Annotated in this window: 168 protein-coding genes, 2 pseudogenes and 1 riboswitch (1 of these 171 only partly in view); of the genes and pseudogenes, 76 read left to right on the top strand and 94 right to left on the bottom strand. The window is 47.3% G+C overall.

What is annotated here, in order from left to right:
• Positions 1–274: 274 nt before the first annotated feature.
• The 7 genes from D0S45_06360 to nhaB all read left to right on the top strand — a co-directional run bounded on the left by D0S45_06360 (position 275) and on the right by nhaB (position 7802).
• Positions 275–1639, top strand: a complete 1365-nt coding sequence (locus D0S45_06360) for a PAS domain-containing protein (protein TIH18176.1) — start codon at positions 275–277, stop codon at positions 1637–1639.
• Positions 1640–1642: 3 nt separating this feature from the next.
• On the top strand, positions 1643–1978 hold the full coding sequence (locus tag D0S45_06355; protein ID TIH18175.1) for a dinitrogenase iron-molybdenum cofactor biosynthesis protein: 336 nt from the start codon (positions 1643–1645) through the stop codon (positions 1976–1978).
• Positions 1979–2236: 258 nt separating this feature from the next.
• The gene (locus tag D0S45_06350; protein ID TIH18174.1) at positions 2237–2599 is read left to right on the top strand and encodes a response regulator; all 363 of its coding nucleotides are present in this window, start codon (positions 2237–2239) and stop codon (positions 2597–2599) included.
• Positions 2600–2639: 40 nt separating this feature from the next.
• Positions 2640–3194: a CBS domain-containing protein gene (locus tag D0S45_06345; GenBank protein TIH18173.1), complete on the top strand. Its 555-nt coding sequence runs from the start codon at positions 2640–2642 to the stop codon at positions 3192–3194.
• 17 nt (positions 3195–3211) lie between these two features.
• Positions 3212–4681, top strand: coding sequence for an SLC13/DASS family transporter (locus D0S45_06340; protein ID TIH18172.1), 1470 nt, complete (start codon positions 3212–3214; stop codon positions 4679–4681).
• 141 nt (positions 4682–4822) lie between these two features.
• Positions 4823–6262, top strand: coding sequence for a transferase (locus tag D0S45_06335; protein ID TIH18171.1), 1440 nt, complete (start codon positions 4823–4825; stop codon positions 6260–6262).
• 49 nt (positions 6263–6311) lie between these two features.
• Positions 6312–7802, top strand: coding sequence for a sodium/proton antiporter NhaB (gene nhaB, locus D0S45_06330; GenBank protein ID TIH18170.1), 1491 nt, complete (start codon positions 6312–6314; stop codon positions 7800–7802).
• Positions 7803–7888: 86 nt separating this feature from the next.
• Here nhaB and D0S45_06325 read toward each other — a convergent pair whose 3' ends face one another.
• From D0S45_06325 to D0S45_06305, 5 genes are all read right to left on the bottom strand, one after another.
• Positions 7889–8788, bottom strand: a complete 900-nt coding sequence (locus D0S45_06325) for a DMT family transporter (GenBank protein TIH18169.1) — start codon at positions 8786–8788, stop codon at positions 7889–7891.
• Positions 8789–8927: 139 nt separating this feature from the next.
• Positions 8928–11240 (bottom strand): PAS domain-containing protein, encoded by a 2313-nt coding sequence (locus tag D0S45_06320; GenBank protein ID TIH18168.1) that lies wholly within the window; start codon positions 11238–11240, stop codon positions 8928–8930.
• A 504-nt stretch (positions 11241–11744) separates the two neighbouring features.
• On the bottom strand, positions 11745–14057 hold the full coding sequence (locus D0S45_06315; protein TIH18167.1) for a PAS domain-containing protein: 2313 nt from the start codon (positions 14055–14057) through the stop codon (positions 11745–11747).
• A 170-nt stretch (positions 14058–14227) separates the two neighbouring features.
• Positions 14228–14458 (bottom strand): hypothetical protein, encoded by a 231-nt coding sequence (locus tag D0S45_06310; GenBank protein ID TIH18166.1) that lies wholly within the window; start codon positions 14456–14458, stop codon positions 14228–14230.
• 156 nt (positions 14459–14614) lie between these two features.
• A complete protein-coding gene (locus tag D0S45_06305; protein ID TIH18165.1) occupies positions 14615–16675 on the bottom strand; it encodes a ribonucleoside triphosphate reductase in 2061 nt (686 codons plus the stop codon).
• A gap of 203 nt (positions 16676–16878) precedes the next feature.
• A riboswitch (cobalamin riboswitch) is annotated at positions 16879–17037 on the bottom strand.
• A gap of 467 nt (positions 17038–17504) precedes the next feature.
• On the opposite strand from D0S45_06305, the gene D0S45_06300 reads away from it, so the two are divergent.
• Positions 17505–19232: a hypothetical protein gene (locus D0S45_06300; GenBank protein TIH18164.1), complete on the top strand. Its 1728-nt coding sequence runs from the start codon at positions 17505–17507 to the stop codon at positions 19230–19232.
• On the opposite strand, the gene D0S45_06295 is transcribed toward D0S45_06300, so the two are convergent.
• The 10 genes from D0S45_06295 to D0S45_06250 all read right to left on the bottom strand — a co-directional run bounded on the left by D0S45_06295 (position 19229) and on the right by D0S45_06250 (position 28745).
• On the bottom strand, positions 19229–21550 hold the full coding sequence (locus D0S45_06295) for a methyl-accepting chemotaxis protein (protein ID TIH18163.1): 2322 nt from the start codon (positions 21548–21550) through the stop codon (positions 19229–19231). The two genes, D0S45_06300 and D0S45_06295, sit on opposite strands and share 4 nt — an antisense overlap.
• A 147-nt stretch (positions 21551–21697) precedes the next feature.
• Entirely contained in the window at positions 21698–22108 is a 411-nt protein-coding gene (locus D0S45_06290; protein TIH18162.1) for a MarR family transcriptional regulator, read from the bottom strand.
• Positions 22109–22121: 13 nt separating this feature from the next.
• Positions 22122–22853, bottom strand: coding sequence for a sulfite exporter TauE/SafE family protein (locus D0S45_06285; protein ID TIH18161.1), 732 nt, complete (start codon positions 22851–22853; stop codon positions 22122–22124).
• Positions 22854–23037: 184 nt separating this feature from the next.
• Complete coding sequence (ybaK, locus tag D0S45_06280; protein ID TIH18160.1) at positions 23038–23502, bottom strand: Cys-tRNA(Pro) deacylase; 465 nt, start codon at positions 23500–23502, stop codon at positions 23038–23040.
• Positions 23503–23544: 42 nt separating this feature from the next.
• Entirely contained in the window at positions 23545–24342 is a 798-nt protein-coding gene (locus D0S45_06275; protein TIH18159.1) for an ABC transporter ATP-binding protein, read from the bottom strand.
• Positions 24332–25198, bottom strand: coding sequence for an ABC transporter ATP-binding protein (locus D0S45_06270; protein TIH18158.1), 867 nt, complete (start codon positions 25196–25198; stop codon positions 24332–24334). The genes D0S45_06275 and D0S45_06270 overlap by 11 nt, the downstream gene beginning before the upstream one ends.
• A complete protein-coding gene (locus D0S45_06265; protein ID TIH18157.1) occupies positions 25185–25988 on the bottom strand; it encodes an energy-coupling factor transporter transmembrane protein EcfT in 804 nt (267 codons plus the stop codon). Before D0S45_06265 ends, D0S45_06270 begins: the two co-directional genes overlap by 14 nt.
• Positions 25989–26009: 21 nt before the next feature.
• A complete protein-coding gene (locus D0S45_06260) occupies positions 26010–26600 on the bottom strand; it encodes an ECF transporter S component (protein TIH18156.1) in 591 nt (196 codons plus the stop codon).
• 5 nt (positions 26601–26605) lie between these two features.
• Entirely contained in the window at positions 26606–27016 is a 411-nt protein-coding gene (locus tag D0S45_06255) for a DNA-binding protein (protein TIH18155.1), read from the bottom strand.
• A 223-nt stretch (positions 27017–27239) separates the two neighbouring features.
• Complete coding sequence (locus tag D0S45_06250) at positions 27240–28745, bottom strand: APC family permease (GenBank protein ID TIH18154.1); 1506 nt, start codon at positions 28743–28745, stop codon at positions 27240–27242.
• A 644-nt stretch (positions 28746–29389) separates the two neighbouring features.
• On the opposite strand from D0S45_06250, the gene D0S45_06245 reads away from it, so the two are divergent.
• Together D0S45_06245 and D0S45_06240 are read left to right on the top strand one after the other, a co-directional pair.
• Positions 29390–29950, top strand: a complete 561-nt coding sequence (locus tag D0S45_06245) for a DUF4125 family protein (protein TIH18153.1) — start codon at positions 29390–29392, stop codon at positions 29948–29950.
• A gap of 6 nt (positions 29951–29956) precedes the next feature.
• Positions 29957–30691: a sulfite exporter TauE/SafE family protein gene (locus D0S45_06240; GenBank protein TIH18152.1), complete on the top strand. Its 735-nt coding sequence runs from the start codon at positions 29957–29959 to the stop codon at positions 30689–30691.
• Here D0S45_06240 and D0S45_06235 read toward each other — a convergent pair.
• A complete protein-coding gene (locus D0S45_06235; GenBank protein ID TIH18151.1) occupies positions 30671–30850 on the bottom strand; it encodes a hypothetical protein in 180 nt (59 codons plus the stop codon). The genes D0S45_06240 and D0S45_06235 overlap by 21 nt on opposite strands.
• Positions 30851–30969: 119 nt before the next feature.
• Positions 30970–32466, bottom strand: coding sequence for a sigma-54-dependent Fis family transcriptional regulator (locus tag D0S45_06230; protein TIH18150.1), 1497 nt, complete (start codon positions 32464–32466; stop codon positions 30970–30972).
• A 327-nt stretch (positions 32467–32793) separates the two neighbouring features.
• Here D0S45_06230 and D0S45_06225 point away from each other — a divergent pair, with 327 nt between their 5' ends.
• From D0S45_06225 to D0S45_06210, 4 genes are all read left to right on the top strand, one after another.
• Complete coding sequence (locus tag D0S45_06225) at positions 32794–35253, top strand: glycyl radical protein (GenBank protein ID TIH18149.1); 2460 nt, start codon at positions 32794–32796, stop codon at positions 35251–35253.
• A gap of 274 nt (positions 35254–35527) precedes the next feature.
• A complete protein-coding gene (locus tag D0S45_06220) occupies positions 35528–36421 on the top strand; it encodes a glycyl-radical enzyme activating protein (GenBank protein ID TIH18148.1) in 894 nt (297 codons plus the stop codon).
• 25 nt (positions 36422–36446) lie between these two features.
• Complete coding sequence (locus D0S45_06215; GenBank protein TIH18147.1) at positions 36447–36974, top strand: C_GCAxxG_C_C family protein; 528 nt, start codon at positions 36447–36449, stop codon at positions 36972–36974.
• Between the two features lie 27 nt (positions 36975–37001).
• Positions 37002–37115, top strand: a complete 114-nt coding sequence (locus D0S45_06210) for a hypothetical protein (protein ID TIH18146.1) — start codon at positions 37002–37004, stop codon at positions 37113–37115.
• A gap of 267 nt (positions 37116–37382) precedes the next feature.
• On the opposite strand, the gene D0S45_06205 is transcribed toward D0S45_06210, so the two are convergent.
• A complete protein-coding gene (locus tag D0S45_06205; protein ID TIH18145.1) occupies positions 37383–39977 on the bottom strand; it encodes a hypothetical protein in 2595 nt (864 codons plus the stop codon).
• A 316-nt stretch (positions 39978–40293) separates the two neighbouring features.
• Complete coding sequence (locus D0S45_06200; protein TIH18144.1) at positions 40294–41850, bottom strand: AAA family ATPase; 1557 nt, start codon at positions 41848–41850, stop codon at positions 40294–40296.
• A gap of 247 nt (positions 41851–42097) precedes the next feature.
• On the opposite strand from D0S45_06200, the gene D0S45_06195 reads away from it, so the two are divergent.
• Genes D0S45_06195 through D0S45_06180 form a run of 4 tightly spaced genes read left to right on the top strand, consistent with a single transcriptional unit; the run spans position 42098 to position 47323 of the window.
• A complete protein-coding gene (locus tag D0S45_06195) occupies positions 42098–43723 on the top strand; it encodes a TolC family protein (protein ID TIH18143.1) in 1626 nt (541 codons plus the stop codon).
• Entirely contained in the window at positions 43714–45483 is a 1770-nt protein-coding gene (locus D0S45_06190; GenBank protein ID TIH18142.1) for a PAS domain S-box protein, read from the top strand. Before D0S45_06195 ends, D0S45_06190 begins: the two co-directional genes overlap by 10 nt.
• Positions 45483–46151 (top strand): ABC transporter ATP-binding protein, encoded by a 669-nt coding sequence (locus D0S45_06185; GenBank protein TIH18141.1) that lies wholly within the window; start codon positions 45483–45485, stop codon positions 46149–46151. Before D0S45_06190 ends, D0S45_06185 begins: the two co-directional genes overlap by 1 nt.
• On the top strand, positions 46148–47323 hold the full coding sequence (locus tag D0S45_06180) for an FtsX-like permease family protein (GenBank protein TIH18140.1): 1176 nt from the start codon (positions 46148–46150) through the stop codon (positions 47321–47323). Before D0S45_06185 ends, D0S45_06180 begins: the two co-directional genes overlap by 4 nt.
• A gap of 87 nt (positions 47324–47410) precedes the next feature.
• Here D0S45_06180 and D0S45_06175 read toward each other — a convergent pair whose 3' ends face one another.
• The 12 genes from D0S45_06175 to D0S45_06120 all read right to left on the bottom strand — a co-directional run bounded on the left by D0S45_06175 (position 47411) and on the right by D0S45_06120 (position 58841).
• A complete protein-coding gene (locus D0S45_06175; protein TIH18139.1) occupies positions 47411–48274 on the bottom strand; it encodes a YitT family protein in 864 nt (287 codons plus the stop codon).
• Positions 48267–49211, bottom strand: a complete 945-nt coding sequence (locus D0S45_06170) for a DMT family transporter (protein ID TIH18138.1) — start codon at positions 49209–49211, stop codon at positions 48267–48269. The genes D0S45_06175 and D0S45_06170 overlap by 8 nt, the downstream gene beginning before the upstream one ends.
• 572 nt (positions 49212–49783) lie before the next feature.
• Positions 49784–51253, bottom strand: coding sequence for an AAA family ATPase (locus D0S45_06165; GenBank protein TIH18137.1), 1470 nt, complete (start codon positions 51251–51253; stop codon positions 49784–49786).
• 161 nt (positions 51254–51414) lie between these two features.
• Entirely contained in the window at positions 51415–51690 is a 276-nt protein-coding gene (locus D0S45_06160; protein TIH18136.1) for a hypothetical protein, read from the bottom strand.
• A 12-nt stretch (positions 51691–51702) separates the two neighbouring features.
• Positions 51703–52707, bottom strand: coding sequence for a DMT family transporter (locus D0S45_06155; GenBank protein TIH18135.1), 1005 nt, complete (start codon positions 52705–52707; stop codon positions 51703–51705).
• A gap of 230 nt (positions 52708–52937) precedes the next feature.
• Positions 52938–53519, bottom strand: a complete 582-nt coding sequence (locus D0S45_06150) for a hypothetical protein (protein ID TIH18134.1) — start codon at positions 53517–53519, stop codon at positions 52938–52940.
• 91 nt (positions 53520–53610) lie between these two features.
• Positions 53611–54042, bottom strand: coding sequence for an osmotically inducible protein OsmC (locus tag D0S45_06145; protein ID TIH18133.1), 432 nt, complete (start codon positions 54040–54042; stop codon positions 53611–53613).
• Between the two features lie 20 nt (positions 54043–54062).
• Positions 54063–54395: a hypothetical protein gene (locus D0S45_06140; protein ID TIH18132.1), complete on the bottom strand. Its 333-nt coding sequence runs from the start codon at positions 54393–54395 to the stop codon at positions 54063–54065.
• A 10-nt stretch (positions 54396–54405) separates the two neighbouring features.
• Entirely contained in the window at positions 54406–54804 is a 399-nt protein-coding gene (locus D0S45_06135; protein TIH18131.1) for a hypothetical protein, read from the bottom strand.
• Between the two features lie 12 nt (positions 54805–54816).
• Positions 54817–55098 (bottom strand): hypothetical protein, encoded by a 282-nt coding sequence (locus D0S45_06130; protein ID TIH18130.1) that lies wholly within the window; start codon positions 55096–55098, stop codon positions 54817–54819.
• Between the two features lie 196 nt (positions 55099–55294).
• Positions 55295–57172 carry a phosphodiesterase gene (locus D0S45_06125; GenBank protein TIH18129.1) on the bottom strand — a complete coding sequence of 626 codons (1878 nt, stop codon included), beginning with the start codon at positions 57170–57172 and terminating at the stop codon, positions 55295–55297.
• A 115-nt stretch (positions 57173–57287) separates the two neighbouring features.
• A complete protein-coding gene (locus tag D0S45_06120) occupies positions 57288–58841 on the bottom strand; it encodes a BCCT family transporter (GenBank protein ID TIH18128.1) in 1554 nt (517 codons plus the stop codon).
• Between the two features lie 641 nt (positions 58842–59482).
• On the opposite strand from D0S45_06120, the gene D0S45_06115 reads away from it, so the two are divergent.
• Both D0S45_06115 and D0S45_06110 read left to right on the top strand, forming a co-directional pair.
• Entirely contained in the window at positions 59483–60943 is a 1461-nt protein-coding gene (locus tag D0S45_06115) for an amino acid permease (GenBank protein TIH18127.1), read from the top strand.
• Between the two features lie 39 nt (positions 60944–60982).
• Positions 60983–62377, top strand: coding sequence for a glutamate decarboxylase (locus D0S45_06110; GenBank protein ID TIH18126.1), 1395 nt, complete (start codon positions 60983–60985; stop codon positions 62375–62377).
• Positions 62378–62457: 80 nt separating this feature from the next.
• Here D0S45_06110 and D0S45_06105 read toward each other — a convergent pair whose 3' ends face one another.
• Positions 62458–63057 carry a TetR/AcrR family transcriptional regulator gene (locus D0S45_06105; protein TIH18125.1) on the bottom strand — a complete coding sequence of 200 codons (600 nt, stop codon included), beginning with the start codon at positions 63055–63057 and terminating at the stop codon, positions 62458–62460.
• Positions 63058–63214: 157 nt separating this feature from the next.
• Here D0S45_06105 and D0S45_06100 point away from each other — a divergent pair, with 157 nt between their 5' ends.
• Together D0S45_06100 and D0S45_06095 are read left to right on the top strand one after the other, a co-directional pair.
• Positions 63215–64543 carry an efflux RND transporter periplasmic adaptor subunit gene (locus D0S45_06100; protein TIH18124.1) on the top strand — a complete coding sequence of 443 codons (1329 nt, stop codon included), beginning with the start codon at positions 63215–63217 and terminating at the stop codon, positions 64541–64543.
• On the top strand, positions 64524–67697 hold the full coding sequence (locus tag D0S45_06095; GenBank protein TIH18123.1) for an efflux RND transporter permease subunit: 3174 nt from the start codon (positions 64524–64526) through the stop codon (positions 67695–67697). Before D0S45_06100 ends, D0S45_06095 begins: the two co-directional genes overlap by 20 nt.
• Positions 67698–67769: 72 nt before the next feature.
• Here D0S45_06095 and D0S45_06090 read toward each other — a convergent pair whose 3' ends face one another.
• The 14 genes from D0S45_06090 to D0S45_06025 form a co-directional block, all read right to left on the bottom strand.
• Positions 67770–68594, bottom strand: a complete 825-nt coding sequence (locus D0S45_06090) for a disulfide bond formation protein DsbA (GenBank protein ID TIH18122.1) — start codon at positions 68592–68594, stop codon at positions 67770–67772.
• A gap of 74 nt (positions 68595–68668) precedes the next feature.
• Positions 68669–69895: a type II secretion system F family protein gene (locus tag D0S45_06085; protein TIH18121.1), complete on the bottom strand. Its 1227-nt coding sequence runs from the start codon at positions 69893–69895 to the stop codon at positions 68669–68671.
• A 24-nt stretch (positions 69896–69919) separates the two neighbouring features.
• Positions 69920–71512, bottom strand: a complete 1593-nt coding sequence (locus tag D0S45_06080) for a type II/IV secretion system protein (protein ID TIH18120.1) — start codon at positions 71510–71512, stop codon at positions 69920–69922.
• A gap of 14 nt (positions 71513–71526) precedes the next feature.
• Positions 71527–73149: a hypothetical protein gene (locus tag D0S45_06075; GenBank protein ID TIH18119.1), complete on the bottom strand. Its 1623-nt coding sequence runs from the start codon at positions 73147–73149 to the stop codon at positions 71527–71529.
• Between the two features lie 44 nt (positions 73150–73193).
• Entirely contained in the window at positions 73194–74072 is an 879-nt protein-coding gene (locus D0S45_06070; protein TIH18118.1) for a PDZ domain-containing protein, read from the bottom strand.
• Positions 74073–74074: 2 nt separating this feature from the next.
• On the bottom strand, positions 74075–75622 hold the full coding sequence (locus D0S45_06065; protein TIH18117.1) for a hypothetical protein: 1548 nt from the start codon (positions 75620–75622) through the stop codon (positions 74075–74077).
• A complete protein-coding gene (locus D0S45_06060) occupies positions 75619–77025 on the bottom strand; it encodes a hypothetical protein (protein TIH18116.1) in 1407 nt (468 codons plus the stop codon). The genes D0S45_06065 and D0S45_06060 overlap by 4 nt, the downstream gene beginning before the upstream one ends.
• Positions 76976–77983, bottom strand: a complete 1008-nt coding sequence (locus D0S45_06055) for a hypothetical protein (protein ID TIH18115.1) — start codon at positions 77981–77983, stop codon at positions 76976–76978. Before D0S45_06055 ends, D0S45_06060 begins: the two co-directional genes overlap by 50 nt.
• A 4-nt stretch (positions 77984–77987) precedes the next feature.
• Positions 77988–78674, bottom strand: a complete 687-nt coding sequence (locus D0S45_06050; protein TIH18114.1) for a prepilin-type N-terminal cleavage/methylation domain-containing protein — start codon at positions 78672–78674, stop codon at positions 77988–77990.
• The gene (gene gspG, locus D0S45_06045) at positions 78559–78984 is read right to left on the bottom strand and encodes a type II secretion system protein GspG (GenBank protein ID TIH18184.1); all 426 of its coding nucleotides are present in this window, start codon (positions 78982–78984) and stop codon (positions 78559–78561) included. The genes D0S45_06050 and gspG (D0S45_06045) overlap by 116 nt, the downstream gene beginning before the upstream one ends.
• Complete coding sequence (locus tag D0S45_06040; protein ID TIH18113.1) at positions 78984–79466, bottom strand: PDZ domain-containing protein; 483 nt, start codon at positions 79464–79466, stop codon at positions 78984–78986. Before D0S45_06040 ends, gspG (D0S45_06045) begins: the two co-directional genes overlap by 1 nt.
• Positions 79463–79891 carry a prepilin-type N-terminal cleavage/methylation domain-containing protein gene (locus tag D0S45_06035; protein ID TIH18112.1) on the bottom strand — a complete coding sequence of 143 codons (429 nt, stop codon included), beginning with the start codon at positions 79889–79891 and terminating at the stop codon, positions 79463–79465. The genes D0S45_06040 and D0S45_06035 overlap by 4 nt, the downstream gene beginning before the upstream one ends.
• Positions 79869–80357 (bottom strand): type II secretion system protein, encoded by a 489-nt coding sequence (locus D0S45_06030; protein TIH18111.1) that lies wholly within the window; start codon positions 80355–80357, stop codon positions 79869–79871. Before D0S45_06030 ends, D0S45_06035 begins: the two co-directional genes overlap by 23 nt.
• 14 nt (positions 80358–80371) lie before the next feature.
• Positions 80372–80767 carry a hypothetical protein gene (locus D0S45_06025; protein TIH18110.1) on the bottom strand — a complete coding sequence of 132 codons (396 nt, stop codon included), beginning with the start codon at positions 80765–80767 and terminating at the stop codon, positions 80372–80374.
• A 233-nt stretch (positions 80768–81000) separates the two neighbouring features.
• Between D0S45_06025 and D0S45_06020 the strand changes: the two genes are divergently transcribed.
• The 3 genes from D0S45_06020 to D0S45_06010 all read left to right on the top strand — a co-directional run bounded on the left by D0S45_06020 (position 81001) and on the right by D0S45_06010 (position 87200).
• Positions 81001–82944: a hypothetical protein gene (locus D0S45_06020; GenBank protein TIH18109.1), complete on the top strand. Its 1944-nt coding sequence runs from the start codon at positions 81001–81003 to the stop codon at positions 82942–82944.
• An 88-nt stretch (positions 82945–83032) separates the two neighbouring features.
• Positions 83033–84394, top strand: a complete 1362-nt coding sequence (locus D0S45_06015; protein ID TIH18108.1) for a hypothetical protein — start codon at positions 83033–83035, stop codon at positions 84392–84394.
• Positions 84395–84620: 226 nt separating this feature from the next.
• Positions 84621–87200 carry a pyruvate, water dikinase gene (locus D0S45_06010; GenBank protein TIH18107.1) on the top strand — a complete coding sequence of 860 codons (2580 nt, stop codon included), beginning with the start codon at positions 84621–84623 and terminating at the stop codon, positions 87198–87200.
• A gap of 402 nt (positions 87201–87602) precedes the next feature.
• Here the strand turns inward: D0S45_06010 and D0S45_06005 are convergent, their stop codons facing one another.
• The 5 genes from D0S45_06005 to D0S45_05985 form a co-directional block, all read right to left on the bottom strand.
• A complete protein-coding gene (locus tag D0S45_06005) occupies positions 87603–87998 on the bottom strand; it encodes a CBS domain-containing protein (GenBank protein TIH18106.1) in 396 nt (131 codons plus the stop codon).
• 12 nt (positions 87999–88010) lie between these two features.
• Positions 88011–88358 (bottom strand): P-II family nitrogen regulator, encoded by a 348-nt coding sequence (locus D0S45_06000; GenBank protein TIH18105.1) that lies wholly within the window; start codon positions 88356–88358, stop codon positions 88011–88013.
• Between the two features lie 67 nt (positions 88359–88425).
• Complete coding sequence (locus D0S45_05995) at positions 88426–89241, bottom strand: DUF1538 domain-containing protein (GenBank protein TIH18104.1); 816 nt, start codon at positions 89239–89241, stop codon at positions 88426–88428.
• A gap of 65 nt (positions 89242–89306) precedes the next feature.
• On the bottom strand, positions 89307–90071 hold the full coding sequence (locus tag D0S45_05990; protein TIH18103.1) for a DUF1538 domain-containing protein: 765 nt from the start codon (positions 90069–90071) through the stop codon (positions 89307–89309).
• Positions 90072–90093: 22 nt separating this feature from the next.
• A complete protein-coding gene (locus D0S45_05985) occupies positions 90094–90486 on the bottom strand; it encodes a response regulator (GenBank protein ID TIH18102.1) in 393 nt (130 codons plus the stop codon).
• Positions 90487–91091: 605 nt separating this feature from the next.
• Between D0S45_05985 and D0S45_05980 the strand changes: the two genes are divergently transcribed.
• The 8 genes from D0S45_05980 (at position 91092) to D0S45_05945 (ending at position 99034) form a co-directional block, all read left to right on the top strand.
• Complete coding sequence (locus D0S45_05980) at positions 91092–92789, top strand: sensor histidine kinase (GenBank protein ID TIH18183.1); 1698 nt, start codon at positions 91092–91094, stop codon at positions 92787–92789.
• Positions 92790–92800: 11 nt separating this feature from the next.
• Positions 92801–93232: a response regulator gene (locus tag D0S45_05975; protein ID TIH18101.1), complete on the top strand. Its 432-nt coding sequence runs from the start codon at positions 92801–92803 to the stop codon at positions 93230–93232.
• A 30-nt stretch (positions 93233–93262) separates the two neighbouring features.
• Positions 93263–93679 (top strand): response regulator, encoded by a 417-nt coding sequence (locus D0S45_05970; protein TIH18100.1) that lies wholly within the window; start codon positions 93263–93265, stop codon positions 93677–93679.
• Positions 93651–94043 (top strand): response regulator, encoded by a 393-nt coding sequence (locus D0S45_05965; protein ID TIH18099.1) that lies wholly within the window; start codon positions 93651–93653, stop codon positions 94041–94043. Before D0S45_05970 ends, D0S45_05965 begins: the two co-directional genes overlap by 29 nt.
• 53 nt (positions 94044–94096) lie before the next feature.
• Positions 94097–95377, top strand: a complete 1281-nt coding sequence (locus D0S45_05960; GenBank protein ID TIH18098.1) for a sulfite exporter TauE/SafE family protein — start codon at positions 94097–94099, stop codon at positions 95375–95377.
• Position 95378: 1 nt separating this feature from the next.
• Positions 95379–96065 (top strand): hypothetical protein, encoded by a 687-nt coding sequence (locus D0S45_05955; GenBank protein TIH18097.1) that lies wholly within the window; start codon positions 95379–95381, stop codon positions 96063–96065.
• Between the two features lie 119 nt (positions 96066–96184).
• Positions 96185–97681 carry a PAS domain S-box protein gene (locus D0S45_05950; protein ID TIH18096.1) on the top strand — a complete coding sequence of 499 codons (1497 nt, stop codon included), beginning with the start codon at positions 96185–96187 and terminating at the stop codon, positions 97679–97681.
• A 15-nt stretch (positions 97682–97696) separates the two neighbouring features.
• Entirely contained in the window at positions 97697–99034 is a 1338-nt protein-coding gene (locus tag D0S45_05945) for a sigma-54-dependent Fis family transcriptional regulator (GenBank protein ID TIH18095.1), read from the top strand.
• 135 nt (positions 99035–99169) lie between these two features.
• Here D0S45_05945 and glmS read toward each other — a convergent pair whose 3' ends face one another.
• From glmS to D0S45_05930, 3 genes are all read right to left on the bottom strand, one after another.
• The gene (glmS, locus tag D0S45_05940; GenBank protein TIH18094.1) at positions 99170–100993 is read right to left on the bottom strand and encodes a glutamine--fructose-6-phosphate transaminase (isomerizing); all 1824 of its coding nucleotides are present in this window, start codon (positions 100991–100993) and stop codon (positions 99170–99172) included.
• A 187-nt stretch (positions 100994–101180) separates the two neighbouring features.
• Positions 101181–101789, bottom strand: coding sequence for an XTP/dITP diphosphatase (locus D0S45_05935; protein TIH18093.1), 609 nt, complete (start codon positions 101787–101789; stop codon positions 101181–101183).
• Between the two features lie 169 nt (positions 101790–101958).
• A complete protein-coding gene (locus tag D0S45_05930; GenBank protein ID TIH18092.1) occupies positions 101959–103404 on the bottom strand; it encodes a PAS domain S-box protein in 1446 nt (481 codons plus the stop codon).
• Between the two features lie 186 nt (positions 103405–103590).
• On the opposite strand from D0S45_05930, the gene rimO reads away from it, so the two are divergent.
• Positions 103591–104904, top strand: coding sequence for a 30S ribosomal protein S12 methylthiotransferase RimO (gene rimO, locus D0S45_05925; protein TIH18091.1), 1314 nt, complete (start codon positions 103591–103593; stop codon positions 104902–104904).
• A gap of 61 nt (positions 104905–104965) precedes the next feature.
• On the opposite strand, the gene D0S45_05920 is transcribed toward rimO, so the two are convergent.
• The 4 genes from D0S45_05920 to D0S45_05905 all read right to left on the bottom strand — a co-directional run bounded on the left by D0S45_05920 (position 104966) and on the right by D0S45_05905 (position 108853).
• Positions 104966–105448: a hypothetical protein gene (locus D0S45_05920; GenBank protein ID TIH18090.1), complete on the bottom strand. Its 483-nt coding sequence runs from the start codon at positions 105446–105448 to the stop codon at positions 104966–104968.
• A 101-nt stretch (positions 105449–105549) separates the two neighbouring features.
• Complete coding sequence (locus D0S45_05915) at positions 105550–107394, bottom strand: sporulation protein (protein TIH18089.1); 1845 nt, start codon at positions 107392–107394, stop codon at positions 105550–105552.
• Positions 107387–108451 carry a lipopolysaccharide heptosyltransferase II gene (waaF, locus tag D0S45_05910; protein TIH18088.1) on the bottom strand — a complete coding sequence of 355 codons (1065 nt, stop codon included), beginning with the start codon at positions 108449–108451 and terminating at the stop codon, positions 107387–107389. The genes D0S45_05915 and waaF overlap by 8 nt, the downstream gene beginning before the upstream one ends.
• 12 nt (positions 108452–108463) lie before the next feature.
• Positions 108464–108853 (bottom strand): DUF202 domain-containing protein, encoded by a 390-nt coding sequence (locus D0S45_05905; protein ID TIH18087.1) that lies wholly within the window; start codon positions 108851–108853, stop codon positions 108464–108466.
• Between the two features lie 151 nt (positions 108854–109004).
• On the opposite strand from D0S45_05905, the gene D0S45_05900 reads away from it, so the two are divergent.
• On the top strand, positions 109005–109244 hold the full coding sequence (locus D0S45_05900; GenBank protein ID TIH18086.1) for a hypothetical protein: 240 nt from the start codon (positions 109005–109007) through the stop codon (positions 109242–109244).
• Between the two features lie 83 nt (positions 109245–109327).
• On the opposite strand, the gene glpX is transcribed toward D0S45_05900, so the two are convergent.
• A complete protein-coding gene (glpX, locus tag D0S45_05895) occupies positions 109328–110311 on the bottom strand; it encodes a class II fructose-bisphosphatase (protein ID TIH18085.1) in 984 nt (327 codons plus the stop codon).
• 282 nt (positions 110312–110593) lie between these two features.
• Here glpX and D0S45_05890 point away from each other — a divergent pair, with 282 nt between their 5' ends.
• Together D0S45_05890 and D0S45_05885 are read left to right on the top strand one after the other, a co-directional pair.
• Entirely contained in the window at positions 110594–112357 is a 1764-nt protein-coding gene (locus D0S45_05890; protein TIH18084.1) for an N-acetylmuramoyl-L-alanine amidase, read from the top strand.
• 32 nt (positions 112358–112389) lie between these two features.
• Complete coding sequence (locus D0S45_05885) at positions 112390–112860, top strand: ATPase P (protein ID TIH18083.1); 471 nt, start codon at positions 112390–112392, stop codon at positions 112858–112860.
• Between the two features lie 152 nt (positions 112861–113012).
• On the opposite strand, the gene D0S45_05880 is transcribed toward D0S45_05885, so the two are convergent.
• From D0S45_05880 to D0S45_05870, 3 genes are all read right to left on the bottom strand, one after another.
• Positions 113013–113246 (bottom strand): hypothetical protein, encoded by a 234-nt coding sequence (locus tag D0S45_05880; GenBank protein TIH18082.1) that lies wholly within the window; start codon positions 113244–113246, stop codon positions 113013–113015.
• Between the two features lie 193 nt (positions 113247–113439).
• On the bottom strand, positions 113440–114696 hold the full coding sequence (locus tag D0S45_05875) for a response regulator (protein ID TIH18081.1): 1257 nt from the start codon (positions 114694–114696) through the stop codon (positions 113440–113442).
• A gap of 133 nt (positions 114697–114829) precedes the next feature.
• The gene (locus D0S45_05870) at positions 114830–115129 is read right to left on the bottom strand and encodes a hypothetical protein (protein ID TIH18080.1); all 300 of its coding nucleotides are present in this window, start codon (positions 115127–115129) and stop codon (positions 114830–114832) included.
• A gap of 421 nt (positions 115130–115550) precedes the next feature.
• On the opposite strand from D0S45_05870, the gene D0S45_05865 reads away from it, so the two are divergent.
• The 6 genes from D0S45_05865 to D0S45_05840 all read left to right on the top strand — a co-directional run bounded on the left by D0S45_05865 (position 115551) and on the right by D0S45_05840 (position 120603).
• Positions 115551–115937 carry a transcriptional regulator gene (locus D0S45_05865; GenBank protein TIH18079.1) on the top strand — a complete coding sequence of 129 codons (387 nt, stop codon included), beginning with the start codon at positions 115551–115553 and terminating at the stop codon, positions 115935–115937.
• A 173-nt stretch (positions 115938–116110) separates the two neighbouring features.
• Positions 116111–116941 carry a peptidase M15 gene (locus D0S45_05860; protein TIH18078.1) on the top strand — a complete coding sequence of 277 codons (831 nt, stop codon included), beginning with the start codon at positions 116111–116113 and terminating at the stop codon, positions 116939–116941.
• Positions 116942–117066: 125 nt separating this feature from the next.
• Positions 117067–118047 (top strand): flagellar motor switch protein FliM, encoded by a 981-nt coding sequence (fliM, locus tag D0S45_05855; protein ID TIH18077.1) that lies wholly within the window; start codon positions 117067–117069, stop codon positions 118045–118047.
• Between the two features lie 300 nt (positions 118048–118347).
• Positions 118348–119103, top strand: coding sequence for a glycosyltransferase family 2 protein (locus D0S45_05850; protein TIH18076.1), 756 nt, complete (start codon positions 118348–118350; stop codon positions 119101–119103).
• Positions 119100–119522, top strand: coding sequence for a WxcM-like domain-containing protein (locus D0S45_05845; protein ID TIH18075.1), 423 nt, complete (start codon positions 119100–119102; stop codon positions 119520–119522). The genes D0S45_05850 and D0S45_05845 overlap by 4 nt, the downstream gene beginning before the upstream one ends.
• Positions 119509–120603 carry a DegT/DnrJ/EryC1/StrS family aminotransferase gene (locus D0S45_05840; GenBank protein ID TIH18074.1) on the top strand — a complete coding sequence of 365 codons (1095 nt, stop codon included), beginning with the start codon at positions 119509–119511 and terminating at the stop codon, positions 120601–120603. Before D0S45_05845 ends, D0S45_05840 begins: the two co-directional genes overlap by 14 nt.
• 112 nt (positions 120604–120715) lie before the next feature.
• Here the strand turns inward: D0S45_05840 and D0S45_05835 are convergent, their stop codons facing one another.
• From D0S45_05835 to D0S45_05785, 11 genes are all read right to left on the bottom strand, one after another.
• Positions 120716–122344 carry an FMN-binding glutamate synthase family protein gene (locus D0S45_05835; protein ID TIH18073.1) on the bottom strand — a complete coding sequence of 543 codons (1629 nt, stop codon included), beginning with the start codon at positions 122342–122344 and terminating at the stop codon, positions 120716–120718.
• 465 nt (positions 122345–122809) lie between these two features.
• Positions 122810–123382 (bottom strand): methyltransferase domain-containing protein, encoded by a 573-nt coding sequence (locus D0S45_05830; protein TIH18072.1) that lies wholly within the window; start codon positions 123380–123382, stop codon positions 122810–122812.
• Between the two features lie 82 nt (positions 123383–123464).
• Positions 123465–124211 carry a hypothetical protein gene (locus D0S45_05825; GenBank protein ID TIH18071.1) on the bottom strand — a complete coding sequence of 249 codons (747 nt, stop codon included), beginning with the start codon at positions 124209–124211 and terminating at the stop codon, positions 123465–123467.
• Positions 124212–124220: 9 nt separating this feature from the next.
• Entirely contained in the window at positions 124221–124718 is a 498-nt protein-coding gene (locus tag D0S45_05820; protein TIH18070.1) for a hypothetical protein, read from the bottom strand.
• Between the two features lie 14 nt (positions 124719–124732).
• Complete coding sequence (locus D0S45_05815) at positions 124733–125845, bottom strand: hypothetical protein (protein ID TIH18069.1); 1113 nt, start codon at positions 125843–125845, stop codon at positions 124733–124735.
• A gap of 42 nt (positions 125846–125887) precedes the next feature.
• On the bottom strand, positions 125888–126835 hold the full coding sequence (locus tag D0S45_05810) for a transposase (GenBank protein ID TIH18068.1): 948 nt from the start codon (positions 126833–126835) through the stop codon (positions 125888–125890).
• The gene (locus D0S45_05805) at positions 126822–127403 is read right to left on the bottom strand and encodes a prepilin-type N-terminal cleavage/methylation domain-containing protein (protein TIH18067.1); all 582 of its coding nucleotides are present in this window, start codon (positions 127401–127403) and stop codon (positions 126822–126824) included. The genes D0S45_05810 and D0S45_05805 overlap by 14 nt, the downstream gene beginning before the upstream one ends.
• On the bottom strand, positions 127403–127765 hold the full coding sequence (locus tag D0S45_05800; GenBank protein TIH18066.1) for a type II secretion system protein: 363 nt from the start codon (positions 127763–127765) through the stop codon (positions 127403–127405). Before D0S45_05800 ends, D0S45_05805 begins: the two co-directional genes overlap by 1 nt.
• A gap of 2 nt (positions 127766–127767) precedes the next feature.
• Positions 127768–128196 (bottom strand): prepilin-type cleavage/methylation domain-containing protein, encoded by a 429-nt coding sequence (locus tag D0S45_05795; GenBank protein ID TIH18065.1) that lies wholly within the window; start codon positions 128194–128196, stop codon positions 127768–127770.
• A 19-nt stretch (positions 128197–128215) separates the two neighbouring features.
• Positions 128216–128677 carry a type II secretion system protein GspG gene (gene gspG / locus D0S45_05790; protein TIH18064.1) on the bottom strand — a complete coding sequence of 154 codons (462 nt, stop codon included), beginning with the start codon at positions 128675–128677 and terminating at the stop codon, positions 128216–128218.
• Positions 128678–128710: 33 nt separating this feature from the next.
• A complete protein-coding gene (locus D0S45_05785) occupies positions 128711–130075 on the bottom strand; it encodes a WD40 repeat domain-containing protein (protein TIH18063.1) in 1365 nt (454 codons plus the stop codon).
• Between the two features lie 200 nt (positions 130076–130275).
• Here D0S45_05785 and D0S45_05780 point away from each other — a divergent pair, with 200 nt between their 5' ends.
• The 6 genes from D0S45_05780 (at position 130276) to asnB (ending at position 137606) form a co-directional block, all read left to right on the top strand.
• A complete protein-coding gene (locus tag D0S45_05780; protein ID TIH18062.1) occupies positions 130276–131526 on the top strand; it encodes a sensor histidine kinase in 1251 nt (416 codons plus the stop codon).
• Positions 131523–132434, top strand: a complete 912-nt coding sequence (locus tag D0S45_05775) for a response regulator (protein ID TIH18061.1) — start codon at positions 131523–131525, stop codon at positions 132432–132434. Before D0S45_05780 ends, D0S45_05775 begins: the two co-directional genes overlap by 4 nt.
• A 90-nt stretch (positions 132435–132524) precedes the next feature.
• A complete protein-coding gene (locus D0S45_05770) occupies positions 132525–133301 on the top strand; it encodes a type II secretory pathway component PulC-like protein (protein TIH18060.1) in 777 nt (258 codons plus the stop codon).
• A 14-nt stretch (positions 133302–133315) separates the two neighbouring features.
• Positions 133316–134527: a type II secretion system F family protein gene (locus D0S45_05765; GenBank protein TIH18059.1), complete on the top strand. Its 1212-nt coding sequence runs from the start codon at positions 133316–133318 to the stop codon at positions 134525–134527.
• A 7-nt stretch (positions 134528–134534) separates the two neighbouring features.
• Positions 134535–135533, top strand: a complete 999-nt coding sequence (locus D0S45_05760) for a KpsF/GutQ family sugar-phosphate isomerase (GenBank protein ID TIH18058.1) — start codon at positions 134535–134537, stop codon at positions 135531–135533.
• 111 nt (positions 135534–135644) lie between these two features.
• On the top strand, positions 135645–137606 hold the full coding sequence (gene asnB, locus D0S45_05755) for an asparagine synthase (glutamine-hydrolyzing) (GenBank protein TIH18057.1): 1962 nt from the start codon (positions 135645–135647) through the stop codon (positions 137604–137606).
• Between the two features lie 167 nt (positions 137607–137773).
• Here asnB and D0S45_05750 read toward each other — a convergent pair whose 3' ends face one another.
• The 11 genes from D0S45_05750 to D0S45_05700 form a co-directional block, all read right to left on the bottom strand.
• Entirely contained in the window at positions 137774–138418 is a 645-nt protein-coding gene (locus tag D0S45_05750) for a class I SAM-dependent methyltransferase (protein ID TIH18056.1), read from the bottom strand.
• Between the two features lie 63 nt (positions 138419–138481).
• Positions 138482–139144, bottom strand: coding sequence for an acetyltransferase (locus D0S45_05745; GenBank protein TIH18055.1), 663 nt, complete (start codon positions 139142–139144; stop codon positions 138482–138484).
• A 3-nt stretch (positions 139145–139147) separates the two neighbouring features.
• Positions 139148–139384, bottom strand: coding sequence for an acyl carrier protein (locus tag D0S45_05740; GenBank protein TIH18054.1), 237 nt, complete (start codon positions 139382–139384; stop codon positions 139148–139150).
• Positions 139384–140370, bottom strand: a complete 987-nt coding sequence (locus D0S45_05735; protein TIH18182.1) for a ketoacyl-ACP synthase III — start codon at positions 140368–140370, stop codon at positions 139384–139386. The genes D0S45_05740 and D0S45_05735 overlap by 1 nt, the downstream gene beginning before the upstream one ends.
• 50 nt (positions 140371–140420) lie before the next feature.
• A complete protein-coding gene (locus D0S45_05730) occupies positions 140421–141356 on the bottom strand; it encodes a hypothetical protein (protein TIH18053.1) in 936 nt (311 codons plus the stop codon).
• An 85-nt stretch (positions 141357–141441) separates the two neighbouring features.
• Entirely contained in the window at positions 141442–142119 is a 678-nt protein-coding gene (locus D0S45_05725; protein TIH18052.1) for a hypothetical protein, read from the bottom strand.
• Positions 142120–142320: 201 nt separating this feature from the next.
• Positions 142321–143292 (bottom strand): glycosyltransferase, encoded by a 972-nt coding sequence (locus D0S45_05720; protein TIH18051.1) that lies wholly within the window; start codon positions 143290–143292, stop codon positions 142321–142323.
• Positions 143293–143415: 123 nt separating this feature from the next.
• Positions 143416–144504 carry a DegT/DnrJ/EryC1/StrS family aminotransferase gene (locus tag D0S45_05715; protein TIH18050.1) on the bottom strand — a complete coding sequence of 363 codons (1089 nt, stop codon included), beginning with the start codon at positions 144502–144504 and terminating at the stop codon, positions 143416–143418.
• On the bottom strand, positions 144497–145483 hold the full coding sequence (locus tag D0S45_05710; protein ID TIH18049.1) for a gfo/Idh/MocA family oxidoreductase: 987 nt from the start codon (positions 145481–145483) through the stop codon (positions 144497–144499). The genes D0S45_05715 and D0S45_05710 overlap by 8 nt, the downstream gene beginning before the upstream one ends.
• 2 nt (positions 145484–145485) lie before the next feature.
• The gene (locus D0S45_05705; GenBank protein TIH18048.1) at positions 145486–146913 is read right to left on the bottom strand and encodes an NDP-hexose 2,3-dehydratase; all 1428 of its coding nucleotides are present in this window, start codon (positions 146911–146913) and stop codon (positions 145486–145488) included.
• A gap of 137 nt (positions 146914–147050) precedes the next feature.
• Positions 147051–148877: a hypothetical protein gene (locus tag D0S45_05700; GenBank protein ID TIH18047.1), complete on the bottom strand. Its 1827-nt coding sequence runs from the start codon at positions 148875–148877 to the stop codon at positions 147051–147053.
• Positions 148878–149152: 275 nt separating this feature from the next.
• On the opposite strand from D0S45_05700, the gene D0S45_05695 reads away from it, so the two are divergent.
• From D0S45_05695 to pseI, 24 genes and pseudogenes are all read left to right on the top strand, one after another.
• Positions 149153–150262 (top strand): glycosyltransferase family 1 protein, encoded by a 1110-nt coding sequence (locus D0S45_05695; protein TIH18046.1) that lies wholly within the window; start codon positions 149153–149155, stop codon positions 150260–150262.
• A 2-nt stretch (positions 150263–150264) separates the two neighbouring features.
• Positions 150265–150867, top strand: coding sequence for a sugar transferase (locus D0S45_05690; protein TIH18181.1), 603 nt, complete (start codon positions 150265–150267; stop codon positions 150865–150867).
• A gap of 114 nt (positions 150868–150981) precedes the next feature.
• Complete coding sequence (locus D0S45_05685; protein TIH18045.1) at positions 150982–151623, top strand: acetyltransferase; 642 nt, start codon at positions 150982–150984, stop codon at positions 151621–151623.
• Positions 151624–151973: 350 nt separating this feature from the next.
• Positions 151974–153369, top strand: a pseudogene (locus D0S45_05680) (MBOAT family protein).
• Positions 153344–154372 carry a hypothetical protein gene (locus tag D0S45_05675; GenBank protein ID TIH18044.1) on the top strand — a complete coding sequence of 343 codons (1029 nt, stop codon included), beginning with the start codon at positions 153344–153346 and terminating at the stop codon, positions 154370–154372. Before D0S45_05680 ends, D0S45_05675 begins: the two are co-directional and overlap by 26 nt.
• Before the next feature lie 105 nt (positions 154373–154477).
• Positions 154478–155572: an aminotransferase DegT gene (locus D0S45_05670; protein TIH18180.1), complete on the top strand. Its 1095-nt coding sequence runs from the start codon at positions 154478–154480 to the stop codon at positions 155570–155572.
• A 3-nt stretch (positions 155573–155575) separates the two neighbouring features.
• A complete protein-coding gene (locus D0S45_05665) occupies positions 155576–157447 on the top strand; it encodes a polysaccharide biosynthesis protein (protein TIH18043.1) in 1872 nt (623 codons plus the stop codon).
• A 14-nt stretch (positions 157448–157461) separates the two neighbouring features.
• Positions 157462–158847, top strand: a complete 1386-nt coding sequence (locus tag D0S45_05660) for an MBOAT family protein (GenBank protein TIH18042.1) — start codon at positions 157462–157464, stop codon at positions 158845–158847.
• A 2-nt stretch (positions 158848–158849) separates the two neighbouring features.
• Positions 158850–160424: an ankyrin repeat domain-containing protein gene (locus D0S45_05655; protein ID TIH18041.1), complete on the top strand. Its 1575-nt coding sequence runs from the start codon at positions 158850–158852 to the stop codon at positions 160422–160424.
• An 11-nt stretch (positions 160425–160435) separates the two neighbouring features.
• Positions 160436–161302: a polysaccharide deacetylase family protein gene (locus tag D0S45_05650; GenBank protein TIH18040.1), complete on the top strand. Its 867-nt coding sequence runs from the start codon at positions 160436–160438 to the stop codon at positions 161300–161302.
• Between the two features lie 61 nt (positions 161303–161363).
• A complete protein-coding gene (locus D0S45_05645) occupies positions 161364–161891 on the top strand; it encodes an ArsR family transcriptional regulator (GenBank protein TIH18039.1) in 528 nt (175 codons plus the stop codon).
• 37 nt (positions 161892–161928) lie between these two features.
• Positions 161929–163086, top strand: coding sequence for a DegT/DnrJ/EryC1/StrS family aminotransferase (locus tag D0S45_05640; GenBank protein ID TIH18038.1), 1158 nt, complete (start codon positions 161929–161931; stop codon positions 163084–163086).
• A gap of 3 nt (positions 163087–163089) precedes the next feature.
• Positions 163090–164235 carry a glycosyltransferase gene (locus D0S45_05635; GenBank protein ID TIH18037.1) on the top strand — a complete coding sequence of 382 codons (1146 nt, stop codon included), beginning with the start codon at positions 163090–163092 and terminating at the stop codon, positions 164233–164235.
• Positions 164232–165410 carry a glycosyltransferase gene (locus D0S45_05630; protein ID TIH18036.1) on the top strand — a complete coding sequence of 393 codons (1179 nt, stop codon included), beginning with the start codon at positions 164232–164234 and terminating at the stop codon, positions 165408–165410. Before D0S45_05635 ends, D0S45_05630 begins: the two co-directional genes overlap by 4 nt.
• Positions 165403–166362, top strand: a complete 960-nt coding sequence (locus D0S45_05625) for an NAD-dependent epimerase/dehydratase family protein (GenBank protein TIH18035.1) — start codon at positions 165403–165405, stop codon at positions 166360–166362. Before D0S45_05630 ends, D0S45_05625 begins: the two co-directional genes overlap by 8 nt.
• A gap of 18 nt (positions 166363–166380) precedes the next feature.
• Positions 166381–168090: an ABC transporter ATP-binding protein gene (locus D0S45_05620; protein TIH18034.1), complete on the top strand. Its 1710-nt coding sequence runs from the start codon at positions 166381–166383 to the stop codon at positions 168088–168090.
• A 12-nt stretch (positions 168091–168102) separates the two neighbouring features.
• Positions 168103–169095 (top strand): UDP-N-acetylglucosamine 4,6-dehydratase (inverting), encoded by a 993-nt coding sequence (gene pseB / locus D0S45_05615; protein TIH18033.1) that lies wholly within the window; start codon positions 168103–168105, stop codon positions 169093–169095.
• 9 nt (positions 169096–169104) lie between these two features.
• Entirely contained in the window at positions 169105–170250 is a 1146-nt protein-coding gene (gene pseC / locus D0S45_05610) for a UDP-4-amino-4,6-dideoxy-N-acetyl-beta-L-altrosamine transaminase (protein ID TIH18032.1), read from the top strand.
• 3 nt (positions 170251–170253) lie between these two features.
• The gene (gene pseF, locus D0S45_05605) at positions 170254–170964 is read left to right on the top strand and encodes a pseudaminic acid cytidylyltransferase (GenBank protein TIH18031.1); all 711 of its coding nucleotides are present in this window, start codon (positions 170254–170256) and stop codon (positions 170962–170964) included.
• Positions 170965–171023: 59 nt separating this feature from the next.
• Complete coding sequence (locus tag D0S45_05600; GenBank protein TIH18179.1) at positions 171024–172175, top strand: N-acetyl sugar amidotransferase; 1152 nt, start codon at positions 171024–171026, stop codon at positions 172173–172175.
• Between the two features lie 33 nt (positions 172176–172208).
• The gene (gene hisH, locus D0S45_05595; GenBank protein TIH18178.1) at positions 172209–172820 is read left to right on the top strand and encodes an imidazole glycerol phosphate synthase subunit HisH; all 612 of its coding nucleotides are present in this window, start codon (positions 172209–172211) and stop codon (positions 172818–172820) included.
• Entirely contained in the window at positions 172820–173575 is a 756-nt protein-coding gene (gene hisF / locus D0S45_05590; GenBank protein ID TIH18030.1) for an imidazole glycerol phosphate synthase subunit HisF, read from the top strand. Before hisH ends, hisF begins: the two co-directional genes overlap by 1 nt.
• A 6-nt stretch (positions 173576–173581) precedes the next feature.
• Positions 173582–175114 (top strand): UDP-2,4-diacetamido-2,4,6-trideoxy-beta-L-altropyranose hydrolase, encoded by a 1533-nt coding sequence (gene pseG, locus D0S45_05585; protein ID TIH18029.1) that lies wholly within the window; start codon positions 173582–173584, stop codon positions 175112–175114.
• An 11-nt stretch (positions 175115–175125) separates the two neighbouring features.
• A complete protein-coding gene (gene pseI, locus D0S45_05580) occupies positions 175126–176175 on the top strand; it encodes a pseudaminic acid synthase (GenBank protein TIH18028.1) in 1050 nt (349 codons plus the stop codon).
• Between the two features lie 64 nt (positions 176176–176239).
• Here pseI and D0S45_05575 read toward each other — a convergent pair whose 3' ends face one another.
• A complete protein-coding gene (locus D0S45_05575; GenBank protein TIH18027.1) occupies positions 176240–176452 on the bottom strand; it encodes a hypothetical protein in 213 nt (70 codons plus the stop codon).
• Positions 176453–176650: 198 nt separating this feature from the next.
• Between D0S45_05575 and D0S45_05570 the strand changes: the two genes are divergently transcribed.
• Together D0S45_05570 and D0S45_05565 are read left to right on the top strand one after the other, a co-directional pair.
• Complete coding sequence (locus D0S45_05570; GenBank protein TIH18026.1) at positions 176651–177625, top strand: hypothetical protein; 975 nt, start codon at positions 176651–176653, stop codon at positions 177623–177625.
• Positions 177626–177730: 105 nt separating this feature from the next.
• Entirely contained in the window at positions 177731–178726 is a 996-nt protein-coding gene (locus D0S45_05565; protein ID TIH18025.1) for an aminoglycoside N(3)-acetyltransferase, read from the top strand.
• Positions 178727–178925: 199 nt separating this feature from the next.
• Here the strand turns inward: D0S45_05565 and D0S45_05560 are convergent, their stop codons facing one another.
• The 6 genes and pseudogenes from D0S45_05560 to D0S45_05535 all read right to left on the bottom strand — a co-directional run bounded on the left by D0S45_05560 (position 178926) and on the right by D0S45_05535 (position 181868).
• Positions 178926–179165 carry a hypothetical protein gene (locus D0S45_05560; GenBank protein ID TIH18024.1) on the bottom strand — a complete coding sequence of 80 codons (240 nt, stop codon included), beginning with the start codon at positions 179163–179165 and terminating at the stop codon, positions 178926–178928.
• A gap of 11 nt (positions 179166–179176) precedes the next feature.
• A complete protein-coding gene (locus tag D0S45_05555; protein TIH18023.1) occupies positions 179177–179890 on the bottom strand; it encodes a methyltransferase domain-containing protein in 714 nt (237 codons plus the stop codon).
• Positions 179887–180588: an SDR family NAD(P)-dependent oxidoreductase gene (locus tag D0S45_05550; GenBank protein TIH18022.1), complete on the bottom strand. Its 702-nt coding sequence runs from the start codon at positions 180586–180588 to the stop codon at positions 179887–179889. The genes D0S45_05555 and D0S45_05550 overlap by 4 nt, the downstream gene beginning before the upstream one ends.
• Positions 180589–181158: 570 nt before the next feature.
• Positions 181159–181572 carry a transposase gene (locus D0S45_05545; protein ID TIH18021.1) on the bottom strand — a complete coding sequence of 138 codons (414 nt, stop codon included), beginning with the start codon at positions 181570–181572 and terminating at the stop codon, positions 181159–181161.
• A pseudogene (locus D0S45_05540) lies at positions 181517–181747 on the bottom strand (transposase). The gene D0S45_05545 and the pseudogene D0S45_05540 overlap by 56 nt, the downstream one beginning before the upstream one ends.
• Positions 181722–181868 carry a hypothetical protein gene (locus D0S45_05535; protein TIH18020.1) on the bottom strand — a complete coding sequence of 49 codons (147 nt, stop codon included), beginning with the start codon at positions 181866–181868 and terminating at the stop codon, positions 181722–181724. The pseudogene D0S45_05540 and the gene D0S45_05535 overlap by 26 nt, the downstream one beginning before the upstream one ends.
• Before the next feature lie 292 nt (positions 181869–182160).
• Between D0S45_05535 and D0S45_05530 the strand changes: the two genes are divergently transcribed.
• On the top strand, positions 182161–183129 hold the full coding sequence (locus D0S45_05530) for a ketoacyl-ACP synthase III (GenBank protein TIH18019.1): 969 nt from the start codon (positions 182161–182163) through the stop codon (positions 183127–183129).
• 94 nt (positions 183130–183223) lie between these two features.
• Here the strand turns inward: D0S45_05530 and D0S45_05525 are convergent, their stop codons facing one another.
• The 3 genes from D0S45_05525 to D0S45_05515 form a co-directional block, all read right to left on the bottom strand.
• On the bottom strand, positions 183224–184231 hold the full coding sequence (locus tag D0S45_05525) for a gfo/Idh/MocA family oxidoreductase (GenBank protein TIH18018.1): 1008 nt from the start codon (positions 184229–184231) through the stop codon (positions 183224–183226).
• A 175-nt stretch (positions 184232–184406) separates the two neighbouring features.
• Positions 184407–186452: an acyltransferase gene (locus D0S45_05520; protein ID TIH18017.1), complete on the bottom strand. Its 2046-nt coding sequence runs from the start codon at positions 186450–186452 to the stop codon at positions 184407–184409.
• Positions 186453–186564: 112 nt separating this feature from the next.
• A protein-coding gene (locus tag D0S45_05515) for a hypothetical protein (protein TIH18016.1) crosses the window boundary here: on the bottom strand, positions 186565–187088 show its end. It continues 1573 nt past the right edge of the window; only the last 524 of its 2097 coding nucleotides appear in the window; its start codon lies off the right edge, out of view — the gene reads right to left on this strand; its stop codon occupies positions 186565–186567.

Here is a 187088-nt window from a genome sequence, read left to right as displayed (position 1 = left end):
CTATCTTGAAATTTTTTATAACAGGAAACGCAGACATGCTGGGATCGGCTATGTCTCACCGGAGCGATTTGAGCAGGACTATTACCATAAACAACAACTAGCTGCTTAACCTAAAAATGGGGTGTCCGTTTTTTGTGTAGCATTTCAGCGTTAGCAAAGTTTTCTCTCCCCTTCCCCAGCCGCCGGAGGCACCAAAAAGCGCATAGCGCATCAAAACCATTCATGATATCAAAATCATGTGACTAACGAATCCCAGTATATAGTAAGCGGCCTGATGGGCCAGCAGTTTTTGCTCCCGGACCTTTTAAACGAGGTCCCTATCGGCATTGCTGTGCTGGACATCGAGGGGAGGGTGAAACTGGTCAACCGTGCATGGCAGACCATCACCGGAGCCGACCCGGAGTCCATGCAGGACTTAAAATGCTATCTGGGATTGCGCTGCGATTACTGCTTCAAAGGCTGCCCGGTCATGGCAGACAAGGCAGACTTCCAGACAGTATCGATTGATGCTGACATTATTGACCGCACAAGAGCCAAAGTTCCTATCCGGCTGAACATTTCACCGATAGTGAGCAGCGACAATGTAATTTCAGGATACATTGAAACCATTCAGGACATCCGGCAGGTTGCGGAACTAAGCAGCTCGGCCAGCAAGGCTTACTCGTTGGGCGGACTGATCGGCACCAGCCCGGAAATGGTTAAAATTTTCAGCATGGTCCCTTCCATTGCAGGAACGGATTCATCAGTACTCATCACCGGGGAAACCGGAACAGGTAAAGATGTACTGGCCGAAGCCATCCACAATGCCTCAGACCGTGCGGGCGCGCCATTTATTAAGGTAAACTGCGGCGCGCTGCCGGAAACTTTATTGGAATCGGAACTCTTCGGACATGTGAAGGGAGCTTTCACCGGAGCCAATGAGGACCGCCCCGGACGTATCAAACTGGCCCATAACGGCTCATTCTTTCTTACTGAAATAGGAGATTTGCCTCTCCCCTTGCAGGTCAAACTGCTTTCATTTCTGGATGACAAAGTAATTCATCCGCTGGGCAGTTCACGAGGCTTCAATGCCGATGTGCGGGTTATAGTTGCCACCCACCGGGACCTGAAAAAAATGGTTCAGGAAAAAACCTTCCGCGCCGACCTGCTTTTCAGATTAAACGTAGTCCATCTGCATTTGCCGCCCCTACGTGAACGTGGTGATGATATTCTGCTACTCAAAAACCACTTCCTTATGGCCTACTGCGATAAATTTAATAAAAAGATCAAAGGTTTTTCCAAAAAATCAGCTAAAATTTTATCCGCCTACCGCTACCCCGGAAACGTGCGCGAACTTAGCAACATTGTGGAATACGCGGTCAACTTCTGCGATCGTGATCTCATCGGCTCCAGCCATCTTCCCGCCTACCTGACCGAGCAGGACATCCTGCGCCCGGTAACGGAATCCGCTCACGCCACTCAGGAAAGGATGGTCCCGCTGGAATACTCCTCGGCCCAGAACTGGGATGATGCCGAAAAGCAGATGATCATGGACACTTTGCTTAAATGCGGCGGACGCAAAGGGGAAGCTGCCGCAAGGCTCGGCTGGTCTCGCTCCACCCTTTGGCGTAAGTTGAAAAAACACTCCATAAACGGATAAATTATGTCGCACAAAATCATGGTAGCCCTGCTCAACAATGAAGTTGCTCCCCGTTTTGACCTCGCCACGGATGTACTACTAGCCAAAATTAAATCCAATGGAGAAATAAACGAACGCATCATTGTTTTACCGCAGGCATCCGCCGATGACCTTTGCGCCTTGGCAACCTCCGATCATACTGATGCTGTGGTCTGCGGCGGCATTGATGATGAACATTACCAGTACCTCAAGTGGAAAGGCATTGAGGTCCTCGACGACGTCATCGGACCTGTAAAAAAAGTAATACAAGCCTACAAGGACGAAAAGCTCTCCTGCGGAGACAATTTTTACAAACCTTAATCACCCTCTCTAACTCCCTATAAATTCACCACCCTTTTATCGTACAACTATACTTTGTTTCTAAATGTTTCATATTGTTTCTTGAGAAAGTTTTCACAATAGTTCATTTTGTTTCAACAAAAAGAAACAAAACACCTTCCGCCAAGGTTAAAAGTCTGGTATAAATGGAATTATTCTATCTGGCACACTCAGTGCTTTGTTGAGGCGGGTGCTGCAAAGGCCGAATTCCCGGCCAGTAGCAAAGACAACGTTTAAAACATGAAAATAATGATTGTTGAACTGGACTCGGAATTCCGTGAGCACCTGGTTCTGCGCCTCAAGAGTGAAGGCTTGCAGGTCGCGGACTCAGGAAATCTGGACGAGGCTGAAAAATTCATACGCGAGAACGAACTGGACGGTATTGTCCTCGGTCTGTCTGGATTCGGTCGGAGTTCCTTGAAATTCATGGAAGACATTTCGCCAATCGTTCCTGATTTGAAAGTTGTTCTAATCAATCGGCACAATAAGATTCCGCTTTCCATTGAAGCTATGAATCTGGGGGCATGTGCTGAAATTTCAGTTCCAGTGGATATTGCCGCGCTGTTAAAGACTCTACGCAGAGTCTGTACACAGGACAGCTAGACGGCAATAGTCATTTGGACAACCTACCTAGGGGGAAAATGTGAATAAATTTAAAGTAAAAGATCTGATGATCCCTGTTGAAGAATACAACAGGGTAAAAACAGACACCACACTGTTTGAAGCATTGCAATGCCTTGCTCAGCAGGGAGAAGAACTGAACCTTCCTCATCCGCACCGCGACCTGCTTGTCGAAGACGATAACGGCAAGGTCGTAGGTAAAATCACTATGCTCGACATCTTCAAGCATATGGAACCTTCCTACTTCAAGATGGATGACAAGCATCATCCAAATGCCTTGAGCATGGACTTCGTTCAAAAAGTCTATCGCGATTTTAATCTCTGGTCTGAACCTCTTTCCAGCCTCTGCCGCAAAAATGCCGGAGCAAAGGCAGGAGAAGTCATGCACTCACCTAAAAAAGCAGAAATCCTTGACGAGGACGAAACCCTCGACAAAGCTCTGCACGCTTTTGTGCTCGGAGTGCACCAGCCGCTGCTGGTCCAGAAGGATGGCATTATCACCGGTGTAGTCCGCCTCGGCGACGCCTTTGATAAAGTCAGAACCGCTATTCTCGCTTGCGAGATCGAAACAGCCTAATTGCAAGGAGCTGAATAATGAGTGCTGAAGTTGCAAACAAGCCCGGATTTGATTTCAAAAGGCTGTTTTTTATGCTGCTTGGAGTCTCCCTTTTTGCCTTTGTCTACTACTGCCCGGCATGGCCGGATGCAATTGACCCCGGTGGACAGCATTTCGCGTTAAGTAAAGAAGCTAAGGGTGCCATCGGCGTATTTCTGCTGGCAGGTACATGGTGGGTCTTTGAAGTAGTCCCCATCGGTGTAACCTCTCTGGCCATCGGCGTATTGCAGGCTATGTTTTTTATCCGCCCGGCCAAGGTGGCTTTCAAGGATTTCATGGACCCCTCCGTCCTGTTTATCTTTGCCTCCATCATGATCGGCCTCGTATTCACCAAAACCGGACTGACCAAGCGTCTGGCCTATAAGATGCTCATGGTCGTCGGCGAAAGGACCAGCCGCATCTATCTGGGCGTATTCGTTGTAACTGCGTTGCTGACCCATATCATGGCTCACACTGCTGTTGCGGCGACTATCTACCCGCTGCTGCTGGCTATTTACTCCCTCTACGGAGAAGGAGACAAGCCCACCAAGTTCGGTAAGGGATTATTCATCGGTATGGCTTATGTAGCTGGTGCCGGTTCTATCGTCACCCTGCTCGGTGCAGCGCGCGGCGCGGTCGCCATCGGTTTTTACAACGAGATTCTGGGCAAAGACGTAACCTTCTTCGAATTGACCTACTACATGGCACCCATCGGCTGGGCTATGGTCTTCCTGCTTTGGGGATTCTTTATGATCTTCCTGAAGCCTGAAAAAGACGTAATCCCCGGTCTGCGTGAAAAAGCCAGAGAGCTCAACTCCCAGATGGGTCCGCTTTCCCGTGATGAAAAAATGGCGGCGATTCTGGTTGGTGGCGTTATTCTGGTCATGAGTCTGCGGTCCTTCATCCCTGAACTTAAGGCCATCGACAAGACTTCCATTATTCTGCTCTCGTCCATCTCATTCTTTGTGTTCAAGATTCTGGACATCAACGACCTTGAAGATATTCCCTGGAACATCATCCTTCTCTTTGCAGGTGCTATGTCCATCGGTTTCTGTCTCTGGGATACCGGCGCGGCTAAGTGGATGGCGGTGAACTGGCTGGTTCTCTTCCAGGAGTCAAGCGGATTTATCTTCATCTTGTCCATCGCCTTCTTCGTAATGATGATGACAAACTTCATCATGAACGTGGCGGCTATTGCGATCTCGCTACCGGTGGCACTTGTTATCGCGCCTTACCTCGGCGTGGCCCCGGAAGTTATCCTCTTCGCGGCACTGGTTGTTGCAGGTATGCCCTTCCTTCTGCTGGTTGGCGCAGCTCCCAACGCAATCGCTTACGACTCCAAGCAGTTCACCACTGGTGAATTCTTCATGTACGGCGTCCCCGCAAGTGTCTTGCTGATGGTCGTAACCGCTATCTTTGTCAAGTTTATCTGGCCTATCATGGGTATGCCCGTGGCCTTGCCGGGTTAGCCGTATAGGGTTATAGGGAAATATTATACAAAGGGCAGGACGGTCCCGGCAAGGCGTGCCGGGACCGTCCGATTTGTACAAACCCTGCTGCCGGTTTCCGCCTACGACTTCCGGCACCCAACCAAAAAGCGAGAAGGATTTATGAAACAGCTTAATAAGCTTATTGACCATATCGTCAACCGTGTGAACATCAACCTGCGCGAGCCCCTTGTGGATGTCGGACCTTATATCAAGGGCCTCATCCCCGAAGACAGCTTCGCGCTCTACTACGCGTTTTACTCCCTGACCAACAACCACCCTCTCATGTTCAACTTTCGTCATTCAAGCATCGGGGGAACCTACTTCCTCGGTAAATGTAAGGTGAACCACTCCATCCTCTACAAGAGTGATATCCGTGGAGATGAGCTTAAGAGAAGCGGCAGCGAGGTAGAACTCAACGGGCAGAAAATCAAGCTCCGCGACGACGAGGTCATTAAGATCCGCGATAGTTTTCTGATGAAAACCCTCGTGCACAACAACTCCCACGACCCTGAAAACCTTGAGTGCTTCAAAATTTCAAACACCGTGTCTCTGCATTACGCAAACATTCACGGCACTTCCGTGGAAGGCTGTTTCCTTGAGCCTTTCTCCTCCGTCGACCTCTCCATAATGCACGACTGCGCAGTCGGAGCTTACTCCTACGTGCAGGCCGGAGAACTTTCCCACAAACGCATCAAAGCGGGCCGGGTCTGGGTTAAAGCGGACGGCGCTTTTGAGTTCAACTACCAATACCCTGAAGAAATCCTTGAAAAATACATCCGCATGGAAGACAGCAGACCCAAAGGAATCCTCATGGACTTCTTTGATGAGCGCAAAGAAGACTTTGTGCCCATCTATTCCTCAGTTAAGCCTGAGCTTTCCATCGACGTTCCCGAAGGTGCATCAGTAAGCCCCTACGCAGTACTCAAAGGCGACTGCAAAGTGGATAAAAATGTTCTCGTAGCTCAAAGGTCCTACATTGAGAACTCTACCCTCGGCCCCGGCGCGAATGCTCAGGAAAACTGCTACATCATCAATTCCGTCTACGAAGGAGAGGTTGTTACCCCTCACGGCGGTAAAGTGATTTACACCCACATGGGTAAACGTTCCTTCGTTGGCTTCAACTCTTTCCTCAACGGTAAAGAAGATTCTAAAATCGAAGTCGGAGCGGGAACCATATTAATGCCGCATACAATTATAGATGCGCAAGAACCCATTAAAATACCTGACAACTATCTCGTTTGGGGCTATATCAGCAAACAAGAAGATCTCGAAATGCACTCGATTCCTCTTTCTGACTTCGCTGCACTCAAAGGCCAGTTCCGTCTCGGCAACATGACCTTTGAAGGTATCGGAGCTAAATTTGTTGATGGATTCAGGCACCGTATCGAACATATTCTCGAAGCTAATGGTGCTTTCTGGGATGGAACCGAAGAAACAGCGGGCCATTCCCAGCAAACTCAGGACATCTCCTTCAATATCCTTCAGCCTTATCCTGAAGGAGAGTTGCAGGGACTCTATCCAGAACTGACAATCGACCCGCTGGTCCCCAGTGATCTTTAAAGAAACCACTGATCGCTTGGTCCCACACAAAAGGCAAAAGGAGTAACCCGTGCCCAAAACAATGTCACAGGCACTGCAGAAGAACCTACTAGGTAATTCTCCGGACTGGTACAAACTGACCATTATCGGCTTTCTCGTGCTCAACCCGATTCTCATGGCCGTAGCTGGCCCATTCATTACCGGTTGGGTATTGATCGGACAGTTTATTTTCACTCTGGCCATGGCACTCAAGTGCTATCCTCTTCCGGCAGGCGGCTTGCTCGCGGTTGAAGCAATTGCAATTGGACTGGCCTCACCCGAAACTGTCTATAACGAGACGGTACTGAACTTCCCGGTAATTCTGCTGCTGATGTTCATGGTTGCAGGTATCCATTTTATGAAAGACATGCTCCAGTATGCTTTCACTAAGATCATTACCCGCGTCAAATCAAAAATCATCATCTCATTGCTCTTTTCATTTTCAGGAGCAATCCTCTCTGCTTTCCTCGACGCACTGACCGTTACAGCTGTAATCATTGCAGTTGCATACGGTTTCTACGGGATATACCACCGCTTTGCTTCCACAGGTAAATGCTCTCTGTCTGATGATACCAAGCTTAAAGGTGAATGTGTCAGCCATCTTGCTGAATTTCGCGGCTTCCTGAGAAACCTCATGATGCACGGTGCCGTAGGTACAGCACTCGGTGGTGTATGTACCATCGTTGGTGAACCTCAGAACCTGCTCATCGGTAAGACCATGGGCTGGGAGTTCATAGAGTTCTTTATCAGAGTTGCCCCGGTATCCATGCCTGTACTGGTTGTAGGCCTTTTGACCTGCATCATGCTGGAAGTGACCGGTATCTTCGGATACGGCTACCAGCTGCCCCAGAACGTGCGTGAAATCCTCGAAGAGGAAGACCGCAAAAATGATGAAGAAATGAGCCTCAAGAAAAAAGCAGCTCTGTTCACTCAGGCCTGTGCAGCTCTCTTCCTCGTTCTCGCTCTGGCATTCCACATTGCAGAAGTAGGCCTTATCGGTCTGACTGTAATCGTTCTCCTGACCGCTCTTAACGGTATTACCGAAGAACACAGAATCGGACACGCATTTGAAGAGGCCCTGCCCTTTACTGCTTTGCTGGTTGTTTTCTTTGCAATTGTAGGTGTTATTCATGAACAGCACCTTTTTTCTCCGGTAATCAACTACGTTCTCAGCCTCGAAGGTAAAGTTCAGTTGGCCGCATACTACATCGCTAACGGCGTGCTCTCCATGCTTTCAGACAACGTATTTGTTGCGACAGTATACGTATCTGAAACCCTGAAAGCATTCCAGAACGGCCTTATCAGCCGCGAACAGTTCGACCTGCTCGCAGTTGCAATCAACACCGGTACTAACATCCCCAGTGTTGCAACTCCTAACGGTCAGGCTGCATTCCTGTTCCTGCTGACCTCCGCCATTGCTCCGCTTATCAGGCTCTCATACGGCCAGATGGTTAAGATGGCCTTCCCCTACACTATTACCATGTCCATCACCGGCCTCGCCGCGACTTGGTACTTCCTGTAGGAACTGATTACAGATAACTAAAGCAAAAGCCCCTGCCGAGTACTCGGCAGGGGCTTTCTTTATTTGTATCTCTAAAAAAGAAAAAACTACTCGCGGACAACTGCTTTTCTTTTAAGCAATTGCAAATTAGGCAAGATAATTCCCAACAGAATCAAAGCCATTCCGAAAATCTGAATCAAGGAAATATGCTCTCCTAAAATAAAGGCTGCCAGCAGAACCGTGGTTACAGGTTCGATAGTGGAAAAAATTGCGGCGTTGGCACTTCCGATAGCATCCACAGCTCTATAAAGAAGACTTATCGCCAAAGCTGTCGGGATTACACCCAGCCCCACGGCAATCATCCAGCCCTGAGCATTTAATGTAAATATCTTAAGAGGTGAAGAAATCAGGCTGAAAACAATCGCCATACATAAAATAACATAAGGGACGATCACCTTAGCTTCATCATCGCGGGTAAAAATCTGTATGACCGTCAAGTAAATAGAGAAACAGGCCATGCACCCTAAAGCATAAATAATTCCCTGCTCATCAAGCTGCCGGGCAAAAGCATTATAAAAAACGAGTCCACTTCCGGCAATAATCAACCCCAAAGCGGCAAAAACGGCCCGCCCCGGCCTTAGTTTTAAAAAAACAATCGCAATCAGCGTCGTCATCAAAGGATAAAAATAGTAAATCAAAGAAGTGGTTGAAGCAGGGATATGTTTTAGTGCCATTATGAAAAGCCATGACTGGAGCGGATAAATTAAGACTCCTAGAACCGCTGCTTTTATAAGAACCTTCGGGCGGACTCTAAGAAGCCTTGGACTGGTTATTCCCAGCCACGCAAAAAGAACAACAGCACCAAGCGTAAAACGGTATTGAATTAATTCCAAAGGCTCCATCCCCATTGCGAGGCCGAGCTTAAAAAAGATTGCAAGTGTTCCCAGACCGATTGCCGACAATATCGAGTAGACCAATCCCTTAACCATCCATATCTCCTTAAACATTTTTCACAATGTAAACCTATACATTCGTTACTTAAAGGACAATGATTTGGACAAGAATGAGATGAATACCTAAAAAAGGCTGAAACTCTACGCATATATACGCGAGCCTCAGCCTTTTATTACTTATTAAGCTTAATTACTATCCCTGCATACGGACAATAATCCCATCCAGTTCTTTTGCCAGTTCGGACATGCGGCTGACCGCTTCGGCAGATTCATTCATAGCCTGCGCGGTTTCACTTGCAATGGTATTGATCTGTCCGGTGGAGCGGCTGATCTGTTCACTGGCTGCGGACTGTTCTTCCGATGCAGTCGCAATGGAGCGGACCTGATCGGCTGTCTCGGAAACCTTATCCACAATTTCCTTCAAGATATCACCGGACTGATTGACCAACTCGGTTACCTCTCCGATGGCCTTGGTGGATTTCTCGGTATTGGCGATGTTAGTTTTGGCACTTTCCTGAATACGACCGATATATTCCCCAACCTCACTGGTCGCATTCATAGTGGATTCAGCAAGCTTGCGAACCTCATCAGCAACCACAGCAAAACCGCGTCCGGCATCACCGGCACGAGCGGCCTCGATTGCGGCATTAAGTGCCAGCAGGTTGGTCTGGTCAGCAATATCACTGATTACACCCATGATGTTGCCGATGCCGTCAGCCTGCTTACCGAGATCGGCCATATCCTTCTGCATCTGGTCAGACTGAACACGAATCTGCGTGATTGTTTCAACGGCCTGTTCAACCTTCTGCTCACCTTCCCCGGCCTTCTGCTGAGAAGAATCTGCCAGTTCAGCAGCGGTGGAAGCATTACGGGCGACTTCGAATACAGTGGAATTCATCTCATCCATGGCAGTAGCAGCTTCGCTGGCCATTACCGACTGTTCTTCGGCACCACGGCTGGATTGCTCCACCTGTGCGGACAAAGCCTCGGAAAAACCTGACACCTGATTGGAAACCTCGGTGGCACTGGCTGCGGCCTCGGAAATCATGATGTTATTTTCTTCGATCTTGCGCTGCTGTTCGCGGATTTCAGTCATATCAATCCACAAAGCCACAGAGCCGAGCATAACTCCGTCCATATCATAAAATGGAGTGGCAGATACCATCAAATTCTTGAAGAGTCCGGAAGGAGTGCTAAAATCAACTTCCTGCTGAATCTGACGCTTTTCTTTTGTCGCTTTCGCTAAAACAGTCTCTCGACTAGCGTCACCGTAAATGAACTCCCCGGAACTAATGCCATCAAGTCTATCAGGACCGATTTTGCTTTCAACCAATTCACACACTTCGGAGTTAGCCCAAAGCATATTGTCATCAGGACCGACAATCGCACAAGGCAGCACCAGACCGTTAAGCACTCCCTCTGAGAAGCCAAGTTTATTCTTAAGCTCCGCTACCATGTGATCAATATTCTCGGAAAGATCCTTAAGTTCGCAGACGTATTTGCCAGTAAGTTCAGCTTTGAAATTACCATGGGCAATCTCACTTGTGAAATCCCGAATGGTAGCCATGGGTCCGGTAACCTGCCTGCGGATGGTAAAGACAATCACGCTTACAAGAATCAAGACCATGACGGTTCCCATTCCAATAAGTATATTACGCTCTTCAATTGCAGCTCTGGTCAAATCCGAAACATAAGCGGACATGCAGACAACCCAGCCAGTGGAGGGCACAACCTGAAACAACTGAATCTTGGCTCGACCTTCCCATTCATATTCAGTCTTACCCTTGGAAGCAGCAAGACTGTCTTTGACAAACTGCTGACTGGAAACGTCTTTTAAAATAAGCTCCTGATTGACCTTATGGGCGATGATGCGACCTTTACTATCTAAAATATAGGCATACCCCTCTTCACCTATGGAAATATCTCCGATCATATCCTGTGAATAATCTTGCCAATCAACAGCAGAGAAGAACCCACCAATAAGCTTACCCTGGTCATTACGGACCGGTACAGCCATGGCCACAACAAATCGGCCATCCAACGCAGATTTCAAAACTTCAGACACAGCAAAATTACTGCCATTCAAAATCTTTTGCACATATTTACGGGAACGGAGGTCCGCAGCAGCTGTAGGCTGACCGCCTGACTTAAGACCAAAAGCAATCTGTCCATCCAAATCAAAAGCAGCCAAAGTTGCAAGTCTGCTATTGTTACTCATTTTCTGCTTGAACTGCTTCAGTATCCTTTTCCTGGATTCGTCATCTACAAATGCATTCTGAAGGTCAGCACTATTGGCGTAATCAACAAGATCACTTTTTGAAAGCTCCAAAAATTGATCAACCTGATTGACTACTTTATTGTTCAGCACTTCCATGTTCTGTTCCTGAATACTCAGGACAGCTGAATTGGTCATGGAGCTGACCACAACCACAAAAGCGACAACTGAAATAGAAACTATCGCAGTTATCAAAATGGAAAGACCTGTATTAATACTCTTGAAATTCATTCCAACCCCCTTATTGTTTGCAACAAAAACACGCCATCACTATGGAGTTTTTTAACCGCATTCTATTTTAGTTATATTATTTTCTATTGCTGAAGCTAAATTTATAATTGCCCACTAACTAAAATAGCTTCATTTCGTCTCAAAAAACCATGTCAGCACTCCTTAATTTATTTGAGTAGTAATATCTGTAAGATGACTACAACATCTGTTTGACAATTTTTTGAAGGTGAATTGTGGAAAACGTTTAATTACAATTCTACGATATTCTACATATCTGGAGAGCACTTCAGTCGTGATACTGAATATCAAAATCAATGAACCTTAACAAGCCAATCATCCAGCTTTTTTGATCATAAAAATGAAATTCCATGCCAGCACTCCCCTGTTTAATCAGGTAGAATACCAGTAAACTTAACAAGAGGCTGACATAATTAAAGCCCTCGCACTGAATTAACAGTACGAGGGCCTATTTTAAGCCACACTCGCTACAATATATTTATAATATTAATTCTGCATACGCCCGATAATACCATCCAATTCCCTAGCCAAACCGGACATCCGGCTGACCGCTTCAGCGGACTCATTCATAGCCTGTGCGGTTTCCCCGGCAATAGAATTAATCTGTCCGGTAGAACGACTGATCTGCTCGCTGGCTGCGGACTGCTCTTCCGATGCAGTTGCAATGGAACGAACCTGATCATTGGTTTCGGAAACCTTATCCACGATATCCTTCAAAACTTCACCGGACTGGTTAATCAAGTCCGTAACGTCCATGATGGCCTCAGTAGATTTTTCCGTATTTTCAATATTCTTTCCGGCACTGGCTTGGATATTGGAAATATATTCACCTACCTCATAAGTCGCGGTCATAGTCTTCTCTGCCAGCTTACGAACTTCATCAGCAACCACCGCAAAACCACGCCCGGCATCACCGGCGCGGGCAGCTTCAATGGCAGCGTTAAGTGCCAGCAGGTTTGTCTGGTCGGCAATATCGCTGATAACACCCATGATGTTGCCAATTCCATCGGCCTGTTTGCCCAGATCGGCCATATCTTCCTGCAATTGTTCTGATTGTGAGCGCACCTCAGCGATAGTCGAAACCGCATTGGCAACCATTCGCTCGCCTTCCCCGGCCTTTTCCTGAGACTCAAGTGCAAGGTCTGCGGCAGAGGAGGCATTACGCGCGACTTCCAAAACAGTGGAGTTCATTTCATCCATGGCCGTGGCAGCCTCACTTGCCATTACCGACTGCTCTTCCGCCCCACGGCTGGACTGCTCCACCTGCGCCGCGAGAGCTTCAGAAAAACTGGATACCTGATTGGAAACCTCGGTGGCACTGGCTGCCGCTTCGGAAATCATTATATTGTTTTCCTCAATCTTTCGCTGTTGAGTGCGAATTTCCGTCATGTCAAACCAGACAGCCACGGAGCCCAGCATCTGCCCGTCCATATCGTAAAACGGGGTGGCCGAAACCATAATATTCTTATGTGCACCGGAAAAAGTTGTGTACTCAGCTTCCTGCTGAATCTGGCGTTCTTCAGCGATTGCCTGCTGGGAAAGAGTTCTCCTACTCCTATCGCCAAAAAAGAACTCACCCGCAATCATGCCAACTGCATCTTCAACTCTAACCCTGCTTTCAATCAGTTCGCAAATCTGAGAGTTGATCCAAGCAATATTTCCGTCCGGTCCGACAATGCAGCATGGAAGAACAAGTCCTTTAAGAACCCCTTCAGAAAAGCCGAGTTTATTTTTCAATTCCCCAACCATATGCTCAATATTGAGGGAAAGATCCTTGAGCTCGCAGACAAACTTTCCGTTCAACTCTGCTTTCAGGTTACCGGCAGCGATCTCACCGGTAAAATCCCTGATTCTTTCCATAGGTTTGGTCACCTGCATGCGGATAACAAACACGATCAGCCCAACAAGTATAATAATTAACAGTAACCCCAATCCGGCGAGAACATTACGCTGCTGTGTGGCAGCCTCCGTCAAGTCGGACTCATAAGCAGACATGCAGACAACCCAGTCGGTCATAGGGATCCTGCTAAAAGAGAGTACTTTTTGTTCCCCTTCCCACGAGTAAGAGAAAAAACCATTTTCCGCAGACAAGCTCCTGCGCACAAAGTCGTATGAGGATACATTTTTCATGATAAGACTGGGATCTTTATGAGCGATAAAGCTACCGTCCCTATCCAGCATGAAAGCATAGCCCTGCTTTCCTATAGTGATGTCACCGATCAGTTTCTCGACATATTCTTCCCATGTGTATACTATAAAAACACCGCCGAAGGCCTTTCCGGTCATGTCTTTAATGGGGGCTGCAAACGCAAGGTTATAACATTTTGCACCATCATATTTGAACAAATCCGAAACGGAATATTCATTGCCGCCAAGTATTTCCTGCAAATAGGGTCGCTTTCTAAGGTCCATGCCTTTAAGGCTCTGCCCTGATTTGGTCCATCCGTAGACCACCTTACCATTACGGTCGATAACACCGATAGCATTGGCTCCTTCAAGTTCAGCCAAAGCTTCTTTAAGAGATTTGCTGGCACTGCCCAGTGCGTAAGAATCTACAAAGGCACGATAGTATTCCTTATTTTTGGCAATACTTTTCAAGTTGACAATTGCTCCGACTGCAAAAGTTTCGACCTGCTGTCCAAGCTCATTGTTAAGCACTTCCATATTCTGCTTCTGTATACTGTAAACAGCAGATCTGGTCATTGTGTTGACTACCATAATCAAAGATACAATAGCCACAAACACAACAACTGCTATCAATATAGCGATTCTGCTATTTATGCTTTTCAATTTAATCATAAATCCCTCTTTGAGACGTTTTAGTTTCCAAATCACCCCCATACACTTAAAGGAAACAAACTCAAACACGTAAGCACTTACTAATAAAAGACAAATTTATAAATATTATTATCAAAAAAAAGACCCCGAACTGCATAACCAGTCCGGGGCCCTTATAACGTAAGGATTCTTTATTTTGATTTATTGTAGTCGTCCAACAGTCCGGTCATTTTATTAAGCAGTTCGCCTCGCTCCTGAGCGACCTTTTTCCATTTCTTCTTTTCGCTCTTCAAAGCCTCTACAGTATGCAGAAGGTCCTGAATGGTATTGGCAGGATAGCCGTGCTTGGCATAGTTCCCCTTGCGAAGCTCCTCATCATTCCTCTGGCGCAAAGCGCGTAACTGGCTGGCTGATAATATCATACTCTTATACTGTTAATGGTTCCGGTCAGTACACAAATTACATTCTGAAAACTTTCAACGCAAGCACTTATAAAACAATATAAATGCCACCTAGCAAAAAAGTCCGGGGAAATTAATCCCCGGACTTCATATTTCAGAATATGCACCTGAACAAAACTAGCCGCAAGTACATGAACTATAGCTGTACTCAGTCCTTTCACGATATTCTTCCTGCTTACCCTTATTCCAGCGGTTCACAGGACGGTAGTAGCCGACGATACGGGTGTAAACCTCGGCATCTTTGCCGCACTCGGGGCACTCAAAATGCTCACCGTAGAGATAGCCGTGATCTTCGCAGACGGAGAAGGTCGGAGTTACCGAGATATAAGGAATCTTAGTATTAGTCATGGCTTTGATGATGAAGTTCTTGAGCGCGGTGGTATCAGGAATAGCTTCACCGAGAAAGGAATGGAATACTGTTCCACCATTGTACAATGTCTGCAAGGCGTTCTGGTGCTCAAGAGCGTAGACAACGTCCTCGGTGGAACCTACTGGCAGCAGAGTGGAGTTGGTGTAGTATGGAGTATCCTCACCGGAGGTGTAGATATCGGCATAAAGATTTTTATCAATCTTAGCCAGACGGTAGCAGGTACCTTCACCCGGAGTAGCTTCAAGGTTGAAGAGGTTTCCGGTTTCTTCCTGAAATTCCACGGTCAGATCGCGCAGGTGATGCAGAACCCTCTGCATGAGACGAGACCCGGAGGGAGTATCGATGCCTTTACCAAGCAGGTTGTGGCAGGCTTCGTTACCACCGATCAAGCCGATGGTGGAGAAGTGGCCCTTGAAACCGTTCTTCAGGTAGCGCTGCGAGAAGGGGAACATGCCGCTCTCAAAATTGGCGGAAACCAGCTTGCGTTTGTACTCCAAAGAATCCTTGGCCTGAGTAGCGTACTCGGTAATCAGGTCGAGGAAATCTTCCTCACCCTGTGCGAGGTAAGCCAGTTTAGGCAGATTCAAGGTAACAACACCGATGGAACCGGTCAGGTCTCCGGCACCGAACAGGCCACCGGTTTTCTTGCGGATCTCACGCAGGTCCATCTGCAAACGGCAGCACATGGAACGCACGTCCTCGGGATTGAGGTCGGAATTGATAAAGTTCTGGAAATAAGGCGCGCCGTATTTAGCGGTCATCTGCAAGAGCAGTTCGCCCACTTCACTTTCCCACGGAAAATCCGGGGTAACGTTATATGTAGGAATGGGGAAGGAGAAGATGCGGCCATCGGAGTCACCTTCAAGCATGACTTCAACAAAGGCACGGTTGATCATCTCCATTTCTTCTTGGTACTCACCGTAGGTGGTATCCTGAAATTCTCCGCCGATGATAACGGGTTCGGTAGCAATATGCTTAGGCGGAACCATATCAAAGGTGAAGTTAGTGAACGGGCTCTGTCCGCCCCAACGGGAGGTGGTGTTCAAGTTGAAGATCAGCTTCTGCACAATCTGCTTCACACGGTCATAGTCCAGACCGTCATGACGGATGAAGGGAGCGAGGTAGGTATCAACATTGTTGAAAGCCTGCGCACCTGCCCATTCATTCTGAAGGGTGCCGAGGAAGTTGACCATCTGTCCGGTTACGGAATCAAAATGGCGGGCCGGACCGGAAGAGCAACGGCCCTTGAGGCCGAAACCGTCCAGCAGCAGATCACGCAGGGACCAGCCAGCACAATAACCGGCAAGGCCGAAAGAAAGGTCATGAATATGGAAATAGCCGTGCTCGTGAGCCAGCCTGATTTCTTCAGGATATTTTTCAAGGCAGTAACGGGCCTGAACAGCTCCGGACATGTGCAGCATAAGTCCCTGAAAGGAATGGCCCATGTTGGAGTTTTCATTTACACGCCAGTCGGAACGGTCAAGGTAACTTTCAATGGTTCCGGCGATGTCGAGGTAGGTTTCATCCTGACGGCGCAATTCGCGGCGTTTTTCGCGGTAAATGATGTAACGTTCGGCAACTGAGTAAAGACGGTTCTCCATGAGAACCAGCTGAACCATGTCCTGAACCATTTCCTGTTCGGGCACATCAACTTCAGCGAGCTTATGCTCAACTTTACGTCCGAGACGCTTACTCAGCAGGGGATCTTTGATTCCGCTTGCTTTGAGAGCTTTGAAAATTGCTTCTGAGATCCGCTCAGTGGACCATGATTCGAGACATCCGTCACGTTTGAGAATTTGTTTGGGCATTTAACTACCTGATTAAAAATTTGTCCGCACACATCACCGTCCACGCCGTAAAAAGAGCGCAGAAAAGGGAGCAACCTCCCCAGATTGCAAGCCCACGGCTCAGCCGTGTCTTATGGTGGTGTGGCATTTTTCGCAGGAGGCCCGGAAGGCACATCCCACAGGACTTTTGAAACCGGAAAGAATGTCAGAACAAAAATTCCGGTCAGTTTGATTCAACCTCAGGTCGGGATGCTGGCTCGGGATACGCACAGAATGCATCCCTGACAGCGGCAGGACCGCCCCGGATTCAAACCGGGTTCCCGTCTTGTCCGTTTTCAAATGCTCAGAAAGCAGAAACGAACTCCTGAAGTGCTGACGACTGAAGCAGTCTACCAGACTAAAAAATCCGGTCAAGACTCTCTAGACTTTTTCTTATGCAATGCCCCGTCAGCCCTTGAGGGGCTTGGCATAAAACGTGTTGAACAGCAGTTTTCCACAATTGTTCATTTGATGTTCAAAACTATTTAAAGAGCTGATTTAGAGGCAAAAAAATCTAACAAAAGCGTCCATAACTGCAATCCCAAAAGCTCAAAACATCGACTCAAAGATAAACCTATTTCTCTGCATCGTAAAAAAGAGCAACTCTCCATTTTATTAATAATACAGTCTCGTATTTAGGCATATGTTTTTCCCTTCTACAGACCAACATAATACTATCTCCTCCTCCCCCTCCTATAACCACAATAAATTTTATCAATATGGGTATAGACAAAACAAAATAGCACTGATAGTGAGTCCTCATTACTTGAGTTATAAAAAATCTAACTTCTATATATAAAAGAAGGCACAAATGAAGCCAACTATATACATCCGACCTATCACAGATGAACGATTCCTGATTTTCCTCCTTTCTATTTGTTTCGTATTAATATGCTCTTCTTTTTCAATCGCCGCCCCAGGAGATAAGAAATGGGAATTTTTAGCTAATGACAGCATATCAGCCAACCCGGCTATTGGTGCCGACGGAACAATCTATGTTGGGGATAATGACAAAACACTCTACGCCATAAATTCCGATGGTACAAAAAAATGGGAGTTCCTCGCAACAAGGGATATATACTCCTCACCAGCTTTAGATAATGACGGAACCATTTACGTCGGGTCAAATGACAACATATTATATGCCATAAACCCTGACGGTACGAAAAAATGGGAATTCTCCACAGGGAATGATATTTATTCTTCGCCCGCCATCGACAGCGACGGGATCGTCTATGTAGGATCAATGGACGATAGGCTTTACGCCATAAACCCGGACGGTACGAAAAAATGGGAATTTGTTACAACTGGAGACGTATTTACATCTCCCGCAATCAACAAAGAAGGAATTATTTATGTGGGTTCACATGACAAAAATCTCTATGCAATAAACCCAGACGGTACAAAAAAGTGGGAATTCCTCACTGGTAATTTCGTCCTATCTTCTCCTGCTATCGGAGCTGACGGAACTATTTACGTAGGATCAGATGATAAGAAATTGTATGCAATAAACCCAGACGGCACTAAAAAATGGGAATTTCTCACAGGCGAGAAAATACGCTCATCTCCTGCTGTCAGCACAGCTGGGATAATTTATGTGGGATCATATGACTATAAACTCTATGCCATAAATCCGGATGGAACAAAAAAATGGGAGTTTGTCACTGGTGATATAGTACGCTCTTCTCCCTCTATCGACGCAGATGAAACCATTTATGTCGGATCATTTGATAAAAAACTATATGCAATAAACCCGGACGGAACAAAAAAATGGGAGTTCCTTTGCTCCGATTCAATTAAAAGTGCATCCTCGGCAATTGGAGCTGACGGCACTATTTATATCGGCAGTATGGATCACAAAGTCTATGCAATAGAAGGAAGCTCCGGTGGTTTGGCAGACTCTCCATGGCCAAAATTTCGCGGCAGTTACAAAAACGTAGGAAGAAAAATTGGTTATGAAGCACAAGCCAGCCCGACTCAGGCTTCAGGAGTTACCGTCAGAGTAAAAAACTGCTGTGCAAAAACAATGACTGAAGAAGAGCTTAACTCAAAATATTCATTACAGGACCACAGCATAATATCTTCCGTTAGAGCATTCAACGCCAGCATCAACGTAAATGGCGGATGTGCAACCTTCAAATTCAATTCAACTGCCATTCCCACATCTACAATATTAAACCTGAGACTGATCAAATTTTACGACAGCACAGGAAGCTCAGCCAACTACAGAACCTACGCTGCATCCGGTCCCGAATATGATGTTGATGGATCTTGGTGGCTGACCAATTCCAGCGGAAGTCATATGGCCCCCACTGACACCACTACTCTCGGTGACAACTACTATGTATATTTTGTTATTCGCGATAACGGCAATTATGATGAAGACAGCACACTGGGCAAAATTACCGACCCCGTTGGCCTAAGTAGTGTCGCGAATACAGGATGTGTCCTAAATCCTAATGCCGATTTCTCCGTTGAATGGATATTTATGGGAATCATTGCGGCCGTACTGATGTTCAGACGAAAGTTTATGAACTAAGCCGAACTCCGGCATTCATCGCGCAATCCATCAATAAGCGCGCGGAGCTCTGCAGCCAGACCGGAAAGATCCTCGGCAGATTCACGAGTTTCGTCCATGGACTGGGTGGTCATCTTCGCCATCTGGTTAATATTCTTGGAAGATGAATTAATCTGATCGGAGGACACGGACTGCTCTTCCGCAGCAGCGGAAATATTCTGGACCTGTCCGGTTACACCGCCCACAAGACTGACGATCTCCTCAAGAGCTTCCCCGGCCTGTTCAGCCAGACGGGTACTGTCCAGCACAGACTTTGCCGCTTCTTCCATGGACTGAACGTTAGTACGGGAACTTTCCTGAATAGCCTCGACCACGAGTCCCACATCCTTGGTGGCGTCCATAGTCTTTTCAGCCAATTTGCGCACTTCATCAGCCACCACGGCAAAACCGCGTCCGGCATCTCCGGCACGGGCCGCTTCAATGGCGGCATTCAAAGCCAACAAATTCGTCTGATCGGCAATATCGCTGACCACGGACATAATCCGCCCGATATCTTCAACCTTCACGTTCATATCATTAAGATTATCTTTGAGTTGCTCGCTCTGTTCCTTGACACTAAAAATGGAACTAATGGCTTCCCCGGTCATTGCAGCCCCTTTGTTGGCTGTTTCCATGGCTTCTCCGGCCCCGACAACAGCATCAGAGCAACTGCGGGCCACGTCCTGAATGGAACTGGTCATCTGATCGAGGGCGGAGGTAGATTCGGAAAGATTGCTCTGTTGCTCACGGGCACGTATACTCGACTCGTCCACATGGCTGCTGATGTCATCGGAAGCGTTTGAAAGTCCGCTGACAATCTGCTCAAGATTGAGCACCACATCTAGTACGCCCTGTCTGCGTCCGTCTTCAGCTTCCTTCTGGGCCTCGCTCAACCCTTTCAAGGCTTCGCGCGCAGACTGAGCTTCTCGCTCGGCAACAGCAGTAGCTTCCTCCACCTTTCCTTTGTCTTCTTCAAGCACATGCATCAAACCATTATAAGCTCCGGCAAGATCTCCCAACTCCCCGTTACCACTTTGATTAATGCGATGCGTAAGGTCTCCTTTACCGGCAGCTAAGCTACTACTGGTCAGGGAAATCTCACTTATAATACGGCGTAATGGCTTAATTATCACCACCCGGCTGAGCAGGATAAGCACCAATCCGATCAATGCCACAACAGCACCCAAAACGGTCACCACATAAACTGCCTTCTGCTGGAGCAAATTATAACTTTCAACCTGCGCCGCACGGATGGAATCCTCTAATTTCATGAGTTTTTCACGGGCGGCTTCCATGGACTGCATGGATTTTTTCATCTCAAGGCTGGTGCTGTAATAAGTCTTGAAGGCTTCAAGGTATTCCCCGGTCAGAGCAACTATCCGCCCGAACAACTTGGCTTCGCGACCCTTGGAAAATAAAGGCTCAAACTGAGGATATGAGGCACCCATGGTTGAATCCGGATCAATTCCCATCAACTTTTCAATATCAACAATAAGCCCTGAGCCACTGGCAGCATCTTTATAAAGGATGAAATCCTTAGCCATCTCTTGAAAGCCCAGAGGCTTATTGAGCAGGATTGCAGCAACATGCCGCTTGGCAGTCAACTCATCCAGTCCGTCAATGGAACTGGCAAGAGTGCGGGCAAGCTCACCGCCGCCCTGACCATCTGGCAAAGAAAGAGCCTGCTCCTGAAGAACATCAATCTGTTTAGTTTGCTTTCTGGCAGAACGAGCAATGCTTTTTTGCAGCGAAAGAGCCTGCCCGAGAATTTCCACCGAAATTCCACGTAATCTTTTGACAAGATCTACGCCATCGTTAAACTGCCCCTGAAATACCGTAAAACTGCGGTCAAAAGAATTGAATGACCTCTTCAATGCATCAAGGGATGCAATCATCTGATCATCAGTCCCTGTGCTTATGATTGCGTCCACTTCGTCATTCATGAGGCGGGTCATCTCAGCGTAATTCTTCAAGACTTCCGGTTTTGAACCACCATCTTTCATGGAGAGCTCTTCCCGATGGGTCAGCCAATCAAGAGCCTCCGACTGCGCCCGCACACCGATACTGATGATCTCATCAATGCTGTTGCGGGACTCCATTTTGTCGGTCAATTCCCGCAGGGTGAATATGGAAACTCCGCCAAGACACAAAGCACAAAACAAGAAGACCAGCATGCCTGCTACAATTTTATGCGATAACTTAAATGTATATTTCATTCCCCGTCTCTCTTTAATTAAAACGACTCTCATTCTCATACTCAAAATATAATTGACTTCAACCGAAACACTTTCAGCTGACATAGTGAAAATGAGAATGCTTTTCAATCAAAATCGGGCATTAAAATAAAAATACGGTTATTTTCGACAAAAAAAGTCCCGCGATAATAAAATTGCGGGACTGATATTAGGAACAAAAATTTTCCACAGATGTTTATTATTTGTTCAAAACTAAAACATCCCGTTCATCTTCTGAATAAATACAAGCATCATACCCCGCTCTTCATCAGAAAATTCTGCGGTCAGCTCTTCGGTCAATCGCAGATGCAAGCGGTCATGCTCCCCGTACATTTCCTGTCCAGTTTCTGTTAATTCCACAAGAATGGAACGGCGGTCGGTCTGATGAGGCTTTCGGCAAACAAAACCCTTATCCTCAAGACGATCAACAAGTACAGTCAGAGTCCCCGTGGTAATGCCCATACGCTGGGCCAGCTCTTTCATGCGCATGGCCTTGTGGATGCCCAGCACTTCAAGAGTGTGCATCTGAGGCAAAGTCAGCCCTTTCTCGCGGACCACATCATGCTCCCACGAAGAAAGCTTTTCATAAAACTCAATTATGGCATGGTTGAGCTTCTCCAGCACAAAGACCTCCACTTTATAAATTCGTGTAGCTGTAAACAGCAAAACCGATGGTCATAACCCCGGCAGTACGCATGACCAGCGGCTCCACCCAATCCTGCTCAAGGGTTCGCACAAATGATGCGGCCTTGTAAATAGCATAAATCACCGCCGCAAGAGCTACTCCGGTCCCAAAGGCATAGCTGGCAAAAACCGCAGTACCTTTGAACACGCTGCCGGAATCAAGAGCGTATTTATACATTATCGCTACAGTAGGGCAAGGCACAATCATGTTCACAAACCCGATGGAAAACAGCCCCCAGAAGGTCACGCTACGCAGAGTGGATTTCCCGTGACTGCATGAACACCCACCGCTGTGCCCGTGACTATGGTCATGATGTGCGTGATCGTGAGAATGGTCGTGGTCATGGTCGTGAGAATGGTCATGATTGTGCAATAACTCAGGCTTCATAATCAGGATGCCGCCCAGAAGCACCAGAATGCCCATGGTCACGATATCCACCACATAGGTAAGTGAATCCGGGATGGTCAATGAGATGGACCCCAATGTCAGCCCGATTATAAGACAAGCCAAAGTCGTTCCCAGAATAAACGCGCTGGTCAATGAGAAAACCCGTTTTCCGTTCTTCTCTCCATAAACAAACGGGGCCAGTACCAGCCAAGAATGACCGCAGGGATTGATCCCGTGGATAAGTCCCAAAAAAAGGCTGGACTGCATGGCTACCAGAAATACTGAATCAAAATCCATTTTGAACTCCATATAGTTTGACTATCAAATTAATCGTGTTTCAAGACTCCTAATGTATATTTAATTTGATTGTCAAACTATTTGCTAAACAAAATAAAAAAGCCCGGCGAAATCAATCGACGGGCCTATGTGCTCACTCTATATGGGAAAATGCGGCAACGAAATCCAGCAAACAAAAAGAAAACTAACGTGCTATTTCAACAAAAGATCCTTGCAGCAAGCCCGCAAGATCCTGCGGACTCAATTCGATATCCAGTCCGCGTTTACCACCACTGACATAAATAGTTTCGAAATTTTCTGCGGAAGCATCAATAACCGTGGGCAAAAGCTTCTTCTGACCCAGCGGGCTGACCCCGCCAACAACGTATCCGGTGGTGCGCTCCACCAACTTCACATCAGCCATACTGATTTTCTTAACCTTCACGGCCTTGGCAAGCTGTTTAAGATCCAGCATCTTCATGACCGGAATCACGGCAACGAAGAGATCGCGCCCGCTCCCGGCTACCAAAGTTTTGAAAACACGCTCCGGGTCAACGCCCAGTTTCTCTGCTGCTTCCTTGCCGTAGGCTTCAGCAGCAGGATCATGTTCGTACTCGTGGACCTTGAATTTAATCTTCTTTTTCTTGGCTATGTTGATTGCAGGTGTCATGAAGTCTTTTTACACAAGAGAGGGGAGGCTTGGCAACTCTGCTCAGTTAAGAATTTTGTTAATGAATCCCTGCGGACTTATTTCATCCAATTGCAAGCCGTAATGAGAACCAAGCTGCACAATCTGCGGCGCAAGCAGGCCGCATTGTTCAAGAAGGGCTGAATTATCAAAAAGATCCCCGATCAATCCGTCAAATTGCTTAATTCCATTTTGTAAACAGACCGCCCGTGAACAATTCTCAGCCACAAAATCCATGTCATGACTGATCAGAACTACGGTTCTACCTACTGAACGAAGCTTTTCCAGTTCACTTTCCAGCATATGAATTTCTCTTGGATCAAGCCCTGCGGTAGGTTCATCAAGAACAACAATTTCGGTATCCATTGCCAAAGTTGAAGCAATCGCCAGCCGCTTTCGTTCACTCAGCCCGAGATCGTAAGGATTGCGTTTCTTCAATTCAAAAAGTCCAAAAGCGGACAAATAATATTTCACCAGTTCTCTGATACGACCATGTTCATATCCGAGATTCTCAGGACCGAAAGCAACTTCATCCCAAACTGAGGATTTGCATATCTGATCATCAGGATTTTGAAACAGCATGGAAACCATGCCGGCCAGCTCTGATATTTTTTTATCGGTACTCAGAACGCCGTTAACTTTTACCGAACCGCGCAAAGGACACAAAAGACCGTTAAAATGCTTAACCAATGTGCTTTTTCCCGACCCGTTATGACCGAGCAAAGCTACAACCTCACCCTCAGCAAACTCAAAAGAAATTCCCTTTAGAACTTCTTCCCCGGCCTCATAGCCGAAAAATAAATTATCAACCTCAATTCCCATAAGATTCCTCCGCAAGGAGAATCAGACCTTCCAGCACACCGTCAAAAGTTGACGCCAATTCCTGCTCCTCGCGCCAGCATCCGGCAACCTTTGCAAGCTCGGCTACCTTGCTGAACCGGGTCACATCAAGCCCGATTTCTTTAAGCAGAGGGGAAGCAAGGACTTCGTTTGGCAAACCGTCCAAAACAATTTCACCTTCATGCAAGGCAATTACCCGGTCTGCACAAAGCGCGATATTATCCAGACGCTGCTCTGCAAGCACTACGGTTTTACCGCTCTGCCGCAAACGAAACAAAATTTCAAAGACCTGCTTTGCCGCCAGAGGATCAAGAAATGTGGTCGGCTCATCCAGTACAATGATCCGGGTATTACAAGCCAGAGCGGCGGCTAAAGTCACTTTCTGCAACTGCCCGCCTGAAAGGTGATGCGGGGAGCGATCCGCAAAAGATGACATCCCGGTCAACGCAAGGGCCTTATCCACATGTTGCCGGATATTTTCCCTTGGCAAGCCCATGTTTTCAAGACTGAATGCCACTTCCTCAGCCACAGTAAAGCGGATGCCGGACAACTGCTGCCTTGGATTCTGCATAACAAATGCAACTGATCCGGCAAGCTCTGAAACCGGAGTTTCAGCCGCATCTTTACCGCAAACCCGGACACGTCCTTCGGACAGACCGTGATAGAGTTGAGGGACCGCCCCGGTCAGTACGTTGCAGAGGGTTGATTTGCCGCTATTATTGGGCCCGATCACAGCTACAAATTCCCCTCCGGCAATACGCAGGTTAAGTTTGTTCAGGACCAGCGGTGAAGACGCGCCATAGCGATATGAAAAGTTCTCAATTTCAATAAGAGACATATTGGTAAGGTACTATTTTATAGATAAAAAGCAGAATACATACCAAGAGCATCAGCTTACGGACTGCGCGCTGTGTTGCGCTGTCCGGCACAACCCGCAAGGAGGTTTTGGAACGGGCTGAATTGAATCCGCGTAATTCCAGAGCAATAGCCCGCTGTTCAATTTCAGCAAAAGCTCCAAGTATCAAAGGGGAAATGAGTGGAGCCATGGAACGAATCCTTTTTATGACGCCGCCGTCTGAGCCAAGTCCTCTGGCCCGTTGCGCATCCTGAATAGTTTTAGCTCTCTCACGCATGGCCGGAAGAAGCAGCAGAGGGCTACCCAAAATATAGGCAAAAGAAGCAGAAAGCCCGGCCTGAGTCAAAGACGTAATGAGATCTGCCGGATGGGTTGTAAAAACAAATATCAGCGAGATGCTCAAAACAGCTGCCAATTGCAGAAGCACCCTTCCGGCAAACACCAGCCCTTCCAAATACAAACCCGCCCCGTGAAAACTGATCAGAACAGTATGATTGTCCGGGTTCAAAAAACCATGAATAGGAATCATAAACAGAGCAAGGGGCAACAGGGTTCGCCATGAAAACTTCCAGACCTGCAAAAGAATACCGGAGACTGCTGCCAGAAGAAGATTAATCCCCAACAGGATTGCGGCAGGCAGATATCCGCCGGGCGCACAATAAACCGCCACCCCCGTCAGCAGCACATAAGTCAACTTACTGAGGGGGTGAACGGAATGGAGACACGATTCTCCCTTGATAAACAGGGAAAGGTCAGCTGTTTGCAATGGAATATCCCGCTATTTTAAGCACGCTTAAGCACGGACCAAGCGGGGAAAACGGGCAGAAGCTTTCTCCGGGAGTCCCTTGATAATACCCCAGACCAGCACCGCAGTGGCAACCTTATCAATAACATTGGCAGTAAACACAGTAACCACCACCGAACCGAACAGATCCTTACCGAGCGCAAGCAGATAAGCCATGGCAAAATCCGCACCGCTTCCGGTGATACCACCGAACATGTAAAGCCTGATGGGTACTGCGACCACGGAATTGAAAACTGTGATTATCAAACCGGCAAGAATGGCGGTCCACCAGTTCTTGAACATCCCGAACTTTGCGCACAATCCGGCAACAATACCGATAACCATGGCTACGGGAGCAAAGGCTGCGGCCACAGGTGAAGAGATAACACCCCAGATAAGATTGGTAAGCAGCCCGGCAATGCCACCGGCCCACGGTCCGGCAAGAACACCGACCAGCACAGTACCGATGGAATCAAGAAAAATTGGCAGCTTAAGCAGGGAAACAAGTTGCCCCACCGCAATGTTAAGAACAATGGCGACTGAAATCAGCACCCATGTAAATGTATTGAAATCCTTTTTAAACTGTTCTGTTACACCCATCCCACTCACTCCTCGTCACTGGTTAGAGATTTGATTTCAAGCTCCGGATAACCTGTCTGCGGGTCAAACGTTCTGAGAAAAGAATGCCGGGGCAAAACAGCCAACACAATTTCAGCGGTTGTGTAGACTTCGCTTCCGGGGAGCAGATGCGCACCTGTGGTCTTTCCTTCTTTGTCTGAAATGGCGATATGAAAATGGGAACCATGACAGGAAAGAACTCCGGTCAGAGAAACTATCTCAAAATGACCGTTAAGCTCAGTAGCCTCTTCCTGATTGGCAAAACGGAGCACCGCCCTAGTAAGACTGCCCACGCAGGTCAGCACGCAGGCTGCTTCAATTTTTTGCTCCTGCGCAATTCGCTCCAGCTCAAACAGGATATCCTGTCCCGCCTTAAACCTGACGGCTAATGGCTCCATGCAAATTACTCCATTCCAGTTTAAGATTGACCATTTCTTTAAAGGAGTTACAAATACATCAATGTTTATAATACATCCAATCGGTATTCGAAATAGATCATCTCAGTTTGCATTCAGGAAAACTATGCATCCCTCAACAATCAAGAAGTCCCCGCCAGCAATGCTGACGAGGACATTTAGATCAATACGACAGGAAACAGATCCTGTCTGGAATATATATTAACTATTCAGAAGCAGTCTGGGGCTGGCCCTTAGGTTCACGGCTTTTAAAGAAAACCGGAATATCGTCCCTGCCGAGAATGCTTTTACGCAGGGTTGCTTCAGGAAGCTTAGCCCATTCACCTCTGCTGGAGAAGTAAAAGAACACGCCCATGACCACCCAGGTAACCATGCACCAGCGGGATGCTTCACTGATATAGGCCGGGGAACCGGGGACCAGCAGAAGCACAATGGACATAACAGAAGCAAAAATACCCATGACGCAGCAGAAATGCTTCACAAAACGCTCAGAAACGCCCTCGGAACCGAGCAGAACACGACGTGCAGCAAGGCAGGAGAAAAGGTAACCGATACCGGTACCCACGGAGCTCATGTCCACGATCCAAACCACAACGGAACGCCCGGCAAATGGAGTAAGCAGGACGATAGCCATGGTGAACAGAAGGGCTTTGTGAGGTGTGCGGTACTTGGGATGAATATCACCGAACCATGCAGGCAAAATGCGACCGCGAGCCATACTCAGCAGCAGACGTGAAGTAGCAATGTAGAAACCGTTAATACCGGTGCAGACCGCGCCCATGACTGCGCAGGCCAGAACAACCGCACCAAGTTTACCGAAAGCCATGGCCGCAACTTCACCGGTTGCCCATGCAGTACCGCCGGTAGCGCGCATGGCGTCCATTTTGGCCAGCATTTCAGGATAAGGAATGGCAATACCAACAGCCAGAGTGACCAGAGAGTAGAGAACCACACCGCAAAGGATGGCAATGATCATAATGTTACGTGCCCGGGCGGGATCAAAGGTAAATTCCTCTGCTGCCTGCGGAACAGTATCAAAACCAACAAAGAGAAAGGGCGAAATAGCGAAAATAATCAGTACACAGGAAAGCTCGGAACGGTGCTCAGCGAAAAGCGGAAGCAGGTTACCCAGTTCGGCTGTTTCAAGCGAAGCAGATCCCGTAAACAGGGAAACAATACCGACAGTCAGCAGGAAAGCCAGTGCAACCTGCAACTTACCCGCAAAGCTGTTGCCGCGATAGTTCATCCAACCGAAAAGCAGGGTCGCAGAGGTCATAAGAATAACTTCACCCGTATAAACCTGCCATCCGGCAATGGAATACAAGGGGCCGAATTCAAAGACTCCCGGAAATAGAAAACGGAAAATAAGTGCCAGCGCGGCAACGTCGATGCCGATGATGGCTATGTACCCGAGCACGAGTGCCCACCCGCAGACAAAAGCCGCAGTCGGTCCAAAGCCGACATAAGCATATGCAAACGCGCCGCCTGCAACAGGGGCGTACTTGATCATGTAACTGTAGCAGACTGCTACAAAACAAATAAGGAAAGCGCCTACACCGAAGCCGATCAGGGTGCCCATGACCCCGGCTTGCGGCAGAAACATATCACCGGGGAGAACAAAACATCCCCAACCTACGATTGAACCGAGCGCCAGTGCCCACACCTGTGCGGGCGACATTGATTTTTCTAATTCCAGTTGTTCTTGTGCCATCAGATTATCTCTTTGTTTTTATGAGTTCACGACAGACGTCCCCTGAACCTCAAGGTCTCCAACCTAGGCAGCTGCTCCTCCTCGGGTATTCCCGGCAACTGCCTTCTGCCGCGTGCCGATCTGCGAACTAGTGTTGCGCCCATCAAATAAATATATATTTCATGGACGACGAACTTGACCGGACACATTTCGCCATGATTCCCGCGTAAGCGGCATGGCCTCCTCTTCTTTGCAAAGAGCGAACGATTATCTATACACTTTCAATCTACCTGATTCAGCAGCCCTACCAAAAGCCACTGCGCCATTTTAAGCAAACAGGGTGCCAATTCGTGAAATTCTTCACCATCGACTTAATATTCAGAAATAACTAACTAAAAAAAATGAACCATCACCTGCACCAATAAACGCGATTTAAAATTTTATTCTTTTTCGAAAGTTTTCTTTCTTTTGTTAAAATCTTCTTTCCTCTACACCCCTCCCACTCCGAAGCTACCGACTACTCACTCGCAAAGGCGTTTCAGCCCACTTACACAATCAATTCAGGATCATACCTGAAAACATACTTTTTTATCACCAGAAAACCGCCATCAGGCACCGGGTTTGCAAACCAGAAGCTCGTTACTTTTTTCATTAAGGAGACTCCCATGACCGAAGAAAAACGCATACAATTAATCGAACAGATCATCGGGTTGGAACTTGATATGTTCCTTGCGGTCAACAACCGCGGCGGAACCTCCCTTTGTCAGGAACGCCCGGACTCTTTCCGCATCATGCGCCACATGACCCATTCCGTTCTTCCGGACGAATACCTTGAATCGTATCTGGACGACCTTGAAAAAGCTGCGTCCGCCAAGCGCAACCTCATGACCGAAAAGTACGCGCTCATGGAAGGACTCATCCCGAAACAAAACAATTCCCCGGCCATCAGCGAAATAGTGCGCATGGAGAGCGAATGGCGCAAAGAAGTTGCCGCCCAGTTCCCGCGTTCCGTTCAGCCTGACGGGCACCAGTCCTTCTGTCTTTACCTCGGCAGCGAGTTGCAGACTTATTCCTCCCAAACCTTGAACATTTACCTTGCTTACGCCCGCAAAACGCAGCAGGAATGCGGAAATCTGGTACGTGAAAGATACGAAATCCTCATGCGTAAGCTGGGCTACGAATCCCTCGCCCATTGCGAAGAATCACTAACCAACCCCACAAAGTAGAATTTCATGTTTGATTCCCCTCACACCCTTGTATTCCTGCTCTGGCTGATCGGCGGATTTGTATCCGGGGTCAGCGGTATCGGCGGGGCCATGGTCGCTGTTCCGGCAGCGGCCATGTTTATTCCCATGCAGGAACTGGTTCCCCTTGCCTGCCTGCTGAACGTCATCATGGACGGCAGTATCGCGCTCATGCATTTCCGCCATTGCCGTTTTCCAGCACTCAAGCCGCTCTTGGTCGGCTCAGTACCCGGAGCCTTTGCCGGACTTTACATCCTGACCTTTGTCTCCAGCACCATCCTGCAAGGAGCCGTTGGTGCGCTGCTCATCTATTACGTATACTGGCAGCTGACCTTCAAGGTCGAAAAAACGCACCCGGAATCATGGTCGCGGGGCAGTGCCGCCGGGTTCGGAGCCAGCCTGCTCGGTACAGCCATATCTTTCGATGGACCGCCCATCGGGGCTTACGGCCTATACGTGGGCTGGCAGCCACGGGTTTTTCTGGGCACCCTTGGCGTATTTTTCGTTATCCGGGCCAGCTTCACCTGCATTCTGCAAGCCGGAGCCGGACTTATCACCCCCACAGTGATCGATTACGCCATCTACGGTGCCCCGGCCACGCTCATCGGAACACTGCTCTCTTTCCCAGTAATCAAGCACATCAATCAGGACTTATTTCGTAAACTTCTCATGACCGTAATCGCACTGGCCGGAGTAGTCTGTTTAGTACGATCTTTTATGTAAATTGTGCACCATTAGGCCTCCGGCGGCCTCGCAAGGCGCAAGGCTTGATGCGCTATCGCGCTTTTGATTAAAAGATTTTCCCTCCGGGGGCTTAAACCCTTTTTGTAAAAAGGGTTTAAGAATCCCAAAAACTTTTACTAGGGCTTCGCCAATCTTCATTTCAAAGACCGCCTAAACGCGCTAAATGCGAAGCATACTAAAAGGTTCTGAAGGGGATGGGGTCTGGGGAAGGGGAAACTCTTGCAAGAGTTTCCCCTTCCCCAGCCGCCGGAGGCACCTTAATAATCGTCCTCGATTCCGAGCTGCTGAATCTTGTAGCGCAGCCCAGCCCCGGTGATTTGCATGATTCGGGCGGCCTTGGCGACGTTGCCTCCGGTAAGACGCAATACATTGCGGATACATTCGGTTTCATACTTCTGTACGCAACTTTTAAGCGGCACCACACCGTTACGCCGCACAAGACTGTAATCAAAAAAGTTTTTCCCGAGCAAAGATTCATCTGCTTGCGGTGCGGGAGTAGGGGCAGACGCGGAAACAGGTGAGATAAAAGCGTTCTCACTGGCTTCCCTGAAATGACGAGGCAAATTATCCCTGCTGATTGAAGAGCTATCCCCAAGAAGGGCCATGCTGCCTTCAATCACGTGCAAAAGCTCACGCACGTTGCCGGGCCAATCGTAATCAAAAAACATCTGTACAACATCCGGTTCAACCCCGATCAGACCAAGCCCGCTTTTCTGCTCCGAGCGTTCAATAAAAGTCCGGGCCAGCACCGAGATATCCTTCTTTCGTTCACGTAAAGGAGGAACTGCCAAGCCGACCACGGCAAGGCGATAAAACAAATCGCTACGCAGGATGCCCTGACTCACGGCATTGAGAGGAGCTTCGTTAAGAATGCTGACCACCCGCACATCTACTGGAATTTCTTTTTGCGAACCGAGACGGCGAACCCGTTTTTCCTGCAACACACGCAAAAGCTTGGCCTGCAACCCCAGAGGCATGGAATTAAGCTCATCCAGCAGCAGGGTCCCACCGTCGGCCTCTTCGAATAGGCCGGGCTTGTCCGGGGCATCGGTGTAGGCCCCTTTAGAGGTCCCGAAAAGTATTGCTTCCAACAGGTTTTCCGGGATGGCCGCGCAGTTCTCGGCAATGAAAGGTTTATCCTTGCGCTCGCTTTCCATGTGGATGGCCTGTGCAAAAACCTCCTTACCTGTGCCACTCTCCCCCCAGATCATAACATGCGAGGAGGATTTGGCGGCAGTGCGGGCCTCACCCAGAACCTCGCGCAGGGATTCATCCTCCCCCACAAGAGACTCAAACGTATAGTAGGAAGAATTGTTACGGGAGGCTGATTTACGAGCCTTTCTCTTGGGATCACCCAAAGGCACCGATCCGGTCCAGAGAGTAAAAGCGATGACCCCGTCCTTGCGCCCTTGATTGTAAAGAGGAAAAAAATCGGAAACAGTCCCGGCAAGATAATTATTGGTGGTCTTGTACAGATAACTTTTTTTGAGAATAGGCTTACTCAAACGCAGACATTCTACAGTGGGAATGCATTCCAGCTCGTGGGGCACATACAGCTTGGTGATGTGCTGGCCTTCCAAATGAATACGGGTAAAACCGTCCGCCCTGCGCTGGATGGGATTCATATACTCGCAATACCCTTCAGCATCCACCACAGCCACGCCCACCCCCAGATCATCCCAGATGGCAATCATTTCGGGAGTCAGCACATTACGACGGCTGACATTAAAAAATCTGTCCTTGCTAAAATACATTTTTCACAACCTCTCTCTTTTCCCGGAACACCCAAAACTGATTTGATCATCCGGCTGCTGATTGGGTCGATAAATAAAAAAATATTTTTTAGCAAACTAAAATTTTCTTCGAAAAAGAAAAATTTCTTTCGTTTTGCTTTTTATTCACTTGCCTACGAACATCGAAGATTGTGCACATTTAAACACTTTTATAACAATAGTTTAAAGCCAATTTTGCCGTCAAAAAGCATATCTGGCATAGCCCGTGCTAGTGACGAAATTAACAAGCGAACGCTTAACACTTTCAATCTACCTAAAATACCAAAAACAATAGCACAATCACAGGAGATGGAAATGAATACTACTCTGTCTGCAAAAGAAGAGACTCAGACTGCCCAAGGTTACGGCATTAACTGGGATACAGCTGAAGACCGCGCCAAGGAACTCAAAGATTTTCTCATGAACGCTCCGCAGGTCATGGACCCTGAGCGTCTCAAGTTCCTGAACGAAATATATGAAAAGCATCAGGGCGAGCCTGTAGTATACGTCCGTGCCAAAGTTCTGGAGCGCGTACTGACCCAGAAAAAAATATTTCTCGACGGCAACCCCATCGTAGGTACCCTTACAGGTGTCCGTGCCGGTGTGTACGCCTACCCTGAATGGAACGTCTCCTGGATCAAAGAAGAAATGCAGATGGCCAAAATGGCTTCCCTCGGCGAAATGAAAATCCCCGCCGAGACTCAGGAACTGCTCGAAAAAACTTACAAGCTCTGGAAAGGCCGCACCTGCGTTGACCAAAACAACAAAATGTACAAGGAAAAGTACGGCGAAAGTGCTAAAAAGTACGCCAAAGCCGGCATGTACTACGAAAACGTTTCCGTCGCCTCCGGCTCCGGTATCGCCGACTACGGCATGGTGCTGAACAAAGGTATTCGCTACCTCATTGATGATGTACGCACCCGTCTCACCGAGTGCCCAAACACCCTTGCAAACAGAGACAAAATCGATCTCTACCGCTCCATGCTGATCACCTTTGACGCGGTAATCAAGCACTCCCACCGTTACGCTGACCTTGCAGAGCAGACCGCAGCAGAAGAATCCGATCCCAAAGTAAAGGCAGAGCTGCTGGAAATCGCAGAAATCTGCCGCCGCGTGCCCGAACATCCGGCCCGCAACTTCCGTGAAGCTATCCAGTCCTTCTGGTTCACCCACCTCTGCGTAGCAACCGAGCAGATGGCTTGCGCTGTTTCCCCCGGTCGTTACGGTCAGTACATGTACCCCTTCTTCAAAAAAGACATTGATGAAGGTAACCTGACCCGCGAGCAGGTCCTGACCATGCTCAAGTTCCAGTGGATTCGCCACCTTGAACTGGGCGAATATCAGGGCAACTCTTACGCACTGACCCTTTCCGGGCACACCGGACAGTCCATGACCATCGGCGGTGTGGATGCTAACGGCGAGGATGCTTCCACCGAACTGGAAGAGCTCATGCTCGAAACTCAGGTTCAGATGAAGAGCATCCAGCCCACTCTGACTCTGCTTTATCATCCGAAACTGAAAAGCTCCTACATGCAGAAAGTGGTTGAGTGCATCCGCGGCGGTTCCGGCCAGCCCCAGATCCTGAACAACAACGCTGTTATCCAGCGCACCCTCGCCCGCTTTGCGCAGTACCCCGACGGCATCACCCTTGAAGATGCCCGTAACTGCGGTAACTACGGTTGCGTTTCTACCGGCGTCTGCGGCAAAGGCAGCTTTATCACTCAGGAAGACCAGCCCTGCCTCGCCAAAGTTGTGGAACTGATGCTCAACAACGGCAAATGCCCGGTAACCAAGAAAAAGGTCGGCGCAGAAACCGGAGATCCCACTACTTTTGAAACTTTCGAAGATCTCTACGAAGCAGTAAAGGGCCAGTTGGACAACCTGTTCCGCATCTCCCGTGCCCACTCCGACCTCAGCCAGATGGCCCGCCTTCAGGTTGTACCGAGCGTATTCCGCTCCGCCATGTACGACGGCTGCATTGAAAAAGGTATGTGCGAAGAAGCTGGCGGAACCCGTTACCCGCAGGTCAACCCGATCATGACCGCAGGTATCGATGCTGCCAACTCCATTCTTGCTATCAAGCACCTTGTTTTCGATACCAAAGCAGTCACCATGGAAGAGCTGCTTGAAGCACTCAAGGCCAACTTCGAAGGTTACGAAGAACTTCGCCAGATGTGCTACGACGCTCCCAAGCACGGCAACGATGTGGAAGAAGTACAGTCCATCGTTAAACGTTTCTACCGCGATGTGGATGAAATCCACCATTCTCAGGGACCGGACTGCTTCGGACAGCGCACCCCACTGGATGCATACTCCCTGTCCTACCACAACTACTTCGGCGGACTCATGGGCGCACTGCCCAACGGCCGCAAAGCTGGCGTAGCCCTCACTGACGGTAGTGTTTCCGCAATGCCCGGTACTGATAAGGAAGGCATCACCGCGCTGATCAAGTCCGGTGCAGAAGCAATCGACACCGTCCGTTACGGTGCCAACCACTTCAACGTAAAGTTCTCCCCCTCCGTACTGGAAGGTCCACAGGGCGCAAAAACCTTGATCTCCCTGATCAAGACCTACTGCGATTTCGGTGGCTCACACATCCAGTTCAACTGCGTAAGCTCCGACACTCTCAAAGATGCGCAGCAGAATCCGCAGGATTACTCTGATCTCATCGTCCGTGTTGCAGGTTTCAGTGCCTACTTCACCAGACTGGATTGCGGTGTACAGAACGAAATCATCAAACGTACCGAATACGACGCAGGTCGTTGTTAGTTAAAGGCAGTTTGATGCGCTTCGCGCTTTGATAATTTGATTTCGCCTCCGGCGGCCAAAGGAACAAGTCCCTTTGGAATCCCGATTAGGGGTTTGCCGCCGGGGGCGATGAATCAAACCAGAAATTTAAAACCGTTTTCCCACGTAAGGGCGAACTGGACACCAGTACAATTTCCCATGCAACGCGGCAAAGCCCCGCTAAAAAAGTTTGGGAGAGTCCAGAGAACCCTTTCCAAAGGGTTCTTTGGTCCCCGAAGGGCCGCCGGAGGCAAATATGTCCCAAGGCATGATTTATAATATTCAGCGTATGTCGCTCCATGACGGACCGGGCCTGCGTACTACAGTTTTCCTGAAAGGCTGCCCACTGAGCTGTTTGTGGTGCAGCAACCCGGAATCGCAGCAGGTCAAGCCGCAGATGATGTGCTTCTCCGAACTGTGTACCGGCTGCGGCAAGTGCGCCGAAGTCTGTCCCAACGGGGCTGTCACCGAGATTGACGGCAAATTCGGACGCGATACCGAAAAATGCACTAACTGCGGGGCATGCACAGAGAATTGCGCAGGTAAAGCCCGCGAGATGTCCGGCAATACCATGACAGTTGAAGAAGTCATGGACGTGGTCCGCAAGGATGCTCTTTTCTACGACAACTCCGGCGGCGGGGTTACTTTCGGCGGCGGCGAGCCGACTTCAGGCGGACAATTCTTCCTTGATATGGTCGAAGCTGCGGTAAACGAAGGCTACCACGTAACTGTAGACACCTGCGGTTACTGTCCCGAAGAACGTTTCGACAAAACCATTGAGCTTGCGAACCTGTTTCTGTTCGACTGCAAACACATGGCCCCGGAAAAGCATAAAAAACTGACCGGGGTAGATAACACAATTATCCTGCGCAATCTGGGCGCGGCCCTTTCATCTAATAAGGAAGTGCGGGTACGCATGCCGCTCATGCCCGGTATGAACGATTCCGAAGAAAACATCGCCGCCATGGCAAAATTCCTGAAACAGTATGGCCGCGACAAGGTGGAAGTAATGCCCTGCCATGCCTTTGGGCGCAACAAGTACGCTGCACTGGGCTGGGAATATAAAATGGACCGGGAATACACCCCGGAACAGCTGGATGTGGTTTTCAAAAGGTTCGCCGACCACGGCCTGAAAACCGAGATCATCTAATCATTTTTTAAGGGCGCAATGTAAAATGGAATGCTCACTGACTGAAAAACTGATCTGCGAAAGTTGCGGACGTCAGGCAAAGGAACTCTATGGCAGTGATGCCATGTGCTGCTCCGAGGCCGTGCTCTGGATCATCAATCGCGAATTTTGCGGAGGTCTGAGCAAAGAGACTGTCATTGCGCTGAGCAAAGGTTTCTGCGGCGGCATCGGCGACGCAGGCTGTGTCTGCGGTGCCCTGTCCGGCGCGGTTATGGGGTTATCCCTGATCCTCGGCAAAGGGCCACTCCCCGTTGACGAGGATCAGGTTCGTTCCCTTTCCAAGGAGCTGCATGACCGCTTTCTGGAAAAGCACAACAGCGTCTGCTGCCGCACTTTAAGCCGGGATCGCGATCCCAATTCAGAATCCAAAGGCGTCTGCCTTGATTATGTGGAGTCCGCAGCAGCCATCTGCACCGGGCTGCTCCTTGCCCCGGAGGCGGCAGTCCATTCCACCAAACAGGACTCCGGTCTATTTATAGAACAATCAACAGTGGATCAGTCCGCTTTGATATAAACGAAACCATTAATGGAGAGAGAGAATATGTTTAATGTTACCGTTCCCGAAGAGATGCTTGAAAAGCTTCGGAACATGCTTGAAGACGAAGATGAGGAGAGCTGCGTTCGCCTGAGAGAATACAAAGTAGGCGGCGGCTGACACGCTAAAATCGTGCTCGGTCTGGGCATTGACGAAGCGGATGAAGATGATGATGTACAGGTAGAAGTCAGCGATGTTCCCTTCATCGCCGAAGAAGACTTCCTCACCAAATACGGTAAAGATTTCTCCCTTACTTTCAGCGAGAACAAGGAAGTTGTCCTCACTGCGCTCAGCGCATAACTCCTTGAAAGAATCATATACCCCTTAAGCGAAAACCCCTTTCGCTAAATTAAGCCCTCCGCGCCTCCCTGCGGGGGGCTTTGTTTCTCAATCTCGCTTCAAGCTATAGTACAGCCCTCGAACAAAACAAGCTGCCAGAACAACCCCGAATAACATCCACGTCAATTCTGTGCATCCATCCTGCCCCGGATCAAGTACACAGCCGCCCCCGCCGGAACCGGAATATCCGAAGACTGTAGGGTCGGCGATAGTTCCCAAAACAGGATCAGCATCATAGACACTGCCGTTATCCTCAATAACAAAGAAAACCGTGTAAATATTTCCCGCCTGCAATTGTTCACCGGATACTCTTACCCTGCCATTGGCATCGGTCAGCCAATAAGTTCCGTGTGCATAGTCAGTTTGAGCTGGAATTCCGTTCAATCTTGTGTAGTCAGTACTGGAACTGCTCGATGAAATAAGCTTGTAGAGATGGCAATCGTTGACCGGTACGGTTGTATTCGGAGTTACATTGAACTTAAAGCAATGTACTGATCCGGCCACAAGAGTAGTCTTGCTAATAAAAGCCTCAACATTGCCCAGCGGTTTAAAACTCGGATCGGTTTTGAATTGCTTCTCAAGCTCAGCCGAGGTTCTCTTAACCGGATTGTTGGAAGCAACGAGGTCCGCATCTTCCCCGGTTGCAGGAAGAACTTCGGTCGAAGTTTTGCATCCGGGATCATCACCGTCACAAGAATCAATTTTAGTGCGAAATGCCCGCCCCCCCTCGCCACCGGCTATAAGAAACCCGCCATCACCGGAACCGTCCAAGCCGTATAATTCAACGGAATTCACTAACTCTGAAGTCCAGACCTCTGTTTCAATATTGTAGTTATATACATATCCATCGTTAGCATCACCAAGGGCATATATATATTTTCCGTAGCTCCACATCCTGCGCAACTGAATTCCGTTGGGACCGGCAGCAAGCTTGGTAAAATTTGTTCCGTCATACTTAGCAAGAAACGCCTTATCAGTAGCACTATCCTTACCGCCAACATAAAGATCGTCTCCGACCAACAGCATGCAATCGACTATTGTATCAGTGTAAGTCTTGAGTAGCTGCGTGGTGAAACCGAGCCCTCCATTAACTGAACTATATACTTTTGAGTCAGCTCCGCTGACCTCTGCCATATACATATCCTGAGAACTTTTGGCTTCTAAAGCAGCGTAGTTCATTGCTGGACGTGGACCGTATTTATCTAAATTTAATGCGTTCCCTTTCAAAAGATATGTCCCAGCCTCGGTCCCCATATATAATTGACTGTAAGCCTCTGTGTAAGACGCGCTATTCTTGTAATTTGCTGTAACTTCGCTGGAAACAGATTGATAATTTCCATCTGAATCAAGCTTCATAATTTTTATTTTTCCTGCACCGGAAGCATAGATTACATAAAGGTAATCACCTGTACAATGAATGGCATAAATTTCACCAGTTCCTAAAGAATCAATTCTGCATCTAGTCCAGAGAAAAGAACCGTCTGTCTGCTTGTCGCCCCTATAAAGAATACCGTTCTGTCCTCCGGCAAAAAACCTGCTATCGGAATATGCACAAATGGTGTTTATATTCGAACCAAAAAATGGCGAATCAGAGGAACTAAGCTTCTTTTGAGAAAGAAACTCGTCATGATCAACAATAAGCATGGAAAGTCCGTTATTTCCGGCAGCAAAGTAATGGTAATTACCTACAGCACTTAAAGGAACAAAACGCCTCACAATGTTAAAATTCTCAGAATAAACATTGGCAGCAACTTCAGTTGTACTTTCTATGTACACACCGGGATTCATCATATCAAACTGCCTAGTTACAAGAAATATTCTACCTCCTTCGCAAACCGCATATCCAGTATAATCACTATAGGTCCAGCCGGGATTATGAAAATAAACACTCATGAAATTGTTCGGGATAGGTGAAGACAAAGTAGAAGACGATATAAATTCACGAGAACCGCCATCCGTATAAAACAGATTGTCCCGGACAAGACCGAATTTCCCGTTTTGTCCGACCACATAAACCGCATCCTTAAGAAGAAAACTCAGCTCGTTGATCTCTATCGGCTGCCCTCCTTCCTTTATAGCTATGGTGGACTGCAAGTCAGGGATCGAATTCAAACCTATTCCGTCAAACCTAACTCTTAAAACATTGACTGAATCACTGCCCGGATAACCGTAACAAAAAAACATTTTTTCATCGTGTACATGATGTTGGCGTAGGCTCTTGATTCCTTTAACCATGCCGTTAGCACACATCTCTCCCAACCTGAGATTTCCAACATTGGACTCCGAGGTATTTTCAAGTCTGAATAAATACCCTTTTGAAGTCACCGCCATAAAAATATCACCATCAACATGGCAAATCCCCACAAACGGGCCGCAGACATCCTGTGAGACTGTACGTGATCCCATTTTAGTCCAGCTCAAGATACCTCCTGAAAGGCTGCTGGTGTACCATTCATTTTCTGTAAGGGCCATAAAACAGGTAGATCCGCTATCTACAGTTATAAAATCATTCTGCGTAGGAGCCCTGCATTCAGTCCATGACGGATTATTACTTTTAGATGTGGCGACATCCATGTAAAATGACTTGCCATCTTTTCCAACCATAACAGTACCTATCCCATCATGGGTTGCCAGCCCAAGCATATCTCCACTCAATGAGCCAGGGCTATTCTCAACCCATGATGTAGCAGGAAGATCACGAGAATATAAATTAGATGGGAAAGATAAACCTAAAAATACAACCAAAAACAACAGAGCTTTTACTTCAGATAGATTCAGACGTACCATGAACTATTCCTCATATTAATGCGTTACAACAAAACGCACACATAGTAGCAACAGCTATGCCACGAAAATAAAGAACAATTACACTTAAAATTCAAGCTCTTAGGAGGATAGATATCATCACCAAACAAACCCAACTCCGAAATAACATACTTTCTACTCTTGTATTTCAGAGCTAGTCATATTTCTTATACAATCCTAGAGCCTTGCGCCCACAAGGGATATTTAATTTCTTAAGCTTACTTTGCAGGGTGCGTGGATTAAGCCCCAACAACTCAGCGGCACCACCCTTACCTTCGATACGGCCCTCTGAGCGTTTAAGCGCACTGGTTAAAAGCTCTGCAACAACAGTCTCAAAATTCAAATCAGCCTCTTCGACAATAGGACACTGCTCAGGCTGATTGTCCAACTCAAAATTTAATAATATTCCACGCTTGGTTATAATCGCTCTCTCAATGGCATTTTCAAGCTCCCGGACATTACCGGGCCAATCGTAATTCATTAATGAATCAATGGCCCCCGGCGCCAGTACCGGCAAATGACTTAAACTCATCTCACCGGCAATCTTCCTGATAAAATGGTCCGCAAGCAGGGGAATATCATTCCTGCGTAACCTCAACGGCGGAATTGTAATGGGAAAAACATTAAGCCTAAAATATAAATCCTGCCGGAAAACCCCTTGCTCCACCAACTCTGCAAGGTTGCGATGGGTTGCAGCAACAACCCGGACATCTGCAACTCTGGGCTTGCTTCCGCCAACACGCTCAAAACTGCCATCCTGCAAAACATGCAAAAACCTAGTTTGGGCCTCAAGAGAAAGTTCGCCAATTTCATCCAAAAAGATGGTCCCGCCACGGGCACGCTCAAAATACCCCAAAGCGTCTTTTATGGCTCCGGTAAAAGCTCCTTTGCGGTGACCGAAAAGTGAGCTTTCCAATAAGGTAGACGGAATGCCCCCGCAGTTAACCTTCACAAACGGTCCATCACTCTGCCCGGAAATATGGTGAATAGCTCCAGCAATAACTTCCTTTCCTGTTCCGGTTTCACCCAGCAGCAACACCGGAGCCTTGGTCGGAGCAACTTGCTTACATGAACCAAAAACATCTCTGAGCCCTCCATCCGAACCAACTATTCCCACATCAAAAGTACAGTTGAAGTCGGACTGTAACAAACGAGTTCGGTCAGCAAGGCTGGCCCGCAAACGGCTGCATTCGCGCTGGCTGAGGAATTGTGAGACAGCACACCCCATGACATCATGAAGCAGGGTCAGCAAAGCTCCATGCTCGTGCGAATAGTAAATTCCCGGAGCCGAGGTCAATGCAACAGATCCCAGATAGATTCCGTCCCTGCATAGATCCAAAACTAAACTAGGTGAATCAGGGGTACCAAGATCAACCCCCAGTTGCTGAGCCATAACCGAATCCCCAAGACGGTCAATAATTTCATACGGCTGTTCCGGGTCGATATACTCAATACTTGCCGAGGCAATCTCACGCGCTTCCGGGGCAAGCACCGTGATCTTGTTTATTTCAGGTGATGAGTCAACAGTGGCATCAACAACGGTTTCAATAATTCCCAAACCCTCATCATAAAGATGTAGGCTGATGTAATCAGCAGGAATGTGCTCTTGCAAAACGACCAGGCAATCCTGAAAAGCAAACCTGATTTCAGGATTCTTCAGCAAAGCCCCACTCGCGGAAATCTGAAATTCATGCAGCTGTGACTTGTCCATTTTCCCCTTCTTCTGTCAGGCATTCAACCGGTCTCTTAAATATAGTAGTTTAAACCTACTTGAATTGGATGAGTTTTAAAAGGGGAAGATCTTTCAAGCCCCTCCCGAACTTACCCGGCAAGTCTTTTTCTCTTTTAACAGCTCAACAAGCAATCCACCTTTACGAAAATCAACTTTAATATTAAGTTACGCCAGTACTTTTATCATAAGACAACCTAGTAACAATATTTCTGAGCCTGTTGCTTCCATGAACCTGACTGCCAAGCTGCTTCGAAAAATACAGACCGCATTAATGCTGTCCCTACTTTGCGTCTTCTCCATTTCCGTTTCCGCACATGCGCAGAACGGAACAAAGGCGCAGGTAAATAACGGCATCCTGAGCCTGTCCATGAACGAGGTGGTACGTCTGACTATCCGCAACAACTCCAATGTTGCGACCAATTATCTGCAACGGGTGACACAAAAATTCGACCTTGAAAAAGCGGAAGCCAAATTCGAGCCGGTCGTAAATATCGACGGCAGCTTTAATGCTGAAGCCTTTCAACGCAATATGCGCATTTCCGACAACGGCACCCAGACCCCGGCTTCAAAATGGAACGCCGGAGCCAAAGCTTCCATTACCCAGAAGATCCCCACAGGCGGAACGCTTTCTTTTGTCTGGGACAACACCTACTCCGAAAACAGTGATGGAACCCTGACCTACGATGGTGATTCCTCAGTCTCCCGCGCTAAGACATATACCCGTGAATCCTCTTCCCAGTGGCGTATTGAACTGACCCAGCCCCTGCTCAAAGGAGCCGGGATGGATTACAACATGGCCTCCATCCGGCTGGCCCGCATAACTGACAAGCGCAATATCCTCAGCCTGCGCGACAACCTCAGCAGCCTGATAAATACGGGCCTCAACCTGTACTTCACTTTCAAGCAGAACGCCGAAAACCTTGAAATCCAGCGGCAAGCCCTTGAGCGATCCGAAAGGCTCCTTGAGGTCAACAGATTCAAACAAAGAATGGGCCGCATGGCTGAGAGTGACGTGGTGCAGGCGGAAGCTGACGTGGCTTCAAGCAGGCTTTCACTGGAGGAAGCACGCAACAACCTTGATGAATCACGCCGCGACCTGCTCAACCACCTTGAATTAAGCCCGGATTTGCAAATAGCTCCGGTCAAAGACCAAATCAGGGATGTCCAGCCTGATTACGAAAAATGTATGCAGGTAGCTTTGAAAAATAATCAGGCTTACATGGACCAAAAATTCAAAGTTACTGAAACAGAAATCAGTGCCATGATGGTGGAGAATGAACGAGAATGGCAACTGGACCTCAAAACCGGATATAGTGAAACCCAAAAGATAAAAAATTCATACTCTGCTTCCACCAGTGAAGACGAACTTTCCGCCGGAGTTGAACTGACCGCTCCTATCAACCTCTGGGGCGAAGACCAACTGGAAAGAAAGAAAAAGCTGCTCAGTGCCGCCGTAGAAAAACGCAAAGCCAAGCTGGAACTCAAAAGAGGCGAGACAGACCTACAAACCAAAGTCGCCAATGCCGTGCGTAATGTAAAAATGCGCTGGAAGATGATCGGGCTGGCTAAAATTAATACCGATCTCAAAGCCAAGCAGCTGGAGAATGAAAACACCAAACTGATGGTGGGCCGGACAACCAACTTTGAGGTGGTCTCCTACCAGAACCAGCTTGTACAGGCCCAGCTTGCTGAAACAGCAAAACAGATTTCATATGTTCAGGCCCTGCTCAATCTTGATCAGCTGCTGGGCACAACCATGGAAACATGGCATGTTAAGTTCAAACATGATGACAAACAGCTGGAAGAAGCCCTCAACAACGAAGTCCGCCCCCTGGTCTGGACATGGTGGTAGGAAGAATCATGGATAAAATGCTCATCACCCCTTTCAGGGAAACAATATTTCAAGTCATGAATGATGGGGTCATGATCCTGAACAACAAAGGGATCGTAACCGGGGCCAACCCTGCGGTTGCCAAGATGCTGGGTATTTCCGGGAATGAACTTGAAGGCATGCCGCTCATGGCTGTTGTGCCTCCGGTAGAGGAGAACGATGAATTCATGCAGGCCCTGCTGGATTCCGTTTACAAAGACGGCACCATCAGCAACCGCTCCACCGCCTACCATAAGGAAGACGGAGAAAAGCTCTACCTCTCGGTAAGTGTTTCCCGCATGCGCGACAAAGAGGGTAACATAGGAGGGGCAGTTCTGGTTCTTAGGGATGTAACTGAGATTGAAAAGCTGCGTCAGGAAGAAAAACAATTAAATCAAGAGCTGACTCAGGCCATGCGTGAAGCGGACGAGTCCAACAAAGCCCTGAAAACCTCACTCACCCAAGGTAAGAAAGTACGCTTCATGCTCATCATAGCCGTGTTCTTTTTTTTCTGCGGAGTGGGCGGATTCTTCTGGTTCAATCCGACTTTTGTGGAGATACCAGAGACCTTCAAATCAGCACCTGATCCCGGCGTAGAAACACAATACCAGAGCATTGAAATAAATCCCCGTCCGTTCTCCCGTTCTATCTCTCTTTCCGGGGTTGTAGCACCGCTGGAGGAGTTGACTCTTGTAGCTCCATTCAATGGAATTATTACTAAAACCGACTTTTTCTATGGGGAAAGAATCCCCCGCAATCAAACGATAATAACTTTGGACACCTCGGAAATAGCCAGCAAAATGCGTTCGGCATTTACCGAATACATCAAATCCCGCAAGAAATTTTACGAACTGACCAACTGGAAAAAGACCTCTGAAGTTCTCAAAGCCAGACGGGAACTGGAACAGGCCCGGCGAACCCTGAACAGTTCCAAGGCCAAGGCTGATGAAGACAAGATGCTCTATGAAAAGGGCATCATCCCCAAAAACCAGCACGACACTACGGTGCAGGAACTTAAAAATAACGAATCGCGGCTCATTTCCTGTCAGGAAAACTACCGCGATGTGCTTAATAAAGGGGACAATGAATATGTGGAAATTGCCCGCATGGAACTTGCCAATGCTGAGACAAATTACAAAACCCTGAAAGAAAAAATGTCCCGGGCCATGGTCACCGCCCCGGTTTCAGGCGTGGCCCTGCGCCCCAATTCCAAAAGTGCCGATGCCAAGGAAATTACCAGCGGCATGAGCGTAACCGAAGGCCAGCCGCTGCTCTCCATTGCCAGTCTTGAGGGCTTATCCATTTCCGCAAAAGTAGATGAATTGAACATCAACAGTTTGCAGCTGGGCCAGCCGGTCACAGTCACCGGAGACGCATTCCCGAACCACAAGCTTAAAGGAGAAATCGCCATGATTTCTTCGCAGGCCGGAGGGGAAGGCAAAGTTCCGACCTTCGAAACCACCATCCGTCTGCCCCACCTGCCCAAAGATGTGAGCAAGAACGTGCGTATCGGCATGACCGCCAACATGCAGGTGGAAACATATTCCAACAAGAACGCGCTCATGGTTCCCTTCCCGGCCATCAACAGAGACGGCGACAAAACCTTCCTAAAGGTCAGGGGCAAAGACGGGACTATCCGTGAAGTGAACGTTGAGACCGGATATACCACCATCAATGAGGTGGAAATCATCTCCGGCATTGAGCCGGGCGCAACCATCCTGCTAAGCCCGGAAGGCTTCTAATGCTCTGCATCGAGGACGTACATAAATCCTATTTGCTGGGCACCGTTGAAGTGGAGGTCCTCAAAGGGGTGGATCTCAATGTGGATGAAGGTGAACTTGTGGCTATTCTCGGTTCATCCGGCTGCGGTAAATCCACCCTCATGAATATCCTTGGTTTTCTGGACCAGCCCACGTCGGGCACCTACCGCTTTAACGGCAAACTGGCCGATAAAATGAGCGATGATGAACTTTCCTCTATCCGTAACCATGAGATCGGCTTTGTCTTCCAGCAGTTCCATTTACTGACCAAACTAACCGCTCTTGATAATGTATGCCTGCCCCTGCTCTACCGGGGAGTACCCAAAAAAGAACGGGAAAAACTAGCCCTGGAGATGCTCACCAAAGTCGGCATGGGTGAACGCGGAGACCACCGCCCCAATGAACTTTCCGGCGGACAACAGCAGAGGGTGGCCATTGCCCGCGCCTTATGCGGAGGCCCTTCGCTTATTCTGGCAGACGAACCCACCGGGGCACTGGATACAGCCACAGGCAAAGACATCATGGACCTTTTTCTGAGTCTGAACAAAGAAGAAGGAATCACCGTGATCATCATCACCCATGATCCCGGTCTGGCTAAACGGTGCAAACGTTCCATCCGCATGCGGGACGGCAGACTGGAGGGCGCATGATCTTAGGTGAAAACATCAGGGAATCCTTTCGCTCCCTCATGGGTGCCAAGCAACGCTCTCTGCTGGCTCTGATCGGGATTGTTATCGGTATCGGCTCGGTAATCGCCATGGTCACCGTGGGCCAGATTGTTGAAAATGAAGTCATCCGCCAGTTCAAGGAGATGGGAACCGATGTCTGCTCCGTGCAGCAGGAATACGGTGGGAACGGCAGGGATCAAGGGTTCAACCTTCAAAATGTGCTCAAAATACCGCAGGGTTGCTCCACCATCCGTGTAGTCGCGCCCTATGTATCTTTTTACAATGACCTGAAATTTTCCGGTAAACGGACCTCCTGTCCTGCTTTGGGCGTAACCGAAGAATTTGCACGGCTCTATAAGATTCACATTAATGCGGGTAGATTTATTTCCGATCTTGACGGCCATGCACCGTTCTGCGTCCTTGGAAGCAGTAAGGTTAAGTGGCTCAAGGAAAATGGGGAAAGCGATCCCGTAGGCAAAGAGATAATATTTAACGAACGCATCTATACTGTAATCGGCACAGCGAAAGCCGTACCCATGGGAACTTTCACCCCTTACGAGATCAACGAAGGGATTATGATTCCCATCAAAACCGCCATGCGCAGTCAGGACCGTCCCCAAATTAACACCTTCGGGGCCAGAATGGTGGAAAGCGGAATCAGTAAGCTAGCGACTGAACAACTCAAAAATTATTTCAAGCTTACATCAAAGACCGAAGTCAGGATCACCAGCGCAGAAGAACTGGTCGCCCAAATGAAAAAGCAAATGCGCATGTTCACCGCCCTACTGGGGGCCATCGGCTCCATTTCCCTTATTGTCGGTGGCGTGGGAGTCATGAATGTCATGCTGGTTTCGGTATCGGAACGCAAAAAGGAAATAGGCATTCGCCGGGCAATCGGAGCAAGGCGCAAGGATATCCAGTTTCAATTCCTTGTGGAATCCATCATTCTCTCCTTCATCGGCGGGCTGGTCGGAACCGCACTGGGAGTAGGAGCCACGGCCATCATCTGCAACTTCGCCGACTGGACTTTCTTTGTTTCCGAAGAGGCGGTAATGCTGGGCGTTGGAGTTTCAGCGGCAGTGGGTATCTTTTTCGGCTACTACCCGGCAAGACAGGCTTCAGCTTTAAGCCCCATTGATGCGCTGCGCTCCTGATAGTACGATAAACCATTCCCGAAAAGAAAAAGGGTTTGCAGCATTAGCCGCAAACCCTTTTTTCAATTGGATGTGGAGATGGAAATATTAATAAGCCTTGCGTCTGTTGATATTCTGACCGATCACGCTGAAAGTATTTTCAACCACAAAAATAGCTTCGGGATCGATATCAAAGACCATTTGCTCAAGGGAGCGCAAGCGCAGGTTATCAGTAATGGAATAAACCATATCGATGCGTTCACCGGAATAACCGCCCTTGCCGGGAATAATGGTGGCATGCATCTTTTTACTCCGGGTCAGTTCATGAACAATTATTTCGGCCTTACGGGAAATTATACGCACTGCTTTTCGCTGGTTGAAAAGGGAAAGCACATACTCGGTCAGCACAGAACTGATAAAAAGCATTAGCAGTGAAGCAATGATCTTATCCGGAGTAAAATGACTCAGGGCAAAACTCATGACCACGGCGTTGACCATAAAATAAAATGCTCCAAATCTAATCCCGTAACGCTGGTTGAGAATAACCGCCACAACATCAAGTCCTCCGCCACCGCCATAGGTCCTTAGAATTATCCCGCACCCGGCTCCCATGATCGCGCCGGAAGCAATGGCCGCGTACATCTCGTTATGAATACCGAGATCAAGATGCACATAAGAAGTCAGCGTACTAACAGTGGCCATGGTCAATAAATTAAGAAAAAAGAACCTACGGCTGACACCTTTCCAAGCCAGAATAAACAACGGAATATTCAAAACAAAATACCACCGGGACAACGTGAGTTCCGGTGATATTTTTTGCATTACAACAGCGAGACCGTAAAGGGCTCCGGGTACAAAATTATGGTGTGCGGCAATACCGTTGTACCCAATGATAAACACAAACGCACCTACCATAAGCAGGAAAACATTCCAGATTAAGGAATCGCTGATCTGCCTGATTTTATTATCCATAGTTTGGCGCCTTCCGTCTCATGAAATTGAGAGAACCGCCATATAAAGCAAAGATAATTCCTGCAAGAATTATCATCCCGCTGAAAACCTGATTAATGTTCACCGGCTCATGAATAACAAACCAGGCTACCACCGCACTTGCAGGGGGAAGGGTGTAATAAAACAGAGCCGCTTTAGATGCTCCGATGGCCTCAACTGCCATATTCCAGAACAGATAGCAGAAGATGGAAGCGAAAACCGAAAGGTAAACAAGTGAGGCCACAAGGTTGTAAGTAAATTCCGGCATCACGATCTGCCCACCGGTCTCCCAGAAATACAAGGGAACGATGTACAAGGTACCGAATAGGCAACAGGACATGAGCAGGGTAGTCTGACTTATCTTACCGGCCACTTTATTTACAACAGTGTTGTAAATTGCGGACATCATGGCCGTACACAGGATAAGCAGATCACCCTTGGCAAGATGCATGTTCAAAAGGGCGTCGAGACTACCGTCAGTAACCAACAGGGCAACTCCGAAGGTGCTGACGGCAATCCCGGCATACATGCTCGGCTTGAGCTTTTCCTTCATGAAAAACTGGGCAATCAAAGCGGTAAGCAACGGAGACATGGTTGAGATAAGGGACATGTTCAACGCTTCAGAAGTCTCTCCGGCAATAAAAACAAGGGTATCGTAAAGGGAGATACCGCAGAGGGCGATAACAGAAAGCTCTTTCCAATAACGGACAACCAACTCGCGCTCTCTTATAAAAGCTTTAAGTCCAAAAGGAAGAAATACCAGCGTAGCCAGCACCCAGCGCAACAAATTGAGTGTTGCAGGATCAATAGTCCCGGCCAGACCGCGAGCCGCAACAAAGTTGCCACTCCAGTTAAGAATACCAAGGATAATAAAGATATACCCAGCCTTTTCGGTTTTCTTGAATTCATTCCACTTCATTGTCCAGCTCCTAAAATATTATGATGGCCCGCCCGCTGTTAAACGGGCAGGCCTAAACCTCTTTGTGGGAAATATGCCGATGGGAAATTTCCATACTTCAAGGGTGTCGGTTCAAATATCTCGTTACCGGACAAGCTCTTGGAAAGTGGGACAGGTGACGCTTCTGGCGGAAACCGGATTTCATTGCGTTGAGGAATCCGGCGGAAAAGATGCTGCAACCAAAGAGATAAATTTCTTACAGTATCCCGAAGCATAAAGACCGTGGGTCCAACGGTTGCCACCCTGAATGCGCCCAGTTGCTTTCCAAGAGCTTTAACTCGATCAAGGCTTATGTCTTGTTTCGATAAAAACCGGTAGCACAATCATTCAGCCCTAAAGCATATGATGTGCCACTTTAATAACATATTGTTTTATTTGACTTTTAAAGATGCTGCAGTGAACAAAAACGAAAGAGGGCGACACTAATGTCGCCCTCTTTCTGTAATACCGGGTAAAACGCTTTATTTTAAAAGAACCATCTCTATGCGACACAGATGTCGCGACACGCTACAGTTGTCGTATTTTACAACTAATTAAAGCCCGTATTTTTTAAGTTTCCGCTGCATGGTGCGCATATTTAAGCCCATCTCTGTGGCGGTAGCACCTTTTTTCCAATGATTACGCTCAAGTGCCTTAAGAAGAACATGGCGCTCAAAGGCTTCAACAGATTCAGAAAAAGATGAACCGGATTCGAACATTCTAACCGCTTCCCCTACGTCAGGTCCTGACTCAGGCGCATGGATTCCCAAATCGCTGAAAACCATTTCACCGAAAGTAAGGTAACGCTCCAACACATTCTGCAATTCACGAACATTACCGGGCCAGTGGTGATGATCCATAGCCGCCCTGATCTTACCGGGAATTCGCGGCAGGGAATCTGTCCTTCCAAGATATCTAGACACAAATTCATTGATAAGCAGCGGCAGGTCGTCAATCCTCTCGCGCAGGGGCGGAACATGGATGGGCAAAACATGCAGACGGAAAAAGAAATCCGAACGCATCAGCCCTTGTCGGACCAGTTCACTGAGATCCCGGTTAGTGGCGGCAATAAGCCTGAAATTTGAGGAGCGCGGCTCGGTCCCGCCCACCGGAGTATAAAGCCTGCTCTCAAGAGCGCGCAACAGCTTGACCTGCAATGCGAGATCAATCTCCCCCACTTCATCAAGAAACAGGGTCCCCCCGTCAGCGGCAGCCAGATATCCTTGACGATCAGAAGATGCTCCGGAAAAAGCACCTTTCACATGGCCGAAAAATTCACTCTCCATCAGGTTGGATGGGATAGCCCCGCAGTTAACCGGGACATAAGTCCCTTCGGACCCACTCTGTTCGTGAATGGTCTGGGCCACCAGATCCTTACCGGTCCCGGTTTCACCAAAAATGATCACGTTGGAGTCGCGCTTGGCAGCCTTCATGATCAGCTTGAAGACCTCGCGCATGCCGTTACTTTTGCCGATGATGCTCCCGAATTTAAATCGGTCCTCAAGGGTGCCCCGCAAGTTCTGATTTTCCTGCATGAGTTCGTATTCACGAAGCTTCTGGGCACTGACATCGACCATGATCCCTTCGAGAACAGAAGGATTACCTTCTTCGTCATAAAGGCATTCGCCCTGATCCCAAATCCATTTCTGGCGGTCTGAATCAAGGCAGACCCGGTAAAGAAGTTTGTAGGAACGATGGTTCAGGATAGCAGCATTCTGCTCTTTACGCATGGATGCAAGGTCATCCGCGTGGGCCAGAGTTTCCATTACATTGGTATGCTGATCTGTGAAAAACTCCGGGGCTACCCCGAAAAGCTCGCTACAGCCCTTACTGACAAAATCGAGTGTCGGGTGCTGATTCTCGTCAAGGGAACAACGGTAAACCATCCCCGGAAGATTGTTAAAAAGCCGGGTCAGTTGCAGCTTGCTCTGCTGCAACTCTTTGGCGGTTTCTTTGGAAATTTTTATCTGCTCCTCAAAACTATGGCATTGTTCAAGAAGCTCATCATATGTCGGTTTGCTCATGCTCACCCCTCCACCTGCAATGCTGGACGACAGTTGTGTCGTCATTTCGGCGACACTTATGTCTCAAATTAATTTAGTGCAAGCAAAAAAAGCATACAGTACTGTACGTAATATAGTAACAAAAAGGCGGCTGACCCATTATTTGAGTCAGCCGCCTGTAGCTATTGTGCTTTATGGAGCTTATCCAATCCGTATTCGGAAATACGGTAAACGGAAACAAGCTCACCGCTATCATCTACATAGGAACCTTCCTCGTGCAGAATCCCGACAGCCCTCAACGAAAGCAGGAGTTCTTGGATCATCTGCGGAGAACAGTAACGTTCATCAGGATAATAGGAAGCCACCAGTTCATGGACACCCTTGGCATCAAGCTGCTCACCGTTTCCAAACATCTCGGCGACCAGAAGCTTCAAAGGCTTATTTATAGACATATTCATTTTGTTTTCCTTCTAGGCTACGTTACGCAGGTTGATCATTTCTTTTGGATTCCCGACAACCATAACCATACCGACGGTAATCACTGCCGCTCCGATAAGCAGGGACGTTGTGATTTCAACTTCGGTAAAAATCGCGCTGAACAGAATCCCCCAGAGGGAGTACGTAATGTTCAATGCCATTGCCCGGCTCACCCCGGTCATATTCATGGAAAGATACCAGTACAAATAAGTAACAGCCCCGGAGAGGGATGCGACAAGAAAAACCCAACCCGCTTCGCTGGTCAGTGCCGGACCAATTAAATACCACCCTCCAGCAAGAGGAAGTACGATAAACATAAAAACTGCAGAAGAAGTAATCTGACGGACATTCATAACCACGACAGGGTCAAGAAAATCCATCCCTGATGTAGCAAGTACCCCTTCAACTCCCCATCCCAAAGTGGCGAGCAGAGCGAATATTATCCCGATATAGAATTCGGAACCAATTGCGCCGTCAGGAGGGGCATAGCCGATTATGATCCCGCCACAGACGCACAAAGCAAGTCCAATCCATGCCCTTAAGCAAATTCTCTCTTTAAGGAAAATAGCAGCAAATACAGATGCTACCGCTGGATATAAGGCGGTAATGGGCATCACATATGCAGCACCCGCAAACTTGACCCCAATAAAATAGCTGGACATTGCAATAGGCCCGCCGAAAACAGCTCCGAGAGCAACCATCCGTGCCGGCTTGCTTTTAAAAGTTCTCCACAATTCCTTGGTCCGCCCGGTTAACCAGTTATAGAGCAACAGCCATACTCCACAACAGACATCATGAAGGGCAGCCACAGTAAGTGGGGCCAGCAACCATAATTTTTCATCCGCAAAGGCTGGAATTGCAAATGCCAACCCCAAAATAACGCCATCAAATCCCCATGCTATGCCGGAAAGCAGCCCCCAAAAAAGACCCCGTTTAGCATACGAAATATCGCGTTTAAACCTCAAGGCCTCCATAGTTGCCACAGCACTAATGTTCATACGCTCAATCCTCATTCACCTACCGGCAGACCACCGACAAATTCAGGTTAAAAAATATATACTGTACCGGCAGAATCAAACGGTACCGAATACTCAAAAATCCAGCATTCAAATATACGGATATACATTCGATTCTGGATTAACCTTCATAACGGTTTAAGTTACACGGGGCCGGAAGAATCCGGCCCCTATGATCACTTAGAAACAAATATGCCTATGAGGCGGACAGGCTATGCGCAGTCGTGCTTGTCCCAAGGCTCGCGGTTATCACGCTGAAGAGCAACTTCCATACGTGCGAGAGCTTCTTTAAGCTTGGTTACTTCTTTAATCTTCATGTTAGGATCTTTAAGAACCTGATAGAGGACCGCGCCGGTGCAGTCTGCGGGAACAAGCAGGTCAGCAACAAAGCAGATGGTTGCGATAATATCAGCAGCAGTTGCGGAACGCTCAACTTTGCCTGCTTTTTTGTTGATGCCGAGACCAGCAAAGTAGAGACCTTCATTGGAAGCGAGAACGATCATGGTGCGACGGTCAGCAGCATCGGAGATCTGCGCGACAGCAGCATCAAGAGCAGCGCCGTCAACATCGCCGAGTTCTACAACAGCGTAAGCACCGTCTTCTTCAAAAAACTTAGCAATACCTTCAGGAGCAACAACAGCTGCGCCTTCGATTTTAGAAGCTGCGGCTGCAACATCAGCGTTGTCAAAAGATGCTACGGTTGCGGTCTTTTTCATGAATTTTTTGAGAGCTGCGCCGTCTGCATCAACTGCTGCACTGCCACAAGAAACGAGGATTACTTTTTTATCTGCCATTTTATTTTCTCCTTGAATTAGGTGGGAAGGGAAGAATCCCTTTTTGATTCCCTATTTTATTATTACTATATATTTAGTTCAGATACGTTTGCTAAACAGCTTTCATGGATAGGTTGTAGTCCACTTCCATGCCCTCTTCGAGAGAGTAGGTAAGCAGGGAACCGTTAAGCATATTGTCTTTTACAGTTTCGAAGATTTCACGGTCCTTTTCTTCAAGGCCTACTTCGAAGTTGATTTCAAGTTCGGTGTAGCGGGTACGCATTACTTCGTCCTTGTCCTTGGTTGCTTCTGCGGAACCGGACATGGATTTGACTACTACGCCGTTACGCTCAAGAGCGTTAACAAATGTGTTGGAAAAACAGGCCAGTGCTGCAACACAGAGCATGCGGGAGCCCATGCTTTCCTGATTGCGCTCTTCGGGGGTGATGCTGGAGAAATCCATGATGATTTCAGGAACAGCTTTGGCACCGACTTTAAAAGAATCACGATTTTCATCGAGACGTTCAAATTCTACTTTGGACATTTTCCTTCCCTCAAATTCTTTTAGAAATAGTTGACGGTTTCGAAATCTTCACACATCTCAGCAACTTCTTCGGCATCAATGATTTCAACGCCATCCACTAGCGCATCTTCATCAATACCGCGTTTTTCAAGGTCCTCACGGATACAGACAACTTCACCGTCTTCGCCGATGAAATCGTTGATCATGGAAGTGTGGTAGCCGGGCTTCTCAGTCAGACACCAGACACCTTCTTCAGAAAAGACCAGCTTGCATTCAAAGCCGTTCTGGTGACAGGCCCATGCGGTGCGGATACCGAGAGCGGAAAGCTCCACACCAAGGGGTTTGGATACGATCAGACATGCGGAATTGATCATGATCTTCCTCCTAGTGACCGATGGACAGCATTACGTCCGAGGTCATGAGATATTTGGTGAAAGAGCCGCCGACATCGCCCCATTTAACTCCGTCAACGTATTCCTTGGATTCAATGCCGCGGGCATGCTCGTTGGTATGGCAGGTGGAAACATCCGCACCTTTTTCAGTCAAACGGGCCATACGTTCGAAATTCTTGGTAGGCTCAATGTGATCAACGAGTCTGGGGGCAATATGCAGGTCGCCTTCAATGGCAACTTCCTGCTTTGAAATATTTACGGCATTGCCGAAAAGATACATCTGGACTTTGTGGCCTTTTTCAAGAGCCGCTTCAGCGAGATTGGTTGCGAACTGCGCATCCTCGTTCTCAGCGGAACCGGACATAAGCATGATAGTCAGAGTCTTGGACATCTCAGATTCTCCTTAAAGCGATACGACTTTTTCATCACTGCCCAGCAGCAGGTCCACGATCTCGCCGTAATCCACCACTTCACAGTTGTCGCTGAGTTCGATGTTGCGGGCATCCACGGCATCTTTGGCTACGTAAATGTCTTCCACATCCATATCTTCAAGTTTTTCTTCCCAGTGGGCAGTGCCGAGGGTTACGGCATCACCGACCAGAAGCAGGGCCTTATCCTCATCGCCACCGACAAGTGCGATGCGCTCAAGGACTTTATCTTCCGGCTTATTTACGAAAAAGAGCATTATGCTGTTCTCCATTTATTTTACCCGCTTCTTCCTCAACAAAGTTGCGGGCTAGTTTTCAGATAGTGCCCGGGTCCGGGCCAAACGGGCCGAAGTTCCGTTGACTCCGGGCCCCGCTAGTGGTGTGGTTTATTACTAGGAGACTAAACCACACCACTTAAGCGGAATCGGGTGTGATGACCTTGGGGGTCAAATATTATTTATCTTCGAAAATCTGGTAGCAGATTGCACCTTCAGTATCTGCGGGAACCGGGTTGCCGGTTGCGTGGCAGAAAGTAGGTACAACGTCAGCCAGCCAACGGGGACGATCGTATACGTAGCCCTGTTTAACACCGGGTCCACGCCACATCATAACGTTCTTCAGGGAACCGCATCCGGATTCACCGGTGGGGAAACCGTAGCCGTGCTCAGCCATGTATTCAGGCTTGAGAACGTAAACAACGTCACCGGCCTGCTCGCCGCCCATGCCGAAGACTTTTGCGTCTTCTTTGGGGATGGCGCACATTACCGGGCGTTCACCGGTTTCGGGGTGTTTGTAGTCATAAAGAGCATCGATAATTTCGTTACGTACCTTTTCGTAATCTTCATCCTCAACAATACCGCCGGGGAACTTGGACTTGAGGTTGACATAGACGAACATGTAACGCTGAGGAACAGCTTTGGATTTTTCAGGAATGAGTTCGTAGTTGAAGCCTTCGGACTCATCAAAGAAGTTACCGTCGCCTTCACGAGCTTCATAAGCGGTCAGGCCAGCCTGTTTCAGTGCTTCAGCAGTGTTGAGGATCGGTCCGATAGGTGTTGCACCGTGGTCGGAGATCAGGCAGGTCAGCGTATCTTCGGGCATAGCTTCCATCATGATGCCGAGGTATTTATCTTCGATCTGGTAGATGGCGCGCTCAAGGTTCATGGCGTGTTCGCGAACTGCTTCGTCATCGCTGTCCATCTGGTCGAGGAAACCGTGGTAGAACCAGTCGATGAGGTGGGTGTGCATGTAAACCAGATCCCAATCCGGATTATCCTTCATGAGGGTGGTCAGAACTTCGGTCAGCCATTCGGAGTGGAACTGAGCCAGCTCAATGATGGTTTCGTCATCAATGATGCCGTTGGCATGACCGACAAAACCCATGTCGTTGGCGAGAATATTCTTAGTGAAATCGACATTCTTGAGAGCGTCTGCAGGAGCGCAGTAACCCTGAGTGCCGTTGATTCCGGAGATGTAAAGTTTGAAATCATCACCATCATCGGAAAGTTCCATCAGCTTGCAACGGAAGTAACCGGGCTCGATGCGACCATCGGATTCAATGGGGAACTGGTACTCAACAACATCACTCCACTCTTTCAGCTTAATAGTGAAGAATGCTTTGGAGAAATCTTTTTCAGGACAAAGTGCGAAGATGTCGTAACCATCATCATCGGATTCCCAAGTCAGGCCGTACCAGGTCTGAGGCTTGAGGGGATCCATGGCATGGCCGAATTCCATGGGAATAACCATTTCCAGAGGTTCCTGATCTTCAACTTCTTCAGGGATGTTTTTCCAGCCTTCAGCTTCTTCGAAATGGGCCTGAACACCAATGGGGTAGAAGTCAGTAGCTACGCAGGATTCAGCACAGAGCCATTCCTTGTGTTCGTAACCTTCAATCTGCCAGCGGTGCTCAGCAGCGGAAAGGCCTTCACCCTGAACCATGATGCCGTTTTCCATTTTGGAAGGCCAGGAGGTGGGGTAGTTGACAACAATAGATTTTTTACCGGCCTTGTCCCATGCATCCCAGATGGTCTGGGCTGTCAGCATGTCGGAACCGAAAGCCTGAACGCACTTGGAGAAGTGAAGGGACTCACCTTCGTTGTAATAGTAGTAGTCTTCTACGCCGTGGGTGCGGGGGAACGCGCCGGTGCAGATGGTAGCCCAGGACGGAGGGGTAACTGTGGGCATGTTGTACCCTTCAGTCATGTAAGACCCTTCAGCCTTGAACTTTTTAAAGTTGGGCAGTGCGCCTTCCTCAATGAGAGCTTCAAGTCTCTTGGGGATTGCGCAGTCAAATCCGAGCAGTGCTACTCTTTTAGCTTGGTCTGCCATTTTCTTTCTCCTTTTATTTCAACTACTTATGATTTTTCTCTTGCGCAAAGGGAGACCCCTGAGAGGTTACTCCGTCAGGACTCGAGGGGTGTTTCCCTTTGCTACGCGAGGTTGTTTATTTCTTAGGTTTGCAACACATTAGAAGTGCGTTGTCTTCTTTGACCATCTTGAACCATGATGCCACAGCAAATCCGATGGGGATAAGCATGAGTGCTCCGGCAAAGTTCGCAAAGATCTTAACCGGCCCGAGACCTCCCATGGTGATCGCTGCCAATGCAAGACCAGCCTGAACAGCAGCCCAGTAAAAGCGGTGACCTCTGGTGGGTTCATGTCCGGGAACCAGTTTGGTGGTTGCTGCGCAGGAAATGATATATGCGCAGGAGTCAACACTGGTTGCCAGGAAGATGGTGGAAAACACGCAGTAACCGATGAGTACAACGGAACCTGCGGGCAGTGTGCTGAGAACCGCAACCAGAGCTGCGGGACCGCCGCTGGCTTTGAGTACGCCAACAGCATCAACAACGCCATTGAGCTGAGCCCACATGGTGTAACCGCCAAATACAGCGTGGATCATGTAAGAACCAGCGATACCGCCAGCCAGACCCATGCCGATTACGTTTCTTACAGTACGTCCGCGAGAGATACGGGCGATGAACAGACCCATGAAAGGACCGTAGGAAGCCATCCACAGAGCGTAGAAAATCGTCCAGTCCTGCGGGAAGGAGCCATCGGTGTAAGGATCGGTCCAGAAGATCATGGACCAGAAGTTACCCACCATGTTCCCGAAGGAGTTGGTGAAGTTGTCCATAATGAATACGGTAGGACCTGCAACGAGGCAGAAGAAAACCATGGACAGCGCAATGACAACGTTGGTGTCGGAAAGGATTTTAATACCTTTCTTCAGACCCATGGAAACACTGGCGGTGAAGATAACAGCACTCACAGCAAGAATGAACATTTCCATGGTGAAGCTCGGCTCAATGCCGAGAGTCTTAGCCAGCGCATGGTTAACAATAGGAACGGAAACGCCCATAACCGCGGCATTGGAGAACATGAGACCGATGATGAAGAACACCTCGATTCCCTTGCCGATGCCGCCGTTGACTTTTTCGCCGAGTACAGGCTCTGCAGCGGCGCTGATACGCAGAACAGGCTTTTTACGCTTGTAGAACATGTAGCAAATGGGCAGTGCGGTAACCATATACCAAGGCCAGGTTACGGGTCCCCAGTGCAGCAGGACGTAGGACATGGCCCACTCAAAAGATTCCCTGCTCAGGGGTTCTGCGAATTTTGGAGGATAAGCCAGGTTGAACAGAGGCTCAACAATGGACCAGAACATAACCGCACCGGCAACACCGGAGCAGAACATCATGGCGATCCATGAGAAGTTATTAAATTCAGGCTTCTCATCTTCTTCTCCAAACTTGATGTTGCCGTAGCTGGAGAACATGAAAAAAGCGCAGAGAAACATCATACCTACGGTAACCCACAGATAGATGGTACCAGTGTTGCTGGCGAAAGCGCCGTACGCAGCCTTGAGAACTTTTTCACTTGCTTCGGTAAACAAAATGGAGCACGCGATAATTGCGAACAGCACCAGCGTTGCCGGAACAAGAATTTTTAAATCTGGACGAAGGTCCGCCCCTTCGCCTTTACTACTTGTAGCCATACTTCCTCCCTTAAGTCAGTACGCTTGCAACTCTTTTATATAACTAGCTTTTAACTAAAGAGCATGTGTTGATTGTGCTATTTTGCAACTGCCGGTCATCCGGCAATCACCCCTTGTGCGCATGATAATCATACTAATACGTCTGCAGCCGCATTGCCCCTCTCTAAGCAATAACCGGGCCAAAACAGTAAGGACTCACCAAAACCAGCGCACAGCTTGTGAAAGTTGGCGCAATAGCCCGAATTAACATTCTCAGCTGTACGCGACTATAGTGTCGTAAAAAACAGTAAAATGGACAAAAGCCCTGCCTTACCAAGGGTCGAGCCGTCTCGCGACAAGATTGTCGCTATGACACAAAAAATGTCACTTATTATTGATTCCCCTTAGATATCATACTCCACGAGTCTATTTCTAGTCTACGCTAAGTAACAAAGTAACAAGAACAGCCTTATTTGCATGCAGAGTTCCTCAAACAGCCTTATGATATACGTATGTAGCATACATTTTTATTATCCCCGGTTGATCTTTTCCATTCTGTGCCGTAAAAAATAAAGTTAACTGCAAACTCTTTCCTATAATGGTAAAAGCCAGCAAACAATCCGCACCGGATTTCATTAATAACAGAATAAGGAAAACCGCCTATGCCAGATCCTGCAAAAAAAAGATTGTCAGTGTTTACCCTCTCCCTGATGACCGTAGCCGCAGTGTGCAGTCTGCGCGGGCTGCCCATGATGGCCCGTGAAGGGCTTTCCATGATCTTCTACATTCTTTTCTCAACTCTCATATTTCTTATCCCGGCCTCACTAGTCGCAGCGGAACTGGGCGGGGCATTTTCCAAAGAGTCCGGCGGAGTCTACACTTGGGTCAAGGCAGCCTTCGGCTCCAGATGGGGATTCACGGCAATCTGGCTGCAATGGATTCAGAATGTTGTCTGGTATCCCACGGTTCTGGGTTTTGCCGCCGGAGCACTGGCTTATTTATTCATGGACCCCGGACTGGCCAACAGCGGAGCCTACACCGGCTCCATAATTCTGATCGCTTATTGGGGTGCCACCTTCATCACCCTTGCCGGGACCGATATCGTCAGCAAAGTAACTAAATATGGAGTGCTGCTGGGAACAGTGCTTCCGGGGATAATGATCATCGTCCTAGGACTGCTTTGGGTGAATATGGGTAATCCCATGGAATTCATGCAGGTCTCCCCGGCTGTTGAAGCAGCGGAAAAAGCAGCAGGGGAACTCCCTCACGCAAGGCTTTTTCCCAGCATCAGCGGATTGGGAAGCGTGGCCTTTCTGGCCGGGATCATCCTCCTCTTCGCCGGGGTGGAAGTGCATGCTGTCCATGCCAATGAATTGGAAGATCCCGGCAAGCAATTCCCGGAATCAATGTTTCTGGCTGCGGGAATAATCTTTCTACTTTTCACGCTGGGCTCCCTTTCCGTAGCGGCAGTGATCCCGGCCAAGGAAATCAGCCTGACAGCGGGCCTCATGCAGGCCTTTGAAATGCTGCTTTCCAAATTCCACATGGACTTCATGACCCCGGTAATCGGACTGCTGGTTTCCTTCGGGGCCATCGGCGGAGTAATGTCATGGATCAGCGGTCCCAGCCGTGGACTTTTACATACTGCTGATCAGGGCGAACTGCCTCCCCTGCTGGCAAAAACCAACAAGAATGGAATGCCCATCAACATCCTCTTGGTTCAAGCCGTGATCGTCAGCCTGCTTGCCGGACTCTATTTCATAATGGATAACGTGAGCGTGGCTTTCTTCATGATTTCAGCCATGACCGTGACTCTGTATCTGGTCATGTACATTCTGATGTATGCCGCAGCCATCAAACTCCGCTACACCCGGCCCGACCTGCCGCGGACTTATAAGGTCCCCGGCGGGCTGTTCGGGCTTTGCGCTGTTGCGGGAATCGGACTGCTGGGTGTATGCTTCGCCTTAATTGTCGGATTCTTCCCGCCCACAAACCTCAAAGTGGGTAATCCGGCACTGTATGTGGCTCTGGTGGCCGCAGGTATGATCGTTTTTGTGGGCCTGCCTTTACTGATTAATGCTTTGAAAAAACCAAACTGGAAGCGGGACGAAGAATCGGACTGAACCAATTCATCTGCAAACAATAAAATCAGGAGATACAAAATGCTGCACGAAAAAGACAAGATACGAGGAGAGCTTCTGGATGACATTTACGCCTCATCAGACCTCTCTGTAACGCTTCCAAAATATAAATTTCCTGAAGAGGAACACCTTCCAAGGGATGTGTATCAGGTAGTTCATGATGAATTGATGCTCGATGGTAATTCCCGCCAGAATCTGGCGACCTTCTGCTCCACATGGGTAGATCCTGAAGTCCACCAGCTCATGGACGAGTGCTTGGACAAAAACATGATCGACAAAGATGAATATCCCCAGACAGCAGAACTCGAAAACCGCTGCGTTCACATGCTGGCCGATCTCTGGAATTCCCCGGATGCCGCAAACACCCTCGGCTGCTCCACCACCGGATCATCCGAAGCAGCCATGCTCGGCGGCATGGCCATGAAATGGCGTTGGCGTGAAAAAATGAAAGCGCAGGGCAAACCCACTGATAAACCGAACATGATCTGCGGTCCGGTACAGATCTGCTGGCACAAATTCGCCAAATACTGGGATGTGGAACTACGCGAAATCCCCATGGAAAAAGACCGCTTGATCATGAGTCCCGAAGAAGTGATCAAACGCTGCGACGAAAACACCATCGGCGTGGTACCCACCCTCGGGGTAACCTTCACCTGCGACTACGAACCGGTCAAGGAAGTCTGCGCAGCTCTGGACAAACTTCAGGATGAAACCGGACTGGATATCCCTATTCATGTTGACGGAGCAAGCGGAGGCTTCCTTGCCCCGTTCTGCGACCCGGACCTTGAATGGGATTTCAGACTTGAACGGGTGAAGTCCATCAATACTTCCGGTCACAAATTCGGTCTTTCCCCGCTGGGAGTGGGCTGGGTCATATGGCGTGACCGCGAACACCTCCCGGACGACCTTATTTTCTGGGTCAACTATCTGGGCGGCAACATGCCTTCTTTCGCCCTTAACTTTTCCAGACCGGGGGGCCAAATCGTTGCCCAGTACTATAACTTCCTACGGCTGGGCAGGGAAGGTTACCGCAAAATCCATCAGGCCTGCTACGATACCGCCGCATACCTTGCCGATGAAATCGAAAAGCTGGGCGTGTTCGATATCGTTTACAACGGCAGGGGCGGCATACCCGCAGTATCATGGTCGCTGAAAAAATCCGTAACAGGATTCAACTGCTACGATCTCTCGGATAAACTGCGCTCCAGAGGCTGGCAGGTTCCGGCTTATTCCATGCCTGCCCACCGGGAAGATCTAGTGCTGATGCGCGTTCTGGTCCGCCACGGGGTCAGCCGCGACATTGGATCACTGCTCATTGAAGACATGAAAAGATGTCTGGATTACTTTGAGAAAAACCCGGTGACCAATTCACTGGGCGCTGAATACGGCGGGTATTCGCATAGCTCTTCCAAGTAAACATTTAATCCCGGACGAACTCAGGCTTATTCTGAGTTCGTCCGGGATTAACATCATACTTTTTCATAAAACATCGGGAATTAATTATCTTTTTCTCCGGTCAAGACGCTCAATAATCCCTTTTTAAATAGCATGGACACTTCCCGGCACTCTTTGGCAGAGGGGTCCTCCAGCTTAAAAATTTCCAGCGCAACTATCTGCATTCCCACATAATAAGCAAGAGAACTTTTTGAAGCCCCATTACCATGTGCTTCAAGTCTCTTCAGGTGTTTTTTGAGAGCATAGTACACGACTTCATCAGCCTGAAGCAAAGCCTTACCCACATCGCGATTGCGACCTCCCTCGGTCAACAGTTCAAGATAGAACTGTAATTCCCCGTGCTCCTCAGGATCCAGAATGGCCGAAATGGTAAAATCAACCAACTCCTCAACAGAACCGACATTTTTCAAAACTTCGGCATACTCCTGTGCCTGCTCCAACTCCCGCTGTGCAAAATGAAGAACCATCTCATCCTTTGAACGGAAATAATGGTACACAGTGCCGGGGCTGAGTCCTGCTTCTTTGCAGATATCCGCCATGCTTGATTGGTGAAACCCTTTAGCGGCAAAACATTTTCCGGCAGCCTTGAGAATCTGCTCCCTACGTTTGATTGTTCCTTCCTGATCTACTTTTCTGGGCATTGAATCCTCATTTGTAGAATGGTTGTTCGAATTTTATTGACATGACTTCCTGAGCTATGTCAAACGGAACTCATACGGTTTATCGAGCAATCATTCGAATAATAAAGATTGAAGGAAACAGTTCTGAAAGAACAACTGCAAAACTAACGAGATAGAAATGCCATCCCTAAAAAAAACCAGCCTGTATTCTATAGCAGCAATTACAACTGCCGCCGTAATCTTTGTCTGGCTCTGGCGTATGGATGAGATTCAAGCCATTGCAAACTCAAACACATCTGCACAGCCGGCTTTACGGGTAAGTGTCCACGAAATATCCAACGGCCCGGTATCCAGCTGGGTCATGGCTGAAGGCCGAGCCGAGGCAGTGCGCAAATCCTCCCTCCAGTTTGAAGAACCCGGTAAAGTTGTCTTCATCGGTCAAGACAAAGACGGAAATCCGCTGCGGGAAGGTACAAGGATATTCGGCCCTGCGAATGATTCAAGCGGACAGTTGCTGGCCCGTATAGACTCCCGTGACAAACACTCGGAAGTTTCCCAATGCGAAGCGGACTATCTCGCCGCCCAGCGTGAACTGGACGGACTGCGGGCCACCATGAAGCAGGCAGAGGAGACCCTCACTGAAGCGGAACAGGATCTCAAACGTAAGAAACAACTTTTCGAACAACAATTCCTCGCCCGGAACATGTATGATCAAGCCCGCTTCCGCTTCACAAGAGCCAAAGCCGCCCTTTCCGTGGCAAAAATGAATATCGCCACAGCACAGGCCAAGCTTAATAGTGCCCGCGCGGAACTGCGCAAAGTCAGCCGTGCACCGGAAAAGCTGGAACTGCGCGCGCCCTTCAACGGGATCATCGCCCGCATGAACATCAAAGTCGGTGACTATTTCCAACCTTCCGACGTAAACCGTTCCAGCAAAGCTGAACTTGCCGCCAGTGCGCCCCTGACCATCATTGATCCCAGCGAAATGGAACTGACCCTGCACATCCCTGAAAAACAGGGCCGCAGGGTACGGACCGGACAGCAAGTAGTGGTCACACCCGGCTTTGAAGGCTGGCCCAAAGGAACCACCCTTGAAAACGCGCCCAAAGCAAAAGGGACAGTCTGGTCGGTCAGCCCGCAGATTGACGGCAAACGACGGGCCGTCCGGGTCAAAATCCGCCTGAAGCAACAGGAAACAATCATCCCCGACGGCATGTTCGCCACCTGCTGGATCATGGTCGAACACAAAGAGAGCGCCCCGCGCATCCCGCTGAATTCCATGCTCTACGACGGACCGCAACCCTATGCATTTATATGTGAAAACGGCACTGCCCGAAGGCGCAATCTGCGTACCGGGCTGCGCGACAACCGCTTTGCCGAAATCCTACACGGGCTGAAACCGGGAGAACTGGTGGCTCAGGGCGGACGCAAAAAACTGGTCAACGGAGCACCCGTTTCCATCATCAAGCAAAATAAGACCACGGAGAATGAAAATGTCGAACACTAAAACAGATTCTATTTTCTCATTCTTTTTCCTGCGCAAGGTCCCGGCGATCATCTGGGGGCTGGTTCTGACTGGCTTCGGGCTGGTGGGTTACAATTCCATGAGTAAGGAAGCATTGCCAGATCTTGAGATTCCCACTTTTTACGTGACCACCGTCTGGGAAGGAGCCAACTCAGCCATGGTGGAAAAATCAATTACCCAGAAAATTGAAAAGGAGCTCCGCGGCCTAAAAGGAGTAAAGCGAGTCCGTTCCACTTCCACTTACAGTTCTTCCTTAATCATCGTCACCTTTGAAGCGGACTGCTCCATTCAGGACAGCAGGCAACTCCTGCGTCAGCGGGTGGATACCGCCAGAAACGAAATGCCCAAAGACACCAAACCGCCAAAAATAGACTTTTCCACAGTTAACGACATTCCAGTCACAACAGTAGCTCTTTCCGGTGAAGTAGGCCGGACCGTGCTGGAAGAATTAGGAACATCTCTGCGCCGGGAACTGCGCAGGATTCCGGGTGTGCGTAAAGTAAACAAAGTCGGCATTCGTAAGAAAGTCATCCATATCCAGCTCCACCCGGACAAACTAAAGGAGTACGGCATCCCGGCTTCGGTTGTACGCGATAAAATAACCAGTAACGGGGTGGACGCACCATGGGGTAAATTTGAAAACCGGGACCTCAACTTTTCCCTCAGAATGGACGGGGTATATAACGAACTTGAAGACCTGAAAAAACTATTTATTGGGAAACGGTTCGGGGGGGGGATTGTCCGGCTGGACGACATTGCCACGGTCAGCAGAAGCCACAGAAAAGGGACCGAACAGGCCGCCCTAAGCTGGGAAGGAGAAGATTTTGAAACTGTTGTCGGGCTGGAAATTCTCAAATCACCGGGCTATGACACCATCGATCTAGTTGAAAAAGTCCGCAAGGAACTCAGCAAAACCCAAAGCGGCTCTATCTGGCCCGAAGGAGTCCACTGGCGACTTACAGGCAATCAGGCCGAAATGATTGAAACCGAACTGAACCGTGGGCTGACCAATGGCTGGCAGGCCATGCTGGCGGTCTTCTGCGTGCTGCTGGTCCTGCTTACATGGCGCGAAGCCACTGTTGCCGCCCTCTCTGTTCCGCTGACCCTGCTCGGCACAGTAGCCATCCTCTGGGCCATGGGCTACACCTTCAACCTGCTGGTTATCATCGGCATGATCATCGCACTGGGGCTGCTGGTCGACGACTTCATCCTCATCATGGAGGGCATGCACGATGCCCTGTTTCTTAAAGGAATGAACTTCACCGAATCGGTCAAATACACCATATCCACCTATGCCGTACCTTCTTTTTCCGGTTCTCTGACCACTATTCTGGTTTTTACCCCGCTGGCACTGATCCCCGGTGTCGACGGAAAATTTATGCGCATAATCCCGGTTACAGCCGCAGTCTGCCTTGTTGTTTCTTTTGCTGTCTCCATCATCATCGGCCCGGCCCTGTTGCGCCCTTTTCTCGGCAAAAGAGGCAATCATGAACCGGGATTTGTGGATCGACTCTCCCACAAATTGGAAACAAAGCTGACCGGCTGGCTCAGGACAAATGTCGTAAACAATAAAAAGCGGGCCGGGCTTTGGCTGGGCGGTGCCTTGGGGGTTTTTATGCTGAGCATAATGGCCACCGAAGGAATGCGCGCAACCCTATATAACGATGAAGACGGCCGCACCATCGGCATCAGCATAGAGTTGGCTTGCGATACACCCATTGAAGAAACAGCACTGGTGGCGGAAAGGCTCAGTCCCATCTTGCAGAGCAAACCTTACATTCAAAACGTCATGCGCGTGGTGGGAGGCAAGGACGCCTATTCAAAGTCCTCGAATTTCGATCACATGCGCGGCGAACAGACACCGCATATAATGGGCTTCGGCTGCTACTTGATTCCCGGCAAGGACCGGGACCGCATCGGCTTTGACTATGTGCCGGAACTAAAAAAAGAATTCGAAGACGCGCTTAAGGACCAGCCCGGCGCAAAGGTATACATCAATGCCCAGCGCGGCGGCCCGGAAAGCGGCGACCCCATTCAAATTCAGATCAACGGGACAGATTTCAGCAAACTGCGGTCCATCGCACAGGATATTAAGGAAGAACTCAACTCCATCCCCGGAATTTACGATGTGCGCGACAATCTAGGCCCGGCCCGCTCCGAACTTCGCTACACACCCATGCGCGAAGCACTGGACCATCACGGCCTGAGCACAAATGAGCTGGCAAACCAGATGATGGTTTACATGGAAAACGAAAAGATTGCCGACTACCAGCTCCCGGGCACCAAGGACGACCTCGAAATACGCATCGGCACATGGTGGCCCAGCCAGAATGGCAAAATGGCTGGTCCCAAAAGCTGGCACGAGCTGGCAGGACTATCCATCATCAACGAAAAAGGTGAATCCATCCCGCTGGAAAGCATAGCAAATCCGCACATGACCACCGCCACGCCGCTCATCCTCCATGCCGACGGCAGACGGGCACTCACCGTGCTGGCAAAAAACAAGGGCATCTATCTCCCGGAAGTAGTAGAAAAGATGCACCCGGTCTTAAAAGAAATGCAGCGGGACTGGCCCGAAGGATACACTTATACCATCATAGGCGATGAGGAAGCGGACGAAACCTACGCCAACATGTTCAAAGCCTTCTGCGGGTCAATCATCCTCGTTTTCGCCATTCTGGCCCTGCTCTTTGATTCCCTGCTCTATCCGCTGATCATCCTAAGCACGGTGCTCTTTGCGCTGGGGGGAGTCTTCTTCGGTTTCATGCTCTTCGGACTGCCCTTTTCCTTTTCAGCAGCCATCGGCATCGTGGCATTGGTGGGTATCGTGGTCAACGACGCCATCATCGTGGTGGAAACCATCCGCAACCATCTCAAAACAGGAGTCCCTCTGTTCGAAGCCGCAGCACGCGGCGCCGCAGACAGACTGCGCCCCATCACCAGCACCACCATCACCAACTTTGCCGGACTGACCCCGCTGGCCCTGTCCGACCCCGGCTGGGCACCCATCTGCCAAGCCATCATCTTCGGCGAAATCACTGCCACAGTAGGGGCTATAATCCTTATCCCGGCTCTGTTTGTTGTTCTAACCCGCAAGGAAAAATGTGCCGAATCCATGCGCACAATTACAGCCTGACAAACGTACTCCCAACCAAAGCAAATCCCCCCAGCAGAATTAATTCGGCTGGGGGGGATTATATGACACCATTTACATTTGATTCAGACAATCTTCGCAGGCTTCACCCTCTTGAGCTTCAGCTGCTGCATTTTTGGTCGTTTTTTCCAGAATAAGATCAACCTTCTTTTCGAACTTTTCCGCAGGAAGGTAACCACGCACAGTAACGCCATTAACAAGAAATGTAGGCGTGGCGTTTATCTTGAACTCTCTGGCTTCTTTTTCGTCAGCCAGCAAATATTCCTGCACTTGAACAGAATTGAGACTTTTCTGAAGCAGGTCATGATCAACGCCGACTTCTTCAATAATCCTATTCAGAACAGCACCGGATTTATCTTCATAAATTTCTCTCTGACGTTCAAAAACGAGATCATGGAATTTATACGCCTTTTCCTTATCAAACAGGGCTACTGCCTCAAAAACAAGGGCCAACTCGCGGGACTTTTCATTCATGGGCAGGTGCTTGAAAATAAGCCTGTACTTTTCAGGCTGCTCTATGGCCAGCTTGCTGACCACACTTGCGCCCTTACTGCAATAAGGACATAGAAAATCGGAATATTCTACGATAGTTACCGGGGCATCAGAATTGCCAAGCATTGGTCTTCCGTCCCAGATTCGAGGCTTGAAAGAATTTTGTATTTCCGCTTCAAGCTGGGCTGCACGCTTAAGCTTCTCCCGCTCGCTTATGCCTTCTTCAAGAATTACCAGCATATCCATTTTTCTCTCACGCATGGCATCAAATACAATCTGGGGATTTTCGCGAATGGCCTCGGCAATCTGCTCCTTTAGCATCTGTTTGTTAACGCAACCGGAAAGCATGACAGCAACCGACAAAATCAACATAATTCGCTTCAACATAGATTCCTCTCCAGCAATTTAATAAAAAAACTTCATACGGCCATAGGGATTTTTACTTTTGTATTTTGCAGATCTCACCCCGCCATAAGCTGCATCTGAAACACCGGCAAGAGTATTGCCATAACGATGAACCCCACCACCGCACCCATCACCAGAATCATGACCGGCTCCAGCATGGAGGTGAGGTTCTTGACCAGCTGATCGACCTCGCGTTCATAATGTTCAGCAATTTTTCCGAGCATAGTGTCTAAGGAACCGGACTCTTCGCCCATGGATATCATTTCCGTCACGTATGCCGGGATGACCCCGCTCTCCTTAAGCGGAGTCGCCAGCTTGCTGCCCTCGCGGACCTCGGCGGTCGCCTTTTCCACAACTTTTGAGACAGCCACATTTCCGGTAACTCCAGCACTAGACTGAAGCGCGGACAGGAGCGGAACACCGGAACCGATCAAGGTTCCCAAAGTACGGCACCAGCGGGCCATGCTGACCTGTATGACAATGGGGGCGAGAGCCGGGATCTGAAGTTTGACGGAATCAATGCGCATACGTCCTGCCGGGGTGGAACCGATCTTTTTCCATGCAGGGATAACGACCACCAGAAACAAAGGAAACAACCACCATGTCTGCTGCAAAGTGTCCGAAATACCGATGAGCATACGGGTGGCAACGGGAAGTTTCTGGCCCATGCTGGAAAACATCTGAGCGAATCTGGGGACCACGAGCAGCATCATGGTAATGATCGCCCCCACCATGGCTATAAACATGATGGCCGGGTAAATCATGGCCCCGGAAACCTTGGAACGCAGGTCTTCCTGAGCCTCGCGCATAAAAGCCAGCCTATCCATAGCCTGATCCAGCATGCCGCCTGCCTCTCCTGCCGCCACTAGTGAGACATAAAGCGTATCGAAATGTTTAGGATATTCGGACAAGGCCCGCGATAAGGGCATGCCCTCGCGGACGCGGGAATTGATGGTTCCTATAACCTCTCCCAGCACAGTGCCTGCGTTCTGGTCCTGCAAAAATGAAAGAGCCCGCACAAGCGGAAGGCTTGATCCCAACAAAGTGGCAAACTGGCGGGTAAAAGAGGTTACCTGCTTGTAACTGATACGCTTACCGAAAAGTGATTGGCTCTTTACCCTTCCCTTCTGTTCTTCCCCCGGCCCGCCGTCCTTACGTTCCACCCGCAGCACTCTGGCTCCCTGCCCGGAAAGTTCACGCTGCACAGCTGTGACATCAGCAGCTTCCATCTCGCCAGAAAGTTGCTTGCCGTCTTTGATAGCCGTATAAGTAAACGTTGCCATGGGTGCTCCAATTACAAAATTTAACTAATTATCCTGCGCCATACGATAGACTTCTTCTTCCGTGGTCAGCCCCCTTGCCGCCTTGGCAAGGCCATCCTGAAGCAGGGTGCGCATGCCTTCCTGCTGTGCCTTGGCTCCAATTTCAGCAGCACTGGCCTGATTTTGAATAAGCGTCTGGATGGCTGGAGTATTGATAAGCAACTCGAATATTCCGAGCCTGCCCTTGTAACCGGAACCTTCACAGATATCACAGCCCACAGCCTGCCACTTGCCGTCCGCTCCCTGCTTCTTGCAGTTGGTACACAACCTACGCAGAAGCCGCTGAGCCATTGCCCCAGCCAGAGTGGGAGCGGCAAGGTAAGGAGCAATGCCCATCTCCACAAGGCGGGTGATGGCTGTAGGAGCATCATTAGTATGCAGGGTGGAAAGCACAAGATGGCCTGTCAGGGATGATTGGATCGCAATTTCAGCGGTTTCCAAATCACGGATTTCCCCGACCATAATCACGTCCGGGTCCTGACGCAGAATGCTCCTCAGAGCTGCCGCAAAAGTCAGCCCTACTTTGGGATTGACCTGAATCTGGTCGATGCCGCGCAGCTGGTATTCAACAGGATCTTCCGTGGTGATGATTTTTAATTCCGGGGATTTGATGTAGTTCAACGAGGCATAGAGCGTAGTGGTTTTCCCGGACCCGGTCGGCCCGGTCACGAGTATTGCACCGTGGGGCCGATGGACGAGTTTTATCCACATCTCGAGCATCTCCGGTTCAAAGCCTACGTCCGCGATATCCACCTTAATGGATGACTTGTCCAAAATACGCATGACCACACCTTCGCCGAACACGGTGGGGGTGGATGCCACGCGGATATCATAATCAGACTGCTCCATTTTCAAACGGATACGACCATCTTGGGGAATCCTACGCTCGGCAATATCCAGATTGGACATGATCTTGATCCGGGAAATGATGGCTGCCTGATATTTTCTGGGCACGGTATTGACCACATGCAGGATTCCATCCACACGAAAGCGTATTTCCAGACCGTCCTCATAGGGCGAAATATGGATATCCGAAGCTCCCTGAGCAATGGCGTCGCGAAAAGAATTATTGACCAGCCGGATAACAGGCGCGGCCTGAGCCATATCCCGCAAATCCTCCACATCATCCATGGAATCAAGGCCATCATCCAGACTGGTGAAGACCCCCTCCATGCCTTCGCCGGAATAGGCCCGTTCCAGAGCATCCACAAGATTATCCGCCGGAGCGAGAACCATGTGAATGTCCATTTCCAGAGCCTGCTCCATTTCGGACACTGCTGTTCCCAGAAAAGGCGTTGCAACGGCCATGCGAACCATCCCGTCCTGTTCCTTTGCCAAAGGAAGCAGCAGATGGCTCTTTGCAAAACTCTCAGGCACAAGCTGCACCAGTCCCGGCTCGGCAAGATAGGTTTTGTCGAGTTCCATCCACTCCAGACCGATAAACTCCGCCGTACTCCTGAGCGCGTCCTGCTCAGACTCCCCGGCCTGCCTGATGCGCTGCCACCAAGCCCGGACCCTGTCGGGAGAGGACAGATCGTAAGGTGTTGCCGGAAGGAGTTTCATTTCTTTTTCCTGCATGTCTCTTTCCGGGGCTAGAGGTCGAAAATAAGACCGAATTCATCCACAGCCATAGGACTCTGAGTCTTGCGCAGTCCGCTCATCTCATCTGCCTCATCCGGCGTGGCGATCACGTATGGAGTCAGGAACAACAGGAGTTCCGACTTGGTCATCTTATCATCCTGAGTACCGAACAAAGGACCGAGTACGGGCATGTCACGCAAATAAGGAGCTCCCTTCTTATTCAGACCGCCATTAACGGTCATGAGACCACCGATAACCAGAGTCTGGGCATCCTTGACCAGCACGGTTGTTGAAGCCGCACGATCAGTGGACTGCCATTTATCCGGGTCGGTCTCATCCGTGACCAGACTGGACAGAGTCTGGTCAATCTTGAGAGTAACATCCCGGTTTTCCGCAATGGTGGGTGTGATATTCAGCTGCATACCGAATTTGCGGTGATCATAGGTTTTGATCACATTCTGCTGGGAAGTCATAGAGGTCTGGGTCAGCTTGAGAATGGGTATTTCCGTGCCCACGGCAATGCTTGCTTTCTGGTTATCCAAAGCCACAATATGCGGTGCGGAGACCACGCGGGAGCTATCGTCCGAGGCAAAAAAATTCATCATCATCTTAAAATTATCTGAGTTGATAATGGAGAATTTAAGGGCTTCCTGCGCTGTATTGGCGATTCCGGTGGGATCAAAAATATGGCCGAAATCCATAGCCCCTTTGAGATCGGTACCGTCCGCGTTGGTATTGAACATCCACTCGAAACCGAGCTTGGTTTCATCGGTCAGAGTCACCTCCACAAGGTAAGCCTTGATCGAAACCTGCATGGTGCGGACATCAAGCTTGGCTACAATTCTGGAGATATCTGTATGCACGCTTTCCGGGGCAAGTACGATCAGGGAGTTGGTCTCCTCCATGGCAAGAATCTGGACCTTACTCTGGTTAGCCTTGACCACCTTTTCCGTATAAAGCTTGGTCAGGAGCGGAGCCACGGTCTTGGCCTCAATATATTGCAGGGAATAGGTTTTGGAAGAAGGCAGGGAGCCGGGTTTGTCTATGTGGCTGATCAACTTCTTAATCTTATTCACATTGGCGGCAGTATCTGTAAACACAATATAATTGTTTGATTTTCCCGAAAAAATAGACCCTTCAGGCGACAGAATCTGCCGAAAATCAGCGATCACGTCAGCTGCTTTCAGATACTTGAGGGTAATAACCTCAGTACTCATCTGGTCGCCGCCCACAGTGATGGAATCCACATTCAGCCCTTCATGAACAGCCGTGCTTTTGGAGACTACCTTGTAGTAACCGCTCTGCTGCACAAGGGTATAACCTTTCATATCCAGCACGGAAAACAGCAACCGCAACGCTTCCAATCTGGTTACGGGCTTCGGGGAAATAACTGTTACCGGACCCTTGAGTTGAGGATTCGGAATGAACGTCTTGCCCATGAGATGTGAATAAAATTCCAGCACGGCCATGATATCCGTCTGCCTGAAATTGATCTCGATCAGATTTTTCCCCGCAGGTGCGGCATGGGCAACATATCCCGGACCTTCAGTCACAGGAACGGAAAAAACGCATATCATCGCCAGAATGACAAACCATCGTATGCAGTGGGCAGCTCTCATCATGGATTCTCTCATCTTATATTTTCCTGAATGTTAACCTGTTTCGATTTCCGTGAAAATCAGGGAATCAGAATATCCACATTCATGGGGTTTCCTTTACGAATGATTGTCAGAAACACGTCCTTACCGATTTTATTTTTCAATATAGCATCGACCTGCGGTATCGACCCCACGGGCCTGCCGGAAACAGCCAGAAGCAAATCCCCCCGCAGCAGACCTGTATCCTTGCGCACAACACGGGCCACTTTCAGCCCGCGACCAGACTGAATTCCCATATCTTTCCGTTCCATTTCAGTCAGAGGAATGAGGTACACCCCCCAACCCTTGATATTTACGTTGACGCCTTTGGCTGCTGCATCCGAAGGAACTGAAAGCGTATAGGAACTCCCGCTCCCTTCAGAGATACCAGCCTCACTCATCAGACTTTCAGTCTGCGCTTCCCACGCGGTATTCATGGGTAATGTTACATTCTGATCATTTCGGGCCAAGGTCACATGATTTGAAGCGATTTCCACAAGTATGCTCTCCCTGACCAGCTGCCCCAAAGTAACCAAAGTGCTTGCACCGCCATTGATTCCACTGATTATTGCATAGGACTTGCCTGCCCCCGGCATAGTCGCCATAAGGGATAGCCCGGAAACATTCGGTCCGGGAGGCAAATCAGGAGCCGTTCGTTTGTAGGAACGATGCACCAGATGAAGCTGGCCGTACTGGAAAATATGACGCCGCTTAGTGGTGAAAAATGAATAATGAGGATAAGCTAAAGGATCGGACGGTGGATGTTCACGGGTGGCATCCACATGATTCCTCACTTGAGGATGCGGTGCGGGAAGGGAAAGAATAAGCACTGCACCGACCAATGTCAGGGCCGCGACAATAAGCGCTATCCTGAAAAAAGCGTCCGCAGCGTTTTTGTGCAGATATCTTTCCATGCCCATGATCAGCCCCCTGCCCCGTGCGTACCGTTTGCATGCGACGTACAATTGTACACCTTGCGGACATATTGCCAGTCAATGATATCGGCCTTGGGAACGACCACATCATATCCAAGCTCCTGCTTGAAGAATGTCTCATATTTCCTGAAATACTCATCCAGAGAATTATTCACTTCCGGTTCGACGCAAGAATAAGCCTGTACCTGAGCAGGAGTCAGGAACCGAACACTCTTCAGGATCTTCCTGATAGTCCCTTGTGAAACCCCTTGAGGGTTATTGCCACTCAGGTACTGCACAGCCTCATCCGGGTGTTGCTCCCACCAGTGCACAGCCCGCGCAAAACCGTTTATGAGGGTTTCAACCGCCTTTTCATTGCCGGGCAAAGCATCTTCACGCAGGACCAGAAACTGCAAAGTCCAGTTGTCCACATCCTCCGGTCCTGCCACAAGTCTGGCGATGCGAAGTTTCTGCAATCTACCGACATATGGTTCAAAGGTGACGCCCGCTTCAATGAGTCCGGCTTCAAGACTTTGGGCCACTATGTCACGGGCCATATTGCTCACCGTTACATCAGAGAGTGACATGCCATTCTTCTTGAGAACTTCGTACAGGAAATAGTGGGCAGCTCCGCCTGTTTCCAAAAATACCGTCTTCCCGCGCAAATCCTTCACGGATTTCACAGGTGAATTACCCGCCACCATCAGCGCATCCCCGGCCTTGAACTTCGCCAAAGGAGCCACTATGCGCAGGTCCGCCCCTCTGGTGAGGAGCTGGACAAGTTCCAAAGCATGGGTGGCAGTCCCGTCGATCTCTCCGGCGTACAATTTTTCAAAATTCGTTTTTTCATGCTCAGAAAAATAACACTCAATGCGCGTGCCGTTTGAATGGAGCCATCCATTGTGCCGGGCTATCTCAAAAGGAGCGAATCCGATCCATGGCGGCATGGAGAGTACTAGTTTGACTGCGTGTTCCGCCATTTTGGAATCAACCCCGGCAGGAATGGAATACTTGCTGATCACCAAACCGCCCTGCATAGTGCCGCTCTTACCGGTCAGTGATATTTCCGAAACAACAAAAACCTGCGGCGAAGTTTCCAGATAATAAATAAACTTCTCAATAGCAGTGAACGGACCGCTGAAGGTCACATCCATGGGCTGACTGGACAGAAATCCATCCTTTTTTTTCGCTAAGGGACGGATTTCCTTAATGGTAATCCCGGTAATAGATGCATAATCTCTGATTTCATTATAAATATCCGAAGCTCCCCAATCCCTGCGATCCACGAGCTCCAACTGGCGTTTAAGGGATTCATATTCACCCTTAACCTGACGCAACTTTGCCTCCCGGTCCGGCAAAACCATGGCCTTGGGCGTGTTGAATTGAATTTCCTTCTTCAGATCGGCCTGTTCCTGAACCGTGGTTTCGTACATGTCCACGAGGGGAGCCAGAACCCCCATATACAACACCACGGCAAGCAAAAAAATGATGCATACGCCCAGAGCACGGCGGTCACGCGGATCAAGTTTGTTCCAAGAGGCAAGGAGAACGTTCATTGCGTTTCCCCCTGCTTCTTCTTGGGCTTGAAAAAACTTTGCCAAGCCGGAAAATCAAGCTCCACCACAAAACGGAATCCTTGCCCCTGTTCCAACTTGCTCATGGAAGCGAGTACCGCATTGCTAAAAATCTGTGCACTGCTCAGGTTCTCCAGCAGGGCCATAAGGCTGATTTCACTTCTCGCCTCCCCTTGCAGGGTAATCTTACCGGACTGATCAAGTCGCATGGTATTCAACTTAACCTGAGCCGGAACCGAATCACCGAGATCACGGAACACATGGGAAACAAAAGGCTTCTGCACCGTATATCTTAGTATTTCCCTGTTGCGTCTGACATACTCCCGCACCTCCATGGTCACCACGTCCGTGCGTTTTGCCAGAAACAAAACCTTATGTGCCTCCTGCTTAAGAACATCGGCATCCTGAGTATTCAAATGGATCACGGAAAAGAAAAGCAACAGGCAACCCGCAATGGCCCCCGCAAGTGCCAACCCTGGCCGCAAGTAGTCTTTCGGAGCAAGGGGAATACGCTCCCACTCTTCAAGACTTTCATGGAAAGAACCTTTCACATGGTTCATGTGCAACAGAGACAAAAGATCTTCATGGGAACGGAGATTTTCCACAGGAATCCCGGGCAAACCAGCTTCAATTGCTTCAGTGAAACCATCCGGCTCGCCGCCACCGGGAAGAATCCAAACCACAACATTTTCCGGCTTCGGCTTTTCTTCCGCCTCAAGTTCCGCGAGAATCACACCCAGCGCACTTGCCAGTGACGGACCTCCATCCGGTACCACCTGCCAGATCACGGGAACTTTCTTGTGGATGCAACACAGACGTGTTTCTCCTTTTTCGCGAGACACGAGCAGGGTCGGCCCGGAAACTTTCAGATCGAATTCAGGCAGCACTATGGTCGTAACCTGAAATCCCATACCCTTTGCTGTTTCCAGACATCCATGAAGATACTCATTGGAAATCCAGCCAAGAGTAGCGGTCATACCTTTTTTGCCGCCGTAACATCGGATCTCCCGGCCCCCGGTTTCAGGAGAACGGAACAAACGTTGACCGGCTTCCGTACCCAAAGCTGCCACTGCGTCCTTCTGTTCTTTGTCCGGGGTCGGGGTACGGCACAGCGCAACCATGGCCGAAGGAAGTACCATGCTACAGGGACGGGGAGAATTTGTGTCAGGTAATTGCGGCAGGGAAAGCCACTGCTTGTCCTTGGAAGAATATTCAAACGAAGCTGCGCAATGCCCATGCACGTCAAACACCAGAGCAGTCCGGGACTTCTTCCCGAAAGAATGGGGCAGAGGCATAATCTTTAGCAACTTCTTGAAATTCATACTGCAACCCCGTTCATATTCGTGGCAGGGACTCGGACTCCCAGCGGGTGAAATGCAATTCATCTTTGTCCACGCTGACTCTAGCAGTAATACGCTCCACAAACTTTCCGGGCGCGAATCCGGCCAGACAGGTCATGGTAAAATTCTTGGACTGCACGGTCAGAAAAGGTGTCAAATGTGAACTCTGTGCGGTAGCCCCTAACGTACTAAGTGCGGCGCTCACCGTTGCAAATCCTTTCCACCCCGAAAGACGGTAGGCTAGCAAAGTCTGCACCTGCCCGGTCGTAAAACCCACTGCATGAAGCACTTCCTTCCCGGCAGTATTGATATTCACCTTCCCCGAGGAAAAACAGGTCAGATAGCGCGCAAGACCTGCCTTCCCGCCGCCGTCACTCCCAGAAGGCCCATACAAAATATCCCGAGTCATTCCCTTTACCTGAAGCAGCTCGTCCAGACTTCGAATCGGTCCATCGACCTGCCCCTTGGCCATTACCACAGACGGAGGAGCCCCCTTGGTGCTGTTTCCCCGCTTCTTGGTCAGTAAAAGAGTGATATTAGCGGCCAGCACATTGGAAACAGTGGGGAATCCCTGCAACTGGTCCATGGTGGCAACATTGATATTCAAGCGCGACTCTTCATCAATTAGACCGTATTGCAACAGCTCAGCTTTTTTGCTTTTCTTCGTAACGACTGCATCAGGTCGGACAATGGAGTAATACCCCGGCCCGAACTTGATATCCTTATACAATGAATCCCCGGAAAACCACTTATCCGTAATGCTGTGCACGGGGTCACGGGCATGCTTCCTGATGATGCCCGCCGCTCTGTGAACACCACCACGCGCCAGATTGTAAGCCCGGCTATCCTGACTTTTCCAGCTTTCCACCTTGGTTTCGCATAAAGCCTCATAAGAAAAAGAAGCCGCCATGATGCTCAGAATGGCCATGACCCACAGCGTGACCACCAGAGCGAAACCCTGTTGGCTTGAAGACTGTGTTTGTCCGCTACCATTCTCATGCATCTTTTCAGCCTGCCTTCTGTTGCGGTGTTACTTCCAATAAAATCTGTGAACGATAAATGGCCCGCCGCGACGGTCCTTCCTTAAAATCCAAAACCAATCCGATCATTCCCGGACCTACTTTGGATGCGGTATTCAAATCTCCGGTAGCCCCCCCGCCATGCCCTCTGTTGGTGAGCTTGAAACGTATTTCAACCACCCCGGAACAAAGTTCCATCTTTGACAGAGGTTTACCTTTTTCAGGTTTCCCCTTTTTATCCTTGCGCTGTTCCCGCCAGAGTCTGTTTTCTTTAAGAACATACTGCACCCAAATCCGTTTTCCCTTTTCATCCAGAATAGGAAACTGGCATTTGGTTTTCTTGCAGATAATATCCGAAACCGCGCACAAAGGGTCCAGATTGCGAACGTCCCTGCCGAGCATGCTGAACGCGTAGGAAGCTGAACGCATGGGGGTGAGCATTGCCTGCGCCCCCTTTTCCACCCGCGTGGCCGTGACGAAAATAGAATAAACAGCTGTCAGTACCACCGCCCCCACGGTAATCGCCACCAGCAGTTCAAGCAGGGTAAACCCGCCCTCATCAGTAGTTGGTGATATCCGCGTTATCACCGGTTCCTCCGGGCTTACCGTCCTTGCCGTAGCTGAGAAGGTCAAAATCCGGGCTATGTTTGCCGGGAGATGTATATACGTACGGATTGTTCCACGGGTCCTTGGGAATGGTATTCTTGCTCATGTACGGACCATGCCAATTATCCGAAACAGGCGGCGTGGTGGGCTTTTTCACTAATGCATTAAGCCCCTGCTGGCTTGTGGGAAAATTCCCTGTGTCCAGCTGATAGCTTTGCAGGGCCATGGAAAAATCTTCAATCTGCGCCTTTGCCGCTGCAACCTTGGCTTCATCGGTCTTGCCGAAGAACCTTGGAGCCACGATGGACGCAAGCACGCCGATAATCACAATGACCACCAGCATCTCGATAAGTGTGAAACCGCGTTTTCCGGTATGCATCATGAAGCCCCCCAGCTAGTAGTGTTAACCGCCTTGGTGACCGGGACGTCAGCAGGCAGATGAATTCCTAATTTGATGACTTTGCCGTTTCTGAACAGGGTCAAGGCAACATTATCCCCCGGCCGCTTGCGTTGCATGATGAAAGTTGAATCCCGCATTCCCTGCACCGGAACTCCGTCAATTTCCAGAAGTATATCTCCGGGCTGAACGCCGCCCTTCTGCGCCGGGCTGTCCGGTTTACAATCCATAACAAGAAGAGCACGATCCTGATCCTCACTGGTCTCCTCTTTCCCTTCCTCTTCAATGACATGCATCTCCTTCTGGACAACTTTCAACTTGAGTCCAATCAAAGGCCGGGACATGGGCTGGTAACCGATATCGATGGGGTCCGCCTTGAGCTGACACCCGACCAGAAAAGCACCCAGCAAAAGAAAAAGTAGAATTCGGGAAAAACACAGATGCAAACGTCTATCTTGTTTCATTTTTTCGTATCCTTTGTCTGGGTTTTACTCTGCACAGGCAGGGTTTGCTCAACCTGAGCTGTCTCCAGAACATATTCATGCTCTCTGCCTTCCGTGAAGAACAACACCGTGACCATAACCCGGCTCACACCGGGATAATCATTGTCTTTTTTACTGACGATCTTCCACCTGCCGTGAGGCAGGGTTTCGCAGGAACCGGAGGTGGTCCCCGGTTTGATATTTCCCTGATTCAGAAAAGAAGCCAGCCGCATTTCCGCTTCCAGACCAGCCCGCTCATACCCCTCAACCTGAGACAAAGATGCGGTAGCCTGTGAATAAACACCTGCCACTGCAACAAGTCCGATAGAGAGAATAGCCATGGCAACCATTACTTCCATCAGGGAAAAACCGGAGTTACAAGATTTAGCGTACATACACACCCCCATCAGCCCCGGCTACGATCAGGTGCATGCTCTCCTGCTTCTCGGAAACCAGTTTGAGACGGGCAGGGGTAGCCGTTCCACGTGGGTAAAAAATGATACGCATCTCATAACCGGGAACAGATTTACCAAGAAGTTCCATACCTTCCACAGCCACTTTTGCAGGCAGCGAGGTCAGACTCAGGATCTCGCCCTTATCCCCGCTCAAAAGCTTCAGTTCTCCACTTTCACTGTTGATGACCACCACATGCTGTTTGCCTGTATCAGCCGCCCTGAACCGAGCCGAAGTGGCGATGGTCCCCAAATCGGATGCAGCAGCACGCAGAGTATTGCCCATGAGTTGTTCACTGAGACGCGGCAGAAGAACAGCCATAACAATGGACATGATGACCATGACCACAATGAGTTCCAGCAGGGTAAAACCATTTTGCCCGGACTCATTCTTCGAGTGTTTTTGAGGCTGAAAATCCATATCCGCTTCCCGGTTTATTCGGACTTAGGTGCAACTCTGCGTTTCAGGATATAACCGACATCAGGCGAATAAGTGACAAGTTCCCAACCTTCTTTTCCATATGGAGCAAGGTTGGGTTCGTAAGGATCAAGTTTGGATTTTCCCAGAATATTAGGAATGAGAATCTTGTATTCCCATTTGGCATTGGCAAGGGCATCCAGCTTGGCCTCGATTCTGGCAAGATCATCATGCAGAACCTGCAAGGGGGCGAGCAGTTCCCCGACACTCTCGCCGGAACCGACACTGGTCTCGGTCTTGGGGGATTGAGCCAGACACGGCCCTGTCATCAGACACATCAGGACGATGGCAAACAGTCCGACAGTAAAAACAGAATCCAAAAAGTATGACTTAAGTCCACGTATACAATTCAATGCGACCTCCCTTTATGAGACTCCTAATATAGGTATAAGAGATTAAACATTTTTTGTCCACGGACATCTAAAATTAATGGACTACTTTCTTCAATTACAATAGTGCCCCGCCCCTGACACATGCAGTAGAGCCAAACAAAATCATTTCTACAACTTGACACAAGCAAGTTGGTATAGTTTTATAGTAGTGTTGTATTTTTTCAGTCTTATCACAATCCATATGAGGGGGCCGCATGAAAGAGAACGGTATTAAAACAAGCAGTATAATCTTAACCACCTGTTTTTTTGTGCTTTGCTGCATTACTAATACAGTTTGGGCCGACAGCAGCCAATACCTCTGTCAGGACTCCGGGGACAGCAGTTGCACAGGTATCACCATGGCCATAGGCCCTTGCGGCACGCAAAACTGGACCAACACGATTACCTATTCCGTTGGCAACGGAACTTCCGCCCAGGAAGTGTTTTCAGTGGACAATAAGAATGCCGGTGCAGTTACAAAATACATGAAGCAGGGTGTGCTCTGGAAAGTGGATATGGAAAACGATCATTTCAATCAAAAGCTCACCACATATATCAAAATTACCCCTTCCGGCTGGGAATATGCAAATGGGTGCAACAAAACTTCTCTTGAGCCCGGCTGCGAGGCAGCCATGCTCTTTCCCCCTCCCGGAATGAACCTCAGCCCGGGTTGCCAGATGACCAAGTATACCCCTCCCCCGCCGCCACCGCCGCCGACAGCCAAATGCAGCGACAACACCAATGCAACGACCTGGAAAAAACGCATCACCATCCATAACAACTGCATGGATAGCGCATATGTTGTGCTCACTCCGCCCACAGCCGGAGACAAGCAGCACTACTACAATGCTTACCTTTGGAACAAAACGGCAGAAAAAGCCGGAATGGAAGAAATGTATGCAAATCCCCAAAACAGAACATCTGCCCTCTTATTCCGTAAACAGATCAATTACGGGGACAGCATGGATATTCCGGTGCCTGACGGCGGTATTGCCTCTGCCAACTTCGGGGTATTGCTCGGCTGCGACACACCACCTTCCGGCGTAGGCTGGCCCGGAGATTGTGTCATCGGAGGAGTGCCGGGAATGGCAAGTTCCGGCGTGGGAACCGTTTTTGAATATTCAGCAGGGTGCGCATACACAGGAGCAGACAGAACCAAATGTACTGTCAATCCTTCTGACGGCACCTGCATGGGAGCGACAGACTACTTTGACCTGAGCATGGTTTCAGGGTTCAACGTTCCCATGTCCATGGAAATCACTGACAACGGAAACGATTGCAACTTCACAGAAATGTACGCTGTGGCGGACCTATACGACTGCCCCAAGGAGGACCTGACAACAATCGCAGGTAACTCCACTTTGTACCAGAACTCGCAACTCGCTTCCGGCATCGGCCTTCAAGTCTCAAACAACAATAGAGGCCGGGCAGGCTGCATGGCCCCGGAACAATGGCTTGAACCTCCCGGAGGGCAGGCCCCCTATAAGAACACCAAAACAACAGCGGCCAGCGGTGGGATAACCACATCCACACCCAATATTTCAGACTGGTATGCCTGTAATGTCATGAAAGCAAAGGGTGCAGACAAAGATCCGCAAACCTGCCTCACTCCTGGCTGCGGCGGCCCGCAATGCGCGGTCGGCCCACTTGGCACTCCCGGGCAGTATGACATGGTATCCCTGTCAAAGGGCAAAGGTAAACCTTACACCAACTACGTGAAATACCTGAAGGCCGTCGGTTCGGATGCCTATGCATGGCAATTCAACGATGACGCCTCTACCGCTATCTGCAAAAAGGCCGGGGCAACCATAAAAGTTACCCTCTGCCCCGGTGTTCCAGAGCAACAACCGTACAAAAAACAGAAATGGGCTTTCTCCAACAATAAGTGTCAGGTAGCCCCGGGCAGCGGATCGTACTCCACCCTCCTCGACTGCATGAAGGCGAACTTTGACTACACCTGCCAATCGGAAGAAGTGAAAAAGCTCAACGCCAAAACAGGAGTAGCTGTCACTGCCCAGCTCAACTACTGCAAACCCGTGCCCAAAGGGCAAGGCGTGCCTTACGATGTATGCACGAAGAACAACTCGCAATATTGCCAGCAGACAGGGAAGACACCGCCCAATACGAAAATAATAAAAACACCGAATAAACCTCAATAGCTTCAAACAGCGTGGTTGATGAGTGCAACATGAAGTACTTATCAACCACGCTCTTTTTGATGAACTTTATACAGAATAAGGAGTTTTTATGCACACCGGAAAACAAAGAATGACCTTGCCGTCATTGCTAGGCATCTGTTCTTTTATTGCTCTTCTTCTCATAGGAGCAGGACCTTCGCTTTCCCAAGCAGCAGAAGTGATCTCACCTGCTTTAGAAACGACTAGCCTGGTTAAAGGAAAATGCGTCGGCAATTCAACTGATTGCGTTAGCTTCTTTGTCTCACCTGCACAAAACTGCAAAAAAGTATCAAAGGTCGCAAATAAAACTTTTTACGACAATATGACTACATCGTTCAGCATGTTGAAAGAAGATGGAAAATTCAGCCCTGCGTACTCAGTAACGACCGGCCCTAAATTCGTGCATATGCTAAATGACACAACTTGGAAGGTGAACACACTCAACCAGTCATTTCCCGGATCCCCCTATACATGCATGATCAAAGTTGTTGGTGGTGATAAAGGCTGGGAATATGCTCAAGACTGTTCCCCCGGTTCCACTTCAGAAAACTGCACAGGGTGTGCGCACATGTGCGCCCCGGGCCAAAAAGACAACGCCTCCGGTTTTGTAATGATAAATTCAGGTTGCGTTGAGGGCAATCCGGCAATTGCCAGTTATGGACATGCATATCTTTTAGACTACAAGAACAACAATTTTTTATTCAGAGGACCGCACCCCACAGTGCAGAAAAATGGCAAATGGGTATTTGACCAAAAAGGGGTGTTGGCAGCTTTGAATTCAAGGTCTATGGCGCAACTAGGCAAACCTCTGCCCGATTCCTACGTTTTTGTTGATATCAGCCTGATTAACGACACTGGTGAAGGCCCCATGTTAAAAGCGGAGTACACACATTTCAACGGAACAGCCTCAAATCTTAAAGCAAACTCTTTCCAACCTGCCAAGGGCAGCGTTCCGCTTGCCGGCACCAATTCTACCGGGCAATTCCTCTGGTGGCAGATGCTTACTGAAGGCAATGGCGGCGGCCAAGCCAGTAACCTGCCAGGATTAATTACTTACATCAGCACAACCATGAACCAAAAGAATAAAATTCCTTATGTTCTTTATTTCCATTGCAGCGCAGGCGAAGACAGAACAGGCGAAGTAGCTATATCCTACCTGCTTAATAACAGAATGAAAAAAGATACTAATGCGGCCTATGTATATGGAACAACCATTTTCTCGGACCCAGCAAATAACAAACTGGGACGCACCACACCTAAAAACCCTGTCGCCACCTACTTTAAAGGAGTCCAGTGGTACTGTCAGAACTCAAGCTTAAGCTGCAATTTCACGGATACCACGACCGTCCCCGGAGAGCAGAAGGGAACCTGCTTATACCCTTGGAGCAAAGACAAAGAACAAAATTCCTGTGTCTGGGCCGGACAGAATTAACATTACACTATAAAAAACCCCGCCGTGTAATACACAGCGGGGTTTTTTCATGAATATTTTTTAAAATTCTTACCTCCATAAGTTTGGAAAAATTACTGTTCCTAGCCCCGGTTTTTGTTGCGGTGGTTATAAGTTGGAAGGTATGCTTATTTTGCACAGATACAATCTCTGACCGGCTAAGGAATTGATAATTTTGGCCCCGTAACTATCGAAGGTTTGTTGAATTATGAGTTTGTTCGACTGGCTTCCATTTGGCAGAAAGAAGAAGGAACGTATTGATCCGGAGCAAGCTAGGCAATTGCTTACGGATCGTTACAATCATTTCCGGCGGTTGATTCAAGCCAACACCAGTACGCATGAGCATATTGCTGAACTGGAAGAGGCCCTGCGCGGATTCAGTCCCTACGGCATGCACTATGTGCGTGCTCTCTGTACCCGCATATCTGTTTCAACTTTTCAGATGATCCAACATTTGAACGAGCTGAATCCTGAAGGCTATGCGAAACTCTTCACCACTTTTAACGAGATTCAGGATCGCATTGCAGTTGAAATTGAACCGATTCACTATTCAGGGGAAGGCGAATTGGTGCTGAATCTTGGCAAAGTGGGGCGGGATCAGGCTGATCTGTGCGGTCCCAAAATGGCTATGCTGGGAGAGGCCGGACGTAGTCTTAACCTCAAGATTCCTTCAGGTTTTGTCGTTTCTACAGCCTCTTTCTATAAATTCATGGCTCAAGATGGTTTGCAGGCCGAGATAGACCGTCGTATTCAGGCTACTGATTTTAAGAACCGGGAAGAAGTTTTTCAGGTTTCTTCTTCTGTCATGAGTCTTATACTGAAAGCTCCTTTGCCTGTAGAAGTTGTTCAGGCCATTTATAATGCCTATGACAAGCTCAGCGAAGAACTTGGAAATCCGGTAAATCTTGCTGTTCGTTCCAGTGCTCTTGGCGAGGACCGCGAAGGAGCTACCTTTGCCGGTCAGTACCGCTCCATACTGAATGTGGAACGCAGTTCCCTCATAGAGGCGATAAAAGAAGTTATAGCCTCCAAATACTCCCTGCAAGCCATGGCTTACCGTAATAATCGAGGGCTTCGTGACGAGGATGTCGCCATGAGCGTGGGTTGTATCAAGATGATTAACCCGGTTGCATCCGGTGTGGCCTACTCACGAAATCCGGTTAATATCCGTGACGGCAATATCACCATTTACTCAGTGTGGGGACTGCCCAAAGCGGTAGTAGATGGCTCCACCGAAACAGATGAGTATGTCGTCAGCCCTGCTCCTTTATCACAGGTTCAAGAAAAGAGGATTGCAGATAAAAAAGATAAATTCATTTGCGATGCCGGGGAGGGAGTCTGCCGGACAATTGAGCTGGACGAGTCGCGAAAGTCTCCATCCCTGACAGATGAACGGGCTGTCATGGTCGCTGATGTTGCCTCGAAAATTGAGAATCATTTCGGTACGCCGCAGGATATTGAATGGGCTGTCACCGAAAATGGCGATTTTTATCTTTTACAATGCCGTCCGCTTATGCTCATTGAAGATGGCCTTGATCATTCTGGAGAAAATCCTGATCTGCCGGTCCCTCTGATTTCAGGAGGACGAACTGCCAGTCCCGGCGTAGGAGTCGGTCCTGTTTATCCTATCCGCAAGACTGCAGATGAACTATCTTTTCCCGATGGCGGAGTCATGGTTCTCAAACAGGCCCTGCCAAGCCGAGCTGCATTATTGGACCGGTGCAGTGCGGTGATCACAGAGCAGGGAGGCATGGCAGGACATCTTGCCAATGTGGCTCGTGAATTCGGGGTTCCTGCCCTTTTCGGAATCGAGGGTGCCCTTGAAAAATTACAAGAAGGACAAATTGTAACCGTGGATGCTGACGGGCATGCGGTTTATTCCGGTCCGGTGGAATCTTTGCTTACCGAAAAACCCCGCAAACGGCTTATGAAGGGGAGCCCGGTGCAGATGGCGCTACGCAAGGCAGCAAGACACATAGTTCGTCTTAATCTTACCGATCCGGATTCTCCTGATTTTCGTCCCTCAAAGTGTAAAACCTACCACGATATCATGCGCTTCTGTCACGAAATGGCTGTTCGGGAGATGTTCGGGTTCGGTATAAGTGATGAGTATATTATGGCTGCTTCAAGGCAACTTATCTGCAATGTACCCAAGCAGTTCTGGATTCTTGATCTCGGCAATGGAGTCAGTGAGGAGGGAGACATTAATCCCAGATGTGTATTTATGGAACATGTGCGTTCCATTCCCATGCGGGCTCTCTGGGCCGGGATGCAGGCAATTCCCTGGGAGGGGCCCCCGGCAATCCATGGAAAGGGGTTAATGTCGGTCATGTTTGAAGCGACCATGAATCCCAACTTGAATATGACGTCACCTTCCCGTTATGCTCAGAAGAATTATTTCATGATTTCTGAAAATTATTGCTGTCTGCAATCCCGTTTTGGATTTCATTTCTGCTCCGTGGAGTCACTTGTTGGAGAACGTACTTCAGAAAATTATGCCAGCTTCCAGTTTAAGGGAGGGGCAGCAAACCCTGAACGCAAGATCCTTCGAGCAAGATTTATCGGCAGTATTCTTGAAGAGCTGGATTTCCGAATTCGTATTCGTGAGGACAGTCTTACAGCCCGCCTTGAAGGACTGATCCAAGAGGATATGGAGTTCCATCTCAAGGTGCTCGGCTATCTGATAACCCATACCCGGCAGTTGGATATGATTATGACTAATCCTGCAAGTGTTGAAAAATACAAACAAAAATTTTTTAACGATTTTAAGATGTTTGAGAGTGACTGATCTGGACGAGCCTCTTAAGTATCAATGAGGACCGAGAAAAACTGTTCTACTTTTAGTCTAATAATGGATTTAAAAACGCAAAACGGCGGATAGGGTCATCCGCCGTTTCGAAGTCCGATCTGGGATTGTTGATGTGATCACTGTCGGACTGTGTATGTCGATCCCAATTCTATTTTGATGGGATTCTGTTTTTACAACTGACCTTTTGGTGAGGGAATACTATGTCCGCAATTTGAGCATTTAATTGTTTTCAGCTTGTCTTCATATTTGACAATATTGATTTTACCACAGTTCTGACATTTGCGTTTGCGGTTAAATGCTGCTTGGAGAGCCGAATATATTCCCCACATGATGTTCCTTCCTAAATAAACTTACACCTTTACAGTTTTTGCTGGAGACAGCTTATAGCAAGTCATTATCAAGTATAAGTGACTGAAGAGTGACCATCCCTACTATCTCGCCCATGTGTTCAACTGGCGCGCGTTGCACATCTGTGCGGTGCAGCAGCCGGACAGCATACCGGATATCCATCTGTGCGGGAATTGTAATCACAGGCTTGGTCATGATTTCATAAACATAAATGCTTCCAGCATCACGGTCAGGAACCAGAACTTTGCCAATCAGGTCACTTACAGTGATAATGCCCCATGCATCGTCTTCATTTCTTTTGCTGACCAGAAGTTCTGAGACTTTGCTGGAGCGCATGATTTCAGCAGCTTCTTTTGCCGAAGCCATGCCGTCAACTGTCTGAACATCACCGTTCATTACATCCTGAACCCTTACAATAACAGAATCCATTTCAATTCTCCCTTAAAAATAACTGTCGCGTACTTTTTCTTTGAAGACTTCAATCTGGCTTTCCATGCCGAGTACATTTTCCACAGGCAAAACGAACGCAATACCTGTTCCCGGTTTGTGGAATTCCCCGGCAGTCTTGATGGCTTCCGTGACCGGTTTGACCAAATGTTCTTCCAGCAGGAAGAGAACAATATCTGTCTGGTCTTCAAGGGTCAGGCCGAAAAACGTCTTTGCCTCGCGCATTCCTGTTCCCCTGGCGGGAATAATTGTTGCGCCGGTAGCTCCGACTTCTTTAGCTGCATCAACAATGGCGTCAGTCTTGTCTGGCTTTACTGGAGCAAGGATAATCTTAAATTTCATTTTTCCCCCTGAGTCTACTGGTCCGGATATTATCGCGTCGCGGTTACGAAGCGGTTGTCTGTATTATTTAAGTTTCACAAAGGCTGCTTTTTTCAGCTGTCTTTGTTTTTTTAGTTTTTGCTTTTCGGGCGGCCACGAAATGCGTGTACTGAGCATATCCCATGACCGTGATAATTGGAAATAGGCTGGCGAAAGCTATAAGCCCGAATCCGTCCAGAGCAGGGTTGCGACCCGGAACCGATTCAGAAAGTCCCAGTCCTAAAGCAGCGACCAGTGGCACAGTCACCGTGGATGTTGTCACCCCGCCGGAATCATAGGCAAGGGCGATAATTTTCTTTGGTGCCAAGAAGGTCTGGATTATCACGATCACATAGCCGGCCAGTATGTATATATAGAGAGGTGTACCGGTTACAATACGGAATGCCCCGAGAGAGATTCCCACCGCAACTCCGACAGCCACAGTAATGCGCAGACCCCACTGACTGATAACTCCACCGGAAACTTCCTTGGCTTTGATGGCAACCGCCAGCAGCGATGGTTCGGCAATTGTGGTTGAAAAGCCGATCATAGCTGCAAAAAGATAAACCCAGCCGTAGGAAGTCCAGTCTGTGATAGCGTCGACCGCACCTTCTCCCGCCAGCAGTGAAGGCGCCGAGAGTTGGGTCGCCATGATCTTGCCTACTGGAAAGAGTGCTTTTTCCAGGCCGATCAGAAACATAGCCAGTCCCAGAACAACGTAAATACCACCTATTATAAGGCTGCGCAGGTTTGGAATAGACTGACGCAGAACAAACAGCTGAAAGCACGTAATCAAAATCAGTATGGGCAGAATATCTCTTATCGTGGCAAGGAATACCTGTCCGAATTCAATCAGGAATGTCATTACAGTGCTTTCCTCTCTGTAAAATTTTTATCAGGCCGCAGGGGGTTTCTCCCGCGGCCTGAATATTAAAAAACGGTCAGCCCGTACCCCATAACAAAGATCATAGGAAGGAGGGAGGCAAAAGCGATCAGTCCGAAACCATCCAACAGCGGACTGCGCCCTTTGATGATTGAAGCCAGCCCCACTCCCAGAGCCGCTACAAGGGGAACGGTGACAGTGGAGGTGGTAACCCCACCGGCGTCGTAGGCAATGCCTACAATCTCTTTGGGAGCAATGAGGGTCATCAGCATGACAACCACATAGCCTCCTATGATCAGATAATGTACAGGCCAACCGCGCAGTATCCTCAAAACACCTATGAGAATAGCCACCCCGACGGAAAAAGCCACTGACAGGCGAAGTCCTAATGCGTACCTGCTCAATGATTCTTCTCCGGGAGCGATCAGATTGCCTTGTGCGGCAATACTGGCAGCCTCTGCTGAAACGGCTATCAACGCAGGCTCTGCAACCGTTGTTGAAAATCCGAGCAGAAAGGCGAAAGTCAGCAGCCAGAATAGACTGCCCTTCCTTGCTAGGGCCCGGGCCATTTCTTCCCCGATAGGGAAGAGTCCCATCTCCAGCCCCTGTATGAAGAGCATCAGGCCGAGAACGACAAGCAGCCCGCCGAAAGCCACCTCTCCCAAGTTCGGCAGAGGCTGTCTGAGAACAACAATCTGGAAAAAAGCAATTACCAGAATTATTGGCAACAGATCCCTGAAGGAACTCCAGAATTTCTTCAATACCGCCAGAGTTATTCTGCGTGTACAAAATGCCTGTTTACTGCTGCTCATGGTATATTTGAAATCCCTATGTTTAAACCGCTTTATCTCTGCCAATGCGGCCTTGTCTTGCCGCATCCACAATTCTGTTCATCAGAATTTCGGTGTTTGCAGGCTTGAGCATGAAATCAAATGCTCCTGCGGTCATTGATGCAAGTGCACTCTTCATGTCCGTGTTTCCAGTAAGAAAAATTACTTCCACATGCGGATGTCGGGTTTTAATTATTCTCAGCACTTCAAGACCGTTCATTCCCGGCATTTTCATATCCAGAACGACCACTTGATAGTCATCAGTCTCGAGCCGATGTAACGCATCCTCTCCACAAAGGGAGGTGCTTACATCTACCGCTCGTCTGCTCAGCCTCTTGGCCAGCACTGAGGAGAAACCCTCTTCATCATCTACAAGAAGTACTCGAACACTTTTCATGACCCCTCCGTAACTATAAAATGGCATACAATGAATATGCCAAACCAGAAGGTATTTTACACATAAAGACGTTTACTCACATGGCCTTATCTTATTTATGTCTTTGATATTTAAGTATTATACTCTGAAAAGTAAGTTTATGACTGCCGTTGATTCGTTGGTGGAAAGATAAATTAAATACAGAAAAACAAGGCCAACACACTTTTATTCTGATTATCGCAATCTACACCGGGGCGTTTCACCCCGCCCGATGACAATTAGGCTCCCGGACATTTGTGAAAAACGTAACAGAGCCGGGAAGTGGGTCTAAAATGTACCAAGTGGGGCACTTTGTACCGCCGGAACAAAATGTACCAATATACATAGAGTAGCCCTATATTCATGTTTTTCATTACTGAATTCATTTTATCCCTACATTATATAAAGAAAATCCATCCCTTGCTCATAAAAGCATTACATTTCAGTCAGTTATAAGAGAAATTCTAATCACTAAGTAAAAAATCTCAAATGCCATTTGTGGCACACCGCTTGCTCAAGGGGGTTTAAGGACCACCCGTTTCAGACGGGGCGAAAACCTCAAGGTAAAGAGCAAAGTGGAAAAAGATATGCAAACTGAAAAAAGAACATCCTACGACAAGCTTTCCCGCAAGATCGTGCTGACCGTAATCACGGTTTCCATTGCACCGCTGATACTTGTGGGCGGGTTAATCTTTGATCAGTTCCGCTCCATTTATCGGGCCAAGGTTTATGCCCACCTTGCCGAAGTTGTGGATAAGCACAAAGACAACGTGAACAATTTCCTGCACGAAAAACAGGCCGAAGTACAGTTCCTGACCCGTGCATTCACATACGACCAGCTCAGCGAGCCTCAGTTCCTTGAAAAGGCACTGAAGTCAATGCAACAGCAGTACGGACGTATTTTTGTGGATCTGGGAATAATTGACAAAAACGGCAGACAGGTTGCCTACGCAGGTCCTTTCGACTTGCTTGGAGCTGATTACTCCAATGCCGACTGGTACCTCAACAGCCGTAACAAGATTTCCGGAATAAGTGATGTTTTCATGGGGCTGCGACAGTCTCCGCATTTCATCATCGCCATCAACAACCATGACGGGGAACGCGAATGGACACTGCGCGCAACTATTGATTTTTTGGCTTTCACACATCTGGTGGAGAACATCCGGATAGGAAAGACCGGATACGCATATATTCTTAATAATGAAGGTACCTTCCAGACCAGACCGCCGGCTAACAGAGACAGCAACCTGATGCTGACACCCTATGAAACTATCTCAAGTCCCAACCTAAACGAGAACGTAACTATCCAACTCTCTGAAGGTAGCGACAATGAAAAATATGTAACTGTTTCCTCTGTGCTCAAGGACGGTGATTGGAAGCTGGTTTATCAGCAAAACGCAAACGATGCCTTCTCGGCCATGATCCGCAGTGAATTTTTCACTCTGGTAATATTCCTGACCGGAGGACTCGGCATCATCATAATGGCCGTATATCTTTCAAGAAAATTGATAATAAGAATTCGAACTATAGACGAAGAAAGCGAACTGATGAACCGCCAGATGGTTGAAACCGGCAAGCTTGCTTCAATTGGAGAATTGGCCGCGGGTATTGCCCACGAAATCAACAATCCGGTGGCGATCATGATCGAAGAGGCTGGCTGGGTAAGTGATCTGCTCGAAGATGAAGGCCGTTCCATGGCCTGTTACCCGGAGATCTCCAGGGCACTTGAACAGGTACGGACACAGGGCGGACGTTGCAAAAATATAACCCACAAGTTGCTGAGTTTCGCCCGCCAGACCGACTCCAGAATTGCCGAAGTATCTCTCCCGGCACTGATTGAAGAAGTAGTAGAGATATCAATGCAGCAGGCACGTTACGCCAAGGTCGAACTTTCGCTGGATCTGGACCGCAACATGCCGCAGGTAAAAGCTTCAATTTCAGAACTTCAGCAGGTCTTTCTCAATCTGGTCAACAACGCCATTCAGGCCATGGAAAGCACTGGCGGCAAGCTAAGGATCGACTGTTACGCCGAGGATGAGATGGCTCATATCTCGATAGCAGACACAGGTCCCGGGATACCCGAGGCCTATCTTAGCAGGATTTTCGACCCCTTCTTTACTACCAAACCAGTAGGCAAAGGGAGCGGTCTGGGACTGTCCATCTGTTACGGACTAATCCACCAGATGGGCGGGGACATAGAGGTTGAAAGTGGCGTGGGCATGGGAGCCCGGTTCAATATAAGACTGCCTCTGCCCGAAACCGGCAGCGGTCAGGAACAAACCTAGGAGGATTAACCATGATTGATGCAACCATTCTCTTCGTAGACGATGAGGAAGCTTTCGTTGACGCAATGTCTAAAAGGCTGGAACGCAGAAACATGTCGGTACACAAGTCCTTTGACGGAGATACCGCTTTGCGCCTGCTGAGCGAGAATCCGGGAATTGAAGTCGTCATTCTTGATGTCAAAATGCCTGTAAAGAACGGGCTGGTAGTGTTGCGCGAAATCAAGAGAGATTATCCCAACGTGGAAGTAATCATGCTCACAGGACATGCCACCGTGGAATCAGCAATCGAAGGCATGCAGAACGGAGCTTTCGACTACCTGATGAAACCCTGCTCCATCGATGATCTGATCGAAAAAATTCGTGCAGCTGTAAAACTCTTTCATGATCACGAGGAAGAAGAGGTTAAGGCCAGAATCGACGATATAACTCATCGCATTGCTTAGTTCCGGCAATGAAGGCCCGGCAGGTGCAAGATGGAAAACGGCGACAAACAAATAAGACTGCTCATTGTGGACGATGAAGTTGGTTTTGCGGAAGTACTGCGCAAACGCATGAGCAGGCGGGGCATTCTCGTCGAGACTGCCTACCGCGGTGAAGATGCGGTGAGAATGCTCCGCGAGAAAGAAATAGACGCAGCCGTTCTTGATTTGAAACTTGAGGGAATGGATGGAATAGAAATTTTAAAAGTTTTCAGGATGCTAGACCCGAAACTGCCAGTTTTGATGCTCACTGGCCACGGCTGCGAAAAGGCCGTTGCCGAAAGCATCAGACTGGGAGCGGCGGATTATCTGTCCAAGCCGGTGGATTTCAACCTGCTACTTGAAAAAATAAAGCAGGTATGCGCCCGGAAGGAGGTTCTCAATGAACGAGATAAAGATTCTTCTGGTTGACGATGAAAAAGATTTCTCCCGTATTCTTGCCCGCAGGCTGAGTAAACGGGGGATGAATGTCAGCACGGCTTCGTGTGCAAGTGAAGCCATGGAGACACTCAGGCTTGATGAGATGGATGTTGTTCTGCTGGATGTCAAAATGCCCGGCAAGGACGGAGTCCGGCTCCTCGGAGAAATAAAACGGCTGTATCCGCAGATTGCGGTCCTGATGCTCACAGCTCACATAAACCCGGATCTGGTGATTTCCTGCCTCTCAATGGGGGCAAGTGGTTACCTGACAAAACCGGCAGATATGGACGAGCTGACGGAAAAGATAGCGAATGCGGCCCCAAGCAGGAAGACTGCTCCGGACGGCGGAAAGTAAATTGCCGCCCGGGGCGAAGGCACAACAACCAATTTTAATATGTGAGGCTAACCATGGGTTTTTTCAATCAATGGGGTAGATTTATGATGGCCGGGGCCGGTTATATGGCCCGCTGGGAAATAGACAACGCCAAGGCAATCATGGGCAGCAAAAAGCTGCGCATGCTTCTGGGGTTGATGCTCATTCCCGTTATTCTAGGCGGTATAGCTTTCGCCGATGACATTGCTCCGATTTTACCGGATCTGCTCGGCGGCAAGAAAGCATACAGCCCTGCTTTCTACAGCTTCGGAATTTTTTTAGTTTCCATTGCCATCGGCATGGGTGCCGGGCTGATCACAGGCTGTATCGGCGCGGGCGGAGGATTCATTATCGCCCCCGCTCTGATGAGTGCGGGGATCAAAGGTATTCTGGCAGTTGGAACAGACCTGTTCCATATTTTTGCCAAGGCGATCATGGGTAGTGTTATTCACCGCAAGATGGGTAATGTATCCGTATCGTTGGCAACCGTATTCCTTATCGGAGCGATTGCGGGAGCCACTGCGGGTGGTATAATCAACCGTGTCCTGTACGAAATTAACCCCGTACTTTCCGACGCATTTATTACCACTGTATATTCCCTCATGCTCGGGTTCCTCGGTTCCTACGCTATGTATGACTACCTGAAGGCACGCAAGTCCGGTTTCAGCGGTGATGCTCATGGCGGCGGCGAAGGTGCTGAGCTTGGTTCCATCTCCAAGTCATTGCAGTCCGTAAACTTCCCCCCCATGGTGAAGTTTGACCAGGACCTCACTCCCGGCGGCCGTCAGATCTCATGGATCTTCCTGGTTCTTTCCGGCGCGCTGGTAGGTCTGGCTGCAGGTATCATGGGCGTAGGCGGCGGCTTTCTGACCTTTCCCATCTTTGTATACGTACTTGGTGTTTCTTCCATGACCACTGTTGGTACTGACATCTTCCAGATTGTTTTTACCGCAGGCTTTGCATCAATCAGCCAGTACGCAATCTACGGCTTCATTTTCTACACCCTTGCTATGGGCATGCTACTCGGCTCCCTGCTGGGTATTCAGATCGGCGCACTGGTAACCAAGGTTGTTCCTGGCGTTACCATCCGCGGCTTCTACGCCATGGCTGTACTGGCCGGCTTCGTGAACCGTATTTTCGCACTTCCCGGCAAGCTTGGTGAAATGGGCTACATTCCCATCTCCCCGGCAATGGGTGACATACTAAACACTATTGGTATCTGGGCCTTCTTCGTGGTCATCGGCGGATTTTCGGTATGGGTAATCGGAACATTCCTCAAGAATATCAAGAAGCTCAAGGTAGAAGGAGCACACTAAAATGATAGTTAACAGGAAAGAATTTACCGGTGGTCTGGCCCTGCTCGTCCTCTTCTTCGCAGTGCTGGTCGTAATGTTTCAGCCCATCTTTGACGGCAAGAATTCCATGGCCTATCTGGATGCGATGTACAACTCCATCTCCAAGGATTCGGTAAACTATATCGATCCCCTGCGGGAAGAAGTGAAAGAACTCAATAACAAGGATGTAACCCTGAATCTGAAGTTCAGCTCAGAAATTCAGGCCGAACAGTCCGAAAAGCTATTCCATAAGGCCGGCGTAAAAACCAGTCTCAACGGCAGCAATCTTGAAGTAAGCGGTTCCATTGCCGCCATACTGAACAGCAGTCTGGAAGACGCGGAACTGATGTACCATAACAAGGCGGAAGAAATTCAGGCCAAATACGGTATTGAAGCTCGCAGGACCACATTCAACTGGTGGACCAGCCTCGGACTGATGGAAAAGTCCCTGAACTCTCAGGAAGAGTTTAAAATTGCCAAGGTAACATCAACCGTACTGAAAAAAGCTGTAGAAACTGCATACAATTACTATGAAATCGAGCCACTTAACATAATGGACGAGCTTGGTCTGGTCATCTTCTCACTTGTCTTCTATGTGGTATACACTTTGTGGTACGGATTCGCCATCCTATTCGTATTCGAAGGATGGGGACTCAATATAGGTCATTAGCAAGCGAAACGTACCTCCCTTAGAACTGCGGACGATCCGGCTCCCTCCAGTGCCGGATCGTCCGCACACACTTTACTCCCATCTATATTCGCCTTATTCTTGAAAATGAGGACGTAAATATGAATATTCAGGAATACTACGACACCATAATGCAGCTTAGCCACGGCATAGTGGTTACCCTTGATCTGGACGGCGGAATTATTCACGGTAATTCCCGACTGGAATCACTTACCGGATATTCCATGAAGGAACTGGCCGGAAAAGACTGGTTTGAAACGTTCATATCCGAAGACCAGCGCGCTGAAGCCAGAAAAGATATTTTTGGCAAGACTAAACAACGTGAAATTTCGAAAATTTCCGGTAACATTCGTTCCCGTGGCGGGGACAAGGTATATATTGATTGGAATTTAAAGGCATTGAGTGATTCCGACGGAAGTATCATAAGTATTCTTTGTGTCGGTCAGGATGTTACAGCTCATATGCTCAGGCAAAAAGGTCTGCTCAGGGAACGTTTTGCCCTTATTGAACGTAATAAAGAACTTAACTGTCTGTTTGAGATAAGCAAGCTCGGCGGTGATATTACGCTTGAGCTCAAGGAATCTCTTGAAAAAATAACCAAACTGTTACCTTCAGGATTTCAGAATCCCGAAAAGACCCATGTCCGGTTGCGAGTGGGGAGTCTTAGCTGGGAAACTGACGGTTTCACAAAAACTGAAAACATCCTGGTTGAACCGGTGGAATCCGGCCGGGAGATCAGGGGAAACATAACTGTGGCCGTGGAAAACGACGGTCAGCAGGGTGAAGGTGAGTCTGTATTTATAGATGATGAAAAGGATCTGCTGAGCACTGCTGCACAGCAGGTATCTATTATTGTGGCCAAGAAGGAGATCAAGTCGGCCAAGCAGGAACTTGAGCAACAGTTGCGTCAAGCGGATCGCTTGGCCAAAATCGGCCAGTTTTCTGCTGGCGTGGCTCATGAAATAAATGAGCCGCTGGCAAATATTTTAGGATACTCCCAACTTGCCTTGCAGACATCTGATCTTCCAGAGCAAGTTCGCTCTGATCTGGACAGCATCGTTGAATCTTCATTGCATGCACGTGAAATAATTAAAAAAATAATGTTCTTCAGCCGACAGTTGCCTCCGCAGTTCATCCCCACTAATCTCAATGAAACTATCGGACAGGCTCTGCGCATAACCGAGACTGCCGCCAAACGCAGCAATATTGAAATAGATTGCAAGTTTGATGAAAATCTTCCACTTGTCTCAGCTGACCCGCAGCATATCAAGCAGGTCATTGTCAATTTGGCCGCCAATGCGATTCAGGCCATGGGTGACGGGGGAAAACTGACTATAAAAACACTAAACAATAAAAGTGATGCCTATATTGTGGTGCAAGATAACGGTCCCGGCATTGCTGCAGAGGAACTGAAGCAGATTTTTAATCCTTTTTTCACCACAAAAGATGTGGACAAAGGGACCGGGCTGGGCCTTTCAGTGGTCCTTGGCATTGTAAAGGCACACAACGGGTTTATTCAGGTTCACAGTGAGCCGGGCCAAGGCACCCGTTTTGAAGTGACTTTTCCCTGCCTGCAAAACAACCAGCCAACTAAATAATTTGACGGAATATATATGAGTGAAAAGATAAGAATTCTGGCAGTTGACGATAGTAAGAGCACTCTAGAGGTACTCAAGCGTAATCTTGAGTCAAACGGATATGAAGTGCTTACCTGCCTGCGGGTGGATGAAGCTCTGCCTCTGCTTGATGAATACGATATTGATATCGTCATAACAGATTTCCGAATGCCTCAGGCCACCGGGTTGGACCTCATCAGACACGTACGTGAAAACCATCGCGATGTTGAAATAATGATGATCACCGGCTATCCGTCAATATCCGGTGCAGTTGAGGCTATCAAGGACGGGGCAGGTGAATACCTGCCCAAACCTTTTACAACTGAAGAGTTGCTCACAGCCATGGGCCGCATTGAGAAAAGAGTCAACCGCAGGCGAGCGGTCAAAGTTGTTGAGAACCCTGAAGAGAGTTATGGGATAGTCGGTAGTTCGCCTGGAATGCAGCTGATTTTCCGTCGTATCAGCAAGGCAGCCTCCACCAATGCCAATGTACTGATTTCCGGTGATTCCGGTACAGGTAAGGAGCTTGTTGCTCGTGCTATCCATTACCACAGTGACCGCAGAGCGGCTCCATTTGTACCGGTTAACTGCGCAGCAATTCCTGATTCTCTGGTGGAGAGCGAACTTTTTGGTCACGTCAAAGGTGCTTTTACCGGAGCCAAGGAAGGTCGGGCCGGTTTCTTTGAGGTTGCCAATGGTGGATCTGTTTTTCTGGACGAAATAGGGGATGCAAGCCCCAATATGCAGGCCAAGTTGTTACGCGTGCTTCAGTCAAAGGAATTCTGTAAGGTTGGTTCAAGCGTGGTTCATACTGTTGATACACGCATTCTTGCTGCAACCCACAGGAACCTGAAGCAGCTGGTGGAGGAAGGATCTTTTCGTGAAGACCTCTATTACCGTCTTAATGTGGTAGATGTTCCGGTGCCTTCATTGGCCGAACGAGGGGATGATATCCTTGTTCTGGTCAGCAATTTTCTGGTCAAATTTTCCCAGTCCATGCAACGCCCCACACTGAGCATAACAGATGAAGCTCTACAGGCTCTGCGAAACTATTCATGGCCCGGCAACGTCCGTGAGCTGGAAAACCTTATTCAAAGACTGGTTGTAATGGTGGATCACGATCCTATCGAGGTGAATGATCTGCCTACTAATATGCGTTTCAGCCTACCCGTAGACAGTCGGGTGGACCGTACACTTGCGGACGTTGAGCGTGAGCACATCAAAAATGTGCTGGCCATGACCAATAACAACAAGACCCGCGCGGCCGAGATTCTAGGCATCAACCGAAAAACTTTGCGTGAGAAACTCAAACGAACGGAAGCTTTGCAGCAGTAGCTGCATCACATTTTTATCAGAGATCAATCCAAACCACGACCGCTCCTGCCTACTCATTTATAGAGTACTCAGAAGCGGTCGTGGTTTCTTACTTTATTGTTCTCCTACAACTTTTTGTGGGAGATTTCTCTTTTATTATTCGACAGTTACAGACTTTGCCAAATTCCTGGGCTGGTCAACGTCTTTGCCGAGGTAGTCTGCGGTTTCGTAGGCGAAGAGCTGCAAGGCCGGGAGAGCGATGAATGTGTTCAGCGGCCCCCAGACTTCGGGGAGGGACCAACGGTGTTCCACATCGAGATCTACACCAGGATTGGTCAGGGCAATGATCTCGCCGCCACGGGCCTGAACTTCTACGAGGTTTGATTTAACCTTGGGAAAAAGCTCGTCATTAAGTGCCATGGCGAAAGTAGGGAACTTGGGATCGATGAGCGCGATGGGGCCATGCTTCATCTCACCGGAGGCATAGCCTTCGGCGTGGATGTAGGAAATTTCCTTAAGCTTGAGCGCACCTTCAAGGGCCAGCGGGAAGTAAAGTCCGCGACCGAGGAAGAAAAAGCTGTTAACTTCGGAATACTCACGGCTCAGTTCCTGAGCACGACTACGCATGGCGGGCAGGGCCGCTTCAAGGATTGAAGGAATATTACGCATATCCGCGGCAGCGCGGCTGTAGGTGGCAGCATCAATCACGCCTTTTTTCTTACCCCAATAGAGGGCCAGCAACAAAAGTGCGGTGAGCTGACTGCACATAGCCTTGGTGGAGGCAACGCTGATTTCCGGTCCGGCCTGAGTATACATGACGTGATCTGATTCTCTAGCCACGCTGGAACCAACCACGTTGCACAAGCCGATAATGGACAGTCCCTTCTCCTTAGCCAGCTTGATTCCGGCAAGAGTGTCGGCTGTTTCACCGGACTGGCTGATAGCAAGAGCCACGCCGCCCTTAGCAAGAAGGGGATCGCGGTAGCGGAACTCGGAGGCAATCTCCACTTCCACCGGAATCTTGGCCCACTGCTCAATGAGATACTTGCCCCACAACCCGGCATGGTAAGAGGTACCGCAGGCAATAATGTGCAGCCTTTCCGGCGGCTCCATATCCTCAACTTCGGGCAGGACAATCTCATTGTTGGCCTGATCAACACGGCCAGCAAGGCAATCAGAGATAACCTTGGGCTGCTCAAAAATTTCCTTAATCATGAAATGCTTATGTCCGCCTTTCTGCGCGGCCTGAACATCCCAATTGATGGTCTTAACTTCCTTTTCCACCGGATCAAGGGTCTCGGCATTGAACACTTCCCATGAAGAGGAAGTGATTTTGACCAGCTCGCCGTCTTCAATAAAGACAACTTCACGGGTGTAAGGCAGGAAAGCGGGAATATCGGAAGCAACAAAATTCTCCCCCACGCCCACACCCATGACCATGGGACTGGCAACACGGGCAGCGTAGACTGTGCCCGGCTCATCAATGGAAACCACAGCGATGGCGTAAGCACCCTCAACCTGTTTCAAAGCCCATGAAATGGATTCCAACATGGTGGAATTGTGTTTGCGGCCCTCGGCAATGAGGTTACAGAGCACTTCAGAGTCGGTATCGGAACGAAATTCGTAGCCTTTAGCGATCAGTTCAGTCTTGATTTCCTGATAGTTTTCGATAATCCCGTTATGGATCATGGCTATATTCTTTTCATGGTCCAGATGCGGGTGGGCGTTGCGTTCAACAGGTACGCCGTGAGTAGCCCAACGGGTATGGCCTACGCCGAAGGTGGAATTGGTTACATTTACCTTGGTCAGCTTTTCATCAAGGGCGGCAAGTTTGCCTTCGGCACGGACCAGCTCGATTTCCTTGTTCTGTATGGTGGCAACGCCCGCAGAATCATAACCGCGATATTCAAGGCGTCTCAAGCCCTCAACAATAAGGGGAACAGCGGGACGGTGCCCGGCGTATCCGATAATTCCACACATATATTATCTCCAGTTTTATTTGGATGCGCTACGCGCTTTATATTAAAATCTTTTGCCTCCGGCGGCTCTTCGAGGCCCCTGCCGGGGGCCCTAAACCCTTTGAAAAGGGTTTAGGAATCCCAAACTTTTTTAATAAGCTTCGCTGCTTTGAATTACAGAGATGATTTTAATTTAACTATTCAAAAATTTATGTACTGATTTTCTCTTGAAAACCAGCCCATTGTTCCATGAGCGCGCGCAAAGCCTTGCCGCGATGGGAACGTGCGTTCTTGGTTTCGCGGGTCATTTCCGCGGCAACGCAATCAAGTTCGGGATCAAAGAAAAGAGGATCGTAGCCGAAGCCCTGCTTTCCGGTCAGTTCAAAAGCAATACGCCCTTCCCATTCACCACGGCTCTGAATGCGGATATTATCGGGAGTAGCCGCCACCATAACACAGACAAAACGGGCAGTGCGCTCTTCTTCTGCAACACCGTCCAGTTCTTCAAGCAGCTTGGCATTATTCTTTTCGGGAGTGGCATCCTCACCGCTGTAACGGGCTGAATACACGCCGGGAGCACCCTTCAAAGCATCAACTTCAAGGCCGGAATCATCGGCAACAGCCACCAGCCCGGTCAGGTTGGCAACTGTTTGGGCCTTAATAATGGCATTTTCAAGAAAGGTCTCGCCCGGTTCGGGGATTTCCCCGATTTCAGGGAATTGATCCAGACCTTTCACTTCCAGGCCCAGATCTTTAAGAAGCTCATCAAACTCAGCAATTTTGCCCTTATTGGTGGTGGCAAGAACAACTGTTTTCAAAACAATCTCCCGTAGAAATATTATATAATTTTGAGAGTTAACTGACTAAAAACAACTAGGGAGTGCAGAGGGGCTTAGCCCTTCTGCCCGCCGGAGGCGAAATGCGACAATCAAAAGCGCGATAGCGCATCAAAATTATGCTTTGGAACTAATACGCTGTAGACGCTGTTTAGGCAACTGGAGCTTTACGCAGCAACAGGGCCACGCTGGTGCCTTTGCCCGGACGGCTGGCAAGCTCCACATCTCCGCCGAACTCTTCCATGATCTTCTTGACCATGGGCAGCCCGAGACCGTTACCGTAAACCTTGCTGGAATAGAAAGGATCAAAGACATGAGTACGGAGATCATCTGAAATTCCGGGTCCGCTATCGCGCACCTCCAGCCAGACATACTTTTCACTTATTCCGCTGGAAATTTTGAGACTGCCCCCGTCCGGCATGGCTTCCATGGAATTTTTGACCAAATTGATCAAACACTGGCGAATCTGCTCCGTCCCTCCGACACCGAGCGGATGGCAGGGATCAAGATCCATATCCACTTCAATCCCCTGCAACTGGCACCCCAGTGAAAGGAGCTGCATGGCATCGGCGGCAACCCGGTTGACGTCGATATTATTCTTTTGCACATCCCTTGAACGTACAAAACTGAGAATACTTTTAAGCAGACGGTCCAGCCGCTGGGCTTCCTCAAGGATAATCTTGATTTTCTCCTGCCCGGAAGGATCAATATTTTTGTCTTTCATCAGAGCTTTGGCAAAACCGCCCATAGCCATAAGCGGATTGCGAATCTCATGGGCAATGTAAGCTGAAAGCTCGCCCACGGTAGCCATACGTTCAGTCTGCTGCAAACGTTGCTCAATCAAGGTCCGCTCGGTGATATTCCTGCAAATGATTACCAACTGGACAACGTTGTCCTTACCATCTTCAATAATAGGATAAACGTAAAGACGATAAAAATGCATCTTGCCCTGCTCATCACTCTCAGAGAACATCTGCTCTTTATTATGGCGGGGCAAAGCCGAAACATCGATAGCACCATTCTTAAGTGGGCACAGAGATGCGAGAGAATCGAAAAATTTTAATGGATTCTTGCCTTGCAACTCAGGCAGCATCTTCCCGGTCCGCTTGGCAAAATGATTGTTGCAATCCAGAATAGTACCATCAGAACCGACAATTATTATATCTTCGGGAAACTGATCCACCACCGACTTAAACAAAGCCTGCGTTTGCATAAGATTGGCCTTGCAGGCTATCCACAAACGATCAGTTGCGTGTAGTCTAAGAAAAAACCGGGCTGCGTGAAGCTCCACAAGAGCGACATCAGACGGCAGAGAAGAACGCAATTCTGCCACCATCTCCGCTTCACCGGAAAGCTCGAAAACCATCTCTATGGATGGATGCGCGGAAAGCATGGCTCCCACATCCGCATAAAGGGGAAAATCATGACCGTCCTGAAGGGGAGTGCCGGATTCATCAATGAGAACCCCTGCTTCCAGCACTATACCTGCGGCATCACGGCTGCTTTCATGCAGCAGCAATGACAGTGCGGAAAGCGCGAATGATCGCCCCACAATCCCGATGCAATCTTTTTTTATATCAATAAAATCTTCAAGCATTCCTGCTCCGTCCCGGCCCTTGTTTTTGAAAGCAGTTTCAAGATAAACTATTTTCCTGAAAAGGGGCAATGGGGAATGACATTATTTAGCCCTTTGCACTTGGAGACGAATAGGTTAACCATTGCCGCACAAGGAATCCTGACCTAAAAATCATCCGTAAAATTTATCACAAACGGAATTATAAATATGAGCATCACTAAAACCAGAATTTATACCATCAGCCTCGGCTGTCCCAAAAACAGGGTCGATACGGAAAGAATGCTCGGCGCATTCGGCGATAACATGATCCCAGCATCAACTGCCGAAGAATCCGACCTCGTGCTGATCAATACCTGCGGCTTTATCGGTCCTGCCACCGAAGAATCCGTGGATACCATTCTTGAGGCTGCCGATGCCATCAAAGACTTAAGCCCACGCCCGGTGCTGGCTGTAGCCGGATGTCTGGTCAGTCGATACGGCAAGCTAAGCGAACAGATGCCGGAAGTAGACCTCTGGCTATCCACTCACGAACTGGACCAGTGGCCGGAACTGGCCGCCAAAGCTCTGGCAAAAGAATTTCCAGTCTCAAAACAACGGGCCATCAGCACCGGCCCGTCCTACGCCTACCTGAAAATAAGCGAAGGCTGCTCCCACTCCTGTAGATTCTGCACTATCCCCTCCATCCGCGGGCCCCATGTAAGCCGCAATCTGGATAGTCTGGTGGACGAAGCCCGCTACATCCTTGACCAAGGCGTACCGGAACTGGTCGTTGTAGGACAGGATACCACGGCCTACGGCTGTGACCTTGACGATAAGGAAACAAACCTGCGTTCCCTTATTGAAAAATTGCTCCCACTCAAAGGGATGGAATGGCTGCGGCTCATGTATCTCTATCCCGCAGGGCTGACCGATTCCATGCTTTCCTTTCTTGCGCAGGCCGGAAAACCGCTGCTGCCCTATTTTGATATTCCCATCCAGCACGCCCACCCGGATGTACTGTCATCCATGGGCCGTCCCTTTGCACGCGACCCGCGCAAAGTGATTGACCGGGTACGCAAACATATCCCCCACGCGGTGCTGCGTACCAGCATCATCGTGGGCTATCCCGGCGAGACTGAAGAGCACTTCAACACCCTTGTTGATTTTGTAAAAGAAACCCGCTTTCAGAATCTGGGAGTATTCGCCTACCAGCCGGAAGACGGCACCCCTGCCGGGGAAATGGAACAACTGCCCGAAGAACTGCGCGAAGAACGCAGAGAGCAACTTATGGCAATCCAGTCCGAAATCAGCCGCGAAATCCTTGAAGAAAAAGTAGGGGAAACAATTCAGGTGCTGGTGGAAGAGCCGAATGACGAATGGCCCGGACTATTCAATGGAAGGGTCTGGTTTCAAGCCCCGGAAGTGGACGGTACCACCTACGTCAGTGCCCCGGAAGAGGGCATAGAGCTTAAACCGGGCATGATGGTTGAAGCAGAAATAGACAATGTCACTGATTATGATCTGGTGACTCTGGTTAAATAAAAAACAATCCCCCTGACGCTATCAGCTTCAGGGGGATTAATCCGTCTGTACCAAAAATGTTTTACATGTCTACTATTTCAACTTCCCGGTTACTCAGCTCCGGCATTCCGTCATAAGAAGCTAAAATTTTTGCGCCTTCCTCAACATAACGAGCTATCTCATTCACAAGCTTGCTACGCTGACAAATGACGTTCTCCGGGGAATAAGACATGCCGCTTTTCCCCTTGAGTTCAAGTGAGAATTTCAATCCGGCCTGCGGGGTCATTTCTTTGGGCCCCCGATCAGATTCCTGACCTACCACAGTAAGAACAGCCTTCTTAAGAACTTCCCGGTTCTCCCAGAAACTCCTGTTGAGCTTGATAATCTCGCCGTTACTCAGTTCGAGTTTTGCAGGAGAAATACCCTTGGAAAATTTATACTTGGAAGAAAGCACCGCCTGAGATTTCCCGCCACCTCTAATTGAATAGATGGTATAAGTGCCCAGCGAGGCAAAAGCCGCAAGGCCTATCAATAAAAAAACTATCTTTTTCAGCTTTGAATTCACTGCCCAGCACCTGCATTCTTAATGTTAATTAACATTCCGAAAACAGGCTTATAATAAAAGCAACGCCAACAATCAACAGGACATGTGTTATAAAATTTGGATTACCCGTCACTACAGCGAACAATCTTCGCGTCAGCTTGTTCCTTACGCTCATAAGCAGCGGAGGCTTCCACGGCGTCGGCCCATGAATCAAAACGTCCGAAACGGACACAATACCACTTGCGATTATTAGCGGAAGGAATCTCGACCACATAGGCCTTGTAGCCTTGTCCGCTTAGCCGCTTACGCACTTTGGCAGCTGATTTCTCTTTACGGTTGGAGCTAACCTGTACCGCGTAGCTGACCGATTTAAGTCCGGCACTAATCCTTGGGGAAGGTTTGCTCCGTTTTGCAACAACAGCGGATTCATTTTTATCAACCTTTCCCTTCTCGCGAACATCAAAAAACTGCCAAGCCAACGGCCCATCGAGCGGACGTGAATAAATAAGATACTGCCCCTCGCCATCGGACATGAAATTAAAAATATCATCCTCTTCCACTTTCATGGAAGAGACCATTCTCCCATCGCTACGATCAATGACCTGCAAACGCACAGCCGGGTAGACTCCGCCCTCTTCCATGGCAAAGGAAATGGTGGAATTGACCGCAAAAACAGCTACGCCCTGTTGCTTTTTGGACTTGGTAACCACATTCAACCCCTTGTAAGAAGGAGATTCCGTGCGCACGGGCAAAGGCAGGGACATGACCGGATCACCGTAAAAAACAAGGTCATACAACGGTGCAAGATCCTCGCCCTCAAGCAAATTCTGCGCAAACTGAGCCCGTGCTTCGATGAGGGCATCGCCCATGCGGTGTTTGCCGCTGAAGTAAGCCTTATGAAATTCCATGAGCAAACGGGGTGTACCGCTGGAATCAACCCGGAAAACACGTCCATCATCAAGCTCGGCGCGGACATTTCCAGCACTGTTGCAGCCGGTCATCATAGCCAATCCCCCGCCGGGAGAAAGCACAACTGCTTCCGCAGGAGTGGGCGTGGTGGCATTAACAGCGGCAATTTCGCAGGATGGATTAAGGATAACAGGTAAGCCGGGTTTGTATTCAAGATTCAAAATTTGAGAGACAGACACTATTCCGTTCCCGGATCGAAATCCTTCGGAACCGGCTTCAAGGGCCAGCCACTGCACCGAGACATCATCCTCAGCCAGAGACTGCTGCAACCGCTGCGGAGTCGTTCCACCGGCAGCACCGAGGTAGCGGATGGCTTCAGGTCCGGCCATGCCTTCCTGTTGCAGGCTGAAAAAAAGAAGCTCCGAATCAGAAAGTGACTGGGCGGAAAAGCCCTCCCCTCCGATAAATGAAACCGGCCACGCCGGACGGAACTCACGGTCCCCGTACCAGCGTTCATACTTAGCGGCCACAGCTTCGGCCTCTGCACAGTCGCGGGCAGGAATTCTACCAACAGGCAGCACATTCTCCGGGGCCGAGGCCGAACCGCCATAACCGTAATCAGAAAGGAATACTTCAGTTCCGTTCACTGCGCTAAATCCGGCAGGAGGAATAATCTCCCGGTTGCCGAGAATGAGCACGGACATGAGCTTACCGTTCTTATTAAGACGGTCCACCTGATCACGCACCCCGGAAACAACTTTGTCCACCGACTCAGCAGTACCATTGCAGGACGGAACCTTGAGGATAACCGACTTCACACCCTCGTATTCACGGTGCAAATAGGAAAAAGAGCGAGCCGCGCGCAAAAAGTCGGCAGTACAGACAATCACGCTCTTCTTTTCTTCGGTGTAAGGGGCAGAAGAAACCTTAACCGGAGCTAGGACAGGTGCGGCGACTGGTTCCTGAACAGAGTTGAAACCTTTAATCTTACACCCGGAAACCAGAACCATGCATGACAAAACCAGCAGGGGAATAAAGATTTTCTTCAAACTAACCATTCCCGTCGTTCCCCCTGCCTTTGCGGACTTTCTGTAAAATCTCATTCCAAACCATCCGGGTCGTAATATCAGTCATACATTTATGATGCTTTTCCGGGCAGCTTTTACCACCATGCAAACCGCAGGGCCTGCATTTCAAGTCATCAGGACTCTCCAGCACAGTAGACTTCTCGCCGCGCGGAAAAAAACCAAATTTGCGCACGGTAGGGCCGAACATGGCCAGCACAGGAACTTTCTGAATCCAAGCGATATGCATGGGACCGGAATCATTAGTCAGATAGACATCCAGTTGCCGGATGTGAGCCGCAAGTTCTTGTAAGCCCAATTTCCCAGCCAGATTGATAACTGCATCTGCCTGCTCAACCCGCCCGAGGAGTGACTGACAAAGTTCTTTTTCGTCAGGCCCGCCGAACAGGATGACCTTGAAACCCTCACTTATGCACCTATCGATCACCTGCGCGAAATTCTGCTCCGGCCATTTCTTGGTTTCCCATGTGGAACCGGGATGGACGCCTATCACCGGAACATCGCCAAGGTCCTTAAAAAAATATTCTGCTTCACTGAGCCTTGTTGCGGGAAGCTCAAGCATAACCTCCGGTGCCGGACCGGAAATCCCCAGCGGTTCACCGAGAGCAAGCAGCCTTTCCACTTCCTCCAGATCATCAAAACGCCGTTTCACTGTCTGCGAATAAACAAAACGATTATACCACGGGGAATCATAACCAATGCGTTCCGGGATTCCGGTGGACACAGAAACCACAGCCGAGCGCATACTAGTGTGAGCGGAAATCCAAAGATCGAAGCCCTGTTTGCCCAGCTGGGCACCATAAGAACGGGCCGCGCCCATACCCTTTTGCCCGCCCCGTTTATCAAAGCCATGCACTCCGCTCAGCTCCGGCTGGCCTGCAAACAAAGACTCCACGCCCTTGCGCACAAAAAGATGAATTTCTGCATCAGGGAAGCGCAAAGAAAGGGCCTTGATCAGGGGTAGGGTCAGCACCGCATCGCCAAGAAAGGCGGTCTGCCAAAGGGCTATTTTTTTGTAATTTTTTTTCATTCAAATAAATATTTAAAAAAACATTCTACCAGCGACAGAGCTGACAATAAGGATTACTCCCACAGCCACGGTAACCAGCATTTCAGGATACGGGGTAGTCCAGCGGACCCTTGAGCCAACACTTTTTTCAAAACGATAAAAACGAAAAGCCGCGCTGGTCAGGATAACCATCCCCGAAATAATGATGAAAATGCCAAGAAAATTCATCTCACTCAGCATTCTCGCCGGGGTCCCGGGCAACATTTTTTCCATGTATAATCTGGCCTTCTCGATTACAAAACCGAAGCCAAACAAACCCAGTGCGGTCCGGCACCAGGCCAGAAATGTCCGTTCATTAGCCAGCAAAGTACGCATTCTGGCAAGTTCGTTATTGTCCAGCGATTCCTTGTCATGTCCTGCCATTTGCCAACTCCGGATTTTCTGGTCTACACTTCTTGATCTTGAATATATATGCCTATAATCTGTAATGAGAATGCGGGCAACATTGTTCGCAAACTGGAACAACTTCCGGCCTCATGCCAACCCCGGCAGGCCGCATCATAAAGGACCGAAAATGAAATATATCATGTTTGAGGATTTCTCAGGCGACCCGCTGCCCATACTCATCCCCAACCGCATCGGCTACCTCGAATTCAGAGAGCAGATTCCCTACACAAAAGTTCTCTCTGCCGGATACGTACAGATACGCCCCACCGGCATCACCTGCCACGGGGAAGCTAAAGAGCTTAACACCGCAGCCCGCCCCGTAGATGCAGAAATCATCTCCGAAAAGCTGGAAGCTCCGGAGTATTAGTTTTTTAAGCAAACAGATTAAAAATGGGCGGTTCCGACAATCAAGTCGAAACCGCCCATTTTTTCATTCTTTAAATACCCGTACTAATCGTACTTAACTGCACTGATCTTCATCAGCTTATCCCATGTGTGGACAGCTTCAATATGGCGTACGGTTCCGGTCTTGCCGCGCATGACCAGAGAAGTGGTTTCCGCGCCATAACCGAGATAACGGACACCGCGCAGGAAGGTTCCACCGGAAATACCAGTGGCGGAAAAGAAAATATCATCACTCTTAACCAAATCATTAACAGTCATGATGTTACGCAGATCATAGCCCTGCTCTTCGAGAGCTTCTTTCTCGGACTCGGACTGAGGATCGAATTTTGCGAACATCTCGCCGCCCATGATGCGGATAGCGCAGGCAGCAAGTACACCCTCGGGAGTACCGCCGGTTCCGATCATAACATCAACGGGACTGCGGGGATCAACAACCATGAGTGCACCGGCAACATCACCGTCGGTGTGCAGCTGGATACGTGCCCCGGCATCACGAATTTCCTGAATCAGGCCGTGATGTCTCGGTTTTTCCAGAACGAAAACAACGAGGTCGTCCACGTCCTTGTTCAGGGCTTTAGCAATCTTAACGAGGTTGTCCTTGACCGGAGCGTTGATGTCGACCATGTTCCTTGCGGCGGTAGGTACAACCAGCTTCTGCATGTAGTAGCTGGGACCCGGATCAAGCATCATTCCAGTAGGAGCAACACCGACAACAGAGATGGCGTTAGGACGACCGTATGCCAGCAGATTAGTGCCTTCTACGGGATCCACGGCAACATCCATGCCCGGACCTTCGCCAACACCCAGTTTCTCGCCATTGTAGAGCATGGGGGCGTGGTCTTTCTCGCCTTCACCGATAACAACTGTACCGCTGATTTCCAGGCTGTTAAAACTGAGGCGCATGGCATCGACCGCAGCCTGATCACCGGCGTTTTTGTCACCCCGGCCCAGCCATCTGGCGGAAGCCAGTGCCGCAGCTTCGGTTACCCTAACAAGGTCAAGAGCCAAATTTCTCTGGGGAGCTTCCATTTATCTATCTCCAAATGAGTGAAGTAAATTGTTTAAGTTCCGTGTAACAATGCATATGCCAATTACATAAAAAGGGCCGTCAGTCCAGCTTTCATACACTGTTCTCGCGGCCCTGAGTACTCAAATCGAACCATACTCCCTCTCATATAACATAGAAGTTGATTTTTCTGCCATGCAAGCTTATTAAAGAAAACATCTAAACTTTTTTTAGAACAATTGCCTGTATCTTTACTACGTCACACTGGGCAAAAACATTTAATATAAAGATATTCGACCGAAAAAATGCGCAAATTTTTTATTCCAAATCTGATCATGGCCCTTTTCCTTGCAGGACTGCTTGTTTCAGTCATACCTGCCAGCGCATTCGGGGCGAGCATAAAAGACGATTTCACCATTGCCTGGAAACAATTCCATGCACTTTCCAAAAACAAGAAAAAAGCCCAATACCGTTCTGAATGGGAAAAAGTGGGCAAAAAATTTCGCAATGTTTTCAAAAGGTCCACCCGCGGTCAATACGCGCCTAAATCCCTCTACTATCTGGGAAGGACTTACGAGGAATTAGGCAACCGCAGCGGCATGAAAAAAGATTTCCGCACCTCGGTAGATTACTACGGGCGCATGATTTCAAACTTTCCCTCCCATCAATGGACGGATGACAGTATCTACCGCAGGGCCGAGATCAGGCTGCGCAAACTACATGAAAAAGACCTTGCTTATTCCGACTACCTGACCATCGTACACCGCTATGCCAAGTCGGACATGTACTCCAAAGCCCGCAAACGGCTGGATTCCATGGATCGAAAGGGCATTTCAGGTAAAAAAACAAAGCATAAAAAGCCTTCGGGAACCATCATTCCAGCCAAGAAGGCATCCAGTAAAAGCAGTAGGAAATCCTCCAGTAAGGCCAAGCTTCTCTCAGTACGTTATACCAGCAGTGACAGCTACACCCGCGTAGTGCTGGATCTCGACGAAGAGGTGCGCTACCGCTATCAGATCCTGAATCCGAACCAGAGTGTGAACCGCCCGCACAGGCTGTATATCGACCTTGAAAACACCGTGCTTGGCAACGGCGTGCACAAAGCAACTCATGTTGAAGACGGTATTCTCAAGGACATTCGCTCCGCCCAGCGCGACCCCCGGACCACCCGCGTGGTGCTCGATTTCAATGCCATGCAGGATTACAAAATTTTTCCGCTGGAAAACCCCTTCAGGCTAGTCGTTGATGTTCAGGCTCCTGAAGAAGGCAAAGTCGTCGAGAACAAAAGTCCGGTCCGCCATTCCACACGCAAGAACTCCAAACCGCAAAAATATACACCTCCGGCAAACAGCAAAAAAATGGCCGGAGAACTGCTTGAACAGCTGGGACTGACCTTTAAAACCATCATGCTCGATCCCGGTCATGGCGGTAAGGACCCCGGTGCATCCGCCAACGGACTGAAAGAAAAAACTATCAACCTGCGTTTTGCAAAAATACTTGCGGCAAAGCTCAAAAAAGCCGGGTTCACAGTCATGTACACCCGGACCAAAGACAAATTTATCCCTCTTGAAGAAAGAACCGCTATGGCCAACATCAAGAAGGCTGATATGTTCATTTCCATCCACTGCAACGCGCACCGCAGTTCAAGAATCAACGGTATTGAAACCTACACCTTGAACCTTGCCCGCAACCGGAATGCGGTCCGTGTAGCAGCTCGAGAAAACGCTGTCTCCGCCAAGAGAATCAGCGACTTACAGGTCATCCTTACCGATTTGATGCTCAATTCCAAAATGAAGGAAAGCAAGGATCTGGCTAAGAGCATCCATACCGGATCATTGAAAAATATCCGCCGCAAATGGTCAGTAAAAGATCAGGGAGTGCGCGAAGCTCCTTTCTACGTACTCATGGGTGCCAAGATGCCTTCCGTGCTTATCGAACTGGGTTATCTGACCAACCGCACTGAAGCAAAACGCCTTAAAACAGACCGCTATCTTTCATATATTGCCGACGGCATCGTAAAAGGTGTCTTGGAATACAAGAAACAGATAGAAAGATACGCCAGCCTTTAACATCAGCCAAACCGAGTTGCAGGAAAGCAGACATGATTAATCTTGATATACCCGGATTTGCCAAGCTCGAAATCGAGCATCTTGTTCTGGACTACAACGGCACCCTCGCCCTTGACGGCAACCTGCTGCCCGGAGTGGGCAAGCTGATCATGGAGCTGTCCGAAGATGTGCAGGTTCACGTGCTCACTGCCGACACCATAGGCCAGTGCGAAGAAGAACTTTCCGGCCTGCCCGTGACCATCCACATCATCAGCGGCAGCCCGGAAGACAAGGCCAAGCTTGAATATGTAAAAACACTCGGCATTGAAAAATGCGCCTGCATCGGCAACGGACGCAACGACATGCTCATGCTCAAAGAAGCCGCCCTGAGCATCATCATCTCCGGGGCCGAATGCATGTCCATGAAAGCCGCACGAGCCGCCGACCTAGTAGCAACCGACATTTCTGGAGCACTTGGAGTTTTTACACACCCTGTACGCTTGCTTACTACTCTGCGGAATTAAATGCCTCCGGCGGCTAAAACCCTTTGAAAAGGGTTTTAGAATCCCAAACTTTTTCAATATCGCTTCGCCGCTTCGCCCTTAAAATTTGCATTAAATAAAGCCCGTAATCTCTTCTGAGACTACGGGCTTTATGATTTTCATATGGCTTCAGATCATTTATTCGTCTTCGTCCCTGAATACGTAAACGCCTTCTTATCCATGGTCCAATAAGTACCACGGTCTATGCCGAACGCTTTTCCGCAAGGACAATAAACCTTGCCGTCACGTTCCTCGGCATTCCAAATTTTCTTAATCCGTTCCTTGTGACAGCGGTGAACCTCGCCCTGCCCTATCTTATAATATTTCCACAACTTGCGCCTACAAGCTGAGCATTTTAAAACTAGCATGGGGAAATCATAGCGAATGAATCTGCACCCGTAAACCTAGAACAGAGAAATCAAAAAAGCCTGCAAGATCAGGTTCGATATTGCAGGCTTAATTCTACTATACTTTCACATACAAAACGGCAAGCCCCGCTAAAAAAGTTTGGAAGAGTCCAGAGAAACCTTTCCAAAGGTTTCTCTGGCCGCCGGAGGCATCTTAAGCAAAGCTAAATCCATTCACACCCTTACCTTGAATATCCTTCAAAACCTTTGCGGCCTTGCTCACGGTAGCATCAAGATTTGCACCGGACTCTTTGCTGATGGTAAAAGATGCGCTGACCATGAACCTATCGGCACCGGACACAATCTGCGAGCTGGCAAGAGCCGCTTTGACCGCACCAAGATCACGCTTCAACGCTTCAAGGTCCTCGGCAAGAATATAGAAACCCCAATCACTGCGTGCGGTCAGCAGCCAGCCAAGGGAATGTTGGTCCAAAAGGGAAGATGCCTTTTTCATAGCCGCAAAACCGCCGTCCCAGCCGTATTGGCTGTTGATTTCAAGCATGTCATCTACGCTAAAAGCTGCAACAACAGGCGTATTACCTTTTTTAGTGGATTCTTCAAAAAGCTCACGGCCCTTATCAAGGAAAAAATTGAGATTGGAAAAACCGGTCAAGGGATCACGGCTATAAGCGTCTTTGATGGAACGAACCCTCTCAAGTTCGTTGAGGTTGTTGGTCACCCGCCATGAGAATTCTTCAACTTCAAAGGGCTTTTTGAGAAAATCGTTTGCTCCACGTTTGAGAAATTTTGCAGTGATGGCCCCGGAATCATGAGCCGAAACACCGAGAATTCCCATCTGATCGCGGCTGTGGGTCTTGCGTACTTCACTGACCAGCTCAAAGCCGTCCAAATTAGGCATTTCATAGTCGGTAAGCAGCAATTGCACATCCGGGTTGGCTTTAATCAATTCAAGAGCCTCAGCTCCGTCATTTCCGGCCAGCACAGTAAAGTTGAGCCGCTCCAGCAACATCTGCATAATCTTGCGGGCAGTAGAGTTGTCCTCAGCTATTACCACCTTGATTTCATGGTTGGAATGTATGCGGTGGATAAGGTCGACCATTTCTTCAAGATCTTCACGGCTGGATTTATTAAAATAGTCCAGCACACTTTTCTCAATAAAACGGTTACGAATCTCTTCATCAAAGGTAGAGGTGAGGATAATACAAGGGATTTTACGGGAAAGAACGTAATCCACAGCCTCCCCGTCAGGGGCCCCTTTGATATTCAAGTTCAGGACTGCGATAAAAACATCATTACCATTATCTTCAAGCTTACTTTCAAGCTCATCCATGGAATTGACCACCATGGTATCAAAAGGTGTAATGGATTCTATATGTTCGGTAATTATTCTTGCCTGAGTATTACTGTTTTCAACCACAAGAACAGTATTCTTCGCTGTCTGTCCGGACATGCTGCCCCCTTTAAGTTCGTTTTAATTAAGCTAGATGAATAAGGGAAAGATACACTTTGGGAAAAGATTAAGGCAAGTCAAATCATTGTGAATGCATTATAAAATTTGGCAACAGCAGCGTAAAATTTCGCGCCTAATCTTCAATAGTCGGGTTGGCATAGGTTTCAATGATCTCATCCGTATCAATAGGATCAGGGGGAAATTCTTTACTTCTCGAAATTGCTTCGTCCACTTTGCGCTTCTGCTCAAGATGTTCATCAAGATCTTTTGTGGCATTACGCGGAGTCTGTGATTCCTGATACTCATTAACATTGGCCCCCAGCACAGCCACTCCGACCACAGCGGCAGTCCCCCAGATACACCCGGAACAAAATAATGGTAAAAGAAAAAAACAAAGAACTGAACACAGAATTTTATTCAAAACAGCAATCATTCCCCCGGCAGGCAAAACCGTAAACAGGTTAATATGATTATACAGGGCTTAACAATAATTAATCTTCGTCCGGGGTACACCCGCAATACAAATACCGCAAATCCAATCCTCATCTATGCGAGTAGGCACTCATGCTCGCCTATGCGCATTTCTCGAAACAGCCCCAGACAAACTAAGTTTTAAAAAATAACGTTCGGTATTTTTTTCTTTTTTCGAAATTTATCTGTTTTAAACATACTTTTAGACTGTAAAAAACTTAATTGGATAAAATAACAATACTCCCATCCATGCATCTTTTATATATTTACAAAAATCTCTGCATAATTCGATCTAATATATTTGACAGCTACTACAAAGTACTTTATCCATATCTCTTCCAACGCCAAGTTAGTGAAAAAATAATCCTGAAAGGAGATTCCAAGTGGAAGATTATCTGAAAGAAGCTTTGGAAATAGTCAAAGCACAGGCAAGCGTAAGAACCATGAGTGAAGAAGAGATGACTTCCATGGTCCGCAAACTGTCTGCCGGAATTCAGGCTATTGCCGAAAACTCCCTCCCCGCGCAGGAAGAAGCTCCCGCATGCGAGCCCAAGAAATCCATCAAGGAAAAATCCATTGTTTGCTGCGAATGCGGAAAATCCTTCAAGATCATCACCAAGAAGCACCTTGCTTCCCACGGTCTGACCCCTGATGAATACCGCGAAAAATACGGCATGAAGAAAAAGACCCCTCTGGTCTGCAAATCTTTGCAGCGTGAACGCCGTAAGAAAATGAAAGAAATGAAGCTCTGGACCAAGCGCGGTAAATAGAGTTTTAGACAATACATTTTCATTGGTAGAGAAAGCGCGGTAAGTATTTTTACTTACCGCGCTTTATTATTTCTTGAACCTTTCTTATCCTCCTTCCCTTTTCACAACTCCATTTCTGTTTTATATAACAGTCGACCTGCTGAACTTAACCTGATCCGGGCAGACGCATCCTTATGAACAGAAGAACATTCCTGAAATCCATATGCCAAGTCTCCGCCTCCGCATGGCTGTGCGGATTCTCCAGCTATGCCGATGCGCAGGAAATGGCCCGAACAGTGGAAGAAAAGGATCTCAAGGATTACCTGCACCGCATGGCTAACTTCGACAAGCCGCAGCCCGGAGATATTGTTCTCAATAAAAAAGAACTCCTCCTGCTCAAATCATCACTAAACAGACTGCGCCGAGTACAGCGCACTGTCGGCTTCGGTAATTTTTGCGTACTCAGCTTTGATGATACCCTGAAATTTGCACGCAATTATTCTTCCATCGGCAGATTTACCCAGCAGGAGCTTACATTTCTGGACAGCACCTTCCACTTTGACGCCCATGATTACGGTTTTTTCGGGGAAAAGCCCGTGGACAAGCTGACTGTTTCCATCTCCCGCAAGGAACTGATCAAAATCCCGCGCACCGGAAATTTTCTCTACCGGGGCGACCCGCATAAAAAATATCTCAAAATCCGCAAGGAGCTGGGCAGCAAAGTATATCTGACCTCCGGGGTACGCGGCGTGGTCAAACAGTTTACACTTTTTCTTTCCAAGACGGAGTCCACTGGCGGCAACCTATCACTGGCTTCGCGTTCATTGGCCCCTCCGGGCTACTCCTACCACGCGGTAGGTGATTTTGATGTGGGTGAAAAAGGGCTTGGAGCCGCTAATTTCAGTGCCCGTTTCGCCGAGACAGGAACCTGCGTCAAACTACGCGAGCACGGCTATCTGCAACTGCGCTACCCGGAAAACAACCTGCTCGGAGTACGCTTTGAACCTTGGCATATTAAAGTTTAGCTAAAGATTTTTATTTTTTAGGACGATACATACAATACATATCGGCTTGCGCGTTTACTTTGCGGGCAAAAATGGCTAATTGTAGTCATTGATGTACCAACGATAACTGACACGGGTTTTAAAGCATGAGTAAAATTCTCCAACAGGATGAGGTTGATGCTCTATTAAGAGGCCTTTCCGGCGGAGAGGTTGAAGCGGAGCAGGACATACCGGATGATGATTCCGGTGTTGTCTCCTTTGACCTTGCCAATCAGGACCGCATTATCCGCGGTCGTATGCCCGTTCTTGAAATCGTCAATGACCGTTTCGCGCGCTTGGCCACCAACAACCTTGCCAACACCATGCGCAAGAGGGTGGACATCAACCCCATTTCCATCGATATGTCCAAGTTCGGGGACTTCATGCGTTCCCTGCCTGTTCCGACATCGCTTTCCATTTTTAAAATGGACCCGTTGCGCGGTAACGCCATTCTCGTAGTTGACTCCCGTCTGGTATTCGCGCTGGTTGAAAGCTTTTTCGGCGGCTCCGGCTCCCAGCCCAAGGTTGAAGGCCGTGATTTCACGCCCATTGAACAGGCCATTGTAGACCGGGTTGTAAAAATCGCCCTTTCCAACCTTGAAGACTCATGGCGTCCGGTACACGAGGTTCACCTCGAACTGGTCCGCTCAGAGGTCAACCCGCAGTTTGCGGCCATTGTTCCGCCTTCTGACGTTGTTGTGGTCATTACCTTTGAAGTTGAACTGGAAAACGCCATCGGTTCACTCATCGTCTGTCTACCATACTCCACGTTGGAACCAATCCGTTCCAAGCTGCACGCATCCTTCCAGTCTGAACGTCTGGAAATCGACCATGTCTGGGTCAGCCGTTTCAAAGAAAGGTTACTTGAAACTCCGGTAGATCTGCTGGTTCGCCTCGGCAAAACCAAAATAACCGGACGTCAGCTGCTCAATCTCGAAGAAGGCGATCTCCTGCTGCTGGATACAGATGAGGAAGATATGCTCGAATGCGAAGTGGGCGGAGTATTAAAATACCTCGGCTCCCCCGGACGGGTTAAGGCCAACCGCGCCTTCCAGATTGCCCATGCAATCGAACCGAAGATGACGTAAACCCAATCACTCAAACTTATTCTTTTTTTACTTACGACAGTTAGTAATTCGAAGCAGCGAAGCCCTACTAAAAAAGTTTGGGATTCTTGCATTAGCCCTTAGGCGAGAAGCTTCGCTTCGAGTCTTAGGGATAACGACAGTGTAATAAACCCTTTTCAAAGGGTTTAAGCCGTCGGAGGCAAAACCTTTCAATCTTAAAAGCGCAAGAGTGCATCAAATCTTGACGCGCGCCGTGGGTCTGCCTACAATCCGTAGGTTGACCTGATGCATTTTTTTATTCTCTGAAAATAAAAGGCGCAAATGACCCAAATCACCGGACTGGTACTTACATATAATGGCGCAAGACTACTCGATGAATGTCTGCAAAGCCTATCTTTCTGCGACGAGATACTGATCATCGACTCCGGCTCTACGGACGCAACCCTTGAAATCGCAGGCAAGCACAATGCTCGAGTAGTGCACAATGACTGGAATGGAGCCATTGAACAGCACAGGTTTGCGCTGACCCAGATAACCACCCCGTGGGTGGTGACAATTGATCAGGACGAAATTATCTCCCCGGAACTGCGCGAATCCATCATTGCAAAACTGCAAAGCCCGGCTGATGTAGATGGATACTACTGCCCGCGTCGTTCATGGTATCTGGACCGCTTTATCATGCACAGCGGCTGGTACCCGGACAAACTTTTCCGCATCTACAAACGGGACGGCATCACCATCGGCGGCATCAGGCCTCACGAAGAACTGCGCCCAAAAAACAAGGCCGGAGAAGTTGCCGGGGACATCATCCATTACCCCTACGAAAACTTTTTCCAGCATTTGGATAAGATTAACAGCTACACTCAGGATGCTGCCGAAGACCTTTATTCACGGGGCAGGAGAAGTTCCCTAGCATCGGCACTGGGCCATGGATTTGGCAAATTTTTCAAACAGTATATACTCAAAGCAGGGTTCCTTGACGGACGGGCCGGATTCATCGTCGCCCTGCACGGTTTTTTCTATACCTTTCAGAAATATATCCGACTGGTCGAACTGGAAATGAAGGACAGAAAATGATCAAAGAAGACATACCGCAAATTATTGAGCTGCCCAAGATTCTGGACAACAGGGGCAACCTCACTTTTATAGAAAACAGTCGCCATATTCCTTTTGATATCAAAAGGGTGTACTATCTATATGACGTTCCCGGTGGAGAAACCCGTGGAGGACACGCCCACAAGCAGCTCAGGCAGTATATTATCGCTGCTTCAGGAAGCTTTGATGTCGTTCTGGACGACGGCAAAACCAAGACCAAGTTCTCACTGAACAGGTCTTATTACGGACTGTATATTCCGACCATGACCTGGCGTGAGCTCGAAAACTTCTCCTCCGGTTCCGTATGTCTGGTGCTGGCCTCGGAATATTACGATCCGAGCGATTATTACTACAGCTATGATGATTTCATGAAGGCGGTAAAAGAAAATGAAGCAGATTAAATTTCTCGATGTCGGCTGGACTTACCAGGCACTGGCTCCGAAAATGGATGCAGCAGCTAAACGGGTTCTCGAATCTGGCTGGTTCATTCTCGGCGATGAAGTAAAAGCCTTTGAACACGAATTCGGCCTCTACACCGGAGCAAAACATTGCATCGGCTGCGGCAACGGACTGGAAGCCATTGAGCTGGTCCTGCGTGCCGCCGAAGTAGGTCCCGGTGATGATGTTCTTGTGCCTTCCAACACCTTTATTGCCACCTGGCTGGCGGTAACCCGCACCGGAGCGAACATCGTCCCGGTGGAACCGGTAGAAGCCACCTACAACATGGACCCGGCCAAGCTTGAAGCTGCACTTACCCCGGCTACCAAGGCCATCATCCCGGTCCATCTTTACGGCCAGCCCGCGGACATGGACCCGATCATGGAATTTGCGCAAAAGCATGACCTGTTCGTAGTCACTGATGCGGCTCAAGCTCACGGCGCGGTTTACAAAGGGGGCATGTCCGGTACACTCGGTCATGCTGCTGCCTTCAGCTTCTACCCCGGCAAAAATCTCGGAGCCTTCGGTGACGGCGGCGCGGTAACCACCATGGACGACAAGATCGCCGAACGAGTGCGTAAACTCGCCAACTACGGTTCAACTGAAAAGTATGTCCACGAATGCAAAGGATTCAACAGCAGGCTTGATGAAATGCAGGCCGCATTCCTACGCGTAAAGCTGGACAAACTGGATAACTGGAACTGGACCCGCAAGACCGTTGCCGGAATCTATCTTGAAGGACTCAAGGACACGCCGCTGGTTCTTCCGACTATTTCCGAAGACGTGCAGTCTGTCTGGCATCTTTTCGTTGTGCGCAGCAAGGACCGCGACGGCTTGATCAAGCATCTTGCCGATAACAAAATTGAGGCTTCCATCCATTATCCCATCCCCCCGCACAAGCAGGGCGCGTACAAGGATATGGCAGGACTCTCGCTGCCCATCAGTGAAGCGATTCACAACGAAGTGCTTTCCCTGCCCATGGGTCCGCACCTGACCGAGGGAGACGCCCATCGGGTTGTGGAAGTTGTAAAAGAATTCTTTTAATAACTAAACGAACTTAAATAAAAAAACGGGCCTGAAATTTCAGGCCCGTTTTTTTTATTCGTATTTAACAACTTCCATTCTTATGGAAAAAGTCTGAGAATTCTCGAAAATTTTACATATCAAGAATCTTCTTAGCGGTTTCATCCATGATCTCGGTGATAAATTTGATGCCGGTTTCCCGCTCGGTTTCCCGGTTACCGGAAGCAATATCATCACGAGAAATTGACTCAAGTTCAAATTTACGCACTCCGGCCAAAAGCTGCTGAAGTCCGGCACCGAGCTTATCCACCAGACACCATATTCCTACCGCGCCCAGAGGGATGTTCTTCATTTCTGCCTTGCCTACCTTGGCTTCTACATCGGCATAGCAGGCAAAAATTTCTTCAGCCGTGGAGCCATACTTCTTGATGGACGCCGGCAGTTTGTCCCAGTTACCACAGACAGCTTCACGACGTTCAGGATGCAGCACGCCCTCAATGTTGGCACCCAAAAATCCAGGAACCATCATAGCCCTGCCCATGCAGATCATCTTGGTGTAAGGCGCGCCGATGGCGAGAGCCTTAAAGATATTGCTACCCTTAGCAAAACCGCCCGCAAACGAAAGATCAACCACTTTTTCGCCTCTGGCGGCAAGACGGGAAGCATATTCATAAGCCTTGGCATGCAGCAGAATAGAAGGAACGCCCCATGATTCCATCATATTCCAAGGGGACATTCCGGTTCCGCCACCGGAACCGTCAATGGTCAGCAGGTCAAGCTTGGCTTCACTGGCAAACTTGATGGCCATAGCCAAAGCTTCCATGCCGTAAGAGCCGGTTTTGAGGGAAATACGTTTAAAGCCCAATCCGCGCAAATAAGCAACAGAGCTCATAAAATCATCACGGACCTGCTCATAGGAGCTGAGGTCGGTATAGCCGAGTCGGCTATGGCGGGCAAAACTATGGATAGCCCCACGCTTAAACCCTTCCTGCACTTCACTTTTTTCAGGATCAGGGTCAACAAGATAACCGCGTTCCTTAAGAAAAAGGGCGTAATCAAGGCTGGTGACTTCAATTTCGCCACCAATATTTTTTGCACCCTGTCCCCACTTCAATTCAATGATGACTTTATCACCGTATTTTTCGGCCACGTATTCCGCCACGCCGTTACGGGTATCCTCAACATTAAGCTGAACAATAATTGCGCCGTATCCGTCATAATAGCGCATGTATGTATCAATCCTGCGGTCAAGCTCGGGCGCGCTGCTTATCCGTCCGTTGTTAATCTCGGATTTACGGTCAACACCAACAACATTCTCCCCAACAACAATAGGGGCTCCCACAAGGGCGCAACCAACGGAGAAAGAATCCCAGTATTTGGCTGCGATAAAAGTCGATCCGAGTGCCCCGGTCATGAAGGGTACCCGACATTTTGTTTTTTCCTCAGCACCAAATGAGGTTTCAAGATTTACATCTGTGAAAAGACAATCTCCGTTGGCTCCCGAAATACCAGATGCTCCGTAGCTATTTCCCTGAATACGCATTGAGTTATAGGAAACCCCCACATGAGTGGTATTGCCGCTTCCCGCGGTAACCAGGCCAAAATCACGTGGGTAGAGCATCTCTCTGCCCCTAACAGATGACAACCATGTCTCACACTTACCCTGACAGTCGGCCCTGCACAGAGTACATAGTCCGGATTCTATTGCGTTACCTCTGTTAACAGCACCTAAAACATCATTAGACTTTGACCAATTTCCCATTACTAATACCTCATTTCTTATTGTTTTTAGCAACATTTAGTCGAATTATGATTTAGTTTCAAGAAAAACCGGATTTGCTTTTTCCAAAATTGTAAAATTATACGTACAGACCATGTATAAAAAAGCACCCACAACTAACGCACTTCACAATTAACAGTTTTATTTCAATGAGTTACACACACTAAACCATATAAGACAATAAGAGTGAACAAAACAAATTATTTGTAAAAATATATTTCAAAACAGCAAATTATAACACTAAAGATCTTATTTAAATTTCTTCTGCTTATGACATTGAATCATAATACCCCACTTCACCACATTCAGAACAAGAAGAATGAGGGTTAATGATTGCCCGCTTGCACACACAAAGAATGCTATAATTACAAAAATGAAATAAAAAAACTGCTAAACGCCGGAGGCGTTCAGCAGTTTTAGACACAGCTGATGGAATCAGTCAGAAAACTAAAGCTTAGTCACAAATAGCATACGAATGGGATACCCGGGTTTATTGACCATTTCACTCTGGATAACCCGGTAGGTGTGGTAATCAAGCCCTGTGCAGTATTCGCGCACGGCGACATCCTCTTCATCTCCTCCGGGATGCCCGGCATAGATGGCGATGCAAAGTATTCCGCCCTTGGCTAGTAATTCAAGGGAAGCCTTAATAGCTGCTAATGTCGTATCAAACTTTGTTATAACAGTCTTGTCGCTGCCCGGCAGGAAGCCGAGATTAAACATAACCCCATTCACACGCCCATGGAATTCTGCGGGAATAAGTTCGAGCATGTTTTCATGCCCGGAATGAAAGATAGTCCAATTTTCGGGAAGACATTCCTCATTCAGCCGCTGCTCGGTCTGCTTGACCGCATCTTCCTGAATATCAAATCCAAAAACATGGCCGCCAGCCCCGGCTTTTTCTGAGAGAAAAACAGTATCATAACCGTTGCCCACAGTAGCATCAATGGCTACGCAGCCCGGCTCAAGCACTTCGCAAAGCACTGACTTGGCAAAAGAAAGAATATTATTGGAAATCATCTGTTATTCACCCGCACAAAAAGATTACGGTTAATCCTGAACTAAAGATAACCGAACACGTCCTTAAAATCACGCGCTAAAACTAGAATTTAAGATACTTGTTGAGCTTGCCGGACTTGGAAAACTGACGCTCAGTGGTTCCGAAAGTAGTGGTTCCGCTGATAGTGTAGGAGGAATTCGGCAACCGCTTCCAATCCAGAGTTGCACTACCCTTGGCGGTTACCGGAATAGGCTGACCACAACTAAAAGAGTTTAATTGAAACTGTTTCCCGGCCAGCACAGCGTTCACATTGACATCCTCGGCAATTAGCCCGCCGGGGATTTCGACCTCGTTGGAACGGACCACAAGACTGCCTGTGCGCGGCGGAGCACCCCATGAAGGAAAGCCCACATCGGAAGTTATGCGCACCTTGCCACCCAATCCGTCCATCTGGACCAGCTTGGCAAGGTCTACGCCCCCACCAAGGGTCAGGGATTTGGTCTGGAACAACCGTGCAGTCAAAGTCGGGCCGGTCTTAACCCGAACCTCAACAAGCGGGGAGAGTCCGAGTGATACGCCCAGTTGAGGCACTGTAACGGTCAACCCTTTTTGGGTGGTCACATAAACATTGGTGACTTCAAATGACAAAGGTCCGGCACTGATAAAATCTCCCCACTGAATAGTGGCTTTGGAAATTTTAGAATCAGCCAGTTTGAAGGCCTGCGACCAGGCAATTTCCCAAGGCATGAATAAAAAAGCACCGAGAATCAGCCCTGCCAAAAAAAGAAAAAAGCTCCCGATCGCCTTCTTAAAAGAAAATTTAAAGGAAATATTTGGAATGAATTTCATCGGGCCGCCTTACCTGAAAAGAATGATCTGCACATCAGCCAACTCAGGGGAGTCCAGCCTGTGATTGATATTGAAATTTGTAACCTTCAAGGCTCCGCGAACATTGAAATCACGCAACAGGGCCACCAGTTCCGGTAAATTCAAGGATTCAAGCAGCACTTGCACGCCTTGGCCCGAATTAGCCCCGGCCTGCAACGGACGCAGTGAAGTCAACCTGCTGTCCAATCCAAGATCACGGATCACCTGCTGGGCTGCGGTCATTGGTTCACGGTCAACAAGCGCGCCACGGGAAGATTCCCCGGCCTTGAGCTGCTCTACCAGCGGAACAACCTTAGCATATTTCTGCTTACTGGAAAGTGTAATCCGTTCAGCCTTGGACTGGGAATCGCTAAAACCGGACCAGATCATGAAAATGATCAGTGCCCAGCCTGCAACCAGAGCAGTAAAAAAAAGCTTCTGTTTCTCAGCAGGCCAATCCTGCCATATGTAAAATCTTTCCAGATCCATTATATTACCTGAGATTAGCGGTTATATTCAGCACGCAGGCTGATACTGATACCGCCTTCAATGTTGGTGGCCTGTTCGAGAACAAAATTAAACTGACTGTTTGCAGCCAGCTTTTCCATCATGGCATCAAGTTCTTCGTAACTGCTGACTTTGCCCCGGATATTACCGGAATCCGCACCAAGGGAAAAACCTTCAATCTCAATACCCACCGGGGCACTGTTACTGAGCACAGCTAACAGACCGAGTACATCTACCCCGCCGCCGTCACCGCCGCTCTTCAGCTGATCCAGCTTATACAAAATTTTCCCATAGGGATCAGATCCATGATTGGGACCAAGGGCACTTACGTAAACTTCCTTCAACTTACCACGCCACTCTTCAGCCTGCTGCTGGCTCTGCTGCCAGCGGTTATACTGCCCGGCAACAAAGAGTAGACCTATCAACGAAACTAGCACAGCTGCAACCGCGTAAGGCTTGTAGTCAATTGTTACGGACTTGTCAGAACCGGACCGGGTGCCGTTTACCAGATTAAGTCTGGCCCAACGAATTTTCTTTCTAGCAAAAACCTCGCAGGCCTTATCCAGATCCATCAGCTCCGGCTCTCCGTCCAACCCGAGTCGCTCAAACCTACTCTTGAATTCTTCATCGCCACCGCGAAAATAAGTCAGTTCTTCCCCGCAAGCCAGAATTCGCATGCCCTGTCCTTTCCAGCTCCAGACAGATAAACCTTCTGCAACCGCCGCTCTCCAACATACGGTAAAAGCGGAGGTCAGGACCGTTGCTTTTGCAAGGACATCGCGGTGCCGCTCCAGAAAACGATCCAACAAATCATGACCGATGTAGCCGAGTACAGCATCTCCGGACGGACGCAAGACCTTGAACTCATCTTCCTGCACAGGAAAGGAATAGTTCATCTGCATCATGGTCGCGGATTTGGCGTGACGGGACTTGATAGCCCCACGGGGCTTGAAGAAAAAGAAAAGTGGATCAGGCAAAAGCGCAACCACGGGATGTCTGTTCTTTTCAGCAGGCCCTTCCGATTCGGTAAGGCTTTTGCCGTCAAACATCATCCACTGGTGCTCATTTCCCTTGAATGAAAGAATATATACTGTCTTTTTAAAGGCCATCTATGGCTTAGTCCTATACCTGCTAGCAGTGTGTTTGTCTATTTACTGATCATCCGAGAAGGTTACGGAAATATCATTCTGATATATCAGCTTAGGTTCGCCTACATCAAAAGAACTCTGCCGGGAAATTATATACCTTTTGACCACAGTGCAATCACCAACCGTAGCGGAAACTCTGGCTTCAAAAAAATCTGACTTAACGCTCATTTCATTAGACATACTTTTATACAAATTGGAGTCAGACGCTATCCCGGCAAACGAAAGTACCTGACTGATATCGGTAAACCCTCTTGTTCTCCGCCAATGCATGATCCTGTCAACCCTCTTCCCCAATTCCGGAAAATAAGCCAGCAGAATCTCACGAGAGACAAAATTTATATTGAGCTTGCCAGCCCCCCATACGGTAAAGGTCTCATCTACCCATGCGCGATCTAACTCATCCCAGCCGCGAATCAAAAAGATTTCCTCAGGTGTTCTCAACTGATTGCCACGCGGCATATAAGATGGATATTGCGAGGCATAGAAAAAAATATCCATTTTTTGCAGCTTGGGATTTACACTGATTCCGCTCCAAATTCCAAGACTGCCTGCCATAGTTCTCACATCCAGCCCTTGAGGAAGAACACTGGAAAGTATTTGAAAAATCCTTTTTCTGTCCCTGCCTTTTATCAGAGTATTGATATTTATCTTGGCATTGCAGGGCACAATTTCAATTTCAAGACCGTCGTCAGTAAATTCATCAGCCCATTTTTCATTCGGGGCATCCGAAAAAGGAGTCTTGTCATCCTTGAGCAGGTCATAAACCATATAAAGTGCTTCTTCAGCCATAAACCCCGCTTCATATTCACTGCGAACGCGGCTGGCCTCCACAGCCCCACGGGAACTGATCTCAATGGTCATCAAGGTCAGACCGGACAAAGCCATAAACAGCACCAACACAATGACCAGCACCACCCCTCTTGATTTATTGTCGACACTATTCCGTTGCATAAGGAATCCTTTCGACAAGCATCACGTCCTTGCCGTCCTCAAACCTTAATTTAAGCCGGAAAGCTTTTACCGTAGACTTACCACTCATAGCCCGGGCACTCTGCTGCGAACGAGAAATCCAGATATTTTTATCAGCATCTAGGAATTCAATTCCCCATGATTCAAGCCCGCGCATAAAAAGAAAGGAATTCTCAAAGTCCAAATCAGGTGACTTCTCATATCTGCGGACCATATTTGAAGAAAAATCCCAATTCACAATAATAGGTCCCGCACCTTCCAACAAAATATTATGGCTGGATTCAAGGCTGAATCCGTCACTCTCAACACCGACGGGTCTTCCGGGGATAGTATTTTGCAAATCCCGATGCAGAATGCGGCGCAGGGTAAACATACGCGAAGAAAGCCCGGCACTGGAGCGGACCACTTCGTTGTTGGTGATCGACTGACCCAAGACCATAGCAACCATACTCATCAGCAGCCCGGAAAGGACCAATCCGATAAGCACTTCAATAAGTGAAAAGCCTCCCTGAAATTCAGGAAGGGTGTGGCTGCGTTGAAAAAATTTCATTAAAACTGCTTTTTCTTGTGTGAAACCCGGTAAATCTTCCACTCAAGGGTGTAGTCATCGCTACGGGTTTCCAAAGTATAGAACCCTTTACCTGAAGAGGAAACTGTCTCCAGTCCCACTCTGAAACTTCCTTCAGGAGGTCCGGGCCATGAAGCCCACCCTGAAGAAAGCACATTCAATTTGTCAGGATATTTGTGAGCCAAAATGTCTTGCGACAAATTCAGTACATTCCATGAATCTTTTGACGACTGGGCCATGAGCGCACTCTGCCTCTGCACACCAAGAAAACTGATGGATAGCGTAGCGGCAATGGTCAGGGCCACAATGATCTCTATCAGGGAGAAACCGTTATTCCGAGCCACAGCTATATCTCCCCGAACCGAACCGCCAAAGGGTCCAGAACAACAGTCAAACCATCTGAAAAAACCAACCGCACTTCGTCACTGAATCCTTCAGGGTAAATAGTAAACTCTACCCCACTATCATCAATAGGATATTCATTAAAATGTCCGCTGGAGACTTCTGAAGGGAGAGGGACTTCCTCTTCATTCCATTTCAGCAATCCATTTTCAAAATCAATATACACATACTGCCGGGAATCGGTTTCCACTGCTTCCGTCCTTGCCTCATAAATAAGGGCATTGACGGTACTGAGACTATCATCCCCCCTGTCTCCGGCAAGATCAAGATTGGGCATGAGCGTAAACCAGCCCATGCCCACAATAAACAGAACAATCAAAAGTTCTATGAAAGTCAGTCCGCCTGAAAAACGACGGGCAGCATGTGTATTCATAATATTTTATTAAGCCCGACTATTCCCAGCTCTTGATGTCGGCGTCATAATCTTCTCCGCCTTCCATGCCGTCAGCACCAAGAGAAATCAACTCATAAGGACGCCCCTCTTCGCCGGGACTTCTGTATATGTAGTCATAACCCCAAGGGTCAACAGGAGCTGTCACGGAATCAAGATATCCACCTTTGCGGTAATTGCGGGGGACAGGACGGCTTTCGGGCTTGGTAATCAGAGCCTGAAGTCCCTGCTCGGTGGTGGGATAACGTCCGGTATCCAATTTGTACAACTTCAAAGCTGAATCCAGGGCCTTCATATCCATCTTGGCCTTGGTTACTCTGGCTTCATTAGGACGGTCCATAATTTTAGGGACCAACATGGAAGCCAACAGGCCGAGAATAACAATAACAATCATCAATTCGATAAGACTGAAACCACGCTGGTTCTTTTTAAGATCAGCAATACAAATTCTTTTTTTCTGCATAATTTCCTCTACTTATTCTTAACCAATCTGGATTCAATCCCTGATATCCGTCCGCTTGCTTTCCAGCGGCTCCCATTCAAGAGGTGAATCGGCAGCGATTCCCCCACGTCGGGGAAGCATACCTCGTGATTTGAAATAATCATCCGGGCGAGCAACTTTTTCCCACCAAAGGTAATACCCTTTACTTGGTATATACCTGCAATACAACCTCTGAAATTCTCTCTGGGCAATGGGAACGGCAAGAGTAAATTCCCTGCCACGTTCTGAAAAACCATAATCCCGCCCAACCTTCACTTTCTTCCAGTCGGCAAAATCATGCTCCCCCTTTAGGGGAGCCCCGCTGGTGGAAGAATAATATCTGAATGAACCGTCAATATCCTTAACCCGGTAAGCTTTTCCCGAAGGAGAGCGGTCCACAACAAAAGAAACAGGCTTGAACTGAACTTTTTTTGAAAAAGTTTTACGCGGGGAGCGGTAAAAAAGAACTCCATTTTTAAGAAAAAAACCATCTTCCTGCTCATAAAAAGGGGACTTGGTGCGCTGGCTGACATCCCACTGGAAGCGCTTGCCCTTTTCAGTAACAATATTAAGATGGGGCCCGTAAGCCTTTACAGATTTAAAAGGCCCTCCTTCAATTTTCTGATCAAAGATACGGGTCAACTTAAGCGGACTCCACATGACCATTTTCCCGGTGGTATCCACTCCCATGAGGATTCCCTCCTCATGGGAAAAAGTCAAAGAAAGCGGTTGATAAGAGAAACGGTCGATCTTGTTAAGTTTCCCGGCAGCAGGGCCGACCCAGAGCCTGCGAGCTTCATCCACCAGTGCCAGCCAACTGCCTCTCGGCGAAATGGTAAACATATCAACAGTGCTATTAACATCATGAACACGCACTCTTGCACATTCTTTGACATTAAAGACTTCCACAAACTTATTATCAGCGGATGAAACAGCCAGATAGGGTGACCCCGGAAACCAGGACACTGAATTGACCGGTTCTGAAACGGCCTGCACAGCAGCACACCCCTGACCGCCGTACATGCGAACCACACCATTTTTGAACCCGGCAGCAAGAGAATTCCCCTCCTGCACGTAAGTTGTCACATCCTCAGCCAGATTGACGATTTCGGTACTCTTGCTGAGTTGCACAACATAGTTTCCAGCCATATCATCAGGAGGACGATTATAAATGCTGTCCAGCGGAGAATATTGCTGGGAAGCTGCATATTCGACAAATCCTGCTAAGCTGAGCGGAGCCTTTCCCACAAGCTCGGAAACATCAAGACTCTCGTCAGCGACAAGCGTAGGTTCGTCCGTTGCGGGAGATGGTTGCTTTGTACAACCGGAAATCAAAACCACAAGAGTTATCAAGGCCAGAATGATTGTCTTTATATTCATAGATCCTTCACTATCAAGAAGAAGTTTTGAAAACACCTTAAAGCACGGCTGTAGGCAATGCAATCGCACTTTCCAACAGATTGTGTTAAAGCAGCACGTATAAAAGTCAAGCCCGAACTCAAAACTACCCCTTGCCCATAGCCCGGTATTACGGCACAAGAAGCTGACATCAAAACAATCCATTTTCCGGCACATTAATTATGTTAAAAAAAATTATTGATATTCTCTCCGGCAATTCAGAACATGGGCCAGACGCACGCCTAAAAAGTAAAAGTTGGCGACTTCCAGCCCTGGCAGTCTTCTATGTTCTGGCCTACGTACTTTTCGACCTTGCCGCTGATAGCATTTCCCGTCATTATATTTTTTGTATTTTCCTTGTTGTTTCCAGCCTTTATTTCTCATGGCGACTGGGTGGCCGGGAAACTATGACCTATGTTGGTTTTTTTAATATTTTCTTTGCCTTTATTTTTTCCCGGCTGCTGTACATGACCGGAAATTTTTCTTCAAAACTGTTCCTGAGTCGTTCATTCATGACTCTGTACGTTGTAGCTATTATTTTCATGTTCATCATGACCAAACGTAAATCACCGGCTGACCGGGAAAAGATTGATAAAGAAAAATCCATCCGTGACGAACGCCAGCGACGCCGACAGCTGGAACTCATGGTCGCCACCGAAAAACTTACTGACGATATGATCACTCAGGCCAACATGGTTAAAGATGAATTGATGGTCCTCCAGAACTCATGGAAATCCCAAATTCATACCATTGTTAATGATCTGCCCAAGGTCAAAGAAAGAGAACTTTACAACCAGATCGTAACTCCCTTTGAAGAAAGCATAATCGAACATCTGCGCGATCTTGAAAAAAGACTTTCCTTCAAACCCCAATTAATAGGTCTTGACGAACTGGCCGTAAACCTTACAGATAAGCTTGAAAACGACCAAACACACTCCCAGACAAGGCTTGAGTTGCAATTTAATTTTAAAGACTGGAAGAGTAGAGAAGAAGAAATCCTTGTGGATCGCTACAAGACATGGGAAATCCTGCTCAACCTGATCAGAAACAGCCAGACCGCCATGGAACTGCGCCAGATAGAATTACTACGCCAGGGCAGCGAAGAGTTCAAAACGTTCAAGCCCCGCTTGTCTATAAACGCCGATGTCCAAGGCAATTACGCGCGTTTAAAAGTAGCAGATACCGGCGGCGGAGTTTCTGAAGACAGCCTGCAAGACCTATTCAAACGGGCAGTTCCCTCTGCAAAACGTAAAGGCAAAGCCATGGGACAGGGAACCGTTTTCGTTAAATTTTTCAGCGACAACATGGGCTTTGACATTTCAGCCAAGAACACAGACACTTTAGGCGCTAAGGGCCTTGAAGTAACAATACTAATCCCCCTTGGGACCTTTGGGCCCGCAGGGGCTATCCCAGCAGCAGGAGACGAACAATGACCCCGGAACAGGATCCTTTATTTTTCGTATTGGCAGACGATGACCCACGTCTGCATGAATACACTGTTTCAATCCTTCGCGACGCGGGAATTCTTGAAAAACACGAATCTTTCTATGATCCGGTCTCATTTCTGGCCTTTCTCAAAGAATCCGAGGAAGAACCGGATGTAATCCTGCTAGATGTCCATTTTGAAGGTTCAGGGTTGAGTGGTGTGGATATTCTGCCGTTCATTCGCGAGGAATATCCGTATATTCCGGTCATCCTTCTAACCGGGATGGACGCCGAGGCCACAGACGAAGCCCAATCCGACGTTTTCACCTACTTCATACCCAAGCCGGTGACCGAAGACCATCTGCTACGCATGCTCCATTTCTACCTTGGGAAAAGCAAAAAGACCGCTGAACAGGTCAACGTCCTCATGGCTGAGATGGAAGATGTCAAAGGCTATCACCAGTTACTGGAAGAAGAAGTAGAACAACTTCAGGATGAGCAGCGCAGACTTGAAGAACAGAGCAGAACCGACAAAACCGGCAGTGCTGGAAAAGGATTTGAGAAAGTTACAGAGATACTCGAATCCCTGCTGACCAAAAGTGAAGCCATGCCCAGCTTTATCGCCGACCTTGAAAAAGTTTATTCAACCCAGTTTAAGCTGTTCAAGAAAGTAATTGAAACTCTGATCCGTTTTGATGTGCAGGACTCCGGTACTCCGGGCATGAATATCCACAAAGTCAAAGGCACCCAGAACGTTTTCAGTGCCCGGCTTTCCAGAAAAGTGAGACTCTTTTATTACAGTTCCGCTAAGACTACCAAAAAAAGATTATTAAGGTTAGACATTTACCACGACACCAAGGGGATGGACAAGTGGATTAAAAACAACTACCATTCTTACGCTGAAATAGAGGAATAGTATCCGCAGTCTGAATTTCCTCGAAATATAAAAAATTAAGTTTGCAGCAAGATCGTCCCTGCTGAGAACATTCAGGATATTGTTATTGATATGGAGCTGAAAGCCACCAAATTTCCGGCATGGCTGTGGCCGCTCACCTTCGGGCTGGCCACGGCTTATCTTGTGTCGTCCTTTATCCCGCTGCCCAAGCCAACTGCCCCCATTCTCGGACAGTCCTTTTCCACTGATGCAGCCAGCAAAATTGAAAAAGACTCAAAGCTTATTCTAGAGAAAAATGTTCTCGGCTTGGACAACCCCGCTGAGATACAGAAGAAAGCCAAAGTTACCCCCTCCACCTGGATGCTGGTCGGCATCCTTACCGGGGAGACCGACATGGCAGTTTTCCGAATTAAAAAAGAAACAGTCATCCTCCGCGAAGGGGATGAGCATGAAGGCTGGACCTTGGCAGAAATCAAGCCCCAGTATGTTATCTGGAAATATGGACGAGAACAGAAAAAAGTCGCTATGTGGGATCAGGTTCAGAGCCTGAAACTAGTACGCGGCAAGACAAATAAGATTACCGTCAACAAAGCTGAAGCTAAAGAAGTCTTTGAGGATCCCAACGCCTTCCTTAAACAGGCCCTGTTCAAGCCCAACAGCAAAGGCGGAAAAACCCAAGGCTTTAAGGTAACTAATATCAGGACCAATTCCCTGCTCAAAAAACTGGGACTTGAAAATGGCGATGTACTTATGCGCGTGAACGGCGAAATGATCACCGGACCGACCAAGCTGCTACAGGTATACGGTTCCCTTGGCGGGGCATCAGCCATATCCATTGACGTGGAGCGCAAAGGCCAGATGCTCTCGCTGATAGTTGAACTTAAGTAGGAATGTAACCAACAATGCCTACTTATCAATATCGAGCTGTCACCAAGGAAGGGAAAAAGAAAAAGGGCTTTGTGGAAGCTTCCTCCCAGTCCAAGGCTTTTGCTACCCTGCAAAGCAAAGGGTTGATGCCCCTGCGCCTTGAGCAGGTCAAATCAGGTCAAAAAGAGAAAAGCTCCACCCAATCTTTCGCAGCTTCCATGTCCATGAGCGGCAAGATAAGGCTGGGTGAATCCTTTTACTACCTTGGAATCCTGATCCAGAGCGGAACCGCGCTGGCCCAGTCCCTTGATATGATGGCCCGCATGAGCGGCGGTAAAGCCAGCCACACCTGGATGGAAATCCGCGACGCGGTTCAATCCGGGGAAAGCTTCTCGTCCTGTCTGGCCAAATATCCCAAAATTTTCCCGCAGGTTTATGTAGGCATGGTGCAGGTTGCCGAATCTGTCGGTAAACTCGGCGACGTACTTGAAAACATCGCCAAGTATGAAGAAGAACGCGCCGAAGTAAGCGGAAGACTCATGACCGCCATGGTCTACCCGGTTGTAATCCTGATGATCGGTATGGGCGCGGTCTATTTTCTGCTTTCCGAAGTTCTGCCCAAAATCACCGGAATTTTTAAAGCTGCTAAAGGCGAACTGCCAACTTCCACAAAAATAGTTGTAGCAGTAGGCAACACTCTTGAAAGCCTCGGACCTATGGCCCTGCTCATTCCTCTGTGCATAATTTTCGCTTTCGTCAGTGCCTACAAGTCTGTCCCTAAATTCCGAGAAAAAATAGACGGACTGCTCTGGAAACTGCCACTAGTGCAAAAAACCACTCTGGCTCGTTTTTCAGGTATTCTCGGATTCCAGATTGATGCCGGGATTCCCCTTGTGCAGGGCATGGAAAGCTCCGCCAATGCCGTAAATTCAACATTTTTCAAAAAGAAAATGGCCGAAGCCCGCGACGAAGTCGCCACCGGACGATCTTTAAGTGCAGTGCTTGCAGAACAAAAAATATATCCTGATATTTACATCCTGACTCTCACCGCCGGACAAAAATCCGGTGAACTGGGAAAATTTCTGCAACGTATGGGCACCATATTTGAAAGGGATGTGGACAACTTTATGAAACGCGTAGTCGCTTTGGCTGAACCTATGCTGCTCCTGTTCATCGGTATGCTCATCGCTTTTATTGTTGTCGCCATCATGGGCCCGATCTTCGACCTCACCACGCTCGTAAAATAGGTATCAAATGACCGAAAAACAACTTTCCGACTTCATAATAAGAGGCAAGGAAGTCCTTAAAATTGAGGAAAAAGGACTGGCCTCTATCCGCGAATCGCTCGACCTCAACTTTGCCAAAGCAGTAGAAATGCTGGCAGCCTGCAAAGGCCGGGTTATCATCACCGGACTGGGTAAATCCGGCTTGGTGGGCCGTAAGATAGCCGCCACTATGTCCTCTACCGGAACCCCGTCTTTTTTCCTGCATCCGGTAGAAGGTGCCCATGGGGACCTCGGCATGCTTCGCTCTGAAGATGTGGTCATCTCCATCTCTAACAGCGGTGAAACCGATGAATTAAATGCCTTGCTTCCAGCTATCCGCTCTTTCGAAATAAAAATCATTTCCATCACCTCGGAAATAAATTCCACCATGGGACGACTCTCGGATATTGTGGTGCAAACGAAAGTTCCCTGCGAGGCCTGTTCCCATGGACTGGCTCCCACATCATCTACCACTGCTGCCCTTGCCATGGGTGATGCTCTGGCGGTCTGCCTTATGGATCATAAGGCTTTTGACAGTAAGGATTTCAAGAAATTTCATCCCGGCGGATCACTGGGACGCAGGCTGACCCTGTGCATCAGTGAACTAATGCACACGGATAACATCCCCTCCGCACCACAGGACGCCCCCCTCTCCGAAGCATTAAGTGTGCTCGACAAAGGCGGACTAGGACTTGTTGCCTTGACCGCTGGCAAAAAGCTTACCGGTGTAATCACCGACGGCGATGTGCGCCGTATGGTCTGTTCCGGCAGCTTTGACAGCATGATTTCCGCCAGCGCGGTCATGATAGAGAATCCCCTGCGCATTACCCCGGACATGTCCGCAGCGCAGGCCCTCGACATAATGGAGTCCAAAGAGATCACCGTGCTGCCCGTTGTAAACGAAGAAGGCACACTCACAGGCATGATCCATCTGCACGATTTATTGGGCAAGGGCAGACTCAAATTCGCCGACAACGTGCGTAGTTAACTGGTTTATAAATTAAAACGGCGTAGCCCTAATAAAAGTTTTTGGGATTCTTAAACCCTTTTTACAAAAAGGGTTTAAGGCCCCCGGCAGGGCCGCCGGAGGCATACAAAAATGTGTGGAATCGCTGGCTTTATTGATCTTACTCATTCATCAGATGCAGCTCGTCTGGAACGCATAGCCCGTAAAATGGGCGACGCCCAGAACATGCGCGGCCCGGACGGTTCCGGGCAATGGGCAGATCCAGAGTGGGGAGTGGGCCTTGATCACCGCCGCTTAGCCATCATTGACCTGACTGAAGAAGGCGTGCAGCCCATGCATTCCAAATCAGGCCGCTACGTTACAGTCTACAACGGCGAAATCTACAATTATCGCGACCTGCGTGCGGAGCTTGAACAGATAGAAGGATTCCCGGGCTGGCGCGGCCATTCCGATACCGAGGTCATGCTCGAGGCTGTTGAGCAATGGGGCTTTGAAGAAGCCCTTAAACGATTCAGCGGCATGTTCGCCATAGCCATCTGGGACCGCAAAGAACACTGCCTGCTGCTTGCCCGTGACCGCATGGGTGAAAAACCTCTCTATTATTCCAAACAGGGCGATAATTTCCTTTTCGGCTCTGAGCTAAAAGCCCTCATGGGTTACAAAAAATATTTCAAACGTGAAGTGGACCGCGACTCGCTGGCCGCTTATCTGCGCTATTGCTACGTGCCCGCCCCGCGTACAATTTTCATAGACACATTCTGTTTGATGCCCGGCACATGGACCTGTTTACGACCAGACGGGAAGCTTATGGAGCCCCGGCCTTACTGGTCTCTGCTGGACTCTGCCCGTGAAGCTGAGAACAAAATCTTCACTGCCCCGGACGAAGCGATTGTCGAAACTCTGGAAGATCTGCTGCTCAAAGTAATTGAACGGGAAATGATCTCAGATGTGCCGCTGGGCGCGTTCCTATCCGGCGGAGTTGATTCTTCGCTCATCGTATCCCTGATGCAACAATGCGCACTGGCCCCGGTCAAAACATTCACTATCGGCTTTGACGATGAAGCGTATAATGAAGCGGATGATGCCAAGGCCGTAGCCAAACATATCGGAACCGAGCACACCGAACTCTACGTCACACCCAAGGATGCATTGAACGTCATCCCGCAAATTCCACAAATCTGGGACCAGCCCTTTTCCGATTCCTCGCAAATTCCCACCCACCTTGTCTCACGCATGACCCGCGAACATGTAACCGTGGCCCTTTCCGGCGATGGCGGGGATGAACTTTTCGCGGGCTATAACCGCCATACCAGAGGCTGCTCGCTATGGAACAGGCTCAAAAATATCCCCGCTCCCCTACGCAAAATGCTGGCAGGCTGGATTTCGTCCGTGCCACCGCATAGCTGGAACAAAGTCTTTAAAATGTACGGTCCTTTTCTGCCGTCAGCTTTACAGATGCGGCTACCCGGCCAGAAAATTCACAAACTTGCTGATGTAATGGGCGCATCTTCTGCAACGGAATATTACCGGGACTTGACTTCCATCTGGCTGAACCCTGAAGCTGTTGTGCGCAATGCCAACGAATTCAAAGGGCCTTTCCAACATACCAACCGCCAGCCACCGCAGGAAAATCTGACCGCATGGATGCAGTTCATGGATGCAGCCAACTACATGCCGGACGACATTCTGACCAAGGTGGACCGGGCAGCCATGGGTATCAGCCTTGAAACCCGCGCTCCTTTCCTTGATCATGAGATTGTGGAATTCTCTCAGCGTCTGCCCATGCATTTGCGTATAGGCAACGGGCAGGGTAAACATATTTTACGTGAAATTCTGTATAAATACGTACCGCAAGAAATGATTGAACGTCCCAAAATGGGCTTCGGCGTGCCCATCGACAGCTGGCTGCGCGGACCGTTACGCGGATGGGCCGAAGAACTTCTCGCCCCGGATCGTCTGGACCGCGAAAGCTACTTCAATACGGGAGAAATTCGTCTCGCTTGGAACGAACACCTGACCGGAATTAAGGACAATCAGTACAAGATATGGAGTGTGTTGATGTTCCAGAGTTGGTGTGAGCACTGGGAGATTTGATGTGGTTGGGGGATTACCTTCTTATAAAGAAAGTGACAGTGTTTATGGATACCGAAAAGTTTATAAGGACATAATTGAGACTGTCGATTTCTACTGCTATCCAGAAAAATGTGGCTGGATCACCTTTTACCTGCCCTGCCCTCACGATCTTATTCTTTAACAATTACTCACACATTAGGTTCTTTATACAAGTACACTGTATATTCATAAAGTCCATAATCCATACGCACAACCACATGACGTGTTAAATTCTTGATAATATAGCCAACGCAATCATCAAGACGCCAATGAAATAAACTATCCCTTTGCCAATCAACATGGTGATTCATTACATTAAAGGCCACACCAATACGAGAGGCTTCAAATGCTGCTTGAATTATACGCTGCGCAAAAAATTCCATCTCTTCATATGATAAAGTAAGCTTCTCAGTAAGAACTCCATTCATGACAATATAATCAACACTTTCTTTTTCAAGGGGAGACTCTAGGATATCGTGAGCCTCAAAATTCAATGAAGCATAGTTTTTCCGAGCTTGATCGATCATTGGTTGCGATATGTCGACTCCACGATAATTCACAGAACCAAGCATCTCTGCTATAATTAAATGCTCAGCCAATAACCCTACGCCACACCCTAAATCAAGAAGAGAGCAGGGAGCAATTGTATCTTTTCTGATTACGTCTAACATCACATTAAACCGGGTAGCCAAATCCTTTGCGTTGGGCCAATCAACACCCAAATGATTCGGGCCATGCTCCTTTAGACATTTTTCATAGTGATTTTGAATGACGGAATAATCTTTTTTTGACATGGCAACCTCAGGTCGAAATTATAATGTCAACCTATTAACATTTACTTAAACTAAACACTCAATCTACTTAAGAACTATCTGGTCACTATTCATCGGAAAAATTTTTGTTGGATTTTCAACAAATACCTGACCAAGCTTGGTGCTACGCATTACCAGTGCTCCTGCACCAATCACATTATTATCAGCAATTGTTAAGTCATCACCAATACAACTATTAACACCCATATAACATTTTTCACCGACCGTTACACGCCCAGAGATAACCACCTGAGAAGCTATAAAGCTATGACTGCCAAGCGAAGAATGATGCCCTAGATGGTTACCACTCCACATAATAACATTATCACCGACAGAAGCATAATGCTGAATAATATTATTTTCGAGAATAAAACAATTCTCACCTATAGTTGTGTGTGAAAAAACTTGGGCTTTACTACTAACATAGGAAATAAACGCATAGCCTTCAGCCTTGAGGTCATAATACTTACTCTTGCGAAGGTTACCGTTTTCCTTCTGACTCATAGGAACAAACGCCAAATATTTTTCAGGAGGAAAGACCTTCGTAACTTCACTTCTTGACACAACAGGGAGTGAGTGTAATTCACTAATTTCATTATATTCGTCATCCACTACAAAACCACGAACGGTATATTCCGAGTCTTCAGTAAGATACAAATAGGCTAAATCAGCAAGTAAACCGCATCCCCATAGAATGACGTCTTTCATGTCTCAGTCCTCCTCAAAATAATTTTGACCAATTATTTCAATCAAACTGAAAGCCGTCGTTACCTTGGCAAAATCTTCAGTCGTCAATTTCTTTCCGAACGAACCATCGGTCATTGCAATGATACCGAGTATGGCTAACGAATCGTAACTTTCCAAATCAGAAAGTACGGTATCACCGCCAATATCCTCTGTAGTGTCTATGGCCATTTCCAGAGACTTATAGAAATCAGAATATTTCACTATAATACTCCACAGCTATTTATCGTAACAACTGTGCCGGCCCAAGATAAGCCAACACCAAATCCTGCCAGCAGAATTGAGAGGGTACAGTCCGTATTGTTGCAAATATTTTTGAGCGCGATTGGTATACTTGAAGAAACTGTATTACCTGTCCCTTCCATATCAACTACAAATTTGTCAGCAGGAATCTGCATCTTCATCCGCAAATGGTTAAGCATAAACCGATTGGCCTGATGAAAAAGCACCAAGTCAAGTGATTCTATATCAAGATCATTACGGGCCAGAGTTTGAGCATAAAGCTCCGGGACACGATCCAAGGTAAAGTTAAATATTCCAGGACCATCCATATACAAATCATTTTCAGTCCGGCCATTACCGTTACGGTCTTTGATTAGTGCAGCTTCAGGGTCCCACGTACTACGCATTCCACTATTAGGAATCGCAAGTGTCATACCTTGAGAACCATCGGTTCCAAAAACAAACTCACCTATACCCGATTCATTGCTTTTCTCGAGAATACACGCTGCGGCTGCATCCCCAAAAATTATCCGATTCCCCTTATCCAGAGGATTAATAACCTTTGAGTACGTTTCAGCAGTAACAAGTAAAACGCGCCTTGCTATCCCCGAACAAATAAGTCCCTTTGCCTGAGCTAATCCAAAAACAAAACCGGAACATCCAAGGTTGAAATCATAAGCTCCGATAGATGTAGAAAGCCCCAAACGACTCTGGAGAAGGGTCGCATTGGGAGGTATGGCATAGTCAGGTGTTTCCGTGCAAAATAAAATGAAATCTACATCGCCATCAATTCGTTTAAGAACCTTACGAGCAGCTTTCTCGCCCAAATCGAGTGCTGTTTCATCCTTAGCAGCAATATGCCGTTGCTTGATCCCAATCTTTTTCTCAGCTTTGGCTATATCCCAATCCGGGAACTGAACTCCCAATGCATCATTAACTAGAATATTTTCCGGAAGATAATAATCCAGCGCTGCTATCGAGCAGCCTATCTTTCTTTCTTGAGACAAAGCATTAATCTCTATTCTGTGATAAGTTCTGCGCAGGCAAAGCCCTGCTCACCGAAACTATTGCCGTTATAAAACATATAGCACCTGCCATCCACAAAAATTACATATGGATAAGCCTGCATTTTATCGTCAAAATCGCCAGCCTCCCCAAGAGGAAGTCCTGCCAAGCAATCATCTCTTTTCCACTCGATTCCGTCTCTGGATTTAGCATATCCTATTTTGTATGCCCCAACCCCATCTCGGTAGTCGCATATCGATCTATAGCTAAACCAGGAGTGATAACAGTCGTCCATCTTGATCGCGCACGCACGTGTTATAGCTTCATTTTTCGACCTTTGCTCTATGGCAACAGGTCTTTCACGACTCCAGAAAATGCCATCATCTGACGTTACCTGCTTAATATGGTATGTAGACTCAAACTTATCACCAACTTGCACCCAATCAGTAGCATGAGTATATAAGCATCGCCATTCATCGCCTACTTTATATACAAACGGAGAGCTAGACCATAATTCCTCGTCGTGTGTTCTACTAAATATTGGCCCAACAAATTTTCTAAACGTCTTCCCACCGTCGCTACTGATTGCGAGACCACAACCATTATGAAAAGCTGCTTCTGAATTCAGTCTGGACCATGCCCCGTAATACAGATAGATCTTTCCTTCAGTGGCAATGACTCCACTTGGCATAATACCAAATTCATCGAATGCTCCATGGCGCCCAAGATCCAGAATGGGCTCATTATGAACATATATTACCTCGGTTGGATCCTCTCTTTTAACATCAGCATAGGTTGTCCGAGAAAGGCCTTTGCTACATCTGCATGCGAAAAAAATACGCAACCTATCTTCTAGGAGCAAAGGTACTGGCACCTGCGCATGTGATATCGCCCAATCCCCAATATCATCCGGCGCCAACACAATTCCTTTCTTTCCCCATTTGAACATCTTAACAACTCCTATGTGAACAACAAGTACTCATAAACATTAAAAAAAGTTGTATTTTCCAGCACAGAACTTCCTACTCACAACTTCAATAAATACTCCCAGCCTCCCTCCACATAATGAGATCCACAATAGAAAGATGCGATATAAATTCAACTCCACCATGAGAATATTCTGAAATGACAGGATCAAAGAATTGAAGCTCAATGCCATGTTTTGCAAATACTTCTACATCATAAAGTTCTGATCCTCCAGACGGATTTATATACGTTGTCGCCTGACATCTACGACAAATATCAATAATTCGGTCTGCACCTGTTAAATCAGCTTTTGGGTATAAACGCGAAGTCTCAATTATATCCGTCTGAATTTTGCAATATGAACAAATTATTTTGAGGGTAGCAACGATAAAGGCTGACAAATTTCGCTCTGACGTATTCAAAGACTCCCTTACAACTTCTTCGTATGCAGTCTCGAAAAAAGGAGCTGACTTATAAGCATGCTTAATTGTCTTTAAAAACTTTTGAGCCCACCTTTCATATCCACCAGCTATTTCAATTTCACAAATCAGCTTGTTCTGACTTGCCTTTTCAAGCGGTAGGCTGAACATAGAAGGTTTTCCACCAAGGAGAATCTGGTTTCTGTTGACCCAACCTCTTGTAATAAAATTAACATCATCTAAAACTACAAACTTATCAACCCTGTCGATCAGCTGAAAATACCCAACATAGGGAAAAAAATATGGCTGCATGATAGCCAAACGCATGTGCTTAACCCTCTTATCTATTCAAGTTTATATATAGCACGGCCCAGCTTCAGATTATCAAAATCAAATAACTTTTATGGACGTTTCAAAAAAACGGAAAATAATTCCATCCCAGTAAGGAACACAACGAATCAAGTGCATGCATAAATTGGCATATCTTACTATGTCAAGGCAATCTCATTACCCACACAGCCACTCCGCTTAAATTTCAGCGTCCTTGGAAGAGGCACTAGATTCATTTATAGATTCTATTATAAACGGAGGTCTTTGTTGGAGAATATCATAAATACGCCAAATATATTCACCAATAACGCCTAACATCATCATCAGAGCGCCACCTATTATCAATATGGTAATCATAATGGGAGACCAGCCATAATAAGGAGTACTGCCCAAAAGCCATTGCAAAAAAATAAGCACCGCGTAGAACACCCCTCCCAAAGACGCTATGGCACCAAAGGACGACATCATTCGCAAAGGAAAACTTGAAGAGTCCAAAGCAAGATCAATAAAAGCTTTAAGCTTTTTGGAGAATGTCCACCCGGACTTGCCATGCTTACGTTTTCGGCGAGTGCATGGAATAAATGCAGTTGGAAGTCCTAACCATAAGATATCGCCCTGAAGAAACCTGTGCTGCCCTTGAAAAGAACATATAATATCAGCAGCTTTTCGCGATAGCAGGTAATAATCAAAACCACCTTTAGGAATTTGTGGATTTGCTTTCCGGGCCATCCCATAAGCCACTTTTGAAAAAACCGACGCAACAACTCCATCCTGTCGGTCCTGACGATAAGCAATCACCACCTCGTTACCCTTTTCTCGCAGCTGGACCATTTCAGTTATGGTGGTAGCGGAGTCCTGTAAGTCAGCAGACATAATCACAATAGAATCACCAGCAGCCAATTTAAACCCTGCAAGCAAAGCACCCAACTGCCCAAAATTACGTGTAAGATTTACTGTTGAAATATATTCTGGATATTCCAATTGCAATTCTTGCAATATATCCCAGGAATTGTCACGAGAACCATCATTTATATATAAAACTTCAAGGACATAATGGGGGAAATTATTCCGATACTCATCATACACCTGAATAAAGCTTTCACGTAAGGAGTCCTGATTATTAAAGACAGGCATTAAAACTGAAATGGTTGGCTTTTTATCAATATCCATAATCCATACCTATATTAAACAATTTTGACATTAATATCATGAGCTACTATTAATTATTAGATCATAGCCTTGCTCTTTTTGAACAAAGTCATCAGATATAAAAATATGGTCACTACGATTCAATCAATTACCCAACACACCCAAAACCACACTTGATATCTGTTCAATAATTTCAGATTCCAGCTCCCAAAAAAGAGGCAGAGCCAGAATCCGTGGCGAGATGTCTTCCGATATGGGAGCAGGTTGGTAATCAACTATTTTACTGAACGTATTAACCGAAGGGTAAAAATAGCGACGGGGATACAGATTTTTTTCATTTAATTTTTGAACTACAGAGAGTAATGTCTGCTCATTTTCAAAAATTACAGTAAAATATGAGGAGTTATGAACACCGACCTTACACTCCTGAAAAGAAACTCCCGGAAGATTGCCCAGCAACTCCTTATAAAGAGCATATCCCGCTTTGCGAGCAGAAAAGACCTCATCGTAATATTTAAGATTGGCCAAACCTAATGCGGCATGAATCTCAGTCATTTTTCCATTACAACCATCTTCCACGATCTGGCCTTGCGCATCATGCCCGAAAAAACGGATCCTGCGCAATTTTTCAAATAATCCTGGATCAGTAGTGATACACCCTCCACCTTCTCCAGTATTAAACAACTTAGTTGCGTGAAAACTTGTAGCTGATATATCGCCGTAATCTAATACACTCTTGCCATCCACCTCAGACCCGATTGCATGTGCGGCATCATAAATCACTTTAAGCCCGTGTTTTTTTGCAATGGCATCAATCTTATCAACATCACACGGAACACCGAAAACGTGAACCGGCATAATAGCAACTGTTTTGTCCGTTATAAGAGCTTCGATTTTATCAGGATCAATATTAAGTGTTTCCGGATCAATATCGCAGAAAACAGGACTGCAACCTTCCCATTTAATAGCGCTGACTGTAGCCACCCATGTAAAGGGAGATGTAATTATCTCGCCTTGCAATTCCAATGCTTTTATCGCCAACTGGAGAGCAACAGTACCGTTCGTGACGGCAACAAGATACTCAAGACCAAGCTTGGCTTGCAAATCTTTTTCTAACTGCTGCACCAAAGGCCCGTTGTGGGTAAGGATTCCGCTCTCCCAGACCCCTTCAAGAATCTTAGTATACTCATGAAGAGGTGCCAACGAAGGCTTTGTAACATAAGTTTTAGCCATTTGCATCTTTCTCCTTAATCTCTTTGAGCAACCTTGCTTGAGTTACGGACTCTCTATACACGCTTTCCAGTGATCCATTTTTTTCAGTAGCAAGGCTATGAAAATACAAAAGCATATTTTTAAAATGATCATCGGAAGGCAGTTCAATCGTTTCATTCCCGACTGAAGTCGATAACTCAATAATGGGATTCAGCCCCGGAGGAGCTGTAAAAATTCTATTTGTGAACAATTTCCCTTCTGTTCCCCAAAGCTCAAGGCTGCACTGGTAGTGATGGTCAAAACCAAAAGCTATCTCGGAAAACAACGGCCCATTGTTCTGCTTAATAAAAGCACCGCCCCAGGTATCAACACCGCGCTGTGGATCAACAAAAAGCTTCGCCGCACCGACTGAAACATCATCTCCTAAAAAATATTGTGAAATTTTAGCAGGATAAGCTCCGGAATCCAGAAGAGCACCGCCTCCAAGTTTTTTCTGGTACCGGATGTTATCCGCTTCTTTAAACGGGGGAAACCCGAAAGAACTACGCACACAACGCAAATCACCGATACGCCCATCAGCAACAAGGTCAAGGATTGTTTTCAGTTGTGAATGACGTTGGAACTGAAAATTCTCCAATATTACAAGTTCATTTTCTCTTGCCAACTCCACCAATTCACTAGCCTCAGCCAAAGAGCAGGCTAAAGGCTTCTCCACCAGCACGTGCAAACCGCGCGACAAGGCCTTCTTCGCATATTCGTAATGAAGCGAAGGCGGCAGGGGGATATAGACAGCATCCAGATCCTTTTCAGCCAGCAGACTGTCATAGCCCACAAAATATTTGCAATTAAATTGCTCAGCAATCTGGGTAACAGATTTTATATTGCGACTTGCAATACCTGCCAGTTCATAAGCCCCGTCAAGCCCTAGCAAGGAGGGGATCACTGACCTTACAGCAATGTTAGCAGTGCCGAGGACTCCAATTCTCAATACTTTTGTCATAATTATGTAAAAGGTAAGGCCGCAATGAGGCTTCTTATTTGAATGTTAAGATAATTATTAAACTTAAGAAAGCGATGCAATTGATTGAGCGTCATCCATATATAAGTCGGTGGCAGTTCCTCTGGGAAATCATCATCTGCAAGAATAACTATGTTGCGATTCATCTCCTGATAGAAACGTCCTCCCTCTTCAGATTGCATTACATCAAGTACAATATTCTGCTGTTTAGCATTGAGCACATATTCCAAAAACGGCAGTATCTTAATAGAACTTATATAATTACCAGTAAGACATTGTACTGTAGGGGCAAGCTCTATGATATCGTGATTTCCGCATTCAAGCTTAGCCTGAACAATAAAATGCAACACTCCATTAATTTTTTTGCATACCAAAGCACAAATACCACTTTGCATCGGGTGTATCATAGGCTGATCCCAGCAACCAACCTCCCTGCCTTCTATTGCAACGGAAACTGCGATCACCTCAAAATATTTATCTTCCTTGTGATGAATCCTATCATTACTTACAATCCAGTCCTGCACCTCGGGCAAGGGGATCCGTTCTACATCAAGGTCGTAAATACTTTTCAGGTGGGTCAAGAAAGTAATAATTTCTTCCTCTGTATGAACAGCCGGTTCAACAGAGAGGGTTGAGTGAAGGAATTCATCTTTCGGAGCGGAGTGACCATTACCCCGCAACAGGTAGGACACAAGCTCAAAAGTATCACTTTCGAAAGATCCGTATGTTATGCCGGAAACAACAGTCCGAGTATCCATATTCACAACATTCTCATAATGCATAAGCTTTTTAAGCTGCCACAATGTAAGCCAGATAAAATTCTTTTTAACAGGAATATCTTCATCAATTTTTATGATGATGTTCCGGTTTCTTTTTCTTAAAAACCGTGCTCCCTGCTCGGATTGCAGTTGATCCACCAGAATCTGCTCAGGAGTTGCCTCCCTGAAATGATCCAAGTATGGAGGCTTATTGCCTTTATGGACTTGGGTGTAATTGCTCCGGGTGGCCTGCAGAGTGGGGGACAATTGCACCTTATTCAAATTACCCGGCTCTATCTTGGCTTGAACCAAAAAATGCAGAACCCCATCGAATTCCTTGGTAATAAATCCCAAGTACCCTATTTCAGGCTGGTTAATTATGGGCTGATCCCACTTGCCACCGCCGTCCCAATTAGTCTGCACGCGAATACCGTCAATGGAAAAAAAACGCCCGGTATCATGCTCCAAACGTCCATTTTCAGCTATTGACCACGACTTGAGACAATCAAAACTTGTCTTTTTTACAATAACATCAACAGCATCTGCCTGAGATTTAATCCACTTAAGCACGTAATCAATATCACCAGAAATGCCATCTTTGGCCAACGCGCTTTTTAAGAAAAGCAAATTGCTATGTTTGAACATTCTTCGCATTGAATCAATACAACCTTAATTATCTCATTATTTTAAACACATACATACAACAACTAAACACAGTATACTTTTTTTTCTGAAGGTTCAATGCCGCTAAAAATGCAGAGCAAGGATCACCAGCGCATAACCGCAACAGACTATCTAATAATCGGCAGGTAAGGACCTTCTAGATAATAATGAAACCGCTTGCCTTCCCTGAAGTTGCTGTACTCTTCCAAATCAATTTCAACAAAACTATCAGATTTCCGGACATGCATTTCAAGGCAGTCTTTAATAGGGGGAAAAAGATTTCCTCCCCGCAGCACATAAATCCGCTCATTAGAGGAAACAGTCTCCGAGTTGAAAGTTTGACATGTGTAATCAACAGTTTGCTCTGCGGCCCAAAGCGAACCATATGCTTTAACCCCTACCGCAGCAAGCAGCCCCGGAGAAACAGGATAAACAAAAATCTTATCATGTGAAAAATCAAAGCCAACGCTCAAAAGGCCGGCCTGCATCCGATCAATTAATTCCGCTCGCTCAGCATCAATCAGCACACCTTTCAAAAACTCGCTTGTTTCAGAAAAAGATTTTTGCATCTCAAAAGCAGGTGCTCTGTAATAACCATTAACGCTATACCTATACTGAAAAACAACAAGCATGATCGCACAGATTAAGATATTAAATCCGAGAAACATACCTGCATGCTTGCAAAGGTCAGTTCTGGTCAAAAACAATACAATACAAACAGCTGCGATCAACCCTGCTGAATTGTGCATATGAAATGCCATGTGCAGGCTGGTTCCGGCAGACATCCCCAAAGAAGCGAAAAGCGCAGTAAGAAACAAAACTATGTCCCTACGCAATCCAGCATTAAGCCCCCCTATCACGCTGTACCTATAGGCAAATGTAGAAACGCACAACGAACACATAAAAAGCACTATCTTTGATCTAGGATGATCAATAGTTATCGATAATATTTTACTCATGGGCACGCCCATAATATTTTGAGTATATATAAATTCCGGTAGCAACCTTGTACTGGTTACACAAAAATAATACAGAACCGATAGAGCCAAAACAATACATAAAGAGAACAAACCAGTCCGGCGCACCTTGTCTTTCTGTGCAACACAAAAAAAACCATATGTAAGAGGAATGCAGAACATTATAAGATAAAAGACAGAGGTTACCAAATCCCGCACATGTCTCAAAAGCACCTTATAAAGATCATAAACACCAGAAGCCCCTGTGGCTTTGTAAGAATTTATTGTCGCGGTAAGATCTTCAGATATCAACACATAATAAAGGACACATCCGCCGACAATACCTACGACAGAAAAGACAGTAGGGATACTTATATCCTTTCTGCCATTTATAAAAAGATAAAAACAAGGAAATAATACAGCAGCACCTAGCGCAAAGGCCATTCCTGAAGGAGCTTTTGCCATAAATCCAAGCATAATTGCACACGCATTTAATACAGAGACACTAAACAATCTTGATAGCTTTTGCTCAGGAGACAGATAGATTAACAACGACGTAGCCCAAAGATAGGATGCAAAGGCTGCGTATGAATTGTAAGAAGGTATAGCGTATAGCACAAGCGAGAACTGCGCACAGACTACCGCTGAAAACACAGCTATATACTTTTTATAATTCAGTTTAAAACTCTGCCAGTTACCATAATATACACAAATAGCGTAGCTTAAAAGAAGACCTTCCAGAATAAATTTCACAAAAAGTAAACTTCTGTATGACAATAAAGTTTGTCCGAAAATTTCCCCGTATAAATTTGACAGGTAATACCACTGCTGACTTGTAATGACATTTTTCCCGGCACAGGATAAATACGCACAAAGACCTTCATCAGAAATATCAAAATAATGCTGATATGAAACAAAGGCCATAATCGAACACATTGCCAAACATACAAGCGATAAGACAGCCACATAATTATCTTTCAGAAAAGAGACCGTTTTCATAAACTGATTCCATAAAGTAAATTCAAAGACATATAGTGAAATTACATTTATTTATGTAAGAACAAAAAAGCAATCATCCAACCCCTTCCGTTCACCATTTGTCATTTATATTAAAATAGTTACATATTTTTGATAACATTTAAAATTAGCTAGCAGACTTACGTATAATACTATAATAAGTCAACGCCGAGCACTGCACACAAAAGACACAGGACCGTTGACATTGACACTCCCCCAAAACCGCAAGTATTGTCCGCCAATTACCGGAGGAAGCAATGAAAATCGCAGTCATAGGCGGCTACGGCCCGTCACTTATTAACTTCCGCGGCCCAATGCTTACGGCCATGAAAAGAGCCGGACACGAAATATACGGTATTGCGCCGCTTGATTCCCCGGACGTACCGAAAAAACTGACTAAAATGGGAATTCAATTCATTGAAGCCCCCATCCAGCGCACAGGCATGAATCCCATAAAAGATTTGGCTGCCCTTTTCGCGTTGGTAAAAATCCTCAGACAAATCAAACCGGACGCGGTTCTTTCCTACACGATCAAGCCAGTAATATACGGTTCTATCGCTGCGAAATTGGCCGGGGCAAAAAATATTTATTCCATGATCACCGGACTGGGCTATGCCTTCGGACAGACTTCCGGCAAGCGCGGCCTGCTCTTCAAGCTGGTCAAAAACATGTACCACGCAGGACTGGCCTGCAACAACACGGTCATGTTCCAGAACCCTGATGACCGGGATTTATTTAAAGAACTGGGCATCATCCCGCAAAGCAAACCGACCGTAATCACCAACGGCTCCGGGGTAGATCTCAATTACTACACCAGCTCTCCTGTATCTGGGGATGGTCCTGTTTTTCTATGCATTTCCCGCTTGCTCAAAGAGAAAGGCGTGCGTGAATTTGCTGAAGCTTCCTTGCGACTGAAGGTAAAATACCCTGAAGCTCAATTCCGACTGGTCGGCCCTCACGACCACGGCCCGGATTCAATAAGTGACGATCTGCTCACAAAATGGCAAAGTGGCGGAGTTGAATGCATCGGTCCGGTTGACGATGTGCGCGAAGAGTTGGAAAAATGCTCCGCCTACGTGCTACCTTCATATCGGGAAGGAACTCCTCGCTCGGTACTGGAAGCCATGGCCAGTGGACGCCCAATCGTGACCACGGACACCACCGGATGCCGAGAAACTGTAATTGAAGGACACAACGGGTTCATGGTTCCGGTAAAAGATATTTCAGCATTGGAACTGGCCATGGAAAAATTTATCCTCCAGCCGGAAATGATACAGCTTATGGGCAAGGCTTCACTCGAGTATGCTACAGAAAAATTTGATGTAAACAAGGTCAATGCGACCATAATGAAAGCCATGGGACTTTAATGATGACCGTAAAAAGATGTTTTGACCTTGTTGTTTCAACTTCAGCCCTGATTATTTTTTTTCCCGTACTGGTCGGGGTAGCCATTGCCATCCATAAAAAAATGGGCGGTGGTATCTTCTTTGTCCAACGCAGACCGGGTCTTCACGGCAAGCCTTTCAACATCATCAAATTCAAGACCATGTCCGACGCAAAGGACGAGTACGGCAGCCTGCTTCCTGACTCCGAGCGGCTGAGCAGGTTCGGGCGTATTCTGCGTTCCACCTCGCTGGACGAACTTCCGGAGCTGGTCAACGTCATTTTCGGAAATATGTCTTTGGTCGGCCCACGGCCTCTGCTGATGCAGTACCTTGAGCGCTACTCCCCAGAACAGGCTCGCCGCCACAATGTGCTCCCCGGCATTACCGGATGGGCTCAGGTAAACGGCCGCAACGCAATTTCTTGGGAGGACAAATTCAAACTTGATGTCTGGTATGTGGATAACCGTAACCTGCTGCTGGACATTAAAATTTTATACCTGACCGTTGCCCGGGTATTCAAACGGGAAGGCATCTCTCAGCCCGGCCAGGCTACAGCACAGGAATTTATGGGCAACCCGGAAAAATAAGAAGCCTTCGGCGACCCTGCCAGGGCCTTAAATCCTTTGAAAAGGGTTTAAGAATCCCAAACTTTTTTAACTAGCTTCGCTACCATTTATGGCTGGACGCAACAGAGATAAATAATGAAGAAAATTATCATCATGGGAGCCGGTGGACACGGACAGGTTGTCGCTGATGCACTTTTGCAAATGGAAGAAGCTGAACCAGTTGCTTTTGTGGATGAAAACCCAGAGCTACATGGTAAGGATGTAATGAAAATTCCCGTTCCCGGCGGCAATGCAGCAATCAGCAAGATTGAGCATGATGGCATTGTACTCGCCCTTGGCAACAATGAATTGCGCAAAAATTTTTTCACTGAATTGACTGAGTCCGGGGAACAACTTTTCACAGTCATCCATCCCTCGGCAATTATCGCTCCCAATGTAAAAATAGGTGACGGATGCATGATTCTAGCCGGAACGGTCATCAACACTGGTGCTGAAATAAAAGACAACACTATCATCAATACCAATTCGACCATTGAGCATCACAACGTAATCGGACCACATGCTCACATTGCACCGGGCGCGACACTCGGCGGCGAGGTGACCGTAGACGAGGAAGCCATGGTCGGCATTGGAGCTACTGTTTTACCACGGTTAACTCTCAGTCCCAAAGCCGTACTTGGCGGTGGTTCAACAGCCTTAAAGGATATTCCTGAGGGCGCCACTGCCACCGGAGCACCAGCCCGCCTGGCTGGCTCAACACAGAAAAAAACCTTTTAATTCAATCATTATAGACACTTCCCCCCACACCTACCAAACCTATACTAAAAACTAAAAATATTATATTAGACCCGATGAATACTGATGGAGTATACAATGAATAAAATTTCAAAACTTTTCGCAGACAACATACGGTAATTCGGCACCTAAAAAACATATACTCTGTTCATTATGTGCTTGCACCTTATCCAATAAGGACTAAGCATCATTACGAAATACAAGTCAGTTACAGACCAGTCTCCTTCATGGTCAAAAACACCATGGTGTAACCACAATAAGCAACTTACAACGACTCAATAAATTCCTATATAACAAAAAAAAAACAGCAACATTGATAACAAGGTAAAACTTTGCTATTTAATTCACTCAATTATCTTCTTATATTTCTACCAATTTGTGTGTTTATTTTTCTATTTATAAATGGAAAATGCACTATCTCCAAGTTATGGCTAATAGGATGTTCTTTATTTTTTTACACTTACTGGAATCCTTATTATCTAATTCTGTTTCTATCTTCGATAATCATAAATTACACATGTTCCATGTTTATACTGGATATCAAAAACATTCATAGAAGACTTATTTTATATACTGGGATCACTTTTAATATTCTTTTGATCGGTTACTATAAATATGCTGACTTCCTTTTAAACACAACCACTCAACTGCTTCACCTCAACACTGCACGACTCGATATTATATTACCACTTGCAATCAGTTTTTTTACATTCCAACAGATTGCTTACCTACAAGATTGTTATAAAGGTGAGATAAAAAAATCTAAGTTTATCGACTACATACTATTCATTTCATTTTTTCCACAATTAATAGCAGGACCAATTGTTCAATTCAAAGAAATTGTGCCGCAATTCTACGCAAAACAATTCAAATCACATATATGGAATAATATTCTGGCTGGTTTGGTTCTGCTTTCATTTGGACTTTTTAAAAAAGTTATCATTGCCGACTATTTTTCAATTTGGGCTAATATGGGCTTTGAGAATATCCACTCCCTTAACTTTATCAGTGCATGGGTCACCAGCTTAAGCTACACATTTCAACTTTACTTTGATTTTAGCGGCTACACAGACATGGCACTTGGAGCAGCAATGATGTTTGGCATAAAGCTGCCCCAAAATTTCAATTCTCCATACAAAGCAACCTCTATTCAGGACTTCTGGAGAAGATGGCACATAACGCTAGGCCGATTCCTCAAGAACTACCTTTATATTCCATTGGGAGGCAATCGAAAGGGAAAGGTCAGAACCTGTCTCAACCTTCTTTTAGTCTTTTTCATAGCAGGTCTTTTTCATAGCAGGTCTTTGGCATGGCGCAGGCTGGACATTCATTCTATGGGGAATATGCCATGGGTTTGCCTTGGCTGTTCACCGAATATGGAACAATCTAAACATAAGATTGAACAATTTTTTAAGCTGTTTTATAACTTTTCTATTTGTCAATTTCGCTTGGATTCTCTTTCGATCCGATAATTTGCATGATTTTTACGCAATAGCTACTAAAATGTGTCACCCGGCCCTACCTCTAAGCAAATACTACATACTCCCAATTATATCCATTTTAGCAGGTTTTACAATCTGCTTATTCGCAAAAAACTCCAATGAATACATTGATGAAAAAATATATGAAAAACCTCTATATGTAGCAATTGCAAGTATAACAACCTTCACCGCACTAGCAACAATCATAATATGGAATGCAAATGAATTTTTATATTTTCAATTCTAATAAGAAAAGTAGTAAACTAATATTTTTTTTCTTAACGTGCCTCTTGGCATGTTTCTTCTTTGCCGACATCGCTATTTCTCTTTATGAAAGCAAAAGGACAACATCTGAGTACTATATCGATGTTCTATCTTCTAAAGCAGAACACATGAGAAAAAGATTTCCCGCGCCAACCAAAGTTGACGTCATTTTCATTGGCAGCTCACTTACACGATATCATGTTGACACAAACTTCTTAACCAAAAAAGGAATTACAAGTTACAATTTAAGTTTAGTCTCGCATTTCCCGCTTAGCTACCCAAGCATGGTAGACTCCGCAATAAAAATGAATCCGAAAGCAATTGCCTTGGAACTTAATGTCCCATGGTTGTTTGAAGATTTTGAAAACAGAATCCCGACTCCTGGGACTTTAGACATTCTCGCGCAAATAAAATGTGGTCTCCCCCTTGCAACTGTTGGACATTTTTCATTAGGTTACCTAGAACAACTATCTCTAATCTCCCGATATGCTGTAACCTTATGCGAGAAAAGCAAAGCATATTTGAACAAGCTGATATTTGGCTATATGCCCAAAACCCCGACAAAACAAAAAGGACACACCGCTACTCACGCAAAGAAAGTTAATATCGTAAAACTCAGTAACGGGGATGGAATTCTTTGCGGCACAGATCTTGATGCACATGACATCGCGACCCTCCCTATGAAGGACCTGTCCCATATCCGTAAAAAAAACGTTGATTTTTTCAACTATATCATTTCTATGGCCCAAAAGAAGGGAATCAAGGTCTTTATCTACCTTGCGGCAAGCATGAAAACACCAAAGGATTTCAATTTGAAACGTATAAAAGATGAAATACATGCTCCAATTATTAACTTGGTACATGCAGTCCCCCCCACTCCAGAATACTGGGCAGACAAAGGGCATCTCAACTCCAGTGGACGAGAAATATATTCAGCCCAAATGCTAGATAAATTAAAAACTTTAACGGAAACAGGGTCACTATAGACATCAGGTTAAACCACCCAAGAAACTTAAATAACAATTTGAAACAAAGGAATCCCGCAAGTGTCCGCAAGCAATAACAAACGCATATATCTTTCCCCCCCGCATATGGGAGGCAATGAACAGGAATATGTCCGCCAGGCTTTTGAAAGCAATTTCATTGCCCCGCTTGGGCCTATGGTTAACGGATTTGAACAGGATTTCTCAAAGCTTACCGGGTTCGGTCACTGCGCGGCACTTTCCAGCGGAACAGCGGCCCTGCACCTCGCCCTGCGCATTGTAGGAGTTCAGCCGGGAGATGTGGTCATTGCTTCTTCTCTTACCTTTATAGGCAGCGTAAGCCCGGTCACCTTCATAGGCGCGGAGCCAGTCTTTATAGACAGTGATTACAAATCATGGAACATGGACCCGGAACTGCTGGCCGAAGCCGTAGATCATTATATTTCCATCGGACGCAAGCCCAAAGCGGTCATCCCGACCGATCTTTACGGCCAATGCGCCGATTACGATCGCATTCTTGAAATCCTTGAACCGCACTCCATCCCCCTCATTGTAGACGCAGCTGAATCTGTAGGAGCATCCTATAAAGGTAAACATTCGGGCAAAGGCGCGCTCATGGCTGCCTACTCCTTTAACGGAAATAAAATCATCACCAGTTCCGGGGGCGGCCTTCTGGCCTCTGATAACGAAGAAATGATCGCCCGCGCCCGCTGGCTTTCCCAGCAGGCCAAAGAACCTGAACCGTACTACGAACACAAGGAAATCGGCTATAACTACCGCATGTCCAACGTCGTTGCTGCTGTGGGACGCGGACAGGTGGAAGTAATTCCTGAGCGCGTTAAACGTAAAAGGGAAATTTTTGATTATTATGAACAGGAACTCGGTTCCTGCTCCGGCATATCTTTCATGCCCGAAGCGGATTACGGTAAGTGCAACCGCTGGCTTTCGGTCATGCTGGTAGATAAAAATAAGTTCGGTGCTTCCCCCGATGAAATTCGCATCGGACTTGAAAAAGAAAACATCGAATCACGTCCGGTCTGGAAGCCCATGCACAATCAGCCGGTTTTTAAAGACAACACCGTATTCGGCGGCAAGGTCAGCGAAGATCTGTTTGAACGAGGTCTCTGCCTGCCTTCCGGCACAGCAATGACAGCCGATGACCTGCAAAGAATCGTAGACCTGATTAAAGGATGCGGAAAATAAAATATGCTCCACAACCTGCGTAACGCTAATTTTTATTTAATGGTCCTGCTGGACCTGCTGATCTTTGCCGCAGCCTTTTACGGGGCGTACTTGTTCCGTTTTGACTTCAGCCTGCCTGAATTTGCAAACGTCCAGTGTGTTGAACTACTCAAATATGCTGTAGTTATTAAATTTTCAGTTTTTCTTGGGCTGGGACTTTACCGGGGCATGTGGCGCTATACCAGCTTGCGTGATCTCTGGCACATCCTTGAGGCAACCTTTCTGCAATCACTGATTCTGGTCACCGTGGTTCTTTACAAATTCGGCTTCGGCGGCTTTTCCCGCGGGGTATTCATCATCGACTGGATGCTCACCGTATTCATGTGCGGCGGTATGCGAGTCATGATCCGCTCCTTCTATGCCTATAAAGATGGTAATTCAATCCAACTCTCACCGGAATCCTGTCCTGTGGACGGTAACAATGTCCTGATCATCGGGGCCGGACGGGCCGGGGAAAAGGTCGTCCGTGAAATCAGGAGTAGCGGTCAGCTCAAATATTTACCCGTAGGATTTCTGGACAACGACAAAAGTAAGCGCGGAAGGACCATCCACGGAGTCCCCGTACTTGGTCCTCTATCCGATTTGCAGGAACTGGTACAAAACAAGTGCGTAAACGAAATCCTCATTGCTATTGCCGAGGCTTCCGGTGAACAGATGCGTGAGATTATCGACGAATGCAAAGAAACCGGATTGCCATACAAAATCCTGCCCGGTATGGATGAGATTATCAATGGGAAGGTAGGCATCAAGGCCCTGCGCGATGTAAGCTACCAGGATTTACTGGGACGCGCTCCTGTGCAGCTGGATACAACCGCCATCAGCGATTACCTTTCCGGCAAGACCGTATTGGTAACCGGTTGCGGCGGGTCCATCGGTTCCGAGCTGGTCCGTCAGGTAGTACGCTTTAACCCTGCCAAGCTCATTCTTGTAGATTCCAGTGAAGCCAACCTCTATGGCATCCAGATGGAACTGCACCATGAACTGAAATTCCATGACTATGTAACCGTCCTAGCTTCTGTGCAGGACCAGAAACTCATGGATGAGACCTTCAGCAAATACAAGCCGCACACGGTATTCCACGCCGCCGCCTATAAGCATGTCCCCATGATGGAACGCAATCCATGGCAGGCTGTGCACAACAACATCTGCGGAACCAAAAACGTCATGACCGCTGCGGACAAACACGGAGTAGCCCGCTTTGTAACCGTATCAACAGACAAAGCAGTGCGGCCGACAAACATTATGGGTGCATCCAAACGTGTGACTGAACTGCTCATGCGCTTGTTCCATGGTTCTAAAACAACTTTCATGGCCGTGCGCTTCGGAAATGTGGTCGGTTCATCCGGCTCGGTAGTTCCTCTTTTCCGCCGCCAGATCGAAAAAGGCGGCCCAGTAACCGTCACCCACAAAGATGTGACCCGCTACTTCATGTCCATCTCCGAAGCAGCCCAGCTAATCCTGCAAGCCGGGGTAATGGCTGATGGCGGTGAAATTTTCATTCTCGAAATGGGCGAACCCGTCAAAATCGCCGACATGGCCCACGACCTCATCAGACTCTCCGGCAAAGAGCCGGGCAAAGATATTGAAATTGTCTTCAGCGGTCTGCGCGAAGGCGAAAAACTTTACGAAGAACTGATCACCGAGGGCGAAGGCATAGTCCGCACAGAACATGATAAGATCATGGTCCTGAAAGGCTTTGAAAATGATATCGAAGCTTACTGCGTTAAATTTAAAGGTCAATTAGGTGACTTGAGGGATGCTGCGGATAAATTCCATGGAGACGGGGTTAGAGCCATGCTGCATACGGTTGTTCCTGAATTTGATGAAGAGGGATAAAAGGTTAAAGAACAATGCTTTTTAATTCACATATTTTCATTCTTTTCTTTCTACCGCTTGTTTTCTCTGTCTATTTTCTGCTCCGGAGATTTAAACAACATGAAGCGGGCAAACTATTTCTCGTACTCGCCTCGTTCACCTTCTATGCATGGTGGAAGCTGGAGTATCTTTACCTGCTTGGCGGGACTATTCTTTTCAACTTCATGATGGCTGAAGCCTTGTACCGCAAGAAAGACAAAATCCTGCTAGGATTAGCTGTTGCCAGTAACCTCTCAGTACTGGGTTATTTCAAATACAAAAACTTTTTCTTTGATAACATTGCCGGACTCATGGGAGTCCCCTCTATAACCGAAAAAGTAATTATCCCACTTGGGGTAAGCTTTTATACCTTCCAGCAGGTATCTTTTCTGGTAGACACGTATCGAGGCAAAGCCGCTCGCTGCAACCTCTTGGATTACAGCCTTTTTGTGTCCTTCTTCCCGCAGCTGGTAGCCGGGCCGATCAGTTATCAGCAGGAGATCACACCGCAATTCAATGCCGAAGATGCCGGGAAAATCAATTTCTGGAATATCGGGCAGGGGTTCTTCCTGTTCAGCATGGGGCTGTTTAAAAAAATCGTCATTGCCGACTCACTGGCACCGTATGTTGAAAACGGTTTTGACAAAGCCCTGGCCCTGCCCTTCTGGGATTCATGGGCGGTCAGCCTTGCCTACACCTGCCAGCTCTATTTTGACTTCAGCGGCTATACGGACATGGCCTTAGGGCTTGGCTTACTCTTCAACGTCAAACTGCCCAACAACTTCAATTCCCCGTACCAGTCACTCAACATTCAGGACTTCTGGCGGCGCTGGCACATCACCTTAGGTAGATTTGTACGCGACTACATTTATTTTCCGCTGGGAGGAAGCCGCAAAGGGGCCTATAGGACTCTTGCCAACCTGTTAACCTCGTTTCTGCTCATCGGCTTCTGGCATGGCGCGGGTTGGAATTTCATCCTCTGGGGCGGACTGCACGGCGCAGCCATGGTCATCCACCGCATTTGGCAGAATACCGGAAATAAACTCCCAGCATACGCAGGCTGGTTGCTGACCTTCCTCTACGTCAATGCCTGCTGGGTCCTGTTCCGGGCTGAAACAACATTTGATGCTATCAAAATCTATAAAGGCATGCTGGGCATGGTTAACATCGGATTTTCCACTGCCCTCACTTTCACGGACGAATTCATCCTCTTGGGTGTCTGTCTTGCCCTCGTGGCCTTTACTGCAAAATTTAAGAATTCAGTAACCACTGCTGAAAACATGAAATTCTCATTCAAAGAATCCGTCATGGCCATCAGCATGTTCATGATTTCATTTGTGCTGCTCTACACCCATCAAACCTTTCTCTATTTTGATTTCTAATTATGACAATACGTAAGTGGACCATACTGACCATTTCGACCCTTGCGGCCCTGATATTTGCCCTGATTTTCACGGTCAATATCGTTATTGACCCCTATGGCGAATTCAGGCTCCTTGAAGGCGATCACAACAAACTTAAATTCAAAAATTTAAAAAGCAGTGCCCGCAATGTAACTTCAAAACTTTACGACGGGAAATATAGCCTTGTATTCGGCAGCAGCAGGACCATGCTGGTCTCCGAAGAAATTCTGGGAGAGCCTGTCCTAAACTTCAGTACTTCTATTTACGTCAATCCCGGTGATATTCTGGCCTTATTGAAAACACTGGACGAAAAGCAGATAAAAAATATCAAACAAATATACTACCTGATTGATATCAACAGTTTTCATTACGAAAACTCCGCTCCGGAGCTAGCCAGCAAATCAGCTCTTTTTATGGAAAGTTTCCGCAATATCGGTCCAGAAAAGATAGAAGATGCCTGGAATTGCATTGCAGATAACCTTGGACCGGAGTCTGAACAGCCGAACTATATAGATAAATTCGGAGTGCTGCATAAAAAAAATAACTCTTATAAAAATAATGTTGTAGTCTTTTCGAGTCATTTCGTATCCCAATATTATCTCGACAAACTTGCTGAAATTAATTCATTCTGCAAAACAAACCGGATAAAAATCATTTATTTAACTGTACCTTGGTGTCAAAACTTGAATGCCGGACAACAAGCAAAACTGGATGAAATTCTCAATTCGGCCATTTCGTCCTGCTTAAGCTACTACGACCTTTATGGAAATGTTGATTTTATTGGTCATAAGAACCTGTTTTCAGATCCAACACATCTTACCTCTGCAGGGCTAAAAAAATTATTCAAGGGACCATACTGGACAGAAAAAAACATCAGGCATTCAAATGGTAATACTATTAATCTTCCAGACTTCCAAAAAATGAAGAAAAGGGATTTTTCCAGCTACCTTGCAAAGCACCCTGAGTTGCTCAACATCAATTTTATAAATAGGCTCCACCAATTAGGGTGTAATGATCTAGTCTTAGCGTTTTATGACAATCAACCATCAGCGGACAAATTCGTTGGAGATTGTTTTTTTCATAGCAAGACATCGCTTCTGAGAATGGTTCTCGCCTCAGGAAGGCACTTTAATAACAACACCAAAACCAACAATACAGCATTACACTTTGCGATCATGTCCGGGCAGCATGAATCTGTGAAAGATGCAATTCTGCTTGGAGCGGATGTTAATAATGAAAAGTTCAACACCCGCCCTCTATTCCTCGGACTGAACTACACAAAAAATACCGAAATATTGAGTCTACTCCTGAAAAGCGGAGCAGATATAAATCATGTTAATAAAGACCAAAGCAGTGAAAAGGACTTTGAACAATCGGTTTTCACTCTCGCATTAGCTAAAAACAACCAGAAGCAACTGGACTTCCTGCTTTCCTATGCTCCAGACAGTCCCTTAGCTGAACATGCCCGCCTTGTGCTGGAACTGAGAAAACACCCAAACAACGCAACCGCATATAAAAAATGCACCAAGCTTCAAAACAAATATTACAATAAATAATGAGTGTAAAAATGATACCAACACCACTCCTTCGCCCCATAAAAAACAAATACATAGCTTTCCTGCTCAGGAAAGCTATTCATTCTACATGCCCTGAGCAATACTTTACCCAGTTCATGGGCAAGCAGAACAATCCCTGCGGAAAGGCCACTTATGTCCTGACTTTCGATTTTGATTTCGAAAAAGACATTGATGCCTTCCCGCTTCTGCTGGATATGCTCAAAAAATACGGCATAAAGGCCGGCTTCGCAGTCATCGGTAAATTTGTTGAAAAATACCCGGACATCCATAAGCGTGCTGTGGCCGAAGGTCATGAAATTATCAACCATACCTATACCCATCCGGATAATCCTCACTGGGCGCCGGACCGCTTTTTCAACAAACTGTCCTATGCTGAGCAGAAGGAAGAAGTGGAACGCGCACACGAAGCTATCCACAAAACATTGGGAGTTGAGTGCATAGGCTTCAGAACTCCTCACTACGGAAACCTGCATACTGAAAGTGTATATCCGATCCTCGCTGAACTGGGTTACAAATACAGCAGCTCCACCGCCGCCTGCGGCTATAAAGGATATGGTGCGCCATCGCTCCATTCCCATGGAATAATGGAGATTCCAACCGGTTGCAGCCTGCATTTTCCTCTAGCTATTTTCGACTCCTGGAACATGCTGCGCAAAAACAATCCATTCCTAGGGGACGACCGACTTTTCATTGAAGAATTTGACGCGACCATTAAGGTAATCAAAGAGCAGAACTTATTCTTAACTCACTACTTTGATCCTTACGACATTGTGGAAAACAGAAAACTCGAAAAAATGCTAAACACCCTTACAAATCTTCAAATTTCAACAAAACTTTATAAAGATTTGCTCTCTTGATTACCGTTATTCGCAAACCGAATTTGACAGTTTGTTCAGAATAACCTAACAAACTCACATCATGTTGAAAGAACTATTCACATCCAAAACTAGAATAAAGCTGCTGCTCAAGCTATTTTTAAACCCTGATGTATCCTCCTATCTAAGGGAATTAGCAGCAGAATTTGATGTTTCGCCCAATGCCATGAAAGAAGAATTAGATGGATTGAGTGAGGCAGGATATCTGAACAAAAAAAAAGAGGGGCGCTATATCTATTACAACGCCAACTCTTCCCATCCTTTTTTCCCGGAAATCAGCTCCATCGTCCGCAAACACATCGGAATCGACCAGATTCTGGAATACATTCTATCCACCATCGGGGATGTGGATTCTGTATATATTTTAGACGATTATGCTAAGGGTATAGACTCTGGCATCATCGACGTCCTTATTATTGGAGACGACACTAATTCCGACCGTATCGGTAACCTTTGCACAAAAGCAGAAGAAGCCATCAAACGCAAAATAAGACTCATGGTCCTCAACACCCAAGAGTTTGATAAGACCAGTGATATTTATTTAAGACGGCCCAATTGGAAGGTTGTCTAAAAAACATATAACTATGCATTTAATGGAGAACTAATCCATGAATATTCCTTTTATTGACTTGAAAAAACAGTTTTCCCGGGTAGAAAAACAAGTCCGCGAAAACATGGACACCGTCCTTGATCACGGTGCCTACATCATGGGCCCCGAAATTCCGGCCATTGAAGAAAAGCTGGCCGAATATTGCGGAACCAAACATGCCCTCAGTTGCGCATCTGGAACTGACGCTCTGACTTTGGCGCTCATGTCTCTGGATGTAAAACCCGGTGACGCTGTTTTTACCACCCCGTTTACTTTTTTCGCAACTGCCGAAACCATCGCCCTCACCGGCGCCACACCAGTTTTCGTTGATATTGATCCGGTTACCTTCAATATTGACCCTGAAAAACTCGACAAGACCATTGAGGCCCTGAAAGGTACTGACAACGGTTGTGTGCAGCCCAAAGTAGACGGCCTGACTCCCAAGGGAATCATCTCTGTTGATATTTTCGGCCTGCCTGCCGATTACGAAGCAATCAAATCCGTAGCTGATAAGCATGACCTCTTCCTCATCGAGGATGCAGCCCAGAGCTTCGGCGGAGAATACAAAGGCAAACGCGCCTGCTCTCTCGGCGACATCACCTGCACCTCATTTTTCCCAGCCAAGCCCCTCGGTTGTTACGGTGATGGCGGCATGTGCTTCACCGATGACGATGCCCTGATCGAACGTCTGCGCTCCCACCGTATCCACGGCATGGGACCGGACAGATACGACAATGTCCGTCTCGGTATCACCGGACGTATGGATTCCTTGCAGGCAGCCATACTGCTAGCAAAATTTGAAATCTTCCCTGAAGAAGTAGACCTGCGCGACAAGGTTGCAGCCACTTATGGGGAACTTCTCGCTGAAGTAGAAGGGCTGACCACCCCTTCAGTTCCCGAAGGGTACCGTTCCGTGTGGGCACAATACTGCCCGCTAGCCAAAGATGGCGAACACCGTGAACGCATTCAGAAGGCTTTGGGTGAGAAGAGCATTCCTTCCCCCATTTACTACCCCATCCCCATGCATTTGCAGACCGCCTTCAAGGACCTTGGATACAAAATGGGCGACTGCCCGGTAAGTGAAGATGCTGCCAGCCGTATTTTTGCTATTCCCATGCATCCTTACCTTGAAAGGGAACAGCAGGAATTCATCGCTGACATCATTAGGAATGCCTAAAGAATGAACGGAACCCTTTTAGTCATCATAACAGATCGCCTTTCCCACATCATTGGGAAAGGCGAACTGATTGACCGCTACTACAATCCCGGCGGGATCTTCAGTGACGTCCATATCCTGATGACCAATGATGACAGGCCAGATATGCAAGCCCTGCAACGGACCGTGGGTAACGCTAAGCTGACCCTGCATACCTTGCCATCCGGCATGGGCTTGCTGGCAAAAACTTTCTGGCGCCCTTTCCTGCTGCGTAGCTGGGCTGGTCAGGCTGTTAAAATGGCCCGGGAGATAAAACCGGCCATGATCCGCTGCTACGGAAATTTTCTTAACGGATACGTGGGTGCAAGGATCAAGGAAGAACTGGGCATCCCCCTCTTCGTATCCCTGCACACCCAACCGGACCAGACCCGGGCCAACCCGGAAGTGGATTTCAAGACCAAGGTATTTTACGCACTTTCTAAAGGGATTGAAGAATACACCCTCAAAAGAGCGGATAAAGTAAGCTGTGTGTACGGATCCATTCTGGATTACGCCCGCAACAAAGGCGCGGCAGAACCTTTTGTTGCCTACAATGTAATCAATCCGGGCAGAATTGTACGCAAGGAAAAATACAGTTCTTCCGGCCCGCTGAAAATTCTATATGTAGGTCGGGTTATCCCCGCTAAAAACCCGGAAAACATCATCCGCGCCTTAAAGAATTTTGATGCAAAGCTGACTGTTGTGGGTTGCGGCTCAAAAGAACAGGAACTTGCTGAACTTGTAAGCGAACTCAAGCTGGACAGAAAGATCCATTTCATCTCGGCCATGTCTAACGATGAACTCTGCCGGACCATGCATGAATACGACCTCTTTGCCGGACACTCCCAGTACAGCGAATTCCCGAAAACCGTACTCGAAGCTTCACTGTGCGGTTTGCCCATTCTTTTTAATTCGCGTAGGGGAACGCCTGTCCCTGAATTTGAAAATAACACAGCAAAGATGGTGGAAGATTCCCCAGCCGGATACCGTTCAGGGATTGAATTCTTTTCGAGCGAGGCGATACGCAAGGAATTCGGCATGAACGCTGCGCACCATGCAGATGCGCACTGGGACCCCGCCCACGCGGAAAAAGTCTTTGCGGACATTCACAGGGAATTGACAGGCAAATGAAAAAATCAATCCTCTTCATAACATATGATTTCCCGCCGATTCTTTCACCGGAATCAATTCAGGTACAGCGCAGAGCTTTGACCTTAGCCCGCAACGGCCATCGAGTACATGTGCTGACCTGCTCTGAAAACCCGGATTTTGAATTTCTGGACTTAAAACTCTGCAGGGACCACGAAAATCTGACCATACATCGCGTAAACAGGCTGCCCGGCGAGAAATGGCTCCATTACCTCTGCGGTGGTCTGGAGATCACTGACCGTAAGTTCTGGTGGAAATTTCCTGCAGCCGATGCAGCCGTCAAGCTGATCAAAGAATTTCAGATTGATGCCCTGTACACTCACTCCACCCCGCTGGTGAACCATCTGGCAGGGCTGGCAGTAAAGGAAACTGATCGCAACCTGCATTGGACCGTCCATTTCTCAGATCCCTGGACCCTGAACCCGTACCTTTCTTACCGCACAGGAATCCAGCGGAAAATAAATAAAATGTACGAGAAGACAGTGATCTCAAGGGCGGACACTATCACCGTCACTTCTGAAAAAACAAAAGATCTTTTCATCAAAGGACTTGCAGCGGATCAAAATAAAATCAAGGTTCTGCCCCATGTATTTGACCCGGATCTTTATACACGCAGACAAACCGAGCCGCAGAAGAAGATTATTGCCCACACTGGCAATATTTACGGCCTGCGTTCTGCCGGAGCGCTTATCGAAGCTGTTCACAAGGTTCAGCCGCAGAATCTCGAATTTCACTTTTACGGGCGCATGAAGGAAGAAGAGCGGCAACTGACAGAAAAAAAATGTCCGGAATTGATCAGATTCTTTGATCCGGTCCCGTATCTTGACTCCATAGAAGTCCTTTCCGAAGCGGACATCCTGCTGGTCATCGATGCCCCGCTCAAGGACTCTCCCTTTTTTCCTTCCAAACTTGCCGATTATATTGGTGCGAGCAAACCGGTAGTGGCCTTGAGCCCTCTGTCATCCACCACCACACAGATTGTGCGTGACATCCAGAAGGAACTTCTGGTGGCAGACAGTGCCGATGTTCCATCTATCGCCGCTCTTGTACGCAGGCTGGATTCCACAGAACTTACCGAACTGCGCAAAGACGGAAAAGATTTTTACAATATGAATAACAGCTATGAAAACATACATGAGGCCCTTTTCAATGAATAATGCCAAAGTGCTTGTGACCGGCGGCGCAGGAGCCATCGGACTCAATTTGATCGAAAGAATGCTTGATGCCGGAGTAGACGCAGTAATGGTTCTTGACGACCTCTCTTCCGGTTATAAAAACTACCTGCCGGATGATAAGCGGATCATCTTTGTCAAAGCTGACATCGGGCAAATCGAGACCTACCGCGCTGAAATGGAAGCATTCAAGCCGGACTATGTTTTTCATCTGGCGGCCCACTTCGCCAACCAAAATTCAGTAGACCATCCTTTCAAGGATGTGCAGGCAAACATCATCGGCACCATGAACCTGCTGGAAATCTGCAAGAAAAATAAGGGATTGAAAAAATTCGTCTACACCTCCTCATCCTGTGTTTACGGCAACGCCGCCATCATGAGTGAAAAAGATTATATCTACCCGCACGAGACTCCTTACGCCATCAACAAATACACAGCAGAACTGTACGTGAAGTACTATGCTTCCATGTTCAATATCCCTTCTGTTTCCATCAGGGTATTCAACACTTACGGACCATATGAACCGCACGGGGCATACCGCAATGTAATTCCCAACTTTATTGTACGGGCCATCAAAGGCGAGCCTCTTTACATCACCGGGGACGGCACTGAAACCAGAGATTTCACTTTCGTAGGGAACACCGCCCAGTTACTAACCCTGGCCGCTCTTTCTGAGATCGCTGACGGCGATATTTTTAACGGCGGAACTGGCAAACCGACCCAGATAGTTAACCTTGCAAAAATGATCATAAAATACACCGGTTCTTCTTCCGATATTATATTCAAAGAAAGACGCAACTGGGATGCAGTCAAAGACCGCCTTTCCGATATTTCCAAATCATGGAAAGTACTCGGCTATGCCCCGGAAATTCCGCTTGAAGAAGGTCTGCGCAAAACCGTAGACTGGTACATGAATGACTACGAGATTGAAGATTAAAAGGACAGAACAGCTATCATGATCAAAAAGATCAGAGGACTCCTGAACACGGCTCAGAAAAAAAATATTTTCGCGCTGGTTGTTCTGTCCATCCTTATCTCATGCATTGAGACCGTAGGCATCTCGGCTATCCTGCCGTTTATTTCCGTTGCCAGTGACTTTTCACTGGTAACAGGCAATAAGTATTATAACTTTGCCTACACTCTTTTCGGATTCAGTGATGTGCAGTCCTTTGTCATCACCTTCGGCCTTGTTTTGGTCGGTTTCTATATATCAAGAGGTTTTCTCAACCTATGCTACATGTATTTTATCCAGAGGTACTCGCAAGGCATCTTTCTGTCTCTCGGAACCAAGCTGTTTTCAAATTATGTGCATATCAAATACCAAGATATGACCACCAGAAACAGTTCGGATCTCACTAAAAAACTGATCACTGAAACGGCCAATGCGGCTCTTTTTTTCTACTCCCTGCTGCTGCTGATTTCTGAACTTTTTGTTTCTTCATTCCTTTATACGGCTCTTCTAGTTGTCAACTGGAAAGTAACATTAGCCCTCACCGGATTTCTGGGATTAATGATTTTGCTATTGATCAAAATTGTTTCCCAACTAATCAAAAAAGAAGGCTTGAAACGCAATCAATTTCAGGAAGTATATTACCGCACCATCAGCGAAACCCTGAGCAATCTGAAGTTCATCAAACTCATGGCCGGAGAGAAAACAGCTATCAATGCCCTGCACAAATCCGGGCAGGGATACGTTGACGCCATGGTCATGAATAATACCTACAATACAGTTCCCCGGCTTTCCCTTGAAAGTATCGGATTCTCCATGCTTATCGCGGCCCTGATTCTGGCCTTACAGAGCGGGCAGGCTATTTCATCGATTATCCCGGTTGTTTCTCTTTTTGGTTTGGCTATGTACCGTATGCTACCCTCCGTAAACCGCATCCTGAGTAGCTACAACAATATGCTTTACTACAATAAAAGTATTGACCTGCTTTATGAAGACTTTCACCTCGAGACTCACAAACTGGGCAATGCCCCCATTGAATTCAACGGACAGATTAATATTCGAAATATGAGTTTCGGATATACTGAAGAATTGATCCTGAAAGATATTTCTCTAAACATCACAAAGGGCGAAAAAATTGCTCTTATCGGTGAAAGCGGGGCGGGCAAAAGCACCCTTGCCGACATAATTATCGGAATGTACACCTCATTTTCCGGTCATATTGACGTGGACGAGACGCCGTTGACTGAGAAAAATATGCTCTCATGGCGAGAAAAAATAGGTTATATTCCGCAGTCCATTTATCTTTTTGACTCCACTGTGGCAGAAAACGTTGCTTTCGGGCGCAAATTTGATGAGCAGAAGCTGACAGAAGCGCTCAACAAAGCTGAGCTGCCCCCTTTTCTGGAACAGAATCAGGGGATTCATACCCCGGTTGGAGAAGACGGTTCACAGCTTTCCGGAGGCCAAAAACAGAGAATCGGCATAGCACGGGCCATTTACGGCAACCCTGATCTGCTGGTCCTTGATGAAGCCACATCAGCATTGGACAGCCAAACCGAGCAGCGGATTATGGACAATATTTTCAAAGTCAGCGAAGGCAAGACGTTGATTATTATCGCACACCGACTCTCAACCATTGAGCAATGCGACAAAGTATACAAAATTGAAGACAAAGGCATTAGCCTGATTAAAGACAAACACACCCTCAAGGGTTAAGAGGAGAATATAATGTTTAATGGAAAAAACATCATGATCACCGGTGGGACAGGTTCTTTCGGACATAAATGTGTTAAAATGATTCTTGAAAAATACTCTCCAAAGAGATTAATCATCTACAGCCGTGACGAATTCAAACAATATGAGATGTCCCGCAAATTCTCCGACAAAGAATTTCCCTGCATGCGCTACTTCATCGGCGATGTGCGCGACAAGGAAAGACTGTACCGAGCGCTTAAGGGAGTGGACTACCTGATCCATGCCGCTGCTATGAAACAGGTACCCGCTTCAGAATACAACCCATTTGAAGCCATCAAAACCAACATCATCGGTGCTCAGAACCTTATTAACACTGCTATTGATGTCGGGGTAAAAAAAGTAATCGCGCTCAGCACTGATAAAGCAGTCAGCCCGGTCAACCTCTACGGTGCCACCAAGCTCTGCTCCGATAAGCTTTTTGTGGCTGGAAACCTTTACGCCGGCTCCGAGGACACCAAATTCAGCGTCGTCCGTTACGGAAACGTAGTTGGCAGCCGAGGCAGCGTTGTTCCACTTTTCCAGAAACAAAAAGAAACCGGAACCCTGACCATCACCGATCCGCGCATGACCCGCTTCTGGACTACCCTTGATGATGCAGTACAATTCGTTCTTGACGGTTTTGAAAGAATGATCGGCGGCGAAATTTTTGTTCAGAAAATTCCGAGCATGAAAATTGCCGACCTGGCCAAAGCCATGGGCCCGGATTGCGAACAGAAAATCATTGGCATCCGCCCCGGTGAAAAACTGCATGAAATGATGATTTCCGCAGATGATGCCCGCAACACAGCTGAATTCGACGGTTACTATGTAATCAAACCCGACACAGGTTTTATGACCGAACAGGCAGAAATGATCGGCGGAACTCCCGTTGCTGATGAATTTGAATATACTTCAGACGGTAACGTAGACTGGGTGGACGAAGAAGGATTGATCAAAATGATTTCAACCATAGATATAGACCATTAGAGGTTCACTGTGGGTAACTCTAAAAATATTCCATACGGTCGCCAGTCAATTGACGAGCGAGATATTAAAGCCGTTACAGATGCACTGACATCAGGCTGGCTGACCACCGGTCCAAAAGTAGCCGAGTTCGAGCAGGCAATCGCCGAGATATCCGGCGTAGCCCACGGAGTGGCTGTAAACAGTGGCACCGCAGCCCTACATGCTGCCATGTTCGCCTTTGATGTAAAAGAAGGAGATGAGGTCATTGTTCCGCCAATGACCTTTGCCGCTTCCGCCAACTGCGTTGCCTATATGGGGGCAACCCCGATATTTGCGGATGTTGATCCTGATACCCTGCTCATCGATCCCGCTGAAGTGGAAAAGAAAATTACCCCCAGGACAAAAGGGATCATCGCAGTTGATTACGCAGGTCAGCCCTGTGACTATGAATCCTTGCGCAACATTGCGGACAAGCACGGAATATTCCTTGCCGCAGACGGTTGCCACTCAATTGGCGGAAGCCTGAACGCTAAACCGGTCGGTTCACTGGCAGACATAACCCTGTACAGTTTTCATCCGGTCAAGCACATGACCACCGGGGAAGGTGGTATGGCGGTAGCCGACAACGCTGAATACGACAAGCGCATGCGCATTTTCCGAAACCACGGTATCACTGCTGATTTCAGGCAGCGTGACGGCTGGTTCTATGAAATGCAGGAACTGGGCTTCAACTACCGGATTACTGATTTTCAGTGCGCACTCGGTCTAAGCCAGCTCGCCCGGCTCCCGGAATGGGTTGAAAGAAGACGCGAGATTGCCGCCATGTACGACAGGGAATTTACGGCAATGGACGGCCTTAACCCGCTTGGAAAGCAAGAAGGTGCAGCCCATGCCTACCACCTTTACGTGATCAATCTGGAAGGTAAAAACCGCAGCGAAAAACGCAAAGCCGTTTTCGACTATCTGCGCGGACACGGTCTCGGCGTACAGGTCCATTATATTCCGGTCCACCTGCACCCCTATTACAAAAACAAATTCGGAACTCATGAAGGCATGTGCCCTGTTGCGGAAAAAGCATACGAAGGATTGATCTCCCTGCCCATGTTCCCGCTCATGGAAGACGAAGATGTTGTGCAGATTGTTGAAACCGTGCAGGCTGCTTTGCGGGAAGGATAAGTTATGAATATAGCCATCATCCCAGCCCGTGGCGGAAGCAAGCGGATCAAGAATAAGAACATTAAAAATTTCGCCGGCAAACCGATTATCCATTATTCAATTGCAGCCGCAGTTGAAAGCGGATTGTTCAGCCATGTCATAGTCTCAACCGACTCTGATGAAATTGTCGAAATGGCTGAAAAATGCGGTGCCATTGCCCCGTTCAGGCGTCCTGCGGAGCTTTCGGACGACTACACCCCCACAGCTCCGGTCCTGATGCATGCCATAGACTGGGCCTTGGAAAACGGGATTAAAGCAAAGTACGCATGCTGCATCTACCCCACAGCACCACTTGTGCGTCCAGCAGACCTTCAAGACGGATTCGGGCTTTTGGAATCAAAGAATGCCCACTCGGTAATTTCGGTAACGACCTTCCCGTTTCCTATCCTTAGGGCGCTAAGAATAAACGATAAAGGTTTTACTGAAATGTTCTGGCCGGAGCATGAAACAACAAGGTCACAGGATTTACCGGAAGCATACCATGACGCCGGGCAGTTCTACTGGGTAAACTGCGAAAAATTCAGGAAAAACCAGCAGTTTTACTCAAAAGAGACACTGCCGGTAATCCTGCCGCGCAATCTGGTGCAGGATATCGACACCCTTGAAGATTGGGAAACGGCTGAAATGAAATTTGAGATTTTAAAAAGAAACGATCAGTATTTTAAAACGATCTAACAATAGAACAATTAGCGATACTACTTTTACGTTCAACGGAGGAAAAATTGTCTAAGCCTATCAGATACTGCAAAAAATGTATGATGCCCGAAACAAAGCCGGACTTGTGGTTTGACGATGACGGTTTGTGCTGTGCCTGCCTTTATTTTGACGAACGTAATGAAGTCAATTGGGATGAGCGCAAAAAAGAACTTGCAAACATCCTTGACCAATACCGCAATACCGGTGGAAGCAACTACGACTGCATTATCCCCTGCAGCGGGGGTAAGGACAGTACCTACCAGGCCTTAACCATGCTTGAAATGGGCATGAATCCGCTTTGTGTAACCGCTTCCACAGACCGGCTTTCCGAAATCGGACGCCGCAACATCGAGAATATTAAAGAACTCGGCGTTGACTACATAGAAGTATCGACCAATCCGGTAATTCGCAGAAAAATAAATAAAATAGCTCTGGAGCAAGTCGGTGATATATCGTGGCCCGAACATGTAACTATTTTTACCATTCCCATCCGTATCGCCGTACAAATGAAAATCCCCCTTATTATCTGGGGTGAAAACTCACAGAATGAAAACGGCGGCCCGGCAAACCAGGCAAATGACAAATACCTTACCAGACGCTGGCTTGAGGAATTCGGGGGGCTACTGGGACTACGTGTTTCCGATCTTGTTGGACAGGACGGCATTCAGGAAAAAGACCTCATCCAATACACCTATCCTTCTGATGAAGAACTTAAAGAAGTGGGCGTAACCGGCCTTTTCCTAGGACATTTTCTGCCTTGGGACGGTCTTTCCAACGCCCTCATTGCGCAGGCTGTAGGTTTTGAAACTTATCCTACCGTTGTTGAAGGATCCATCGTCAACTATGAAAACCTCGACAACCAGCAGATGCGCATCCACGACTATTTCAAATTCCTAAAATACGGATACAGCCGCCCCACAGACTGGGCATGCTGGCACATCAGAAGAGGCCGTATGGGCAGGGATGTGGCTAAAAAAGTCCTGGATAAACACGAAGGTAAATTCCCTTGGGAATATCTGGGATGCAAGCTTGAAACTATCCTTGAGGAATTGAACATGACTTTGGATGAGTTTCAGGCAATTTGCGACAAATTCACCAATAAACGCATTTTCAAAACTGATCGCCAAGGGAACCTGCTGCGAGACAGTCACAACAACCTGATCAGGATCAACACGGACAACGTGGACTAGTAGTTCCAGACAGAGAGAATTCAAGTGAAAAAGATAGCTATCGTCAAATATGATTCCGGGAATGTGGATTCGGTATGTAAAGCCGTCTCCACTCTCGGAGCAAAACCTGTGCTGACAGATGACGAAAACATTTTTAAAATTGTTGACGCATGCATTCTTCCGGGCGTAGGCGCATTCGGCGATGCCATGGGGAGCCTGCGCAGAAAGAATCTACCGGAAATTCTCAAACAGCACATCGTGGATGAGGGAGTACCCTTGCTGGGTATATGTCTCGGCATGCACCTCCTCGCCTCAAAAGGCTTTGAACACGGGGAACACGAAGGCCTCGAATTTATTCCGGGAACAGTCGAAAAGATGAAACCTCTTGCTGACGAATGCATCCCCCATGTGGGCTGGAACAATGTTGAACACAAAGGGCATGCCCTCTTTGAGGACATTGCGCCGGGCAAAGATTTCTACTTCGTACACAGCTACCACTTTGCAGCACAAGACGATAGCAACATTCTGGCAACCACACCTTACTGCGGGAATTTTACATCCGTTGTAGGCAAAGGAAACATCTTCGGAGCCCAGTTCCATCCTGAAAAAAGTCAGGCCACGGGTATGCAGCTGTTGAAAAACTTTTTGAACATGGAAATCTGCTGATGTTAAAAAAAAGAGTTATTCCAACACTTCTATACCGGGACTACGGACTGATCAAAGGGGTTGCTTTTGATAGTTGGAGGCATGTCGGCTCACTAATGCAGTCCATCAGTGTCTACAACATGCGCGATGTGGATGAGCTGGTCTTTCTGGATATAACAGCCACAAATGAAAACAGGTCACCGGACTTCAATCTTGTGGATGATTTTGCAGACAGCTGCTTTATGCCTTTGACCATCGGTGGCGGAATCAGCTCTATTGAAGACGTCGGCAGGCTGCTTGAGGTCGGAGCTGACAAGATTGCCATTAACTCAGCTGCAATCAAGGACCCCAATCTGGTTACGCAGATTGCCAACAAATATGGAGCTCAATGCGTTGTAGCCTCAATTGATTACAAAAAAGAAGCTGACGGCACATATCAAGTTTATACAAATTCAGGAAAAAACAGTACCGGAAAAACGCCGCTTGAACTGGCCAAAATTCTGGCCGAAAGTGGAGCCGGTGAAATCATGCTGACTTCCATCGACTTAGACGGAACCATGGACGGCTACTGCCTAGATGTTTCCAGAGAAATAATCGAAGCGGTTAATGTTCCGGTTATCGTATCCGGCGGTGCGGGCTCATACCAACACATGGCACAGGCTTTGGAACTGGGTGCTTCCGCCGTTGCAGCGGCAAGTATTTTCCATTTCACAGAACAGACGCCCAAAGAAGCACGTAAATTCCTGCATGAAAACGGATTCCATGTACGGATCTGATTAATTATGAAAACGCCCGCCATCAACACAGCTCCCCCCCTTAAGGGCAAGACCTTACTGATTCATGCCAATGCAGGCCCGAAAATCGGTATAGGTCATGTCATGCGCTGTCTTGCCCTCGCTCAGGAGTGGATCAGGCTCGGCGGAAGGGTCGAATTTATTGGATTTGTTGAAGGCAAAGACCTTCACGACAGGATCAAAAGCATTGGTTCAACTCTGACGTCTCTTAGCGATGGTATGATCCCGCAAGCTACTCTGGAAGCTATTCTGGAACGCGCAACTACCTTGGAACCAGGAAGCTGGGTCATGGTCGATAATTACGATTTCAACCCTGAATCCCAACAGAAGCTGAAAGAAAAATTCCCTAGAGTGCTCTTGATGGATGACTACCATCACCACCAGGAATACCACGCCTGCATAATCCTGAACCAGAATATCGGCGCGCAGGAAATTGCTTACAATGCCGACCGGGATTGCACCATTCTTGCCGGAACCGATTACGTAATGCTGCGTAATGAATTCAGAACTACCACCTGCAAGACTGAAAGCCACGAGAATTGCCGGGTTCTGCTCACCTTAGGCGGGGCGGATGCAGACAATATGACCCAAAATGTACTTACCGCACTGGAGTCCCTGCAACGTGATTATCTTTCAGTGACTGCCGTACTGGGACCGGCCAACCTCAATCGAACGGAAATTGAAGAATTTGCCAATAATTCGCTCATGCCCCTTAAAGTCCTGCAAAGCGTCAGTAACATGTCGGAGCTGATTTGCAACAGTGACCTAATTATCAGTGCTGGAGGTAGTACCTGTTGGGAAATATGCGCCCTTGAAAAACCTATGGCTGTTATTGTGACCGCCGAGAATCAAAAACGGCTTACCTACGAACTGGGCAAAAACGGTGCCGCACTGAATTTGGGCAATGCCGAAGGGATCAGCACCAATCATATTGCAAAGAACATTTCAGAGCTTCTGGATTCCGCGAAGAAACGGAATGATCTGGCCCGTGCAGCTCACAAACTGGTCGACGGTAACGGAGTCGAACGCATTATAAACATGATCTCCAAAGAAATTATTTTTAGAAGTGCAGTCAAAAAAGACTGTGAAATGATTCTCGAATGGGCCAATGATCCTGAGACCCGCAAATGGAGCTACAATCAGACCCCCATTGCACTACAGGAACATGAAACATGGTTTGCAGCACGACTTTCTGAGCCTGAAAACATATACCTTATTGCTGAAAATGGTTTTGACGAACCTATAGGACAAATCCGGTTCCAGAAAATGGAAAACGGCTATGAGGTTCATGTTCTGGTTGCCAAAGAATTCAGGGGCGGCGGAACCGGGTCTAGACTGATCAGGAATGCAAGCATGCACCTGCTAGAAAATAAAGGCCCCCAACGGATTATGGCCCGGGCTAAATCCGAAAACATCGCCTCAGTAAAAGCATTTGAAAAAGCAGGTTACCGGATCACTGGTGAACAGGAAGTCTGCGGAGCTCCAAGCGTAGTAATGGAATTTCATGAATCCATGGATTAATTGAGGTCAATATGCACGATATTAAAATAAATAACAGAAAAATAGGCCCAAGCCATCCGGTATACATAATTGCCGAAATGTCAGCCAACCATAATCAGGACTTTGATGCTGCCGTGGAACTGATTCACATAGCCAAAGACTGCGGGGTTGATGCGATAAAAATTCAGACCTACACCCCGGACACCATTACCCTTGATTGCGATAATGACTACTTCCAGATCGGCAAAGGGACAATCTGGGAAGGCCGGACCTTGTATGACCTGTATGGAGAAGCATACACCCCTTGGGAATGGCAGCCTAAACTTAAAGAAATTGCCAACAGCTTGGGTCTGGACCTGTTTTCCACCCCATTTGATTCCACCGCAGTTGATTTTCTGGAAGAAATGGATGTTCCAGTGCATAAGATCGCATCTTTTGAGCTGGTGGACCTTCCTTTAATCAGAAAAGTAGCCGCAACCGGAAAACCGGTAATTATGTCCACAGGCATGGGCACTCTTTCTGAAATTGATGAAGCGGTAAGAACTTTCCGCGAAGCAGGAGGCAAGGACCTGATTCTGTTGAAATGCACCAGCTCATACCCGGCACCTTATGAAACAATGAACCTGCGCACCATGCAGAATATGCAGGAAACATTCAACGTTCCCTGTGGCCTTTCAGACCATTCCATGGGCATTGAGGTGCCTGTGGCTGCAGTTGCACTTGGTGCTTGTGTTATCGAAAAACATTTCATCAAATCCCGCGCTGAAGGCGGACCGGACAGCTCTTTTTCACTCGAAGCTCATGAGCTAACGGCTATGGTTGAATCTGTAAGGAACACAGAGAAAGCTCTCGGAAAAGTTCAGTATCAGGTCACTGAAAAAGAAAAAGCGGGACAGGTTTTCCGTAAATCCATCTTCATCAGCAAAGATATTGCTGCGGGTCAGGTCCTTACCAGTGAAAACACAAGATGTGTACGCCCCGGACATGGTCTTCATACCCGCCATTATGATGATGTGCTGGGCAAAAAGGTAAACAAAGACACCGCTGCAGGTACACCTGTGAGCTGGGATATTCTGCAATAACTAAAATATTATACAGCATCATTCGCGTAAGGGATTATAAATGTCTAAGCCAGCAATATTATTTTTAAGTCGCAGCCGACGCGACACAATGTTTGTGGATTTGGTTGAAACGGTAAAAAATGATTACCGTGTTGTTATTGTCGCAACTGACAAAACTAAGCACCACTATGAAAACATAGAAAATATAAATCTTGAAATTTACGATATAGAAGAGGAATACAAGAAAGTAGACCCAAGCTGCCTTTCCACAATTCCAGGGATAGAAAAAGAGCTGCAAACAAATTGTTATGAATTCAACATAAATTATCTGCTATACAGAAAATACACTAGCAGATACGGTGTCACAGACAGCCACACTATACTAAATACAACTATCCCGGAACGTTTATTTGCTAACTATACATTCTTAAAACGTATAGTAAAAAAATATAATATCAGATACGCATTTTATGAAACCATAGACACCATTGATTCCATGGTTCTCAATGCTATGGCCAAATCGGGAATTATTAAAAAATCCTTCGAGCATGTGGTCGATTCACTAGGTGGAGAATTACGCCTGCGTGTTGCTGCCGGACAACATCGTAGAAGCGACAAAATCAGACATGTGCTTGAATCAAAATCATTCGGTCAAGATAGTATTGAATGGGCGAAAAAAACAATAGAAACCTATAAACGGGAAAAACCGACCACGAAATACGACGATTTTCATCGCAAACTAGGCCATACCTTGCCCCGATATTCTATGGCGCAAATAGCTAACAAAGCCCAAAGAATGCTCAAAGGAGAATCACTTCTTCCAGCCGCTATTAAACTTAAAAACAGAATCTTATCTGCAAAATATCTACAGAACAAACTGCCTGAAGGCAAAATACTCTCGTATTTTTTACAGCTGACCCCTGAAGCAAGCATGTGCTCACAGGTCCCTGAATTTGCTGATCAGGAATATCTGATTGAACAAATCGCCATTCATGGCAAATATGGCTATACCGTGGTGGTTAAAGAGCATCCCATATGCTTTGGCAACAGACGTCCGCAATTCTACAAGGAATTAGGCATGCTGCCCAATGTTGTTTTAATGCATCCCGGCTTCCCAACACGTAACATGATCTTGCGTAGTGAAGCGGTTGTAGTCGCCACAGGGACCTCACCGGGCCTTGAAAGTATTGCTTCCGGAATTCCTGTTCTTTGTCTGGGAAACCCTTACTTCAACGTATGCAAAAATACCGTTAAAGTGGAAAAGCCTCATGAGGTATGGTCCGCATTAGAACATACACAGTCGAATGAAAAAGATTTGATTGAATTTATTGCGGCCATGCATCATGCAACATATGAACATCCGCAATTTGATAACCTGCAGGAAGTAGAGAGAGGTAGAGGAGTAGGTAAAATACTGGGCCAAGCCCTTATGGATGAAATTTCTTTTTACGATTCCCAAAGCCCCCAATGATCACCCTAAAAATAAAGAACGTTAGCAGATACGGAACATTCTGAACCCTAGAGCAAATCTTCGCCAGCTGCTTCAGTCACCTTATAAATACTAACAGGAAATAAAATGCTACTTGGACTTTACAGAACTGCTGTAAACAAACTTTATTCCCTCTATACGCCCATTAGACGCTACCGAGCCAACAAGGCTATGGAATATAAACACAGCCGAGGATACAACAGCGACTTCACTAAAAATGTAATTCCCATATCCGAAGTTGCCGAGAAGCTCAAACAAGCTAGCATCATGCCTGATGACACCGTCTTTATGCGCTGTTCTATGCCTGCAGCACAAGCATTCCAAGGCGGAGCAATGGCTTTTCTGAAAGAACTGATTGATTATTTCTCACCTGATGGCACATTGGTTATGGCCTCATATACCTTTGATAAGAGTCCGATAATGGTCCTCGCTGATAATCCAGTGTTTGACCGCGATACGACTATTGACAGATTAAACCTGTTCAGTGAGATATTCCGAAGAACTCCTGGAGTCAAAAGGAGTATCCACCCCACTCACTCTCTCTGCGCCATCGGTAAACATGCAGACTGGCTCCTTGCAGACCACCACAAATCCGATTTCTGCTATTCCCCTGATTCACCCTTTGCCCGTCTCATTGAGATCGGAGCAAAAGAAATTTCAATCGGGGTGTTTCCTACCTCTATTACTTTTCACTATATGGAACAATTTTGTCCCAAATCAGCAACAGTATACTCAGACTTGGATACACCAATCATGTGTCGAATAATTATCGATGGTAAAGAAGAAGTTAGTCCATACAAAATGACTGATCACTTCGAACGATACGATATGAACTATAAAGTTTTTGAAAACACTGATGCCCAGCCAAAACGCCATTACTTTGGAACGACACTAGATTTCTATACTGTAGATCTCCAAAAGCGGGTACTAGCAATGAAACAACTTATATCAGAAGGAAAATTCTGGTATGCAGACACGCACAAAATTCAGAGTTTTGCTTTACGACACATCATTAAGCCTATGGTTCTAGCTGCCTATTTCGATAAAATTGATGGCAAACTTTATCCTGCAAAGAAGAAATAACAGGTAATTTTAATCACAGCTTACGGACATTATAACAAACAACTCTTCCAGAAAAACAAAAGCAGGCCCAGTTATTATGCACCGAGATATTAACCAATTTTGAATAGTCTAAAACTGTATTCTATTTCAAATTTTCCCTATGCAATTTTCGCCATTAGCATTATTTAGCCCAACAACGCCCAGGCCTATTGATAAATAATTAGCCTTCAATCAATCCATTTGCTGATAGAGTTTCAACAATATCTTTGGTTGAAAGAGCAATCGCCAATTCTGGAATATTAGCAGCTTTACCATTCGTTTCCTGGTCTATTTTAACCAGAATTTGTAACTGAGCAAGACTATCCCATTTTTCAAGAGTCTGTGAGGAATCGTCCATAGTTACTTCTTCCTGCTGCTCAAGGGCTTCCTGAATAAGCTTTAAAACTGTTGCCTGATCCATTTAATAACTCCTTATTGTTTGGGTGAGACCGCTTCATAGATGCGGGTTTCCCATATATACATACCGAACTTATAGTCGACAATTATGTCTTTCTTTTTAATTGCATCTTCCAGAACATCCTTGTGCTTTTCAGCCAGGTCAAGAGGAAACTGGAAACTCTGCTGATTGACCAACCTGACTTCCTCAAAAACGTCTTCAGCCGCAGCAATTATTTTAGGGTAATTAGAAAGAGTCAGTACCGGAAAAACTAACCTTCCACCCTTGTTCATATATTTCGAAGCATTCCTGACTATGTCCATGGTAAGCTCCGTACCATCACTACCTGATTCACAGCTTATAGAAGTACCGAACCAAGGTGAAATTTTGGCTATGGACTCTGCTATACCTGAAACGTCATCCACAATGAGGTCAAAAGCTCTTCCTTCCCACGGTTCAAACATGGACCCAACCCGTCCCTCGACTTGAAGGCCGTGCTTTCTAAAATTGTCGGTGGCATTAGTTACAGCTATATCAGAAATATCCGATATGCTGGTGGACCCCCTAAATCCGAGCCTTTTAAGCACGAGACTGACTATACCGCAACCACACCCAAGATCAAGGACCGAAGCCCCATACAGAGCTGTTTCAGCCTTGAGATAATCAATAATTAGCTTAGATGTCTCTGTGGGATAAAAGGTTTTTTCATGCACATCGACAACTGTATTTTCGTACTCAAAAGTTTTCACATCAGCCCCCCGTCAATGGTTATTTCTGAACCGTTTAGATAGTTTGATCTGATAACATATTCAATAGCGTAAAAAATGTCCTCGCAGGGACCAAATTTTTGGGTAGGAATTCGATCCAGAACAGCCTTCCGACGCTTTTCATCTAGAGAATGAATCAATCCAGTATTAAAATAGCCCAAAACCAATGAATTAGCTGTAATCCCGAACCGACCATATTCATGGGCCAAAGTTCTGGTCATGGCGATTACCGCTGCCTTGCTCGCTGAATAAGCAGCTGCGCCAACAACAGAGCTCTGAGCGACAACGGACGAAACATTAATTATCCGTCCCCATCCTGATTTCATCATCTGAGGAATAATTGCCTGTAAAATTTTCATTCCCCCGCTCAAGTTGACACTGAAGACAGACTGCCATTCCTCCTCAGAATATCCTAGGAATAGTTTATCAATTGAAATAGATGATAAGTTAATGATGGTTATCCTTCCCGAAAAGGAAGTACACTTCTTGCAAAAATCATCTACTGAATCAGGTATTGTTAGGTCAAGTTCAATACAGTCAAAATTTTCATGCCCTAAAAATTCATCTAGATTTTCAACTTTACGGGTAGTACCGACAACTTGACCAAGCTCCAACAGGTGCGGCAAAAGCTCTTTCCCAATAGCACTGGACGCTCCGATAAGTATAATCATGTTAAACATACCTCTTGCTGAGAAGCTGGGTGCCTTTTTTATTATTAAATAACATATCTGAGTACTAAAGAACTGAAATATTTAACTAAAAACAATTTAAATTTATACAAAACATATTAAGCCCGAACTTCTTCACATCTAAGGACAACTGTTTGCTGTCTCATGCAACTTACCAAAACTTAGCGACAAGCTGAGTTTTAGTGATGCGTAAAAACAGCACTTCTCATAAGCTGACCCCAATAAATTTTAGATAAATCTACTAAAAAATAAAAAATGCTTTTTTAAGGACGAAAACCTAGGGAATTTAAAGCGTATTGCTTTCTCAGTATTAATACATCGAATTGGATCGCATTCCATATATATGCATAGCTTATCAACTTTCTGTAAATTTTTATTATTATGCTTATTTTTTAAATTTCTAAAAAGAAACCGATCCATTAGTCAACAGTAAATGTGCTTTGTAAAATAATATAAATATTTTATATAGATGCCTTTCGTAGAAGTGTAAACCTCCCCAAGTTAGTGCCATCCGTAAGTAGAGTTTTCTTGGGGTTGAGGTCTTCCCCTATTCTGTACCGGTCAAATATAGAGAAATTTGGCCTTCGGTGTTTTATGGGCGAGAGCAAAATCGTTTGGCGTCTGATCTCCCAATGAAGAGTGCGGACGAAACTCATTATACTCCTTGCGCCATGTTTCAATTTTGTTCCGAGCGTCTGACACAGATAAAAACCAGTGGGTATTCAAACACTCGTCCCGAAAACTTCCGTTGAAAGATTCAATAAACGGATTATCCGTAGGTTTTCCGGGCCTAGAAAAATCCAAAACGACTTCATTTTTATACGCCCCTTTATCAAGTGCTTTGGAAATAAATTCACTGCCATTATCCACTTGGATGCGTATTGGCTTCCTGCCAGAGATCACACGCAGCCACTCCAATCTAGAAACGACTTTGTCCCCTTTTATCGAGGAATCTACGTGAATGTGTTTGGACATACTCGACTGGAGTCATGTCTCCGAACGATTCATGTGGCCGCTCTTCGTTGTATTGCCGAATCCAGTCTTCGGTTATGTCCTTGACCTCAGATAACGTTGAAAACAGGTAAAAATCTAAAACCTCGTTGCGAAACGTTTTGTTGAAACGTTCAATGTATGAGTTCTGAGTCGGCTTGACTGACTTTGTAATCTCGGCACACGTCTGCGACTTTACGACCGCCTTCGGTCTCTTTCAGGATCTTAATAATTTGGCTTTCACTGAATCTGGATTTCCGCATCGAAACAACCTCCTTCATGGCTGTCTTTATCAGAAATCACTACTTTGCGCTGGGACTAATATACGGGAGGGCTACATTGCCGTCGGCCAATTAAGATATATTTCATTAATTTCAACTTATTAAAACAGCCATACGTGTAATTGAATTTCTCTATAAATCAGGCTAAACAAAAAAACTGGCTAATGGTCATCTTCTCCATTATAAAAAAGCAAACAACTAAATAAATTAGCACAAACAACATTAGCAAGTTTTCAATTGACTTATCTTGTTTACTTCCCATTTTAACTCTATAACTACAATGGTCGCATTGATGCCTAACTTCATAAAGAATATCAGCTACTATCTACCAGAAAAAACAATAGACTGCCTCGAGTTGGAGAAACAACATCCAGATTGGGACATCGCAAATACGATTACCAAAACCGGAGTTCACAAAATTCATCATGCTGCCTCTGATGAAAGAACTGTCGAGATGGCTGTACGTGCAGCTAAGAATCTTCTAGCTGAAACAAAATGTGTCCCTGATACAATCATTGTCTGCACTCAGACCCCTGACACACTGCTTCCGCAGTGCTCCTCACAACTGCAGCATATGCTTGGCCTACCTAACTCAACTATGTGTCTCGATATAAACCTCGGATGCAGTGGTTATACACACGGTTTGGCAACAGCTTACAGCTACTTATCCTCAGGAATTTCTAAAAAGATTCTTTTTATTACTGTCGATAATTACTCAAAAGTTGTTGACCCTGAAAATAAAAAGGTCTTTCTGCTATTCTCCGATGCATCTTCTGCTACTCTGCTTTCTGAAACCGAGAACCGGCCCGTTTTTAGGTTTGGCACAGATGGCTCACGCAGCCAGGCAATAGCATGTAAAAACTCTGGTGTGAGTGTCGTCACTGGGGAGAACAAAGACTCTTCGATTAAAAAACCATCATTTGAAATGGATGGATATGGTGTATTTCTTTTTACCCTTGGAACTATTCCCAATGAAATACAGCAGCTCATGAATGACGCAGGGGCGAGCATTGAAGATATAGATCTGTTTGTCCTTCACCAGGCAAGTCGGTATGTTCTGGAATCAATTCAAAAGAAACTCGGCATACCTGAGGATAAGTTAATCATAGATCTTGAAGAAGTAGGTAACACTACATCTTCATCAATACCCATAGCATTGAAGCGGGCGGAAACAGCAGGAAAACTTAAACGGGGTGATAAGATATTGCTCTTTGGCTTTGGGATTGGACTTAGCTGGGGGGGAGCAATTTTAGAATACTAGCCTGATCTAGGCATAAGACTCCAAGAGTCAAATCTTTATAAAAACCATTGCGGCTGAGTCATTATTAACTAAAGACTCAGCCGCAATTATCTTATTAAGTGTTATCAATTTTCTTGCACCCACAATTGTAATTACAATCGACAATTTTAAGTGCAAGATTAAGTGCTTCAAGTCCATCTTCACCAGTTACAAGCGGGGAAGAATTCTCCCTGCAGCATTCCAGAAAAGATTCTATTTCAACGCGTAAAGGCTCACGCTTTTCAACACGAAAACGCGTGAAGTCGCCTTCGGCTACTCCGAATTTAGCTTTAAACCAATCACTCTGGTTTTCATTCTGCTCAGCAGCATAGTTGGAGTTGAAAGTCAGATTCTGGTTAAGGTAATCAACGGTAAACATGCCGTTTTCACCTGTCACCGAAATTTCCCTAATCTTGGTCGGAGTTACCCAGTTTACATCCAATATACCGAGAATCTGATTTTCAAAACGCAGAAGGCCAAAAACGATATCTTCGTTATCAGTATTCATCACTTTAGAGATTTCAGCTGTCATTGAATGCACATCAGATTGTGCAATGTAACGCATCATATCTAGTTCATGTGTCGCAAGGTCGCTTGCTACACCGACATCAGTAATACGCCCGGGATACGGAGACTGACGCCTAGAATGAATGGTGAAAATACGACCCAGCTGACCATCTGCGAGTCTTTCTTTTAGCTGAGATACAGCAGGGTTAAAACGCTCAATATGACCGACTTTTAAAACTCGGCTAACTTCTTTGGCTTTTGCAATCATTTCACGTGCTTGATCAACAGTCTTCGCAATGGGCTTTTCGACCATCACGTGAACGCCTGCATCAAGACAATCCATTGTCGCTTGATGGTGATAAGAAGTAGGTAAAGCAATGGTTACTGCATCGGGTTTTTCTTTATCGAGCATTTCCCGATAATCAGAATAGGCACGACCGCCGTAAAGGCTGCAAAGCCTGTCTGTCTGCTTAGTGTTATGATCAACCACACCAACAAGCTCGGAACCGGCAATATCTGAATATAGACGCACATGATGCTGTCCCATGGCGCCTGTTCCAATAACTGCTGTTTTCATTTTTTTCCTTTCCAATATTTTTATTTAAAGAAGCCTGAATTTGTATGACCAAACTCATGACAGTTTAATTTCACGCTCTGATGAGTCACTTTTTAGTGAACTTATAGCGCAATGGCAATACAAGATCAGTACATTTGTAAAAAAGCCATCTTTAGACAATCACGAATCGCTTAAATTAATCAGAATGTCCCTCATTAATTTCTAAGGGATTTCCAAAAACTTTAAGCCAAGCTTTACCAAGGGCGACCGCACCATCATAATTCAAATGATTGCTATCTGCATACAGAGGGACCCCGTCAATCACAGGGGTAAACTGCCCATTTTCAGCCAATCGTTTTAGTAGGTCTTTTGGATCAATTACAATTACGCTTGGGTATTCGAGTTTTATTTTATCGATAACAGAATCTTCAAAACTGTGTATCTCCTTAATGTCAGACCACTTTGCAGAAGAACGAAGCCCTGAATCAAAAAGAATATTTTTTACATAATTTTGAGACAATGGCTCACGAACATTTGGAATATCTTTAAAGAGGACTGGGGTAACACCGTTTTCAACTAAAAATTTAACAGCATCATGCAACCCTAAATCAAAACTTATCATATTATCAGCAATAATGTCTTCGCTCGGATTCACTTTCTGGTGAACCATACGTTCGGGATTATCAGGATCAGAAAATATCCGTGAAGAATAGAATGCTGCAACAAAGACATATTTAACTTTTTTATCCAGTACCAATTTACGCCAATATTCGTTCATTTCACGCTTATCGGTCCGTAATTCCAAATCACCCTGAATATCTCGGTCATAAAAATCAACATTCAGCAAAAACGGGGTGCTATCACGAGCAACCTGCAATCCCTTTATTGCGTAAGGAGCACAAATCAACTCTACAAATGGACGTAAGGCAGTCGAATGGGAATCGCCTAATAATAGGGCCTGAACAGACCCTGACAAATCGATATTCCATATGCTGTTAGCATTCTCAATATGTGAATTTGTTGGAGAGCCTTTACCAAGCTGAGCTCCAAGATATGGTCTTTCAGTACTACTAACAGCATGAATCGCCGTACTTTCATTCCCTTCATAACGAGCCATGTAGCCATCATCGTAGGCTCCGTATAAATATATACCGCTCAAACAAATCGGAATCAAAACGAACGAGCAGAAGGCCGTCTTGAAAGACATTTTTGCTTTTCTGAACGGCTGTTCGATTAAATTATAAGACAGCACAGACAAACCAAAACTCAAGCATAAAGCTAGAACCCTATATTTAACTACTGAATGACCAGTATATGCAAGTAATGAAAAAACGGGCCAATGCCATAGATATAAAGAGTATGAGATCTTTCCTATACCTCTAAATGCCGAAGTTGAAAACAGATTGGCTATAGGAGAAGCAGACCATCGAAAAGGGAGAAGCAACAAAAAAGTCCCCAAACAGGGAATAAAAGCATCAAAACCAGGATAAGGCAGGCCTTCTTTAAAAAAAACACTTGCATATAAAATTAACGAAAGGCCTGTTATATGAACAAAATTTACCAGTTTCTTTTCAATCAAAGGATCTAAAGAAATAGGTTTGCGAAATAGAAGTGCTCCCATGGCTCCCAGAAACATTTCAAAGAAACGTGCCGGAATCATGTAAAAGGCAAACTCAGGATACTTAACTAAATACTGAGAAAGAAGAAGGAGAAGGAGGAAAACCGCGAATAAAATTTTGGTATGAAATTTCTTGGGTATAAACCGATAGGCTAACAAAAGAAAGGCAGGCCACAGATAATAAAACTGCTCTTCAACCGAAAGTGACCAAGTGTGGGTCAATGGGAACTCTTTAGAATATCCTCTCCAATATCCGCCAAAATATCTCCACAGAAAGAAATTTGAACATGATGCAAGGGTAGCAAATTGTGCCTTAGCATAACTCAGCAAATAGCCCGGCATAAGTACTTTGTGCGCTACATATGTTGTACTGCCAAGAACAACTAATAGGGCTGGCAGAAGTCGTCTAATCCTACGTAAATAAAAAGTCTTAAAGCTGAAAGTTCCGCGATCAATCTCATTGACTATTATTGACGTAATCAAGTAGCCCGAAATAACGAAAAAAACATCTACCCCGACAAATCCTCCTTCAAAAAAACTAAACTGCGCATGCGAAAAAACAACCAGCAAAACAGCAACAGCCCGCAGCCCATCTATTTCTTTTCTATAGGGAATAACACTCATATTAAGCTTACTTAATTATCTAAACATCTATTACTAACTATAAAAAAGAGAGCCGACCCAAAGGCCGGCCCTCTATATTTATCTACGTGGATTTAATCCAGTAGTCTGGTGCTTACTTGAAGCGGCTACGTACGATAGCAACCATGGGAGCAAGCATCAGGAGCAGCCATTCCAGACCGAAGCCAGCTGCGGGGTTGAATACACAACCGGAGCTGGAGGAAGAGGAACCTGCTAAACCGAGAACAACCGGGTCAACAATGCCACCATCGATGGTGTTGTTGGTGTCGTAGGAACCGTTATCTTTAACGACCCAGTTTACGACAACTTCGTCAGTTGCTTCAATAACAGAGTTAGATCCGAGGAAACCGCTACCGTCAGCTCTGGAAATCCACCAAGCACCATCGGTGGTGGTAGCTTCATTGTCTGCGTAGGTGAGAAGATGAGCAGAAGAGCCATCAATCATTACCTTGTAGAGAGCGAGATCGGAAACTTTACCAGCAACACCAGTCATATCGAACTTAGCGGTGTAGTAGAAGTCTTTACCGGGGCCCATTTTACCGGAGCTAGTCAGGGTGTAACCTTTAACGTCGGTCAAAGGTACGAAGTCAGAAGCAATACCGGTCCAGTTAGCAAGAA

The sequence above is a fragment of the Marinifilum sp. JC120 genome, assembly GCA_004923195.1.
Classification (GTDB): domain Bacteria; phylum Desulfobacterota; class Desulfovibrionia; order Desulfovibrionales; family Desulfovibrionaceae; genus Maridesulfovibrio.
This window is presented reverse-complemented; position numbering and strand designations above follow the sequence as displayed.

Bases quoted from the DNA above. Each gene is read 5' to 3' on its own strand.
- D0S45_06360 (TIH18176.1), top strand. From the start codon at position 275: ATGGGCCAGCAGTTTTTGCTCCCGGACCTTTTAAACGAGGTCCCTATC.
- D0S45_06355 (TIH18175.1), top strand. From the start codon at position 1,643: ATGTCGCACAAAATCATGGTAGCCCTGCTCAACAATGAAGTTGCTCCC.
- D0S45_06350 (TIH18174.1), top strand. From the start codon at position 2,237: ATGAAAATAATGATTGTTGAACTGGACTCGGAATTCCGTGAGCACCTG.
- D0S45_06340 (TIH18172.1), top strand. From the start codon at position 3,212: ATGAGTGCTGAAGTTGCAAACAAGCCCGGATTTGATTTCAAAAGGCTG.
- D0S45_06335 (TIH18171.1), top strand. From the start codon at position 4,823: ATGAAACAGCTTAATAAGCTTATTGACCATATCGTCAACCGTGTGAAC.
- D0S45_06325 (TIH18169.1), bottom strand. From the start codon at position 8,788: ATGTTTAAGGAGATATGGATGGTTAAGGGATTGGTCTACTCGATATTG.
- D0S45_06320 (TIH18168.1), bottom strand. From the start codon at position 11,240: ATGAATTTCAAGAGTATTAATACAGGTCTTTCCATTTTGATAACTGCG.
- D0S45_06315 (TIH18167.1), bottom strand. From the start codon at position 14,057: ATGATTAAATTGAAAAGCATAAATAGCAGAATCGCTATATTGATAGCA.
- D0S45_06310 (TIH18166.1), bottom strand. From the start codon at position 14,458: ATGATATTATCAGCCAGCCAGTTACGCGCTTTGCGCCAGAGGAATGAT.
- D0S45_06305 (TIH18165.1), bottom strand. From the start codon at position 16,675: ATGCCCAAACAAATTCTCAAACGTGACGGATGTCTCGAATCATGGTCC.
- D0S45_06300 (TIH18164.1), top strand. From the start codon at position 17,505: ATGAAGCCAACTATATACATCCGACCTATCACAGATGAACGATTCCTG.
- D0S45_06295 (TIH18163.1), bottom strand. From the start codon at position 21,550: ATGTCAGCTGAAAGTGTTTCGGTTGAAGTCAATTATATTTTGAGTATG.
- D0S45_06285 (TIH18161.1), bottom strand. From the start codon at position 22,853: ATGGATTTTGATTCAGTATTTCTGGTAGCCATGCAGTCCAGCCTTTTT.
- ybaK (TIH18160.1), bottom strand. From the start codon at position 23,502: ATGACACCTGCAATCAACATAGCCAAGAAAAAGAAGATTAAATTCAAG.
- D0S45_06275 (TIH18159.1), bottom strand. From the start codon at position 24,342: ATGGGAATTGAGGTTGATAATTTATTTTTCGGCTATGAGGCCGGGGAA.
- D0S45_06270 (TIH18158.1), bottom strand. From the start codon at position 25,198: ATGTCTCTTATTGAAATTGAGAACTTTTCATATCGCTATGGCGCGTCT.
- D0S45_06260 (TIH18156.1), bottom strand. From the start codon at position 26,600: ATGGGTGTAACAGAACAGTTTAAAAAGGATTTCAATACATTTACATGG.
- D0S45_06255 (TIH18155.1), bottom strand. From the start codon at position 27,016: ATGGAGCCATTAGCCGTCAGGTTTAAGGCGGGACAGGATATCCTGTTT.
- D0S45_06250 (TIH18154.1), bottom strand. From the start codon at position 28,745: ATGGCACAAGAACAACTGGAATTAGAAAAATCAATGTCGCCCGCACAG.
- D0S45_06245 (TIH18153.1), top strand. From the start codon at position 29,390: ATGACCGAAGAAAAACGCATACAATTAATCGAACAGATCATCGGGTTG.
- D0S45_06240 (TIH18152.1), top strand. From the start codon at position 29,957: ATGTTTGATTCCCCTCACACCCTTGTATTCCTGCTCTGGCTGATCGGC.
- D0S45_06235 (TIH18151.1), bottom strand. From the start codon at position 30,850: ATGAAGATTGGCGAAGCCCTAGTAAAAGTTTTTGGGATTCTTAAACCC.
- D0S45_06230 (TIH18150.1), bottom strand. From the start codon at position 32,466: ATGTATTTTAGCAAGGACAGATTTTTTAATGTCAGCCGTCGTAATGTG.
- D0S45_06225 (TIH18149.1), top strand. From the start codon at position 32,794: ATGGAAATGAATACTACTCTGTCTGCAAAAGAAGAGACTCAGACTGCC.
- D0S45_06220 (TIH18148.1), top strand. From the start codon at position 35,528: ATGTCCCAAGGCATGATTTATAATATTCAGCGTATGTCGCTCCATGAC.
- D0S45_06215 (TIH18147.1), top strand. From the start codon at position 36,447: ATGGAATGCTCACTGACTGAAAAACTGATCTGCGAAAGTTGCGGACGT.
- D0S45_06210 (TIH18146.1), top strand. From the start codon at position 37,002: ATGTTTAATGTTACCGTTCCCGAAGAGATGCTTGAAAAGCTTCGGAAC.
- D0S45_06205 (TIH18145.1), bottom strand. From the start codon at position 39,977: ATGCTTGGGCTGGCAACCCATGATGGGATAGGTACTGTTATGGTTGGA.
- D0S45_06200 (TIH18144.1), bottom strand. From the start codon at position 41,850: ATGGACAAGTCACAGCTGCATGAATTTCAGATTTCCGCGAGTGGGGCT.
- D0S45_06195 (TIH18143.1), top strand. From the start codon at position 42,098: ATGAACCTGACTGCCAAGCTGCTTCGAAAAATACAGACCGCATTAATG.
- D0S45_06190 (TIH18142.1), top strand. From the start codon at position 43,714: ATGGTGGTAGGAAGAATCATGGATAAAATGCTCATCACCCCTTTCAGG.
- D0S45_06185 (TIH18141.1), top strand. From the start codon at position 45,483: ATGCTCTGCATCGAGGACGTACATAAATCCTATTTGCTGGGCACCGTT.
- D0S45_06180 (TIH18140.1), top strand. From the start codon at position 46,148: ATGATCTTAGGTGAAAACATCAGGGAATCCTTTCGCTCCCTCATGGGT.
- D0S45_06175 (TIH18139.1), bottom strand. From the start codon at position 48,274: ATGGATAATAAAATCAGGCAGATCAGCGATTCCTTAATCTGGAATGTT.
- D0S45_06170 (TIH18138.1), bottom strand. From the start codon at position 49,211: ATGAAGTGGAATGAATTCAAGAAAACCGAAAAGGCTGGGTATATCTTT.
- D0S45_06165 (TIH18137.1), bottom strand. From the start codon at position 51,253: ATGAGCAAACCGACATATGATGAGCTTCTTGAACAATGCCATAGTTTT.
- D0S45_06160 (TIH18136.1), bottom strand. From the start codon at position 51,690: ATGAATATGTCTATAAATAAGCCTTTGAAGCTTCTGGTCGCCGAGATG.
- D0S45_06155 (TIH18135.1), bottom strand. From the start codon at position 52,707: ATGAACATTAGTGCTGTGGCAACTATGGAGGCCTTGAGGTTTAAACGC.
- D0S45_06150 (TIH18134.1), bottom strand. From the start codon at position 53,519: ATGGCAGATAAAAAAGTAATCCTCGTTTCTTGTGGCAGTGCAGCAGTT.
- D0S45_06145 (TIH18133.1), bottom strand. From the start codon at position 54,042: ATGTCCAAAGTAGAATTTGAACGTCTCGATGAAAATCGTGATTCTTTT.
- D0S45_06140 (TIH18132.1), bottom strand. From the start codon at position 54,395: ATGATCAATTCCGCATGTCTGATCGTATCCAAACCCCTTGGTGTGGAG.
- D0S45_06135 (TIH18131.1), bottom strand. From the start codon at position 54,804: ATGTCCAAGACTCTGACTATCATGCTTATGTCCGGTTCCGCTGAGAAC.
- D0S45_06130 (TIH18130.1), bottom strand. From the start codon at position 55,098: ATGCTCTTTTTCGTAAATAAGCCGGAAGATAAAGTCCTTGAGCGCATC.
- D0S45_06125 (TIH18129.1), bottom strand. From the start codon at position 57,172: ATGGCAGACCAAGCTAAAAGAGTAGCACTGCTCGGATTTGACTGCGCA.
- D0S45_06120 (TIH18128.1), bottom strand. From the start codon at position 58,841: ATGGCTACAAGTAGTAAAGGCGAAGGGGCGGACCTTCGTCCAGATTTA.
- D0S45_06115 (TIH18127.1), top strand. From the start codon at position 59,483: ATGCCAGATCCTGCAAAAAAAAGATTGTCAGTGTTTACCCTCTCCCTG.
- D0S45_06110 (TIH18126.1), top strand. From the start codon at position 60,983: ATGCTGCACGAAAAAGACAAGATACGAGGAGAGCTTCTGGATGACATT.
- D0S45_06105 (TIH18125.1), bottom strand. From the start codon at position 63,057: ATGCCCAGAAAAGTAGATCAGGAAGGAACAATCAAACGTAGGGAGCAG.
- D0S45_06100 (TIH18124.1), top strand. From the start codon at position 63,215: ATGCCATCCCTAAAAAAAACCAGCCTGTATTCTATAGCAGCAATTACA.
- D0S45_06095 (TIH18123.1), top strand. From the start codon at position 64,524: ATGAAAATGTCGAACACTAAAACAGATTCTATTTTCTCATTCTTTTTC.
- D0S45_06090 (TIH18122.1), bottom strand. From the start codon at position 68,594: ATGTTGAAGCGAATTATGTTGATTTTGTCGGTTGCTGTCATGCTTTCC.
- D0S45_06085 (TIH18121.1), bottom strand. From the start codon at position 69,895: ATGGCAACGTTTACTTATACGGCTATCAAAGACGGCAAGCAACTTTCT.
- D0S45_06080 (TIH18120.1), bottom strand. From the start codon at position 71,512: ATGCAGGAAAAAGAAATGAAACTCCTTCCGGCAACACCTTACGATCTG.
- D0S45_06075 (TIH18119.1), bottom strand. From the start codon at position 73,149: ATGAGAGAATCCATGATGAGAGCTGCCCACTGCATACGATGGTTTGTC.
- D0S45_06070 (TIH18118.1), bottom strand. From the start codon at position 74,072: ATGGGCATGGAAAGATATCTGCACAAAAACGCTGCGGACGCTTTTTTC.
- D0S45_06065 (TIH18117.1), bottom strand. From the start codon at position 75,622: ATGAACGTTCTCCTTGCCTCTTGGAACAAACTTGATCCGCGTGACCGC.
- D0S45_06060 (TIH18116.1), bottom strand. From the start codon at position 77,025: ATGAATTGCATTTCACCCGCTGGGAGTCCGAGTCCCTGCCACGAATAT.
- D0S45_06055 (TIH18115.1), bottom strand. From the start codon at position 77,983: ATGCATGAGAATGGTAGCGGACAAACACAGTCTTCAAGCCAACAGGGT.
- gspG (TIH18184.1), bottom strand. From the start codon at position 78,984: ATGCATACCGGAAAACGCGGTTTCACACTTATCGAGATGCTGGTGGTC.
- D0S45_06040 (TIH18113.1), bottom strand. From the start codon at position 79,466: ATGAAACAAGATAGACGTTTGCATCTGTGTTTTTCCCGAATTCTACTT.
- D0S45_06035 (TIH18112.1), bottom strand. From the start codon at position 79,891: ATGGGGGTGTGTATGTACGCTAAATCTTGTAACTCCGGTTTTTCCCTG.
- D0S45_06030 (TIH18111.1), bottom strand. From the start codon at position 80,357: ATGGATTTTCAGCCTCAAAAACACTCGAAGAATGAGTCCGGGCAAAAT.
- D0S45_06020 (TIH18109.1), top strand. From the start codon at position 81,001: ATGAAAGAGAACGGTATTAAAACAAGCAGTATAATCTTAACCACCTGT.
- D0S45_06015 (TIH18108.1), top strand. From the start codon at position 83,033: ATGCACACCGGAAAACAAAGAATGACCTTGCCGTCATTGCTAGGCATC.
- D0S45_06010 (TIH18107.1), top strand. From the start codon at position 84,621: ATGAGTTTGTTCGACTGGCTTCCATTTGGCAGAAAGAAGAAGGAACGT.
- D0S45_06005 (TIH18106.1), bottom strand. From the start codon at position 87,998: ATGGATTCTGTTATTGTAAGGGTTCAGGATGTAATGAACGGTGATGTT.
- D0S45_06000 (TIH18105.1), bottom strand. From the start codon at position 88,358: ATGAAATTTAAGATTATCCTTGCTCCAGTAAAGCCAGACAAGACTGAC.
- D0S45_05995 (TIH18104.1), bottom strand. From the start codon at position 89,241: ATGACATTCCTGATTGAATTCGGACAGGTATTCCTTGCCACGATAAGA.
- D0S45_05990 (TIH18103.1), bottom strand. From the start codon at position 90,071: ATGAGCAGCAGTAAACAGGCATTTTGTACACGCAGAATAACTCTGGCG.
- D0S45_05985 (TIH18102.1), bottom strand. From the start codon at position 90,486: ATGAAAAGTGTTCGAGTACTTCTTGTAGATGATGAAGAGGGTTTCTCC.
- D0S45_05980 (TIH18183.1), top strand. From the start codon at position 91,092: ATGCAAACTGAAAAAAGAACATCCTACGACAAGCTTTCCCGCAAGATC.
- D0S45_05975 (TIH18101.1), top strand. From the start codon at position 92,801: ATGATTGATGCAACCATTCTCTTCGTAGACGATGAGGAAGCTTTCGTT.
- D0S45_05970 (TIH18100.1), top strand. From the start codon at position 93,263: ATGGAAAACGGCGACAAACAAATAAGACTGCTCATTGTGGACGATGAA.
- D0S45_05965 (TIH18099.1), top strand. From the start codon at position 93,651: ATGAACGAGATAAAGATTCTTCTGGTTGACGATGAAAAAGATTTCTCC.
- D0S45_05960 (TIH18098.1), top strand. From the start codon at position 94,097: ATGGGTTTTTTCAATCAATGGGGTAGATTTATGATGGCCGGGGCCGGT.
- D0S45_05955 (TIH18097.1), top strand. From the start codon at position 95,379: ATGATAGTTAACAGGAAAGAATTTACCGGTGGTCTGGCCCTGCTCGTC.
- D0S45_05950 (TIH18096.1), top strand. From the start codon at position 96,185: ATGAATATTCAGGAATACTACGACACCATAATGCAGCTTAGCCACGGC.
- D0S45_05945 (TIH18095.1), top strand. From the start codon at position 97,697: ATGAGTGAAAAGATAAGAATTCTGGCAGTTGACGATAGTAAGAGCACT.
- glmS (TIH18094.1), bottom strand. From the start codon at position 100,993: ATGTGTGGAATTATCGGATACGCCGGGCACCGTCCCGCTGTTCCCCTT.
- D0S45_05930 (TIH18092.1), bottom strand. From the start codon at position 103,404: ATGCTTGAAGATTTTATTGATATAAAAAAAGATTGCATCGGGATTGTG.
- rimO (TIH18091.1), top strand. From the start codon at position 103,591: ATGAGCATCACTAAAACCAGAATTTATACCATCAGCCTCGGCTGTCCC.
- D0S45_05915 (TIH18089.1), bottom strand. From the start codon at position 107,394: ATGGTTAGTTTGAAGAAAATCTTTATTCCCCTGCTGGTTTTGTCATGC.
- waaF (TIH18088.1), bottom strand. From the start codon at position 108,451: ATGAAAAAAAATTACAAAAAAATAGCCCTTTGGCAGACCGCCTTTCTT.
- D0S45_05905 (TIH18087.1), bottom strand. From the start codon at position 108,853: ATGGCAGGACATGACAAGGAATCGCTGGACAATAACGAACTTGCCAGA.
- D0S45_05900 (TIH18086.1), top strand. From the start codon at position 109,005: ATGAAATATATCATGTTTGAGGATTTCTCAGGCGACCCGCTGCCCATA.
- glpX (TIH18085.1), bottom strand. From the start codon at position 110,311: ATGGAAGCTCCCCAGAGAAATTTGGCTCTTGACCTTGTTAGGGTAACC.
- D0S45_05890 (TIH18084.1), top strand. From the start codon at position 110,594: ATGCGCAAATTTTTTATTCCAAATCTGATCATGGCCCTTTTCCTTGCA.
- D0S45_05885 (TIH18083.1), top strand. From the start codon at position 112,390: ATGATTAATCTTGATATACCCGGATTTGCCAAGCTCGAAATCGAGCAT.
- D0S45_05880 (TIH18082.1), bottom strand. From the start codon at position 113,246: ATGCTAGTTTTAAAATGCTCAGCTTGTAGGCGCAAGTTGTGGAAATAT.
- D0S45_05875 (TIH18081.1), bottom strand. From the start codon at position 114,696: ATGTCCGGACAGACAGCGAAGAATACTGTTCTTGTGGTTGAAAACAGT.
- D0S45_05870 (TIH18080.1), bottom strand. From the start codon at position 115,129: ATGATTGCTGTTTTGAATAAAATTCTGTGTTCAGTTCTTTGTTTTTTT.
- D0S45_05860 (TIH18078.1), top strand. From the start codon at position 116,111: ATGAACAGAAGAACATTCCTGAAATCCATATGCCAAGTCTCCGCCTCC.
- fliM (TIH18077.1), top strand. From the start codon at position 117,067: ATGAGTAAAATTCTCCAACAGGATGAGGTTGATGCTCTATTAAGAGGC.
- D0S45_05850 (TIH18076.1), top strand. From the start codon at position 118,348: ATGACCCAAATCACCGGACTGGTACTTACATATAATGGCGCAAGACTA.
- D0S45_05845 (TIH18075.1), top strand. From the start codon at position 119,100: ATGATCAAAGAAGACATACCGCAAATTATTGAGCTGCCCAAGATTCTG.
- D0S45_05840 (TIH18074.1), top strand. From the start codon at position 119,509: ATGAAGCAGATTAAATTTCTCGATGTCGGCTGGACTTACCAGGCACTG.
- D0S45_05835 (TIH18073.1), bottom strand. From the start codon at position 122,344: ATGGGAAATTGGTCAAAGTCTAATGATGTTTTAGGTGCTGTTAACAGA.
- D0S45_05830 (TIH18072.1), bottom strand. From the start codon at position 123,382: ATGATTTCCAATAATATTCTTTCTTTTGCCAAGTCAGTGCTTTGCGAA.
- D0S45_05825 (TIH18071.1), bottom strand. From the start codon at position 124,211: ATGAAATTCATTCCAAATATTTCCTTTAAATTTTCTTTTAAGAAGGCG.
- D0S45_05820 (TIH18070.1), bottom strand. From the start codon at position 124,718: ATGGATCTGGAAAGATTTTACATATGGCAGGATTGGCCTGCTGAGAAA.
- D0S45_05815 (TIH18069.1), bottom strand. From the start codon at position 125,845: ATGGCCTTTAAAAAGACAGTATATATTCTTTCATTCAAGGGAAATGAG.
- D0S45_05810 (TIH18068.1), bottom strand. From the start codon at position 126,835: ATGCAACGGAATAGTGTCGACAATAAATCAAGAGGGGTGGTGCTGGTC.
- D0S45_05805 (TIH18067.1), bottom strand. From the start codon at position 127,403: ATGAAATTTTTTCAACGCAGCCACACCCTTCCTGAATTTCAGGGAGGC.
- D0S45_05795 (TIH18065.1), bottom strand. From the start codon at position 128,196: ATGAATACACATGCTGCCCGTCGTTTTTCAGGCGGACTGACTTTCATA.
- gspG (TIH18064.1), bottom strand. From the start codon at position 128,677: ATGCAGAAAAAAAGAATTTGTATTGCTGATCTTAAAAAGAACCAGCGT.
- D0S45_05785 (TIH18063.1), bottom strand. From the start codon at position 130,075: ATGAATATAAAGACAATCATTCTGGCCTTGATAACTCTTGTGGTTTTG.
- D0S45_05780 (TIH18062.1), top strand. From the start codon at position 130,276: ATGTTAAAAAAAATTATTGATATTCTCTCCGGCAATTCAGAACATGGG.
- D0S45_05775 (TIH18061.1), top strand. From the start codon at position 131,523: ATGACCCCGGAACAGGATCCTTTATTTTTCGTATTGGCAGACGATGAC.
- D0S45_05770 (TIH18060.1), top strand. From the start codon at position 132,525: ATGGAGCTGAAAGCCACCAAATTTCCGGCATGGCTGTGGCCGCTCACC.
- D0S45_05765 (TIH18059.1), top strand. From the start codon at position 133,316: ATGCCTACTTATCAATATCGAGCTGTCACCAAGGAAGGGAAAAAGAAA.
- D0S45_05760 (TIH18058.1), top strand. From the start codon at position 134,535: ATGACCGAAAAACAACTTTCCGACTTCATAATAAGAGGCAAGGAAGTC.
- asnB (TIH18057.1), top strand. From the start codon at position 135,645: ATGTGTGGAATCGCTGGCTTTATTGATCTTACTCATTCATCAGATGCA.
- D0S45_05750 (TIH18056.1), bottom strand. From the start codon at position 138,418: ATGTCAAAAAAAGATTATTCCGTCATTCAAAATCACTATGAAAAATGT.
- D0S45_05745 (TIH18055.1), bottom strand. From the start codon at position 139,144: ATGAAAGACGTCATTCTATGGGGATGCGGTTTACTTGCTGATTTAGCC.
- D0S45_05730 (TIH18053.1), bottom strand. From the start codon at position 141,356: ATGTTCAAATGGGGAAAGAAAGGAATTGTGTTGGCGCCGGATGATATT.
- D0S45_05725 (TIH18052.1), bottom strand. From the start codon at position 142,119: ATGCGTTTGGCTATCATGCAGCCATATTTTTTTCCCTATGTTGGGTAT.
- D0S45_05720 (TIH18051.1), bottom strand. From the start codon at position 143,292: ATGGATATTGATAAAAAGCCAACCATTTCAGTTTTAATGCCTGTCTTT.
- D0S45_05715 (TIH18050.1), bottom strand. From the start codon at position 144,504: ATGGCTAAAACTTATGTTACAAAGCCTTCGTTGGCACCTCTTCATGAG.
- D0S45_05710 (TIH18049.1), bottom strand. From the start codon at position 145,483: ATGACAAAAGTATTGAGAATTGGAGTCCTCGGCACTGCTAACATTGCT.
- D0S45_05705 (TIH18048.1), bottom strand. From the start codon at position 146,913: ATGCGAAGAATGTTCAAACATAGCAATTTGCTTTTCTTAAAAAGCGCG.
- D0S45_05700 (TIH18047.1), bottom strand. From the start codon at position 148,877: ATGAAAACGGTCTCTTTTCTGAAAGATAATTATGTGGCTGTCTTATCG.
- D0S45_05695 (TIH18046.1), top strand. From the start codon at position 149,153: ATGAAAATCGCAGTCATAGGCGGCTACGGCCCGTCACTTATTAACTTC.
- D0S45_05690 (TIH18181.1), top strand. From the start codon at position 150,265: ATGACCGTAAAAAGATGTTTTGACCTTGTTGTTTCAACTTCAGCCCTG.
- D0S45_05685 (TIH18045.1), top strand. From the start codon at position 150,982: ATGAAGAAAATTATCATCATGGGAGCCGGTGGACACGGACAGGTTGTC.
- D0S45_05675 (TIH18044.1), top strand. From the start codon at position 153,344: ATGAATTTTTATATTTTCAATTCTAATAAGAAAAGTAGTAAACTAATA.
- D0S45_05670 (TIH18180.1), top strand. From the start codon at position 154,478: ATGGGAGGCAATGAACAGGAATATGTCCGCCAGGCTTTTGAAAGCAAT.
- D0S45_05665 (TIH18043.1), top strand. From the start codon at position 155,576: ATGCTCCACAACCTGCGTAACGCTAATTTTTATTTAATGGTCCTGCTG.
- D0S45_05660 (TIH18042.1), top strand. From the start codon at position 157,462: ATGCTTTTTAATTCACATATTTTCATTCTTTTCTTTCTACCGCTTGTT.
- D0S45_05655 (TIH18041.1), top strand. From the start codon at position 158,850: ATGACAATACGTAAGTGGACCATACTGACCATTTCGACCCTTGCGGCC.
- D0S45_05650 (TIH18040.1), top strand. From the start codon at position 160,436: ATGATACCAACACCACTCCTTCGCCCCATAAAAAACAAATACATAGCT.
- D0S45_05645 (TIH18039.1), top strand. From the start codon at position 161,364: ATGTTGAAAGAACTATTCACATCCAAAACTAGAATAAAGCTGCTGCTC.
- D0S45_05640 (TIH18038.1), top strand. From the start codon at position 161,929: ATGAATATTCCTTTTATTGACTTGAAAAAACAGTTTTCCCGGGTAGAA.
- D0S45_05635 (TIH18037.1), top strand. From the start codon at position 163,090: ATGAACGGAACCCTTTTAGTCATCATAACAGATCGCCTTTCCCACATC.
- D0S45_05630 (TIH18036.1), top strand. From the start codon at position 164,232: ATGAAAAAATCAATCCTCTTCATAACATATGATTTCCCGCCGATTCTT.
- D0S45_05625 (TIH18035.1), top strand. From the start codon at position 165,403: ATGAATAATGCCAAAGTGCTTGTGACCGGCGGCGCAGGAGCCATCGGA.
- D0S45_05620 (TIH18034.1), top strand. From the start codon at position 166,381: ATGATCAAAAAGATCAGAGGACTCCTGAACACGGCTCAGAAAAAAAAT.
- pseB (TIH18033.1), top strand. From the start codon at position 168,103: ATGTTTAATGGAAAAAACATCATGATCACCGGTGGGACAGGTTCTTTC.
- pseF (TIH18031.1), top strand. From the start codon at position 170,254: ATGAATATAGCCATCATCCCAGCCCGTGGCGGAAGCAAGCGGATCAAG.
- hisF (TIH18030.1), top strand. From the start codon at position 172,820: ATGTTAAAAAAAAGAGTTATTCCAACACTTCTATACCGGGACTACGGA.
- pseG (TIH18029.1), top strand. From the start codon at position 173,582: ATGAAAACGCCCGCCATCAACACAGCTCCCCCCCTTAAGGGCAAGACC.
- pseI (TIH18028.1), top strand. From the start codon at position 175,126: ATGCACGATATTAAAATAAATAACAGAAAAATAGGCCCAAGCCATCCG.
- D0S45_05570 (TIH18026.1), top strand. From the start codon at position 176,651: ATGGTTCTCAATGCTATGGCCAAATCGGGAATTATTAAAAAATCCTTC.
- D0S45_05565 (TIH18025.1), top strand. From the start codon at position 177,731: ATGCTACTTGGACTTTACAGAACTGCTGTAAACAAACTTTATTCCCTC.
- D0S45_05560 (TIH18024.1), bottom strand. From the start codon at position 179,165: ATGGATCAGGCAACAGTTTTAAAGCTTATTCAGGAAGCCCTTGAGCAG.
- D0S45_05550 (TIH18022.1), bottom strand. From the start codon at position 180,588: ATGTTTAACATGATTATACTTATCGGAGCGTCCAGTGCTATTGGGAAA.
- D0S45_05545 (TIH18021.1), bottom strand. From the start codon at position 181,572: ATGTCCAAACACATTCACGTAGATTCCTCGATAAAAGGGGACAAAGTC.
- D0S45_05535 (TIH18020.1), bottom strand. From the start codon at position 181,868: ATGAAGGAGGTTGTTTCGATGCGGAAATCCAGATTCAGTGAAAGCCAA.
- D0S45_05530 (TIH18019.1), top strand. From the start codon at position 182,161: ATGCCTAACTTCATAAAGAATATCAGCTACTATCTACCAGAAAAAACA.
- D0S45_05525 (TIH18018.1), bottom strand. From the start codon at position 184,231: ATGAAAACAGCAGTTATTGGAACAGGCGCCATGGGACAGCATCATGTG.
- D0S45_05520 (TIH18017.1), bottom strand. From the start codon at position 186,452: ATGAGTGTTATTCCCTATAGAAAAGAAATAGATGGGCTGCGGGCTGTT.